A 221891-nucleotide genomic window follows, 5' to 3' on the forward strand; every position below is an offset into this window, starting at 1 on the left:
TTGCCCATACGGCCTTCTACGCCGGCTGGCCGAACGCCTTCTCTGCGTCGTCGGTTGTCGGAGAGGTACTGCGCAGCCGGGCGATGTGAGGCTCCAACCTGCAGCGGAAGCATGCCGGTCCGCAAAGGTGATCCAGCCTCCTTGTTGCTCCAGGCTTCATTGCTACCATTTCATGGACACGCGTTTATAATGAGCGCCTGTCTATGAAAAGGAATCATCAGTGGAGCGCCAGAATATCAACGACCTGATGGTGTTCCTGGTCGTCGCGAGAGAGCGCAGTTTCACGAAAGCCGCCGCCAAGTTCGGCGTCTCACAGTCGGCGCTAAGCCACACGATCCGTCAGCTTGAAGAGCGGCTGGGCGTGCGACTTCTGACGAGGACGACACGCAGCGTCTCGCCGACCGAGGCCGGCGAACGGATGCTACAGAGCATCGGTCCGCTTTTCGACGAGATCGGATCTGCGCTTGATGGGCTCAACACACTTCGAGACCAGCCGGCGGGCACCGTCCGGTTGACCGCCGGCGACTACCAGATCCAGTGCTACATATGGCCGAGGCTTCGAACCTTTCTCCACCAGTATCCCGACATCAGGCTCGAATTGGACGTGAACTACGGTCTGCAGGACATCGTCAGCGAAGGCTATGACGCTGGCGTGCGCTTCGGTGAGCAGATCGCCAAGGACATGATTTCTGCGAGGATCGGGCCCGATGTTCGCTTCGCGGTCGTTGCCGCAGAATCATATTTTGCGTCACGCGATATTCCGAAGCATCCGAAGGACCTCATGCAGCACAGGTGCATCAATCTGCGCTTGCCAACCTATGGAGGTATTTATGCCTGGGAATTTGAAGAGAACGGCCGCGAGATCAAGGTTCGCGTGGACGGACAACTCGTTTTCAACACGATTTATAATGTTCTCGAAGCGGCTCTCGACGGCTTCGGTTTCGCCTATGTCCCGGAGGATATCGCCAAGCGCTATCTCGAGACCGGTCGCCTCCACCGGTTTCTGGAAGATTATTCGCCCTATTGGGAGGGCTTTCATCTCTACTATCCAAGCCGGCGCCAATCTTCGCCCGCTTTTTCTCTTCTCGTGAATGCGTTGCGTTATTCAACGTGAGCGGCTGCGAGGCGACAGCGGCAAGCCGCTTTGTGAACGGTGCGCGGGACCGGCGCCAGCGCCAGGAGAGGAAGCGCGAAGTGGTCGACAAAAAGTGTAGCGGCCCGCTTCAGAATTCGAAACGCTTCGGCAATTCGGTGGCGAGCGCATCGATCGCCAGTCGCGACCGCAACGGCAGATATTGGTTGGTTGGCCACACGGCATAGCATTCCATCGCAGCGCGCGGCCGATCGGCCCAGAGTTCAATCAGTTCGCCGGCTTGCACGCGCTCATGGATCAACCAGTAGGGAAGCCAGGCCAGGCCCATGCCGTCGACGGCAGCATCGGCGATCACTTCGAGATCATCAAAGCGCAGTCTGGATGTCACCAACAGGTCGATGAGCGCGCCGGTCGCATCAGGAAGCTGCCAGGTCAGGCCATGATCATTTCGCCAGTATACGAGCGTTTCATGTTCGGACAGATCCGCCAGAGAGTGCGGTTCCCCTCGTGCGGACAGATAGCTTGGAGAGGCGCATAGCGCCTTGCGGGGGCTGGCCAGTCGCCGGGCGTGGAGTGCGGTTCCATTGCCGATGGCGCCGTTGCGCACCGCCAGGTCGAAGCCATCGGCGATCAGATCGATCTGACGGTCACTGAAGCTGAGTTCGAGTTCGAGCTTCTCATGCTGGCGCGCGTAGGCACGCAGGATGGGCGCGGCGCAGTAGCGGCCGAACAGAACAGGCAAAGACACGCGCAACCTGCCGACGACCTCACGCCTGCCGGATTCCAGAAGAGACTCGCCTGCGCGCAATTCCTCGATGGCACGGATACAGCGCTCATAATATTGCTGACCATCCTCGGTCAGGCTCTGCGTTCGTGTGGTCCTGTGAAACAACCGGACACCCAGGCGCTCTTCAAGACGCGCGATCGCCTTGCCGACTGCGGAACGTGTCAACGAAAGTCGATCGGCCGCCTTGGCAAAGCCGCCCGTCTCAACCGCCTCGACGAACGCCTGTACACCATCAAACCTGTCGCGCACCGTGCGAATCCTCCCGGGATAACCGATTCCGCGATTGGAGAATTCGAGGAACCAAAGAAGATAAAAACGATTTCTAATTGTCAGGTGCATTCTACGATATAACGCCGGCCAAGCAAACGATATTCGTGCCGCCGACGACCAATGCGGTCGTCGAAACAGCGGGCAACCATGGCGCTCGGTTCGCGGGCGACTCGTCAATGAAAGGACGGCAATTGCTAATATCCATTGTATATGACAGCGGCTATGGCCATACGGCACGCGTCGCGGAAGCGGTTGCCGCCGGCATCCACGAGGTTCAAGGGGCGGAGGCGAGACTTATCGCCGTGGCGGATGGCGCGATGGACTGGGAAGCCCTTGAGCGAAGCGACGCCATCATCTTCGGGTCGCCGACCTACAACGGCCTGATCAGCGCCAAGCTCAAGCAGTTCTTCGAAAACTCCACCAAAGCAGCCTGGTCAGAGCTGAAGTGGCGCAACAAGATCGCTGCCGGCTTCACCAACTCCGGAGCCCAGCACGGCGACAAGCTGAACTCGCTCGTGTCGATGGCACTGTTTGCAGCCCAGCATGGCATGATCTGGGTCGGCCTCGATTTGATGCCGGGAAACAGCAGCAGCACCGGCAGTGCCTACGACCTCAACCGGCTCGGAAGCTGGCTGGGCGTCATGACCCAGTCGAACACGGATCAGGCGGCGGATATCGCTCCCATCAAGAGCGATCTGGCGACCGCTGCCTATCTGGGGCGACGCGTTACCGAGACTGCGCGCCGGCTTCAGGCCGCTTGAACCGTATTTTCAATCAAGGAAACTCACGATGAAACTGCTTTGCCTCGATATTCCCCAGCCCGGCGCCAACCTGGAAAAATACCAGCCGCATATGTCGGATGAAGCCCGGCACGCCTGGCAAATGTATAAGGGCGGCGTTATCCGCGACATCTATTTCCGCCAGGACCGCCCCGGTGTGGCCATCATCGCCGAATGCGAGTCAGTCGATGCCGCCAAGCAGGCCCTGCGCGAGTTTCCGTTGGCCAAGGCCGGGCTTATCGACTGGGAGGTCATCCCGCTTGGCCCCTTCCTGAACTGGGAAACGCTGTTCGCGCCAGCGAACGCCTGAGATTTCCCGTCCGGGAAACCACGGAAGACTTTGCGCCCGACCTCGGCTCGACGGGCGCAGTGAGTTTGCCACGCGCTTCGATCGCGTCAGGGTCGAAAGGAATATGAATATGAACGTACTCGGTTATGCCGCTCCGTCGCCCGCCGGCGCTCTCGAGCCTTTCACCTTTGAACGGCGCGCGATGCGGCCCGATGATGTCTTGATCGACATCCTCTATTGCGGGGTCTGTCATACGGATCTGCATCTGGCTCGCAACCACGGCGGCTTCACGACCTATCCGATCGTTCCGGGCCACGAGATCATCGGAAGGGTTAGTCAGGTCGGAGAGAAGGTCAGCCGCTTCAAGGCCGGAGACATGGTCGGCGTCGGCTGCATGGTCGACTCTTGCCAGCACTGCAAACCCTGCCTGATTGGATGGGAACAGGACTGCGCCGAAGGTCCGACCTTCACCTATGCCAGCCTCGACAGGCACGACGGCATGCCGACCCAAGGCGGATATTCCGACGCGATCGTGGTGACGGAGAAGTTCGTTCTCGCGCTTCCCGACAGGCTCGATCCGGCTGGGGCCGCACCGCTCTTATGTGCCGGCATCACCACCTGGTCGCCGCTTCATCGCTGGAATGTCGGCGAAGGAAGCAAGGTCGCAGTGATCGGTCTCGGCGGTCTCGGCCATATGGCGCTAAAGCTCGCCAAGGCGCTCGGCGCCGACGTCACCCTGTTCACGCGCTCCCCCGGCAAGGAGGAAGACGCATTCCGTCTCGGAGCCGATCATGTCGTGCTCTCGAGCGATCCGGCGCAGATGGCGTCGGCCGCGGGCCGCTTCGACGTGATCATCGACACGGTTCCCTATGACCATGACGTCAATCCGTACATGCCGACGCTGACGCTGGAAGGCGTGCTCGTGCTCGTCGGCTATATGGGGCCACTTGGCACGGCGGTTAACGCCGGCGGGGTCGTGCGCGGCCGCAGGGCGATCACAGGTTCGTTCATCGGCGGTCTCGCAGAGACACAGCAAATGCTCGATTTCTGCGGGCAGCACGGCATCGTATCGGACGTTGAAATCATCTCCATCAATCAGATCAACCAGGCCTATGAGCGCATGTTGAAGAGCGATGTCAAATATCGTTTCGTCATCGACATGGCTTCGCTCAAGTCATGAGGAGCCAAGACAATGGCAGATAACATCAAGCCCATCCTTTGCGTGGTCACCAGCCACCCGATCAGAGGCGACACCGGTGAGCCCACCGGCTTTGCTATGGTTGAACTCACCCACCCCCTCGCGGTGTTCCGCGCGGCCGGGATTCCGACCGAGATCGCCTCGATTCGGGGAGGCCATCCGCCGATCGACTTCTTCGATCTTAGCGATCCGGTCAATGACCGCTTCTGGAAGGACCGCGAGTTCCGCGGTGCTCTGGCCAACTCCCTGGTTTTGAGTGAGCTCGATCCCTCCCGCTATTCGGCGGTGTTCTTCGCTGGCGGCCATGGCACCATGTGGGATTTCGCCGACAATCCAGCCGTGCAGCACGTCGCCCGCGAAATCTACGAGGCCGGCGGCATCGTCTCGGCGGTCTGCCACGGCCCCGCAGCGCTGGTAAACGCGACGCTGTCGGACGGCAGTCATCTTGTCGCTGGCAGGAAGGTCGCCTCATTTACGGACGAGGAAGAGGCCGAGGTCAAGTATACCAAGGTCGTGCCCTATCTGCTGGCGGCGACCCTCAAGGACCGTGGCGCGCTGCACCAGCCGGCACCGAACTGGACGGAGAACGTGGTGGTCGATGGCCGCCTGATCACAGGGCAGAACCCGGCTTCGGCGCATGGCGTCGGCAAGGCTGTGGCCAATCAGCTTACCGCGAAGTCCTGAACGACATCCGGCGCTCCGGCCGCAGCCTGATGAGGCAACTCCTCGTGAGAGGCTGTCTCCGGTCGGACCCGGAGCCCGACAGGATCGAGATAGAGGAGAACAGCCAATGACGACCGCCGGTACGAGTGGACAATCCGCTGCCGATTCCGAGATCATTGCGCAATTGGATGGGGGCTGGCGCCTCGTGAAGATCGAGCAGCCCGATGCGAAGGGCGCGGTGAAGACTGCGCGCGTGAATGGTCTCCTCGTCTTTACGCGCGATGGCCACATGGCGGTCCAGGTCCGCAACCTCGAACCCGGACATGTCGACAGTGCGTACAGCAGGGGTGGATACGAGGCGAGCTTCGGTAAAATCACGCTGGATTCCGCAAACAGCATCTTCCTCTATCGTGTCGAGGGAGCTTTGGTTCACGAGTTGGTAGGCCAGGATTTCCCGCGAGCATACAGCTTCGTGAATGATCAGCTCATCCTTACATCCACGTGGGATGATGAAAAGTGGCGTGTCATCTGGCGTCGCGGTTAACACAAGCGGCAAGAACGCTCGATAACGGCATTACGAACGAATCTGAAAGATCGCCACTCGCTTTAGAAAGCGTAGATTCCAGGGTTTCAAAGATGAAGATCATTGCAATCGAAGAGCATGTCCTTCCCGATCAGGTGAAGCACGCATGGAGCACAATACCCGGCGCCGACGACGGAACGCTGGGGCTCAATCCAGGTGTGCTGGGAAAACGGCTCGCCGATATGGGGCGACAGCGGCTGGCGCTGATGGATGAGACCGGAGTCGATGTGCAGGTCCTGTCGCTAACAACACCGGGCCTCAACAATCTGGGACGTCACGGCGTCGATCTGGCCCGCCGCGTCAATGATCTCCTCGCCGACACCGTGGCTGCCAATCCGTCCCGCTTCCAGGCGCTCGCGGTCCTGCCGTCCGTAGACGCTGATGCCGCCGCCCAAGAACTTCGGCGTGCTGTTCGGGAACTGGGGTGCAAGGGCGCCATTCTCTATGGCCGGGTCGGCGAGAAAAACCTCGACCACGCGATCTTCGAACAGACATTCGCCTACGCAGCAGAGCTTGGCGTTCCGCTGCTCATCCACCCTCAGATTCCTCAGGTGAGCGTTCGCGAAGCCTATTATGCGGGCTTCGCAGCGCCGATCGATCTTGCCTTGTCGACCTTCGGTCTGGGATGGCATTTTGAGGCCGGCATTCAATTCGTCCGCATCGTTCTCGCCGGCGTGTTCGACCGTTATCCAGGCCTTCAGGTTATCCTCGGCCACTGGGGCGAACTGGTGATCTTCTATCTGGAGCGTTTGGGCATGCTCGACCGGGTGTCCGGACTGCAGCGCCCCTTCCTAGACTACGTCCGCAACAATCTCTATCTGACCGCTAGCGGCATGTTCAGCCCGGCCTATCTGCGGCAGGCGATCGACGCGGTCGGGACGGATCGCATCCTGTTCTCCACAGACTACCCGTACCAGTACCGGTCCGGAGGCGAAGCGCGCCGATTTGTCGAAGGCCTCGAACTCGACGATGCCGACAAACCGAAGTTCGCCCATCGAAATTGGGAGCGCTTGACTGGAAGCTGACGAGACGTTTCGCAGCAGCCTATTGGGACAGACGCCGTCCATCCTCGCCGAAGAGGTGCAGAACTTCGGGATCGAGATGCAGCGGCAGGCTGTCGCCGGATTTCATTCGCTGCTGGCCGGCAAAGACTGCAATCAGCTTCTTACCCCCCGCGTCGGCGTGGACGACGGTCTCCGAGCCGAGTTCCTCGACAAGGATGATGCGGGTGTCCAGCCTCCTCTCAGCATTTGCGTCGGCAAAGGTGATATGCTGCGGCCGGATGCCGATGCTGACCCTTTCGCCCGTCGGGCGCGCCTCCTTGGCAATCACGGAAAGACGATGGCCGCCGACGGTTTCGACCTCAGCGAAAATGCCCTCGTGACCGACAATGGCGCCTTCGAGAAAATTCATGTGCGGCGCACCGATGAAGCCGGCGACGAAGCGGTTGGCCGGTTTGTTGTACAGTTCCAGCGGTGTTCCCACCTGCTCGATCCTGCCGCCTCTCAACACGACGATGCGGTCGGCAAGCGTCATCGCCTCGACCTGGTCATGGGTGACGTAGATCATCGTCGCCCTCAATCGCGCGTGAAGAGCCGCGAGTTCGGCACGCATGGTGACTCTGAGTTCGGCATCGAGATTGGAGAGCGGCTCGTCGAGCAGGAAGGCATCCGGCCGGCGGACGATGGCGCGGCCGATCGCGACGCGCTGGCGCTGGCCGCCGGAGAGCTGGCCCGGACGGCGCTGCAGGAAAGGCTCGATCTCCAGCATGCGCGCGGCCTCAGTGATGCGCGCTTCGATCTCGGCCTTCGCCACCTTGGTATTTTCAAGACCGAAGGCAAGGTTTTCCCTGACGCTCATATGCGGATAGAGCGCATAGGACTGGAAGACCATGGCAAGGCCGCGATCGGCGGCGCTGATGCCGGTAACATCCTTGCCGTCGATGGCGATGCTGCCGCCTGTGGGCTTATCGAGGCCGGCGATCAGGCGCAGCAGCGTCGATTTCCCGCAACCGGAAGGGCCAACGAAAGCGACGAACTCGCCGTCGTTAACGGCAAGGGAGACATCGCGAATGACCTCGACGGCGCCGAAATTCTTGACGATGTTCCTGAGCTCGAGTCCGCTCATGCACTCTCCTGTTTCATTTATTTCAGCCCCGAGCCGGCGATTCCTGTGGTGATGAATCGCTGCAGGAAGACGAAGATCAGCACAACCGGGATCATCGAAACCACGGTCATGGCGAGGATGTAGTGCCATTGCACATTGAGCTCGCCGGCATAGACGTTGAGGCCGACCTGCAGGGTATAGAGTTCCTTGCGCGAGAGTACGATCAGCGGCCAGAGGAAGTCGTTCCAGCGCCAGACGACCGAGAAGATCGCCAGCACCGCCAGTGCGGGCGCCGACAGCGGCAGGATGATGCGCCAGTAGATTTGCCATTCGCTGGCCTTGTCCATGCGCGCGGCATCGATCAATTCGTCCGGGATGGTCAGCATGTATTGCCGGAGCAGGAACACTCCGGTCGGGGTGGCGACCGTCGGCAGGATGACGCCCCAGAGGCTGTCGAAGAGATTCAACGTGCCGATGACGGAATAGAGCGGCACGACGATGACCGAGAGCGGCACCATCAGCGTCGCCAGGATCATCAACATGACGGCGGTGCGGCCGGGGAACTGGTATTTCGACAAGGCGAAGGCAGCCATGGAATTGACGAGCAGCGTAATCGCCGTCGCGACCACGGTGACGAAGACGGAGTTGCGCAGGAACAGGAAGAAATCGAAGCGCTGGAAAGGTTCGGTATAATTGCCGCCGGCGAATTCGACCTTGCGCACCGGCGTGCGGTCCTTGATGTTCACCTTGACGATTTCGCCCGGCTGTTTCGGATCGACCATCTGGCCGATGATGCCGATGCGGCGGACCTCGGCGAGCACACGCGTGCTGCCATCCGGCATCGCCGCCCGATAGAGCGGCAACGGCTTGTCGTAGCCCGGCACCACTGCCTGTTCAGTGACATAGGGCAGGACCGATGGCGGGAATTCGGCAAGCGCCGCCGGCGTCTTGAAGGAGGAGAAGACGAGCCAGACGGCCGGGCCGAACATCAGGAAGACGCCCCATATCAGCCAGATCCAGGTCACCACATCCGTCCAGTGCCAGCCTCGGCCGCGGCGGCGGAGCAGAAAGGCGCCGACAGCGCTCATTGGCGTGCTCCCTTCTTCTCGTTGCGGCTGCTGACGCCAAGCTGGATCAGCGTCAGGATGACGAGCACGATACCCATCAGGATCGAGGCGGCGGAGGCAAGCCCCGGGTTGCGCAGCGAACTCGCAAAGCCGGTCTCGTAAATATATTGGGTGATGTACATGGTGCTGGTGCCGGGCCCGCCGCCGGTCAGCACGAAGACCTCGTCGAAGATCTGCACGGCGCGGATCAGCGCCAAGACCAGGACGACAATAAGGTTCGGCATCAGCAGCGGCAGGGTGATGCGCCGGAAGATGCGGGTCGGGCCGGCGCTATCCATCGCCGCCGCCTCGTAGAGATCCCGCGGGATCGCCTGCAGGCCGGCGAGGAGGATCAGCGCATAAAAGCCCATATGCGCCCAGACCGAGACGAAGACGGCGAAGAAGAAGGCCCAGAAACGATCGCTGAGCCAGGAGAAGGGTTCGAAGCCGAAGGGGCTCAGCGCAAAATTCAACAGGCCTTCACGCTGCAGGATCCATTTCCAGATCAGGCCGACGACGACCGGCGACAGCAGCACCGGGAAGAAGAAGGCGGCGCGCCAGAAGCCGCGATTGGAAAGTTCGCGGTTGAGGATCAGTGCCGTTGCGAGCGCCGCGATCAACATGGCCGTCACCTGGAAAACGACGAAGACGGCGGTATTGCGCACGGCCGCCCAGAAGGTGTCGGCCGCGCATGTCGAGGGGTCGAGATAGCTGCCGCAATCGAAGAGGATGCGGTACTGGTCAGCGCCGACATAGGTCCTGTTCTGCAGGAAGATGGCGCTGCCGCTCGTCGTCGAATAGATGAAATTGATGACCAGCGGCAGAAGCACGAAGACGGTGAAAATCAGCATATTGGGCGCCAGGAAGACGCCCGCCATGCCATTCAGCCCCGTCAGTTTCTGCCAGGCGCGCATGGGAATATCGATGAGCCCCATCGCCAGCCGGACAGGCGCAAGGAGCGCCTGCCGCAGACTGGTTTTTTTGACAGGTGGTGCTGAAGAAACCGTCTTCGCCGTCATCTGTTCTTCCGTCAGTTGCCGGCGACCTTGGCCTTGATGTCCTCGTCGATGCGGGCATAGGCGTCGTCGAGCTTCAATTCGCCGGCGATCACCTGGCTGATGCGGGCGACGATGGCGCTGTAATAGGCGTCCGACCACTTCCAGCCCGGCAGTTTCATGGCGGGTGCGGCAGTCTGGCCGGCCGCTTCGACGAAGGCTTTCAGCGCCGCCTGCACATGCGGATTGTCGGTCTTGAAGTCGATCTGGCCGGCGGCAACACCCTTATGCGCCGGGATGAACAGGCTGCGCTCGGCGAATTCCTTCTGCACGTCGGCACTTGCTAGGTAATCCATCACCTTGGCGACGTCCTTCGGGTTCTTGGTGTATTTGACGGCGACGAGACCCGCACCGCCCTGCATACCGGTGCAGGCGACCGTGCCGCAGGGGCTGCCGGCCATCACCCAGTCGAAACTGTCGCCGATCTTCTGGGCGAAGCCCGGCACCTGCCAGCTGCCGGAATAAAGATAGGCGAGGCCACCATTGATGAAGTCCTCGGCGGCGGAACGGTAGGTGGTGCCGGCAGCACTCACCCAGACATCCTTGTTGACGGTGCCATCCTCGTTCCACTTGACGAAGCGGCTGAGGAAGTCCTTGGCGCCCTGATCGATCGGCGCCGGCTTGCCGTCGGCAGCGATATAGTTGGCGCCGTAGGAAATGTTCGGGCCGGAGACGCGGTGGCCGGAGCGGTCGATCGCCATGGCGAAGACCTTCTGGCTGTCTGCGACCTTCTTGGCCGCCGCCGCCCAATCGTCCCAGGTGGCCTTCGGGCCGGGGATCTCGACGCCGGCCTGCTCGAACAGCGTCTTGTTGGCGAAGCCGCCGGTCAGCGTCAGCTGCGTCATGAAGCCGGTGATGGCGTTCGAACCGTCCGGACGCATCCAGTCGGCCTGGGCGCCGAAATTGTCCTCCCAGTATTTCGCGTCGGTGAGGTAGGGACGAAGGTCGAGCCAGTGCTGCGCCGGCGCCTTCAGATTGGTGACCCGGGCAATATCGGGCCCCTGCCCGGCTTCGAGCTGCACCGGCAGCTGTTCCTTGACAACGTCGTAGGAGACCTCGTCGAGGACGACGTTGACGTCGGGGTTGGCTTTCGAGAAGCGGGAGAGCAGGTCCTTGATCACCTCGCCTTCGCCGCCGTCGGAATACCACATGATGCGCACGTCTCCGGCGTGTGCGGCAACGGAACTCAAGAGAACCGCAGCAAAGGCCGCGCCGATCGATTTCATTCTGGTCATTTTCTCCTCCTCTGACCGATGAATTGCTGCGTCCGGCCGGTCCTCCACCTGCCGGACACGTCGTCTACGAGGCCGCGCGCCGAGGCTGCCTGCCGGGTATCTTGAGATGTACCGCTTCTCCTCGTACCGACCAGTCCGCAGGGCGAAGAATACGGCCTTCGGCACGCACGGTGCCGTCCTCTTCGAAGACGACCCGGCCATAATCCGGATCGATAACGATCAATGCGCCCTCGTCGTCGCGACGAGCCGAGAGCGCGGCGAAACGCGCCTGCATGCCGTCAAGGCCCGCCTCGCGCTCGATATCGGAGAGACGGACGATCCAGCGACCCTTGCGGCCGGGCAGACGCAGCTCGATATCCGTCGTCGGCCCTTGTTTCACCGGCACCAGCGCCGCGTTGCCGATCAGCATCGCAATCCCGTTGCCGGAGCGAGCGACCGCCAGATTGCCGTCGACCCTCGCGTCGTCGAAGGCCTCGAGCGGGAACCAGGCGTGAGTGAAATCCGGCTGACCCTCGTGGATGTCGAAATCGAGGATCGCCAGATCGCGATACTGGTGCCCGCGCGGCAGTGTTCCACAACCACCCCAGAAGCTCGGCCGGCCATAGCCGAACTGAATGGTTTCGCCGGGATGGTTGATCCAGATCTGCGCTTCCGGCCGGTGGCCCAAGCGTAGGTGCAGCACCGTCTCCTGATAACCCCAGGTGCCGGGGCGATAATGGGCGATGGTGCCCAGTGCGGTGTCGCGCGTCTTGTAGTGGTAGAGGGCGGCAAAACGATTCTCGCCCTGGGAAAAGGTCCATTCCTGCGCGGCGTCGGCCTGATGCAAAGCGATCGCCGCAAGCCGTTCCGGAAAGTCCAGGCCGTGGTCGCGGATGCAGACGGCAAGCTGCGGCAAAGCGTGGACACGGCGGCCGTACCAGCCACGGCCCCAGAGCAGGCGGGCGATGGCGGACAGCTCGACCGAGCGGCCGGGGCGCAGCGTATGTTCGTAGGAGCGGCCCTGGCTGCCGGTCAGCATGCCGTGATGGGCCGAACGGGCGACGATCTCCATCAGGCGGATGATGCTGGCGCTCGCCCGGCTGCGAATCGTCTCATCCGGCGCGCAGGCGGCGAGCGCCGTCAGGCCCTTGAGGTCGATCGGGAAATAGGGAACGGAGTTCCACTCGGCCATTTCCCAGCGCTCGAAATGATCGAGCCAGGCGCGGACACGTTCCTCGCCGACCTGCATCTGCTCGGCGCCGGTGCGGCCGGAACGGACGAAGACGGCATCGGGGAACAGCCTGCCGCCGAGATAGGCGGCGGTATGGAAGAGAAGCGCGTGGTTTTCCGAGAAATACCACTGAACGTCGTTGCCGGGCTCATCCATCCAGTATCGGTAATTGAGGACCGCCTGCTTGATCCTGTCGCGCAGCTCGGATGAGAGCAGATCGCTCCAGCGGGTATAGGCAAAGAGCAGCGGCACCAGCACGAAATCGGCGCAGTCGTGGCAATCCTCGATGACCGGCAGCATGGCTGCGATCATCGCCTCGGTTTCCTCGCCGCCCTGCCCCAGCGCCAGACGCGCAAAAGCACAGACCGCGTCGGGCTCGGAATGGGCGGCGACCTCGGCCAGCGCCTCGGCGACGCGGTCATTGAGGGCGGCGGGTGCCTCGCCCTGCCGCTCGGGATGACAGATTTCGACGCCGAGCGTGCGGCCGAGCGAAAGCTCGCCTGTTGTGAAGGTGATGCGGAAATGGCGGAAATCGGCCGGCATATCAGCCGAGGCGCCGAGCTCCAGCTTGGTCGCTCCTGCTTTCAGCTCGAAATCATAGTCGAAGCGCTCGGTCGACATGAAGTCGCCTTCGATCTCGACATGGCAGGTCAGCGCCACCGGCAGCGGCACGGGAAAGAGGATCGTCACATCTTCGCCGAGATAGGCGGTGCGGTCGAAACGCATGCCTTCGAGGATCTCCTCCAGCGCATCCGCATCACCGGCGGCGATGGGAACAGGGACCGATGTTTCGACCTCAGGCCCGTCGAGATAATCCAGCTGAAAATAGAAGCGGGCGTCGCGCTCGGCGAGATCGTCGAAATAGATGCGGATCTCGTTGAGGCCGGCCGTGAGCTCGATCTCGAAGAGCTGCTGGGCTTCCAGATTGCGCTGGTAAGGCGCCATGAAGCCCTGCTCGCGGCCGTTGACGAAGAGGATCGCGCCGCCGCAGGTCGACAGGCGAAGCGTGGCGGGCCCCGCCGACTGTGCATCGAGAAACGTGCGTGCCCAGCAGCCGATGCGCGTCGGGCGAAACCAGAAGCCGGAGAGATCGACTCGCGGAGAGGCATAGGGAAGCCACCAGCGGACGGCCTCGAATTCGCCAGCCGGCTGCGGCCGCCGGCCGGAGAAGGATGTCTTGAATTCGGTGCGGCAGGGATATTCATGCGGGATGAAGTTCTTTGTCTTGGTGACGAAGAAGAACGGATCCATCCTGCCGTCCATCGGACGGTCGGCGACATCGTAGCGCTCCTGCCACAGCTGGGCGAGTTGCCAGTAGACGATCGGACTGTGCTTGGCAGTTGATCGGCGGAGATAAGATTGCTGCTCTGCGGCCATGCTTCAGTCCGCTCGAGCATTGCCACGCCGGGCAAACCGCCGACGCATGGACTGGCCGTCAAGCCGCATCTTCAAAGCCTCCCTGCTCTGCCGCTTGCCGCGGACTCCTCGCAGGTAATTGTGCATAGGCATTCCATTTGCGCAATCTGAAAGATTTTTGCATGATGGCGAAGGAGCGAGGAGATGAGATGACAGGGGAACCGAAAAAAGCCAGGCGTACGCGCCTCGACGACATCGCCGCCAAATGCGGCGTGTCGATCAGCACGGTGTCGCGGGCGCTGGCCGGTGAGAAGGGCGTCAGGCCTGACATTCGCAAGCTGGTGCTGGAAACGGCAAGTGCGGTCAGCTACGCCTTGCCGGCCAGCGTGGCCGGCAAGAAGGTCATGCTCGTCGCCTCCGGTGCGGCAATGATCGACTATGTCCGCAACCAGTTTACGCTCTACGTGCTCGAAGGGTTGAATGCGCGTGCGGCCGCCCTCGGCATCGAGCTTTCGATGCGCCCGATCGCCGACAAGGGGGATGAAGCGCGCGTCGTCGCCGAGATGCGCGATGATCCGAGTTTCGGCGGCATGCTGATCCTGACCGTCGACGAAGAGGACATGCTGGCGGCAGCCACCGATCTCGGAAAGCCCGTCGTGCTCGTCAACAGCGACGATCCCTATATGCGGCTTTCGAGTGTTACGCCCTGCAACCGCTCGGCCGCCTTCATCGCCGCCGAACGGCTGATCGAGGCCGGGCATGAACGTATTCTCTTCATGCTGCGGCCGGGACGGCGGACGATCGAGCGGCGCCTGGAGGGATGGCGCGATGCCCTGCAGCTTCATGGGCTGAAGGCCGACGCGGATCTGGTGCTCGAAGTCGACGACTGGCTGCCGGACCTCGGCGCCGAGGCGATTACCCGTCTTGTCCGCGAGAAAGGTCTCTCCTTCACCGCCGTCCTGACGGCGGGCGACAGTCTCGCCAACGGCGCCGTGCGCGGCTTGCAGGCGATGGGTTATGCCGTGCCGAAGGACATCTCCGTCATGGGCATCGACGACCTGCCGCAGTCAGCCTTCCTCAATCCACCGCTCTCGACGGTGCATATTCCGATGCGTGAACTCGGCGCCACCGCGCTCGATCTGCTGCGCGACATGATGCTCGGTCTTGCGGCTCCGCGCCGCCGCGTCGAGCTCGCCTGCCATCTCGTGGAAAGGGGCAGTGTTGCGGCGGTCAACCGCGTCCATGTCGCAACGGAGGATCGCTGAACTCACACCACGTTTAAGGATATCAAGCCTCGATGAAGCTCGCCTCGAACAGTTCCCGTGCATAGGCATCATGGGTGACGCCGGCCTGCAGATCGGCTTTGGTGAGCTCGTCGACGAAACAGCCGTTCTTCATGATCAACACTCGATCGCACATATGCGCGATGACGGCGAGGTCGTGGCTGACAAGCAGATAGGTCAGCTCCTTTTCCTCGCGCTGATCGGCAAGCAGATTGAGGATTTCGGCCTGGATCGAGACGTCGAGCGCCGATGTCGGCTCGTCGAGCAGCAGGATGGGCGGCGACAGGATCAGCGCCCGGGCGATCGCCACGCGTTGCCTCTGGCCGCCGGAAAGCTCGTGCGGAAAACGATTGGCGAAGCTCGCCGGCAGGCCGACCTGGACCAGTGCTTTTTCGACCTTCGACCAGATATCGGAATGCCCCATGGCGCGTAGCGGCTCGGCGAGCGCGGTGCCGATGCGATGGCGCGGATGTAGGGATCCGTAAGGGTCCTGAAAGACCATCTGGGCGAATTTCAGCTCCTCGCGGGAGCGCTTTCTTCCGATCGGTTTTCCGCCAAGCTCGATGTGACCGGTCCAACCGGACTCCATCCCGGCGAGGCAGCGCAGCACCGTCGATTTGCCGCAGCCGGATTCACCGACAATGCCGAGCGTCTCCCCCTGGCCGACCTGAAAACTGATGCCCCTGACGACATGGTTGCTTGATTTGCCGGAAGTAAAGACGACATCGAGGTCACGCACATTGATCATTGCGCCGTCTCCAGATCGAGTTTCGCCCTGTCGAGAACAGCAAGCCGGCGAACCGGGTTCTTCGGGTCGGGCAGCGCTGCTATCAGCCCGCGGGTATAGGGGTGGCGGGCGTCCTCAAGGCTGGTCAGGGTTTCGACGATCCGGCCGGCATACATGACGATGATGCGCTCGCAAAAGGCGGCCACCATGCGAATGTCGTGGCTGATCAGCAGCAGTCCGGAATTGTTCTCGCGCACCAGTTCGTCGAGCAGCAGCAGCACGTCCTTGCGGACGCTGACATCGAGAGCCGAGGTCGGTTCGTCGGCGATGACGAGCTTCGGCCGCGCCAGCAACATCATGGCGATCATCACCCGCTGGCCCATGCCGCCCGATATCTGGTGGGGATAAAGCGCCATCACCCGATCGGGATCGCTGATGCGCACGCGTTCGAGCATGGCGCGGGCGGCCTCAAACGCCTGTTTCTTGTGAAGGCCGAGGTGAAGGCGTGCGGCTTCGGCGATCTGCTTGCCGATCGAGAGCACCGGGTTCAGCGAATAGCGCGGATCCTGCATGATCAGTGCGATATCCTTGCCGCGAAGCGCGCCCATCTGACGCTCGGTCTTTGACAGCAAAGGACTGCCGGCAAGATCCAGGCGTTCGGCAGAGACCACCGCGGCCGGCGGCAGAAGACGCATGATGGCGCGACCCGTCGTCGATTTGCCGGAACCGGATTCGCCGACGATGCCGACACGCTCACGGCCGACGTCGAAACTGACATTGGAAACGGCGGGCACGGCGCCTCGCCCGAAACGGACATTCAGCCCCTTGACGGAAAGAACGGGCTTTTGATCACGATCTTGCATGGCGGGGATCCAGAATGTCGCGCAGAGCATCTCCGGCGATGTTGAAGGCAAGGCTGGTTAGCAGGATGGCGATACCCGGCATGACGGCGACCCACCAATAATCGAGCATGAACTTGCGGCCGCTGGAGATCATCGCACCCCATTCCGGGGCCGGCGGCTGGGCGCCAAGACCGAGGAAGCCGAGTGACGCCGCCGTCAGGATGATGCCCGCCATGTTGAGCGTCAGGCGAACGATGACGGAGGGCACGCACATCGGCGCGATATAGAGGAAAAGAATGCGGATCGGCGAGGCGCCATAAAGGCGGGCGGCAACCACATAGTCGGCGTTTCTGACGACAAGGGCCTCGGCGCGCGCAAGCCTGGCAATCGGCGGCCATGCGGTCAGCGAGATCGCGATGATGGCCGTGGTCAAGCCGGCGCCAAGTGCCGCGGCAAAAGCCAGAGCCAGGATCAGCGACGGGAAAGAGAGAACGATATCGGTGGCGCGCATCAGCAGCGCATCGACGCGTCCGCCGAAGAAACCGGCAACGACGCCGATCAACAGGCCGATCGGCCCGACGATCAAGGAGATGGAAAGCACGGTCTGGATGGTGATGCGCGTGCCGAAGATGAGGCGGCTCAGGATATCGCGACCGAATTCGTCGGTGCCTGCGAGATGCGCAAGGCTCGGCGGCTGCAGGGCATCGCCCAGCGCCTGTATGGCCGGATCATAAGGCGCCAGAAGCGGCGCGAAGATCGCGATGAAGCAGAGAAGACCGAGGATGACGAACCCCGCAAGGCCAAGCGGCTCGTGGGCCAGTTTGCGGCCGGCGCGCGCCAGCGACGCCGCCATGCGGCTCGATACACTTGGAGGGCGGATCTGAATCTCGCTGCGGATAACGTCGCTCATCGGGCCGCCTCCCTCATACGGGGATCAAACACGGCATAAGCGACGTCGGCGAAGAAGTTCAACAGCATGAAAATGAATCCAACGATAATGGTGCCGGCGACGACGGCGTTCATGTCGCCGATCATCAGCGCGTTCGTCATGTACTGGCCAATGCCGGGCCAGGAGAAGACGATCTCGGTGACAACAGCGCCTTCGAGCAGCCCACCATAGGAAATGGCCAGGATGGTGATCAGCTGCACGGCAATGTTCGGCAGGACGTGATGCCAGATCGTGCCCAAGGGGCTCACACCCTTGGCACGGGCGGCGATGACATAATCCTGGCTCAACTGTTCCAGGGTGAAGCTGCGTGTCATGCGGGTGATGTAGGCCATGGCCGCATAGGCAAGGATGATGGCGGGAAGAATGATATGGCCGAGTGCATTCCAGAAGATTTCCGTCTCGCCCTGCAGCAGGCTGTCGACCAGCAACAGCCCGGTTTGTGGCGTCACGAGGCCTTCGTAGAAGACATCGATCCTGCCCGGCCCGCCGACCCAATTGAGGCCCGCATAGAAGATGACGAGCCCGACGATGCCGAACCAGAAGACCGGGATCGAATGACCGACGAGCGCAAGCACGCGGGCCGTCTTGTCGATGAAGCTGTCGCGAAACAGTGCGGCGACCAGTCCGAGCGGGACGCCGACGAAAGTGGAGATGATTACCGCCAGCGTCGCCAGTTCGAATGTCGCCGGAAACGCCTGGGCCAGGTCCGAAGAGACGGGATTGCCGGTGAGGACGGCGGTGCCGAAATCACCATGCGCCAACCCGTTCAGATAGAGGAAAAACTGCTGGTAGATCGGCAGATCGAGACCGAGACGCGCCCGCATCGCCGCATAAGCGGCGGGATCGGCGAGCTCGCCGACGATCGCGCCGACCGGATCGGTGGGCAGGATGCGGCCGATCACGAAGGTCACACATAAGAGGATGAACAGGCTGACCAGCAAATGCGCCAGGCGTCGGCCAAATTCGGCTACGGAGAGTTCCTTCATGATCGGCTGCCTCCGGAGTATTACTGGGTTTCAGACTTCGTGACGTTCTCGAGACGCGTCAGCTGGGTCGGATGCCCGATATATCCCTGGACCTTGCTCGACAGGACGATCGGCTCGAAGCGCTCGAACATCGGCAGCACGGCCGGCTTCTGTTCGACGAACATCTTCTGCATCTGCACGTAGAGTTCGCCGCGCTTCTTCGGGTCCGGCTCCATCGATGCCTTGGCGGTCAGGGCCGTCAGTTCGGGAATGTCCCAGGCCGAACGCCAGACGAAGTTGCCGGCATTGTTGGCTTCCTTCGAGTTGTCGGGATTGGACGAGAACTGCTCCATCGAGCCGAGCACGTTCGGCATATAGGCGCTCGTCTGCGGGATCAGCAGATCGAAATCCCGGGCGCGGTGGGCGGCGATGATTTCCGAGCCGTTGCCCTGCTGGATATCGATCTTGATGCCGACCTGGGCAAGCGATGCCTGGATGGCCGTGGCAAGATCGATGCGCGGCGTCTGCGCGATCGTCTTCAGCGTCAGCGAGAATCCGTCCTTGAACCCCGCTTCGGCCAACAGTTGCTTGGACTTTTCGACGTCGAGATGCCAATCGGGATTGGCGATCGCATATTCGAAATTCTCCGGAACGGGAACGTTTCTCGCCCGCCCGTAAGGACCCATGATCGTCTTCTCGATGCCCTTATAGTCGATGCCGTAGGCAATGGCCTCGCGGACCTTGGGGTTGGAAAGGTATTGGTTGCCGGCATTCATCGACAGCACGTAGAATCCGCCTGTCGGAATCCGCTGGATCGTAAAGCCCTGCTTGTCCTTGAAGGTCGCGAGATCGGATGCGGTCAGCGCGCTGGCGATATCGATATCGCCGCGTTCGAGCATCAGCCGTTCGACCTGGCTTTCCGGAACATGCCGAACGATGACGCGCTTCATCTTCGGCGCGCCGGCCACATAATCCTTGTTGGCGTCGAGAATAACAAGTTCGTTCGGAGACCAGCGATTGAGCGTGAACGGACCGGAGCCGGCCGAATGCGTGCGCATCCAGGCATTTCCCCAGTCATTGTCGGCGACATGCTTCTGCACTTCGACGCTATCGACGACGCTGGTGGTCGAGGTCGTGAGCCGGTAGAGCAGCATCTCGGCCGTCACCTGGCCGGAAAAATCGACGCGGACCGTCTTGTCGTCGACTGCCGTGACGAGCTTGTCGATATTGTCCTTGTCATAGCCGATGCGCTTGAGGTTGGCGGCGGCTGCCTGGTCGAGCTTCAAGAGCCGTCCCAGCGAATAGACGACATCTTTTGACGTTACCGGATTGCCGGTGGCGAAATTGGCTTGGCGCAACGTGAAGGTGATGCCCTTGTCGTCAACTTTCCAGCTTTCGGCCAGCTGCGGCACGATCTTGCCATCCGGCGTGCTGTTGACCAGCCGGTCGTAGAGATTCGACATGATCTCGACCGCTTTTCCCTCGGTCGCCTGATGCGGGTCGAGGGACAGAACCTGCGCCAGCGATGTCCCGATCACCAGCTGGTCCTTCGGCGTGGCGGCGTATAGCTGCGGTGCTGATATCGTCAGGGCGCCGATCACGGCGCCGACGAACAAGCCCTTAGAAAAATGCTTCATTGTCAGTCCTCCCTAGACTACTATAAGAGACATATTATGTCGCCCGTATGTCGTATTATGATTTATCGAAGTCTGATATGATTTGCAAGACCCGAGCGGGAGACTTGATGCAGAGGGATTGGGGAACGGACTATGACAACACTCGGCCGTGGTCGGCAAAGACTGGCGCAGCAGGTCATCGATCAACTGCGGACACAGATCGAGACGGGGAAGCTGCGGGTCGGCGACCAGCTGCCGACCGAGCCGCAGCTCGAATCGACATTCGGCGTCAGCCGCACCGTGGTGCGCGAGGCGATTGCCGATCTGAGGGCAGCAGGCTTCGTCAAGCCGATCCAGGGCAAAGGCGTCTTTGTCGCGGATCCGAAGACGCATTCGGTCCTGTCACTGACGCCGGTGGAAATCAAAAGCATCCCGGAAACCCTGGAATTGCTGGAGTTTCGCATGGCCGCCGAAGGTGAAGCGGCCGCAATCGCCGCCTATCGCCGCACAGCCGAGCAGGAGGCGGCGATCCGCGATGCCAACCGCAAAATGGCGCAACTCATCGAAACCGGACAGCAGACCGTGGAGGCGGATTACGCCTTCCACATGGCGATTGCGGCTGCCACCAACAACCGATTCTATGTCGACGTGCTGCGCCATTTCGGCGCCCGGGCCATCCCTCGCGGACAGTTTCCGACGCTGCCCGAGGCCAATGACCGCGACTATCTCCAAAAGGTTTATGCCGAACATGTCGAAATCCTGTCGGCCATCGCCGATCAGGATCCGGAACGCGCCCGCCAGGCGATGCGCGCGCATCTGATGGCCAGCCAACGCCGCTACCGCATGCTCGCCGAACAGCAATAGGGCTCGACACTCTCCGAAATTCATATTATGTCATATGACATTGTGCAATTTCGAGAGAGACTCAAATGTATCTGGGAACACAGGTGGCCGCGCGGGATGACGACGATTATCGCATCTTCGCGCAACTGGGCGTGAAGCATATCAGTGCCGACCCGCCGGGAAAGCCGAGCAGCTGGACACTCTCCGACATCGAGCGGCATCGCGACAAGGTCGAGAGCTTCGGCCTGATCCTCGACATGATCCAGTTGCCCCTGCCCTCGCAGCCGATCGAGAAGGCGTCCTATCCCGATATCCTGCTCGCCGGACCTGATCGCGACCGGCAGATCGACGCCGTCTGCAAGATGATCGAGAATGTCGCGGCGGCCGGCATTCCCGCCGTCAAATATAATCTCAACCTGATCGGCATTCCGCGCACGCCGGACGAACCGGGACGCGGCGGCTCGCTGAACGCCAGCTTCCGCTGGGAGAAGACGGACCAGCAGGCCGCGCCCGGCCTTGCCGGCGTTCTCTCCGAAGACGAAAACTGGGAGCGGATCGACTATTTCCTCGAACGCGTCGTTCCGGTGGCCGAAAGCAATCGCGTCAGGCTCGCCTGCCATCCGCACGATCCCTATACGCCGCCGGGCTACCGCGGCGTCACGCGGGTGCTGGGTACGGTGGAAGGCCTGAAGAAATTCGTGCTGATGCGGGAAAACCCGTATCACGGCCTCAATTTCTGCCAGGGCTCAGTCGGCGAGATGCTCGAAAATCCGGGCGAAGAAATCGACGACATCATTCGCTGGTTCGGCCAACGCGGCAAGATCTTCAATGTTCACTTCCGCAACATTCGCGGCGGCAAGCTTTCGTTCATGGAGACCTTCCCGGACGAGGGCGACATGGACATGGTCCGCTCGGTCAGGATCTACAAGGAAGTCGGCTTCAAATACATGCTGATGCCGGACCATGTGCCGACCGTCAGCGGCAAGGACCCCTCCGCCACCGCCTTTGCCTTCTGCTACGGCTATATCGCGGCACTTCTGCAAGCGCTCGAAAGCGCCTGACAATTTTCAACAGGTCAAGAATAGGAATTCATGATGAACCCGATTGAATTGAAGAAGGCCGTCGGCAGTGGTCTCCTCTCGTTTCCGGTGACGCATTTCGACGATCAACTCAAATTCGACGAAGCCAAGTACCGCCGTCATGTCGAGTGGCTTGCAGGATATGACGCGGCCGCGCTGTTTGCCGCCGGCGGCACCGGTGAGTTCTTCTCCCTCAATCCCGCCGAGATTCCACAGGTCGTCCGGGCCGCCAAGGCGTCGGCGGGCAAGACGCCGATCATCTCGGGAACCGGCTATGGCACGTCGCTGGCGATCGAGATCGCAAAGGCGGCCGAGAAGGCCGGCGCGGACGGATTGCTGCTGTTGCCGCCCTATCTGATGTTTGCCGAACAGGCCGGGTTGATTGCCCACGTCAAGGCGGTCTGCCAGTCGGTCGGCATCGGCGTCATCGTCTATAACCGCGACAACGCCATTCTTTCGGCCGAAAGCATTTCCCGCCTGGCGGAGGAATGCCCGAACCTGATCGGCTTCAAGGACGGCGTCGGCGATGTCGACAAGGTCATTGAGATCACCACCCTGCTCGGCGACCGTCTCGTCTATGTCGGCGGCATGCCGACCCATGAGGTCTATGCCCAAGCCTATTTTGCCGCCGGCGTGACGACCTATTCGTCCGCGGTCTTCAACTTCGTGCCTGCACTGGCCCAACGCTTTTACGGCGCCTTGCGCACCGGCGATCAGGCGACCGTCGACGAGATCCTGAAGAGCTTCTTCTTCCCCTTCGTCGCCTTGCGCAACCGCAAAAAGGGATACGCCGTCTCGATCATCAAGGCCGGCCTCCGGGTGCTCGGGCAGAATCCGGGGCCTGTGCGCCCGCCTCTGACGGATCTCACCCCGGACGAGCTCGCGCTGCTGGAGAAGATCGTCCAGGCCAACGGCGTCGAACGGATTGCGGCGGAATAATATATCGCGGCAGCAGGCGGCCGGGACGTCCCGGCCGTCCGCACTCCGACGGATCGCCATCCGCCGGAGTGCGGACCGATCATCCAACAATCAGCGCAAATTGAACATGCAAGGGGCTGCTATCGGCGGTCTCCTGGGCCGAGGATTCGCTACAGCGCCACACCAGTGCCGCGATCGAAGACATGCACTTGGTCACTCGTAATACTCGCCTCGAAGACGGCGCCGTAACGGGCGGGATATTCGCCGTCGACGATGGCGGTCACCTGCTGGCCGGCGAGGTCGAAGACGACATGGGTCTGGGCGCCGGTGGGTTCCACCAGCATCGTGCGGCCGGCGAGCGGCGTGCCGGCTGATATGCCGGGAACGAGATGTTCGGGGCGCAGGCCGATGGTGATGGCCTGGCCGGGCCTGACCTTGCGGTCGGGGGCGATGCGGATTGCCGTGCCGTCCTCGAGACGGGCGGCGGGTTCACCGTTTTCGCCGTCCACGGTGCCATCCAGCATGTTCATCGCCGGCGATCCGATGAAGGCGGCGACGAAGAGATTGGCCGGCTTCCTGTAAAGTTCGAGCGGTGTGCCCTGCTGCTCCACCCTGCCCTGATTGAGCACGACGATGCGGTCGGCCAGCGTCATCGCTTCGATCTGGTCATGGGTGACATAGATCGAGGTCGTCCTGACCTTCTGGTGCAGCGTCTTGATTTCCGAGCGCATCTGCACGCGCAGCTTGGCATCGAGGTTGGAGAGCGGCTCGTCGAACAGGAAGACGGCGGGATTGCGCACGACGGCGCGGCCCATGGCGACGCGCTGGCGCTGGCCACCGGAAAGCTGGGCGGGCTTACGGTCGAGGAGTTCGGCGAGATCCAGCATGCGGGCGGCTTCGGCGACGCGGAGCTCGATCTGGGGTTTCGCAACGCCGGCGAGCTTCAGATTGAAGCCCATGTTTTCCGCCACGGTCATGTGCGGATAGAGCGCATAGGACTGAAAAACCATGGCGATGTTGCGTTCGCGCGGCGTCATGGCGTTGACGACCTTGCCGCCGATCGCGATCTCACCATCGGTGATCTCTTCGAGGCCGGCAATCATCCGCAGCAGCGTCGATTTTCCGCAACCGGACGGCCCGACGAGTGCTACGAATTCCCCATCCTCTATATCAAGCGAGATGCCGTGGATGACGTCGACGGCGCCATAGGTCTTGCTGATATCGGTGAGTTGAACGGATGCCATGATTGCAGCTCCAATGGTTTGGGCAATGGTTCGGCTCAGGACTTGACGGCGCCGGCGGTCAAGCCGGCGATGATGTGTTTCTGGGCGACGAAAAAGACGATGATTGTGGGAAGGATGGTCAGGGTGATGAAGGCCAGCACCAGCTGCCATTCCGTGCCGTATTCGCCGCGATAGACCATGATGCCGAGCGGCCAGGGATATTTGGATTCCGAGTTCAGCATGATCAACGGCAGGATGTAGCTGTTCCAGCTGCCGACGAAGGAAATGATACTGACGGTGGCGACGATCGGGCGGGAAAGCGGCAGCGAGATATGCCAGAAGAAGCGGAGATAACCGCAGCCGTCGACAAAGGCCGCCTGAAACAATTCTTCCGGAAGATTGCGGAAGTAGTTTCGAAACAAGAGGATGCTCATGCCGAGGCCGAAGGCCACCTGCGGCAGCACCACGCCCCAATAGGTGTCGAGCAGGCCGAGGTCGCGGATGCGGATGAAGAGCGGCAGGATCGCGGTTGCCGCCGGAAACATCAGTCCGAGCAGGAAGTAATTAAGCAGGAACGACGAGCCGAAGAACCGGACATGGGCAAAGGCGAAGGCTGCCATGGACGAGACGATCAGCGTCAAAAGCACGGTGAGTGCGGCGATCACAAGCGAATTGCCGATCTGCAGCCAGTAGCGCTCACCGAAAAGAATATCGGTATAGTTCGCCCATTGCCACTCCGTCGGCAGGCCGAAGGGATTGGTGCGCAGGTCACCCAGCGTCTTGAAGCCGCCGAGTGCGGTCGTCAGCAGCGGCACCAGCACGATTGCGGCAATCAGGCTCAGCGACACGTAGAGATAGACGCGCGTGGACGTGCTCATGGGGATGGAAGAGCTCATATCAGTCATGGCGCATGAAAATCCTTTTGTAACCGAAGGCGAGCGTCACGCAGATGACGAAGAGCACGACACCGACGGCGCTGCCGAGGCCGACCTGCATGCGCATGACGCCATAGGTGTAGAGGAAGGTGACCATCGTCTGGGTGGAGTTGGACGGCCCGCCGCCGGTCAGCGGCATGATCATGTCGAAGAGCTGCAGCGAGCCGACGACGGCAAAGAAGATCGAAAGACGCAAGGTCGAGCCGAGCAGCGGCAGGGTGACGTAGCGGAACTTCTGCCAGCCGGTGGCGCCGTCGATTTCGGCGGCCTCCAGCACGCTTTTGTCGACGGATTGCAAGCCGGCGATGAACAGCATCATGTGGAAGCCGAAATATTTCCAGACGATGACCCCAAGCACGGCATAGATCGCCACGTCCTTGTCGGCGAGCACGTAAGGGTTGGCGAAGCCGAAGAAGTTGGAAACGGCGGCAAACAGGCCATAGTCGCCATCATAGACGAAGCGCCAGATAAGGCCTGCGGCAACGTCTGCCAGCACATAGGGCAGGAAGAAGATCAGGCGGAAGCCGACGACACCCGGAATGCGGTGCGCCAGCATGGTCGCCAGCCAGATGGCCAGCGGCACCTGGATGCAGATCGAGATGACGATGATCAGGCCGTTATTGACCAACGCCTGGGTGAAAGCCGCATTTCGAAACAGAACCTGGAAATTGCGCAGCGCGATGAACTCGGTCGGCGTGCCGTAACCATTCCACTTGTAGAGGCTGTACCAGGCCGCCTCGCCCATCGGCATGATGACGAAGAGGGTGAAAAGCAGCAGCGCCGGCGGCAAAAAGATCAAAAGCACCGTCAGCCGGTCATGGGCGACCGAACTCCTGCTGTTTGCGGCTTTTCTTGCCGGCCTTGCGGCCGTCGTTATCGATGGGACTGAGATATTGGCCATGGTTCCTGCTTTCGCATCTCGTCGGCAGCAATCCCGGCGCCCGCTTTCAACAGGAGCGCCGGGAGGATCTGCAGGCGCTGGTTATTGTTCCAGTTCGAAAGCGTCCTGGATCATCTGGGCGCCGTCCTTGGAATTCATCTGACCGGAGACGATTTCCACCGACACGTCGTTGACAACACGGCCAACGGCCGCGCCGAGATCCTGGTCGAAATAGTTCTGATGCCAGGTCGAGCCGGCAAGCTGTTTTGCCGATTCGGCAAGCAGCGGGTTGGTGACGCCGTCACCGGCGCCGACGGCAACGGGCAGCAACATGCCGGCCTTGGCCATCGCCCGCTCGTTGTCGGCACTCGTCAGGAAAGCGAGGAAATCGATCGCTTCCTTGGAGGCCTTCTTGGTGACGGCCCAGCCGTTCAGACCGCCGAGCGTATCGGTCGGCTTACCGGCGCCGCCATCGACCGCCGGGAAGGCGAAACGGCCGATATTGTCGGGTGCGAGGCCCTTGCCGTCGCCGGCATTCTTGCGCTGATTGGCCTCGGTATTTTCAAAGCCGAGGATGATCGCTGCCTTGCCGTCACCGAAAACCCCGAGCGCCTGCGGCCAGGTCGAACCGAGATAGCCGGGCTGGAAAGGTTCGAGCTTTCCGAGTTCGGCAAGATCGTCACCAGCCTTGATGATCGCCGGATCGAGGAAACCTTCTCCCTGTCCCGTCTTGGCCGCTTCGAAGACCTTCTGGCCGCCTTCGCGCATGACGAGATAGCTCCAGTAGAAGTGGATCGGCCACTTCTCACCGCCGCCGCCGGCGATCGGCACGATGCCGGCCGCCTTGATCTTCTTCACCGTGTCCAGAAAATCAGCCCAGTTCTTGATGTCCTCGGCCTTCACCCCGGCCTTGGCGAACAGTTCCTTGTTGTAGAAAAAGCTGACCAGGCCGACCTTGTAGGGAATGGCCCAGGTCTTGCCGTCGAATGTCAGGCCGCTGACCGAAGCCGGGCTATAAGCGCTGCGCAGCTTGCCGCCATCGGCATCGAGTGCCGCTGTCACATCCTGGAGCGCGCCGGTCTCGGATTGCTGCTTCAGGACGCCGCCGCCCCAGCTGAAGAAGAAATCCGGCACGTCGTCGGACTGCAGCAAGGTCGGCAGCTTGGCCTTGAAGGCCTCGTTTTCGAGAAACTGCATCTGGATGTCGACGTCGGGATGCTGGGCTTCGTATTTCTTGACGATGTCTTCCCAGGCCGCGACGTATTTGGGGTCGAGCTCGAGATGCAGCCACTTGACCACCGTCGTCGCCGAGGCCGCACCTGCCCCGGCCAGCAACATGCCGGCGGCCGCGGCCATGGATGCGATGCGTCTGCCGCCGAGACCGGCGCTCTTCAACATAAAATTCATGATTTTTCCTCCCAGGGGCCTGTCCTCACAATTTTTCCCCTATGCGGATTAATTCAACGGAGCTTTGACGCAATGTCAACCCAATGCCTGTATTTTTATCAAATGCGCTTGACAGAGCCGCCGAATTGCCCGCTATTTATTTCGTAACCCGTTAAAAATATTTGGGTCCCGACCCAACGAAACGATCGCCTGGCTAGACCCAATGAAGACCGCAGATCCAGAATTAATGCGCGCGATCAATCGCTTGAACGTGCTCGATACCGTCCGGCGCCATGGTCCGATCTCGCGTATCGAGATCAGCGAGCGCACCGAACTCTCCACCACGACCGTTTCCGCCATCACCGCCTCGCTGCTCGACGACGGGCTGATCCTGCCGCGTCATGAAGGCGATATCCGCAACGAGGCTGTGCGTGGGCGCCCGCGGGTGATGCTGGAACTCAATCCCGATGCAGCCCGCGTGGTGGGCGCCAAGATCGCCGCCAACCGGATGGTCTTCGTCGTCACCAATTTCCGCGGCGACGTGCTGTCGAAGCTCGCTCTGCCGATCCGCATCGACCGGCAGCCGATCGGCGTCATCGCCGATCTGGTCGAGGATGGAGTGAGGCGCTGCGTCGTCGATGCCGGGCTGTCGCTGGAGGATGTTGACAGCGTCTGCCTCGGCTTTCCCGGCGTCATCGAGCACCGCACCGGCTACATCAGAAGCAGCCCGATCTTTCGCGACACCAATGTCGATTTCGCCGCCGAGATGTCGGCGCGGCTTTCGACGCCGACCATTGTCGAAAGTGACGCCCATGCCATCACGCTTGGCCATCACTGGTTCGGCAAGGCACGCGATCTCGAGGATATGGTGCTGATTTCGCTGGAACAGACGCTGGGGCTCGGCGTGTTGCACGGCAACAGCCTGTTTCGCGGCGCCGGCGGTCTCAGCCACAATCTCGGCGACCTCGTGCTCGGCATGGGGCCAAATGGCGTCGTGCGGCTTTTCAGCCAGGCCGGCGAAAGTGCCATCCTCGGCGAACAGCAGGCCGACGGGCGTTTTGCCGAAGCGATCCGCCTCGGTCGCGGCATGAACCATGCCCAGGCCCTGATCAAGGCCGATGACGACCGGCTGATCAGCGCCGCCATCCGCGCCGGCGAAGCGGTCGGATTGACGATTGCCAATATCGTCACGCTGTTTGCGCCGCCGCGGGTCATTCTTGTGGGATCGAGCCTGGCGCTCGGCGAACCCTTCCTCAACAGCCTGCGCGATGCCTATGCGCTCGCCATTCCGCCGTCGCTGCGCGGCGTGAGCGAACTCGTCTTCGACGATTCGAGCGATGATTTCTGGGCGCAGGGTGCGGCTGCGGTGGCGCTCTACGAACTCTACGAATCGCCCTGGAACACGACAGGGCCGGCGCTCTGACGGGCGGCACAATCAAGATTGAATGGAGGAATTCATGGACAAAGTCGGTATCGGCATCATCGGATGCGGCAATATTTCTGGCGCCTATCTCACGGCGATGGCGTCCTTCCCTATCCTGGACATCCGCGGCGTCGCCGATCTCAACCGGGAGCTGGCGGAAGCAAAAGCCGCGGAATTCAACGTTCCCGTCAAATCGGTCGAGGAGCTTTTCGCCGACCCCAAGGTCGAGATCATTGTCAACCTGACGATCCCGAAGGCCCATGTTGCGGTGGCGTTGCAGGCGCTCGAGGCCGGCAAGCACACCTATTCGGAAAAGCCGCTCGGGATTAATTTCGCGGAAGGGAAAAAATTGGCGGAGGCCGCCAAGGCCAGGAATCTGCGCATCGGCGCTGCTCCCGACACCTTCCTCGGTGGCGGCCACCAGACGGCCCGCGCCTTGATCGACCAGGGCGTCATCGGCCAGCCGGTCGGCGGCTCAGCCACCTTCATGTGCCCGGGCCATGAGCGCTGGCATCCGAACCCGGCCTTCTTTTACGAAGTCGGCGGCGGGCCGATGCTCGACATGGGCCCCTATTACATCACCGATCTCGTCAATCTTCTCGGACCTGTTGCGCAGGTTGCAGGCTTTGCGACGACGCCGCGATCGGAACGGCTCATATCAAGCGAACCGCGCAATGGCGAGCGCATTCCCGTGCATGTGCCGACCCATGTTGCCGGCATGATGGCTTTTGCCAACGGCGCCGTCGTCCAGATCGCCATGAGCTTCGATGTCGCCGGCCACAAGCATGTGCCGCTCGAAATCTACGGAACGGAGGGCACGCTTCTTGTGCCCGATCCGAACAAGTTCGCCGGCCCGGTGGAATATCTGAAGAAGGGTGGTTCGTTCGAGGACCAGCCGGTCACAGCGCCTTATGCCGACGGCAATTATCGCTCGCTCGGCGTCGCCGACATGGCGCATGCGATCCGCTCCAACCGGCCGCATCGGGCCAATGGCGATCTGGCGCTGCATGTGCTCGAAGTCATGGAAGCGTTCCATACCGCAGCCGCGACCGGCCGGACAGTGGTGATCACCACGGCAACGGAGCGCCCTGCCCCCTTGTCCGATTCCATCGTCGACGGACGACTGGCGAAATAAGTTTCAGGAGGAAAGACTATGCGTGAAGCACTGATCGTCTGGGGCGGCTGGAGCGGGCATGAGCCGCAGGAATGCGCCGAAATCATCAAGACCATGCTCGAGGAAGACGGTTTCAAGGTCTATCTCGAACACGGCACCGAGGCTCTTGCCGATCCTTCCGTCCATGATCTCAGCCTCGTCGTGCCGATCATGACGATGTCGAAGATCGAGAAGGAGGAGGTGAAGAACCTCGCCGCGGCAATCGAAAGCGGCGTCGGCATTGCCGGCTATCACGGCGGTGCGGGCGATGCCTTCCGCGATTCCGTCGACTATCAGTTCATCATCGGCGGCCAGTGGGTGGCTCACCCCGGCAACATCATCGACTATACCGTCAACATCACCCGACCCGACGACCCTCTCGTCGAAGGGATCGCCGATTTCCCTTATACGTCAGAGCAATATTACATGCATGTCGACCCCTCGAACGAGGTTCTGGCGACGACGAAATTCACCGGCGAGCACGCCTACTGGATCGACGGCGTCGTCATGCCGGTCGTCTGGAAACGGAAATACGGCAAGGGCCGCGTCTTCTATTCCTCGCTCGGCCATCAGGCCAAGGAGTTCGACGTGCCCCAGATGAAGACCATCTTCCGCCGCGGCGCCAACTGGGCGGCGCGGTAAGGTTGTCCGGTTTGGACCCGAGACGCAGCCCCTCACCCTAACCCTCTCCCCGTAAACGGGGCGAGGGGACGTGCCCTGCGAGAGGCCAGTGGGGAACGGAGAGTTTGCGACATATCCCCTTGGGAGAAGGTGGCGGCAGCCGGATGAGGGGCAGGCGGCGATCTCATCGGGCGAGCAGACCCCGCGCTCACCCAATAATCAGCGCAGTCCCATAGAGCCCCAATGCAAACACCGTATGAGCCAGCAGGTTGAAGCAGCGGACCTTGTTTGGGGTCGGGTGTTTGGAGGCGGCCCAGCCGATGCCGAGGCCCGGCTGCAGCAGGAACCACCCTGCCCCGACGGTGACGATGCCGAAGATCCAGGCGGGAAGAAATGTCGGGGCCGCCAACCAGGCGGAGCCCATGATGATGGCAAAGATCACCCCATAGAGAATGCCGACGGCGTAATGGCTGATCCAGCCGAGCGCCAGTTCATTGGCATAGGGCTCGGCATCGGCGATGCTGTCGTGAAAGACCTTGCCGCGGCGAAGGTGCCAGAACCATCGGCCGACCGGTGCCCAGTTGGGCGCCGCCTGGCCGAACTGGGTGAGCAGGATCGCCCAGAGGTCCATGAGGATGGTTGCGCCGGCGCCGATCACCAGGCCGCGCCACAGAATATCGAACATTGGGAATCACCGGAAAGCGTTGCGATTGCAGGAGGCTACAAAACCATTGCAGACGCGTCGGCGCAATGGCTCCGGTGAATTCACCGCCACATCAAGCAAGGATTCCGAGGTTAACCCGGTTGCGGTCCGCCCTCGCCCTGCGTTTCCCCCGCACTGCTGCCGATATCGCCGCTGATATCCTTTGCAAACCTCCGCATGAGCCGCACGAGTTCATTGAAGTCCTGCTCGTCCCAGGTCTCGAAGATGGCGCGGCCGATCCGCTCGCGGGCGACATCGATGCGATCGGTCATTGCCTTGCCCTTGGGGCTGATGACCGCCTCGCGCACGCGCCGGTCGGCGGCACTGCCGCGGCGCTCCACCAGATCGAGGCTTTCGAGCTTGGCGACCTGGCGGCTGACGGTGGTGTAGTCGCGTCCGGCGCGGTCGGCGAGTTCGACGACCCCGATGGGACCGAGCCGCTCTATCGTGACCAGCAGCGGAAACAGGGCGCGATCGAGCGAAATGCCCGCCTCGCGGACCATCTGCTCGTCGCGCTGCGGGCGGTTCATGACGCTGACGATCTCGATCAATGCTCCATGCAACTCGCGCAGCTTCTCGCTTATATGTGTATTTTGCACATTCTTTGTTGACGCCATGCCGATTCTCCTATTATGTGCATAATACACATATGGAGAAAACAATGACAGAGAATTCGACAGTCGACGTGCTGATATCGGGCGCCGGTGCGGCCGGCCTGACGCTGGCGATCGAGCTCGCGCGGCGCGGCGTATCCTTCCGCCTGATCGAGAAATTGAACGACCCGTTCCGCGGTTCCCGCGGCAAGGGCATCCAGCCGCGAACCCAGGAGGTCTTCGAGGATCTCGGCATTCTCGACCGGATCGTCGCACTCGGCGGCGCCTATCCCCGACAGCGGGAATATCGCGATGACGGCAGCTTCAGCGAATCCGACGCCGTGGTGGGTGAGGAGCCGACGCCGGCCGAGCCCTATCATCTTCCGCTGATGGTGCCGCAGTTCCTCACCGAAGGCGTGATGCGCGGGCGCCTGCTCGAGCTTGGCCACCGGCCCGAATTCGCCAGCGAACTCATCGGCTTCGAACAGGATGAGGCCGGCGTGACTGCGCGGCTCAGCGGTCAATCCGGCGAAGAGACCGTCCGCGTGCGCTGGCTGGTCGGCGCCGACGGCGGCCGCAGCTTCGTGCGCCATGCGCTCGATGTCGGTTTTCCCGGCAAGACGCTCGGCGTGCGCGCCATCGTCGCCGATGTCCTTCTAACCGGACTGGATCGCGACTCATGGCATCGCTTCGGCCAAGGTGACATGCAGCGGCAAATCGCGATTTGCCCGCTCGCCGGAACGGATCTGTTCCAGATCCAGGCACCCATCCCGCTCGAAGGCGAGGTCGATCTTTCCGCGGCAGGCTTGTCCGCCCTGGTCAAGGAGCGCAGCGGCCGCGACGACATCGAGGTCCAGTCGGTCTCATGGGCTTCGGCCTTCAACATGAATGCAAGGCTTGCCGATCGCTACCGGCTGGGCCGCGTCTTCCTGGTTGGCGATGCCGCCCATACGCATCCGCCGACCGGCGGACAGGGTCTCAATACCAGCGTTCAGGACGCCTATAATCTCGGATGGAAACTGGCGGCGGTCGAAGCGGGCGCCCCCGACGCGCTGCTCGACAGCTACGAGGAAGAGCGCCGCCCCGTCGCAGCGACGATGCTCGGTCTCGCCACCAGTCTTCTCGACGCTCTCAAACGCGGCGAGATGCGGCGCGGCCGCGAGGTCCATCAACTCGACATCGGCTACCCCGAATCCTCCTTCGCGCTGGAAAAGCCGGAGCGACATGGCGGCCTGCTTGCGGGCGACCGTGCGCCGGATGCGCCGATGCGTGGCGCCGCCGGCCAGCCGGTGCGTCTGTTCGAGCTGTTCAAGGGCGCGCACTGGACGCTGCTCGGTTATGAAGTCGAGCAAGCCGCCTTGCCGCCGCGCACAGGCCTGCACATCCACCGGATCGGGCGGGGCGGCGATCTGATAGACGACGGCGGCCATTTCCGTGACACCTATGCCCCCACAGCGGGCGACTGGGTGCTCGTGCGTCCGGACGGCTATGTCGGCGCCATCGTCGCCTCCGCAGATGTGTGGGCGCTGGAGGCCTATCTCGCGAATGTCGGCCTGACGGGATAGGCGCCAATTCAAAGAGGCCCGGGGTCATCGCCGGGTCCGATAACAGGCGGCGCGGAGCCCCGGCTGCGGGAAAACCACCGCGATCGCGGACGAGCCGGATGTGTACGCCTATGCGGGTTTTTCGGAACGGGCGCATGTCACGCGGCCGATTGCCGCTCCGGATCGCCTCCGTTTCAGAGGGCGTCGCGCTCGTATCGCGGCGTCCAACCGCGGGCCATTCCGCGGCTCATCATGCTTTCCGCCAGCGCCAGTTGCTGGCGGAGATGTTTGCAGTCGTCGAGCAGCGAGCGTATCGCCGCCTTGGCATTGTCGTCATGCCAGGCAAGCACGGCTTCGACTTCCCAAGCCTGATCGGGCCAAGCTTGATCCGAGGAGGCTTGATCAGGCCCAGCTCGGTCGGACAATGCCTGTTTCGTGCTTGCCCGATTGGGTTCCAAGATCGTTGCCGGCTGCATCAGTTCAGCGCCAGCGGCAATTGAACCGGACGCGGCAAAGGCGGCAGCGGCCGGCTGAGTTCGACCTTCTTCTGCCAGGCGGCACGCCGCAGCTGATCCCGCTCGCGCGCTGCGCGGGACGCTTCGACAAGCGCAAGGGCGTTGGCGATCACCTGTTCCGTATGCGTCATGATCATCTCCAATGTTCCTGTTTTGTTCTAAAATAGAACTTTGGCCGAAGAAGTCAAGCGCTGGGTGATTTCGGGTTCGGGACGGGCGTATCAAGCTGGCGGCTTGGGCGCGGCCAACATTCAGTCCGCAGCCTCTATGACGGCGATGCCCGCCTCCTGCGCCGCCCGGATGAATGCCGCCCGCACTTCGTCGGGCGGGAGATCGCCGATGATCGCATCCAGGCATGACTTGACGGCCTCGAGATAATCTTCGCCGTCATCGACGGGCCAGTCGTGCAAAAGCGTACGCGCGGCGTCCCACACAGAGTTGATAACGGCATAATGACCGAGCCCCATCGAGGCCAAGCCGACCGGTCGAAAATGTGCCGTCTGTCTCACTTTGCTACAGCTTTTCCCAATTTCGGTGGAGCTTATGAGTGCGATGCAATTTGCGTGCCGTTGCCAGGCTGGGTACAGCCGAAGCGTGGTGCACGGATTTGATGTTGGAACAGACGTGTCTCTCCATCCCTTCAGTCTCCCGGCCCTGCGGTGTCCCGGCCCGCCAGATCTCCCGGCGTCCTTGAAGATGAAACGCCTGAAGCCTGCTGAACGGCCGCCAGAGTCCTGCGATCAGCCACTAATCGATCAATTATGGTAAAAATCGGGTTCACATCCAGGGTTGACTGATTAAAACTCAAACATCTCCTTTCTATACTCCAAATGGTTTACAGCAACGCCATGTTTTTCTGAAAGAAAGAGCATTTATGATCATTCCTTGACTGTGCCATAGATGGACGGAGTTGCCTCCAGGTCGTACAATGCCGTCCATCTCTCACGCGGCGGATCTGGGAGGAGCGCGCGATGCCTATCTTCATGGACCGGCACTATCTCGAGGGAACGTCAGCCGCCGACGTCGCCCGGGCGCATCGCATGGATCTCGACATTCAGGATCGGTACGGCGTCAAGTTCCTCACCTACTGGTTCGATCAGCGGCGCGGAACCGCCTTTTGCCTGGTGGATGCGCCGGACGCGGAAACCGCGCAATGTGTGCATCGCGAGGCGCACGGCTTCGTCGCCAACGAGATCGTCGAGGTCGCCTTGTCAGCCGTCGAGGCTTTCCTCGGCCGCATTCACGATCCTGAGCCGGCGCCCGGCCAATCCTCTGTCGACGTGGATCCCGGCCACCGGGCAATCCTGTTTACCGATATCGTCGGCTCGACCGCGATGACATCACGCCTCGGCGACCGCATGGCGACCGAAATGGTCCGGGCTCATGACGCGATCGTGCGCCGGTGCCTCAGCCAGAATTCAGGCCGGGAAGTGAAGCACACCGGCGACGGCATCATGGCGGCCTTTGCCACGACGGCTGCAGCGGTGGAATGCGCCATGGCGATTCAGCGCGAATTCGATCGTTACAACGGCGGAAACGCCGAGCCGATTCATATCCGCATCGGACTGGATTGCGGCGAACCGGTCGAGGACAGCAATGACCTTTTCGGCTCGACCGTGCAACTTGCCGCGCGTCTCTGCGCAGCAGCCTCCAGCGACCAGATCCTCGTCTCGGAGAATATTTTTCGGGAATACGGCGCCGCCGATCTTTTCGGTCACGCAACGCGCCGACGGCTCAAAGGGTTTTCGAAGCCTGTGCTGGCCTTCCGATGCGACTGGGCCAGTGCGGGCGCGGCCTAAGTCTGCTGAGAACCGACAACCGCCTGCCTCTTACAGGTGCTTGTCGCGGTGCTTTGTGGCCAAGAAATAGGCGATGGTCAGATCCGTAAATACCGAGACCAGAACGCGCCGCAACTGATGTTACGGCGCGTCCTCGCCTGCGGGATAGGCCCGTTGACGAGCCTATATCTCGTTAAGCATTGCCGACAGTTCGCTCGTTCATCAGCCGCTCGAATTTGGGGGCAGCCTCGACGTTTGCCAGCACGCCCGACATTTTCAGAAAACGCCGAAAATTCTCGCGCGTGGCGCTCAGCGGGAAACGGCCGCTGGCCGTATCCCTGCACGCCTTCAACAGCGTGTCATATGCCAAACCTCGTTTGTCCTCCGGCCATTCGTCCAGGAAATCCAGGATTTCATCGAGGCACGTGATTTCATCGATGAAATGCTTGCGATGAAGCAAAACCGGGTCAAACCGAGCTGAAGACATAGTATCCTCCCATTTATAATACTTTTTATGCTATAAATTTACTGAAAAAACGTGTTTAATTCAAGTCAAAATTGGTTACGTCACGCTCAAAACGCCATTGAAACTACTTCCATAATGGCAGAATAGCCCGATTAGATTAAAGAAGAATAGATTTGAACATCAATCGAGCCTCGACGCATCACGAAGTGAGATCGATTGATCAATGTAACGAATGCTTCAGATCAAGTGAGCGTGATCAAGCCGGCCGGAAGTTTTCGTATAGGCTCGTGTTGGCATAATAGGTTGCGACCATGACAATCTCGCAAGGAGAAGTTCATATGAACCGATTTCTTTCATTTGTAGCCGCCGCAGCGCTGCTCGGTACATCCACGATTACTTCTGCCTGCACGTCGACGGCAAGGCCCGACAACCAGGATTTTCAATATCAACGCGATAGCTCGATAAACCCTGCCTGCGCGGGTGGATTCAGACCCGGCAATGCGCGCTCGTGCAGCTATTGAAGCACAGACGGCCGACATTCGTTCAACGCTTCGCTGCTGAGATTGTCTAACCGCCGAGGCGCAAGCAGCTGCTGAACCCTGCTTTGGAAGAAAACAGCCGTTGAACGACTGCGTCGCGAGAGAAGGCGCGCTGCAGCAATCGGAATGGTTAGGGAACCGCAAGCCCCGCCCCGCATTACGTCATCGGGTCACGGTTGGCTCGATTTAACAGGAGAACGGTTCCCCATGAACAATTTGATCTGGCTTGTCGGCGCTGTCGTTATCGTACTCGCGATTTTGAGTTTCTTCGGCTTTCGCTGATCGTCGCTGATGTAAACATGGCGGCTCGACCGCGCTTTCTCCGCCCGGCGATTCCGCCGAGTGCAACTGCAATGTCTTTTGCATTTAATTAAGAAGCGTCGAGGTCATCGAACGGCCGCCGTTTCTTCAACAATCCACAGAATGCCGAGTAAAGAGTGCATATCACCCCCTTCGACTTCCTTTACAATCCGTCGTTTCGGCCTCCGAGGCAGATCGCAAGGGGAACTCGATGGATCGTCTTATTGGCGCAGATGAAGCGGCTCAATCGGAAAAACGGGCTGCAAAGGCGGATCAACGGGATGGCCTTGCTCGGGATGTTACGACCATCAAACTCGGCGACTGCCTGCTGGGATACAAGGTCGTACAGCGACGCATGCGGGTCAGCCGCTGGAACCATTTCCGAGGCCGGGTGCGCGAGATCGAAAAACTGATCAGGCATCGTCACGGCGACATCGTGCCGGAGGCGGATGACGCATTGATCTACGTCGAGGTGATCGCCAGCCTCGCGTTCGTCGATCTACGAGCGGACAAAGGTGCGTTTTCCCTCATTGTCCGCCGACGCTCTCGGTCATGCCCTGCATCTGAGTTACTCAGAGCGGAGCGCGCTCGACATTCGCACCATCGGTGCATTCGATGTGCCGAAGCGGAAAAGAACAAAACTTCAAAACGAAAAGCGGCGGCAGCGGGACCGAGCCCGAAAAGAAGAGCGACGGCGTGCGGCAGGCGCGCTGCCCAGAGCTGACTATCTTGCCAACGCCCTTAGCCAAGCGCGCCCCTGGGAGGCTTTCGGCATCAGCCGCCGCACCTGGGAACGCCGCGGCAAACCGATGCCCGAGCCCGAGACGATTTTGGATTGCGGTTCGATTTCGCTCGCCGCATAGGCCAACAGCTCACGAATTCTCGGTCCTTAGCCGGCTGGTCCGAACCAGGTGTGCATCGCCTCTTGCAGACCATCCTGCGTCCCGTCACCCACCCACGCCACGTAGCCATCGGGCCGGATCAACACCGCGGCCGGCGCGGAAACAATGCCTAGTGCAGGCAGTTCCCATGGACCGTCATATCGGGCATCGACCAAGGTGACGCGGTCCGACCACGGCGTGATGTCGACGCTGCCGGGTGCGCCGAAATTCACGAGCGCTGGCCGTGCATTATGGAGGAGCGTAAAGAGACGCAAAGGACCATCCGGCGTGGTGAGCTCAAGGTCAGGCATGCGGCGGCCGAGCAGCGGATGGCCTTTGCCGAGATCGTAATGAATCGCCAGTCCGGACATCTCGGCCGCGATCCTTTTGCGAGGCTCCTCCATGCCGAGGAGCTCCGTTATCATCTCACGCAAGGCTTCCGTTCGATCGTCCGTCCGTTGCAACGCGACCTGCGCCATCGTCGCCCGCAACACCCGGGCGGCCACCAGATGCCGTTCGGCGTGGTAAGTATCGAGCAGGGCTTCAGGCGACATTCCTTTCACCACCTGGGCCAGCTTCCAACCGAGATTGACGGCATCCTGCACACCGGTATTGAGGCCCTGTCCGCCCACCGGAGAATGCACATGAGCGGCATCGCCGGCCAGGAACACCCTGCCCTTGCGGTATGCCGCCGCCTGGCGCGACATGTCGGTGAATCTGGAAATCCACTTGAGACTATGGATGCCATAATCTGTCCCGCATGCGGCAATCAGGGCTTCCTTGAGATCGCTGAGCGTCGGCTCGCCCGTGCCGCCGACCGTCTTTTCCGTTACCATGACATTGATCGGGCCTTCACTGGCAAAGACGACCTTGCCGTCGCGAATTTCATATTCCTCCCGGCCGAAGGCATGCATGCCAAGGGCCGTGCGATGGATGCCCAATGGCGGCTCCTCCTCCATCTCGGCTTCGGCGAGAATGTTGCTGGTCGTCGCATCCCATCCTGGAAATTCTATGCCGGCAATCTTGCGGATCAGACTGCGGCCACCATCGCAGCCGACGAGATAAGCTGCCCTGAGCGAGGCGCCGCCGGAGAGTTCGATGGTGACGCCGATATCGTCCTCAGCAAAACCCGTCACGTCACGGCCGCGATAGATCGGCACCGCCAGCTCCTCGACCCAGCCGGCCAGAATGCGCTCGATATGCTTCTGCCGCAGCGCCAGCCCGTAATTGTGCCGGGTCGGAAAATCGCTGATATCCAGACGCGTGACCGCAAATCCGGTAACCTGGGCGATCTGCCCTTCGGCGAGGAACCGGTCGACGATCCCACGCTGATCGAGAACCTCGAGCGTGCGCGCACTCAAACCGCCGGCCCGCATACCGGCAAGCTCCTGGTTGGGACGGCGTTCGACGATCGCCACGTCGACGCCTGCCAAGGCCAACTCGCCTGCCAGCATCAGGCCTGTCGGACCTGCTCCCGATATCACGACGACATGTTCTTTCATCCGCAAACTCCCCATCTTCTGACTGGTTGGAACGACTTGCGACAGGATTTCCGGCTTGCTTTCCAAAGCCATGTTGGTCGCCACTTGCGGATCTTTTGCCGAGGAGCGCGGGCCTTTCAACACGAACTGACCAGGTGCGCGCCGGATCTGGCAAGCACCTTTCCCGGTCATCATTCCCACGGCGGTCAATCCATTAACTGGTACAGCGCATCTCACTGCGGAGCCGTGGCTTTTTCCGGAATCGTCTCGGCTGCCGGTCGCTCGGACGGATCGGCGGGATGGCCATAGAGCGTGTAGACGGCGCCGGCTAGAATGCCCAAGACGAGAAGAGCGATGACGTACAGCATCATTCCGCGGATGGCCGTCTTCGGTGTCTTGTCCATCAGGATCTCCAAGATTGCTCAGCGGTCAAATTCACCGCGGGCACTTTTGGTTCCGGCGTAGCTTGCTCAATCTTTCCGTGGAGGTTGTTCAAGCGAGCAGCTACTCACGGAACGATCAGGTCCGGATCTGGTTTACCCCAAGACCCTGGTTTCTATGGAGGTCACCATGTGGGCAATCCTGATCGGAGCCGCTCTCATCATCGGCGGACTTCTTTTTCTCTTTACGTCGGCGCTTCGTCGAAATCCGAGTAATCCGCATCAAATGATGCCGCAAGGCGGCACGACGCTGGAACCGCGGCGCCAAGGCCTCAGATTCCTCGGGATATCCCAAAACTGGCCAGCCCTGGCGGTTATCGCAATCGGCGTACTTCTCTTGGCTTTCGGTGGATATTCGTGACATCCGAGCGCCCTTGATCGCCGTAGCTCCTTCGGCAAAAACCCGGCTTTCGCCGGGTTTTTGTTCAGGCACTACCAAGTCTGGCGACCGGTCCAATCATCGATGTCGCGTTTGATACGGTCCTTCTCGATGCCATACCGCTCCTGGATCTTGCCTTCCAGCTGGTCGCGCTTGCCGGCGATCTGATCGAGATCATCGTCGGTGAGTTTGCCCCACTGCTCCTTGATCTTGCCCTTCGCCTGCTTCCAGTTTCCTTCGATCCGATTCCAATCCATGGTCGATTTCTCCTCTTTGCTGATGAGAAGAAAACGGACCGCAGCGGAAGTTGGTTCCTGAGTTCTAACTGATTTCGTAAGCCGTCGCGTCACATGACAGAGGCTGGGGCGGGCCGGAGCCCGCCCTCCGTTCACATCAAACTGCGAACAAAGTCACCAGAATAAAGAGAATCGGCGAGGAAATCCGAAAGCGGAATCCCTTTCCTTAAAGGACAACAAAGTCCATCGTGACCCCGTTAAATGAGGCCGGAGCGCACCGGCAATGATCCGGAACGCCGATCGATCTGCAGTGAAAGTCGTTGCGCGTCTGCGGCGCTGTATCCGCGTTTAAGGCGGTCCTGGCCGCAACGGTGGCGCCGGATTGATCAGAGAGGCTTGTCCATTCCGGTTGGCTTTCAGAGAGTCAGCTCCGTGGCAGCACTGCGTCACACCAGTCAAAACAGCTGGCAGTTTCGCTAACATATTGATCATGAAATATTTATGGTGAGAGCGTCGGGGTTCGAACCCGAGACCTACTGATTAAAAGTCAGTTGCTCTACCGGCTGAGCTACGCTCTCCCTCTCCGCGGGTGTGACCACCCCGGCTGGAAGTGGGCGGAACATAGGCAGGTGACCCATTGCGGTCAACCGAAAAATTTGCCTTTTTCCGACGGTCGGCACATTTCTTGCCGGCGCAAGACGGATGTCTCGCGTGCAAAGACAGATTTCTTGCGCGCGCAAAAAGGTGATTGGCAATCCCGGGCCTGCAAAGCTAGGAACATCACGCAGATTGCAGCCGGAGAGAATGCGTGTCGATTGCCGATATTTCCCTGTGGAGCGCGCTGATTGCCGGGGCGCTTTCCTTTCTGTCGCCCTGCGTGCTTCCCCTCGTCCCGCCCTATCTCTGCTATATGGCCGGCATTTCAGTCGAGCAGTTCCGCGGCGGCGGTGCGGTTGTGGTCGCGCCCGGTGTCAGGCGCAGCGTTTTCTTCTCCGCACTCTTCTTCACGCTCGGCTTTGCCACCGTCTTCGTGGCGCTCGGCGCCGGCGCTTCCAGCATCGGCATGGCGCTTCGCCAGCATCTCGACCTCCTGTCGAAGATCGGCGGGCTGATCATCATCGTCATGGGGCTGAATTTTCTCGGCCTCTTCCGAATCGGACTGCTGACCCGCGAGGCGCGCTTCCAAGGCGGCGGCAAGCCGGCGACGCTGACGGGCGCCTATATCATGGGCCTTGCCTTCGCCTTCGGCTGGACGCCCTGCATCGGGCCGGTGCTCGGCGCCATCCTCGGCGTTGCCGCCTCGCGCGAGACGGTCGGCTCCGGCGCCGGGCTGCTCGCCATCTATTCGCTCGGCCTTGCCATCCCCTTCTGGATCGCCGCCGGCTTTTCCGGCGCCTTCATGCGCTTCCTGTCGCGCTTCCGCCGCCATCTCGGCACGGTGGAAAAGGTGATGGGTCTCTTCCTGGTGCTTACCGGCCTCGCCTTCCTGTTCGGATGGGTCAGCAATGTGGCGATCTGGTTCCAGCAGACCTTTCCGGTCCTGATGCAGATCGGCTAGGCCACCGGATACCGATTTTCCAGGTCGTGTGGGTGGCGGTATCGGAAGCCGCCGCGAGATCGGCTTCGTCGCTTCCTCCCGCGCCGTCGGTCGTCGTGTGCAGGATCAGACGGGCAATGCGGATTTTTGCGGGGGCCTATCGGGGAAAGTGTCCCACGTTGCGGGATCGCCCATTGGTCAAGGGGACGCTCTTCAGCATGTTGAGAATATCTGGCATCCGCACGCCGACGCTGTCATAAATTGATTTCATCGAGGGAGGCATGATGATGCAGAAGAACGCGCCGGACTTCAGCCTTGAGGGCAAGGTGACTTTGGTGACGGGAGCGAGCCGTGGCATCGGTCGAGCTTGCGCACTTGCCTGTGCCGCAGCAGGTTCCGATATTGTTTTAGGGGTCCGCGATGTCGCAGCGTCGGCGGGCCTGGTTGCCGAACTCGAAGGCACAGGACGAAGAGTTCTCCCTGTTGAACTGGACATTCCCAACAAGGCCCATATCGTGCAGGCCGTCGACGCGGCGCTTGCTACGTTCGGTCGGATCGACGTCCTCGTCAACAACGTCGGGGTGGCTCCGGGCAATCTCGCAGAACTCGTCGAGGAGAAGGACCTTGACGAGATACTCGATGTCAACATCAAGGGCACCTTTCTGATGACGCAGGCTGTGGGCCGCCACATGATCAAGCGCAATGGGGGCCGGATCATCAACATCAGCTCACAGGCCGGTACCGTCGCACTGCGCGGCGAGGCAATCTATTGCATGAGCAAGGCGGCAATCAATCACCTCACCCGCTGCCTTGCCGCCGAATGGGCAGCCTATAATGTCACCGTAAACACCGTATCGCCAACGTTCATCCACACCGATGGCACAGAACCTTTTCTGTCCGATGCCGACAATCGCAAGGCGACGCTCGATCACATTCCGCTCGGCCGGATCGGCGAAACCGATGATGTGGTGGGTGCCGTCGTCTTCCTGGCATCACCGGCTGCGAGCCTGATCACCGGCGCGAACCTGCTGGTGGACGGTGGATGGTCCGTCGCCTGAGGCGAGGCGGAACCTGCAGCGCAAATCTTGTCCGGACGAGAACAACGATTTCCCCCGACAAGGATCTCTTCGGCGACTTGCGGACGCCGATGAGGGATCTACATTCCCTGGATGAAAATCTTCGAATCCGGCGACGGCTCTCAGCAGAATTCGCTCCGCCAGGTGCTGCGAAAGCTCGATAGGGCCGACGGCAGACAGGCGGTCGCCTTTCGGCTGGTATTTGCTGCCATTGACGTTGCCATTCTCGCCTTCTTCCTGCTCGGCCCGTACCTGCGATCCGGTCCGTCCTATCTGATTATCGACTATGCGATAGCAGTGTGGATCGCCGCCGAGATGGTCGGCCGGGCGATCGCCGCATCCTCCGTGCGCGAGTGGATTCGGCGGCCGATGACCTGGATCGACTTCGTGGTGCTGGCCACGCTGTTGCTGCCGGACCTGCTCTTCAATTTCGCTTTCCTGCGGATCATGCGGTTCTGGGCGATCGGCACGAGTCCGCTGCTCAAGGACTTGCTGCGCAAGGCCGGCTATTTACACCTATCGACGTCGTCCGGGCGGTGATCAATTTCCTTGTGTTCCTCTTCATGGCAACCGGGTTCGTCTATACGTCCTTCTTCTACAACAGGGAGGGAGGCGAAGGATTCGTCGATGCGCTATATTTCACGGTCGCGACGGTGACGACGACGGGATTCGGAGACATCACGCTCCCGGGAACGCTGGGCAAGCTCACTTCCGTGGTGACGATGATCGTCGGCATCTCCCTATTCGTCAGGCTTGCTCAGGCAGTCGTCCGGCCTCACAAAGTGACCTTTGCCTGTCACCGATGCGGCCTCCAGCGCCATGACGCCGACGCCGTTCATTGCAAGGCGTGCGGAGACGTCTTGAACATACCGGACGAGGGATCGTGACCGTCGGCCCTGGCGTGAGGATGCGGCTAGACATTTGTGGCGAGCCCATTCACAGGCTTGCCGCGTTCGCTGAACTGATCGACTCCGCGCTCGTCCAGCATGCCGCCAGCAGTAAGAAGCGAGGCCCGCACCTATTCGGTGGTATGGCTTGCCCTGTCCCTCGGCCCCACCCGCCCTTATCCCTCGACCCAATCGATCGCAAACACGCCTCCATGTAGCGTCGTCGATGCCGTGTTTGAGGCGGCGGTCAGAAGGAGACGAACATGAACCTTGAGACAAAGATGAGCCTGGAAAACACCGCACACACCGGCAGACCTCGGCTCGACGAACTGGTTCCGTCGCGCTACGCGGTGCAGGTCGGCGAGATTGAGGTGTTGGTGATCAGCGATGGCGTGCTACCGCTCCCAACCGCGATGCTGGGACACAACATCGATCCCGCCGTCCGAGCGGCCTGGCTGAAAGACATGTTCCTGCCGCCGGACGCTTTGGATTGGGCGCTGAACGTGGTCGTGGTGCGCAGCGGCGACCAGACCATACTCCTCGACGCCGGGTTGGGGCTCGACCCGGACTTGCACCTGCCGCGGGCCGGGCAACTGATCAAGCGACTGGAGGCCGCCGGCATCGATCTTGCGTCGGTGACCGACGTGGTCCTGACCCACATGCACATGGACCACATCGGCGGACTGCTCGTCGACGGGGTGAAGGAGCAGCTGCGTCCGGACCTGCGGATCCACGTGGCGGCCGCCGAGGTCAAGTTCTGGGAGGCGCCCGATTTCTCCCGGGTCTCCATGCCGCCGGGGTTCCCGGACGCGCTTCGGGCGACCGCCAAGCGGTTCGCGAAAGAGTATCGCAGCCATCTCAGGCTGTTCGATGATGAGTACGAGGTGGCGCCGGGCGTGGTCGTCCATCGCACCGGCGGCCACACGCCCGGGCACAGCGTGATCCGCCTGGCGTCCGGCGGCGACCGGCTGATGTTTGCCGGCGACGCCGTGTTCGCGGTCGGGTTTGAACATCCGGACTGGTTCAACGGCTTCGAACACGACCCCGAGGAGGCGGCGCGCGTTCGGGTCCGCCTTCTGCGGGAGCTGGCGGAGACTGGCGAGCAACTGGTGGCCACTCACCTGCCGTTCCCCTCCGTCGGCCGGGTGGCGGTCGACGGCGACGCCTTTCGCTGGGTAGCGGCCTTCTGGGACTACTGACGGCCTGTTGGGTTGGGATCGTTGAGCGTGTACTCGTAGCGATAACGGGTCCACGCTCTATCGATTTAGTTTACGCAATTCCGGGGGCAAAAACGCTACACACTTTTGCTGGAATTGCTCTTGTCTCTGCGCAATTCCAGACGCAAAACCGCTACACACTTTTGCTCGAATTGCTTATGTCAGATCCTGACCCGCCGATCATCCCCGCGCACTGGAAGACCTCTTGGCCGATATCGTCAGCCTGCTATTGCCGTTCTTCGGCCTGATCCTGATCGGCTACATCGCAGCCAAGGCGACCAAACAGCCAGCCGAAGCGTTGGGATGGCTGAACACTTTCATCATCTACGCCGCCCTGCCCGCCCTGTTTTTCAAGCTGGTCTCGCGCACGCCGATCGAGGAGCTGACGCGCGTCGATTTCATCGTCACCGATATCGCGGCGACCTATGCGGTCTTCATCCTGCTGTTCGCCATCGGCCGCATTCTGCGCGGCAATTCGCTCGCCGATTGCACCATCCAGTCCTTTGCCGGCGCTTACGGCAATATCGGCTATATGGGGCCGGGCCTGGCGCTCCTGGCGCTCGGCGAAGGTGCCGCCGTGCCGGTGGCGCTGATCATCTGCTTCGAGAACGCGCTGCATTTCATCGTGGCGCCGGCGCTGATGGCGGCGGCCGGCGACGACAAGCGTTCGGCCAGCCAACTCGCCGCCGACATCGTGCGCAAGGTGGCGCTGCATCCTTTCATCCTGTCGACGGCGGCAGGCTTTGCCGTGGCCGCCCTTGATATCGACCAGCCGCTGGCCTTTCAGCGCCTCGTCGATTACCTCGCCCAGGCGGCCGCGCCCTGCGCGCTCTTTGCCATGGGCGTGACTCTGGCGCTCCGGCCGCTGAAGCGGATCCCGGCAGAGATCTCCTATATCGTGCCGGCGAAGCTGATCCTGCATCCGATCGCGGTTTTCGTCGCACTGACGGCGGTTGGCGGTTTCGAGCCGGTTTGGATCCAGGCGGCCGTGCTGCTTGCCTGCCTGCCGACGGCGACCAATGTCTTCGTCATCGGCCAGCAGTACGGCGTCTGGCAGGAGCGCGCCTCGGCGACGATCCTGATCACGACAGTGCTATCGGTGGTGACTGTTTCGCTCTGGCTGATCGTGATCCGCTCAGGCCTTCTTCCGCTTCAGCTTTTCCCGTAGAGCATCCGGAATATCCCGGAAGCCGCGGCCGGGCTCGATGCCTTCGCGCATGACGATGTTGCGCAGCGGCGGAATGGCCGAGAGAATATGCAGGCCGGCAGCGCGCAGCATCTGGACGGGCAGGAAATCCGAAAGCAGCGAGCGGTTGAGGAGATCGACGCTGGCCGTGCGCGTCATGATGTCGGCGCGGCGCCTGCGGTCGAAGCTGTCGCCGGCATCGGCCGGCACCGGCAGTTCCGCCCTGTCGCAGAGGATATCGGCGAGCGCCATGATATCGCGCAGGCTGAGATTCAGCCCCTGCGCCCCGATCGGCGGGAAGACATGGGCGGCCTCGCCGATCAGCGCGATACGTCCCTTGCCGAAACGATGCGCCATCATGCCGGAGAGCGGCCAGACCTGGACGCCCTCCTCGACATCGATCTTGCCGAGCATGGATTGCATGCGCGCCTCGACAAGAGCCCCAAGTTCGGCAAGCGGCAAATCCGCGCGGCTTGCCGCTTCCGCGGGATCCTGCACCCAGACGAGGCTGGAGCGGCTTCCCGGCAGCGGCACCTGGGTGAAGGGGCCGTGTTTGGTGTGGAATTCGGTCGAGATGTTCTGGTGCGGCAGCGAATGGGCGAAATTCAGCACCATGGCCGATTGCGGATAGGACCAGTTGCGCACGCCGATGCCTGATGTTTCGCGCAGCTTCGAGCCGCGGCCGTCGGCGCCGACAGCAAAATCGGCCGAGAGCGTCTCCCCGCCGGCAAGTGTGATCGAGACCGTATCGCTTGATATTTCGATCGATTCGGCCATGTCGGAGAAGCGAGTGATATTGCCCTCGCCTGATATAGCCGCCTCGAGGATGTCGGTCAGGGCCTTGTTGGGGAAATTGTAGCCGAAGGCATTCAGGCCGACGTCGGCGGCGCGGAAGGTGGTCGTCGGCGCGCGCAGCAGCCGGTCGGTGCCGTCGACGATACGCATGCTGGTGAGAGGAGCGGTTGCAGGCCGAAGCTTTTCCCAGAGCGTCAACCGGTCGAGGAAGCGGATCGACTGGTCCATCAGCGCCGTGGTGCGCCGGTCTTCCTTCGGAGCGAGAGGAGCGACCAGCGCCACGTTGCGACCGCCGCGCGCCAGCGCGATTGCGGCGATCATGCCGGCAAGACCGCCACCGATCACCGCCACTTCGAATGTCTTCATGCTACTGTTCCGCCATCGTAAAAGGGCGGACCGTCCGCTTATGCGGCCGGCTTCGCCTGACGGCGCCAACTATAACCCTTGCCGGCGTCGGCGTCACGCACTGCCGGCTGATAATGATGGGGAATGGCGGGAAGACGGTTTTCGGAAAGCCGCTTCAGCGCCGTGGCGTTGGTGACGGCAAAGCTGTCGATGCCGACGCGCAGCATCAGCGGCACCTGATCGATCAGCACGTCGCCGACGGCGCGCAGCTCGTTGGTATAACCCAGGCGCTGGCGCAGCAGCGAGGCATGGCTGAAGGCGCGACCGTCGTTGAACGCCGGAAAGGCGACGGCGACGATTTCGAGGCGATCGAGATAGGGCTCAAGCCTGCGCACATCGTCGGCCGGCTTGATCAGCACGCCGAGGCCGACATCGTTGCTTTCATCGGCCTTGGCGATCAATTCGTCGAGACCGAGCAGCGGCTTCTGCTCCTCGGTCGCCTTCACCTCGTCGGTTTCGATCACCCAGGGATCGTTTTCGACAAAACCGGTTTCTCTCCAGATCTTCGTCATCATCCCCTCCTTATGCCGCTTCGGCGGCCGAGCCGTAGAGCGCGGTCTTGAAAGGCTGCGGTCCGACGCGGCGATAGGCGGCGAGGAAGTTCTCGGAATGATCGAGGCGCAGGCCGAGATAGGTGTCGACGATCGTCTCGATCGCGTCGGTCACCCGGTCCGGCTCGAAGCCGCGGCCGATGATCTCGCCGATCGAGGTATGTTCATCGCCGGAGCCGCCGAGCGTGATCTGGTAGAGTTCGGCGCCCTTCTTCTCGACACCGAGCAGGCCGATATGGCCGACATGGTGATGGCCGCAGGCATTGATGCAGCCGGAAATCTTGATCTTCAGCTCACCGATCTCCGCCTGACGCTCGGCATTGCCGAAGCGGCGGGAGATTTCCTGCGCGAGCGGAATGGAGCGCGCATTGGCGAGCGCGCAGTAGTCGAGCCCGGGACAGGCTATGATGTCGGTGATGAGACCGGCATTGGCTTCCGCCAAGTTGATGGCGACGAGGCCGCGATAGACGGCTTCGAGATCGGCCAGCGCCACATGCGGCAGGATCAGGTTCTGCTCATGGCTGACGCGGATTTCGTCGAAACCATATTCCTCGGCGAGATCGGCGATCGCATCCATCTGCGCATCGGAGGCGTCGCCCGGAATGCCGCCGATCGGCTTCAGCGAGATCGTCACCATGCCGTAATCGGGGTTCTTGTGCGGCTGCACGTTCTGCTGCACCCAGCGGGCGAAGCCGGCATCGGCCTTCTTCCAGCGAGCAAGGTTTTCCCAGCCTTCGGCGCGTTCGGGCAGAGCCGGCGGCGCGAAATAGGCAGCGATTGCCTGGACATCCTTTTCCGGCAGCTTGAGCTCGCTATCCTTCAGCGCGGCGAATTCGGCTTCCACCTGGCGCGTCAGTTCCTCGGTGCCGGTTTCGTGCACCAGGATCTTGATACGGGCCTTGTACTTGTTGTCGCGGCGGCCGTGCAGATTGTACACGCGCACGATAGCCGTGGTGTAGGAGAGCAGGTCTTCCTCGGGCAGGAAGTCGCGGATCAGCTTGGCGATCATCGGCGTACGGCCCTGGCCGCCGCCGACATAGACGGCAAAGCCGATCTCGCCCTTGTCGTTCTTCTTCACGTGCAGGCCGATATCATGGACCTGGATCGCGGCGCGGTCGCGCTCGGCGCCGGTGACGGCGATCTTGAACTTGCGCGGCAGGAAGGAGAATTCCGGGTGGACCGACGACCACTGGCGCAGGATCTCGGCGTAGGGGCGCGGATCGGCGATCTCATCGGCGGCGGCACCGGCGAAATGATCGGCCGTGACGTTTCTGATGCAATTGCCCGAGGTCTGCAGCGCATGCATCTCGACGCTGGCAAGATCGGCGAGCGCATCGGGAATGTCGGACAGCTTCGGCCAGTTGAACTGCAGGTTCTGGCGCGTGGTGAAGTGGCCATAACCGCGGTCATAGGTGCGGGCGATATGGGCGAGCATGCGCAGCTGGCGCGCGCTCAGCGTGCCATAGGGAATGGCGATGCGCAGCATATAGGCGTGGAGCTGCAGGTAGACGCCGTTCATCAGACGCAGCGGCTTGAACGCGTCCTCGGCGAGCTCGCCGGAAAGGCGGCGCTGGACCTGATCGCGAAACTGCTCGACGCGCTCGCTGACAAAGGCATGGTCAAATTCGTCGTAACGGTACATCGTCTTCCTCAAACTGCAATGAATTCGGGATCGGCCGGAGCGTAGCCCGGGGCATATTCCATGGTCGGCCCTTGAGCACGGATGCGCTCGCGAAGGCGAAGCGGCCATAAAATGCCGTTGGTTTCCTGGACGTCGACGACGGCGACGTCAACGACCTCGTTGTCGGCATAGGATTTCTTGCCGATCGCCTCCAGCGCCGCAACGGCTTCGGCGTGACGGGCAACGAGCGCCTCCTGCAGCGAGGTGGACCACTTCCCGTTCGCATCCAGCCAGACGGCAATGCCGTCCGTCAGCCGGTTGGCGGTCAGAACCTTGTCACCCATATTCAGCTCCTTGCAAGTTCCTCGAGCCGGGCGTTTGCGCGCACCAGGGGCTCGGACAGTTCGAAATTGGCGCCGGCGACCGCATCGCCGATAATGACCATGACAGGTCCTGTCAATTCGTCGCGGTGCTGCAGATCGGGCAGATCAGCGAGCGTGCCATGCAGCAGGCGGCGATCGGCGCGGCTGGCATTTTCGATGACGGCAACGGTGGTCTCAGCGGGAATGCCCGCCTGCATCAGCCGCTCAGCAACGGAGGCTGCAACCGTGCGGCCCATATAGACGGCAATCGTCGCGCCTGACACGGCAAGGCTTGCCCAATCGGGCAGCACGTCGCCGGTCAAATCATGGCCGGTCGTGAAGACCAGCGAGGAGGCGACGCCGCGCAGCGTCAGCGGCAGCTCGAAATCGGCAGCGGCGGCGAAAGCCGAGGTGATGCCGGGCACGACCTCATAGGTGATGCCGGCAGCGCGCAGCGCGGCCATCTCTTCCCCTGCCCGGCCATAGACCAGGGGATCGCCGGATTTCAGGCGGACGACGCGCTTGCCCTGGCTGCCGAGATCGACCAGCAAGTCGTTGATTTCTTCTTGCGATTTCGAGTGGCAGCCCTTGCGTTTGCCGACGGAAAGCCGCTCGGCATCGCGGCGCCCCATATCGACGATCGCCTGCGGCACGAGGGCGTCATAAACGATGACATCGGCTTCCATCATCACGCGCTGGGCACGCAGCGTCAGCAGATCCTCGGCACCCGGACCGGCGCCGACCAGCCAGACGTGGCCTGCGACCTTGTCCACCGCGCCCAACAGCCCATCGGCCGCGTGATGCGCCTGCGGCAGGTTGCCATTGGCGACAGCATCGGCAACGGGGCCGGAAAAGAAGCGGCGCCAGAAGACGCGGCGGGAGACGCCGCGGGGCACCCGCTGTTCAACGGCCTTGCGATAGCTGGTCGCCAGTGCTGCGAGGCGGCCGAGCGAGGGTGACAGAAGCTGATCGATCTGCGCACGAATCATCTGCGCCAGAACCGGCCCTGCCCCTTCGGTGCCAATCGCGACGGCAACGGGGGCGCGATTGACCAGCGCCGGCGTGAAGAAATCGCAGTAATCGGGCTGATCGACGGCATTGGCCGGAATTCTGGCGGCACGCGCAGCATCGACGATATCGCGGTCGTCAGTGTCAGTGCCGGTTGCGGCGAAGACGAGTGCCGAACCCTCGACCTGTTCGGCGGAGAACGCAGCGCGCACGGTTTCGATACGGTTGGCGATCAGGAAGGCGTGGTAATCGGCTTCCGGCCGCTCGGCATAGGCGACAATCCGCGCCCGTGTGTTGAGCAGCAGCCGCACCTTGGCGAAAGCTTCGTCGCCATTGCCGAAGACAGCCGTCTTCTGGCCTTCCACGCGAAAGAAGGCGGGAAATACCGAAAGCTGTTCAGTCTTGGGAGGCATCATCAATCCACTTCGAAGTTGCCGGAATATGCCCTTGATCGACAAGGGATTGAAGGAACAGAAATTCGAAAGCCCAAGCAAGCAGGTATTCTTTTGCTCGTGCCGTCAATGATTTGAGAAAAGTCACCCGTGCTGCCAAAAAGCCGCATATCTCAAGCCCGCTTGCTGCAGTGCAGTATAAAGCCTGTGACAAAAGACGTCCACCGGTGCTTGACGCATTTCACTCGCGCCGCCAAGGCGATAGACTGAGGAAAACTGGAGGGCCCTCATGCCTGATAAGACCATTGCCTCCCGCCTGCTTTCGGTCATGGAAGACGATATCCTGCCGCTGACGGAGCGTGGCGTTTCGCTTGGCAATAAGGTGTTCGGTGCGGCGATCTTAAGGAAATCCGATCTTTCGCTTGTCGTCGCCGAGACCAACAACGAGCTGGAGAACCCGCTCTGGCATGGCGAGGTGCACACGCTGAAGCGCTTCTACGAGCTTGGCGACAAGCCACCGACCAAGGATTTGATCTTCCTGTCGACACACGAACCCTGCACCATGTGCATGTCGGCGATCACCTGGGCGGGCTTCGACAATTTCTACTATTTCTTCAGCCATGAGGATTCCCGCGATGCCTTCGCGATTCCGCACGACCTGAAGATCCTGAAGGAGGTCTTCGGGCTTGAACCCGGCGGCTACCGCAGGCAAAACGCCTTCTGGAACAGCTTTGCCATCGCCGATCTCGTCGAGACCGAAGAGGCTCAGCTGAGAAACGCGCTGAAGGCGCAAACCGCCCGCATCAAGGCGCGCTATGACGCGCTGTCCAACTCCTACCAGTCGTCGAAGAGCGCCAACGACATTCCGCTCAACTGAGGCAACATGGAACCTTCCAAAGATATTTCGCGGCTGATCGAGATCATGGCGGCGCTGCGCCATCCCGAAACCGGCTGCCCCTGGGACATCGAGCAGAACTTCGAGACGATCAAGCCCTATACGATCGAGGAGGCCTATGAGGTCTCCGATGCGATCGAGCGCGGCGATATGGACGATCTCTGCGACGAGTTGGGCGATCTACTGCTTCAGGTGGTCTTCCATGCCCGGATGGCCGAGGAGGCCGGCGAATTTTCCTTCGGCGACGTCGTCAACGCTATCACCGCAAAGATGATCCGCCGCCACCCGCACGTCTTTGCCCGCTCTGCGGCGGATACGCCTGATGCAGTGAAGAAGCAGTGGGACGAGATCAAGCAGGCGGAGAAACGCGAACGCGCCGAGCGCCGGTCACGGCGCGGTATCACCGAGGACTTCAAGAGCGGCTTCCTCGGTTCGGTGCAGCGCAGCTTCCCGGCTTTGACGGAAGCGCTGAAGCTGCAGGAACGCGCCGCCAAGGTCGGTTTCGACTGGTCGGCGCCCGAACCGATCCTCGACAAGATCGAGGAGGAGATCGGCGAATTGCGGGCGGCACTTCGGGAAGGCGACCAGGCCAAGGTCAGCGACGAACTCGGCGACCTGATCTTCGCCGTCGTCAATATCGGCCGGCATGTGAAGGCGGATCCGGAACAGGCTGTGCGCGGAACCAATACGAAATTCCGTCGTCGCTTCAGTCATATAGAGCATGTTCTTGAAGCAGAAGGCGAAACGTTGGAGGACGCGACGCTGGAGCGGATGGAGGAGATCTGGCAGGCGGCGAAGGCAATCGAACGGGCTGTTTTGATTGGGTAGGTTGGATAGAGTTTGGCGAGAGGCCAGCCCCTTCTCCGTCATCCTCGGCATTGAGCCGAGGATCCATGGCGGGCTGCTGATGGACGCGGGTGGATGCTCGGCTCAAGGCCGAGCATGACGGAGGGTGCGGCTGGCCCTGTCGCCGACCAGCGGAGGCGGAACATGCCACATCTTCCTTCTCCGCAGGGGGCCGAAGGAAGTCTTGATTTCGCTCACCGCTTCCAATCTTCCTTATCAGGCTTCGGTCCGTTGCCGATGCGGCGCTCGAGTTCGGTCGCTTCGGTTTCGGAGAGGCGCAGGTCGAGGGTGATCGAGCCGTCCTCATTGTCCTCACGACCGTCGACGATGGCATGATCGTAGAGCCATGGCAGCAGCGCCAGCTTGTCGACCGGAAGGCGGATCGTTGCCTCGGTCATCACGCCCGACAGTCTGCGGCTGATTTCTTCCATCAGCGTATCGACGCCCTCGCCGCTGACGGCCGAAACCGCGACGACGTTGCTGGCGCCGGCGGCTTTCTGCACCATGGTATCGTGGACCTCGGGCTCCAGCCGGTCGATCTTGTTCCAGACCTCGATCAGCCGCTTGGCCGATTCGGCTTCGTCGATGCCGAGGTCGTTCAGGATGCGCATCACATCGGAGCTCTGCGCCTGATTGTCGGCATCGGACATGTCGCGGACATGCAGGATGAGATCGGCTTCCAGCACCTCTTCCAGCGTCGCCCGGAATGCGGCGACGAGGTGGGTCGGCAGGTCGGAGATGAAGCCGACGGTGTCGGACAGGATGACGGTGCGGCCGTGCGGCAGCTTCATGCGGCGCAGCGTCGGGTCGAGCGTGGCAAAGAGCATGTCTTCGGCCAGCACGCCGGCTCCGGTGATGCGGTTGAACAGCGTCGACTTGCCGGCATTGGTATAACCGACGAGCGCTACGATCGGGTGCGGCACCTTGCGGCGCTTGGCGCGATGGAGCTGGCGGGTGCGCACGACCTGCTCCAGCTCGCGTTCGAGCTTGATGATGCGATCCTGCAGCAGCCGCCTATCGGCTTCGATCTGGGTTTCGCCCGGGCCGCCCATGAAGCCGCCACCGCCGCGCTGGCGTTCAAGGTGGGTCCAGCTTCGGACCAGACGGCCTTTTTGATAGTTCAGATGGGCGAGGTCGACCTGCAGCGTGCCTTCCTTGGTGGAGGCGCGGCGGCCGAAGATTTCGAGGATGAGGCCCGTCCGGTCGATAACCTTGGCGTTCCATTCCTTTTCGAGATTGCGCTGCTGAACCGGCGTCAGCGGATGATCGACGATGACGAGACCGGAATCGCGCTCATCGAGCAACGCCTTGATCTCCTCGATCTTGCCGGTGCCGAGCAATGTGGCCGGTCTCGGGTCGTTGACCGGGACGATCGAGCCGTTGACGACATCGAGGTCGATCGCCTGGGCAAGGCCCGTCGCCTCTTCGAGCCGGCTTTCCGGCGTGCGGGTCGAGGCCGATTCGGACTGGCCGCCGCGACTGCGCGATTTCAAAACCGGCACGACGACAGTCGCGCGCATGTCGTCCCTGTGCTTGGCGGCTTCAGGGATGATCGAATCGTTCTTGGTATCGCGTGTCGAAATGACGGCTGATCCTGTTAGGACGCTGCTTCTTCGCTCTCGAACATCTGCATGGGCTGGCCCGGCATGATCGTCGAGATCGCATGCTTATACACGAGCTGCGAATGGCCGTCACGGCGAAGAAGAACACAGAAATTGTCAAAAGACGTAACAACGCCCGTGAGTTTCACGCCGTTGATCAAAAAGATTGTCAGGGAAATCTTTTGCTTGCGAACAGTATTGAGAAATAAGTCCTGCAGATTCTGAGAACGTTCCGCCATCGCGCCGCTTCTTTCTTTATTGCCGACCTGATCTGGTCGGTAGAATATCAATCAACCTCACCATGCAAGACCGGCAGCACCCTCATTCCACCCGTCCAGCAAATCTTGGTATCAAATCGCAATCTTTTCCGCAACGTCGAAAAAGGCTTCGCGGACTTTCTGCGAAACACTGCCCGGATGACCGTTGGCGATAGGCTGGCCATCGACGGAAACGACCGGAAAACAAATGCTTGTGGCTGCAGTCAGGAAGACCTCGCGGGCTGCGAGCATCTCGGAAACGGAGAAGTTCCGCTCCGTGATCTTCAACCCGAGCTTGGCTGCGACATCCATCAATGTGGTGCGGGTAATGCCGCGCAGAATTCCGTGTTCGGCCGGCCGCGTCACCAGCGTCCCGTCGCGGTCGACGATCCAGACATTGGTCGCCGCCCCTTCCTTCACCATGCCGTCGCCATCGACATAGATCGCCTCCTGGGCGCCGGCCTCCTTGGCTTGCTGACGGGCCATGGCATTCGGCAACAGGCCGACGGATTTGATGTCGACGCGGTCCCAGCGATTGTCGGCAAGGGTGATCGCCTTGATGCCGTTGGCGTTCTTGGCAGCAATGATTTTGGGATCTGTGCTCTTGGCAGTGATGACAAGCGACGGCGGCGTGCCCTCGGCCGGGAAGACATGATCGCGGCGGGCGACACCGCGCGTCACCTGCATGTAGAAAAGCCCGTTGCGGACATGGTTGCGGCGCAGCGTCTGACGAATGACCTGGGTCAGCGCCGCCCGGCCCATCGGCCAGGCGATGCGCAATTCGCCGAGCGACCGGTCGAGACGGTTCAGATGGCGCGTCAGGTCGACGATGTAGCCGTGTCGGACCTCGCAGACCTCGTAGACGCCGTCGGCGAACTGATAACCGCGGTCCTCGATATGGACGCTGGCATCGGAATGCTTGACGTAGCGGCCATTCACATAGGCAATTCTCGGCATGGGAAACCTGGTCTTCTCAGAATCAGGATGGGAAGGATGCGGCGCGGCATCCGCCGCGCCTTCGCATGATCAGACGCCGAGCGACTTCAGCTTGCGATGCAGCGCCGAACGCTCCATGCCGACGAATTCCGCGGTGCGGGAGATGTTGCCGCCGAAACGGTTGATCTGGGCGATCAGATAATCCTTCTCGAACATCTCGCGGGCTTCGCGCAACGGCAGCGTCATGATGTGATAGTCGTTCTTGGCGGAAACCTTCGGCAGCATGTCGCCGAGATCGGTCGGCAGCATGTCGGCGGTGATCGGCGCATCCGGCCCGTCGGTGCGGGCAAGGATCATCAGCCGCTCGATATTGTTGCGCAGCTGACGGATGTTGCCCGGCCAATCATGCGCCTGCAGCACCGCCATGGCGTCGTCGCCGATGCGGCGCGGACGAATGCCGGCCTGCTCTGAGATCTGGCGCATCAGCTGGTCGACAAGGAAGGGAATGTCCTCGCGCCGCTCGGCAAGCGCCGGCACCCGCACCGGCACGACGGCGAGGCGATGATAGAGATCCTCGCGGAACCAGCCTTCGGCGATGCGGCTTTCGAGGTTGTAGGCGGTCGAAGAGATGATGCGGACATCGACCTTGACGCGCTTGGAGCCGCCGACGCGCTCGAACTGCTGATCGACCAGCACGCGCAGGATCTTGTTCTGCGTCTCGCGCGGCATTTCGCCGACTTCGTCGAGATAGAGGATGCCGCGATGGGCTTCCTCGAGCGCGCCGATCTTGCGCGCCTGGCCAGGCGTGCCCTCGGTGCCGAACAGCGCCACCTCCATGCGTTCGGGCGTGATGTTGGCGGCGTTCAGCGCAACGAAGGGGCCGTTAGCGCGGGTCGACTTCTTGTGGATCATCCGCGCCACCAACTCCTTGCCGGAGCCCGAGGCGCCGAGGATCATGATGCGGCTGTTGGTCGGCGACACCTTCTCGATCGTCTGGCGAAGCTGCGAAACGGCGACCGAGGTGCCGATCAGCTCTAGCGCATCGCCGGTGCGGCGCTTCAGCTCGGAGACCTCGCGCTTCAGCTTGGAATTCTCCAGCGCGCGTTCGGCGATCAGGATCAGCCGGTCGGCCTTGAAGGGCTTCTCGATGAAATCGAAGGCGCCGCGCTTGATCGCCGAGACGGCGGTCTCGATGTTGCCATGGCCCGAGATCATCACGACCGGCAGTTCCGGATGGCGGGTCTTAATCTCGTCGAGCAGCGACAGGCCGTCGAGCTTGCTGCCCTGCATCCAGATATCAAGGAAGATCAGCCGCGGCACGCGATCTGATATCGCCGCCAGCGCACTGTCGCTGTCGTGGGCGGTGCGCGTCTCGTGCCCCTCGTCCGAGAGAATGCCGGAAACGATCTCGCGAATATCGTGCTCGTCATCGACGACGAGAATATCAGAGGCCATAAACGCTTTCCTTGTCATTGGCTGCGGGAGCAGCAGGCGACGGATCCAGGCGTGGCAGATGCACGCGGATCATGGCCCCTCTTCCCCGGTCAAAATCGGCGGGCGCATCATGCAGCTCGAGCTGCCCGCCATGTTCCTCGATGATCTTCTTGACGATGGCGAGGCCGAGGCCAGTGCCCTTCTCGCGCATCGTCATATAGGGCTCCAGAATGCTGTGACGGTTCTCCACCGGCAGGCCGCGACCATTGTCGATCACGTCGACGGTAAAGCGGTCGCGGCTGGTATCGAGTGCGGCGCGGACGAGAATCTTGCGTTCGTCCCGTTCGTCGCTCGGCACGGCCTCGATTGCTTCGACGGCATTCTTGATGAGATTGCCGAAAGCCTGGCCGAGCATGCGGCTGTCGAACAGGCCCTCCAGCGGCTGGTCGCCGAAATCCTGCGCGAAGGTGACGTGATGATTGCCCATCTCGCGCAGGAAGATCGCGTCGCGCAAGATATCGCGCAGGTCGCCCGGCTCCTTGGTCGGCTTCGGCATGCGGGCGAAGGCGGAGAATTCATCGACCATACGGCCGATATCGCCGACCTGGCGGATGATCGTATCGGTGCACTGGTCGAAGACGGTCCGGTCGCCCTGGTCGATCTGCTTGCCGTAGCGGCGCTGGATGCGCTCGGCGGACAGCTGGATCGGCGTCAGCGGGTTCTTGATCTCATGGGCGATGCGCCTTGCGACGTCGCCCCAGGCAGTCGAGCGCTGGGCGATGACGAGATCGGTGATGTCGTCGAGCGTGATCACGTAGGATTCGCTCATGTCGCGCACTTCTTCGCGGGTGACCTGCACGCTCAGCGTCCGCACGGTGCCGCCGCGCACCAGCGCGATCTGCTTGCGGAAATCGCCGCGATGACGCGCCGCAGCCTCACTCAGCACGTGATCGACCTCGGGCGCGATGTCGGCCAGCTGCTTTCCGAGCATCTCGTCGGCCGACAGCGACATCAGCGTCTCGGCCGAACTGTTGACGATGGCGATGCGGCGGTCCTGCTCGACGCCGATGACGGCGGCGGTGACGCCCGACAGCACCGCTTCGATGAAGCGACGGCGGTCGTCGACCTCGTCCTTGGCTTCGAGGATCTCATCGCGCTGGGTGCGGATTTCCGAGATCATCTTGTTGAAGGTGCGCGAGAGATTGGCGACATCGCCATCGACCGCGTGCACCGGCACGACGATATCCATATTGCCCGATGCAACGCTGTCGGCCGCCGTGATCAAGAGGCGGATCGGCCGGACGATGCGGTCGGCGACGGCAATCGCGGTCCAGATCGCCGCCAGGAGCACGATCAGCGCGAATCCGATATAAAGCACGGCAAAGGCGACCTGCAGCGAGAAGCGGTTGGCCTCCATCGAGCGGTATTCGGTGGCGTTCTCCTCCATCATGCGCATGGCGCCCATGACCTTGGGATCGACGGCGCGCACGGTATAGAGAAAGGTGCCCTGGATGGCATCGAGCTTGATGATGGCGCCGACGAGATTGGTGACGCCGGGCGGAATCAGCGTCGGCTGGCCGGCAGCGGCCTTTTCCAGCGCATCCTGCGGAATGGCCGGCAGCGGCTTTTCGGTGGCGATGTCGGCCTGGACGTTCACGGAACCGTCGCGCTCGACGAGGAAGGCGCCGAGCAGGCCGCGGCCCCTGGCCTGGCGCGTCATCAATTCGGCGAAACCCGTCCTGTCGAGGCTGTAGAGCGCGCGGTTGCGCTCCAGGTCGTTGGCCATGGAAACCGTCTGCCCCTGCAGGTAGCTGGCGTTCTCCATCATGTAGGCTTGGCCGATATTGCGCGACGAGCTGACGATCGACTGGGTGCGCAGCGCGAACCAGCGGTCGAGGCCGGCATTCAGCGTGATACTGGCGAAGATGGCGACGAGGATCGCCGGCGTGATCGCGACGATCGAAAAAAGCACGACGATGCGGATATGCAGGCGCGCGGCAGCCCGGCCGCGGGTACGCGCCTTGAGCAACCGTGCCACCTCGCGGCCGATCAGGGCGAGCAGCGTCAGGACGAAGAAGGAATTGACGATCACCGAGGTGATGACGACATGCGAAGTCGGCGCGATCGGCGTGAAGCCGAGCAGCACGAAAAGTGTCGCCGTCGCGCAGAGCAGCGCGCCGCCGGCAAGCACCAGGCCGGGCACGGCGAAAAGGGCGCGGCGATCGGTCACCGTCGTCACCGTCTCGCCCGCCGCCGCCGGCGATACCCCATCCTGCGTCATTCGGCCTCTCTTCAGGCGGCACCTGCCGCCCTCGCCATCGATCGAAACCAAGCAACGCCGGCTCAGAAAGCCAGCGCGCAACGACTCGATCGGGAGCGAAATACCTAAACCCTTGCGTGACCTTTAAGCAACGCATTGTGGCGAAAATGCAACGCACCCCGTCACATTGTCAAGCCGCGCCACCTCGTTCTGCGACGGTATCCACGTCCAGTCTGACGCCCGGCCGCGAGCGCCCGGTCCATTCCAGTGATGTGCCGTTGTCTGCAATCCAGCAAAGCTTTGCCAGCCCAGCAAACTTTCGGGAGATTGGCGCGTTAACATCGCGCATTTCGACAGACAGGGACCGCAGATGATCAAAGGATCTCGATTTGATATGCTTGCCAAAGGCGGCTACGCGGCGCGCGGCATCGTCTTTCTGCTTGTAGCGGGGCTTGCCCTCTTCTCCGGCGTGGCAGGCGGCCGGCCCGAGACGAAATCGGCGCTTTCGACGCTCCTTGGGCAGCCGCTCGGCCGCGTCTGGGTCGGAGCGATCGGCCTCGGCCTTCTCGGATTTGTCGCCTGGAGGCTTGCCCAATCGCTGGCGGATACCGACGGCCACGGGAGGGACGCAAAAGCATTGGCGATTCGGGCCGCCCTCCTCGGCAGTGCCATCACTTACCTCGGAGTTGCCGGCTATGCCCTTGGAAATGCTCTTTTCCCGGGGGGCGCCAGCGAGGGTTCGGGTGAGAAGGGCCTGGCGGGATGGATCATGTCGCAGCCGTTCGGTTCCTACCTTGCGATCGCCGTCGGCGTAGGTTTTGTCATCGGCGGCGTCGTGACAGCTTTGAAGGGCATCACCAGGAAGTTCGAGCGCTACCTTCGGGTTCCTGACAACAAGGGTATCGTGACGTTCGTATGCATTTACGGCCTGGTCGCCCGCGGCGTAGTCTTCGCGGTTACAGGAATACTTTTCGCCTATGCAGGTTTCCGGGTGGATCCCAGACAGGCCGGCAGTATGGGCGATGCTCTGGAATGGCTCCACCAGCTTCCGCTCGGGTCATTTCTGTACATCGCCGTCGCCGTTGGCTTGGCGGCTTTCGGAATCTACAATCTTGTAGAGGCACGGTACCGCATCGTCCGGAGTCCATCGATAGCCGAGGCGAAGCGTTCGATCTCGGTGGCGGGTTAACGTCGCTTTGCCAGCGGCAAGGTGCCGATATACCGAGGTTGAGCCGGCAGAAACTGCGTCCGCAATGGCGAGGGCGGGACATACCGGCGTTACGGGTGAGCCACAGGCAGGTTTATTTCAACCTGAACACCTTCGCTCCGCGCGACTCGCGGAGACACCATCTTCACATCGGCTCCGATGCGATCGGCGATGGCCGTGACAATGGCAAGCCCTACACCGCTTCCCCCGATTTTGACATTCCCCCGCTCAAAGCGCTGCATCAGTCTGTTTATGGCATCGGGGGACAGCGTCGGGCCGTCATTGGCAACGATCAGCAGGCCGCCCCGCTGAAGTGAAACCTCGACCTTTCCATCTTGCGCTCCGTGTTTCAGCGCGTTCTCAACCAGATTGCGGCAGAGAATGCCGACTGCGTCCGGATCCAGCATCGAAAGCACCGGCACCATCGGCGCTGTCAACGAGACTCGTCCCTCTCCGGCCCGGGCAAAATCCTGAAGGACCATCTGCAGGACGGTTCTGAGATCGGAAGGCTCGTCACTTTGCAGACGTCCACCCTCGGCACGAGCAAGCTGCATCAGTTTTTCCGATATGCGCATCAACCGCTTCAGCGTAGTCTCGATCTCCGTCGCCCGCTGGCTCGTCAGCTTTTCCTTGGTTTCAGAGCGAATGCGTTGCGCCTGCGCGATTGCGCCGGCCACCGGCGTACGAAGCTCGTGCGCGGCATTCGCAGCAAATGCGCGCTCGGCGTGGAACGCTGCTGTCAGGCGGTCGAGAAGCTGGTTGACACCTGCCGAAATCGGAAGAAGCTCGGTTGGCAGGCCACTGTCGGTGACGGGCGACAAATCCTGCGCGCCGCGATTGGCCAGTTCCTGCCTGAGTGCGCGCACCGGGCGCAAGGAGCGGCGCACCGCGAGATAGATTGCGAGCAGGCTGAGAGGGATCACGACGATCAGCGGCAGGACGAGACCCAGCAGCATCTTGCGTGACAATTCCGTGCGATGGTCGAGCGGTTCGGCAACGGCAATTGTCAGGTTGCCGTCGAAGCTCGCATCGTAATACAGCTGGTGCGTTTCGGTTCGAAGAAAGCCTCGCTTCGTGAACGGCGGGAAGCTTGAGGCATCAGCACCCTTCGAACCGAGCAGCACCTGCCCGTTTTGATCACGCACGATGAAGCTTACGTCTTCGCCGTAGCGTGCCTCTCGGCCGAGGCGTGCATCACCGTCGTCGTCCTCAACATTGTCGTCGTGGTCAGTCGCATCGCGGTTTTGATGGCCTTCGCGCAGGTCGTGCCGGGCAATCGGCAAAATGCGCTGCGCTGTGGCCTTCAGCCCATCGTCGAACACCTCTTCCATCTGCCCGCCTAGGCGGTGCGCCGTCACGGCTGCCGCCGCAAGCCACAGCAGCGTCACCGAAAGGCCGAGGGCGAGCGCCAGGCGCGTCTGCAGCGAAGCGCCGATTCTCATGGCCGCCCCAGACGATAGCCGAGCCCGCGCTCGGTCTCGATCACATGCGTGCCGAGCTTCTTGCGCAACCGGCTGACGTGGACCTCGATGGCGTTGCTGTCGATTTCCCTATCGAAGGAATAGAGCCGCTCTTCGAGTTGCGCCTTCGAAAGAAGCTGGGCGGGACGTTGCAGGAAGGCCTCAAACAAGACCCATTCTCGCGCCGTCAGAACCACAGCCTTGCCATTCAGCGTGATGCTTCTGGCGGCGAGGTCGATGGCAAGCGGGCCGAGCGTGATGTTGGGATTGGGATTGCCTGCATAACGGCGCGCCACCGACCCGATCCGCGCCGAAAGCTCCGCGAGATCGAACGGCTTCACCATGTAATCGTCGGCGCCGGCGTTCAATCCGGCAATACGGTCGGAGACCTGATCGAGCGCGGTCAGGATCATGACAGGTGTCACGTCACCCCGCCCGCGCAACGCCTTCAGGAAGGGAATGCCAAGCCCATCGGGCAGCATCAGATCGAGCAGCACCAGATCGTAGGCAGCGGCAACGATCGCATCGTTTGCCTGGTCGAGCCGGTTAACCCAATCGACGGAATGTCCGTCGGCGGCGATCTGGTCGCGAATAGCCGCGCCCAGCGCCGTATCGTCCTCGATTAGCAGAACCCGCATCGCTTTTTCCGTTTCTCTCATCTCCTAGTCCACCGGCCAGCTTACGGGAAGCTGAAGCAATGTCGCGCCGCTTGTCAGGTACCGGTCAGTTTAGGACGCGATTGAGACGCTCGAAACGAGAGGAAGGTCGTCCCGCTCGATGAACGCTGCGCGGATCGCTGCCCCTCTCCCGAGCAAGATGCCCAACCGGAGATCACATATGATGTACCGCAAAATTCTGCTGGCCGCATACGCCAGCATCGGCTTCTTCGCCGCCTTCGGCAGTCAAGCCATGCCCTTCCCCCCACTGACGACGAGCGCCGGCACGGTATTGGCCGGTTACCAAGAAAGCGACGACGATGATCACCAGAAGGAACTGCAGCGCCGGCATGACGACGACGACCGTTATGCCGCCGATGACTGCGAAGACGAGGATGTCGAGGCCTGCGGTCGGGGCAGCGCGGCGCAGCAACTGAACGCCACTCCGCCAAACAACGGCCTATTCACACCTGGTTCCAGGCCGCAAGCCCAGACGAACTGAAGCGCCAGTCCTGCCAAGGAGAATATCGATGAGAATGAAATCCTTTCTTGCCATGCTTGCAGTCACCACGGCCCTTACCGTTCCCGGCCTTGCCATGGCGCGTGAAGTGACCCTCACCACCAGCATGCGCAACTATGGCGGGGATGGCGCCTATCTCGCCTATTACGTGACCGATGCGCAGAACAAATATGTCGGCAGCCTCTGGATGGCAGGGGGCAAGACCAGGTATTACGAGCATCTCAGCGGCTGGTACCGCGCCACCGGCGGCGATACCACCCAGATCAACGGTATCACCGGCGCCAGCGTTGGTGCAGGCCGCTCACTCAAGGTCACGGTCGATCTTGCCGATACACTGTTCGATGCCGGCTATCAGCTTCATATAGATTCCGCCGTGGAAGACATGCGCGACAGCCCGAACGAGATCGTGGTGCCGCTGACATCGGCAGGCTCGGGCCAAAAGGTGAAGGGTACGCGCTACATCGCCGCCTTCACCTATGTGCGTTGAGCAGGAGGACGCCGGTTATGAACCGCTCGCTCCACCGCTGGTTCGGGCTGATCGCCGCGGCGCTTCTCACCGTCCTCGCGCTGAGCGGCGCCCTACTCTCTATCTTCCCTGCCGCAGAGGCGCTCACCATGCCTGCCGCGCAACGCGTCAGCGTCGCGGAACTCGCCGCGCGAGTCCGGGCGGCAGAGCCTACGGTGGAACAGATCAGACGGGCGCCGTCCGGGCAGATCACCGCCTATTACTACGAAGGCGACCAACCCGCCTCCGCCGTCATCGACTCTGCCACCGGCATGCCGGTCGGTAGTGGCGAAACCTCGGCGCTGGAGCGCTGGTTGATCAATCTCCATCGATCGCTTTTCCTTGACGATACCGGAAGGCTCATAGCGGCTGGCGGTGCGGCCACAATGCTTGCCCTTGCAATTTCCGGACTGTTCCTGACGGCAAGGCGCGCCGGCGGCTGGCGCTTCGTTCTGAAATCCGTTCGCGGCACAGGTGATGGACGATTACATGCCGTGGTCTCGCGCCTTGCCCTGCCTGGCCTCTTCCTCTCCGCGCTCACTGCGCTCTGGATGACGGCTGCTGTTTTCGGGGTATTGCCGGAAGGCGCCGGTGCACCGGCCTTCCCTGCCGACGTCAGCGGCAATACCGGCGTGGCGCTCACCTCTGTCCCTCTGTTTCGAGAGACGCCGGTCGATGATCTGCTCTCGTTGAATTTCCCCGCTACGGGCGACGCGACCGATGTTTTCACACTCAAGACTGCAAGGGGAGAAGCTTATATCGACCAAGGCAGCGGTGCGCTGCTGGCCTGGTCGGACGCCGGTTGGGTCGACACGGTCACGCGCCTCATCACGATGCTGCACACGGGGCACGGGCTGGCTTGGCTCGGGCTCATCCTCGGGTTCTCCGCGCTTGCGGTACCCGTCCTCGGCTGGACAGGCCTATGGGTCTGGCTCAGGGGACGCCGCGACCCGAAGCTCGCCTCGGCTGCCGCTAGCGAGGCCGATACAATCCTGCTTGTCGGCAGCGAGAGCGGCACGACCTGGGGTTTCGCCAATACGCTGCAGACCGCTCTTTCCGCACAGGGCGTTCGCGTCTACGTCGGCCCGATGTCCAAATTCGAGCCGGGCCGCTGGTTGAAGGCGCGGCGTGTGATTCTGTTTGCCGCCACCTATGGCGATGGTACAGCACCCGCCTCCGCCAAAGGCTTCATCGAGCGCTTCGGGGGAGCGCATGCAAGCGCCGGCCTGCCGCTCGCGGTACTCGGTTTCGGGGATCGCAGCTTCCCGGCCTTCTGCGGGTTCGCCGCCGAGGTTGCGAGAATTGCCAAGGACAAGGGCTGGGCCTCCCTTATACCTTTCGACACGGTAGATCGCCAATCGCCACAGGATTTCGCCCGCTGGGGACGGCGCCTGGCCGAGACGCTTGGTCTCGATTTCGAACTGAACCACCAACCGACTGTTCCGAAGACCTGGAGATTGCCGCTCATATCCCGCCGCGACTATGGCGCAAGCATACAGGCCACCACCGCCATCCTCCGCTTTGCCCTGCCGAAGACTTCGCTCTGGCAGCGTCTGGCGGGCAAGGCATTCCCGCGGTTCGAGGCGGGAGATCTGGTCGGCATCGTGCCGCAGGGCTCGGATCTGCCGCGCTTCTACTCGCTTGCTTCCGGTCTCAAGGATGGCTTTCTCGAAATCTGCGTCCGAGAGCAAGTGGGAGGGCTTTGCTCGAGCCAACTCATCGCATTGAAACCCGGTGATACCATTGCGGCCTTCGTGAGGCCAAACCCCTCGTTCCGCCCGGCCCGGGGAGGCAAACCCGTCATTCTCATCGGCGCCGGCGCCGGAATCGGTCCTCTTGCCGGCTTCGCCCGCCGAAACCGGGCGGGCCGCGCCATGCACCTCTATTTCGGAACTCGCCATCCAACCAGCGACGCGTTTTACGCCGAGGAGCTTTCCCACTGGAAAAAGGATGGCCGGCTGACCTCGGTATCGACCGCCTTTTCGCGAACTGCGAGCCCGGCCTACGTGCAGGATATTCTGCGCAAGGACGCCGAGCGCATCGGCAAACTGATCGCCGCAGGCGGTCAGGTTCTCATCTGCGGCAGTCGGGATATGGCGGCGGCGGTCGCCGCCGTGCTCGCCGACATATTGGCGACGCAGGGCTTCAACCTCACACGCCTGAAAGCCGACGGCCGCTATGCCGAGGACGTCTACTAAGATGAAGCGCTACACGATCAACGGTCCGACCATGGGTGCGCGCTGGTCCGCCGTCTTTCACATGCCATCGGATTTCGATGTCTCTTCCGCCCGCAGGGCGATGATCGACGCCGTGACGGAAGTCGACAAACAAATGTCCAACTGGAGGCCTGAAAGCGACCTGAACCGCTTGAACGCCGCCCGGCCCGGTGGATGGGTTGCCCTCCCCGACGGGCTGCTCACCGTGCTGGGAACTGGTCTTGCCATCGGCCACATTTCAGGCGGCGCCTTCGATATCGGCATGGGTGATGCCACCGCCGCATGGGGTTTCGGTCCGGCGGAGGCAAGCGAGGACCGGATCAGGACCGCCCGCCTTGCGAAACGCAGCCCGGCTCATGATGTTCTGGAGCTGGACAGGGCCGCCGGCCGCGCCCGCAAGCACTCCGAGATGTGCTTCGATCTCAATGGCATCGCCAAGGGCTATGGCGCCGATCAGCTGTCGAAGGCTGCGCGTCAGCACGGTATCGAAGCCGGCCTCTTCGCCATCGACGGCGAAGTGCGAGCGCTCGGCACTCAGCCCAACGGTCGCGGCTGGAGCGTCGCCGTCGAGACGCCAAACCCGGAAGTGCGCGCCGCGCATTCCATGCTCGAGCTACAGGATTGCGCTGTGGCAACGTCCGGCGACTATCGACACTGGATCGACGTCGCCGGCTATCGTCTGTCGCACACTATGGACCCGCAGCTCGGCATGCCGCTTAGAGATCCGCCTGCCTCAACGACCGTGCTCGCCTGCGATTGCATGAGCGCCGACGCCTGGGCGACGGCAATGATGGTTCTCGGCGAAGCGTGCGGTCTTGCCCTCGCCGAAAAGCTTGGTCTCTCCGTTCTCTTCCTCAAGCATGACCAGCCGACAGGAATCGGATGCGGCCTGTTTGCGCGGTGATCACCTTCCGAACGGCCAGATCAAAGGTCATCTGCCACGCAGCTTTAGACCAACCATCCAAGTGGTTTGATCCAGCGCAATGTGTGAAGCCGGGATGCATCCTACTCTCAATCGCCTCTCCAGTTCGTGGAGGATAGTGCTCAAAGAGGAGACGAAGTATGTCCATGGTCAGACTGCCAACGATCACTCTGCTGGCCTTGCTCGGTGCGGTCGGCGCTTTCGGCACCGCGTCCGCCCAGACGAAAAGTCCAGACCCGGCCTCGTCGGAGGATAAGCCTGGGGCCGACGAAACGGAAATGATGCCAGGCATGATGGGCCGCAACATGATGCCACCGGGCATGTACGAAAGAATGCGCATGATGGGACCAATGCGCGGTCATATGATGAAGATCATGTTCGCCATCACAGATAGCGACGGGGACGGCGCGGTTTCTTTCGAAGAGTTGACCGCAATCCACAAGCGCGTCTTCGACGCGGTCGACGCGAACAATGACGGTAAGGTTACGCCTGAGGAAATGCAGGCCTTTATGCAGGACATGTGATCGGAGACTCGGCATTTGCCGGCCGTTGCAGGGAAGCGACCGCCGAAAGGAGACTTCTCATGACCTATACGCTCGATAGAACCCTCTGGGCGATCAGTTTCGACGATGCGGTCGGCAGAACGAGATCCGCTCTCATCAAGCACGGTTTCGGGGTTCTGACGGAGATCGATGTCAAGGCGACCATGAAGAAAAGGATCAATGCCGACATCGACGATTACCTCATCCTCGGAGCCTGCAATCCTCGCATGGCGTTCGAGGCGCTGAAACTGGAACCGAAGGTGGGGGCGATGCTGCCGTGCAATGTCATCCTGCGCGCCGTCGACGGCGGCAATGTCATGGTCAGCGCCATCGATCCGGTCGCGTCGATGCAGGCAATCGCCAACGAAATGCTGACCTCTCTGGCAGGCAAGGTCCGCTCGATGCTTGCGGATGTTGTGACGGACGTTTGAAACCCACCCAACGGAGAGCCGGCTACAGAATCCGTTTCGTATGTGGATCGGAGAATACGGTGACGGCCGCGGCAGAGAAATAGACCAATCCTCGCATCTGACCCGTCCGGTCAGACTGCGGTGCCAACCAGCGCTCCGATTCCGGCCGTCAGCGCCATCGCGAAGGCGCCCCAGAAGGTGACGCGAGTCGTGGCTCTCAGGACATTTGCGCCACCCGCTTGCGCACCGATCGCGCCCAGCAGCGCGAGGAAAGCCAAAGACGCGCCTGCAACGCCATAGACCAGCATCCAGGCGGGTGAAAGGACAACCATCATCAGGGGTAATGCAGCTCCCACCGCGAAGGTGACGGCCGACGTCAAGGCGGCCTCAATGGGCCGGGCTGCCATGTGATCAACGATACCGAGTTCGTCACGCGAATGCGCGTCGAGAACGTTATTGGCCGTCAGTTGGACCGCGACCTGCCTGGCCAGATCGTGGCTGAGGCCGCGTTTAACGTAGATTTGCGTCAACTCATCGAGTTCAGCATCGGGCTGCGTCTCCAACTCCGTCCGTTCCCGCGCGAGATCGGCTTCCTCGGTATCGGCCTGCGAGCTCACCGACACGTATTCACCGGCTGCCATGGACATCGCGCCCGCAACCAGACCAGCCGCGCCCGCGACAAGGATCTGCGAGGTTCCGGCGGATGCGGTGGCGACGCCCATGATCAAGCTCGCCGTCGAGACGATCCCATCGTTTGCGCCGAGGACGGCGGCCCGGAGCCAGCCGATGCGGGAGACGAGGTGATTTTCCGAATGCAATCTGCTCATGAGGGTCTCCAGGATGCGACATTAACGAAGGGCAGCAACATCGAACATGAGCAACGCCGCACGCGCGATCACACAGCCAATTTCATATCGGTCCTCGGCCAACAAGGATTTGACGACGATCAACTTGGCCGGGGCAATTGCGTTACATCAATGCCGAATGGCGAAGAATGGAGATAGATGATTGCAATCGTGGCAGTCCGCGAGAGATGGAGCAGGACATGTCGGCACAATATTTTCTCCCGCTATCAACATATCCCGATTCAAGTTCGGGACTGATCATTTCAAACGCTGTAGCGTTTGCCGGGCACTACGGTGCCAGTCTTCATGCCTGCGCGCTGAGGGTCGGGATTCCGCACATTCCAAACGCCTGGTCATCGCTACTGCTCGATACTCCAAAGATGATCGAGCATGCCGAGACCCTGAGCCGTGAGCGCGCCGAAACGCTGATTGCAGCAGCGACCAACCTCGCAGCGAACGCCAAGGTCGAACTATCTTGCCGAACGGTCAAAACCACCGTGCCGCTGCTGCACGAGACCTCAGCCACCGAAGCACGTTTTTTCGATCTGGCCATTCTCGAATGTGTCGCGGATGTTCCCGACACTCGTATTGTCGCCGAAGCGGTCATATTCGGCTCCGGCCGACCGGCCGTCATCATCCCCAACAAGACCCTGGCGGGTCCGATCGACCATCTGGTCATCGCCTGGGACGGAAGCCGAGCCGCCGCTCGGGCCGCCAGCGATGCAAACCCATTCATTCGCAAGGCCAAGCGGGTTACGGTCCTATCGCTGACGGGCGAAAAGCCGCTGCCGGAGACAAGCGGAGCGCACCTTGCTGAGATCCTGGTTTCGAGCGGCGTCAATGCAAGCGCAACGGCCGCTCGCGTTACTTCGCCGTCGATCGGTCAGAGCATTCAGCAAACGGCACTGGAACTGAGCGCCGATATGCTGGTCATGGGAGGATTTGGACACTCGAGGTTGCGAGATTTCGTCCTGGGCGGGGCAACCGATGGCGTCCTGGAAAAGCCTTTGCTGCCAGTGCTCATGTCGCATTGACGGAAACTGTCCGGATGGATCCATGACCTGCTTCTGCCGTTTCCGATTCAACGCCGTCGGCGAAAAGCCAAACTAAGACAGCACCTGCAAGCTGGCCTTCGCCCGAGGAAATCTCGACACTGGCCAACCGAAAGCCAGCTTGATGCGGATCAATGCGACGGACGCCCAACACGCCTAGGTTTGAGGCTCCCGTCAAGGGCGAGACTTCCCAGTAAAACAAGGTGTCGGTCGCGAATATGAGGCCGGCCGGAGAACGTCCATGCAGAAGCATTCCTCCGCGCAAACGAGGCAGCACCTCGAAAAGCACAAGGCGATCCTTGACCAACGCCGGCGCGAGCTACAAACCCGCCTGCAGGCGATCGAACATGATTTCGTGCAGCCTCGGAATCCTGATGACGATGATCGCGCCACAGAGCGCAATAACGATGAAGTCCTGGAAGAGCTCGGCGAGGCTGGACAGAAGGAACTCCTGGCCGTACAGGCGGCACTGGAACGGATACAAGCCGGAACCTTTGGCACTTGTGTAAAGTGCGGCAGGCCGATCAGCGAGAGGAGGCTTGACGCCGTTCCTCACACACCTTTCTGCCAGTCTTGCGCGCAGTCGATCTGAAGCCTGAGTTGCAGGGTCACCATGCTGGTGAAGCGATGTCCGACATCAGGCCAACTCAGTCGGAGCGTGCGCCGATGAGCCATTCATAAACGTCCTCGCGACCCGGAGCCCGCTCAGGCGGTGCGGGAGCTCCTATAGACCGACACGCCAAGTTCCCTGATCTTCTTGCGCAAGGTATTTCGATTGAGACCAAGGAGATCGGCGGCCTTGATCTGGTTGCCGCGCGTCGCCGTCAGGGCGGCGAGAATCAGCGGATATTCCAGTTCGGTCAGCACGCGGTCGTAGAGGCCGGGCGGCGGCAGGTTTTCGCCGAAGCTTGCGAAGTAGGTGCGCATATTCTCCTCGACGGCTTGCGCGATCGTCATCGAGCCGCTGCGGATCGGCCCCTTGTCGATCGGGCTGTCGGGCACGTCGGAGCGTAGCTCGGCATCGATGATCTCGCGGGTGATGACATCCTGCGGATAGAGCGCCATCAGGCGGCGGATGAGGTTTTCCAGCTCGCGGACGTTGCCCGGCCAGGCGTAGGCCTTCATCAGTTCCAGGGCCTCCTGATCGAAGCGCTTGGAGCCGAGGCCTTCCTTTTCGGCCTGCTGGATAAAATGGCGCACGAGATCGGGAATATCCTCGGCGCGGTCACGCAGCGGCGGCAGGCGCAGCGGCACGACATTGAGCCGGTAATAGAGATCCTCGCGGAACAGGCCCTGGTTGATCGCCTGCTTCAGGTCCTTGTTGGTGGCGGCGACGATACGCACATCGGTGCGGATCGGCGTGCGGCCGCCGACGGTGGTGTATTCGCCCTGCTGCAGGACACGTAAGAGCCGCGTCTGGGCGTCCATCGGCATGTCGCCGATTTCGTCGAGGAAGAGCGTGCCGCCTTCGGCCTGCTCGAAGCGGCCGGTCGAGCGGGTCTGCGCGCCGGTGAAGGCGCCCTTCTCGTGACCGAAGAGTTCCGATTCGATCAGGTCGCGCGGGATCGCCGCCATGTTGATCGCAACGAAGGGGCCGTTGCGGCGCTTGCCATAGTCATGCAGCGCGCGGGCGACGAGCTCCTTACCGGTGCCGGATTCGCCGGTGATCATCAGCGTCAGGTCCGTCTGCATCAGGCGGGCGAGCACGCGGTAGATTTCCTGCATCGCCGCCGACCGGCCGACGAGCGGCATGCCGTCCTGCATGTCCTCTTCGAGCTTGGCGGGCTTGCGCTTCGGCTCGGCGAGCGCGCGGCCGATGATGCCGATCAGCTCGGTCAGGTCGAAGGGCTTGGGCAGATAGTCGTAGGCGCCCTTCTCGGAGGCCTTGATGGCGGTCATGAAGGTGTTTTGCGCGCTCATGACGAGAACCGGCAGGTCGGGACGCGCCTTCTTGATGCGCGGCAGCAGGTCGAAGGCGTTCTCGTCGGGCATCACCACGTCGGTGACAACAAGATCGCCCTCGCCGGCGGAAATCCAGCGCCAGAGGGTAGCGGCGTTGGAGGTGATGCGGACGTCATAGCCGGCGCGGCTCAAAGCCTGGTTGAGCACGGTCCGGATGGCCGCATCATCATCTGCAACAAGGATCGTGGCTGTCATCGAGAAGGTCCTGTCGAGCTTGCGGTAGTGGCGTCTTCGAGCGAGGCGTCCTTCGACGCCGGCATGAGAACGCGGAATGTCGTGCGGCTGTTCTGGCTGTCGCATTCGATAATGCCGCCATGATCGCCGATGATCTTTGCGACCAGCGCCAGGCCGAGGCCGCTGCCGTTCGGCTTGGTGGTGATGAACGGGTCGAAGAGATGCGGCAACAGATCGGAGGGGACGCCGGGGCCATTGTCGTGGACGCAGAATTCCAGCGGCAGCGAGATCTTTTCGCGCGTGCCGGCGACCGACAGGCGGATGCCGGGGCGATAAGCCGTCGTCAGCATGATCTCGCCGTCCGGCCGATCGCCGACCGCTTCGGCGGCGTTCTTCACCAGATTGAGGAAGACCTGCACGAGCTGGTCGCGATTGGCATAAACGGCCGGCAGCGACGGGTCGTAGCTCTCGGTGACGCGGATATTGCGGGCAAAACCCGCCTTGGCGACCGCCTTCACATGATCGAGCACGGAATGGATATTGACCGGCATGCGGTCGACGGGACGTTCGTCGGAAAAGACTTCCATGCGATCGACCAGCGAGACGATGCGATCGGTCTCGTCGCAGATCAGCCGGGTCAGCGCCCGGTCGTCGTCGATCGCAGACTGCTCGAGCAGCTGGGCAGCGCCGCGTATGCCGGAAAGCGGGTTCTTGATCTCGTGCGCCAGCATCGAGGCGAGGCCGGTCACCGAGCGGGCAGCAGCGCGATGCGTCAGCTGCCGGTCGATCTTGTCGGCCATCGAGCGTTCCTGAAAGACGATGACGACGGCGCCGGGTTCGCTGAGCACCGGGGCGACGTAGAGATCGACGAGCTTGTCCTGGCCGAGGCGCGGCGAACTCAGGTCGACGCGATATTCGTTGACTGGCGCTTTGCGCTCGCGCACCTGATCGATCAAGGCAAGCAGCGGGCTGCCGAAGGGAATGAAGGTGGAGATCCGGTAGCGCGCCAGATGCGAGGCGCTGGCGCCGAAGAAGGCCTCCGCTTCCCAATTGGCGAAAACGACGAAGCCGGATTCGTCGACCATGATAACGGGGTTCTGGATGGCGTTCAGCACGGCCATGGCGACGGTGGTTCCGCCGGCCTGATCGGACGGAGATGTCATATCCTTCGTCATGCCGCCTCCCGGCTGTCGACAACACCTGCCGCCAATGCATCGTAAAGCCGTGCGGCCACTTCGCTGGGATCGCGCGAGGTCATGATCGCAGCCTTTTCACCGTCGGCGAGATCCGGGGCGAAACGCTGGAGATACCAGCCCAGGTGTTTGCGGGCATGGCGGATAGCCACCGCTTCGCCGTAGAAATCCAGCATCATCCGGTAGTGCTCGACGGCGATATCGGCGATTTCAAGCGACAGCGGCTCGGCCGCACCTGATATGACGCCGGCATGCCACGGCCTGCCCTGGCAGCCCCTACCGATCATGACGGCATCGGCGCCGGAGCGGCGCAATATTTCCTGCGCGTCGCCCGCGGTTTCGACATCGCCATTGGCGATCAGCGGTATGGAGATTACCTCGCGGACGGCGCGGATCGCGTCCCAATCGGCACGGCCTTCGTAGAATTGCATGCGGGTGCGCCCGTGAATGGTCACAAGCTGGATACCGGCCGCCTCGGCGCGGCGCGCGATGTCGGGCGCATTGATCGAATTCTCATCCCAGCCGAGGCGCATCTTCAGCGTCACCGGAATGTCGACGGCCTTGACCGTCGCCTCGATGAGGCCGAGCGCGTGATCGGGATCGCGCATCAGCGCCGAACCGGAATAACCGCCAATCACTTTCTTGGCCGGGCAGCCCATATTGATGTCGATGATATCGGCACCATGATCGGCGGCGATCTTGGCGGCTTCCGCCATCCAGTGCGCCTCGCGTCCGGCAAGCTGCACCATATGCGGCCGGAAGCCCGCAGCCCGCAGCCGCGACCATGATTCGGCCGTGTCATTGACCAATTCGCGGCTCGCCACCATTTCGGTGACGACGAGGCCGGCGCCGAAGCGCCAGGCAAGCTCGCGGAAGGGCATATCCGTGACGCCGGACATCGGCGCCAGCACAACGCGGTTCCGCACGGACACAGGTCCGATTCGGAAAGGCGCTGCGAGGTCCTTGGAAATCAAATGATTATCTTTCGGGCACACAATAGAACTGCATTATTTTTAGCCACTATTCCCTAGCTTGCCAAGGGGGCTGGGAGGGGAATTGATATTTTTCGGGCAGATGCTGGAAAACGCCAAAGCAAGACGCTAGAGCACTCGGGTCAATTCCGCATAATTAGGGGATTTATGCTGCAAATGCCTTCTAAGCAACCGATATCGGCTGGAATTGTCATCGTCGCCGCCGGCCGCGGCGAGCGCGCAGGATCCTCCAAGGAAGGCCCCAAGCAGTATCGCATGATCGGCGGCAAGCCGGTTATCGTCCATACGCTTGAAAACTTCATGACATGGGAAGCGGCAAAGCAGATCGTCGTCGTCATTCATCCCGATGACGAGGCGCTGTTTGCAAGAGCTTTCCGCCACATCATCTCGGCAACGCCGATCGAAACGGTGCATGGCGGCGCGACCCGGCAGCAATCCGTGCTGGCCGGCCTCAGATACCTCAAGGACAAGCAGATCAGCCACGTGCTGATCCATGATGCCGTGCGGCCGTTCTTCGACCATGAGCTTCTGGATCGTATCGCCGACAGCCTTGGCAACGGCGCGCAGGCGGTGCTGCCGGCGATCCCGGTCACCGATACGCTGAAACGCGCCGACAGCACCGGCACCGTGCTGGCGACGGTTTCGCGCGAGCACCTCTATGCGGCGCAGACGCCGCAATCCTTCGCCTTCGAAACGATCCTCGATGCGCATGAGAAGGCGGCCGCCAGCGGACGAAGTGATTTCACCGACGATGCTTCGATCGCCGAATGGCTGGGCATTCCGGTGACGATCGTCGAGGGCACGGCCGATAACGTCAAGCTGACGGTCAAGGACGATATCGCCATGGCCGACGGCAAGCTGTCGGCTTCGCTGCTTCCGGACGTGCGCACCGGCAACGGCTACGACGTGCACCAGCTCGAAGCCGGCGATGGCGTCACACTCTGCGGCGTGTTCATTCCGCATGACCAGAAGCTCAAAGGCCACTCCGATGCCGATGTCGCGCTGCATGCGCTGACGGATGCGCTGCTTGCCACCTGCGGCGCCGGCGATATCGGCGATCATTTCCCGCCGTCCGACCCGCAATGGAAGGGCGCGCCCTCAAAGATCTTCATCGAACACGCTGCCCGGATTGTGCGCGAGCGCGGCGGCACGATCATGAATGCCGACGTCTCGCTGATCGCCGAAGCGCCGCGGGTCGGCCCGCATCGCGACGCCATGCGGGCGAAACTGTCGGATTATCTCGGCATCGATATCGAACGCTGCTCGGTCAAGGCGACGACCAACGAGACGATCGGTTTCGTCGGCCGGCGCGAAGGCATCGCGGCGATCGCCACGGCGACCGTCGTCTATCGCGGGAGAAAGTGATGAGCCTGTTTCCTCCGGATATCATTTCGGCAGCGGAGACGATCATCCGTGAGTTCACGGCCGCCGGGCTGATGCTGTCCACAGCCGAATCCTGCACCGGCGGGCTGATCGCCGGGGCGCTGACTGAGATATCGGGCTCCTCCGCCGTCGTCGATCGCGGCTTCGTCACCTATACGAATAACGCCAAGGTGGAGATGCTCGGCGTGCAGGCGGAAACGCTGCTGCGCTTCGGGGCGGTCTCCGAGGAAACGGCGCGGCAGATGGTGCATGGCGCCCTCTTCCGCTCGCGCGCCGAGATCGCCGTTGCCGTCACCGGTATTGCCGGCCCTGGCGGCGGATCGGCGGAAAAACCGGTCGGCCTCGTGCATCTCGCCGCCAAATCGCGCACCGGCGCGCTCATCCACCGAAAGATGCTCTATGGCGATATCGGCCGCAGCGAGGTTCGGCTGGCAACAGTCAGGACGGCGCTGGAGATGGTGCATTCGCTCTTCGCCGGCTGACAAGGTAATGGTCCCGTCAGGCCGCAGCGTATATCCTGTTTGCCCTGGTCTCGAAGGCTTCGGTGAACATGCGGAAGGCGCGGTCGAACATCGAGCCCATCAACGCGCCGAGAATGCGGCTCTTGAACTCGTAATCGATGAAGAAATCGACGGTGCAGCCGCCAGTCGGCATCTCCGAGAAGTGCCAGCGATTGTCGAGATATTTGAACGGGCCATCGATATATTTGACCTCGATGACCTGCTCGGCCCGGTTCAGCAGCACCTGTGTGGTGAAGGTCTCGCGGATCGCCTTGTAGCCGACCGTCATGTCGGCGACGAGCAGGATCTTGCCGTCGCGCTCCTTGCGGCTTCGGATGGCGAGCGCTTCGCAGAGCGGCAGAAATTCCGGATAGCGCTCGACATCGGCGACGAGGTCGAACATCTGTTCGGGCGTGTGCGGGACGGGACGGTGCGTTTCGAATTGCGGCATAGGCGGCAATTAAGCGGGCGCGCGGAGAAGATCAAGAAGCTCGCGCACCTCACGACGGGATTTTAGCTGGAGAACGGGCACGTCAGGGCCGTGCTAGGCGATGCCGGCAAGATGATCCCGAAGTGCGGCGTCGATCAAGGGGGCGGCATCCCGCTCGAAATTCCAGATATAGGCAAGCAAGTCCAGCGAGAGGTGTTCGGGACAGCCGGCAGGCAGTTCGGGACGGTTGCGCCCGAAATAGCGCAACCCTCTCGATATTGCTCCGTACAGGCAGGCAGATCTGGGTAGCCGAAGCCAAATCACGGTCTCCGCGCGCGGCAGGCGCAAATGGAAGGAGCTCAGCCCGGTTCCATCCATGATCCAGCGTTCTTTCGCCACTGCCTTGGCGATCAGGCTGTCGATCTCGTCGCGCTGCCTCTTTCGCCACCCCGGTAGCCAGTAGAAATCGCGATCCATGGAGATGTAATCAAGGCCGAGCGCTTGCGACAGCCGCTTTGCCAGCGTGCTCTTGCCGCTGCCGGGACAGCCGATCACCAGGATACGGTCGGCTTCGACCAGCGTCGATTTCAGTCCGGATGTGTCGTTCATCGTCAATTGCTCAAAGAAAAACCGCGGCAAAAATCGCCGCGGTTCGATCAAAAAGCAAGTGCCGAACCTTACTCGGCCGCCATCAGCAGCTTCTTCTCCCGTGCCGCCCGCAGCCGTGCAAAGTCGTCGCCGGCATGGTGCGAGGAGCGGGTCAGCGGGCTCGAGGCGACCATCAGGAAGCCCTTGCTGTAGGCGACGGTCTCGTAGGACTTGAACTCGTCGGGCGTGACGAAGCTCATGACCTTGTGGTGCTTGCGGGTCGGCTGCAGGTACTGGCCGATCGTCAGGAAATCGACGTCGGCGGTGCGCAGATCGTCCATCAGTTGGAGGACTTCGTTTCGTTCTTCGCCGAGACCGACCATGATGCCCGATTTGGTGAACATGGTGGGATCGAGTTCCTTCACCCGCTGCAGCAGGCGAATGGAATGGAAATAGCGGGCGCCGGGGCGAACCGTCAGATAATTGCCGGGCACGGTCTCCATATTGTGGTTGAAGACGTCGGGCTTGGCGGCGACGACACGTTCCAGCGCTCCAGGCTTCTTCAGGAAGTCCGGCGTCAGGATCTCGATCGTCGTCATCGGCGAGGCCGCCCGGATCGCCCAGATCACCTTTTCGAAGTGCTCGGCGCCGCCGTCTGCCAGGTCGTCACGGTCGACCGAAGTGATGACGACGTGGCTGAGGCCCATCTCTTTGACCGCCTTGGCGACATTCTCGGGCTCGGCCATATCGAGGGCATTCGGCTTGCCGGTGGCGACGTTGCAGAAGGCGCAGGCGCGGGTACAGATCTCGCCCATGATCATGAAGGTCGCGTGCTTCTTGTCCCAGCACTCGCCGATATTCGGGCAGCCAGCCTCTTCGCAGACGGTGACGAGCTTGTGCTCCTTCACGATCGCGCGCGTCTCGGCATAACCCTTGGAGGTCGGCGCCTTGACGCGAATCCAGTCCGGCTTGCGCATGACTTCGGTATCGGGGCGATGCGCCTTCTCCGGATGCCGCACACGCTTGGCGTCGGGATTGATCGTGTCGAGGATGGTCACCATTGCAGTTTCAGCTTTCTACCGCCCCTATGCGGCACATCATTCGGATCTAGCGCCGCACCAGCCGCACAAGGAATATCAACAGGCAGGCGCCGAGGAAACCCGTCACGAAGTAACCGAGCCGTCCGCCGACCACCTGGACATGAAACTGCGCGAGGACTGCGCTGGCGACGACCGAGCCGACAATGCCGAGCACGATGTTCAGGAAAATCCCGTATCGCGCTTCCATCAGCTTGCCGGCGAGCCAGCCCGCAAGTCCGCCGATGATGATTGCCGAAATCCAGCCGACGCCTTCCATTCCTGCCCTGCCCTCTTTTGACCCTTAAGCGACCGCTCTTGCGATCAGAACCACGATAATGGCGCCGACCGTGGCGTGGATGATCTGCACAACAAGCGCGTTTTCAATGCCCAGCGAAATGCCGAGCGCGCTGAACAGATAACCGCCGACGAAGGCGCCGATGATGCCGCTCAGCAGGCATCTTATCAACCCGCCGCCGCCGACGACCAGACTTGCAAGAAAGCCTGCAACCAGGCCGATCAGCAGAAATACCAGCAACGCCTGCGTCTCCATAGACATGATGATTTCCTTTCGTTTTTTCCACCCCGTGATACAGGGCGGATTGGGAAATTATCAAGCATTCAATACACGGCCGTAGGCATCGAGCACCGCTTCCTTCATCGTTTCGGACACGGTGGGATGCGGGAAGATCGTGTGCATCAGCTCTTCCTCGGTTGTTTCGAGGTTCATCGCGACGACGAAGCCCTGGATGAGCTCGGTGACTTCAGCGCCAACCATATGGGCGCCGAGCAGTTCGCCGGTCTTCTTATCGAAGATCACCTTCACCATGCCCTGGTCTTCGCCAAGCGCGATCGCCTTGCCGTTTGCCGCAAAGGAGAAGCGACCGACGCGGATGTCACGGCCCAGCTCCTTGGCTTTGGCTTCGGTGAGGCCGACGGAGGCGACCTGCGGATTGCAATAGGTGCAGCCCGGGACCTTGCCCTTGTCTGTGGGATGAACGTTCGGCAAGCCGGCGATCTTTTCGACGCAGACGACGCCCTCATGCTCTGCCTTGTGCGCCAGCATCGGTGGGCCGGCGACATCGCCGATCGCATAGATGCCGGCGACATTGGTCTTGCCGTAACCGTCGACGACGACGCAGCCGCGGTCGGTCTTCACACCAAGCGCCTCGAGGCCAAGATTTTCGATGTTGCCCTGAACGCCGACGGCCGAAATCAGCCGGTCGGCAGTGATCTGCTGCACTTTGCCATCGGCCGTCTCGACATGCGCGGTGACGCTGCCGGCGCCCTTCTCGACCTTCGAAACCTTGGCGCTGGTGAAGATCTTGAGGCCACGCTTTTCAAGCTGCTTGCGGGCAATCGCGGTGATTTCGGCATCTTCGACCGGCATGATGGTCGGCATGACTTCGACGACCGTCACGTCAACGCCCATCGAGCGATAGAAGCTTGCGAATTCGATGCCGATCGCGCCCGAGCCCATGACGATCAGCGACTTCGGCAGCGCATCCGGCTTCAGCGCCTCGAAATAGGTCCAGATCAGCTTGCCGTCCGGCTCGATGCCCGGCAGCGCGCGCGGGCGGGCGCCGGTGGCGATGATGATGTGCTTGGCGGTATAGGTGCCCTCGCCCTTGACGTTCTTCGGCAGCGGATGCTGCGGCTCGACGACGGCCTTCGACGACTTGCCGACGACGATCTCGCCGGGCTTCGTAAGCTTTCCTTCGCCCCAGATGATGTCGATCTTGTTCTTCTTCATCAGGAAGCCGACGCCGGCATTCAGACGGGCGGAGACGGCGCGCGAGCGGCCAACGACGGCCTTGGCGTCCGGCTTCACCGTGCCTTCGAGAACCAGGCCGTAATCCTTGAAGTGATTGGCATGGTCGAGGACTTCGGCCGAGCGCAGCAGCGCCTTGGTGGGGATGCAGCCCCAGTTCAGGCAGATGCCGCCCATATGCTCGCGCTCGACGATCGCGGTCTTGAGGCCGAGCTGGCTGGCGCGAATGGCGGCGACATAGCCGCCGGGACCCGAACCGATGATGATGACGTCGTAGGATTCAGCCATGTGTTTCCTGCCTTTGTTACGCTGCGCTGCGGGTCATGAGCACCCACGCATGTCTCTTGCTGTTGTCGAAGAGCGGCACGGCATCGGCACGCGCAGCCTCCAAGAATCCGTTTCTTCCATAAAGCGACAAAGCCGCTTCGTTATCACTTGCGGTGATGAGACTGACGGGGCGGCGATCGGCCTTTTCGATCTGATCCTCCAGCAATCTGCGTCCGATGCCGATGCCGCGCAGGTGGCGATAGACGCCGAGACTGCCGATGAACCAGCTACCCACAACCGTTTTCTGCAAGGCGAGCATCGGCTCGGTCGCCCGAACTGTCGCCTCGATCTTATTTATGCCTTCCTCCAGCGCATGGCCGATCGCCACGCCAGCGACCTCACCATAGACCTCGGCAATGACGGCATCCCGCCAGCCGCCGACAGCCTCCTCCTCGCTCATCTTCAGCCTGCCCCGCTCCAGCGGCGTGTCGCTGACGCCGGTCGCCACATCGGCAAACCAGAGCCAGGAGGCAAAACCGCGCGAGGCGATATCCGCCAGAATCGCCAGCTCCGAAGCATCCCGCCGTGAGGCCTGCCGGAGGGCGATGAAGGAGGTCATGGTCAGATCCCCAACATCATCCGCACGATCGATTCCAGCCCGCGTCCGAGCGCACGCGTATTGTCCGCATCGAGATGAATGCCATCGATCGGCGTGGTCTTGGCGACGGAGTTGCCGTCGAAGAAGCCGCAGCCGAGTTCGTCGGCAAGATCACGATAAAGCGTTGCGAGCTTGGCCGATTCCTCGATACCGCCGGGAAAGGATGCGGCGAAGGGCACATTGCCCGTCGCGCAGATCGCCGGCGGCGCCACGATCAAGATCTCCGGCCCATCGAATTCGAAGGGCCAGGCATGATTGCGGATGAGCCGCACGAGACGGCTGATGCCCTGGCAAGCGGCAAAGGCGGACCCCGCCACGACCGGCTTCATGTCGTTGGTGCCGAGCAGAAGGATGACGAGGTCGAGCGGTGCATGCGTCTGCAGGATCGTCGGCAGGATGCGCGCACCGTTGCGGTCACAATCGGCGAGGTGGTCGTCGAAAGCGGTCGTGCGCCCATTCAGGCCTTCGGCGATGACGCGGGCCTCACTGCCAAGCGCTGCCTGAAGCACGCTCGGCCAGCGATTCTTGTACTCATGACGGCCGATCGTCTCGGCGTCATAACCCCAGGTCAGCGAGTCACCATAGCAAAGAACGGTCTTGGTCATTTCCGCCTCCGCGCTGCTATCAGACAAGCATGCCCATCGGGTTTTCGATGTAGCCCTTGAAGGCCTGGAGCAGCTCGGCGCCGAGTGCACCATCGACGCAGCGATGGTCGGTCGACAGCGTGACCGACATCACGGTGGCGATCGCCATTTCGCCCTTCCTGACGACGACCCGCTGTTCGCCTGCGCCGACCGCGAGGATCGTCGCATGCGGCGGGTTGACGACGGCTGCGAAGTTCTTCACGCCCATCATGCCCATGTTCGAGACCGAGCTGGTGCCGCCCTGATATTCCTCAGGCTTCAGCTTGCGGTCCTTGGCCCGCTTGCCGAGATCGCGCATCTCGTTGGAGATCGTCGACAGGGTCTTTTCCTCGGCCTTGCGGATGATCGGCGTGATCAGGCCGCCGGGGATCGAGACGGCGACGCCGACATCGGCGTGCTTGTGCTTGACCATGTTGGTCTCGGTCCAGGAGACATTGGCATCCGGAACGTCGCGCAACGCCAGCGCCATGGCCTTAATGACCATGTCGTTGACCGAGAGCTTGTAGGCCGGAGCGTTGTCCTTGCGCGGCGCCGCATCGTTCAGCTGGGCGCGCAGCGCCAGCAGCGCATCGAGCTCGCAATCGACGCTGACGTAGAAATGCGGAATCGTCTGCTTGGATTCGACCAGGCGCCTGGCAATCGTCTTGCGCATGCCGTCATGCGGCACGAGTTCGTAGGAGCCCGGCTCGAAGAGCTTGAGCACGGCTTCCTCAGACGCGCCCTTCGGTGCAGCAGCGGCCGGAGCCGGCGCAGCAGCCTGCGGGGCGGCAGCGGGTGCGGGCGCAGCAGCAGCCTTGGCGCCACCGCCGGCAACAGCCGCCTCGATGTCGCTCTTGACGACGCGGCCATGCGGGCCGGAGCCTGTCACTGCCGAAAGGTCGATGCCGGCTTCCTTGGCCAGACGGCGCGCGAGCGGCGACGAGAAGGTGCGGTTGCCATCAGCCGAAACCGATGCGGGTGCAGCGGTGGTTACAGGCGCTGCAGCCGGAGCGGACTGGGCCGGAGCCGGTGCAGCCTCGGCCTTCGGCGCGGATGCGGCTTCAGCCTTGGGCGCCGGAGCGGCGGAACCCGCACCGTTTGCGGCGGCGGCGACATCTTCGCCATCGGCGGCGAGAACCGCAATGAGCGCGTTGACCTTGACGCCTTCGGTGCCGGCGGCAACGACGAGCTTGGCGACCGTGCCTTCATCGACGGCTTCGACTTCCATCGTCGCCTTGTCGGTCTCGATCTCGGCGATCACATCGCCCGACTTGACCTTGTCGCCTTCCTTGACCAGCCATTTGGAAAGATTGCCTTCCTCCATGGTCGGAGAGAGGGCGGGCATCGTGATATTGATCGGCATCGAGATGCCCTCCCCTTATTTGTAGCAGACAGCCTTCACCGCATCGACGACTTCGCCGACATTCGGAAGGGCGAGCTTTTCGAGATTGGCGGCGTAGGGCATCGGAACGTCCTTGCCCGCAATCGTCAGGATCGGCGCATCGAGATAATCGAAGGCCTGCTGCATGACGCGGGTGGCGATTTCGGTTCCGACCGACGACTGCGGATAACCTTCCTCGACGGTAACCAGACGGCCGGTCTTCTTCACCGATTCGATAACGGTCGGCAGGTCCATCGGGCGGATGGTGCGAAGGTCGATCAGTTCGACGTCGATGCCGATCTTTTCGAGTTCGGCCGCCGCCTTGGTCGCATAGGTCATGCCGATGCCGAAGGAGACCACCGTGACGTCCTTGCCCGGACGATGGATGCGGGCCTTGCCGATCGGCAGGACGAAATTGTCGAGCTTCGGCACATCGAAGTGCTGACCGTAGAGAATTTCGTTCTCGAGGAAGATCACCGGATTCGGATCGCGGATCGCAGCCTTCAGCAGGCCCTTGGCGTCGGATGCCGTGTAAGGCATGACGACCTTCAGGCCGGGGATTGCGGAGTACCAGGCAGCATAGTCCTGGCTGTGCTGGGCGCCGACGCGAGCTGCAGCACCGTTCGGGCCGCGGAAGACGATCGGAGCGCCCATCTGGCCGCCGGACATATAGAGCGTCTTGGCGGCGGAGTTGATGATGTGGTCGATCGCCTGCATGGCGAAGTTGAAGGTCATGAATTCGACGATCGGGCGAAGGCCTGCCATGGCAGCGCCGACGCCGACGCCGGCAAAGCCGTGCTCGGTGATCGGCGTATCGATGACGCGGCGGGGGCCGAATTCCTGCAGCAGCCCCTGCGTGACCTTGTAGGCGCCCTGATATTCGGCAACTTCTTCGCCCATGACGAAGACGTCGTCATTGGCGCGCATTTCCTCGGCCATGGCGTCGCGGAGCGCTTCGCGCACGGTCGTCGACACCATTTCGGTGCCGGCCGGAATTTCGGGGTCGTTCGGAACGACGGCCTTCGGCTCGGCCGGAAGCGGCGCGGAGGCCGAACCGGTGCTGGCCGGCTTCTCTTCCTGGGCAACGGCAGGCGCTGCTGCGGCGGCCGGCTTGGCGGCGGAAAGATCGGCGGCGGATTCGCCGTCCTGCAGCAGCACGGCGATCTTGGTGTTGACCTTGACGCCTTCGGTGCCGGCATCGACGAGCAGCTTGCCGATGATCCCTTCATCGACGGCTTCGACTTCCATCGTCGCCTTGTCGGTTTCGATTTCGGCGATCACGTCGCCTGAGGTGACCTTGTCACCTTCCTGCTTCAGCCATTTGGACAGCGTGCCTTCTTCCATCGTCGGAGAGAGGGCGGGCATGAGGATATCGATAGGCATGGGTTCCCTCCCCCGATTAGAGCAGAATGTCGGTGTAGAGCTCGGATGCATCCGGCTCCGGATCGGCCTGGGCGAAATCGGCGCTGTCGGCGACGATGTCGCGGACATCCTTGTCGATCGCCTTCAGATCGTCTTCGGAGGCCCAGCCCTTTTCGATGAGGCGCGCCTTGACCTGTTCGATCGGGTCATGCTCGGAGCGCATCTTCTGCACTTCGTCCTTGGAGCGATATTTCGCCGGATCGGACATGGAGTGACCGCGATAACGATAAGTCAGCATTTCGAGAATGATCGGGCCCTTGCCGGAGCGGCAATGTTCGAGCGCCTCGTCGGCCGCCGCCTTGACGGCGCGAACGTCCATGCCATCGACCTGAATGCCGGGGATGCCGAAGCCGGAGCCGCGCAGCGAATAGTTCGACTGAGCGGTGGCGCGGGCGGTCGAGGTGCCCATGGCGTAACGGTTGTTCTCGACGATATAGACGATCGGCAGCTTCCAGAGAGCCGCCATGTTGAAGCTCTCGTAGACCTGGCCCTGGTTGGCAGCGCCGTCGCCGAAATAGGCGATGGAGACATTGCCGTTGCTGCGATAGCTGTTTGCGAAGGCCAGACCCGTTCCGAGCGAGACCTGGGCGCCGACGATGCCGTGACCGCCGTAGAAATGCTTCTCTTTCGAGAACATATGCATCGAGCCGCCCTTCCCGTGGGAATAGCCGCTGCGGCGCCCGGTCAGCTCCGCCATGACGCCACGCGCTTCCATGCCGGTTGCCAGCATATGGCCGTGGTCGCGATAGGCGGTGATGACCTGATCGCCTTCCTTCTGCGCCATCTGCATGCCGACGACGACAGCTTCCTGACCGATGTAGAGGTGGCAAAAGCCGCCGATGAAGCCCATGCCGTAAAGCTGACCGGCCTTCTCCTCGAAGCGGCGGATGAGCAGCATTTCGCGATAGGCCTTGAGCTCCTCATCGCGATCGAAGTCGGCTACCGGGCCTCCATTCGATGCTTTGGCTGCGGGTTTTGCTGCAGTTTTGCGGCTGGAAACGGTCGCGGTCTTTCGCGGCGCCATTCAACCCTCCCTATGGGTTTGTCGGTTCTTGGTGGCGCGTACCATAGGGAAGAAATATGACCACAGCAATGCCATAATTGCATGGCTCGTATTCGGCGCTAAATCATTGATAAAACGCCGGGAATTTAAATTAACCTGTTTCCGGTTAATTGGAATAATGGTTGAATATGACGATCTCGTCCGCGCGCGACACATTAAGCTGATAGCGCGCTTTTTCGTCCAGCATGTCCTTGTCGAGCGAGCCGTCACTGAGCAGCGCGACCTGATTTTCCAGATGTTCGCGCTTCGTCTTCAAGACTGCAAGCTCTTTTTCACGCGCGACACGCTGATGCTCGAACGCTTCCGTCGCGCGCAGGCCGTAATCGCCGTGAACGCAGTGATAACCGAAATAGGAAAGGAAGGCGACCGTCATGGCCGGAATGACGAAGCGGCCGAGCTTTCTCTTCTTATGATGCTTTGTCCACATACACGCATGCTCTTGAACGCATTACCAATTCGCTCAATCTACAGCGCAGAGATTAACCGTTCGTTGACTCTAAAAAAGAGCAACAAAAAACCCGCGCCGGAGAGGCGCGGGTCGAACCGTTGAAAATCAGATGCGATCAGCCGCGAATGATCGAGCGGCCGGCATACTGGGCTTGAGGACCGAGGCCTTCTTCGATACGGATCAGCTGGTTGTACTTGGCAAGACGGTCGGAACGCGACAGCGAGCCGGTTTTGATCTGACCGCAGTTGGTGGCGACCGCAAGATCGGCAATGGTCGAATCTTCCGTTTCGCCGGAGCGGTGAGACATGACGGCTGTATAGGCTGCCTTGTGCGCCGTGTTGACGGCGTCGAGGGTTTCGGTCAGCGAGCCGATCTGGTTGACCTTGACGAGGATCGAGTTGGCGACACCCATGCGGATGCCATCGCGAAGACGAGCAGAATTGGTGACGAAGAGATCGTCGCCGACGAGCTGGGTCTTCTTGCCGGTCAGGTCGGTCAGCGTCTTCCAGCCATCCCAGTCGTCTTCAGCCATGCCGTCCTCGATCGAGATGATCGGGTACTTGGCGGCGAGTTCGGCCAGATATTCGGCCATGGCGCCCGATTCGAGCGTGCGGCCTTCCCCTTCGAGAACGTATTTGCCGTCCTTGAAGAATTCCGTCGAGGCGCAATCGAGGCCGAGGTAGATGTCCTCGCCCGGCTTGTAGCCGGCTTTTTCGACCGACTTGACGATGAAGTCGAGGGCTTCGGAAGCGCTCTTCAGGCCCGGTGCGAAACCGCCTTCGTCGCCGACATTGGTGTTGTGGCCCTGTGCGGCAAGTTCCTTGCGGAGCGTATGGAAGACTTCCGAACCCATGCGCACGGCTTCGGCGATCGTATCGGCGCCGACCGGCAGGATCATGAATTCCTGGAAATCGATCGGGTTGTCGGCATGGGCGCCGCCGTTGATGATGTTCATCATCGGCACCGGCAGCAGGCTGGCGGAAGCGCCGCCGACATAACGGTAGAGCGGCAGGCCGGAAGCCTGGGCGGCAGCCTTGGCGACGGCGAGCGACACGCCGAGGATGGCGTTGGCGCCGAGGCGCGACTTGTTCGGCGTGCCGTCCAGCTCGATCATGATGTTGTCGATCTGGATCTGGTTTTCGGCGTCGATGCCGCCGATCGCATCGAAGATCTCGGTGTTGGCGGCATCGACCGCCTTCTGCACGCCCTTGCCGAGGTAGCGCTTGCCGCCGTCGCGCAGTTCGACCGCCTCATGCGCGCCCGTCGAGGCGCCCGAGGGAACAGCCGCGCGGCCCATGCTGCCGTCTTCGAGATAGACATCGACTTCGACGGTGGGATTGCCACGGCTATCGAGAATCTCGCGGGCGATGATATCGGTGATTGCAGTCATGGGTTCTTCCTGCTCAGTGGGTGATAAGTCGTTCGAAACCTGTCTTAATCGAAGGCGAGCAAATTACAATGCCGCAATTGCCAGCCTTCGAACCAGCGTTCCGATGTGGACGAAAGCGCGTCGCGATCTCTAACATTCGCATGGTCCGCGCTTTGCTCTTTGGTTTTGCGCGACATGCTTATAGCGCGATCATGTCAGACTGTTGAACGTCAAGCTGGGTAATCAGGCCTTGGCGACCGCATCGAAGGCAAGCAGCTTTTCGAGGAGCCGCGGCATGTCCTTGAGATAGACCATGTTCGGTCCGTCGGAAGGCGCATTGTCGGGGTCCTGATGGGTTTCGAGGAAGACGCCGGCAATGCCGGTCGCCACCGCTGCGCGCGCCAGCGTTTCAACGAATTCCCGCTGGCCGCCCGAGGAATCGCCCTGCCCGCCCGGCTGCGCCACGGAATGGGTGGCGTCGAAAACAACGGGAGCACCCATCGACGCCATGATCGGCAGCGAACGCATGTCGGAAACCAGCGTGTTGTAGCCAAACGAGGCGCCGCGCTCGCACAGCAGCACGTTCGGATTGCCGCTGGCGTTGAGCTTCTTCAGGACGTTTTTCATATCCCAGGGAGCGAGGAACTGGCCCTTCTTGACATTGACGACGCGGCCGGTCTTGGCGGCGGCGATGAGAAGATCGGTCTGGCGGCAAAGGAAGGCCGGGATCTGCAGGACATCGACGGTCTTTGCCACCTCGGCGCATTGTTCGGCGGTATGAACGTCGGTCAGGACGGGAAAGCCGAATTCCTTCTTGAGGTCGGCAAAGATCTCCATGCCCTTTTCAATGCCGATGCCGCGTTCGGCCGAAAGCGAGGTGCGGTTCGCCTTGTCGAAGGAGCTCTTGTATACGAGGCCGATGCCGAGCTTTCCGCAAAGCTCCTTCAGCGTGCCGGCCACCATGAAGGCGTGGTCGCGGCTCTCCATCTGGCAAGGGCCGGCAATCAGCGACAGGCGGCCGGTGTTGGAAAAGGTGACCTGGCCCTGGCCCTCGCCGATCTTGACTTGGGAATTCGTATCTGTGCTCATCGTGTTTCCTCGAAGGCGAAAAGCGTGCCCTGCCCGGGCGCGGGCTTCACCAGAATGCGATTGTTCTTGCGCGTATATGTCACCCCGTTAGCAGCCAAATGCGCTTCTGTCACGGCAAGATCGGCGACAGCGAAGAGAATCGCCCGGCCGCGCAGGCCGCGGTCGGCGGATGGGACAGCGACCTCGAAATAGGCCTCCAAACCCTCCGGCGTCATCAGGCTGATTTTCACATTCGACGCCGCGATCTTGACGCCGAAACCGGTTTTCTCGAATGCCGATTGCGCGCTGGCAAGACTGACGAAGGCGGCGAAGGCAGCCGCATCGGGCGCGCAAAGCACCACCTCGGCAATGCCGGTCACGCCATTGGCATGCGCCTCAAGCGCGCTGCGGTCGGCCGGCAGCGGATTGACGCGCTCGACGGTGAAGAGAAAGAGATCGGGCGCGCGCAGGTCGCCGGCAAAGGCCAGCTTGAAGCCGGCAATGCTCTCAGAACCATCCGGCATCGTCATCGGCCTGCTGAACGCCAGCATCTCGCCGGCGCTCGCTCCGTCGCCGACGAAATTCCGATGATCGATATCGGCATCCTCGCTGCCGAAGGCCACCGCCGAAAGCCCCTCCTCGCCGCAGCGGAATCGGAAGGCGCGGTTGCGGGCGGTGAAGACATTGCCTTGCCGCGCCGATGCTTCACTTTCCCCAACGCTCGCAATCCCGAGCGGCTCCAGATAGGTCTTATCGGCAAAAAAGACGCAGGCATTCTCCGTTCCGAAGGGATGACGCGCATCGGCGGCAACGGTAAAGCCCAGCTTGCCGAGCCTCTCGCGCGCCAGATCGATATTGACGACCGGCAGCACGACATGATCCAGCGGGCGCGGTTTGGCGGAATGCTCGTTCATGATATCCCCTCTCCTGACACGGCAGAGATGTGCGACGGTGCCGCGCAAGGCAAGACTTGTCGGCCAATCCGGCGAATGAAAATAAAAATCTCAACGAGTTGGCGCCAAGTTTTACGGAAATTTAGCTACTTGCGGAACACATATGGAACATATAGTGTCTGTTCTGGATTTGTTTCAATCACGAGGTCACAACGTCGATGCTCACGCGCAAACAACAGGAGCTTCTCCTCTTCATTCATGAGCGCATGAAGGAATCCGGCGTTCCGCCGTCTTTCGACGAAATGAAGGACGCCCTGGATCTCGCTTCAAAGTCCGGGATTCACCGGCTGATTACGGCCCTCGAGGAGCGTGGCTTCATTCGCCGCCTACCGAACCGTGCCCGCGCACTCGAGGTCATCAAGCTTCCGGAGGCCTATAGCCCCAGCATCCAGCCCCGGCGCGGCTTTTCGCCGAGCGTCATTGAGGGCAGCCTGGGCAAGCCCCAGCCGGTCGCCACTCCCGCTCCTGCAAAACCCGTCGCCGACAATGGCAACTCCGTCTCCGTGCCGGTCATGGGCCGCATCGCCGCCGGCGTTCCGATCTCGGCAATCCAGAACAACACCCACGACATCGTCGTTCCGGCCGATATGCTCGGCTCCGGTGAACACTACGCGCTGGAGGTCAAGGGTGATTCGATGATCGACGCCGGCATTTTCGACGGCGACACCGTGATCATTCGCAATGGCAGCACCGCAAGCCCTGGCGATATCGTCGTTGCTCTCGTCGACGACGAAGAAGCGACACTCAAACGCTTCCGCCGCAAGGGCGCCTCGATCGCGCTGGAAGCGGCCAACCCGGCTTACGAGACCCGGATCTTCGGGCCGGACCGCGTCAAGGTGCAGGGCAAACTCGTCGGCCTTATTCGCCGCTATCACTGACACCCTGGCCGGTTTCGACAAAGCTGTTGCTGTGCCAGTCATAGGCGCGATGGCGGATCCATGGCCGAGACAGATCATCGAGTGCGGTTGTGACCTCCATGCCGGCCTCGGCGAAGCGCAATTCGACGGAACCGGTCCGGCGCAACGTCTCGCCGGTGAAGAGCGTCGCGCCTGAGCGGCAGCTGTTGAAACGCAGGCGGACCGACGTTACCACGATATCGGCCGCATCGCAGGCCGGAGCGAGATAGGCGGCATTGTCGATGACGGCGACCACATGACCGTTGCCAAGCCTTGATATGCACCAGGCCTTCTTGACGCAGGAAAAGCGGTTTGCGTCACCGTCAGCTGCGGCCGCCCGCATCGCCGCCCTCGCTTCGTTCTGCTGATCGCGCGAAAGCCTGACGCGACGGTCCTCTCCTGCTGGCGGGACAGCAGGACCATCCAGCATCTTCGGCGGGTCATGCGCCGGCAGGACCAGCGCGCGCTGCCATTGGTCGAAGATGAAATCCGGCGGGTTTTCACGGTTGGAGGCCATTGCCGCCGCCTCGACGACCGCGACGAGACTGCCATCTTCCGAAATCACCAGATCCGGCGGCCGGGGAACCGGCAGAAGCAGCAGGATGAGCGTTGCGACTGATATGATCGACGTGCCCATATGGCGGAGCCGGGTGCGGAGCAGCGTCAGCAGCAGGAAGCCCGCCACGGCGACTGCGAAATACCAGGCGGGCAAGCGGCCGATGCCGATGTCGCCACCCCAGCCGGACACGGTCTTGGCGACGGCAATCACCAGATCGAGGCCGAATCCGACAACCTTCCAAGGCAAAACGTCCAAACCGAAAGGCATGAGCAGCATCGCCAGCAACCCGGCCGGCATGATGATGAAGGAGATGATCGGCATCGTCGCGAGGTTTGCCGGCAGGCCGTAGGCGGTCAGGCGATGAAAATGCTCGATCGAAAACAGTGCGGTGGAGAAACCGCCGATCAGCGAGGTCAGGAAGACACCGCCGAAGAAACCCGCAACCGCGACAAAAGGCCTGACGATCGGCAGCTTCAGGAAGGCACTCTCGCGGACGCGCCGATCCTTCCACAGCTGATAGCCCGACACGAGCGCCAAGGTTGCGGCAAAGGACATCTGGAAGCTCGGCCCCAGGACTTCGGAGGGCGAAATGACGAGGATGACGAGCGCGGAGAGAGCGACATTGCGCAGGCTGATCGACGGCCGGTCAAAGAAGACGGCAATCAGCATGATGGCCATCATGATGAAGGCGCGTTCGGCCGAGACCGCGAAGCCGGAGATCAGGAAATAGGCCGTGACGGCGATGAGCGCGCCGGCGGCGGCGATCTTCTTCGTCGGATAGGCCTGGGCGACGCCGGGAAAGAGGCTGAGCAGCATCCGGAAGCCGACGAAGAAGATGCCGGCCGACAGCGCCATGTTGAGGCCTGAGATGGCGATGATATGCGCCAGACCGGACTGGCGCAGCGCCTCCGTGGTCGCATTCGAGATGGCGCGCCGTTCGTCCGTCACCAGAGCAGCGGCAAAAGCGCCGGTGTCGCCGGGCAGAATCGATCGGATGCGGTCGCCGATGCCGCTGCGCAGCCGGTAAAGCCATTCGAGCAGAGCTTCCGCCGTCGATCTGGCAGCCTGCGGGCCCGCCTGCAAATCGACTTTCGTCGGCGCGCCGTAGAAGAAACCATTGGCGCCGATGCCATCGAAATAGGTCCCGAAGGAGAAGTCGTTGAGCTCTGGAAGTGCTGGGCCTGACGGCGGCGTCAGCCGAGCCCTGCCGGTGATGATGTCACCGATCTCGAAAGGCGCGTCGGCGCCGCGGGCGATCGCGGTTATCCGTTCCGGCGGCCGCTTCACCTGCGGCGCCTCGGTGCCGGTGACTGCCAGAATGTAGCGCCACCGGCCGCGACCATCGCCTTCGCGCCGTTCGACACGGCCGGTCACCGTCGTCGTCACGGCGGAGTCGAGGATCACGGTCGAAGCCCGCCAGCTTTCGAACTCCGCCGAGACCACGCCACCGGCCACAAGTGCAAGCGCCAGCAGGACGGCTCGCAATGCCGCCCGCATACGGCTGGCGATCAGAACCGCGGTCGTCAGCACCAACAGGCAGAGTAGCGGTGCAATGACCGGAAAATCCGATGCTCCAAGAAACCAGAAGGCTGATCCGGCGCCGAGGAAGACCGGCGAGAACAGCAGCAGGCGGCCATGATCCGCCTCCTCGCCCAGCATGCGCCTGCCGGCACGCAGCGATTGCGAGGCTAAAGCCGGCAGGCGATGGCGCAACGGTGTCGCCGACTGCGTCCTTGCCGGCCGCGACACCACGGCAGGGGGGAAAAAACCGGAGGTATCGGCAAGGCCGGCGCCTGCTTCCGGCCGCAATTCGACTGTCGTCAATTCCTGCATGCGCCGCCCAAGCTCAACCGCCAAGGCAGCCAGAATGCAACCTCCCATCAAATCCGGCAAGAATAATCGATTGAAATATGAGGGAAAATCGCGAGTGCCAAAAGACCAGTCGAATCATCAGCTTCCGATATGCACGCGGCTCATCGCTGCAGTGCCTAAAAGGTGATACCGCAACGCACAAAATGCCGTCACGGTAACTTGGCATTAGCTTCGCGATCATATAGCTATCGGTGAGGACGCTTAACCCCTATGGCGCTTTTAAGGCGCCACCGCCATTTCGGAGGATCAGCATGACGGATCAAAGCGCTACAATAAAAATCGGTGACAAATCTGTCGACCTTGCCGTCAAGAGCGGCACGATCGGCCCGAGCGTCATCGACATCGGTGCCCTCTACAAGAACACGGCTTCCTTCACGTACGATCCGGGTTTTACCTCGACCGCATCCTGTGAATCGAAAATCACCTACATCGACGGCGACGAAGGTGTCCTGCTGCATCGCGGCTATCCGATCGAGCAACTCGCCGAGCATGGCGACTTCCTGGAAGTCTGCTACCTGCTTCTCTACGGCGAACTGCCGACCACCGCGCAGAAGAAGGATTTCGATTATCGCGTCACGCACCACACCATGGTGCATGAGCAGATGAGCCGCTTCTTCACCGGCTTCCGCCGCGATGCGCATCCGATGGCCGTCATGTGCGGCTGCGTCGGCGCGCTGTCGGCCTTCTATCACGACTCCACAGACATCACCGATCCGCACCAGCGCATGGTCGCCAGCCTGCGCATGATCGCCAAGATGCCGACGCTCGCCGCCATGGCCTACAAATACCATATCGGCCAGCCCTTCGTTTATCCGAAGAACGACCTCGACTATGCGTCGAACTTCCTGCGCATGTGCTTTGCCGTGCCTTGCGAGGAATATGTGGTCAATCCGGTGCTTGCCCGCGCCATGGACCGCATCTTCATCCTGCATGCCGATCACGAGCAGAACGCCTCAACCTCGACGGTCCGTCTCGCCGGTTCGTCGGGCGCCAACCCGTTCGCCTGCATCGCGGCCGGCATCGCCTGCCTCTGGGGGCCTGCACATGGCGGCGCCAACGAAGCAGCGCTGAACATGCTGAACGAAATCGGCACAGTCGACCACATCCCGGAATATATCGCCCGCGCCAAGGACAAGAACGACCCGTTCCGCCTGATGGGCTTCGGCCACCGCGTCTACAAGAACTATGATCCGCGCGCCAAGATCATGCAGAAGACGACGCATGAAGTGCTGGGCGAACTCGGCATCAAGGACGATCCGTTGCTCGAAGTGGCGATGGAGCTGGAGCGCATCGCGCTCACCGACGAATATTTCATCGAGAAGAAGCTCTATCCGAATATCGACTTCTATTCCGGCATCACTCTGAAGGCGCTGGGCTTCCCCACGACCATGTTCACCGTGCTCTTCGCGCTCGCCCGCACGGTCGGCTGGATCGCACAGTGGAACGAGATGATCGAGGATCCGGAACAGCGCATCGGCCGTCCGCGCCAGCTCTATGTCGGCGAACCCAAGCGCGACTATATCCCGGTTTCGAAGCGCTGATCGCTTCAAAGCCTAAAAGAAAACCCGGTCAGAAACGGCCGGGTTTTTTCTTTTTCAGGACATCGAGAAGGATCTCGGCGGCATGCTCGCCGGGCGGCTTTTCGGTCTGCATGCGCTGCCAGATAAGGTCATAGCCTTCCTTCATCGCCTTCAGCTGGTAGGTGTCGGCCGACAGCCTTTCCATCCAGCGGGCGAGACTGGCGCCGCGAACGATATCGTTGAGATATTCCGGCACGACCGCGTAATCGGCGATCAGGTTTGGCAGCGCGCCTGTCCAGGTCTTGATGGTTGATGTCAGCAACCGCATGATCCAGTCGACCTTGTAGGCGGAGACGACGGGCACATCGGCAAGCGCCAGCTCAAGAATGACAGTTCCGGACGCCGCCATGGCTGCATCGGCTTCGGAGAAGGCTTTCCATTTCGCTTCCGCGCCGACGACGATCTCCGGTTTTACCGCCCACCCCGCCGTCATTTCGCGGACAAGCGCCTCCTTGTGCGTCACCGTCGGCAGAATGAAGCGCATCGGCCCATTGCGGGCAACAAGCTCCTTCGCTGCGGCCTCGAAATAAGGCACGAGATTCTTGATCTCGGATGAACGCGAACCGGGAAGAAGAAGGATCGGGCCGTTGCCGGGCTGCCTGCCGGCGCGCAGCCGCCGCGCCTCGAGCAATGCCGGATCGGCAATCAGGCGATGGCCGACATAAGTCGTCTCCGGGCCGCCGAGCGTGCGCATCACTTCCGGCTCGAAGGGCAGGACGGCGAGCACATGATCGACATAGCCGAGCATGCGCGTGGCGCGATATTCCTTCCAGGCCCAAACGCTCGGACAGACATAATTGACAACAGGCAGATCGGGCAGCGCGGTGCGGACGCGCTTTGCAACGCGATGAGTGAAATCCGGGCTGTCGATGATGAGAAGAATGTCCGGCCTTGCGGCGATGATTTCAGCCGTCGTCCGGCGGATCAGGGTATAGAGCTTTGGCAGTCGGCTCAGCACCTGGGTGATGCCCATGATCGACAGCTCGGAGAAATCGAACAGCGATCTCAGGCCTTCCGCTTGCAGCCCCTCGCCGCCAACGCCGACCAGTTCCACCGGTCCGCTATGAATTCGTTTCAGGGCGGCGATGAGATCGGCGCCGAGCAGATCCCCCGACACCTCACCGGCAATGACGGCAATCTTCAGCGGCGCCCCGTTCATTCAAGCCCCCATGCCGGCAGGCCGCGATCGATGCCGCAGACGAAAAGCCCGGCCTCGTCGGCGGCCTTGATGACGGCGGCGCGATCGAGCACCAGCGAACGGCCGGCCTCGACGGCGACGCCGGCAAGGCCGGCTTTCCTCGCGTTCAGCACCGTGGATATGCCGATCGCCGGCAGATCGGCGCGGATATCCTGCTGCGGCTTGCAGAGCTTGACGAGTGCGCCGCGGCGGCGTGGCGAGATGCGTCCGGCGGCTCTGAGACCCGTCACGCGGTCCAGCATCTCATCCGTGCCCTCAAGACCCTCCAGCGCGACGACACGCCCGCCGATGCTGACGGCGCCCTGCCCGACATCGAGCCGGCCGAGCATTTCGGCGGCTTCGCCAGCACGGCTGATATCACGCCGGTCGTCCTTGCCGGGCGCCACAGCACCAAGCGGGCCGACGGAGGCAAGCAGGTCGGGGGCGATTTCATGGGCGCCAACGACGCGGCGGCCGTTTCCCTCGATCAGGCGGATCACCATCTGCAGAACCGTATCGTCGCCGCCGGACAGCAAGGTGCGGATGGCGGCCGGCACCTTCATCAGGATGCGCAGCGTCGGGCGCACCTCGCGCCATTCCGGGCGGCGGCGCACACTGCCCGACATCACGACTCTGCCGATGCCATACCGGTTGAGCAACCCATCGAGGGCGGCGAAATCACCAATGCCGATGACGGCGTGATCATAGCCTTCCCAGCGCCAGTCGCTTTCATCCTTCAGCGCGACGATGACGGGATTTTCGCCGGCGGCGCGCGCGGCTTCGGCAACATAGGAAGGCAGAAGACCGCCGCCGGCGATAATCGCCAGCCGACCCGCAGCGGTTTCGCCGGAAAATGTCACGGGCTAGCCCTTCTGCCCCCGGGTCGGCGAGGACAAGGCGCGGTCGCTATCGGCGGCGATGAAGTCGAGAATGTGGACCACCTGCTCGCAATCGACATATTCGTCGCGGATGGCGGCGGCGTTTTCGCGGACGGAGCCCGTTCCTTCAAAGATCGCCTTGTAGGCGCGACGCACCCGGTGAATGACGGCGCGGTCGATGCCGGCGCGCGTCATGCCGACGACGTTGAGGCCGCTCAGCAGCCCGGGATTGCCGTTCAACATGCCGTAGGGAATGACGTCGTAACTGACCGCCGAGAGCCCGCCGACGAAGGCCTGACGGCCGACACGGGTGAACTGGTGAACGGCAGAACCGCCGCCCAGAATGACACGATCCTCGATGACGACGTGGCCGGCGAGCATGACGTTGTTCGACATGATCACGTGATTGCCGACCCGGCAGTCATGCGCGACGTGGGAATTGGCCAGGAAGAGGTTGTTGTCGCCGACGATCGTCTGGCCACCGAAATCGGAGGTGCCGGTGTTCATCGTCACGCCTTCGCGGATCGTGCAGTTGGCGCCGACCGTCAGCGTCGTCTCCTCACCGCCGTGATGCACGCTCTGCGGATCGCCGCCGATGACGGCCATCGGGAAGATGCGCGTGCCCTTGCCGATCACGGTGCGGCCGGTAACGACTGCATGCGACAAAAGCTCGACATTCGCATGCAGGACGACGTGCGACCCGACATGGCAGAAGGGACCGATCTTGACGCCCTCACCGATAACGGCACCGTCTTCGACGGCGGCCATCGGATGAATAAGGGCGCTTTCGGCGATATTGCTCATGCCTGATCCTTACGAACGATCATCGCGCCGATATCGGCCTCGGCGACAAGCGCACCGTCAACCTTGGCGTCGCAATGGAATTTCCAGATATTGCCGCGCTGCTTGTGTTTCTTGACATGGAATTCAACGCGATCGCCGGGCACGACGGGCTTGCGGAAGCGCGCATTCTCGATGGTCATGAAATAGACGAGGTTGCCCGGCTGGCCTTCCTTCTTGGCACAGATCGCGCCCGCAGTCTGAGCCATGCCTTCGATCAGGAGAACGCCCGGCATGATCGGAGCTTCCGGAAAATGGCCGGTGAAATGCGGTTCGTTCGCCGTGACGTTCTTGATGCCGATCGCGCTGTTGTCGCCGTCGATCTCGATGATCTTGTCGACCAAGAGGAAGGGGTAACGATGCGGCAGCAGCTTCATGATCTCGATGATGTCAGCCGAAGAAAGCGTTGTCGTGGCTTCCTCAGTCATTTTGCTTGCCTCCAGGTTTACTCTCGCGCTGCTTGGTCTTGGACATCAGCTGCGCAGCCTCTCTCAGATAGTCTTTTAGCGGGCGCGCGGGTACGCCGCCATATTGCCCGCCGGCGGCAAGGTCGGTCATGATACCGCTTTTGGCGGCGATCTGCACGCCGTCACCGATCGTCACATGCCCCTTGATGCCGACCTGGCCGCCGATCTGCACGCCATTGCCGATCTTTGTGCTGCCGGCGATGCCGACCTGGGCGACGACGGCACAGTGGCGGCCGATCTGAACGTTGTGGCCGATCTGGACCTGGTTGTCGATTTTGGTGCCTTCGCCGATCACCGTATCGTCCATGGCGCCGCGATCGATCGTGGTGTTGGCGCCAATCTCGACATTGTCCTGGATGATCACCCGGCCGATTTGGACGATCTTGATCATACCGCGCGGGCCCGGGGCATAGCCGAAACCATCCTGGCCGATGCGGGCGCCGTTGTGGATGATGACGCCATTGCCGATCAGCGCGCAGAGAATGCTCGCGCCGGCCGCAATCGAACAATCCCGGCCGATCTTGACGCCCGGGCCGATGATGCTGTGCGCACCGATGCGAGTCCCCTCGCCGATCTCGGCATGCGCACCGATGACGGCCATCGGCTCGACGATCACACCTTTTTCGAGCTTGGCGCTCGGATCGATCACAGCACTTGGCGCGATCTCGCTTTCACTGGAAAAGACGACCGGGCGCAAGGCAGCGGGATAAAACAGACCGCCCGCCATCGCAAAGGCTGCGTGCGGATTGGACGACAGAATGACCGGAATGTGCTCGGGGATAAGATCGACGAGCGCCTTGTCGCAGATCACCGCCGAGGCTTCGCATGTCGCCAGCTCATCGCGGCTGCGGCGCGACAGGATATAGCAGACATCGCCTACCCGGGCCCGGTTGAGGGGAGCCACGGATCTGACGATGACATCGGCATGATCGGGATTGGCGAGTTCTGCCCCAAGAAACTCTGCCAGCTCAGCGAGCTTCAGACCTTCATGGGGCAGAAAAAAAACGTTTTGCTCCATCGGCAATGCTCCAGAACGGAATTGAGTCTTACAGTTCCGGACTGCCGATATCAGAATTGGTTGTTGATGCCAAACTTGAAGTTCTGCGTCTTGTCGAAGTCTTCCTTGAGAACCGGGATTGCGTAATCCAGACGCAATGCACCAAAGGGAGACTGCCAGACAACACCGACACCAACGGAAGCGCGCAGCGAAGCACTGGTGCCCTCCGCTTGATCGGAGCCGAGAAGCTCGACATCATTGCCAAACAGCGTGCCGGCATCGGCAAAGACGGCGCCGCGCAGGTTGAAGTCACGCGGGAAGCCAGGCATCGGGAAGGTCGCTTCCGCCGACGCCGTGAAATAGGTCGTGCCACCGAGCGGGTCATCATTATCGCCGCTGATGCGTGGGCCGATCCCCTTGTTCTCGAAGCCACGAATATCGCCGTTGGTCAGGGTGAACTGATCGAAGACATTCAGGTGGTCGCCGAGTGGGACGACATAACCCGCCGAAGCCGAGACCGAGCCGATGATATCGGCATCGTCGGCGAGCAGATGGTAGTAACGGGCCTTGCCGTAGATCTTGTAGAACTGCGAGTCGCCGCCGAGGCCGGCAAGTTCCTGCGTCGCCGTCGCATAGATGCCTTCACGCGGCAGGACGGTGTCATCAAGCGTGTTGTAGGTCAGCGTCTGCGAGACGGAAGAGCGCGTCCACGGGCTCTCATCGACCAGATTGGCATAGGTCGCCGAAAGATCGGAGGTATCGCCGTCATACTTCATCTGCTTGTAGTTATAGCGGAAGGTCGTCGCCAGATCTTCGGTGATCGGTGCGGTCACACGCAGAACGACGCTGGTTTCCTCGTAGTCATAGTCGTCGTTGCTCGACGTTTCGCTGCGGTTGACGTCGAAGCCTGCCGCCAGGCGATAGCCGAGGAAATAGGGTTCGGTGAAGCTGACGCCGTAGGCGCGCGAGCCTTCCTGACCGCCGCCGGCCGAAATGCGGATATACTGGCCGCGGCCGAGGAAGTTCTTTTCCTCGATCGATGCTTCGAGCAGCAGACCGTCGCCGCCGGCGGCATAACCCGCGCCGACACCGAACGAACCAGTCGACTGATCCTGCACGTCGACGACCACCACGACACGGTCGGGCGAGCTGCCCGGCTGGGTGGAGATATTGACGGAAGAGAAGTAACCCAGCGCTTCGAGGCGACGCTTGGCCTTGGTGATCATCTGCTGATTGAAGGCGTCGCCTTCGCTCATGTCGAATTCGCGGCGGATCACGTAGTCGCGCGTGCGGCTGTTGCCGCGGATCTCGATGCGCTCGACATAGGCGCGTTCGCCCTGGTCGACCAGATATTCGACACCGATCGTATTGTTGTTGAGGTCGCGGTTGCCGCGCGGCGTGACGCGCGCAAAAGGATAACCGGCAGACGCCACCTGGTCGGAGATCGCCTCGATCGACTTCTGCACGTCCTTGGCGCTGTAAACACGACCTTCATGGGTGCGCACGAGCGGCAGCAACTGATCGGAACCGACGCCTTCGACGGTCGACTGGACGGTCACTGGTCCGAAATCGTAGCGCTGGCCTTCCTCGATGTTGAAGGTGAGCGTGTATTTGTTGGTCGCGTCGTCGAAGGTGGCATCGGAAGAGACGATGCGCATGTCGGCGTAGCCGCGATTGTAATAGAACTGGCGCAGCGCTTCTTCGTCGGCGTGGAGCTTGTCTTCGTTATAGACGTCCTTGCGGGTCAGGAACGAAAGGAAGTTCGAACGCTTGGTATTGATGACGGCAGCCAGGCGGCCGGCGCTGTAGGCATTGTTGCCGACGAAGTTGATCGAATCGATCTTGGTGCGATCACCTTCGTTGATGACGAAGGCAAGGTTGACGCGGCCTTCGCCGAGCGGCACCACCTGCGTCGTCACTTCGACTTCACTGCGGCCGGTGGCAGCGTAGGCATCCTTGATCGACTGAATGTCGGACTGGATCTGGGTGTCGCTGTAGGGACCGGCGGCGTGGGTCTGGACGATGGTCGCGAGCTTGTCGTCCTTGATCTTGCGGTTGCCGTTGAAGACGACCTGATTGACGAGCTGAGCTTCCTGAACGTTGACGACGAGCGTGCTTCCGGAGACCGAGATCTTCACGTCGGAGAAGTAACCCGTACCGTAAAGCTGCTTGACCGAAGCATCGATATCGCTGTTGGAAAAACTCTTCCCGGGAGAGATGGTGAGGTTCGACCGGACGGCCTCCGCGCCGACGCGGCTTGCGCCGCGCACATCGATACGCTGGATGACGGCGGCCTCAGCAGCCGTAGCGGAAACGAACGTCAAAGCACCTGCGCCCGAAGCAACAACACTAGCAGACAGCGCAACCGCCGATACTGCGTTCAAAAACTTTGAACCAGCCTTCATTTCACCTATTACCTTTGTTTCCCTCGTCCCCGGCTCCGGGAGAACCCGATTCCGGTCACGTGTGTCGTTTTACCCGCTTTTGACATACAAGCAAGCGAGGTCGTTAATTTCTGTTTACTTCATTTGCAAGCGTGACCCATTCGCCACTACAGCCTTGAAACATCGTAAATAAACAGTAATTCCCTCGCCTTGCCCGTTTACCCTCTGATCGAGCCGATGTCGTTCCAGGTCGTGAAAACCATTAATGTCAATATCATTGCCAAGCCGATGCGAAATGCAATTTCCTGAGCCGTGGAGCCCAGCGGCTTCCCCCTCACCGCTTCCACCGCATAGAACATCAGGTGGCCGCCATCAAGTACCGGAACCGGCATCAGGTTAAGCAATCCTATCGAAACCGAAAGCATTGCCGCAAGCTGCAGCACCGCGCCTATGCCAAGCGTAGCCATCTGGCCCGAAGCTTGCGCCACGCGGATCGGCCCACCCAGTTGGTCGGCCCGCATCGTTCCGGCGAAGATGTTGCCGATATATTTGAAAGTGCCGGTGACGATGTCGCGAGTCTGGATCACGCCCTCCTGCAGCGCCTCGAGAGGCGTATAGGTCTTCAGGCGGAAGTTGCCAGCCTGCTGATTGGTGACGATGCCGATCTGGCCCAACTCGATCTTGTTGCCGAACTGGTCGGTCTGGTCGGTGCGTTGCGGCACCATCGGCAGATCGAGCTTCTCGCCGCCACGCTCGATCGTCACGACGATCTTCTGGCTCGGGCGGATGCTGACATAGCGGCGCACGTCGTCGAAGGTCTCGACCTTGTTGCCGTCGATGGCGACCAGCAGGTCGCCGGGAAGGATGCCGGCGGCAGCAGCGGCGCCATCCGGCTTGACCTCGGCAACGACAGGATCGGCGATCATGCGGCCATAGACAGAAAAAAGAACGGTGAAGATGGCGATCGCCAGCAGAAAATTGGCGATCGGGCCGGCTGCGACGGTGGCAGCGCGCTTCCACAGCTTGGCACCGGCAAAGGAGCGCGCCCTGTCCTCCTCGGACATGGCGGCGAGTTTGTCGGCGTCTGGCTTGCTCGAGGCGTCTTCGTCGCCGAAGAACCGGACATAACCGCCCAGCGGGATCACCGAAATCTTCCAGCGTGTTCCGTGGCGGTCGGTGAAGCCGAAGAGCTCCGGACCGAAGCCGACGGAAAAGGCAAGGATGCGAATGCCGCTCCAGCGCCCGACGAGATAGTGGCCCATCTCATGCACGAAGACGAGCAGCGAGAGCACGAGGATGAAGGTGACGATATTCCCCATCAAGAATCCGTATATGCCGGTCACCGTTTCCATGAGTCCCTTCCGTCAAGCTGCCGCGTCATCAGAGGCCGAACAATGCCGCGCCGAGCGAGGTCATCTCAGCCCCCTTTATCAGGGAAAAAAGCCCAGCTAGCAAGAACGCCGAAAAACAGGCAAAAATCAGTCCGTCGACACGGTCCATGACGCCGCCATGGCCCGGAATGAGATGGCTTGAATCCTTGACGCCGAATTTCCGTTTGATGAAAGATTCGAAAAGATCGCCCGACTGGCTGCAAACCGACAGAACGAGCGCTACGCCGGCGGCGATGATTTCAGTGCCCGGAAGGAGAAAATGGACGAGAACGACGCCGGCAGCGACGGCTGAAACGGCGCCGCCGATTGCGCCCGACCACGTCTTTCCAGGCGAGATCGAAGGGGCAAGCTTCGGTCCGCCGAGCGCCCTGCCGACGAAATAGGCGAGGATATCGGTTGCCCAGACGACGGCAAAGACGAAGAGCATGGCATACAGGCCAGGCCGGTCATCGCTTCTGATGGCGGCGAGCGCCAGGCCGGTGGCGCCGGCATAAAACAGGCCAGCCGGAAACCAGCGGCTCGTACCGTGCAGGATGATCAGGGCGATGCCGACGGCGGTGACGCCGGCCAGCATCCCGGCGGCGAATTCGAAATTGCCGACAAGCACGAGAAAGGCGACCGCCGCCTCGCCGATCCAGCCGACGGCATTGGCGACCCAATCACGCGCGATGCCTGTTATTTTCGACCATTCATAATAGATCAGCAGGCCGATCGCGGCCGCCAGGATACGGAAGGCAAGACCGCCATACCAGGTGGCGGCAAGAACGATGACCGCAAGAATCAGTCCTGAAACGATGCGGAGCTTCAATTCCCTCTGCATCAGGTGCCGACCGCGGCTGCCTGCGACGACAGGCCGCCGAAGCGCCGGTCACGAGAGGCGAATTTCTCGAGCGCCTGGCGGAAGATCTCGGGGCTGAAATCCGGCCAGTATTCCGGAAGGAAGATGAATTCCGAATAGGCGGCCTGCCAGAGCAGGAAGTTGGAAAGCCGCTCCTCGCCGCTGGTGCGGATGATGAGATCCGGATCGGGGATGCCTGCCGTGTCGAGACGTGCGTTGATGAGCGCGGGGGTGATGTCCTGCGCCCTCAGGCAGCCGGCCTCGACATCCCGGGCCAAACTCACCACGGCGCGGGCGATCTCGTCGCGCGAGCCATAGTTGAAAGCGATGACCAGCGTCAGCGCCGTGTTGTCCTTGGTCGTTTCCTCCGCCTCGAGCAGCAGACCGAGAATGTCGCTGCGCAGGCTGTGGCGGTCGCCGATCACCTTGATGCGCACATTCTGGCGATGAAGCTCGGCGAGGTCGCGCCGAATGAAAGCCTTGAGCAGCCCGAGCAGATCGGAAACCTCGGCCTCGGGCCGGCGCCAGTTCTCCGAGGAGAAGGCAAAGAGGGTCAGATATTTTATGCCGACGGCACCGGCGGCGCGCACCGTCTCGCGGACCGCCTCGACGCCCTTGCGATGGCCCATCGTGCGCGGCAGGCCACGCTGCTTGGCCCAACGGCCATTGCCGTCCATGATGATGGCAACATGCTCAGGCACGGTCACAAATACAGATTCCGACATTTCCCGTCCGGTCTTTCCAGGCAAAGGCACAGATCCACTAGACCTGCATGATTTCCTTTTCCTTCTCGCCAAGCAAGCGGTCGATTTCGGAAATCGTCTCGTCCGTCATCTTCTGTACACGTTCCGACTGCGCCCTGCTCTCGTCCTGGCCGATTACACCATCCTTTTCGGCCTTCTTGAGGCCGTCCATGCCGTCGCGGCGGACGTGGCGAATCGCGACCTTGCTCTTTTCAGCATAGTCGTGAGCCACCTTGACGAGCGACTTGCGGCGCTCCTCGTTCAGCTCCGGCAGCGGAATGCGCAGGTTCTGGCCGTCGACGATCGGGTTGAGACCGAGATTGGATTCGCGGATACCGCGCTCGACGGCGCTGACCATCGACTTGTCCCAGACGGAAACCGACAGCATGCGCGGCTCAGGCACGGTGATGTTGGCGACCTGGTTCAGCGGCATGCGCGAACCGTAGGCCTCGATCGTTACCGGATCGAGGATGTTGGCCGAAGCCCGGCCGGTGCGCAGCGATGCGATGTCGCTCTTGAATGCGGAAACCGCGCCATCCATGCGGCGCTTCAGTTCCTTGATGTCGATACCTTCACTCATGTCGATGCTCCCGTATAAAGCGCGTCGCGATCTTTCAGATTCGCTTGCCGCGCTTTAGGTCTTTGGTTTGCGCATGCCGTCATCGCAAAACCGCTGCACACTTTTGCGCGACATGCTCTAGAGCATGATGCCGAAAAGCGTCAGCGGCTTTCGGACGACATCATGCTCTAACTATTTAATGTAGAACATGATTCAGATTTCAGGCCAACCGGCCTAAAATCATCATGTTCTATCCAGGGCTGCGCCTGATAAAGCGGCGCAGCTTATATCAGTTGTCGGAGACGATGGTCTTGAGGCCACCGCCCGTCAAGATTTCAGCAAAACCGCCCTTCTCGTGGATCGAGAAGACGATAATCGGAATGGAATTCTCCCTGGCGAGCGCGACGGCGGCAACGTCCATCACCGCTAGTCCCCTGTCCAGCACTTCCTGGTGCGTCAGGCGGTCGAGGCGGGTCGCATCGGGATATTTCTTCGGGTCGGCGGTGTAGATCCCGTCCACCTGCGTGCCCTTGAAGATCGCTTGTGCGCCCATTTCGGCGGCGCGGAGAGCTGCGGCAGAATCGGTGGTGAAGAAGGGATTGCCGGTGCCCCCGGCAAAGATCACCACGCGTCCCATCGACAGATGATAAAGGGTTGCACGCTGCGAAAAGCTCTCGCAGATCTCCGGCATGGAGATGGCGGAAAGCACCACCGTATCGATGTTCAGCTTGCGCAGCGAGGTCGCCAGCGCCAGAGCATTGATGATGGTGCCGAGCATGCCCATATGGTCGCCGGTGACCCGGTCGCCGCCCTTGGACGCTACCGCGACCCCGCGGAAAATGTTGCCGCCACCGACGACGACGCCGACTTCCACGCCCATATGCCTTGCCTCGGCGATGTCAGATGCAATGCGGTCCGCCACCGCGACATCGATCCCGAAACCCTGGCCACCCATGAGCGCTTCGCCGGAGGCCTTGAGTAGAACGCGTTTATAGACAGGCTCTAAAGACATCTTGGCTCCTCGTAAATTGCCGTGAATGCCCGATACACGAAGGGCATCGCGTTGTCACGCGATGCCCTGGTGTTTTCCCAATTATGGCTGGAAGATCAACCCTTGACGGCAGCCGCAACTTCGGCTGCGAAATCGGTCTCTTCCTTTTCGACGCCTTCGCCGAGCAGAAGACGGGCCATGCCGGCGACTTCGATCGGCGCACCAACGGCCTTTTCAGCTTCCTTGATGGCGGCTGCGACGGTCAGATCCGGATTGATGACGAAAGCCTGCGAGAGAAGGGCGACTTCCTCGAAGAACTTGCGCATACGGCCTTCGACCATCTTCTCGATGATGTTGTCAGGCTTGCCGGAAGCGCGCGACTGCTCGATGAAGACGTTGCGCTCGCGCTCGGCGACGGCGGCATCGACTTCTTCCGGGCGGATCGCCAGCGGCGCGGTCGCAGCGATGTGCATGGCGACCTGGCGGCCGATTGCGTTCAGGGCTTCCTTGTCGCCGGTCGACTTCAGCGCCACGAGAACGCCGAGCTTGCCGAGGCCGTCGGAAACAGCATTGTGGATATAGGTGGCGACGACGCCGTCCTCGACGGAGAGAGCGGTCGAACGGCGCAGGTTCATGTTCTCGCCGATCGTTGCGATCGCATCCTTGATCGTGTCGGAAACGGACTTGCCCGATGCCGGGTAGGTCGCAGCCGCAACGGCTTCGACGGTACCGTCTGTGGAGACGGCGACCTTGGCGATGCCGCGGACGAGATCCTGGAAGGCGTCGTTACGGGCGACGAAGTCGGTTTCGGAATTGACTTCAACGACGACGGCCTTGGTGCCCTGGCTCGAAACGCCGATGAGGCCTTCAGCGGCGGTGCGGCCGGACTTCTTGTCGGCCTTGGCGATGCCCTTGGCGCGCAGCCAGTCGATCGCCGCTTCCATGTCGCCACCGGTTTCAGCAAGAGCCTTCTTGCAGTCCATCATGCCTGCGCCGGTCTTTTCGCGCAGTTCCTTCACCATTGCAGCCGTAATCTCGCTCATTAGCTTCCTCTTGTCGGTTCATACGGTGGGCCGCAGAGCGCGGCTCGGCACCGGATTGAGGCACGAAATGTACCTGTATGTATGACAGCGTGATGAAGACGCGCCATACCGAAACTTAGTCTGGCGAAGAGCCTGACGCCCTCGCCCTGAAACAGGCAAGGCCGCCGAACTTCGATGAGTCGCGAGCGGCCTTTCCCAGTCTCTGTAAGCTTTGGCGGAGCTTTCGATCCGCCCGCCTTCATCAGCCTTCGGCTGCTTCCTCGAGAGCCGGCTCGACCGGAACCTCGGAAGATGCGCCGAGATCGCGGCCGGAAGAGCTCTGCTGACGCGCAATACCGTCGATGGCGGCGCGGGAGATCAGCTCGCAGTAAAGAGCGATGGCGCGCGATGCGTCGTCGTTACCCGGGATCGGATAGTCGATCAGGTCCGGATCGCAGTTCGAGTCGATGATGGCGACAACCGGGATGCCGAGGCGCTTGGCTTCGTCGATCGCGATCTTTTCCTTGTTGGTGTCGATGATGAACATCAGGTCGGGGGTGCCGCCCATATCGCGGATACCGCCGAGAGCCTTGTCGAGCTTTTCACGCTCGCGCTCGAGGTTCAGGCGTTCCTTCTTGGTGAAGCCCTGGGCTTCGCCGTTCAGGATCTCGTCGAGCTTGCGCAGGCGCTGGATCGAGTTGGAGATCGTCTTCCAGTTCGTCATCATGCCGCCGAGCCAGCGCGAGTTGACGTAATACTGGGCCGAACGCTTGGCGCTGTCGGCGATGATCTCAGACGCCTGGCGCTTGGTGCCGACGAAGAGAACGCGGCCGCCGCGGGCAACGGTGTCGCTGACGACCTGAAGGGCGCGCGACAGCATCGGAACGGTCTGGGCCAGATCGATGATGTGAATGTTGTTGCGATCGCCGAAGATGTACGGCTTCATCTTCGGGTTCCAGCGATGCGTCTGGTGGCCGAAGTGGACGCCTGCCTCGAGAAGCTGGCGCATAGAAAAATCAGGCAATGCCATGCCTTGTTACTCCTTTTCCGGTTGAACCTCCGCAAGGCGAACAGCACCCTCTTCGAGGATGCCACCGGGCGGAACAGCCCGGATTTCTCCCGGACGATCCCATGCCTTACGTGTGGAATGCCGGTGCCCATACATTCGATTTGGCGCAAAAGCAAGGCTTATGCCGAAAAAACCGACCCATTAACCCGGCACCGCGTATCGATGCGGGAAAAAATGAAAAGGATAACTGTCGGCTTCTGCGAACGCCGCCGTTCAACTCGCCAGCGCGAGACCTGCGACAGACATCAACTTGGATGCAGGTGCCCTGCCAACAGCTTTGCTGCAAGGATCGCATCACCCTTGCAGATCAGGGCGGTGCGTGGACGATTTGATCGTCGCCGATCACCCGACCGTGGTTTTTTCAAAAGCCTGCGTCTACTTGCAGACCTCGGCCTTGCGTTCGAGCAACTCCAGCTTGGCAAGCTTGCCGGTCAGGACGAAATCGCCGTAATCCATCGTCAGGTCGCGGGTGATGCCGTTCTCATAGAGCTTGAACGACATGCGGTAGACCGGCAAAGCATCCGATTTCGCATTCTCGTTGAAATAGGCGATCGTCACCGGCCAGAAGGCGGTCTTGGAGAAGGCGCCGGCATTCCCGGCATCGGCCTCCTCGGCAATCGGCGTCTCCTGCTTGCCGACGATCGTCGTCGTCACCAGCGATTTGTCGCCGTCATCGGAACCGTCGAAGACGCGCGCCTCGAAGAAGCGCTTGCCGTCCTTGGCGTTCTGGATGACGTCGAGCATATGTTCCGTGGGAAAACGGCTTTCGGCAAGCTGCAGTTCGCGGCTCGACGGCTGCTTGAGATCGACCTTGACACCGTCGGGCTGATCCTGCGCGGCACCGTTGACCTCCTTATCGAGCTGGTCGTCGGTGAAGGATTTGGTGTCGAAGGTGAACTTGCCATCCTTCAGGTTCTCGAAGGTCTTCGTCTGCTGGTCGCTGACGCGCACGCTGTCGCCGGTATCGATCTGCGTGACGAAGCGGAAGTTGGTCGTGAAGCCCTGGCAATAGCTGCCGTCGAACTCATAGACCATCCGACCATACATGCCGGCGATGCCGGAGCGGTCCGAAGCGTCCTTCAATTCCAGATCGTAGACCGCGCGATGTGCGACGAGGCCGGTCGCGATCGCAGCGCTTACCGCGGGCGCAGCCGCCCATGCATTGGCGGAAACGCTGGCGAGAAGCAGAGCGACAAGACTCGATCGGAACATTCATTAACTCCTGTTGGACTCGGTCGCGATGTTATAAGAACGCTTTCGGCCAAATCGAGGCTCGAACCTGTCATATTAAAGATTCTAGTCTTGATGCATAATTTTTGAAGAATTGACAACAAAAGCGGAGACGAAAATGTCCGATGAAATTGCTGCACGCCTGACTGAGATGGGGATAACCCTGCCCGAAGCCGCAGCACCTGCTGCAAATTACGTTCCCTATGTCATCAGCGGCAATCTTCTCTACATCTCCGGCCAGCTGCCGCTCGAAGGCGGCAAGGTCGCCGTCACGGGCCATCTCGGCAAGACCGTCGACGTTGCGGGCGGCCAGCGCGGCGCCGAACTCTGCGCCATCAACATCCTCGCCCAGGCGAAGGCGGCACTTGGCGGCGATCTCGGCCGTATCCGGCGCGTCATCAAACTGAACGGCTTCGTCGCCTCGGCGCCCGACTTCGTCGAGCAGCATCTCGTCATCAATGGCGCTTCGAACCTGATTGCCGGCGTACTCGGCGAGGCCGGCAAACATGCGCGCGCCGCCGTCGGCATGGCTGCCCTGCCGCTGAACGCCGCCGTCGAGATAGATGCTATCATGGAAATCGCCGAATGACCACCAATGCTGCCTGGATCAAGGACGTGCCGGTCGCCCATCGCGGCTATCACGACCTCAACAAGCATGTCTGGGAAAACACGCTTTCGGCCTTTTCGCGTGCCGTCGAAGCGGGCTTTGCGATCGAATGCGACCTGCATTACGCCTCCGACGGCGTGCCGGTCATCTTTCACGACGAGGACCTGCAGCGCCTGTGCAATCTCAACGGCGACATCCGTGAGCGCACGTCGCGGGAGCTTGGCCTGATCGCCGTCGGCGGGACCAGCGACAAGGTGCCGACGTTGCGCCAGCTCCTTGACCTCGTCGAGGGCAAGGTGCCGCTGGTGCTGGAGCTCAAGGGTCGCGAGGCCGATGACGAGGGTTTTGCCGAAGCCGTTCTCGAAGTGCTCGAAAACTATGAGGGCAAGGTGGCGCTGATGAGCTTCGACCACTGGCTGCTGCGCGATCTGAAGGCGCTTGGCTCACCCTACCCGCTCGGGCTGACGGCCAACGGCAACACGCCGGAGGAGTTCAAGACGCATGCGAAGGCGATGGAGATCGGTCTCGATTTCATCTCCTATTATTATGACGAGCTGCCGAATGCCTTCATCACAAGTCAACGCGAAAAGGGCATTCCCGTCATTACCTGGACGGTGCGTGACGAAGAGGCGCGCCGGCGTACATTCGCAAACGCAGACCAGATGACTTTCGAAGGCTTCGATCCGCGCGTGGCGGTTTGACGCTCGCTTTTTGGCCAAGATCATGCGCAAACTGCCACATAATTCCTTAGATCGGAATCGATTTAAGGATAAAATTGTGCAGCAACTCAAAGCGTTACAGCGTCCTTTGCGCGTCTGAAAGACGCGTGGCGCTGTAAGGCAGAGCCGAAACCATCCTCCCACAGGCTTCGCATTTGCTCCATGACTGATGAACTGTCCATTCGCGTAGAACGCTCCTTCACCGCGATTTCCCCGGAGAGCTGGTCCAGGCTTTCCGGGGCCTCGAAGACTTGCGCCACGCTTGCCTACAACCCCTTCGTTTCGCACGCCTTTTTGTCGTCGCTGGAGGAATCCGGTTCAGCCAGCGCCGAGACCGGCTGGCTCGGCCACCACCTGCTGCTCGAAACCGATCGCGGCGAGCTGATCGGCGCCCTGCCCGGCTATCTCAAGAACCACAGCCAGGGCGAATATGTCTTCGATCATGGCTGGGCCGACGCCTTCGAACGGGCCGGCGGGCGTTATTACCCCAAACTTCAGTGCTCCATTCCGTTCACGCCGGCGACAGGTCCGCGTCTTCTTGTCGCCGAGGGGCCGCAGCGGCTGCCGATCCAGAGCGCCATCGCCGAAAGTCTGAAGGAGGTCGTGCGCCGGCTCGGCATCTCCTCGGCCCATATCACCTTCGTGCCGGACGAGGAGATCGGCGTTTTCGAGATGGACGGCTATCTGCACCGCACCGACCAGCAATTCCATTTCATCAATGACGGCTATGCCAATCACGAGGCGTTTCTCGAAACGCTCGCCTCGCGCAAACGCAAGGCGTTGCGCAAGGAGCGCCGCGCCGCGCTCGAAAACGGCATCAGCATCGACTGGCTGACCGGCCGCGACCTGACGGAGCGCATCTGGGACCAGTTCTTCAAATTCTACATGGATACCGGCGGCCGCAAATGGGGCCGGCCCTACCTCACCCGCAAATTCTACTCGCTGATCGGCGAGCGCATGGCCGATGACATCCTGCTCGTCATGGCCAAGCGCGACGGGCGTTATGTCGCCGGCGCAATCAACTTCATCGGCGGCGATACGCTCTATGGTCGTCACTGGGGCTGCATCGAGGATCATCCCTTCCTGCATTTCGAGGTGTGCTACCACCAGGCGATCGACTTCGCCCTTTCGAAAGGGCTGAAGCGCGTCGAAGCCGGAGCGCAAGGCGAACACAAGCTTGCCCGCGGTTACCTCCCTGTGACGACGCATTCGGCCCACTACGTCGCCCATGCCGGCCTTCGCCGGGCAATCGGCGACTATCTCGCGCGCGAGCGCGCCGATGTCGAGCATATGAGCGAGGTGCTGAGTGAGCACAGTCCTTTCCGCAAGGGCGAGCGCCTGCAGGAGGATTGACGCTGCCCTGCCGGGCGCGTTACCCGATCAACCCCTGCATAGCTCCATAAATCGGAATCGATTTAAGGAGTTATGCAGTAATTTAAAATGCTACAGCGTCCTTTGGGCGTCAGAAAAGACGCGCGGCGCGGTAGGAACCGAGGAGATTTCGCGATGACCGACCCGGCCGACTATGACGACAACAATATCTTCGCCAAGATCCTGCGCGGCGAAATCCCCTCACACCGGATCTACGAGGACGCGCACACGATCGCCTTCATGGATGTGATGCCCCAGGCGCCGGGCCACGTGCTCGTCGTTCCCAAACCGGCGTCGCGCAATATCCTCGATGCCGATCCAGCGACCCTCGCCCACGCGATATCAGTCGTCCAGAAGGTCGCCATTGCGGTCAAGGACGTCTTCGACGCCGACGGCGTCTTCATCGCCCAGTTCAACGAACCGGCCGCCGGGCAAACGGTGTTTCATCTGCATTTCCACGTCATCCCGCGCCATGAGGGTGCTGCGCTCAAGTCGCATTCCGGCAAGATGGAGGATGGCGCCATGCTTGCCGCCCATGCCGAAAAGATCAGGGCGGCACTGGCGTAACATCGATCCCTGGCGATGCCCAGAAACGAAAAAGGCCGCGTGTAAGACGCGGCCGTTTCCAATTTGGTGGGACGAAAGCTCACTTCTTGCGCGGAACCTTCGGAACCGTGCTTCCCTTCTTCGGAGCGTCGCGGACTTCAGGCTCGGCCTGCGGCACGGTCTTGGCGCGAGCCTTGGGAGCCGGCTTCGTCTTCAGCTCGCCATCCCCCTCATCGCCGGCTTCGGGATGCACGACCTCAGCTTCCGGCTTCGGCTTGATCGGCGCCGTATCCGGAATGGCTTCCAGCACGATGCCGGGCTTGCCGTCTTCCTTCGGGCCGACGGTGACGTTGACGACGCCGCCCTTCTTCAGCTTGCCGAAGAGGATCTCGTTGGCAAGCGGCTTCTTGATCGTGTCCTGGATGACACGGGCAAGCGGGCGGGCGCCCATCTTCTCGTCGTAACCCTTTTCCGAAAGCCAGGCGATCGCGTCCTCATGCAGGTCGAAGGTGACGTTCCTTTCGGAAAGCTGGGCCTCCAGTTGCATGATGAACTTCTGCACGACCTTGTGGATAACGGCCGTCGGCAGCGCCGCGAAGGGAATGATCGCGTCGAGACGGTTGCGGAACTCCGGCGTGAAGAGGCGGGTCAGCGCCTCCTCGTCCTCGCCGGTGCGCTTGGACGAGCCGAAGCCGATCGCCGCCTTGGCCATTTCCGAAGCGCCCGCGTTGGTCGTCATGATCAGAATGACGTTGCGGAAGTCGATCTTCTTGCCGTTATGGTCGGTCAGCGTGCCGTGGTCCATGACCTGCAGCAGGATATTGTAGATATCCGGATGCGCCTTCTCGATTTCGTCGAGCAGGACCACGCAATGCGGGTGCTGGTCGACGCCATCGGTGAGAAGACCGCCCTGGTCGAAGCCGACATAGCCGGGAGGTGCGCCGAGCAGACGCGAAACCGTGTGCCGCTCCATATATTCCGACATGTCGAAGCGCAGGAGTTCGACGCCGAGCGACGAGGCCAGCTGCTTTGCCACCTCGGTCTTGCCGACGCCGGTCGGACCGGAGAAGACATAGGCGCCGATCGGCTTGTTCGGTTCGCGAAGACCGGCGCGCGCCAGCTTGATCGACGTCGAAAGAGCTTCGATCGCGATATCCTGGCCATAGACGACCGACCGCAGTTCCTGCTCGAGATTGGCGAGCACGGCTTCGTCGTCCTTGGAGACGGTCTTCGGCGGAATACGCGCCATCGTCGCGACCGTCGCCTCGATCTCCTTTTCAGTGATCAGCTTGCGGCGCTTCGACGGCGGCAGCAGCATCTGGGCCGCACCCGTTTCGTCGATCACGTCGATCGCCTTGTCGGGCAGCTTGCGGTCGGAGATGTAGCGGGCCGACAATTCGACGGCCGACTTGATGGCGTCGTTCGAATAACGCAGATGGTGATACTCTTCGAAATAGGGCTTCAGGCCCTTCATGATTTCGATTGCATCATCGATCGACGGTTCGCTGACGTCGATCTTCTGGAAACGACGCACCAGCGCCCGGTCCTTCTCGAAGAACTGGCGATATTCCTTGTAGGTGGTCGAACCGATGCAGCGGATCGCGCCCGATGATAGGGCCGGCTTCAGGAGGTTCGAGGCATCCATCGCGCCGCCCGAGGTGGCGCCGGCGCCGATCACCGTGTGGATCTCATCGATGAAGAGCACGGCGCCCGGATATTCTTCCAGTTCCTTGACGACCTGCTTCAGGCGTTCTTCGAAATCGCCGCGGTAGCGCGTGCCAGCCAGGAGTGTGCCCATGTCGAGCGAGAAGATCGTCGCATCGGCGAGCGCTTCCGGAACCTTGCCTTCGACGATGCGCTTGGCAAGGCCTTCGGCGATCGCCGTCTTGCCGACGCCGGGATCACCGACGTAGAGCGGATTGTTCTTCGAACGACGGCACAGGATCTGGATGGTGCGGCTCACCTCGGCGTGACGGCCGATCAGCGGATCGATCTTGCCGCCCTTGGCCTTCTCGTTGAGATTGACGCAATAGGCTTTCAGCGCATCCTGCTGCTTCTTGGGGCCGCCCTCTTCTTCGCCGCCGCGCGCCGTCGGCTTGCTGCTTTCGGCTTCGTCCTCGGCGCCGCGCGGCGGGCGAGCCTCCGAAGCGCCAGGCCGCTTGCCGATGCCGTGGGAGATGTAGTTGACGGCGTCGTAGCGGGTCATCTCCTGCTCCTGCAGGAAATAGGCAGCATGGCTCTCGCGCTCGGCGAAGATCGCGACGAGCACGTTGGCGCCGGTCACCTCTTCGCGGCCGGAGGATTGCACATGGATGACGGCACGTTGGATGACGCGCTGGAAGCCGGAGGTCGGCTTCGAATCCTCGTCATAACCGGTGATCAGATTGGACAGTTCATTATCGACATATTCGACGAGCGTCTTGCGCAGCGCGTCGAGATCGACATTGCAGGCACCCATGACCGCGGCCGCATCGGCATCGTCGATCAGGGCGAGCAGCAGATGCTCGAGCGTCGCATATTCGTGGTGCCGCTCGTTGGCAAAGGTCAGTGCCTGATGGAGCGCCTTCTCTAAACTAGGCGAAAATGTTGGCACGTTCAGATCCTCACTTCTTTTCCATGACGCATTGCAGCGGATGCTGGTGCTGCCGGGCGAAGTCCATCACCTGGCTGACCTTCGTTTCCGCTACCTCGTATGTGAATATTCCGCATTCGCCGACGCCGTGATTATGGACATGGAGCATGATGCGGGTGGCACTTTCACGATCCTTCTGAAAAAAACGCTCCAGAATATGGATGACGAATTCCATGGGAGTGTAGTCGTCATTCAAAAGCAGCACACGATAAAGATTGGGCTTCTTGGTCTTCGGCTTAGTGCGTGTGATGACCGAGGTTCGATTTCCGTTGTCCCCGTTCCTTTCGCTGTCATTCTGCATCCGGATCGGCATTGCGATCATTGTCATTCATTCCTCAAGCAATCCGGCGGAGCATGGGAGGGTGCTTTTCCCGCCGAATATCTGAAACACTAACTTAGTTCATAATAGGCTGATTTTAAGCCCCCTGTCAGTCACTGCAATCAAGAAATGGCCGGCATGCACGGGAAAGACCAAAAAAGTCCCCAAAGCATGTCGCGCAAACCGTGCAGCGGTTTTGCGGCAACAACATGCCTAAAAACAAAGACCTGAAGCGCGAAGAGCGAATCTAAAAGATTGCGCCGCGCCTTAGCCCATCCCATGTAAGCGCTGCAGCGAAAGTGGAAACAAAAAGACCGGCCACAGATGCGTAGCCGGTCCTCATATTTCAATATGTAGCGCAGGTTGCGCCGGGAGAATCAATTCACGCGGCGGCTGATGTCGCCGCCGGCGCCGACTTGGTGGCCTTGGCGACGGCAGCGGCGATCGGAGCCTCGTAGGGCTTGTAAGCGGACTTGGCGAGATCGGCATACATCTCGCCGAGCTTCGTCGTCTCGGAGACAAGGTTCTCATAGTACGACTTGACATAGCTCGTCTGCAGCTCGAAAGCTGCCTCGAAGCTCTTGGCGCCGGCCAGCGTTTCGAAGTGCGTCACCGCATCCTGGAAGGATTTCTTCGAATATTCAGCGGCTTCGGCGGCGATCGCCTGAAAGCCCTTGGCCGTCTCGGAATAGGTTTTCAGCGCCGTGTCGACGGCTTCCTTGCTCTTTTTGTTGGCATCGTCAAAGTTGAACATGAGGCATCCTCCGTTGGGCTGTGGCTGGCGGCAGGGTAGCTGCAATGCACAAATAGTCAAGTAGTCTTGTGCGCTGCAAAACATCCAAAGGTTGCATTACAAAAAGATAACAAAGCATGCGCGCCGGGGCACGTACGTCTTTAGTTGATTTTGCTAATATATATCACAAAGCCACAACCGGAGGCTTTAAAAAAATTTTGACTCGGCAGCAAGAAAACAAAAAAAGACCGAGCGGATCGCGCCGCTCGGTCCCTTGAAGTTTTCGAGAACGATCAGAGATCGACGTCGAGGATCGCCATCGAAAAGTTGTAGGAGCGGTCGCCGTCCTCGTCATCGATATAGACGACGCCCAGAAATTCTTCGCCGAGATAGACTTCCGCAGAATCATTCTTGCGCGGACGCGCCTTGACGATGATCTGCGGGTTGAACATGCGTTTGAAATAGGCGTCGAGCTTCTTGATTTCTTCTGGCTTCACTCTGTCATCTCCGTAAGCAGTCTTGATTGGCCGCTTCTTGCACAGGAAAAGCAGCGGTGTAAAGGCAAGGGTTGCCGCTTGGCGATTCTGTCCCCGCTCACACTCCGCCGACTGTTCCTATCCTTTATCCAACAGGCGCTCAGATATCAGCGCCGATTACCTGATCCATGTTGCGCGACGGCTCTGAACAACCGGCTTCGCCGACAACCTTGGCCGGCACGCCCGCGACCGTCTTCTTGGGCGGCACCGCCTTCAATACGACGGAACCGGCGGCGACGCGTGAGCAGTAGCCGATCTCGATATTGCCGAGGATCTTCGCGCCGGCGCCGATCATCACGCCGCTGCCGATCTTCGGATGGCGGTCAGCGCCCTCTTTGCCGGTGCCGCCGAGTGTCACGCCGTGCAGGATCGAGACGTTGTCGCCGATAACGGCCGTCTCGCCGACGACGAGGCCGGTGGCGTGATCGAGGAAAATGCCCTTGCCGATACGGGCGGCGGGATTGATGTCGGTCTGGAAGACGCTGGAGGAGCGGCTCTGCAGATAGAGCGCGAAATCACGCCGGCCGCGGTTCAGCAGCCAATGGGCCAGACGATGCGTCTGCAGCGCGTGGAAGCCCTTGAAATAGAGCACCGCCTCCATGAAGCGCAGGCAGGCGGGATCGCGGTCGTAGATGGCCTGGATATCGACGCGCAGAATGGAGCTCCATTCCGGCCAGTCGAGGAGCATCTCCTCGAAGGTCTGGCGAAGCAGGTTCGCCTGCATGTCGGGGTGATCGAGACGTTCGCAGATGCGGTGGATGACGCATTCCTCGAGCGAATGGTAGTTGATCACCGTCGAATAGAGGAAGGCGGCGAGAACGGGGTCCCGTTCGGCGGCGAGCCGGGCTTCCTCGCGCAGGCTGTCCCAGATGGGATCCATCACCTTCACGGGATGGCCTGTGTCAAAAGCACGGATGTCAGTCTTTGCGACCATCGCCGCTCTCCTCGTTGCCAGCCGGAATGCCGTTTTCGGAATGCCAATATATAGAGGAAAACGCCAATAACATAAATGGGTGCCGTCGCCATGGTTTTTTAGCATGGTTTTTCGCCATCACGATGATGTCAGCGATGGGCGACCCTTGCATAGAAGGCCAGCACCGCATGCTTGAAAACCCTGTCGCCGACGGCGAGCATATGATCGCGGCCCGGAATATCGAGTGCTTCGGCATTGGGCATCAGCGCCGCCAATTCCTGCGGTGAGCCGGCGATATCGTCCTTGGTGCCGACGCCGATCAGCGTTGGCATGTCGAGCTTGGCCATGTCAGAACGGGCGACGAGATCGCGTGAGCCGCGGATGCAGACGGCAAGGGCAGTGCGGTCACTCTTCGTCTGCTCGGCGAAGGCGCGGAACATGCGACCGCGGCTATGCGTCACCGCCTCCAGCGAGGGCGCCAGCAGCGCATCGGCGATCGGGTCCCAGTCGCCGACACCGTCGGTCATACCGATGCCGAGGCCACCGAGCACCAGCGAACGGACGCGATGCGGATTGGCAAGTGCGGCAAAGACGGAAATGCGCGCCCCCATCGAATAGCCCATGACATTGGCTTCGGGGATGCCGAGATGATCGAGCAACGCGATCGCATCGCCGGCCATGACCCAGGGACGGTAGGCTTCGGCATCGTGCGGCTTGTCGCTTGCACCATGGCCGCGATTGTCGATGGCGATCACCCGGTAGCCGGCATCACCCAGCGTCTTCAGCCAGCCCGGATGCACCCAGTTGACGTTTGCCGTCGAGGCAAAGCCGTGGATCAACAAGACGGGGACACCGGCCGGATCGCCCTCATCGAAGAAGGCGAGCTGCAATCCATCATGGGTGAAGCTTGAAAATGCGGGCGTATTCAGATTCATCAGGTCTTCCTTTTGGCGCGACCATAATCGAGCGGCCTTTCATCGTGAAGCCAAAAACTGTGGCTGAAAACTGCGCCTGAAAACTGTGATTGGCGCGGCGCTTTGGCTCTACACATTTGCGGCGAAGGCTTATAAGGTTCGCGCACATTTCAAAGCATTCGGAGAGCGACATGGCCGGCCACAACATTCCCCACTTCCAGAACGACGGCGGTCACCGCGTTATCGAAGTCGGCGTCAAGGAATTCATGTGCACCGGCGCTTCGGCTCCCTTCGATCATCCGCACATCTTCATCGATATGGGCGACGACAACGAAAAAGTCTGTTCCTACTGCTCGACGCTCTATCGCTTCAATTCGGCGCTCAAGCCCAGCCAGACCAATCCGGCCGGTTGCGTTTTCCACGTGAAGGCGGCGTAGTCGGTCCAGATCCGGATCGGGCGAACCATGCCGGTCGAACATGCCGCCATCATCGGCGCCGGGATCTCAGGGCTGACAGCCGCCCTTGCGCTTTCGCGCCGGGGTATCAGCTCGGAGATTTTCGAGCAGGCGGGCGAACTCACCGACATCGGCGCCGGATTGCAGATCTCGCCGAACGCCTCGCGCATCCTTGCCGAACTCGGTATTCTTGAAGGCCTGTCGAAGCTGTGGCTCGAGCCGGACGCGATCCGGCTGATATCGGGCAGCTCGCTGCGCCAACTCGCGGCGGTGCCGGCGGGCAATTTCGCGCGGCAACGCTGGGGCGCGCCCTATGGCGTCCTGCACCGCACCACATTGCAGAAAGCTCTTCTGGCTGCAGTCGAGGCCGACCCGCTCTGCCGGCTTCACCTCGGCGTCCGGATGGAATCAACCCTGCCGCCTTTCGAGCGGACCGCCGATGTCGTGATCGGTGCGGATGGTGTCTGGTCGAAGCTGCGGCAATCCGTTCCGGGCAGCCCCTCGCCGCGCTTTTCCGGCAATATCGCCTACCGCTTCACCATAACCGAGGATGAAGCGCCGGCTTTCCTCGACCGGACAAGCGTTTCGGCTTTCCTCGGCGGTTCGGCGCATCTGGTCTGCTATCCGCTGAAGGAGACCGGCAGCTTCAACATGGTGGCGATCACCGCCGGCAACATCGCACCGCAGGCCTGGCAGAGCGAGCCGACGGCCGAACAGCGCACGCAACTGCGGACGCGGCTTGCCGGCTGGAACGCCGCAATCGTCTCGCTGCTCGAAAAACACCCGAAGCTGACGTTCTGGCCGCTGTTCGAAACCACATCAGGCGCTTGGCAGGACGGCCGAAAGACGATTCTGATCGGGGACGCCGCGCATGCGATGATGCCTTTTGCCGCCCAGGGAGCGGCGATGGCGATCGAAGACGCCTATGAACTCGCCGCCTTTCTCTCGAATCATCCCGTGTCGGAAGCGCTGACGCTGTTCGAAAGACATCGGGCGCCGCGTATCGCGAAGCTTCGCCAGCGTGGCGCCTTCAACCGGTTTGCCTATCATGCGAAAGGGCCGATCCGGATCGGCCGCGATCTCGTGCTCGGCCTCAAGCCGCCGCAAAGCCTGGCGGCCGATCTCGACTGGATCTACGGCTACCGGGCTCTGCGTCTGCCATAGCGCTGCAAGCGGGCAACGCCCGGCGATGCCGCTCAGGCGGCGCTTGCGGCGGCAAAACCCCGCTCGATATCCGCCTTGAGGTCGGCCACATCCTCGATGCCGATCTGCAGGCGGATGACCGGGCCATCCGTCGGCGCCTTGGCGACCTTGCGATCGTTGAGATGGGCGTGCAAGGCGAGGCTTTCAAAGCCGCCCCAGGAATAGCCGAGCCCAAAAATCCTCAGCGCATCAAGGAAGGCATGCGCCTTTGCCGTGAATTTCTCGGAGCTATCGGCGGCAAGCACGAAGGAAAAGATGCCGCTGGCGCCCTTGAAATCGCGCTTCCAAAGATGATGAGAGGGGAAACTCGGCAGGGCCGGATGCAGAACGCGGGCGACGTCCTCCCTGCCCTCCAGCCATTCGGCGATATCAAGCGCGCTTTCATAATGCCGCTCGAGGCGCAGGCCCATGGTGCGCAATCCGCGCAGGATCTGGTAGGCATCATCGGGTGCGCCGCAGATGCCGAGCACGCCGTTCGATTCCTTCAGCCGCTCCCAGTGCTCGGCATTGGCCGAAACCGTTCCGAGCAGAATATCGGAATGGCCGGACGGATATTTCGTCGCCGCATGGATGGAGATGTCGACGCCGTGGTCGAGCGGCCTGAAATAGAGCGGCGTCGCCCAGGTATTGTCCATCATGACGACGGCGCCATGGCGGTGCGCAACGGCCGATATCGCCGGAATGTCCTGCATTTCGAAAGTGTTGGAGCCGGGAGCCTCGGTGTGGACGATCTTGGTATTCGGCCGAAACAACGCCTCGATGCCGGCGCCGATCGTCGGATCGTAATATTCCACCTCGACGCCGAGACGCTTCAGCATCGTATCGCAGAAATGCCGGGTCGGACCGTAGACCGAATCGACGACAAGCGCATGATCGCCGGCGGCGGAAAAGCCCAGGAACGGAATGGTGACGGCCGCGAGACCCGAGGGCACGAGGATCGTGCCGGCTGACCCTTCGAGCGCGTCAATCGCCTCGCAGAGCGCATCGGTCGTCGGCGTGCCGCGCGTCCCGTAAGTGTATTTCTGCGCGTGTGTCTTCATCACCTGCGCATTCGGAAACAACACCGTCGAGGCGTGCACGACCGGGGGATTGACGAAGCCGTGATAGTCGAAGGGGTCGTTGCCGATATGGGTCAGGCGGGTGTTGATGCCGGCATTCTGCAGCAAGCTGTCTTTGTCTTTCATGTCGGAAATAGCCTTTGGCGAAGGGTCGCGAAACCAGACTTTTGGACGCCCCGTAATATCCGGTCAACCCCTTGGAGATGGATCGCCAGCGACGGACCAAAGCGGCGGAACTCACGATTTCGCGTTAATTTTCCGCAACTAGCCGCCTATTTCATAACCAAGTGCCCATCAACGCGGCGCAATCTGCCAAAATGCTGAAATTTGCCGCAATTATTGACCGCGACACTTGACCATGGTGACATTTGCGACTGTGATAGAACAACTCGCGCCGGGAGGGTGTCGAGCAAATGGGGAGGCGGCAGATTTCGCCGGAACTTCCCACAAGAAAATACAAGACAACGGAAAAGGTTGGGAAAAAAAATGAAGAACAAGCTTCTGTCGGCCTCAATCGGCGCAGCAGTTTTCGCTCTTGGCGCTTCGGCTGCTTCGGCCACGACACTCGAAGATGTAAAGGCAAAGGGTTTCGTTCAGTGCGGCGTCAATACCGGCCTTACCGGCTTTGCCGCACCTGACGCTTCCGGCAATTGGGCCGGCTTCGACGTCGACTTCTGCAAGGCGGTCGCCTCGGCTGTCTTCGGCGACCCCACCAAGGTCAAGTACACGCCGACAAACGCGAAGGAGCGCTTTACTGCCCTTCAGTCCGGCGAAATCGATGTTCTCTCGCGCAACACCACGTGGACGATCAACCGCGACACCGCACTCGGCTTCAACTTCCGTCCTGTCACCTATTATGATGGTCAGGGCTTCATGGTTCGCAAGAGCCTGAACGTGAAGTCGGCTCTCGAACTCTCCGGCGCCGCAGTCTGCGTACAGTCGGGCACGACCACCGAACTGAACCTCGCCGATTACTTCAAGACGAACAATCTGCAGTACAATCCGGTCGTCTTCGAAAATCTTCCCGAGGTCAACGCGGCATATGATGCCGGTCGTTGCGACGTTTACACGACCGACCAATCCGGTCTCTATTCGTTGCGTCTGACGCTCAAGAATCCCGACGAACACGTCATCCTTCCTGAGATCATCTCCAAGGAGCCGCTTGGCCCGGCCGTCCGTCAGGGTGACGATCAGTGGTTCGACATCGTTTCCTGGACGGCTTATGCGCTGATCAATGCCGAAGAGTTCGGCATCACCCAGGCCAATGTCGACGAGATGAAGAACTCGCCGAACCCGGATATCAAGCGCTTCCTCGGCAGCGAGGCCGACACCAAGATCGGCACCGATCTCGGCCTGACCAATGATTGGGCCGCCAACGTCATCAAGGGCGTCGGCAACTATGGTGAAATCTTCGAGCGCAACATCGGTCAGGGTAGCCCCCTCAAGATCGCACGCGGCTTGAATGCTCTGTGGAACAAGGGCGGCATCCAGTATGCACCGCCGGTTCGTTAATCGAGCACTGACATGAAATGCCGGGAAGGCGGCCCAACCGCCTTCCCACTTCCAAAAAGTTAAAAAGAAAGCCCGAAAACGGGCACAAGGGGATTGGCGCGGCATGACGCATGAGGCTGTGGATAGGACACCTTTGCATGACACCGGCTGGAGTTTCCGGTCGGCAATGTACGACCCGAAATACCGGAGCATATTTTTCCAGGCTTTGACAATTGTTGCCCTCGTGGCGTTCGTGTGGTGGGTGGCCCACAACACGGCCGTGAACCTTGCCCGCAGCAATACTGCATCGGGTTTCGGCTTTCTTCGCGGTCGCGCCGGTTTCGAAATCGGCCAGTCGCTGATCGGCTATTCAAGCGACTCGACTTATGCGCGTGCCCTTTTCGTCGGCATTCTGAATACCTTGCTGGTGGCGGTGACGGGTATCATCACCGCGACCATCATCGGTTTCATTGTCGGGATCGGCCGGCTGTCGCGGAACTGGCTGATTGCCAAGCTCTGCACGGTCTATGTCGAAATCTTCCGCAATATTCCGCCGCTGCTCGTCATCTTCTTCTGGTATCTCGGCGTTCTCTCTGTCTTGCCGCAACCGCGGGAATCGGTGGGGCTGCCGCTCGGCATGTTCCTCAACAACAGAGGACTAGCCTTCCCGAAGCCGATCTTCGAGAGAGGCATGATCGCCGTCGGCATTGCTCTGGTGATTGCGATTGTCGCCACCGTCGTCATGGTGCGCTGGGCCCATAAACGTCAGGCAGCAACCGGTCAGCCGTTCCATACGGTATGGGCGTCGATCGCGCTGATCGTCGGCTTGCCATTGCTGGCCTTCATTGCCTCGGGCTTTCCGCTCAGCTTCGATGTTCCCATCGCCGGAAAGTTCAATCTGACGGGCGGCTCGGTCGTCGGCCCGGAATTCATGTCGCTGTTTCTCGCTCTGTCCTTCTATACCGCCTCCTTCATCGCCGAGATCGTTCGCGGCGGCATTCGCGGCGTTGCAAAGGGACAATCCGAGGCAGCCGGCGCGCTGGGGCTGCATCCGTCGAGCGTGACGAGACTTGTTGTGGTGCCACAGGCGCTGCGCATCATCATCCCGCCGCTGACGAGCCAGTACCTGAACCTGACCAAGAACTCCTCCCTCGCCATCGCGATCGGTTTCTCGGATCTCGTGGCCGTCGGCGGCACAATCCTCAATCAGAGCGGTCAAGCGATCGAAATCGTGTGCATCTGGGGTATCGTCTATCTCAGCTTGAGCATTCTCACGTCGCTGTTCATGAATTGGTTCAACGCCAAGATGGCACTGGTGGAGAGATAAGATGTCGGTTGCCGATAAACCCTTCGTCAGAACGTCCATCCTTGCGGCCGAACCGCCCCCGCCCGGGGAAAGGGGAGCCGTCGCCTGGATACGCCGCAATCTCCTCGCAACCCCGAAAGACGTGATCCTGACGATCCTGGCTGTTGCGCTGATCGCGTGGGCCTTGCCGCAACTCATCAACTGGCTCTTCATCCAGGCTGTATGGTCCGGGCCGGACCGCACATTCTGCGCGACGACGATCCAGGGCGGCATCCAGCCTGACGGCTGGAGTGGTGCATGCTGGGCCTTCGTCAGTGCCAAGTACGATCAGTTTATCTTCGGCCGCTATCCGCTCGACGAGCGCTGGAGGCCGGCGATCGTCGGGATCCTGTTCATTGTGCTGCTGGTTCCGATGCTGATCCCGTCGGCGCCGCGCAAGGGCTTGAACGCCATTCTTCTGTTCGCCGTCCTGCCGGTCCTCGCCTTCTGGCTTCTTCACGGCGGCTTCGGCCTCGAAGTGGTGGAAACTCCGCTCTGGGGCGGGTTGATGGTGACCCTTGTCCTGTCCTTCGTCGGCATTGCCGTCTCCCTGCCCTGCGGCATTCTGCTTGCATTGGGACGCCGCTCGAAGATGCCGGTCATCCGGATGCTTTGCGTTACCTTCATCGAGGTCATCCGAGGCGTTCCGCTGATTACCGTTCTGTTCATGGCAAGTGTCATGCTGCCGCTCTTCCTTCCCACCGGCTGGAACGTGGACAAGCTTCTGCGGGCGCTGATCGGTGTTTCGATCTTCACCTCGGCCTACATGGCTGAAGTGATCCGCGGCGGCCTTCAGGCGATCCCGAAGGGACAGTTCGAGGGCGCCGATTCGCTTGGCCTCGGCTATTGGCAGAAGACGCGGCTGATCATCATGCCGCAGGCCATCAAGCTGGTGATCCCGAGCATCGTGAACACCTTCATCGGAACGTTCAAGGACACGTCGCTGGTTACCATTATCGGCATGTTCGACCTGCTCGGTATCGTCAAGCTGAACTTCTCCGATGCCAACTGGGCAAGCGCCGTCACGCCGATCACCGGTCTGATCTTCGCGGGCTTCATCTTCTGGCTGTTCTGCTTCGGCATGTCGCGTTATTCAGGCTTCATGGAACGCCATCTCGACACCGGCCACAAACGATAAGAACGCTAAAACGATAAGAATGAGGGAAAATAGTCATGGCTGAAGCTCCAGCTAAAAAGCTCACCGTTTCCGCAACGGAAGTGGCGGTCGAGATCATCAACATGAACAAGTGGTACGGGGATTTCCACGTGCTGCGCGACATCAACCTGAAGGTCATGCGCGGCGAGCGCATCGTCATCGCCGGGCCGTCGGGCTCGGGCAAATCGACGATGATCCGCTGCATCAACCGTCTGGAAGAGCATCAGAAGGGCAAGATCATCGTCGACGGCACCGAACTCACCAACGATCTGAAGAAGATCGACGAGGTCAGGCGCGAAGTCGGCATGGTGTTCCAGCACTTCAATCTCTTCCCGCACCTGACGATCCTCGAAAACTGCACGCTGGCGCCGATCTGGGTGCGCAAGATGCCGAAGAAGCAGGCGGAAGAGATCGCCATGCACTTCCTGAAGCGGGTCAAGATCCCGGAACAGGCCAACAAATATCCGGGCCAGCTCTCCGGCGGCCAGCAGCAGCGCGTGGCGATCGCCCGCTCGCTCTGCATGAACCCGAAGATCATGCTGTTCGATGAGCCGACCTCGGCGCTCGATCCGGAAATGATCAAGGAAGTGCTCGACACCATGGTGGGCCTTGCCGAGGAAGGCATGACCATGCTCTGCGTCACCCATGAAATGGGCTTTGCCCGTCAGGTCGCCAACCGCGTCATCTTCATGGACCAGGGTCAGATCGTCGAGCAGAATTCGCCGGCCGAGTTCTTCGACAATCCGCAGCACGAACGCACCAAGTTGTTCCTCAGCCAGATCCTGCACTAAGCTAGGAGCCGAAGCTTTTTAAAGGACCCGCCGCGCCTTCCGGTTCGGCGGGTCTTTTTACGTTCAGCGAGAGGCTGTCGCCTGCAACAGTCTGCAGAGACCGACAAGACCGGAATCGGAACCGCCGGAAGCAGAGCCGCTTGAGGCGGAGATATCGGCGCAACGGACAAGCATCTTGCGTTGCTCGTTGACGGGCCTCGCCCGGAAGGCCTCCAGAGTGCGGACCTGCGACGGGCTGAGACCGCCGCCAGGCACGGATCCGTCACCGCCACTTGCCGCGCCAGCCCCGTCCACCCCGCCTACCCTACCGATGGCGAGATTGGCATCGACGCCGCTACCGCCTCCGATCGAGGCCGTGGCGTTGGCATCGGCCCCATCTGAACCTCCGGCACGTGCGTTGAGATCGGCATTGACGCCGCGTCCGCCGCCGATCCTGGCATTTGCGCTTGCGTCGAGACCGTTGCCGACGCCGGCGTTGACATCGGCATCGATGCCCTGGCCGCCGCCGGCATTGGCGGTCGCATCGGCATTGACGCCGTTCGAGCCGCCGACGGAAGCATTGGCGTCGGCGCTGACGCCGCGCCCGCCGCCAAGCGAAGTCCCGACATCAGCGCTGACGGCATTGCCTGCATTCACCGACACGCCGACATCGATCGCATGCGCATAGCTTGGCGGCATGGCAAGCAATGCGCAGGTGGATGCGAGCACTGCAAAGGACAGTCTATGATGGTTCTCACTCATGGTTTTCCTCCGTTTCCATTCGCCGAACGATCTGTCCGACAGTCGAAAATCGAGGAACGCGCGTGCCTTCGATCGTTGGATGCCTGCAACCTGCAGGGCGTCCATGGCAAAGCAACGTGAAGGGTTGGCGAATGTTTCGCCACACGGCACGGCAAGTCGGTCCGGCGGCCGGCAATGATGTTACATGCTTATCGAAATACGAATTGTCCGACCGACTGTGCCGAAAACGATCATGTCTGGTGGCGATTGGAGAGCCGACGAAGTCATTTCCTTCGCAATCGCGCCAGCAATCTTCAGGCAGTTGCAGAACCTGCAAGCAAAGCGCCGTTCTCGATGCGATTGACGGCGGGATCCATTTGCAGTTGCCGATCGGCTGCCCCTGCCCCGGATTTGGCTTTTCCATCGTCGATTGAGACCGCTAAAAATAACTCCCCTTCCGCCTGGATATATCGGGCGGGAATTCCATGTTTCAGCATGTTCTCATCTAATGGAACTGGAGGTTTAGAATGGGCATTTTCGACAAGATCAAACATGCAATCTTCGGAGAGGCGAAAGCAGCCGAACCCGTCGCTGTCAGCCCGCAAAAGACAGAGCCGGCGCAAGCGCCTGCCTCACCGTCGGCGGCGCCCAGTCCGACGCCTGCGGCCGCTCCCGCTCAGAGCAAGCCCGCCACGGCCACAGTCGATATCGTGCCCCTCCTTGACGCAGCGGTGAAGAAAAGCGGCCAGAAACTCGATTGGCGTCGCTCGATCGTGGACCTGATGAAAGCCGTCGGGATGGATGCAAGCCTGACTGAGCGCAAGGAACTCGCCGCTGAACTCGGTTATACCGGCGACACCAACGATTCCGCAAAAATGAATATGTGGCTGCACAAGGCCCTGATGAAGCGGCTTTCGGAAAATGGCGGCAAGGTCCCGGCCGATCTCCTGGATTGAACGCAGCGAATGGCTGCCGCCATGATATGGCGGCGGCTATCCAGCCGCCAGAAAGATCACGGCCGGAGCAGATCGCGAAACAAGGCGTCCCCTTGCCCGCAGGCACTGGAACCAATAACGTTCCGCTCGATACTTCGATAAATCGATCAGGGAGAATAAATCCGATGAGATTGATGGCAGTCGTTGGTCTTGCACTTAGCTTGGGCTGTATTTCGGCCGCAGAATCTCCTTCAAACTATCAATCCTACAGCGGCATTCGGGTCGATACCGACCCGGTTCTTCTGGCTCGATACGAAAAAGCTCTCCAGCGGTGCGTGCCGGAGGCAGGGTCATGGCGACGCGGCTCGCCGGATCCACGAAGCCTAGATTACAACGCGGTGCTCAGAAATTGCCTCTACAGGCGCAGCTTTGTCGACAGAGGCGTCTACGCCTACCCCATCCCTCAGATCTACTTCGATCATTTCCTGGATCGCTAAGAAGAGCTAATCAGTTCCAATCTGCCGCAGCGTCTCACGCATGAAACACAAACCCCGCCAATTTGGCGGGGCTGTATAACACGGCTGGCAGATGTCAGCGTTTGGCGCCGCCTGGCGGCCGGCCCTTGCCGGTCTGGCGATTGCCGCTCCCGGACGCGGTCTTGGCATCGTTGCCCTGACCGAAGTTGGTGCCGCCGAGATGACCGCCGCCACTGGTGTTGGCGACCTGGCGCTGCGCTTTGCGCAACAGCGCCTCTGCATTGGTCTTGCTCATGACATTCTCCTCAATGGCCGGAAAACCCAGCCGAAATGCTGTCGCCTGCATCCGCGGTCAAAGACCAGCGGCATGTCAGGCAGCGACGATGTTGCCGGCGGAGCTTTTGCCGGAACGGCTATCCTGGATGACGTCGAAGCCAACCTTCTGCCCCTTATCAAGGGACGCCATGCCAGCCTGCTCGACGGCTGAAATATGGACGAAGATATCGGTCGAGCCGTTGTCCGGCTGAATGAAGCCGAAGCCCCGCGTCGGATCAAAGAATTTAACCGTGCCTGTGTTCATGACGGTCTCCTCTCAAGCGCATAAACAATCGCCCTCCGGCGACTGCCGGACGGCGTAGAAATCGATTTTGAAAGGAAAGATCAGCTGGGCCGCCTGAGGCGCGAACCAAAGCTCGACAAGCAATTTCGATGGAAGAATCGATAGGCCGGCAATGTGTTTAAAACAAGTTTCTGGTGACGGTGTTGGGCGTTACAACCCGGATAACACATATAGCGGCTTCTCTTGGCCAAGACGTCAGCAGCGATCACCACGCGCCAACGAGCGCATTGCCCGAAAGCGGAACCTTTTTCAGCTTTCCGTTTTGATCGGCAACCGATATCGACGTCAGCAATTGCTTCGGCGACTTTCGAAACCAGTTCGCGGCGATCGTCGCCATATCACCGATCATCGCGTGTTTGTGCCAGGCTGCGAAACGCCGGGCAGTCGCCTCGGGTTCGGCTTGATAAAAGAAATCACCGGATTGGCCGAGATTGTTGATCGACGAGGCCATTGATGAGAGCGGACGTTGAAACATTTTCGGAGACACCGAAAGCTCTCGGGCAGTCTCGGAAAATGCCGGAGCCATGAAATCGATAACCCAACCATCCGCCTCCACCCAGCAATGGAAATTTTCCCCAGCGCCAGTCACATAGCCGTCTTCGCGGTAGTCTGCGAACAGTATAAGCGTGCCCCCGAGATTGTAAGCAGCAAGCCCGCCCTTAGGCGTGGCTTTGATTTTGTAGTGTTGTTCGAGGATGAAAGCCCCGAAGGTGCTGAAGTACATACAGGCTGTGGCAGGGTCGGCATTTTCGTTGATGAGCAGGCTATTGATAATGCGGTAAATCCGATGGTAGTCGCTCTGCTTGATCAACATGGTCGTTCACCCACAAACTCTAAGGTTTCGCGCAATCACTAGGCGACGACGCCCGCGATGTAAACGACGCGCGCCGATGTCCGTGCCGATTGGCCGGGTGGCAAGCGTGATCAGAAATCCGGCCGAGCCAGGTTGGAAGCGTTGATGTAAAACCATCAAGTCTCTCGGCAGCCCCGCTTGCCGTGGGCTATTCTGCGACCCGCAAAAACGGTGGGAGATATGGCGCCCGCTGCAGGAATGCAAAATTCTGAAATTATGCTGTAATTTCAATGAAAATTGTTTGATCTGAGGGGCGCCGCGTAAGTATTGATTACCTTATGGAATTTTATAAGCTGCCCCTCATTTCCGAGAGCGGATTGAGGACGCTCCAAAGGACATCCAGCATGAGGAGCATCCGATGATCCACGAATTGCGCATCTACACATGTCTGCCGGAGAGGCTGCCGGCACTGCAACAGCGTTTCGAGACCGCAACGCTGGCGATCTGGGAACGTCTCAGCATCCGCTCACTCGGCTTCTGGACGACGATGATCGGTTCTTCCAGCAACGATCTGACCTACCTGCTCGAATGGCGGTCGCTGGCGGAGCGCGAGCAGAAATGGGCCGAGTTCATCGCCGATCGGGAGTGGCGGGAAGCGAAGGCGAAGAGCGAGGCGGATGGGCCGATCGTGGCCAACATCGTCAGTTCGCTGCTGCAGCCGACACGCTTTTACCGCGGCTTCTCCAAACCGTCGGAATAACGGCCACTTGGTCCCTCCGTGTCCTTGATGCTGACGACCACAAACGAGTGATGGCTGGGCCGGCGGGCTCAGCGGCGGACGCGGTAGCGGATGTGCGTGGCCTCGGGTGTATCGATCACCCGAACGATCTCCAACTCGACGCGCGATGGTAAGACTTCGAACATTCGGCGGCCACCTCCGAACAAGACTGGAACCTGGTGTATTTGCAGTTCGTCGAGCACGCCAGCTTCCAGCGCCCGCTGCGCCGTATACGCGCCAAGCATCAACACGTCCCGGTCCCCGGCGGCGGCCTTCGCCTGCGCCATTGCGCTCGCGATCCCGTCGCTCACGTATTTGACCAAGGGATAATTCGCGACGGATGGCCCGGGCGGCCTGTGACTAGGTACGAAGATCGCGACACCGTGATTGTCACCGCCCCAGTGATCGACCTGCTCCACGGTTCGCCGACCCGCCAGAATCGCACCTGGCGCGTTCCATTCGTCCCACAATTGTCCGACCGGTCCGGTCGGTCGGGAAAAATCCCCGTACCACTCGTGCAACCGCATAAAGTCGTCGCCGCCGGGATTGCCCACTTCATCGTTAGGCCCCGCGATATACCCGTCCAGTGACATGGACATGAAGAGCACTGATTTAGACACTGTTATCTCCTATGGTCTCTTTCCAAACTGGGGCCGTGGGAATTCGCTCTGCGGGTGGGCTATTGATGCAAAAGCTCGTTCAGGCAAGCCGAGTGCGCGTGCGGACTGTCTTGATGTTCCCAAGGACGCTCGAGCGACACTGACGCCGACATCCCGAATACGGATTTTGGGTCATCGAAATTCATGCCGACCCATCCACGTCGCCGTCTTCATCGAGGTTGTGCACCGGGAGATAGGGTGTTCTTCTCCACCCACTGGACTATGAATCTGATCGTGTCATTGCGCGTCTACGCCATGGACGCGGGTATCGTGAAAAACAATCCCGTCCGAGATGTGAAAATGCCAAAGGCGAAGACTGAAGGCTTCAAGCCCTGGGAAGCGGCCGACGTCGAAAAGTTCTATGCCACGCACCCGGAAGGCTCGCAGGCGCGGCTCGCCATGGACATGCTGCTTTTCACTGGCCTGCGCCGCTCGGACACCTTCCAGATCGGCCCGCAGCACGTCAAAGATGACATCATCGAGTACCGCGCAGGCAAGAATGACGAGTGGGTTTATATTCCTGTTCACGCAGATCTTAGGGCCATTCTCGATGCGGTGAAGACAGAGCATCTGGCTTATCTGGTGACGCCGGTTCATGGCCGGCCATTTAAGGCGCGGCCGCGTTCGGGAATTGGTTCGGTCAAATGTGCGCTGAGGCGGGCGTGGATGGCCGGGCGCACGGCCTGAGGAAAACGCTCGCCCAGCTCCTGGTCGAAAGCTGTAACAGCAAACTCAAGGCCCGTTTTGGCTGGAGAAGCGATTCTATGGCCAACCATTACACGCGGAAGGCCGACAAGCGGAAGCTCGCTATTTCGAGCGCTGCGAAACTGAACGAGAACAGCCTAACCCCTCAAACCAAATCCATTGAGGGGTTAACGCCTGAAAACAAAGCAAAAACAAATACTTGAAAATTGATGGCGACCCCTGCAGGAATCGAACCTGCGACAACCTGCTTAGAAGGCAGGTGATTTCTATTAACTCGGCCTATCAAGACCTATCAACAGATATATGCACATGGCTTGAATCCCAAGGCTTGCAGGGCCTGTGGTGAATCGTGATAATAACAATGGCAATCACGACGTATCACCCATTCGCCGTTACCCCGGCGTTACCCCGGAATGACCAATGGCAAAAGCCCTTACCGTCCGCGCGATCGAAGCACTGAAAAAGTCGGACGTTCGGCAGGAAATACCTGATGGCGGTTTGCCCGGCCTGTATCTAATCATTCAACCGTCCGGGGTAATGAGCTGGGCGATCCGCTACAGGTTTGAGGGAAAGCCGAAGAAATTCACGATCGGCCCCCTGCCCCTTTATCCATTGGCTAAGGCCCGTGAAGAGGCATCAAAGCTTTTGCGCGACGTCTCGGAGAGTAAAGACCCCTCGGCTGCTAAAGCGACCAAGAAGGCGCTCAAACTCGATATCGTGAATGATGCGCTCGACGAGTTCATTAAACGATACGTCGAAAAGAAAAATCGGCTTTCGACCATCAAAGAGAGGAAGCGCCTCTTCGACAAGGATTTCCGGCCGAAATTCGGCACACGGACAATGAAGAGCATCAAAAGGCAAGAGATTGTCGCGCACCTGGACGAGGTTGCAGAGCGCGCACCTATCGTGGCCAATCGGCTTCTCTCGCTGCTGCGGAAGTTTTTCAACTGGGCTGTTCAGCGCGATATTATCGACATCTCGCCAATGGAAAAGAAGATCGATAAGCCCAGCGAAGAGACGACCAGAGATCGGATTTTAGCGGACGACGAAGTCAGGCTTCTATGGCTGGCATCCGGAAACATCGGATATCCTTTTGGACCAATGGTCCGGCTTCTGCTCCTGACCGCACAGCGTCGTAGTGAGGTCTCTGGCGCCCAGTGGTCCGAGATGGATCTGGCAGGAAACGACCAGCAATGGGTTATTCCGCCTGAAAGGGCGAAAAATCGCAAAGAGCATTACGTTGCTCTTGCCGCCGAAGCCTTGCGCGAAATCGAGGCTCTGCCAAAGATCCGGCCGGCAGAAGATGAAGAGCCCATTTTTCTCTTCACGACGACGGGAGTGACGAAGGTCTCAGGATACGGACGGGCCAAAAACAATATAGATGCGGAAATGCTGAAGATTGCCAGGGAGGAAGCCGAAGCGCTCGGGCAATCCCCGGCCAAGGTCGAGATCGAGCCATGGACATTCCATGACCTGAGACGCACAGCAGCGAGCGGAATGGCTCGACTGGGCGTGCCCGTGCATGTCGTCGAGGCGGTGATCAATCACCGATCGGGATCAATCAAAGGTGTTGCAGCCGTCTACAATCGCTACGATTATGCAGAGGAAAAACGCGCCGCGCTGATCGCCTGGGCTGACTACGTCATGCAGCTGATCAATGGCTCGGTTGGTGCGCCGGTTCCTCTGCCTGAGGTCACAGAAGCAAAGTGACAATCGCCGTATCAGACGCTTCTCGCCGGCACCCATGCCGTTGGTCCGTCCAGTATCGCCGCGGACTCACGAAGCCTGCCAAGGTTTGAGCACAGGATATGCTGTAGCCCTGAAACCCGATCAAGCTCCGTGTTCCGGGTCCCATCTGCACTCGTGTAATCCATTTCGCGCAGAATATCCAAAGCTGCTTCTGCGAGTTCGACAAGATTGACTAGATCGTAGAATATCGCACTGAAATCCTGCGCCTGGTCGAGTGGCGCTTCCCCGAAAGGGCTGTAGTCCAGGTGACCGAAAAAGACAGTGGGCGATCTGGATTCGGCCGGCGCCACATATGCAAACTGCTCCTCTCCCGTCGCTTTGAGAGCGCCCGCCAATTCCCGGCCTAACCGGCGGCATTTTTCCCAAGGGCGCTCGGGCTTGAGTTCAGTTGCGTGCTTCAAGTACGCGCCGCCCATCGCGTATTTATTTATGGTGTTGAAGAAGCCGATCTTGTTTCCCCGGGCGGCACCATTCTTCTCCATATCGACGACGATCGATCCAAGCAGCGTCGCATTTCCGTAGTTGTGGTACGCCCCAATGAACTTGATGAATTCCTCGGCTAGACGATGACCGATCTCGCATTCCTCTGTGTAAGAGGCGGCGGGCGGGACATTAGCCCAGTAGTTGTACCCCCCTCCCATAGCGCGTCTTTCGACAAATGATAGGGTATCCAAGGATGGGCTGACGATCCTTGCGGCCTTGTCCGTCTCGGGATCGTCAAGCGCCGTCTCGGCGGGCGTTTCGCCCCTCAAAAGCGCGGCTTCAGACAAAGCAAGCGCTGCCTGATAGTCACCGCTGCGTAACATAGACGCAACTTCGGCTAATACATGGGCGGGCGCCGCACCGTCAGTTGTCTGCGCAGTCGCTGTCATCTTCGATCTCCAATGAAATTTAAGCCTCGTTTCGGCACCTTGGGTAGCGAAGGGAAGTCCAAATTTCTAAGTCAGGTTCATCAAAGAGTTTCGCGATGCCTAAGATCCACAAGCCGGTGGTCCGCAATGGCGCAAACGGTGGAAAACGGCGCCCTTAATGAACGGGCAGGACGGCCCTGCATCCTAAAGCTGCGTTAACGATACATTAATTTGCAATTTGACGTCGAACGGAAATCTGCGATGCTTCCCTTGGGCAACTGAGGGGTTTTCCGTGAAAATGTATCTGTTAGCTCGACGCTTCGGCGTCGTGGCGATTTCGTTCGCCTTGGCGAGCTGCACAACGACGCCGGTTGAATTCAACAACAAGCCGTCGGCCGTGAGCAAAGCCGCGCTTTGCAAGACGGCACTGGAAACGCGAGATCCAGCGTTTCAATTCCAGCTCGTGGCGGAAGTAAACCGACGCGGGATGAGCATGTTGGAATGTGAGCAGATGGTCGCTCAGCAAAGGCAAGCAGCCGCGGTTCTTGTGGGACTTGCATTGGTCGGGACGGCGGCTGCGGTATGCGCGAACGGAAATTGCGGCGGAGGCGGTTATACTCCTTATAGACGCTACCCTGGCAACTGTTATTCCTATTACGACCGCGCAGCGGATGGAAGCCTTTGTGGAAACCGAAGCGCCCACTCTCGACCTGGCGGTTGGTAGCTCATAACCAAGCCGCGGCAGCGCCACGCCCACCTCCGCATTACTTTGAAGCGAATTTTAAGATTGAACTCGTATAAGTTCAGCAGTAACAAAACGCAGGCAATTCATTGGGGCACGGAAAGACTTGCTAATCGATATAAATACCAAACCAATCCCGGAAAATCACAAGGTCGCCTTGGCTCGTCCGGGGGCCAACTACCGGCTATTTCAGGACTTTATTGAACTCTCTGTGGTTGGTGCAGAACTACCGGGGCTATTTCTTCGGGATGAGCGTGTCGATATACACGATGAGCAGCTTATAGCTCGTATCCAGCGATCGAAGGAAATTCGCGCCTGGCATAACTTTGGGCGAAATCCCGAACGGGTACCACATATTTCTCTAAATGAGTACGACAACGCCGCTGACGATCCGAGTACGGGCCAATTGCTACGCGTACTCAAATTCTATCTGAGTGATGCCAGCGCGGGCGACCTGGTGATCGTCCCTCCCCAGAATTTTGGCGGCAAGGTCCACATCGGCGAGTTGGTGGACGACGCGGCTGGTGCCTTCCTGACTTACGTTCAGCGCTATCCGGGCGATCCGATCGTTGTCAGACGTGTCAAATGGATTGGGACTTTGGATAAAGTAGATATGCCGGTTAGGATGATCGAAGCTTTTCGGAAGCCGACTCCTCTCCTGCTGGTTCCGGAAAGCGAAAGATCGGTCTTCTATAACGCTGCCTATAGGAACTACTATACGAATCGACGATTTTCTTCGACTTTCGATGTGACCTCAGCAGAGTTTGATACGACATCTGGTTCTGTGATCCCCGCGTTCTTCAACTTCGTTGCGGCCAATACTCGTGAGGTCGACAGGAAAACTGGAGTCATCCACGACTTCGGCGCGGGAGCATTCTTGAAACTCGCAGATTACGCACCACATCTTGCAATTGATATCCAGTCCCCGGGCACGCTCTCACTGGTTTCCAGCTACATCACTCCACTTGTCGCGAGCGCACTCCTGGCGCTGGCAATAACTGTTGGTCCTGCGGCTTGCACCGACGCGTTCCTTGGCAATTTGCAGGTTTCCAACAGCGCCGCAACCATCGACGATCCATGCATAGTGCCTGTTCGCGAGCAAGTGGTTACGCACCTTCGACTTTTGGGTTATGATAGATGGGCGCAGGCTTGCGAACTCCTGAAAGAGACTGCAGATAAAACTGGATTGCAAAGCGAAGCCACCGTGAAAGGAAATTGATAAGTTGCCAGCGCTCAGGACACTTGTTATCTGCGCTCTCAGCAGCATCTTGGCGTTTTTCGCCGGCATCGTAACGAGCGATTTCGTCGACTTCCGCTCGGACGCTCGGAAGAGCGTGCAGACACGTTTGGAAAGTTTTGACCAGACGGCCAAGACCGTGGATACAGTACTCGCCAATTTTGCGAAGATATCTTCCGGGGAGCGCCGGCTTTCGCCGGAAGAGTTGGATAGTCTGCGTAGCTCGCTTCTTGATTTCCAGCGCGCGGCGCTGGATGTCAGCTATAAAATTCCCGAGACCGCAGACCAATACAAGCGTCTAGAAGGGTCAATAAACACTATTCTCGATAAGGCCGCAGCAATATCAACGCCCGACAAAAACAAGCCCTTCGTCGTTGCTGTAGAGAATTTTCTTTACTTGTCATACGAATTCCAAGATCAGGCGAAAAAGTCGCAGCAGAATTATCTAAAAGGCCTTTTAAGCAATGTCCGCGTTTGACGCCGGGATGTAATTGGGCTCACAGCAACATGAGGCTCCTTTAGCTCCGTGAGCAAGAACATGAAGGCTGTCTCAGAGAGGGAGATTCATGTATTCGCCCGACACCGCCACAATCCTAGAGGACGCCGCCGACCGGATCGCCGATATCTCGCGAGCAGATCTTCAGATCATGTTGCGCCGAGCGGCGCTCCGACTACGCAATGCCGGTGCCATCTCCATGGACGACGATGTTGAGGAAGCGCTGCGCGACCTGGCCGGCGAGTCCGGAGTGACGCGAAACGACATGATCAGGTACATCATCCGGGAGTGGATGGAGACGAACACCTATCTGCCGGTGCATGAGCTGGACGAAGATGGGGACGTCGATGGCAACGCTTGAAGCGGTAGCCAGATAAATCACCGAGGGGACCATGACCAATCGTATCGACCTTATCGATCACGCAAATCTTCTGCGAGACCAGATCCGCTTAGTGGAAATGGCGGCGCACGCCGTCGATGACCGCGATCAAAGAAGCGCGCTAATAGGGGGCTGCGAGCAGGCCAGAGAACACATGGAAAAGCTGCTCGATATGATGCGAAAAATTCCACGGGGCGAAGCAATCACGGCTGCTGAAGGAACTTCTGGCTGAGGTGGCGATTGCGCGTGACGACTGGTGCGACTGATCCGCAGACCGAACCTCCAGCGCTTGAAGGAACGTCGTTCCGCCCTATCCTGATTCCAGGGGTGATGAGGGCGATCATGATCCGATCCAAAATTGCCGACATGCAAAACGTGCTGAGCGACGAAGAAGTTGCCCTCTGCCAGAGGGTGTACGATCACGTCAGATCGGTGCGACATGTCACAACAGATGACGATTGTGATGAACTGGCCAGACGGATCATCCAGTCCTTTCAGCACGGGGTAAAGGACGAGGATGCCCTGACGCGGCTTGTGATTTAGAAGCCCTCGCCGCCCGGCGGCACGATCAGCAGCTTGGAAGGCCACCAGATCCTGCTCGCCTCCGCGGTTGCCACTCACGAAGCATCTTGAAGAGACGCGTCGAGAACCTATCTGAATCCATAGGCGATTAATCTTGACGGAGGAGCAGGTTATGTCGCTGCTGAGTCTCCTTTATCTCGACGATCATGGTGTTGAACTGGTCACCAATGCCGTTAAACATTGGTGCCGAGCCCGTCACGTTCCAATGCAAAGCATTCAAGGCCAAAAGGCCATGGGTATTGCTATCGATAAGGTCCTCGCCGGTGAATCGTCGCCCGCGGCGCTTATTGAGGCAATTGATAGCCATATACCCGGCGAGGTACACAAAGACCCTCACGGGTAAATCGGGCTTATTAGCCTCGGTCACTATGCGCGCCGCATTAACGTCGGCAGCGCAACTACCCGACAATTGTGCGATTAGCGAGCAAATCTAGATCAGCCCCGGAACTTTTGCGATTGTCTATTGTTAGACGAAAAGGATCGCACAGGTGGCCCCATACCGGGGCTGTCCGCTTCCCTTCCTTCCTGTGCGGTCCGTCCTTTCCAGCAATGGCCCCGTCTCAGCGGGGCTTCTTTTTGATCCACAGCGAGCAATGACGGGCATCGCCGAACCGGCACCCTATGCTGCACCATCTCTCAATGAATTGGACGAACAATAATTGGGGAGTGCGCATTCGATCACATGAGATTGGACGGCCGCTCAGCGCACAGGAGTTCAATGCTTGGGGTTAAGCAAATGATCGCTGAGCGGCCCTCCGAATGATACAAACTATTACTCGAAATACTGAAGTCAATTTCTATTTTCGAGCAAAACAGAGGCAATAACCTCTTGAGATGACAACAAATCCGTGGGCAAATAGACTCTATAAAGTAATATTTATTGCAAATCCATGTAAGTTGTGCGAACTAAATTATTGCAGCGCAAAACACGCTTGCCTAGAAAACACCCCCCTTCCTGATCCCCGCAGTCGCGGGGTTTTCTTTTCAGGGCTAGCGTAAACTGCAATGAATCTCTCAACCGATCGGTAACCAGATTTAGCCCCAGATGTGGCTGGGCAGGTTGAAAACAGGTATATGTCGCTCTCGTTTAACTTGTGTCGGCGTAGCCTGAGTAAAAGATGCTAATAAGTTCGACCGCCATTCCTATCACGGTTCATAGCTGGCTCCCCGGCACTGCGAACAAGGAGTTCTTCTCTCTGCAAGCAGCTATTGAATACGCGGGGGAGCACATCGACGAGCTCCCGGCGATCGAGATCCTCATTCGCACTGGCAACCATCGTTACGCGATCATTGAGGGCAATCAACTTGCCGCTTTGATAGTGCGGCTTTGCTGTTCTCACTGAGCCAGTGCCCGAAGGCCGCCACCTCACCGGCCCGTCACCCACGCCATTGCCGCCGTGCCGAACTTTGTGAGAATGAAGGTAAGCGCCGACGCCCCTATTCCGACGATCCCCAGCGCTCCCAGCCCCATCAGCTTCCACCGGCGGACGTCGTCGGTCACCGGCCGCATTTCCGAGATATCCTCCTGCACTGCGGCAACGGTCCCTTCGACCTTGCCGACCCGGTCGACCAGAAGGTCAAGCCGGCCGTGCATCTGCGATCGGCTGGTGTCCGATTTGATTTCGGACTGCCGGAAGGCATCCCGAAGATTGCGGACCTCTGCAAGCAGTTCGCCGAGCTGCTGATGCAGGCGCGGGTCGAAGTCGGATGTGTTCATGCCTATGCCTCTAAACTACGAATTTTGACTTTTCGGTTTGCGCGATCCCGGCCACGATGCGGTCGATCATAGCCCCCCAGGGATGGACACCATCCGTGCTGATGCCGGGGCGAACCACGGAACCGACCGGGAGGACAACAGCCGTGGAGCCCTGGTAGGTGATCGTATTGCCGGAAATGCTGGCAATCGTCTGGGTGCTGAGGCGCGCTATTCCATCAGGGCCGGAATAGATGTTGAGGCTCTGCTCAGGCCGGAAGATGCTCGCATCCGCGACGACGATCTGGTTATAGGTCGCGACGCCATCGGTCCCCGCCTGCTGCGTCAGTGTGGTGCTCGACAACTCCAGCATGCCAGGCCAGACGCCCCCGCGCGATGGCGATACCCAAGCCGAATAGGTGTCGATCGCGTCGTCGCAGCATGAAGAGGTTTTTGCCAGGATATCGTCACGCAGGCGCCATTTGCCCGAGGCGTCCGTTCCGTCGGACGGCCAGGTGTTGTTGGCCGAGAAGCTCTGATATTCCGCCCGGAGATAGAGATCACCGGCCGTTATCGTTCCTGTCGCCGGCGACGTTCCAGAGCCTGCGAAATTATAGGTGAACGTCGTTGGCCCAGTGACGGTGATGACCACGTTGCCGTTATATTCCGTCTGCGTAGCGCCGGCGATCGACACGGTCTGACCAGTCACCAGCCCGTTGATGCCAGAGGCAATGGTCGCAGTCACCACGGTCCCGACCGACGTGAGAGTAACGGTTCGCGCCGATGTGGTGCGCCCGAGCGGCGGGAAGGCGACAATCTTGACGCCGGAATACTCGGCGCGGATGCGGGTCACCAGAGACCTGTAGTTGGTGTTGAACCACGTGGTGTAGGACGTCGACGTGTCGTTCTGGCCCAGTTGGTTTGCAACGACGGTGAAAGGCCATTTGTTGTTGTTGAAGGCGATGATTTCCCGGATGATATCCCGTCGCCTCGTGGCGATAGAAGAGCCGGAACCGGTATATTCTCGGACAGATCCCGCTCCCGGAACGCCGACCATCAGATAGGGGATTCGACCGATACCGCCGGCCTTATCGAGCCAACGCCGGAACCAGCCGAGATTGCCGCGGGTATCGGCGGCGGCGCTGAACTCCTGTCTCGCCTCGCCCAGACTATCGACGAAGGCGAGCGCAACGGGCCTTCCATCCCAATCGCCCTTGGCGACCATGAAGTCCGGACCATAATATTGCGGCTGCGCCTGCTGCCCGTAGCTTGTATCGAGCGCTGCGGTGCTGTCCGCAAGCGGAGTGTCCTTGAAAGCGAGCAGTGTGGAAAGGTCGCTGGCGCCCCATATGCGTTCGCCCCGCTCCTTTTGGATGCGGTAGACAGGCCAGATCTTCTCGCCGACGGCGGTATGATAGAACGTCCACAGCTCGATGGCGCTTTCTGCCGGAACGTCAGCGACGGTTATGGCATCCGTCCATTGTCCGTTCGTCTGGTCGACAACCGATACCGTGTTGGAGCCGCCGAACTGTAGTTGCGTGAAGGTGGAACCGACACGCATATACATGGCATCGACAAGGACCGAATTCCCAGGCGTGCCGATCGTACCGGTAACGATTGTTTCCTGCGGCGAGTTGCCGCCTTCCGTCGAAGCGAAGCCGGAGAGGTGGAAGCGGAAGGTTCGCGTCTTATACTGCGGCGTGTTGACGATGATTTTGCTGCACACATAATTCGTGCCACTCGCTGCCGTCAGCGTGGCAGAGCCAGACGGCATGCGGTTGCGGGTCGCAAAGAACATATAGCGGTCGGGGTCGACAGGGCCACCGCCGCCGCTCGGTACCGTGTCCATGCTCGACCAGTTTGTCGCGCCGGCAGATGCGGCATAGGCCGCCATGGCGCCGTTGATCTCGGTATAGCTTGTGCCGAGCGCAGCATTGATCCAGGCGAGCAGCCGCCCATTGAAGCCGCCATCGGCTGGAATGCCGACTTGATCAAAAAGCGCGGACCAATCACCTTCATAGTTCAACGCTGTGTCCGTGTAGCCGCGGACCGCCGCCTGCCGGTCTCCTTGTGCACTCGTCATTGTCGGATTGCCTCGTATTTCGTTCTGATATCGTCGTAAAAATCAGCGGCGCGCCTCTGGCGGGCGTTGGCCCGGTCGAGCGCCTGCCGTTCGCGGGCGAGGATGGCGATGACTGGTTCGCCTTCCACGACGGGCGCATGCGCCTCCTGTCTGCGGAGATCATCGGGCAAAGGTGGCAGCGCAATGCCGGCCGCCGCCTGCCCCTTCGTCACCGCCGCCGTGTTCAGGCGCTCAGTGGCGGAGCAGCCACTGACGATCAGCAGCAGTGACAGCGCAAGCGCGGTTCTTCTCGGAGAGTTGAAGCTCATAAGATTTGATCTCATTCTCAAGGGTGTCTTTCGCCGCCTGCTCTGCGGCCTGGGAGGCTTCGAGGCGCTTGCGGTGCTCTTCGTTCGCCCATGCGGCGGCGTTCCGCTGGCGCTCCATTTCGGCGGCACGGGCGTCGGCTGCGGTCTTCTCGGCCAGCAGGACATAGCCGGCGCGCGCCTCGCGGGCTGCCGATGGATAGCCGATCGAAACGGCATAGAGGTGATAGAGCAGCAGACCGGCAGCGACGCCGACGCCCATCTTGAGCGCATCGAGAAAACCGAACATCAGATGCCCTCAAGGCAGAACTGACGTTCCTTCTGCCGGCGACGGGTGAGGCCCGGAAAGACGATCCCCGCCGCGCGGTTCCACTTCAGGAGGGCTTCGCAGCCTTCAGCGGTCTTGCCCTGGTTGATGAGCTTGACTGCGCTCGAACCGCAGGCGGCCTTGATGCCGACGTTGTATCCAAATGACGTGAGGGCGACGAAGCGCGCATCGGGCAGCGGGACCGTGACGCACTTCTCGATGCCAGCGGCATAAGTTTGGAGCTCCAGCGCCAAGAGTGCCTTGCACTGCTCCACCGTCTTGCGGTCACCTGGCTTCACGCCGTTCGTGCTGCCGTAGCAGATCGTCCAGGGCTGGCCCTGCGTTGCAGGATCTGGATAGGCGTTCTGGCGCAGCCCTTCGAAGCTTCCGACGAGGGCAACGGCCATCGCAGCCGCAGCACTACCCTTCTTCAATCTATTTGCCATCGGAAAGCCCTTTCTGCGCGACGACGCGCGCGACAATCGCTCCGGCCAGGACAAGGCCGTTGATTATTGAAAGAATGATGCGGATGACCGGCGACCAACCGGCGGAGAGATCGAGCAGCGTCGAAGCAACCGGCTCCAGGATGATGAGCAGGAACGCCAACGCCATCAGCCGGACGGACCACGCATAGCGCAGCACCTCCCGCCAATCAGACGCGAGTTTCATGGATATCTCCGAATTGTCAGGAGTGGTTACGACCGGCGCTTCGGGCCGACCTGGAATGCGTAGTGGTGATTCCGGCCGTCGTAGGACTTGTTCACCCAGCCGAACCAGAGTTTGAGATAAAAGCCGCCGATGAGCGGCTGATCTCGCTTCCAGCAGAAGAAGCGGACACCCTTGGCCGTCTCCATGACGTACCACTGATTTTTAGGGGGTTCGCTGATGACCTGGCGGACGATGACGCTGCCATCCGCCGGCATCCCGAGCAGTTCGGATTGCCAACCGTGGGCCGGGTTTCGACAGATCCAGCACGCCCTTTGCCACCAGAGTCGCCAGCCGCGCAAGTCGGCCTTATAGCCTTTGACGCCCTGAGCAACGCCGCCGTCGAGATCCGCGTCGAGCGTCGAGAACCACTGCAGCGCGCCAGGCAGCCGCGCGCCGGTCAGCAGCGATATTGCGGCCAACACCGGCGACAGCAGATAGGCCAGGGCCACGAAGAAAAGATTGGCCGGGAGATAGAGGAGATAGCGGGCGACGGGCTTGATCACAGCCGAGCCGCCGTTTCGAAGAATGCATCGATCTGCTCTTCCGTGAACCCCATGGCGGCAAACCCGGCCGCCATCATAGGCTCCGTCCGAACGAAGGTTCCGGAATATTCGTATGCGATCTGCACAGCCTTCGACTGTGTGGCAATCCAGGCGTCGACCTGATCGAGAAGGCCGGCCGACAAAAGCTGAAGCTTGAATTGCCTCGCCGAAACGCTTGTAACCGGCGGCGGGGTCGGTGGCGGGGGCGCGTACTCAGCTACCTCACCAGCAACCCATTTACGCAGCCCGTTATTGTCAATGAATTCGTGCCACTGCTCATCCGTGATCTGGATTGCTTCAGTCGGAATGTCGTCGCCGTGCACCTCCGGCGAATAGAACGCGGTCGGCAGCCCGTTTCCGTCAAAGATTGCATACTTCATGATCAATACCCCACAGCGATCCAATAGTAATTCTGAGAGGCGACGCCAACGGATCCGCCGTTGTTGGCGAAACGCGGACGAATATTCAGTCCGGACAGCGAGGCAACATCGCAGGAATAAGGGAGGGAGTTGCCGCCGGGGATCGCGCCGCTCTGCGCTACAACAAGGCCAGCTCTAAACGCGGTCGGGAACGCAATAGGCATTGTCACTGTGTGGTCGTTCCCCGGATTCGTTCCCAAACCATACTGGACGATATGGCCGTCCGGCAGCTTGAAATAGCCGGCGGTGCCCTTGCTAAACGTTGCCCCGAGTGATGCCCATGTCTGCGTCTGCAAAACCGTGAAGAAATTGGCTCCATCGCAAACGATATCAGCCGTCGTTCCGTCCGCTACAGTGAGGGTCGCCAGCCCATTGATTGTCTCAGAAGCATTCGGATCGACCGTAACAGCGCCGCCGTTGGCAACCACTCTCACCAACCATCCCGCCCCCAACGTCGCGGCAGCTGTGAGCGTGAGGGTGGCTCCGGCGGTGAACCGAAGGACGGTCCCCGCATCAGCGGCCACCGCAGTATAGTTGGCGTTCTTGGTAGCATATTTGACGCCGCCGCTGACTGCACCGGTAACAGCGAGGCCGGACGCAGACCAGTTCGCTATTTCCACGCCACTAGCGATCAGTGCGCCAATGCCGGCCGCTTTTAGATAGATACCGGTCGACGGATTTGAGGCGAACCCTACGCCCGGCGCTGCAGCGGAGCCGTCGGCCGCCTTGATTGGCGCGACCATCGGCGCCGAACCATCGCGAGGCAGCGAGTTGGTGATTTCGTTGCCGAGGTCGGTGGTCAGCGCATTCCACGGCACCGGGTCGATAAGTTGACCGACAGAGGGCGTCGTCCCGGCGGGCTTGGAATAAACGCCGGTTGATGGGTTTCTGGGCATTCACCTTCTCCAAAAAGAAGCGGCCCCGCGAATTGCGAGGCCATCAATGGTGTAGTATTGGTTGCGTCATGATCCGTGTCGTACAAATCGCCTGCATCGTCGCGACGAGCGTATTGCTATACGCAGTCGTGTCGGGCGTTGACGCGCTGAGATATGTCGTTGGTGAAGATTACAACGGCGGTGTTATCGCCGGCGTCCTATATGTGATCGGCCTCTATTTGCTTATTTGCTGGGTCGATCCGTCATCGCGTCCGCGCGGTACCGGCGTTCAGAAGCAGGGCTTTGACGACCGGATCGACTAAGGTCGGCGTCGTTCCCATTCCCTTTGCTCTCATCAGCCCTTCGACCAGCTTTTCTCGTTGCTCGCCGATAAGAGCCCGTGCCAGGCTCTCGCGGGTGACGTTGCCGGTGTTGCTCGACATCAGTGCCTTCACGATGTCGTCGACCTTGTCGATAGCGGCCGATCGCGCTGCACCGAGAAAGCCGCCGGCCTTGAATGCTTCCTTGACACCAAAATTTCCACCGCCGCCACCCAGCTCGTTCTGAGCTGCAAGGCGCGCCGCGGTTTCGCTGTTGCGGGTCACTGTGTTGGCGGTATCGGCATAAACGCTCTCATTATCGAGCACTTTGAACAGCCGCTCCGCCTTCTCTGGACCGAACAGGGTTGCGAGACGCGCGCGGTTCCAATCGCCCTCTCCCTTGATCAGCCTATTCATGGCGACGATATCGTTGGAGTTGGTGCCGACTATGCGGTCAATCTCGGCTCTGGCCCCCTGAGACAGCCGCAGGGGGACCGCAGATGGCCCGATTTGCATGCCCTGCGGCTGGACGCCTTGCTCCACCTCTGCGGCAAGCTCGGATGGCCGTGGCGCGGTCCGGCCACTATCCAAAACCTGCTGACCCCGTGTCACGGCCTCGTCCTGGCGGGCGAGTTCGGAGTAACCCGCATCAAGCTCCTTGATGCGCGGGACGGCGCGGGTGAGGCCGTCGTCGAGCATCTGGCGAGCTTCCACCAGTGCGGAGATCACCTTCGGATCAACTTCCGTCTTCAAAAGGCCGTCGATCGCCTGCCGGGTCTGGAACATCACGGCGGGATCGGTCGACAGAACATTGGAATCCGCGATGTTCAGCATGCCTCTAACCTGCCGCAACCGCGCCTGAGCGGGACCGCGAAGCCGGCTGATGTCAGCCTCCAGCGCCGATGCAATTGGCTCGGTATTGTACGGCGTGGCCTCGCGGAATGCCTCACGATAGAGCGGCGAATGAGCATGCTGGTTTACGGCGATATCTGCCTGGATCTCCGATGGGACGATGTTTCGACCCGTCGTTTCGTCGATCGTTTGACCAATGCGGGCATTGGCGCCCGCGGCACGATCGGCGAGCGTGGTCCGAATCGTCGTCTGCGCCGGCCCGGGCGTCGCCGCAAGCGCGCCGGCCTGCTTCTGAAGGTTAGGTCCAAGGTCTGCCGGAATAGCATCGGGACCCATCTCCATCAGTTTGCGGGGCAGCGTCGACGCGTCGATACCGTCATCGGTGACCGCACGCCGGAAGTAACCGAACGCCTGCGGGTCCATACCCGCTACTTTCGCCGCCGTGCGCGTGCGGAGTGCATCGATAAGCGACCTGGCGCCGGCCCCAATGACCTTTCCGGCCACGGGACCACCCAAGCCAAAGAGGCCGCCCAGCATCATCCCTTCCTTGATCTTCTCCGCGTCACCCTCAGAGCGAACTCCTGCATCTGCGCCCCCAATGGTAGCGCCCGTCAACCCAGAGATACCCGAACGCAGGAGCAAAGTTCCGCTGCCTGCTCCAAACGCGGCAGGGGCAGCCATGATTGCCGGAATAGTCCCGGCAACGGCTCCGGTTATCTGCGCACCCTTGTCGACGATCGGGTTCGCTTCTTTTTCGGCCCTGTTCGCTTCATGGATGCGATCCATTACCTGATCGTAGGTCTCGTCCGAGAACGCCGCGAGCGTCGCCGCTGCAGCCCGCTCGGTGCCGCCGCGGATCATCGGCCCAACTATTGGAATACCTTCGATGAGACCGCCGACGCCCGTTCTGGCGACTGAAAGGGCATCATCGGCCGGCTGTCCTTGCTGCTGGCTCTGAAGCCTCAGCCGCGCGGACGCGATTGCCAGAGCCTGCTGCTGTTCAGGTGTCATTTCTGCCATAGTTTACGCTCCGCAGGCGTCATTGCGCCCCATACATCAGCCGGCACCCCTTCCGGCGGCGCACCTATGCCCGCCGCAGGCGGCGGCGTCAGGCTCGGCACTTCTGCGATATCCCCGAGGGTCGGCAGCACGTCGGCCTCGTTCATACCGCGCCGGCTGATGATGCCTCGATACTGACCGATGTCGTTGTCGAGTGCTCCCCGATAGGCGCCCATGCGGCTGCGCGCCTCGGCAAGGATTGCCTGGCGCGTCTCCGGAGTGAGTCTTTGGCCACCGTTGACGCTGTTGATTATTCCCGAGAACCAGTCCGGCAGGCTCGCCGTGTTGTTGACCATGACCATTTCGCCTTCACGGACAACCGAGTTCGGGTCCATGATTTTGCCCAGGCCGTAAACAAGATTCAGGTCGGAAGCCTTGCTGTCTGTCTTGGCCGTGTCGATCATCGACTGGAAAACCGGTGCTGCCTGCTGATAGCTCTTGTAGGTCGGAAGGTTTTGGACCTCCTTGCGCAGGTTCGACACGTCTTCAGGCTTATAGCCGGTGCCCTGATACACGACGCGCTCCTGGCCGGGGCTGAACAGCGTTTCGCCAGACTGGACGACCACCGGCTTGTTCTTCTCAAGATCGAACTTGTTTCGCTCGAGATCGATATTGGCCTGCTCGGTCGCTGTCGGCGTGTTGCGGTTTGCCTGCTCCTGCTGGAATTTCTCGCGATCAAAATCGAGCTTAGCTCGATCGGCTTGCGACATTTCCGAACGATAAACTGGCGTGAGCGTGCCGGTGCGCGGGTCGCTGCGGAGCACTGTCCCATCGGGCAGCGTCTCAAACCCATACTCAGGCGGCTTCGTCAGGATCTGCAACTGCTGTGCCGCCATGGCTTTGACCTGGGGCGATGCGTTCGGATTCGTGATGGCCTGCACCAGCGCTTGAACGCGCGGGTTCGCCATCGGGTTCTGTGCCTGCTGGGGTGCATTGTCCAGCGCCTGAGCGAGACGTGCCTGTCCCGAGTGCTGCGCCTGTGCGATCTGCTGAGGGGATGCGGGTTGACCGCCTCCAGTTGGTGCCGGAGGGAAATAGCCCTGCCCCGGAACATCGCCGCCCATGCCAACGCCTGAACGGTCTTGAGACAGAGAGGGCACGCTGGCAACGTTCGGCGCTGGTCCGACTGTCGACGTGGGCAATGGGGACAACGCAGCCTGTGGGGCTCCCTGTGGCGGCATGACCTGTGCCGGATCGGAGGCGCGCATCTGCCCTGCGGCACCCGGCATGGGAATGCCGATCGATGGGTCAAGGCTTGCAACTTCGCTGGGAGCGGATGCGGTAGGCACTGGAGGCGCATCCGGGCGGCCGGCCGTTGTTACCCTCGGGTCGACATAAGCGGGCGTCGGCGCCGCAGGCTGAACATTCACCGGCGGCGGCTGGAGCGGAGGCGCAGGAGCTGCGCTTGCGACTTGACCGCCAGTGGGTGCCATAGCGCCGGATTGAAGGTCGGCCACGATTTGCGCCATTTCGGCATCGGGAACGTTCTTGAACCCCTGCCATTCCGCCCGCAGCGCCTGGATCTTCCCCGGCAGTGTGTCGGCCGATGCGATGCGCTGGCGGGCGAGATAGGATGCGACCCGATCTTGAGTGGCTTGGTCATACGGCGCATTCGGATCAAGGCCCAGGGCACCAACTGCGTTCCGCAACGTCGTGCCGACTGTCTGATATTTCCCGACTGGAGTTGCTACACGACCAACCTTGTCCTTGACATACTGGGCATACGGTCCGCTCGGGTCGGTGAAGGCCAACACGTCCCTGATCGGCATCTGCGAGATAGCCGTGCCTGCAAAGGGGCCATTCTTTTGAGCGTGGCCGAACAGGGTATCGTAATCTCCTGCCCCCTCCGTCTTGTCGACGGCAGCCAGGAACGAGCTCGGCAGACCGCCGCCTGTCGAGGCCATGGCGACATTGCCGGCCGCATCCACCTTTGGCATGGACGAGCCGGTGGCGCCTGGAGTGGACGGCTTGTTGCCGCCACCGAATATCGACGACAGGAGCCCGGCCGGCTTTTCAGGCGGAGTATAGGGTTGGCCGGTGATGGCAGAGATCACCTGAGCGTCGGCGGCGCGCTGATCCTCGCCCTGCTGCCTGATCGCCAATCCACCCATGAGGGCTTGTGCCATCCGGGCGGCACCTTCCCACGGGGATTTGATGGGGCTAGTGTCGGTGCCCTGCTGAAGCATTGCCGCGGCGAGCCGCTTGCGCGCGTCGGTGACGTCTGCCTGGGACTGGCCGGTGTCCCCGCCGAAGATGAAGCCCATCACAGCACTCCCGCGTAGTTGACCATTTTGAACCCGCCTGGACCTTCGGCAACGGCATCAGGAGCAATCGCCTCCACGTCATCGGCCATGAAGCCGACGTGCCGGTCATCGCCCCAGACATATTTGTAATCGTAGATGGGGAGGCCAGAACTCGTGACGCCGATCTGATGGACGTCGCGCTTCAGCCGGCGATCGGACATTGCCCAGCCGCCGAGCAGCGACGATCCCAGTCCGAACAGACCGCCCATGGCGGCGTTAGACTTGGCCACTTGCTGGTTATAAGCGCCCATCTGCTGATTATAGTTCTCATTGATCAAGCCGGCCTGGTCGACAGTGGGAAGCTGCGTCGTTGGCGAATTCACATAGTTCGGCTGGTTGACCTGCGATCCCGACATCAGCGCCGAAATCTCGTTCAGCGGCTGGTTGCGCTCAGTGAGGATCGAATTCTGAGCGTTGGAATACATATCGCCGAGGTATTGATCCGACGCCGCCTGTTTGCGCGTGCTGAAGTCCCGCATGGCGTTATTGTAGGCCGCAGAACCCATCGAAATGCCTTTATCGGCCAGGCTCTGATCAAGGCTTGCCTGATCCCTGTCCCACTGGTTGTTGAAGCCCCCCTGCCAATGGTCGTTGACGTATTTGTCAACGTTCCCCGAACTGAGATCGACGTTCGTTCCGAGGATGCCGGAGACTTTGGCCGTCTGCTGGTTGGCGAGCTTCGCCAGCCCCAGCTGGGTTTGTTGTGACTGGTCGTAGATCGCCTGGTTCTGCGGTGAATACGACTGATAGGCCGAATAGGTCGGTAGCTGATAGGTCTTGCCGTTCTGGTCGGTCATCGTCTGGTAGCCGCTGACCTTGTATTCCAGCGAGCCGTCGGGCGTGTACTGGTTGGTGTGGCTCAAGCCCGCATTGGCAATGGCGGTGTCCACGTTCGTGGCCGTCTGCGCCGCTGCGGTCTGTGTCGGATCGGGCGCTTTCGGCGCCTTAGGCGTGGAGACCATAGGGGAAGTCCTCTTTCAAAATTCCGTAGAGCAGCGCATCGCAATCGCCGAAGTAAGCCGTCTGGCGCCCTTCCAGACGCGCGCCGAGCCTGTCGAGCGCCTTCTGGGCCTGCGCGTTGTCCGCACGAGTCCTGAACGTCGCTCGTCGGCACCCAAGTTGCTCGACGACATACTGGAAAGCCGCCCGCATCAGCGTGACGGAAAGCCGATCAGCCGCGAGCGAAACCTCGACATCGTGCTCGGTCCAGACGTTGAACACATAGCCCGCGATGATCCGACCGCCCTGAACCTGAGCAATGGCCGTAAAGGGCGGATGGAATGTCACCCCAATCTTGCCGCCGACCCATGCCGCGATATCCTCGCGAGGCTCGGTGACGATCAAATCGGAGCACCTTTTTCGTAGAGGACAGAACCGCCGATAACCGCCGCTTCAGACACAGAACCGGACGCGCCGGAGATCAGAGCCCGGATTGTCGGCGCCAGCGCTGAACCGGCGCCGCCGGCGGAAGCAAACTTCCGTACAAACGAGGTGCCCGGGAATTTCGACACTCCCCAAATGGCGGTGCCCCACTTCGCCGCGGCGTTGTTCTCGACCGATGACAGGAGCGCGGTCGGGATCTTCGTCTGGTAGTCCACCGAAATCCCGGCATACATCATGGTCGAGACGCCGATCTGTCCCGTGACGCCGATCAGCTTCGAAAACTTGGTTGCCATGTCTTCGCCGTACCGGTTCCAAGCCCCGACCATGAGAGCATCGATCGCAGCGCCGTTATCATTGGCCCCGACTTCCGCTTCGTAGACCGTCCCGTCAGCCGCGCCGAAGAACAGCCGGTCCCGCCAGGTTCCCCAGCAGGAGGCAGCAAGCCCAACGAAACGGCACCATGCCCCTGTCTCGGTATTCATGACGAACTGATACGGCCCGAGCGACGACGGCAGATTGACGATTGCCATCTGACGAGATGGGAAGCTCGCGAGTTGCCATTCGTCCGAGGTGGTGCCGGCAGTCGCCACGGTCTCGCGCCAGGTCGGGCCGATCTTCGCCGTGATGGCCCCGAGGCTCGTTGCGCCTCGATCGAGCTGCACGGCCTTGGTGATCGGCACGATACCGTCAGTGGTCATGATGGCGAGATCGGCACCGACGGACAGGAAGCATCGATCGGTTCCGAGCGGCCGCCCGAGCTTGAACGTGCCGAGCAATCCCCAGTTCGTCGAACTGGACGGGTCGGAGCCCTGATATACGATGATCTCGCCCTCAGACGACATGAGAACAAGGCACTGCTGCAGGCCGGTGGAAACGGGGATCGTCCAGACCCCGATGGCAACCAGCGTGCCGCCGTATTTCATGTTGCCGCCGACCGGGAGCACCGTGGCTGTACCGCTGACAGCATCCGTCGCGAGATACCAGACGTTCGTCGAGTTCTTTTCGATGAACCAGAGGCGAGACCGGTAGGCCGTGAGGGCGATCAAGAGTGACGAGTCCGAAATGCCGGTGATCATCGTCGATGAGACATAAGGCGTTGCGGTGGCGCCGGTTTCCAACTGCGCGTTCGTCACGGAACCCGCCACCGTGAGAGTGAGCGTTCCCGCGGCCGGGGTGAACGTCAGCGTGACGCGGTTGCCAACGCCTGTGCCGTTCAAGACGCCTGCAAACGCCCCCGAGAGCGTGACGGAGCCGGTTCCGAAGAAGCTCAGGGTATATTGGACCGCCTTCACAGCAACGTTCTGCGTGGCAAGCGTGGCAGTCCCGACCAGCATGTTGTTGGTCCATGTCGTGCCGTTGTACAGCAGCGGCAGATCGAGCCCGTTGACGAGGCGCAGATACTCCTGCCCCGCCGGGTTGGTGTATTGCTGGACAGACCAGTGGGCGCTGGAAAGACCGGACACGACGGCGGCACCGACTGCACCGCCAGCCGTCACGTCGAATATCTTGCTGCCGGCAGCGGCAAAGAGCCGGTTGCTCACCCCGACATACGGGATAACCGTCTCGACCTCTGCCCCGAGCCCGGTTGCGAAAGCGTTCGATCCATAGCGCGCACGAATGCGGTTTGCTTCCGGGAAGAAGTTGTCTAGTAGGAACGCCGCGTCCTTCGGCATGTCCGCCATCTCAACATCGGTTCGCCAGCCACCAATAGGCGCGATCCAATCCTTGCTGGGTGAGACGCGAGCGGTGCGCGGCGTAACGCGAGCGGGCTGTCTCGTCATGGGCCAGGCACCACAATCGTTCCGGGCCAGTAGTTATCCGGAACCTGTCCGCGGTTCGGCAGAGAGATATCCATCGGCGCTGCGGCACGGTCGGCACCGATCGCCGACTCCTTGGCCCTCTCGAAGTTTTCGAGCTCCTCGGCGTAGTCGAGACCCTTGGCGCGTTTCCAGCGCCAGATCAGCGAAAGCTCGAGAAGGTCTTCCGGGAAGCGGGAGGTGTCGGTGTCGTTGGCCCAAGTTTCGGCATAGGTCGTGCCGCCTGTAAGCGCGATCCAGTTTTTCGAGACGTATTCGTAGCGGATCGTTTCGCTGATATCGTTTGGATAGAATGCCAGCTTGCCGCCAAGCATGCGCCATATCTGCGGAACCGGGTTGGAGTTCAGGATGGTGAGGCGTTCCCACGTCTGCGGCTCTACCGGCCCGTTAAGCTGCCATAGCCGGGAGACGTTCCAGATCTTCGAATTCTTGACATAGCGCGCCCAATCGGACGGCGGCTCGGCGGGCTCCGGTATTGTTCCGGTTGCTGTGAAATCCCGGCTCACCACAAGCGCAGACCAGTCATGGTCTTTCAGCAGATCCTTGCCGGCGCGATATGACAGGACGCGAAGCTGCCCGATTTGAGGGTCAGCCGAAGACATGACAGCCGTCGGTTGGTCAAGATCGATCTCCGCGCATACGTTCTGGATAATGGTCAGCAGCGACATGCGCGGATCTCCGATTAGGCGGCTTCGCGGCCGCGGCCCTTGCCGCCGCCCTGGCGTTCGGTTTCAAGCGCTTCGAAGCGGGTCGCCATCTCCTTCATCTGCTCCTGCAGGCGGGTGACCTCACCCTTCAGGCGCTCGTTCTCGGCGGCGAATGCGGATGCGGCGCTGGAGTTCTCAGCGGTCGCCAGATAACCGCGGGCCGCGGCGGTGAGTTCGTTCGCACCCATGCCGAGCTTCTGCTTTGCCGTATCGGAAAGCGCTGCGAGCTGCTCGACGGTGTAAATGTTGATCGCCTCCAGCTCTTTGATCTGGCTGGGCTTGAGATAGGGCCATTGCGCCAGCGGCGTGCCGGTCAGCTGCTCGCGGGCGGCCGCGCCTTCCTTGAAGCGCTTGTAAGCCTCAGAAAAGCGGAGTTTGTCGTTCTCAGTCACCTCGCGATAGACTTCGGTGTGTTTGTCGCCGGCGATGAAGATGCGGACGAATTCCTTGTCGGCGAAGATCGGACGCCCTTCCTTCTCCGTCAAAAAGGTCTGCTCGACCGGTTCGAGGCTGAAGGAGGCGTAAATACCAGTGTTGTTATCGGCCATGGTGATTGTCTCGCTGTTGATGGCGGGGAAAAAGGAAACGGGCGCCGAAGCGCCCGCCACTGATCGGTGGTTTAGTTCACTTTCGACAGGTACGGACGCATCAGCGTAGCTTCGAGCACGCCCGTTGCCGTGACCGTGATGCCGGTGCCATTGGCGGTGGCATTGGCGGACATGGTGATGCTCTGGACCACGCCGCTCGGGGTGTAGTTGATGCTGCTGATGGTCGTGGAACCCGGAATGCCGGTTCCCGAGATGGATGCGCCGATGAACGGCCCACCTTCCGGGGTGACGCTTCCGAGAGCGGACAGCACAGCGGAGCCGTTGACGGTTGTCGCTGTGAACGTCTGGTTGGCCGCAGTGAAGTTGACGCCCTGGATCGCCTTGCTCGATGCCGTCGGCGATGCCGGGGCCGTTGCAAGACCAGCAGTCGCCGTGGTCTCCGCCACGACAAGAGCAGCAGTCGCAGTGGTGACGAGTGCCGGAGCTTCGCCGTTGCGCTGGATCCAGATGTAGTAAGTGCCGGCCGCAAGGCTGATGGCCTGTGCCGGTCCACCAGACTGCGTCGGGGCCTGGTTTGCCCCTGCGAAGACACCGCAGCGATTGCCGACCACGGCCGCTGCCGTGGTGAGCAGCGAGGCGGTATAGTCACGGTCCCATTGGAACCATTGACCGGGCTGGAGCGTGGTGGTCGATGCAAGAACGAGCTTGCAATAGACCCACTCGGATTCCTTGTTGCCGCCAGCGACGGAACCAAGAGCGAAGTTCGGCCCGGGAATACCGGAGCCGGAAACGATCGGGCCTTCGACGACGAACGGGTTCGCGCCAAGACGATCGGTCTGGGAAGTTGCGATGGTCATTGGAGTTGATCCTTTCTCGACTTAGGCGAACAACACGCCCTGCAGGAAGGCGTTGTTCATGGTGAGGTTGCCGGCGAAGCCCATGAGTTGCACGAAGGCATCCTGGTTGGTGTTCATGCGCTCGTCGCCGATCGGCGCCATGTCGCGGTCGCGGTGCGGGCGGTAGAACAGGTACTTGGTGTTCAGGAAGAACATCTGGTTGAGAGGCGCGCCGCCGCCGAAGCCGCCGTCGAAGATCACGTCGGCGCCCATGTACTGGAGTGACTGGAAGCCGGCCATTCCCTTGTCCGCCGAGGTGATGCGCTGGATCGCCTGCAGCGATTCCCAGTAGAGGCGGAAGAAGTTGTTGTCGGCGACGACGAGATCGGGCGCGTCGGAGCCGCGAACGCAGGACATATAGAGCCGGTTCATGTAGCTCTGGATGTTCGTCGTCGATGCCGCCGCACCGCCATCGGCCGAGGCAGAGAATTTCTGGTTGCGCCAGAAGCCCCAGGTGGCGCGCGAAATGCCGCCGACGGTGCCCGAGGTCGGAGAGGTCGAGATCAGCAGCTGCAGGCCGCCGATCTGTCGCCCGCCATCGGCCGTGCCGTCGGAATAGCAGTCGAGCGCGATGTTGTTCTTCAGCGTGGTTTCGGCGTTCTCGATGCGCTGCTCAAGCAGATCGAGGACCGCATCCTCGCCGGAGTTCTGCAGCTGTTCGAGACCCGACATGGAGACGGCGACCGCGGCCTGCTTGAGGTCGTATTCGGCAGCGGTGATGACGTCGGAGGGGGCCACGTTCAGAATGTCGTATCCCGAATATCTGCGATAGGTCGAGTTTTCGGCATATTGCAGCTCCTGAACGATGGTGCGGCCGCCCGAAACGGGCTTCTTGCGGCCGCGGCTGTTTAGACGATTGAGAAGACCGTTGTTCTTCGTCACGTCGTCGGCGACCGTGCCGCTGCGGTTGCGCAGCGTCGTGGTCACGATTTCAGAGAGGTTTGGGGAAACCATGGATCACTTTCCTTCTGGTCAAACGCGACCGCTGGCAGCGTGCAATGCGCTGCGGAGGGAGTCGCGGATTGAGGTTGGTTGGCCGGCGCCGGCGCCTTGGGTTGGCCCAGGTGCGGAAGAGCCGGAGATCGATCGGGAGGCGCGGCGGGCCTGATCTGCCGCTGCGGCCCTTTGGGACGTCTGGTCTTGGACTGTGTTCGCCGGCGCAACCTGGCTGATCAGTTGCTGGCGAATATCGGGACGCATCCAGCATGCGGCGTCGTAGGCGTCCTGGAGGCTCGATGCTCGCCCTGTGCTGATGAGGGCAACCATATCGTCCAAGACGGCTTCGGCGTGCTTGTTTGCTGGATCGGAAACGAAGGCATTGACCTGAGTTTCAGTGTCTCGCTTCCGGAGAATCTGTTCAACCGTTGCCTCAACGTTGACGGGCTGAGGCTGTGGTTGCTGTTGAACCTGCTGCGGCTGGCGCTGCAGGATCTGATTCGTCTGACCATTGACGAGGGCAGAGAGATTTACCCCAGCAATCTTGGCGACGTGAATAACGGTGTTGACCGGGTCGCGGATGAGCGACTGCTCCCAGTCGATCGCCTTGCGCATGACATCGGCATGCGTGATGCCGGCCTGCTTGACGATAGGCGTGAATTCTTCGAGCCCCTTATAGTCCTGAAGCACGCGAAAGCCGTTGTCGACCTCCTGCTCGCGCTTGGCGACGGCGGCCTGAACCTCGGGCGGCAGGCCTGCGAACTGAGCCTTTGCCTCTGCGGACCAGCCAGGCGGGACACGGTGGGCGTTTGCGGCCGGCTGCTGCTCTGCTGGCTGCGCTGCGGCAGGAGCAGCCTGTTGGGCTGCTGCAGTGGCGTTTGCTGCTGCCGGTGCATCTCCGGGCTTTGGCGCTGCTGCTGCGGCCGGCTGAGCGGCTGGAGCGGTTACGCCCTTATCCCCATCCTTCGGCGCGAAGCGTCCATGCTCGTCGCGCTGTCGGTCACTGCCAACGGATGTCGTTGCCGTTTCGGTGCTGTCGAGCGCGGCTTTGAGGCTGTCGCGGATGCTTAATGGCTTTTCGGTGGACGTGCCGAGGTCTTCGCTGCCGTTGCCGGCCTCGTTAATCAGGTCTTCCATGTGGATTGCTTCCTATTTCGGGGATTGATGCCCGTTCAGGCGTTGTATTCGGCGTGAACCCGCCGCAGTTCGTTTCGGATCGCCTTTCGATCCGTCTTCGGCTTCTCGATCGGCTGCGGCTTTTCATTGCCAATCTCGACCACGCCGGCCGCCCGGTAGGCAGAGCGCAGCTTGGCTTTCGAGGTGTAGTGCCTTCCGTCATGCATCGACTGGATATCGATGTTGTCGCTGACGAAATGCGGCGCCGGCAGATCGGACTGCGCCAGGTTGTCAGCCGGCATGCAGTTGTGCGGCCACTTGTCGAGCTGGTGCCAGCCGCCACAGATCCGGCAAAAGCGTTCTCTCATGGTTCAACCTCGTTCACTGGTAGGCTGGCGGCTGTTGCTGGAACTGCTGGAGCGCCTGCGCCGCCATGTCGCTGCGCGCCTGCTCCACCGTGGTCTGGTGCTCGATTTGCGCTTGGGCAACGCTCAGCTGGGCCTTCTTTTCCTCAGCGCCGGCCTTCACCTGCGCCGTCTTCAGATTGATCATCTGCTCGGGCGTGGGCTCTGGCGGAGGCTTTGGAGCGGTCGCTGACTGCGACAACTGCGCGCCGACCTGCTCAAGCGTGTTTTCGAGCTGACGCCCTGCCCTGAAGCCACGGGCGGCGAATAGAAGTGTCTCGACCATCACAGGCACCAGCATCGGCGTCTGCTGAGCGATAGCCCCGGCCTGCTGCATGAAGCCGCCGACCATCTGCACGAATTCCATGCGCCGCTGCTTCTCAGCATCCTCGTCGGGCTCGATCGTCGAATCCGTCTCGATGTCGATCCGGAAGCCCCGCACACTGTCATTGCGAAGCAGCTGCACGACTTCATCGATCGTCGGCTGCTCCATCATCTTCTGGATTTCCGGCGGCAACTGAGGAGGCTGCGGCGGAGGCGCGGGCTGGCCCATCTGTTGCGCTCTTGCCGCCGCCTGCTGCTGCATCATCTGCTGCTGTTGCATTTGCATCTGGACCTGCTGCTTCTGCGCTGCGGTCGGAAGCTGAATGCCGCTGACGAGCATCAGCGTTTCCGGCTGGAACTGGTCGCAGATGATTTCGCCAGCGAGGTTGACGATGTCGCGGGCAAATCTTGCCAGTTCAGCCTGGCGGTCGCGGATGCGGATAGAACCCCACTGGCTCTTGATGCGCTGCGCCGTCGCCGTCTCGGATGCTTGCGTGTCGCCCCGGACGATGTCGGAGATGCCGGTGATCTGGTAGACGTCGTCAATAAGCTGCTTGCGCGCCTCTATGCAGGCGACGATGACCTTTTGCACGTCGTCGATCGGCAAGGTGACGATGGCTTTCGAGCCGCCCTTGTCAGTGAAAGCAGCCCATTCCGGGATCGGCACCATCACCGTGTCGTTTTCCGGCCGCATCGCCTTCTCGATCGCCGGCGATACCGAGCCATCACCGGACGGATAGAAGATTTTCAGGCGCAGCTGATCCGTCAGCTTGTTGATCCGCTTCGTCAGCAGATCGATTTCATCGCACTGGCCCTGGTAATAGACGTAATCCGGCACTGGAATAAGCGAGCTCGTCGACAAGGTGCCGAATGCCGGACGTGGGCAAGGCCAGAAGCCCTTGAGCTTCAGCGGCGGTTCGGATACCTCAAGCGCAACCGGCGCGCATTCCGCGATCCAGACGGTGTAGTTTTCGCTCTTGCACCAGATTTCGATGACGTTGATCTTGCCCTCGTTCTGAGCGCGTTCGGTCTGGTTTGCGCCTTGGCGGGAGCCCTGACCATCGGCGTTCAGGCTAGTCCGCCCTTCCGGGAACCGCTTGTCAAACTCCTCATCTGTCATCGGGACGCGGCGCGCCACCCAGGTGACATCTTTCCAGCGCCGCGCTGGCGAGTGCAGGAAATCCGACCAGTGCACGTAGTCGACGCACACACGTTCGTCGGTGATCTGCTCAAGAGCGGGTCCGCCATTATCGCCCATGCCGCCACTTAGAAACCCTTCATCCGCTGGCGGATCGGAAGGCTCGACGCCCATGTCGATCGGCTCGAAATCGGCCTCGTAGCGCAGCCAAACCGTGCCCCGGGCGCAGAGCAGGAAGTCGTCCCGGACCGCGCGCATGACCGAATCCAGATCGGCATCGTCCGCAGTGAAGGCAAGGTTGCGCTCCACAAGCTCGGACGCCATCCGCGCCACCGGCTGAGCGTCCTTGAAGCGGCGCTCGACGACCGGCTGCGGCACCCGAGCATAGACGGCCGGCTGCAATACCGAAGTGTTCGCCCACAGCATGGGGAACTTTCGCTTGGCACTGCTATTGCTGGTGCTGTCCTGCCCGGACTGCTGCAGGTAGATCTTCTCAATCTTCGTGCAGCGATCGATCCAGGATTTGAAATAGCGCTCAGCGCGTTCAAGTTCGCCCTGCCACTTCTGTCCGACCTTCGCGAGATCCCACGGGTCGTCAGCCTCCAGCGATGCCAGCCCTGTCGTGCTATTCATCAAACGCGCTCGCTATCAAATGTCGGTGTGGAGTTGACGAAGTCGTTGAAGGTCATGGTCTGGAACGTCGGCAGCCGCTTTGGTTCTGGCTTCAATGGTTCGGCCGCCAGGCCGGTGAAGATGATAGCGAGGCCGCCGAAAGCGTCGGCGCCGTGCGAAGCCCAGTTGTGCAGCGGCTCATCTCGGAACACGCCAAGATCCTCGTCCCACTCTTTCCGGTAGTTGCGCAGGCACTTCACGCCCTGAGCACATCCGGCCTGGTCAAACTCGACCTTCGCCAAAATGCGCCGGGTACCGCTGATGCGGTCATGAACGTAGGCGCGCTCGACCTTCCGGACGGTACCGAGGTTTCGAGCCTTGACCTCCTGCAGCATGATCTCGATGCGGGTCATACCGCCACGCGTCCACTCTCTGACGCGGATATCGTGCGGCATATTATGGACGCCATAGACGTAACCATGCTCTTCGGCGCGGCGCTCCAGCTCGTCGAGCATGCCATCCATGCCGGTGCCGGTGTGTTCGAAGTAGCCGATCATCCGGACGCGGCTCGGGAGGACCTGGAAGAGCCAGACGCTGTTCGTGTCGTCCATGCCAATGTCGGATATCGTATGCACCGGGTAGCCGGCCACATGAGGGAAGATCCCGATGCGCTCCTCGGCGTCGGCGACCGCCATCTGATCCGAATAGTAAGCGCCCTCTACGCTGGCTTCGAACGCTTCCGCCGGCGACGATGGATATTCGCGCTTCATGTCGCCGAGCTGTGTTTCAGCCTTTTTGACGTACCAGGCTTTCTGCCCGTCTGTCAGTTCGATGCCCTGGTCGGCCAAAGTGCGAAAGTATTTGGAAAAGGCCTCGGTGATGATGACGCCCTCAGGCGCGATCGAATACTGCGGTTCCTTCCACCACGGGAAGAAATGGAACTTGAAATCGAGCTCCGTCAGCTTCGACGACTGCCGCTGCTTCACCTGAGCGTCTTCGCAGAGGGAGTAGAAATGCCCCTCCTGCCCTTCGGCAGTGCTCTCGACAAACACCAGCTGGCCGGCCTGCACGGTATTCAGAGCGCCGGTGCGGACTTCCCTCGCCTTCTCGGGATATTTCGCGCAAAGCTTTCCGTACTCTGAGATGTGCAGGTACTGCAGCGTGCCAGACCGGAGCGAAGTGCCGACACGGATGCTGGAGTTATTGCCCAGCAGCAGTTCCGTCTGGTTGTCCCTCATGATCGGGACCGCATCCCGAATGCCCTCAGGCAAATTGTCGTAAGGGTATTTCACCTTGTCCCGGAAGATGGTCTGCGCGTCGCCTAAGGTGTGAGCAATGGTGCCCGCGCGAATGTCCCGATTGAATACGCAGGCATCGAGCATGAAGATCTGGATGAACGTGGTCAGGCCGAGCTGGCGCGCCTTCAGCAGCACGTTCAGATAATGCATCTGCTCGAAGAACGTCATCTGGGCCCAGTTCATTTCGAACCGGACCCGTTTGCCTTCCTTGTCCGTGATCCAGTAGAGGTTGTTCAGACGCCAGCGCCAGTCCGAGAACTGATCAACTGCCGTTTGGAAGTCCGCGGGTTTTGCCATTGATAGCTTCCAGCAGCTGCGACACCTCACCAGTCACGCCGTGTTCAAGCTCGACCTTGGCGCCATACTTTTTCGGCTTCAGCTTCTCGGCAATCCATTGCCGGGTTGCGATGCGGAGCTGCGAGCGACGAAGAACCTCGCCGTTCTCCTGCCAGCCGGTTGTTTCGCCATCGGCGTTCTTCTTTTCCATCCAGTCGTTCGTGCCGTCGTCGGCAATCTCGACCATCTCGTCTACGAAGCCGTCAGCCTGGATCTCGCGCGCCTGCGCATACTTGGTCCGAAAAGCGGCTTTGTCGTCATCAGCCAACCAGGCAAGGACGGTGGATTTCGCCGGCATAGCGTCATCCCGGCAGATCGAGCGGAGGCTTTCCCCGTCAGCGATACGTTCGCAGATGGTGCCCGCCAGGGACTGTGTGAACTTCGTGGGTCTGCCTGTCATGATCCCCTGCCTTCTGATCGGCTGGACGTGTGGTGATGAATGTGGGCTGAAATACCTCGTTGGCGTTCAGCAGTATCCCGATCTCGTTCAGCGGGATGTTCTTGGATTCGTCCCGCGAGACTGGAGCAATCGAAGGTCCATTACAGTGCTCCTTTAAGTTTATCCGTAAGCTGCCGCCTATCGACTCTTTCAATTTCCTGATGCAAGCTGTGATTGTCTTTACGCGGGTGAAGAACAAAGGGGCATACATCAGACCGGAGGGGGAAAAGTGCCAGTTACTTCAGAACAGTTTCGCTTTGGAGCGGTAACCGCCGCTATATCAGCGATAATCGCAATTCTGAGTTCCGTTGTCGCGCTTTACAGTCAGGTCTCAATCGCCATCGGGGGGGTTGTGGCGGCTCAGATTCAAAGAGACTTCGCCCCGGTGGGAACGGTAGTCTCTTCGGTTCTTCCTCCTCCAGACTTCGCGAAAGCAACTGGGGAGCAGGAAGGCGCTGCACTCACTGTTCGGAAATGGATACTAGCTGATGGCAGATCCGTTAACGGTACGGCCTTCGCAATCCTGACCAATGATAAGCCAGTGCCAAACCTCAAAGGTATGTTCTTGCGGGGGATAAACCCCGATACTGGAAGAGTGCCAGGAAGCGTCGAAGAATATGCAACGGCACTCCCTATGCGCAGCAAATTCACCGGAGAGACCAACGTAGTCGCCGACCATAAACATTCGGGCGGCGTTTCGTTCGGCGGTGATCAATACGAAGCAGGCGGCAATGACTATCGCGCCGTCGGGACGACCGAAACAGGTTTCGCGGGCGCCCATCAACACACTGTCGAGATAAACGGCGGGGGCGATGCAGAAACGAGACCGAAAAACGTCGCGGTATATTTCTACGTAAAAATAAACTGAGCTTACGCCCCATATTAAAGGAGAGCAGAGGATGCCAGTCTATGCGGTAGAGTTGAAACGACCGATCGAGCAAGCGGGACACCTAGCCATTGCGGACGAGCGGTCGCTGATAGATCTGGCGGCCACCCTTCACGGTGCAGGTTTCATAGAGACCACCGATGTGACCGCCTACTCAGGTCGCGCTAAGCGCGAAAGAAGAATGGTCCTCTTTCTCTGCGATGTAAGCCGGATCTACGCGGACGACTGATCTGTTTTGCAGTGTCGGATACCAAGAATCGCATCCAATTCTGGGCGCATTTCTTCCATCGCGCCGAATGTATGGTTCGGCAAAGTGGCCGCCGAGTTGTTCTTCGCCCTAAGGCGGTCCGGCTGAAACACCACAAATCACGCCGCAGATTCTAGCGTGATATCATTCTTTGTGCAACCTTCTTCCTGTTTTTCCAACAGATCCAGTTCTTTAAGAAGCGCTCGGCAATACTCCCGAGTTTTCGGGGGCAATCCGTTGATGGCAGCTGACGCCATCATGCGCAAAGGCATCTTCTTCCGGCGCCCCTTCGGAAAGATGAGGCCAATCTTGCGATTGATGTCCCTGCGCCTGTGTTCACGCACGTCAGCCTCTCCATTCCGCTTCATCGTCTGATGCAGGTCACGTTTTTCCATGTCTGCGGCGTAGAGCATGACCATCTCCCTGTCGGTGAACGACGCCAAACCGTGATGCCCGCCACCTCTCATGAAGTGCGAGACATAGCTGAACTGTTTGATCGGGTCGAAGCCCATCCCGGGAACCTGCACAAACGAATAGCCTGGAAATAGTGGGAAGCGCTTCTCGATCAGACGGTTTGTCCTCTGATGCCGAACTACGGTCCAGAACGACGGCGTGAAAACCGCTACGCCTCTTTCCCGGCATTCTCGTTCGACCAGCGTTTCTCCAATCCTTTCCTCGATCGCCTCGTTTACCGCTTTTGCCATGCGATGGCCGCCCGGCGCGACACGGATTAAATACCAGGCGACGCTAATCGGTGGCTTCGTCAGCATTGATGTGTTCAACCGAAAATCTCCATAATGCCCAGGTTCGATATTTCCTGTTTCGTCGGTAGCCCCATCAACAGATCGCCCGGATAGACTACCGACCATTCGTATCGGCCCGCATAGCTTTCAACGACGGCGTCGATCCGTTCGCCTTCGCGGGCAAAGCTGATCACTGTGAATGGAGAATTGCCGGACTTGCTCCATTGCTCCAGAATACGAAGGTTGGTTACTGTGAGAAATTGAGCAGCATCCTCGATCTTATCTCTTAGTGCGGACATTTTTTTAAGGTTGATGGATGCCGACCGGCCTCGCTTGATGATCTCACGTGACGCCGCTCCCTCACCGTCGCTGATTTGCCAGTTTGGCAACGGTTTTTTGATATCCTGACAAATCGACATCAGCTTCTCAGCAGTGCTTCCTGGATCAAAGTCTATGGAAAGAAATTCCAGGCCAGCCACTGAGCTGGACTGCACACCAGCTTCCCGCGACGTGAACACTCGACCGCCGATCGATACAAGGTCACCGTGAAATGAGCTGGCGAAGCCCGCGGCTTGGACGTCGATGTAAGCTCGAAGCTGACTTAGTCGCTGACTCACGCCGTAAAGGGTGCGGACAACTGAACTGATCTGCGGTAACGCGCCCTGAATCTGAGGCCACTGCTCGATAAACTCAGCGCAAGCCGCTTCGATCTTGAACAGGCGTTCAGCGGCCGAGTAGTTGTCACCGAGGTAACGCTTGGCGCAGCTGTGCCCGATGAACCGGACAACATGCTCGTCAGGAAACCACGCCATCCTACCCTTCCCGAACTTTGGCGAGGTCGGCGAGCAAAGTGGGCATGGAACCCTGTCGCCTCCCACCCGAAGCGACATCGGAACCTTGACCACATCCGAAAGTAGAGTGACAGAAGCATCTTTCGGTGGCTTGGTATTCGAAACGCTTTCGAAGGTCTCGGGGGAGCCCGTGTCGGCAATATGCCTTCGCCATGATTCAATATAAGCGAGTGGTGGGCGCGCGTCGAATACCGGAAATGCCTGCAGTTCCATGCTCTTCGCCTTTCGGAAGAAAGGTCTAACATAAGGTGATTCTGCAATTTCTGCGTTAGATTGGATCATCGAGAACTCCCGCATTCCAAGTTATTCACAGCGCGGATAGCCTCCTTCGCTGCTTTCTCGGCCAAGTACGTTGCCGGATCGATGCACTTCACTGCAGAGGCGGCGCCGAACGCGCCGAGCTTGTAATCCCGGAATTTTCGTTCGCCGGCCGGATCAAATTTAGCTGCAGCGACCGACCGCACCCAGCCAGGCGCCTTTGCGGCATTGACCTTCATCCGCTGCTCGTCTTTGGCCGCCTGCCGCCTGCTAGCCTTCTTGCCATTGCGCTTTGCAGGCTTCTCAGGCCTGCCCCAGAGAACCTTCTTATTGCTGCGAGGCTTGCCAGGCATCGTGTCGTGGTCGATACGGTCGAGCGCCGACCAAGCCGCAGCGTTCGTCTCATACGGACCAGACACGACTTTCCCGCGCTGGTCGGTGATTTCGAACTGGCCGGCATCGTTCCGGCCAACCGTGATCCGCGTCATGCAGCACCTCCTGGACGATTATCTTCGGAAACCTCCGGACGCCAGGTAGAGCCAAGTTTCCGGCATTCCTCGTGAATTGTGCAGAGGAATGCGGAACGCTCCTGATCAATCTTGTCGCTTTGGATAAACGCTGCGAACAACTGTCGCTCGTGAATCTCGATCGCACGGTTCAGGAAATGATTGGCTTCGCGTCTGGTCCGAGCCGCCGCCAACTGAGCAGCAACTTTTCTGGCGTGCCCCGATCGGAGCCGGGATGGGAACGGGATGATCAACGTCATGCTGCGTCCTCACGCTCAAATTCTGTCTCAATGAGGCGGGAGGCTCTTCCCAAGATGGGATCGCCCTGCTGATGTTCACCACCGCCTTGAGTATGGATCTCTCCGAGGCGCGTCCTAATGTTTTCAGCTAACTCTCGGCTGAAGAGCCGGCCGTTCCTTACTTCGCGGTCCAGATACGCAAGGAACCCGGCATCCTCCTTTGTCGCGAGAATACGAGATCCCACCACATCGTCTGAATGCGCCTTCTTGCCTCCCAAATTTATACCTTCAAAGCCTTCAGAGTGAAAAACAGAGATAGGTGCGTCGGCTTCCGATTCATCGGAAGTGACGCCGTCCCGGAACATGTGTTTCTTCCTAGAGTTCTCTTCCAAGAATTTAGGCGCAATTTTCTGCACCTGTGGAGGCGCAATTTTCTGCGCCTGGTGGGCGTAGTTTTCTGCGCCCCCTCTCTTGCGGCGTTCCTCTTTACGCTGCTTCGAGGTGACAACAATCGTTCCTGTTTTCGCGAGGTTTTCATAGTTCGCCACCAGGTCGCTTATCTTGCTCCAATTTATTTCATAGGACGTGCTTTCGTTTTGCCTCAGGTACCTGGACATAAAGCGGCTATTCACGAGTTGCTGGACGGCCGTCTGGATCGTTCTGCGCGAGAAACCGGTCTCGTCGCGCAGTCGAGCTTGCCCAGGGTCGCAACGACCCGTGGAGGCGTTCGCATGCCAAATCAACCATGCACCGATCGTTCTGGACGCAGGCGCGAGGTCTGGCATCCAGTGCAGCGCATATAGGGCCTGCATCTTTTGGCCCTTGGCCGGAGCCTTGGTCATTGAAAAGCCTCTCTCGATACTCGGATTTTTTGCGCCAGTCCGCAGGCTTGCGCCGCTTGAAGCGCCGATAACTCAAACCGGCGCCGGATTTCAGGAACAACGTCGGGACGAGGATCGCCATTGGCAATCCACTGCGCGGCCTCGGCAACCTTGGGATCTGCGGGCAGTTCCGTCATGCAGCCACCGACGCGTTTGCATCGTCAGAGGCTTCGATAACCTCAATGCAGCTCCGTAAAAAATATCTGGCATGATAGCCAGGATAGGCGCCATCATGTTTCTCCTGTTCCGTCTCGATCATGAGACCGTAGCCGCGGAGCTTCCAGACGTAATGCGACCACCGCGGCCCTGGTTGGTCGATCGGCGTGCAACCGGCATCGCCAGAGGCCATGAGTTGGCGCAAAGCCCAGCACTCGCGGCCAACGACGGTTATGGGCAACTGATTTGGCTCGCCGCTGCCTAAAATCTTGACTCGGATGAATGCGCGCGGCTTAGTAGAACTGTGCATTGACGATCCTTTCGTTGATGTTGGAGGGCTCGCGAAAGCGAAACCAAATCGAGGCGGCAGGGGTTGGGTCGCCAAACTTAGGCCCTTGCTGCTTCGTCACGGCTGTCATGCAGCCTCCGTTGCGCGCTTGCGCTCCCAAGCAATCAGATCTGCTTCTTTGAAGCGCCTGATCCGGTTGATGACGATTGGCCTTGGAAAATCCATCCTTTCGTTGTGAAGCCAGCGCCACAAACTCATTTCCGATATTTTGTACCGCTGCTTCACCTGAGATGCGGTAAGGTACTCCATGCGTCTTCCTTTCTTTCCCGTGATTTGTATGCTCAAGATTACCACGATATACCCCGGTGACCAAAGAACAATCCACGAACCGATCCCACGATCCCCTTATGTTCTGGCTTGTGCACAAAGAAATCCACAAAAAATCTATGCACATGTCCGGGAATATGTTCCTAGCTCGTTGCAGAAAATGTTCCTTGGGTGAAAAAGATGGCCGATAGCCCCAAAAACGTTCGCTTCCAGATGATGATGTCGGAAGAGGAGGCCGCAGCACTGGACGATTGGGCGGCCGAAAACAAGCTACGCTCTAAAGCCGAGGCAGTGCGCCAGTTGTGCGAGATAGGCTTAGAGGCATCCGCGAAAGCGGATACCCTGGAGCAAGAACGCCTGCGCCTTCTCCATGTCAAAAGGCGCGGCGCCCAAAAAATCCAAGGATTGAAAAGGAGGGTCCGCGAGAGCAACGACGAGGTCGAAAAGCTGAGGCTGATGAACCGCGGGTTAGATGCACTTGCCGAGATTTTTGAGGAGTTGGTTGATTGCTCTGAAGAGTTGGCCGTTCTGACGATACGCGCCGTGGCCCCGGCTGTCGCCAAGAGGATTCAGCAGGAATCCAGGGGCGCGCTCACCGACGGCGGTTGGCTATCGGAGAATGAGCCAGCAAAGAAGGAAGAGGACATGCGAGCGCAGCTTCAGGCATTACAGGCGTTAGCCAACCGGCAAAAAGGGGGTAGCGACCCCGATCGTGGGTGAAGCGATATTCGCTCCGCACGTCATGGTTGGCCGCTCTTGATCAGACGAACGCCGGGGCCGCCATCGCTCTGACCTTCGTCGACAATGACAACACCGGCACGCTTGAGAGCGTCAACCACGGCATCAAGAGTATCCGTTCGGACGCGGATTCGCTCGGCCCCCGCCCCTTCCATATTCCGCACGGTGTTGATGCCGATGGCGGCCTTCTCGGCGAGCGCCTGCTGGTCCATCCCCACAAGCGCCCGCGCCGCTCTGATCTGATTTCCTGTGATAGCCAAAACAAGCTCCTGCATACGACTAGTTGGATAATTTACACAACTAAGTGTTGACAGCAACCTATTTCTGTAAGATGGTTAATCCACACATCCTTATGTGTATCGCAACCAACTTCAGGAACTCCCATCATGCCGAACACATCGATTCCGGCTACCGCCGAAGGTATGCCCAATGCCACCCGCCGTGCCCTTCTTTGGGGTCTCGCCGCCGCCTCGACGGCCGCAGCGGTCGCCGTCGCGCCTGATGCGCATGGCGCCGGCGTCGTCCGAGCGCCTTCCCTTGCCTGCGACCAGGCAGAAAACCCCAAACTGATCTCCGCATACGACAAATTCTATGATGCCTGCGCCGAGCTGAAAGAAGCGCAGGACGCGTTGGAGTGGTTGGCGGATGAGTGGCGCCATCAATGGCCGTTGGCACCCGAGGAACTTTTGGTGAACGCAAACGCACAAGACAACCGCCACAGCACAGCCGCCGAAAGAGACATTATCGGCCGCTTCCTGCTCAGAGACACGAGCACCGTGACGAAAGGGCTTTCACGCGAATTCAGGGAGAAGACCCGGCAAACATGCTTCACGCTGCTCACAAGCGAAAAAGCGCGGGAACTGCTCGACCGATGGGAACGCCACGCGCCCAAAGGCCGCACGGAAAAATCACTGGCCCGCAACGTGGCCTTCAGAGAAGAGGCCATAAAGGAATGCACCCGCGACATTGGTCTTGCCGAACGGTATGAGGCGCAAACGGCACGTCTTCGTACTATTTCTGGTGTGGATGCTGCGCAGGCGCGCGTGAGAGATGCTTCCACTCGCATGCGGAAGGTAGCCGACGAAGTCTCCCGGTGCGACGCTCGTACCATGACGGGCTTGGGGATGAAGGCTGATGCCCTCACCGTAACAGCCAGTGAACTCATGAAACTCACGGAGTCTGACGGCACACCACTTGGTCAGTTCGCCCGGTTAGTGAAATCCGTGGCGGAAGTTGCCGGGAGGGTCCCCGTATGAGCAACGTGGTCCAGGAGCTGCGGCGCGAAACACTGGAGGGGTACATCGAGGAATTGATCGCCCTGCTCGATCTTCTGGATGGCGACGAGAACCTGGAGGCTGACAACGACAACGAACCCAGCCTCGGCGCCCCGGAGCATATAACGCAAACCCATTGGTATATGCCGGTGGGTTCGGAACAGACCGACCTGGAAATCGAAGACGAGAATGACGAGGACGGCGGCGATGCCGAGCCGAACGGAGACGAGCTGGACAGCAACTTTTCCGAAGATGGATAGTGAGTCGTGCCGGAAGAAAATTCGATCAAACCTCGGCCGCCGTCACAAGCGAGCCGGGGTTTTTCGTATAGCGAAACGCCGCTACCGTTACCCCCAGCGTTACCCCAGAGCCGACACGAGAGTGAATGTGCGAGTAAGTTATTGAAATGGTGGCGACCCCTGCAGGAATCGAACCTGCGACAACCTGCTTAGAAGGCAGGTGCTCTATCCAGCTGAGCTAAGGGGCCGTCCGGCGGTCGCGTTCAAGGCGCGCGACCGAATGCGGCATATTTGGACGAGAAATCTCAATGCGTCCAGGGCTGCGTGCGGGTATAGCGGAAATTGTCGGGATAGGCGACCACCTGGCGGGCCGCATCCTTCGGCGCAATGACGCGATATTCGATGCCGTTGCGCTGGGCATAGGCCTCGGCGAGTTCCTGCGCTTCGAAGGTCAGCTTCACCTGCTGGCGCATGTCGCCCGAGGAGGTGTAGCCCATGATCGGATCGATCTTGCGCGGCGACTCCTGATCGAACTCAAGCACCCAGAGATGGGTCTTGGCCTTGCCGGACTGCATGGCGGTCTTGGCTGGACGATAGATCTTGGCAGACATGACTGCGGCGTCTCCGACTATGCGGGCAGCGCCCGCCTTTCATGGTCTCAATCCCCGTTGCCGGGGCTTTTGCTTCATCGCTAGAGATAGCGCGAAGAGATGAATTTTGCTTATCCGCGAATCCTTGGCTTTTCAAGAAAAAAGGCGGTGCGCGACGCACGCTGCCTGCTCCATCTCATGACAAGCCGAGGCATTGGGGAAACAAGCATATCGGCGGGCGAAGCGGCTTTGGGTCGTCTTCCCACCTGTCGATCCAGCCCTCTCTTCATGGCCGAGGGACCTCAGGCCGAATTGCGCAATGTTACCGATCGTCGCATGTTGTGATTACAAGCTGATTGCCGCAGCCGGTCCCTGGCACTATCTACGGCTCCATCGGTTTCAGTGGATTTGCACTCATGATGAAACGTTCGCCAGAGTTCAATGCCATTGCGTTAGGAGCTGGTATCACGGCTTTCTTCTACGTCGTCATCAGCTACGCCCAATATCTCGGCCTGATCGCCCACGGCTGAGGCAGCCTTGTCCTGACGTTCAATGCGCCCGGCACGGCAGACGTGCGACCCATCAAGATTTTTCTATAGCATCCACAGGGCAGGCGAGGAATCTTCGACCAGCGCTGGATTTATGGGTTGCGACGGCGAAGTGAACCGTGTATCTCCCCTGCCATTCACGGCACGGAGTGTAGCGCAGTCTGGTAGCGCATCTGGTTTGGGACCAGAGGGTCGGGAGTTCGAATCTCTCCACTCCGACCATTCAATATCCTGATATTCCTGAATTCCCTCGCAGCCGCCTGCGCGCGACCCTGCCGCCGTCACTTCGCCTTGCTTGTCGTCGTGGCGCTGACGATCCTGTCGCCGGACTTGATTCCAAGCTTGGCGACGACGCCTGCATTGAGTTCGACGACGTATTTCACCTCGCCCATCGAATCGATGATATCGCGCGAATAGGGCTTTGCGTTTTCCTTGATGTGGCGGATCGTGCCGGTGTCGTCGGCAAAGAGCATGTCGAGCGGCAGAATGGTGTTTTCCATCCACATGGTGACGCGCCGCGGCTCGTCGAAATCGAAGATCATGCCGGCATCATCGGCCATCGTCTTGCGAAACATCAGCCCGCGGGCACGCTGATCGGGGGTCGAGGCGATCTCTACGGTGAAATGCAGCACCTTGCCCGCGGCGGTCTGGATGAGCAGCGGCTCCTTGTCGAACCGCATCTGCTCCTCGGCCAAGGCCGGCAGCGCAGCCATGAAAAAAAGCGCCAGGATGGCGCTTCGGATGGCATGAAACAGGGACAGGCCACGCATGTCAGTGCGACCGGCTTGCCGGGCTCGGAACATCAGGATGGATCTCTGCGGCCATCAGGCCCTTTTCGCCGTCGCCGAAGCGGACAAGCACCACCTGGCCGGGACGCAGTTCCGTCAGGCCGAAGCGACGGAGCGTCTCCATATGCACGAAGATATCTTCCGTGCCCTCGCCACGCGTCAGGAAGCCGAAGCCCTTCGTGCGGTTGAACCATTTGACCAGCGCGCGCTCGAGCCCGCTCGTCGCGGTGACCTGCACATGGGTGCGCACCGGCGGCAGCTGCGACGGATGAACCGCGGTCGACTGGTCCATCGAGAGGATCTTGAAAGCCTGGTAGCCGCGCTCGCGGCGCTGGATGAGGGCGACGATGCGCGTTCCCTCGAGGATGGTCTGGTAACCGTCGCGGCGCAAACAGGTCACGTGCAGGAGAACATCCTGCATGCCGTTGTCGGGTACGATAAAGCCGAAACCCTTGGCGACGTCGAACCACTTGACGACGCCGGTGATTTCAACAAGATCGACCGCCTCTCCTGATAGCTCGTCGAGATCGGAGTATTCGTTCGATGAAATCCTGTCAGCCATTGTCGCCAGCCCCTCGAATACGCGTCACACTGTTACGGTTAACTGATTCTTGAAATCAAGATTAACATCTTGGTAACGGATAAGCGCAAGTCCTAGTTTTCGGTTATTCCCAGCTGCACATTTTATAAAGTTGACTTGCCCGAAGCTGACCTCGGCTTGCTGAAAAAAGCCAGCCCCAATAAAGGAGTAGATAGAATGCGTTATCTCCACACAATGGTACGGGTCAAAGACCTGGATGCCTCCCTCGCCTTTTACACCACGCTGTTCGGGCTGGAGGAGATTCGCCGCCACGAAAACGAAAAGGGCCGCTTCACCCTGGTTTTCCTGGCCGCTCGCGACGATCTCGACCGTGCACGCAACGAAAAAGCTCCCTGCCTCGAACTGACGTACAACTGGGATACAGAGGATTATAGCGGAGGACGCAATTTCGGCCACCTCGCTTATGAGGTCGACGATATTTATGCGATCTGCCAGAAGTTGATGGACAATGGCATCACCATCAACCGGCCGCCGCGCGATGGGAACATGGCCTTCGTGCGCTCGCCCGACGGCATCTCGATCGAAATCCTGCAGAAAGGCAGCCCGCTTCCGCCCGCCGAACCCTGGGCCTCGATGGGCAATACCGGCGCCTGGTAAGGGTTTTTCGTCGCAAGGCTTTTGCGAAACTTGCGGCTTTTGCGATTTCGGGTCCGGCCGGCGCCTTGCCGCTTGCCGCGATCCGGCCCCGCAGGCAATCTCCCGATGACTCGAAGCGGAAGGCGGCGTTTATGCCCATTTTCCGCATCAACTGGAGACTGCTCGCTTGCGTAACATGCAGATGCGGATGCCCGTGACGGGCGCTTTGCTGATCGCCACCTCGGTGCTGGCGCTGTCCGGCTGCGCGTCGGACAAGAAGGCGCTCGATTCCGCCGCAGTTGCTCCGGCAGCGTCGGCCACAGTCCCTCAGCTTGCCACGGTAGCGCCCGCAGGCTCTGTCCCTCGTTCGGGCTACACGGACCCTCGACTCGTCAACGTCTCCGGCGCCCAGGCCGCGCCTCAGCTCGTCGCGCAGGATCCGAATGCCGCCGTCCCGCCGGCCGATCCGGCGAGCACAGCACCTGCCAATATCGGCGGGCTCGTCCTGCAGTCGACCCGGATCAACGCGCAGGCGATGAGCATTTTTTCCGATCATCAGCCGGCGCCGCAAAACAACAGCACGTCAACCGTCATCCAGCCGCAGGCCTATGCGCCGGTGCAAGGGGCGGCACCCGCGCGAAGCAGCGTCTACAGCCAGCCATACGTGCCGCAGCCGCCGGCGGAGCCGGTGCTGCCGCAGCAATCCTCACAGAACAACAGCACCCAGCTTGCGCCAGTTCAAACAGCGTCGCTGGCCACGGGCAGCATTCCGACCTCGACGATGAATGCGCTCTACAGCGCGCCGAAGCAGAACCTGCTCGGCAGTCTTTCCGGGCTGCTGCAAAAGGCCGCCCTGCCCGGCATGACGCGTATCGCGCCGAATGGCCTGCATGTGCAGAACGACAAGGTCGAGGTCGGCTGCTTCAAGCCCGACCTGCTGAAAGTGATCAAGACGGTCGAAAGCCATTTCGGCCGGCCGGTTATCGTCACGTCAGGCTACCGCGACGAAGAGCACAACCGCCTGGTCGGTGGCGCCGACGAATCGATGCACAAGAGCTGCGAGGCGGCCGACATCCAGATCGACGGCGTAACGAAATGGGATATCGCCGCCTATATCCGTTCGCTCCCGAACCGCGGCGGCGTCGGCACCTATTGCCATACGGATTCGGTCCATCTCGACACCGGCAAAACCCGTGACTGGAACTGGGGCTGCGGCGGCAAACGCGCGCCGATAACGACCGCAAGAGCGATCTGACGGCCGCGCGATTTGTGCATTACGTTACGGAAGCACCGCCTCGTCTCGTTAAAGAAACGGCCAACAGCCTATTGATTCAGCTTCAATAATCGGCTTTTCGAACGCCCTCGGATTTCTTGTCATTTTTTTGAAAGAAAAACCGCAATTCCGCTTGCGGGATTCAAAACGCCTGACTATAAGGGCGCCACCACGAAGGAAGCGCCCTTCGTCTATCGGTTAGGACACCAGATTTTCATTCTGGGAAGAGGGGTTCGACTCCCCTAGGGCGTGCCACTTTCTCTCCATATCGAAGCGACCGCACCCGCTTGCATAAGCCGGCGCGCATTCCTATTTCAGTAAAGTTGCCTGCGCCCTTCGTCTATCGGTTAGGACGACAGATTCTCATTCTGTAAAGAGGGGTTCGACTCCCCTAGGGCGTACCACCGGGTTTGCGCAAACGCGTCTAAATCAGCCCGCCGGCCCCTCTTTCCCGTCTCCGTCGCCTGACGATACAAGGTTTTTCCACAGCCGAAAAAAATCGGCGAAAACGATGATTTTTTCACGCCTTGGCGCTTGCGGCCTTCGAAGGTGCTGACTATAAGGGCGCCACCACGAAGGAAGCGCCCTTCGTCTATCGGTTAGGACACCAGATTTTCATTCTGGGAAGAGGGGTTCGACTCCCCTAGGGCGTGCCACTTTTCTCTCAGACATTCAGCCGGTTATTCGGGCCAGATCAGCGGCTTTATCTGCCGCTCGTCCCTCCCCTTGCGCAAGCCTCGCGTGGCATTCGCGCTCGCTCATTCGGAGCGCCGATCAACTGCTCTCTGGTCTAGCGAAATTCCTGCCAACAGTGTGGCGCAAGCTTCACGTCCAATAGTCAGGCACCAAACCAGCCCGAATGCCGTTTCGTGAATCATGGAGACGGCGGCCATGCACGAAGGACGATGCCTTGACGATCAATCAGCCCATTTCCGCTCTGCCGGCCGGTCTTCCTGATCTGGCGCTTCTCACGGAAAAAGCGGCCGGCACGGGATCGGTCATCGTCTATCAGCCCTATCTCGATCCTTCGCAGCGCAGCCAACTCGACGCGGCTGCCGTGCCGCTCGACATCTCGTTCAATACGCAGGCGACAACCCGCGAATATGAGCTCTTCCACATCCTGCATCAGCATCACGAGGCGATCGGCCTCGGTGACGACGTGTTCTGGGGGCTGCTCTCGAGCAAATTCGAGATGAAATCGGTGACCAGCTTCCCGTCCTTTGTCACCGAGGCGGAAAAAGCCAGGGCCGAAGGTGCGGACGCCTATCTTTACAATCCGCTGATCGGCCACGCGGCGATTTACAGCAACGTTTGGGAACATTCGCTGCTTGGCGGCCATCCCGGCATGGAGCCGATCTTCCTGCATATCCAGGAACTCGGCTATCCGATTGCGCCGCCGCAGGACAAGACTGCCTTCATGTTCTGCAACTATTTCTGCGGCAACCGGAAATTCTGGTCCGGCTATTTCACCTTTTGCGAACGCATTCTCGAATCGCTCGAAAATCAAGCGCGCGTCGGCACGCCGGCGGGCACCGCCTATGCCGGTGAGGCTCACTATTCACGCGATGCCAACGCCAAGATGCGCCCCTTCGTGATCGAACGTCTGCTCGGGCTTTATGTCCAGCAGGCTGCCGCCGCCGGATTGAAGATCGCCGCCTTCGTACCGACCGTTGCCGATTTCGAATGGAAGTTCGGTGTCCGCCTCGGCCGTATGCTGCATGGTCTTTTCACCACCAAGGAAGCCTTTCTGCGCAGCCGTGACCAGGCTCTCCTGACCTCGTGGCAGGAAGGCCGCCAGCCGCTCATCAAGCAGCCGCATCTGATCTGGGGGACTGATGATCCGCCCGCCTGGATGCCGCGCGGCCAATTCATCGGCGGCCGCGAATTGATGCGCGCCTATGCTTCGCAGGCTTCAGGCGCCTCTCCGGCGCCGCAACAGCCGGTACGGACCGAAAGGCCCGCTATGCCAGCCGCTCCGAAGATCGAGCAGCCGCTCCGCAACCCGTTGCAGCCCTTTGTCGGCGGATGGCAGGCGCACAAGGACCGTCATTGCATCTGGATCGTGACGCCGGCCAACTACAGTCACAGCCACGCATTCGACGAAGTCGCGCTCGGCCTGCAGGGCGCCTTCGAGGAACTCGGCGGCTCGGCACCGATCGTCCGCGACATGAATGCGTTCGCCGGCCGCGCGCCGATCATCTACGGCGGCAATCTTCTCCCCGCCGAGATCGTCGGACATCTGCCGCAGGACAGCGTCGTCATCAATCTCGAGCAGGTGTCGGAAGAAAGCATCTGGATCAATTCGCGCTACACCTCGATCCTGAAGTCGCTTCCGGTTCTCGACTACAGCCCGCGCAACCGGGAAAATCTCGCGGCCAAGGGCATTGATCATGCCGGCGTGCTCGAGGTCGGCTATAGCCGCTGCCTCAGCCAGATACAGCACGCCCCCGTCAAAGATATCGACGTGCTCTTCTACGGCTCGATGAACGAACGCCGCCACCATATCCTGAAGACGCTGGAGCAAGGCGGGCTCAAGGTCGCGCACCTCTTCAACGTCTATGGCGCGGAACGCGATGCGGCGATTGCCCGTTCCAAGATCGTCATCAACATCCATCATTATACGAGCGGCGTCTTCGAGATCGTGCGCATTTCCTATCTGCTCGCCAATCGTGTCTGCGTGCTGACCGAAGGTGATATCCGCGACCCGGATCTTCAGCCCTTCAGCGGCGGCCTGGCGGTCGAGCCCTATGACAAGATGATCGAGCGCTGCCACAAGCTGATCGCAGATGCCGCCGAGCGCGATTCCATCGCCGCGAAGGGCTTTGCGGCCATGAAGAGCCGGTCGCAAGCGGAGATGCTGATGAGCGTCATGACCGCCGGCAGCTGATGAAATTCGCAGAAGATTACCGCGCCGGAGCCGCGTCGCAGACGCGCAGCTGGATGCGGCGTGAACCCTGGTAGTGCTCGGCCCCGAGCGAACCTGCGACATGCAGGCTGGCGCCGCGTGAATTGATGAGAAGATTGCCGAGTGCCGTATCGGCGGCGCGGAAGGCGATGCCGTCGAGCCGCGATCCGTCCATTGCCTCCAGCGTCACCTTCACATGTTTCTCGCCGACGAGGCGGGCATCGCGCACGCGATGTGCCGGCACGGCAAAGAGCGGCTGGGCGTGACCGGAGCCATAGGGGCCGGCGGCCTCCAGGCGGTCGATGAGTTCGAGAGTGGCGCCGCTTGCGCCGATCGCGCCGTCGATCTTCAGCGTCTCGTTGGCGACGAGGCTGGCCACCGTCCTTTCGGCCTTCTCCGTGAAGAAGCTTCTCAGCCTGCCGAGATTGGCGCGCTCGACCGTCAGTCCGGCGGCCATGGCGTGGCCGCCGCCCTTGACGAGAATCCCCTCGTCGACCGCAGATCGCACCATCCTGCCCATGTCGAAGCCGTTGATCGAGCGGCCCGAGCCGGTGCCGCGGCCGGAGGGATCGAAGGCGATGGCGAACGCCGGCCGTTTGAATTTCTCCTTCAGCCGCGCCGCGATCAGCCCGACGATGCCGGGATGCCATTTCTCATGGGCTGTGACGATGACGGAGGCCCCCTCGCCGTCGCCATATTCGGCGAGCGCCTCGGCTTCCGCCTCCTGCAGCATGATGGCCTCCATCGCCTGGCGTTCGCGGTTGAGCTCGTCGAGGCGCTGCGCGATCATTTCCGCCTCACCGGCGTCGTCGAGCGTCAGCAGGCGGCTTCCGAGCGCCGCATCGCCGATCCGCCCGCCGGCATTGATGCGCGGTCCGATCAGAAAGCCGAAATGATAGGGTGTCACCGGACCTGCGAGCCCCGCCTTGCGGAAGAGTGCCGCAAGCCCGGCATTGCTCTGGTGGCGGGCGGCGACCAGCCCCTTCACCACATAGGCGCGGTTAAGGCCCTTCAGCGGCACGACATCGCAGACCGTCGCCAGCGCCACGATATCCAGCCATTGCAGCAGATCGATCGCCAGGATGCGCTTGTTGCCGGCCGCACGCAGCAGCCTCAGCGTTGCGACCAGCACCATGAAAACCACGCCGGCTGCGCAAAGATGCCCCTGCCCCGAGAGATCGTCCTCGCGGTTCGGGTTGACCAATGCATGGCAGCGCGGCAGCTCATGTGTCACCTGGTGGTGATCGATGACGACGACATCGACATTGCGCGCGGCAGCCGCTGAAAGCGCCTCGTGGCTGGTGGAGCCGCAATCGACGGTGACGATCAGCTGGGCGCCATTGTCGATCAACTGGTTGATCGCCGCCGGATTGGGGCCGTAACCTTCGAAGACGCGGTCGGGAATATAGATGTTCACCTTGACGCCGAAATGGCTGAGAAAGCGATACATCAGCGCCGAGGACGCCGCGCCATCGACATCATAGTCGCCGAAGATCGCGACGCTCTCGCCGCGCTCGATGGCGCTCACGAGGCGGGTTGCGGCCTTTTCGCAATCGGTCAATGTGTGAGGATCGGGCATCAGGCTGCGGATCGTCGGATCGAGGAATTCGATCGCCTCGTCCACCGTGACGCCGCGCCCGGCCAGCACGCGGGCGATCAGATCCGGCAGTCCGTGAATCTGCGACATGGCCAGCGCGCGGTTCTGCCCGGCCTGGTCGAGCCGCGCGACCCAGCGATTGTCGAGCGCGGATTTCTCCACGCCGAGAAACGCGCGCTGTACCGGATCGACGGGATCTGCCATGCCATACTCCGCTGACTTCATCTGCTCTTTCTACAGGAGCAGCGGAGATAACATAGCGATGGATTTGCGGACACGGATATTTACCAAAGCATGTCGCGCAAAAGTGTGCGGCGGTTTTGCGAAAACGACATGCGTGCAAGCAAAAACTCTAAAGCGCGAGCGAATCTGAAAGATCGCGACACGCTTTAGAATACCGCCCAGACGATCAGGGCGATGGCGGCCAGTTGCACCAGTATGACCGAAAACAGCGTCAGCAGAATGGCCCAGTTACGGCCTTCCGTGTGTTCGTCGCCGTCAACCTCCTCAGGGACCTCCTGGCGAATTTCATGGTAGGCCGGCTTGAGAGTTTGCTCAAGCATATCAGGACGGCCTGGCGGCACCTCGCTCGGGCGGCCATACCCCTTCCCGGCGTGGCTGTCCTTGCTCATGAAATTCTCCACCCAGACGACTCACCATCTCTGGTTTAGTTATATCAATATTTCGGTATCTGTTAATATAGGCTTCCGTAACGAAAGGTTGCATAGATAGCAGAAAAAACCGCCCTGCCAGAGACGGGGCGGCTCAACTATTCCGCACGGGAAGAATGGCTCAGCCTTCCTCTTTCGGCCGCTCGATGCGAATGACCTGCGGCTCGCCGAAGAGATAACCTTCCGACTTGATCGAGGCGACCGCCCTGCGCACCGACTCCTCCATCGTCGCGTGGGTGACGAGAATGATCGTCTGGTGATGCGAGGGGGCCAGATGCTGCTTGGAGCGCTGGACGATCGATTCCAGCGAGATGTTGTTTTCTGCCATGCGGGTTGCGACGCTGGCAAAGACGCCGGTGCGGTCGAGCACGGTCAGGCGGATGAAATAGCCGCCTTCATGGCTCTGCATCTGCGCCTTGCGGTAGGGCTCCAGCGTCGCTGCGGGATGGCCGAGCACCGGTACGCGCTGGGCGCCCGGCTGGCTCTTGGCGATATCGGCGATATCGCCAAGCACGGACGAGGCGGTGGCATTGCCGCCGGCGCCGGGGCCGACCATCAGCAGTTCGCCGAGCACGTCGGATTCGATCGCCACCGCATTGGTGACGCCGTCGACCTGGGCAATGACCGAATCGACCGGCACCATTGTCGGATGGACGCGCTGCTCGATGCCGGTATCGGTGCGCTGGGCAACGCCCAGGAGCTTGATGCGATAACCGAGCTCGGCGGCGGCGTGGATATCCTCGATCGAAATGTTGGTGATGCCTTCGAGATAGATATCGTCGGCCGCAATGCGATTGCCGAAGGCGAGCGTCGTCAGGATGGACAGCTTGTGGGCGGTGTCGTTGCCCTCGATATCGAAGGCAGGATCGGCCTCGGCATAACCCAGCCGCTGCGCTTCCTTGAGGCATTCGGCGAAGGAAAGCCCCTCCTTCTCCATCTTGGTCAGGATGTAATTGCAGGTGCCGTTCATGATGCCGTAGATGCGCGAGACGGCATTGCCCGTCAGCGATTCGCGCAGCGCCTTGATGACCGGGATCCCGCCGGCGACCGCCGCCTCGAAGTTTAAGAGCGCCCCCTTCTCTTCGGCGATCGTCGCAAGCTCGACGCCGTGATAGGCAAGCAGCGCCTTATTGGCTGTCACCACGTGGAGACCACGCTGGAGCGCGGCGCGCACCGAGACGTTGGCAGCCCCTTCGGCGCCGCCCATCAGCTCGACGAAAACATCGATGTCGCCCTTTTCGGCAAGGTCTTCCGGACGGTCGAACCAGGTAACAGCGGAAAGATCGATGCCGCGGTCCCTGGACTTGTCACGCGCCGAGACCGCCGTAATGGTGATCGGACGCCCGCAGGTAACGGCAAGCTCGTTGCTCTTCTGCTGAATGATGCGGACAAGTGAGGCGCCAACGGTGCCCAAGCCCGCAATGCCGATTTTGAGGGCATCTGCCATGGATCGATCCTGAATGTCTGTGTGGCGGCAGCCGCGAAACACGGCTGCCGGAGAGTTGGATTAGCGGTGCGCGTTCAGCGAGATGACGTTATGCATCGTCTCGTCTGCCGTCGACATGAACTTCTTGATGTTGCGCGCAGCCTGGCGGATTCGGTGTTCGTTCTCAACAAGCGCCAGACGGACATAGTCGTCGCCCATTTCGCCGAAGCCGATGCCCGGGGCAACGGCGACGTCGGCCTTCTCGACCAGCAGCTTCGAGAACTCCAGCGAACCGAGATGACGGAACTTTTCCGGGATCTTCGCCCAGGCGAACATGGTGGCAGCCGGCGGCGGCACGTCGAAGCCGGCCTTGCCGAAGCTTTCGACCATGACGTCGCGGCGACGTTTATAGACGTTGCGGACTTCCGCAATGTCGGAGCCGTCGCCGTTCAGCGCATGCGTCGCCGCCACCTGGATCGGCGTGAAGGCGCCGTAGTCGAGGTAGGACTTGACGCGGGTCAGCGCCGCGATCAGCCGCTCGTTGCCGACGGCAAAGCCCATCCGCCAGCCGGGCATGGAGAAGGTCTTCGACATCGAGGTGAACTCGACCGTGACGTCGATCGCACCCGGTACTTCGAGAACCGACGGCGGCGGGGCGCCGTCGAAGTAGATCTCGGAATAGGCGAGGTCGGACAGCACGATGATGTCGTGCTTCTTGGCGAAGGCGACGACGTCCTTGTAGAAATCGAGCGTCGCGACAAAGGCCGTCGGGTTCGAGGGGTAGTTGAGGATCAGCGCCAAGGGCTTCGGGATCGAATGCCGAACCGCGCGTTCAAGCGGCTCGAAGAAGCTCGCATCCGGCTCCACCGACATGGAGCGAATCACGCCGCCTGCCATCAGGAAGCCGAAGGCGTGGATCGGATAGGTGGGGTTCGGGCAGAGGATCACGTCGCCTGGCGCGGTGATCGCCTGCGCCATGTTGGCGAAGCCTTCCTTGGAACCCAAGGTGGCGACCACCTGTGTATCGGGATTGAGCTTGACGCCGAAACGGCGGGCGTAATAGGCGGCCTGGGCGCGGCGCAGCCCCGGAATGCCCTTGGAAGAGGAATAACGGTGCGTGCGCGGATCCTGCACGACCTCGCACAGCTTGTCGACGATCGACTGGGGAGTGGGAAGGTCGGGGTTTCCCATGCCGAGATCGATGATATCGGCGCCGCCCGCTCGCGCGCTTGCTTTCAAACGGTTGACCTGTTCGAAAACATAAGGCGGCAAACGCCGGACTTTGTGAAACTCTTCCATTTCATTCCCCATGGAAAGGCGGCTTTTCGGGCCGCAGTCGAAGTTCGTTCCGTCTCCCGGCGGCTGCGACACGAACTTCAGAATCGCAACGCCGTATTCATCAGACCCAAGCCACGCGGCAAATCTTTGACGGAAAGGCCGCGTAACGCGCTTTATCGGGAAAATTATGTCTTCCGATCCATCCGGAAGGCTTTGCGTCCAAATTGCCTGAAAGGCAAGGTCTATTTGGAGATTTCGGAGAGCGTATCGGCGCCGTGCTCGGCGGCCAGGCGCCGCATTTCGGCGACCTTGGCCTGATAATCGGCTTCCGAGAGGGTGCCGGCCTTTCGTTGGGCGGCAAGCGCCGTCAGCTGATGCTGCAGGTTGGCCGCCTGCTCGTCGCTCATCTGGACATTGGCGGCCGTCAGCGGCGCGCCGAAATTCGGATAGCCGTCCGGCGACTTCGCAAGGCCGCCTTCGACCGCCTCGCCCTTGGTCGCCGGCATGACGACTGCGGTCGGCGCCGCTCGCTTGGCGGCGGCGGCGGCCTTCTGTTCCGCCGTCAGATTGCATCCGGCAAGGGCCATCGCCGCCGCGGCGCAAATCAATGCGGTGCGGTTGAAGGTTGCGATGCGCAAAATGCCGTTCTTCGTCATGCCTCAAAAATCCAGTTCTGACTGCTTCGACTGTTAAATTTGTCGCAGCCACAAAGCAATAGCATGAGCCGACGCGCGTGGAACTTGTTTTCTCGTTCAATCACGATGTACAACGATTGGATAAAAAGAGTGCTGCCGCCGGAGGAAATGGTGACCGACAGCAAGAAGGAGAGTGGCGGCAAGGCCGGTATCGACGCGACCGATCTCGATCCCTATCTGCTGAAGGATCCCGAGGCCATGGCGATGAATTTCGCCCGGGCGCTCGAAAATCTCGGGCACGCAGCGTCTGCCTGGCTTGCGCCGCGCGAACGCGGCGAGATCACCGAAAGCGCCATCGATCCAATGACCGACATGGTCAAGACGCTTTCGAAGGTCACCGAATACTGGATTTCCGATCCGCGCCGCACCTTCGAGGCGCAGACCCAGCTGATGTCCTCCTTCTTCGGCATCTGGATGCGCTCGATGCAGCGCATGCAAGGCGCGAGCGGCATGCAGGGCGCCTCTACGCCGCCCGAGCCGGACACCCGCAAGGACAAGCGCTTCTCGGATGAGGACTGGCAGAAGAATCCGTTCTTCGATTTTCTCCGCCAGGTCTATTTCGTCACATCAGACTGGGCGGAAAAGCTGGTGTCGGAGACCGACGGCCTCGACGAGCACACCAGGCACAAGGCCGGTTTCTATGTGAAGCAGATCACCGCAGCGCTTTCGCCGACCAACTTCGTCGCCACCAATCCGCAACTCTACCGCGAGACGATCGCCACCAGCGGCGCCAATCTGGTGCGGGGGATGAAGATGCTTGCCGAGGATATCGCCGCCGGACATGGCGATCTTCGCCTTCGGCAGACCGACATGACGAAATTTGCCGTCGGCCGCGACATGGCGCTGACACCAGGCAAGGTGATCGCCCAGAACGACATCTGCCAGATCATCCAGTACGAGGCTTCGACCGAAACGGTGCTGAAGCGGCCGCTGCTGATCTGCCCGCCCTGGATCAACAAATTCTATATTCTCGACCTCAACCCGCAGAAATCCTTCATCAAATGGTGCGTCGACCAGGGTCAGACCGTCTTCGTCATTTCCTGGGTCAATCCGGATGCGCGCCACGCCGATAAGGACTGGGCGGCCTATGCCCGCGAGGGCATCGATTTCGCGCTTGCGACAATCGAGAAGGCGACCGGCGAGAAAGACGTCAACGCCGTCGGTTACTGCGTCGGCGGCACGCTGCTGGCGGCGACACTGGCGCTGCATGCCAAGGAAAAGAACAAGCGCATCAAGACCGCGACCCTCTTCACCACCCAGGTCGACTTCACCCATGCCGGCGATCTCAAGGTTTTCGTCGACGAGGAGCAGCTTACGGCGCTCGAAGAGCATATGCAGGCGGCCGGCTATCTCGACGGCACGAAGATGTCTATGGCCTTCAACATGCTGCGCGCCTCCGAGCTGATCTGGCCCTATTTCGTCAACAACTACCTCAAGGGCCAGGATCCCCTGCCCTTCGACCTCTTGTTCTGGAATGCCGATTCGACCCGCATGGCGGCGGCAAACCATGCCTTCTACCTGCGCAACTGCTATCTCCGGAATGCGCTCACGCGAAACGAGATGATCCTCGACGGCAAGCCGGTGTCGCTGAAGGATGTGAAGATCCCGATCTATAATCTCGCCACCCGCGAGGATCACATCGCCCCTGCCAAGTCCGTTTTCCTCGGCAGCCAGTTCTTCGGCGGCAAGGTGGAATTCGTCGTCACCGGCTCGGGACACATTGCCGGCGTCGTTAACCCGCCCGACAAGAAGAAATATCAATATTGGACCGGCGGTCCCGCCAAGGGGGACTACGAGACCTGGCTCGACCAGGCGACCGAGACGCCGGGATCGTGGTGGCCGCATTGGCAGGCCTGGATCGAGACGCATGACGGCAGACGCGTGCCGGCGCGCAAACCCGGCGGCGACGCGTTGAACGCGATCGAGGAAGCGCCGGGAAGTTATGTGATGGAACGTGCCTGAGAGGGCAAAAGCATCTCTTTTTGAGACGTAGAGAGAAAGAGCGACGCCGCGTAAATAAATTAGAAACCATAATTCGTCATCCTTGCGAAACAGTCGGATGTCGCAACTGGTCTAAATTCGGCCCATTTGCGCCTTTACCGGCCCCGGCGAAGTTTAGTCAGTCAGTGCCGCCGGCCTGCGTAGCGAGTTTGAAAGACGAGTGTAGTATGGCGTTTGCGGTCGGGACGTTCGATAACGTCACCCCTCTTGGCGGATCTGCTTTCCGTTGGCGCAGATCTCGCGGTTTTCTTTACGGTGTCGTCGGCGCCGGATTTCTGACCTCCACATGGCTGATCGCGACTTTCGCGACGATGCATTCGATGGCCGTGCCCTATTCTCCGTCTGATCGCCTGACACAGGTCGGGACCGCGCCGAAGCTGGCGCCGCCGTCACACCATGAGCGGCTGATTCATGTCGGCAAGGCCGATCGGCTGGCTCCCTTTGACGCGAAACCGAAGATGCCGCTAACGGCGAGCCTCATCCAATCCCATGCCGAAAAGACCGCCGCCGCGGCAACGGCGCTGGCGACTCTGACAAAGAACAATCGGCTCACCATAGCTGCCGAGCAACCGGTCGTCGCCGCGATTTCCGACAGCGCCAAATTCCGCAAGGATGATGTGATCGCGCCGCCGCCGGTCGAGCTTGCCTCAGTAAAGCCAGAAGAAGGCGATAGCGACCGGATCATTATTCCCTCGAAAGAGGCCATCGCCGCAGCCGAAGTCCCGGCCCTGCTTGCGCTTGCCGATGCCGGACCCCGGCAGATCGCGCCGGCTCCGGTCGAGCCGGCCGCATCTCCCGTCAGAACCGCCTCCATTCCCGCCTCGGAACCCGCACCTGTCGTGGTTGCCGCCGCGGAAGAAGCGCCGCCCTTCGATCTCGTCCTGGCCCCGGATGAAGGTTCCGTGCCGCTGCCGATGGCGCGTCCCGATGGCCTCGTCGGCAAACCGGCGCCGACCGCCAAGGGTTCGCAGCGCGCTGGCGAGCCGGCACTTGCCTACGCTCAGCCGAACTCGCCGATCGAAGATGACGAAGACGATGCCGTGCCGCGTTACGACAAGCCGGTCTTTTCGCCCAAACTGCGCGCAGGCGTGGCGATCTACGACATCGAGAACAGCACCGTCTATCTGCCGAACGGCGAACGGCTGGAAGCCCATTCCGGCCTCGGCAAGATGCGCGACAACCCGCGCTACGTGGACAAGAAGATGCGCGGACCGACACCGCCGCACACCTATGTCCTCACCATGCGCGAAGCCCTTTTCCACGGCGTCGAGGCGCTGCGCCTGACGCCGGTCGAGGGTTCGGACGCCATCTTTGACCGCGTCGGCCTGCTGGCCCACACCTACATGCTCGGCAGGAATGGCGATTCCAACGGCTGCGTCTCGTTCAAGGATTACAAGCGCTTCCTCGCCGCCTACAAGCGCGGCGACATCAAGCAGCTCGTGGTGGTGCCGCGGCTGAACAACAAACCGGCTTCGACGCTCGCCTCGCTGTTTTCATCGCGAAGCTAGCCGATAGGAGAGCGAGCAGCCGGCTGCCGGCGCGCTACTTCAACCAGGCTGCGATTCGTTCCACCGCCTCGGCGATCTCGGCTTCCGAGCCCGCATAGGATAGACGCAGGGTTCGATTTCCTTCCAGGGGATCGAAGTCAAGGCCGGGCGTTGCCGCGACGTCGATTTCCGCGAGCATGCGTTTGGCAAAGCCCATGCTGTCATTGGAAAAGCGGATGACGTCGAGGTAGGCGTAGAAGGCGCCGTCCATCGGCGAGGCGATCGAAAGGCCGATCTGCGGCAGGCGCCGCATCAGCAGCTCGCGGTTGGCGGCATAGCTCGCCTTGTAACGATCCAGCTCGGCACCGGCGCCGAGAGCGGCGGTGGCGGCGATCTGGGAGAGCTCGGGCGGGGAAATATAAAGGCTCTGCGCCACCCGCTCTATCGGCCGCACCAGCCGTTCCGGCAGCACCATCCAGCCTATCCGCCAGCCGGTCATGCAATAATATTTGGAGAAGGAATTGATGACGATCGCCTCGTCTGTCAGCTCCAGCGCGCTCGCCTCCTCGCCGGCAAAGGTCAGCCCGTGATAGATTTCATCAGAGATGAAGGCGATGGAATGGGCGGCGCAATAATCCGAAAGCGCCTTCAGCCCCTTGCGGCCGGTCACCGTGCCGGTCGGGTTGGCGGGGCTTGCAAGCAGCACGCCTTTCAGCGTCAGGCCGCTTTCCTTCTGCGCCACTTCCAGGCTTTGCGGCGTCAGGGTGAAGTGGCTCTCGGCCGTGACCGGCACTTCGAGAACCTTCAGGCCCAGCGCGCCGAGGATATTGCGATAGGCGGGATAACCGGGCCTTGCGATCGCCACCGCATCGCCGGCATCGAAGAGCGACAGGAAGGCGAGATTGAAGCCCGCCGAGGAGCCGGTGGTGATGGCGATGCGCGCGGGATCGATCTCCAGGCCGTGGCGATCCCTGTAGTGCCAGGCAAGTGCGGATTTCAACCGCGCCGTCCCCAACGCATCGGTATAACCGATCCGGCCGTCGGCAAGTGCGGCGCGCGCCGCCTCGAGGGCTGCCTGAGGCGCCGGATGCGAGGGCTGACCGACCGCCATCGAAATCACGGGATGACCGCCTGCGCGCCGTTTCGTCGCCTCCGCCAGGACGTCCATGGCGTGAAAAGGCTCGACTTCGCTGCGTTTCGATATGGAAAACAAGATCGCTTCTCACTCGGCTTCTTCAATGACGGCCCGACAATTGCCGTATTAATCGGCTCATCACAATCCCGCGAGGGCCGCGCGGGGATGAAAAATTCCTGTTTGATGAGAACCGGACGCGCCGTACCTTGACGCGACGCATTCAAGTCCATTAACCCGGCGACGGTCTTCTCGACAAAGAGACGGCCACACCGCCGCTGACGAGGATATCATGGCATTCTTCCCGAAAACCTTCACCGCACTGGCGCTTGCCGCATCGATCACCCTTCCGTTTCCGGCGGCGGCGCTCGACGACCAGCAGAAGAAGGAGTTCGGCGAATTCATCAAGCAATATCTGATCGAGAATCCCGAGATCATGATCGAAGTCCAGGATGCGCTGCAGAAAAAGCAGGAGGCCCAGCGGCTGGTGAAGGCCAATATGGCGATCGAAGAGAACACCGCCGACATCTTCGATTCGAAGAACGACGTCACGCTCGGCAATCCCAAGGGCGATGTCACCGTCGTCGAATTCTTCGATTACAATTGCAGCTATTGCCGGCACGCGCTTCCCGACATGCAGGCGATGCTGAAGAAGGACAAGAACGTCCGCTTCGTGCTCAAGGAGTTTCCGATCCTCGGACCGGATTCGGTCGCCGCCCACAAGGTGGCCGATGCCTTCCGTAAGCTGGCGCCGGAGAAATATGCCGATTTCCATGTCGCCCTTCTCGGCACCGAGGGCCGCGCTTCCGACGAAACAGCGATCGCGGTCGCCGCTTCGCTCGGCGTCAGCGAGGACAAGATCCGCGCCGAGATGGCAAAGAGCCCGAATGACGGCATCGTCCAGGCGACCTACCAGCTCGCCTCCAGCCTCGGCATCAGCGGCACGCCCTCCTATGTGATCGGCAACGAGCTGGTGCCGGGCGCCGTCGGGCTCGACGATCTCGAAGCCAAGGTCAAGAACATGCGCAGTTGCGGCAAGACTGCCTGCTGAGCAAACCAGCCGCCGCTCGGCCGCCCATCAAATCGCCAAAATCGAAGCGTTTCAGCCATGTGGACAAATGTGGCGTGATTCCCGCTGGCCAACCCGTAAGGGCTTTCATTCAGCCTTCGCGGAGTCTATAGGTTGCCGTCGTACATTTTACGGAACATTCGATGACGCAAACGATTTTTGTCCTGAACGGCCCCAACCTGAACATGCTGGGTAAACGAGAGCCCGGCATTTATGGCGGCAAGACGCTGAAGGACATCGAAGCCGACTGCAAGGCCGCCGGCCGCGATCTAGGGTTTGATATCGATTTCCGGCAGAGCAACCACGAAGGCACGCTTGTGGACTGGTTCCACGAGGCAGATGAAAAGGCCGCCGGCGTTGCCATCAACGCGGGCGCCTATACGCATACATCGGTCGCGCTGCATGATGCGATCCGCGCCATTTCCATTCCCGTCATCGAGCTCCACATATCCAACGTGCATGCACGGGAAGAATTCCGTCACAAGTCGATGATCTCGCCGGCATGCAAGGGCGTGATCTGCGGCTTCGGGACTCACAGCTACATCCTGGCGCTCCACGCGCTGAAGAACATCACGGCATAAGAAGAAGACAGGGCAACACCATGGCTGAAAAGAAATCGGGTATCGATCAGGCACTGATCCGCGATCTCGCCAATATTCTCAACGATACGGATCTGACAGAGATCGAGGTCGAGCAGGACGACCTGCGCATCCGCGTTTCGCGCGCCGGTACGCCGCAATACGTCCAGGCGCCGATCGCAGCACCCAGCTATGCCGCGCCCGCAGCCGCTGCACCGGCAGCCGCTGCCGCGCCGGCCGCAGCGCCCGCCCGTAACCCCGCCAACGTCGTCAATGCTCCGATGGTCGGCACCGTCTACATGGCGCCGGCTCCGGGCGCGCGTCCGTTCATCGAAGTCGGCGCGACCGTCAAGGAAGGCCAGACGCTCATCATCATCGAAGCAATGAAGACGATGAACCAAATCCCCTCGCCGAAGTCCGGCAAGGTGACCGAGATCCTCGTCGATGACGGACATCCCGTCGAATACGGCCAAGCCCTCGTGGTCATCGAATAGGCCGATGCCCATGATTTCGAAAATCCTCATCGCCAATCGCGGGGAAATCGCCCTTCGCGTGCTCCGGGCCTGCAAGGAGCTCGGCATCGCCTGCGTCGTGGTTCATTCCACCGCCGACGCCGATGCCATGCATGTGCGCCTTGCCGACGAAAGTGTCTGCATCGGCCCGCCCTCCTCGCGCGAGAGCTATCTCAACATCCACCAGATCGTCGCCGCCTGCGAGATCACCGGCGCCGATGCCGTGCATCCGGGTTACGGCTTTCTGTCGGAGAATGCCAAGTTCGCCGATATCCTCGATGCCCATGGCATCACCTTCATCGGGCCGACGGCGGACCATATCCGCATCATGGGCGACAAGATCACCGCCAAGACGACGGCGCTCGAACTCGGCATTCCCGTCGTTCCGGGCTCGGACGGCGAAGTGAAGACCGAAGAGGACGCGCTGAAGACGGCCGCCGAAATCGGCTATCCCGTGCTGATCAAGGCCACGGCCGGCGGTGGCGGACGCGGCATGAAGGTCGCCAAGAGCGAGGCCGATCTGATCGAAGCCTGGTCGACGGCGCGCACGGAAGCGGCAGCCGCCTTCGGCAACGATGCCGTCTACATGGAAAAATATCTCGGCAAGCCGCGCCACATCGAAATCCAGGTGTTCGGTGACGGCGAAGGCAATGCCATCCATCTCGGCGAGCGCGACTGCTCGCTGCAGCGCCGCCACCAGAAGGTCTGGGAAGAGGCGAATTCGCCGGCACTCAACGTCGAGCAGCGCATGAAAATCGGCCAGATCTGCGCCGACGCCATGAAGAAGCTGAAATATCGCGGCGCCGGCACGATCGAATTCCTCTATGAGAATGGCGAGTTCTATTTCATCGAAATGAACACCCGTCTGCAGGTGGAGCATCCGATCACCGAAGCGATCACCGGCATCGACCTGGTGCATGAGCAGATCCGTGTCGCTTCCGGCGGCGGTCTCTCGGTGACGCAGGACGAAGTGCATTTTTCCGGTCACGCCATCGAATGCCGCATCAATGCCGAGCACCCGCGCACCTTCGTGCCCTCGCCCGGCACGATCACCCATTTCCACGCGCCGGGCGGCCTCGGTGTGCGCATCGATTCCGGTGCCTATCAGGGCTACAAGATCCCGCCCTATTACGACAGCCTCATCGGCAAGCTGATCGTGCACGGCCGCACCCGTGTTGAATGCATGATGCGCCTGCGCCGGGCGCTCGACGAATTTGTCGTCGACGGCATCAATACGACGCTGCCGTTGTTCCAGGATCTCGTCTCCAACCAGGATATCGCCAACGGCGACTACGACATCCACTGGCTGGAACACTACCTCGCCAACACACCGGCGGCATAGGGCAGGAATGGCAGGATCGCGCAGGAAGTCACCAGGCATCACCCCTGACATTCTCCTGCGCGCCTATTCCATCGGCCTCTTCCCGATGGCCGAATCCGCCGACGACCCGGAGATCTTCTGGGTCGAACCGGAACTGCGCGGCGTGCTGCCGCTCGACCATTTCCATGTGTCGAAGAGTCTTGCCAAGACGGTGCGCAGGAAACCCTTCGAGATCCGTTTCGATCACGCTTTCGATCAGGTGATCGCGGCTTGCGCGGAGGAGACATCCGGGCGTCCGAGCACCTGGATCAACAAGACGATCCGATCACTTTACGCGACGCTCTTCGACATGGGCCATGCTCATACCGTCGAAGCCTGGGATGGCGACGAACTGGTCGGCGGCCTCTACGGCGTCTCGCTCGGCTCGGCCTTCTTCGGCGAAAGCATGTTTTCGCGCCGCACGGATGCCTCGAAGATCTGCCTCGTGCATCTGGTCGACCGGCTGCGGGAAAGGGGCTTCACCCTGCTCGACACGCAATTCACCACGGAGCACCTGAAGACGTTCGGAGCGATCGACGTTCCGAAGGCCGATTATGCCGTGATGCTTGCGACGGCGATGGAGTCGCCACACCTTAAGTTTTAAGCCCGATTGATTCATCCAAACGTTGATTTTCCACCTAGTTTGGCTAGGCTCCGGAATGCAACGGGGGATAGAATTTTGAAACGATATTTTGCAGCCGCGATCCTTTTCGCCTTGTTGACGAGTCAGGCTGGCGCGCGCCCTTACCAAGAGATGTTCGCGAACAGGAGCGATTTTTCCGACGCGGAAAAACCATTGCTGGAGAAGCTCGATTTTCAGCAGGGCGTGATCAAGCTGCCTGAAGCCAAGGCAACGCTGAACGTACCCGCCGACTTCTACTATCTCAGCCCTGCCGACGCGAAGACGGTTCTCGTCGATATCTGGGGAAACCCTCCGGCGGCTGCGGGAACGACGGGGATGATCTTCCCTGCAAAATATGCGCCGACCGATATCGAGGCCTGGGGTTCCACCGTCGAATACAATGCTGACGGCTATGTTTCCGACGCCGATGCCGCCACGACCAACTACGACGAATTGCTGCAGAACATCAAAGACGCGATCCGCGAAAACAACGCCGAACGCGAAAAGCAGGGGTTTCCGAAGATCACGCTTGTCGGCTGGGCCTCCACGCCGCACTACGACAGATCTGCGCATGCGATGCACTGGGCTCGGGATCTGATCTTTGGCGACGACACGCGGCCGCAGCACACGCTGAATTATTCCGTGCGTGTGTTCGGCCGCCAGGGCGTATTTCAATTCAACTTCGTCGCCGGCCTCGATCAGTTGAAAGAGATCGAAGGCGTCATTCCGACCGTCACCAAGCTCGTACAGTTCGACAAGGGAATGGCTTATGGCGACTATGTCGAGGGCGACAAGATCGCGGCCTATGGGATGGCGGGAATGATCGCTGCGGGCGCGGGCGCCAAGATTGCCGCGAAGGTAGGATTGCTGGCACTCGCCCTCGCCTTCTTCAAGAAGGCCGGCGTTCTCGTCTTCATCGTGCTCGCCGGTGCGCTTCGCTTTGCCAAGGGTCTTTTCAAGGGGAACAAGACACCCACAGCATAACGCGGCCGTCAGGTCGCGTTAGCGGGCTGTCGCCTTGGCGCCGTCAGGCGCCGGGACGTCCGAGCTCGTCTTGCAGTCCTTCAGCCAGACGTCGTAGATCGGGTGCTCGACGGCATTGAGGCCGGGGCTGGCGGCGAACATCCAGCCGGTGAAGATGCGGCGGATCTTGCGGTCGAGGGTGATCTCGTCGACCTCGACGAAACCGTCGATCTTCTGCGCCTCCGCCTGGTCGCGCGAATAGCAGGCTTTCGGCGTCACCTGCAGCGCGCCGAACTGTACCGTCTCGTTGACATAGACGTCGAAGGTCGTGATGCGGCCGGTGATCTTGTCGAGGCCGGAGAAGACGGCAACCGGATTTTCGATGCGTGCGGCATTTGCCGCAACCGGCGGAAGCAGGGCCAAAAGCGCCAGCAGCGATCCGGCGGCACGCAGCACCATGTTCCGCGTGAAGAGCTTCATGTACCCGTCTCCAGACATTTTCAGTTCACGGCCGCGGTCAAGCGCGGCCAACCTGCGGGTAAAGGTCAATTGTGGCCAAAAGCCGGGCCTGGGATTGCCCGTTCGAGCCGTCTCAGTTGCCGGGCGTCCAGGCGTCGTAATCGCCGGTGACGCGCGGCCGCTCACCCGGAACGGCGATGGAGCCCGGCGGACGGTAAGCCTGCGGCGAACCGGTGAGGTTGGGGCGATGCCCCTTCTGCCATTCCTTGGCGACGTAGTTTTCCTTGGACGGGGGAACGTCGGTGCGATGATGCATCCAGCCATGCCAGCCCGGCGGAATGGCGGAGGCTTCGGCATAACCCTTGTAGATCACCCAGCGCTTCGGCAGACCGTAGGAAGACATGCCGCCTTCGTAATAGACGTTACCGAATTCATCCTCGCCGACACGCTTGCCAAAACGCCAGGTCGCAAAACGCGTGCCCATCGTCTGACTGTTCCACCAGGTGAAGGTTTGAACCAGAAGATTCCACATGTCTTTTCCTTGTGCCCGCCGGGTGCGGGCCAAACCAGAATTCATTCCCTCGCTTATGCCGTCGCGAAGCCGAATTGTCCAGCGATTCCACGACAGCCACGGGTCATTTCAAAGCCATCTTGAAGCCCAGATGCGAGGCCCTGAAGCCCAGCCTTTCGTAGAAACGGTGGGCATCCCTACGCAGGGCATTCGAGGTCAGCTGCACCAGCCGCATGCCGCGGCCTTTTGCCTCGGCAATGGCGAATTCGATCATCGCGGCACCGATCCCCTGCCCGCGCAGATCGGCCCGCGTCTGCACCGCCTCGATAATCATCGCCGAGGAGCCACGGCTGGTCAGCGACGTCGTCACCATCGTCTGGAACGTGCCAACCACCTCACCGCCGCGCTCTGCAACGTAAAGCATCTGGTCTGGCGAAGCTTCGATTGCGGCAAAGGCCCTGGCATAATCCGGGAAGGCTTCAGCTTCCGTGGTATCGCCATGACCGCCGAGCGCATCGGCGGCAAAGATTGCCACGAGCGCCGGCAGATCCTCTTTGCGCGCCTGACGAATGAGTATGTCGGGCAATTCCCCCGCCACGGCCTCAATGCCCTTCGAGCGGTTTTTCGAAGATCAGCGCGGGAATGCCGGATTGCCCGGCCCCACTGTTCTCGTTGCGGCCGACCTCGGTGAAGCCGTGCGTGAGATAGAAGGCGATCGCCGCTGCATTCTGCGGTTCGACTTCGAGACGCATGATCTCCGCATCCGGAAAACAGGTTTCGAGCTCGGCGAAGATATCACGGCCGATACCTTGGCGCTGCAGCGCCGGCCTGACGTAGAGGAGATGCAGCATGACCGTCTTCGTCAATTGCTGCGACATTGCCGCATAACCCATGCCGCCAATATTGCGGCCGTCATCGGCAACGAGGAATTCGGCATCCTTTCGCGCCAGCCGCGCCTTCAGCGCCGCCGCCGCAAAGAGATGGGCGATGAGATCATCCACCTTGGCTGCGCCATGGATGTCGTCATAGGTAGCATGAAAGCTCTCCGCCAGCAGGGCGCGCACCTTCTCCACGTCGCGTTCGCCGGCGGTGCGGACGAAGTACACCGCTTATTCCTCGATGCCGAGCTTCGCCTTGACGAGGGCCTGGACAGCCTGCGGATTGGCTTTGCCGCCGGTCGCCTTCATCACCTGGCCGACGAACCATGCCGCCATGGTCGGCTTCGCCTTGACCTTTTCGACCTGATCGGGATTGGCGGCGATGATCTCGTCAACGGCCTTCTCGATCGCGCCGGTATCCGTCACCTGCTTCATGCCGCGCGTCTCGACGATCTGGGCGGGATCGCCACCTTCGGTGAGCACGATCTCGAAGAGATCCTTGGCGATCTTGCCGGAGATGGTTCCCGCCTTGATGAGATCGATGATGGCGCCGAGCTGGGCCGGCGAAACCGGCGTCTCCTCGATATCCTTGCCGGTGCGGTTCAAGGCGCCGAGCAGATCGTTGATCACCCAGTTTGCCGCCGTCTTGCCGTCACGGCCTGCGGCGACCGCTTCGAAATAATCGGCAATCGCCTTCTCGGAGACGAGCACCGAAGCGTCATAGATCGACAGGCCGAGCTCGCGCACGAAACGCTCCTTCTTGTCGTCGGGCAGCTCGGGAAGATCGGCTTCGAGCGCCTTGATGAAGGCATCGTCGAATTCGAGCGGCAGCAGGTCCGGATCGGGGAAGTAACGATAGTCGTGCGCATCCTCCTTGGAGCGCATGGAGCGCGTCTCGCCTTTGTTCGGGTCGAAGAGGCGGGTCTCCTGATCGATCGTGCCGCCCTCCTCCAGAATGCCGATCTGGCGTCGGGCTTCATATTCGATCGCCTGGCCGATGAAGCGGATGGAGTTGACGTTCTTGATTTCGCAGCGCGTGCCGAAACCCTCGCCCGGACGGCGGACCGAGACGTTGACGTCGGCGCGCATCGAACCTTCGTCCATGTTGCCGTCGCAGGTGCCGAGATAGCGCACGATCGAGCGCAGCTTGGTCATATAGGCCTTGGCCTCGTCGGACGAGCGCATGTCGGGCTTTGAGACGATCTCCATCAGCGCGACGCCGGAACGGTTCAGGTCGACATAGGACATGGTCGCATGCTGGTCATGCATCGACTTGCCGGCATCCTGTTCCAGATGCAGGCGCTCGATGCCGATCTCGATATCCTCGAACTGGCCCTGGCGGTCCGGCCCAAGCGAAATGACGATCTTACCCTCGCCGACGACCGGATCCTTGAACTGCGAGATCTGATAGCCTTGCGGCAGGTCGGGATAGAAATAGTTCTTGCGGTCGAAGACCGAGCGCTTGTTGATCTCGGCCTTCAGGCCGAGGCCGGTGCGCACCGCCTGCTTGACGCATTCCTCGTTGATGACGGGCAGCATGCCGGGCATGGCGGCGTCGACCAGCGAGACGTTCGAATTCTGCGGCTTGCCGAATTCCGTCGAGGCGCCGGAGAAGAGCTTCGAATTGGACAGCACCTGGGCATGGACTTCCATGCCGACGATGACTTCCCAGTCGCCGGTGGCGCCGGGGATGAAGCGTTTCGGATCAGGCGTGCGGACGTCGACAAGGGTCATCTGATACTCTTTGCAGGCTGTTCTTTTCCACTGGTGAGGTAACGGAAATGGCGTAGCGGTGCAAGGCTTTCCCTTGTGCAAGAGTTGCCGTCGGCGGCTTCTGTCTGGGGCGAGAGGCCGTCTGCACCACGGACGGCGACATCGGCATAAGCCGAGCGATCGACACGAATTCTGACCGCCCCAGTTGTCGATACCATAGTGATCTCTATCTTCAGTCCAAATGCGCTTGGATTTTGGCCATCGCGATAGGGAGGCGCTATTGAAGGGTTATCTGCCCTATCTGGTCGGGACGCTGGCGGGATTACTGCTCGCGCTCACTATTTCCGGTCTGTTGACGTTGCGGGGAACACCACAGCTCGTGCTTTTCGCATTGCTGCCGGCCATCGGCGGGGCGATCGCTGAGCGCGTCTCCGAGCGTCGATCCGACAAGTTTTAGAAGCGCCATGGCAAGGCTGAAAGAAATCGTCATCGACTGCGACAATCCCTGGCGAGTTGCTCGTTTCTGGGCGGCGGCGCTCGATGGCTACGAAGTGATGCCTTATGACGATGCCGAGCTGGCCCGCCTTGCCGCATTGGGGCTGACACCGGAAACGGATCCGACGGTGATGGTCGATGGTCCCGGAACACGCCTCTGCTTCCACCTTCGCCAGGGAGAGCGTCCCGCCCGCAACCGTGTTCATCTCGATATCGCCGCCCCGGATCGGCAAAAAGAAGTGGAACGGCTCCTATCCCTCGGGGCGACATTCGTCCGCGAGACGGATGCCTACAGCGTATTGAATGATCCCGAAGGCAACAATTTTTGCGTGACGTCCGAATAGCCCGCTATGAGCCGAGAACCACGCCCGGCGGCCGTAAGCAATCCTCCGCCTCCTGCAGCACCTTTCAAACGTCAGAATTCCTGCCCGTATCCGCCGCCATCGGAAACGAGCTGTTTTGTCAGTCCGACCGAGGGCACATCGCGATCGAGCTTCGGATTATAGGCGACCGAGAGCCAGTGGATGCTATAGCCGTGTTTCCGGAAGAAGCCGATCGCCTCGCTATTGCCGGAATGGGTCTGCATCGCCGCCTTCTCGAAGCCCTGATCGGAGATTTCCTTTTCGATGCGGACGAGAAGCGCCGAACCAAGCCCCTGGCGGGTGAAGGCAGGATCGATCCAGAAATCCGAGATGGTTTCGTCCAATCGCTCGCGCGCCGCCCAGCCTGCCACCTGGCCGTTCTGCTCGACGACGGTGATGGTCAGCCAGTCGTTTTCCACGAAGTTCCGAAAGGCGTTGCGCGCTGCATCGATCATCGCGTCCGATTCGCCGATCGACGCCATCGCATTTTGCCAGGCCCTGAGCCCGATCTCGCTCAATAGCTCCGCTTCACCGTCGCGGGCATTGCGAATGTGGATCAACGACACCTCCGCGTTACCCCTCAACTAGACCATTGAGTCGCGAAATTTACCAGTGGCTCCAAGGAGATGATGGTTGGAAATTGCGGTTTTCGACCGGTTTTAACCTGAGAGCACGCTCTTGACCGAATTTTCCCGGCTGAATAATAAAGCTTATCGAGGTGTTTTATGTTGAGCCTGCCTGAGACCCGGTAAAGGCCCTGCCCGCAAGTTTTCTTGCGCGCATGGGCCCGAAAAAAACGAAGCCCTGACGTTCGAATGAACGCCAGATCGTTTTTGTGCGCCCTGCCGGGCGCGATACCGGATCTCAACACATGGACATTTCTCGCACGGAGCAGCGCATCCTGCATCTCATGGCCCAAGGCGGCCGCATCGAAATTTCTCGCGACGACAACAGGAAGATCGAGGCAGTCAGTTGCTTCACCCGCGATGGCTGGCTCTATCCCGGCGTCGATCTCGATCTCTTCCGCAGGCTGAAGCAGCTGAGGGCCATCAAGTCCTCGAGCGGCCAACCCTACCGGATCACCGAAAAAGGACTGAGGCTGGTCAGGTCGCAACTAAATAACAGGTAATCGGGCAACCCACCCTGACTATGCTCCAACCGGCGTAGTCAGGGTGTTAGCCTCCAGCCTTTGCAGAGAGTTCCGTCCGCATCGCCGACCACTCGTCGGCCATCGAGCCGGCGCCTCGTCTCTTTCCAGCGCGACGATACCAGTAGTCGGCATTCCAGTCGTCGCCTTCGATGCGATGGCAGAGCGCGTGACCCCAGTCGAACGGCTGTTCACCTTCGTGGCGCTGGCAGATTTCGTGTACCGCCTGCCAATCAGCGCCCATAGTGAACCCACCGGCAGCGAGGCGATCAGCTGCCTCGATCAATCGCGCAAGATCCTTGTTCGGCATGAGGCCCTCCCCGCAAAGTCTTCTTTCTATAACAGGCGCCGCCTCGAAATCCGAGACGGCACCCGCCTTCTTCAGTCGCGAAGCAAATGGTCAGGTGACCTGCCTTGCCGGCAAGGGTTTCAAGGCCCCCGAGGTCCTTCAGACGCAGCGTGACCGGGTTGTCAGCAACTGACATCCAACTCGTGCCACCACAAGCGGTCATTGCGACAGAAGCGGCCGAAGCGCCATTTCCAGTCCCAGAATCAGGAGACAGACGAGAAATCCACGCCGAAAGACATCTTGACTGATCCGCATGCGGACCGCCTGCCCAGCCACCATGCCAACTAGGGCGGGGATGACGGCAAGCACCGACGTCGTCAGTGCGCTGATTGGCAGAGTCCCATGGGAGAGAAGGGCGATAGCAAGCGCAATGGTCGAAATGCTGAAGGATAGGCCCAATGCCTGAACCAGTTCGTCCCGCTCGAAACCGAGCGCCTGAAGATACGGAACGGCGGGAATGACGAATACGCCCGTAGCACCTGTCATTACGCCCGTTGCCAGCCCAACCAGAGGCGATGCCCAAGGCTGCCAATGGGAGGGCACGCGGTGCTGATGAGCAAGGAGCGTGTAGGCTGAGTAGAAGACCAGCGCGAGCCCGAGAGCCATCGTGGTGCGGCCGGCATTACCGCCTGCAAGCAGGGTGGAGCCGGCCAGCGTGCCAATGACGATCATCGCCATCATGGGCCACAGTCGCAGCAGAAGCGCCCCAAATCGTGGACCGGCAAGAAGCTGCCAAACATTCGTGACGAAGGATGGCGCGAGCAGCAGCGCGGCCGCCGTCAATGGATTAAGGAGCGCGCCGAGTGCACCCATGGCCACTGTGGGCAAGCCCATGCCCGTGACGCCTTTGACGAAACCGGCAACAAAGAAAATGACGGCGATTGTGACAGTGGTGAAATTGATCTGCTCCATGCTGCCACTTAGAGCAATACGACGCTTGGCCACAATCGGGAACTTCCATCGTTAGGCTTCGGTTTTTCCGAAGCCTGACTGTGTGTTATCTTTGCGCCATGCGCTTCGATCTTGCAGATTTACGTCTCTTTCTCGCCGTTGTGGAGGCTGGCAGCATCACGCATGGCGCTTCGGCGGCCAATCTTTCTTTGGCTGCGGCAAGCGAGCGACTCCGTGAGATGGAAGCATCCGGCGGCGTATCGCTTCTGGATCGCGGGCGGCGGGGCGTCAGCGCGACGCGGGCCGGAGAAGCCTTGGCGCATCATGCCCGTCTCGTTTTGCACCAGGTGGCAGCGATGCAGGCGGAATTGTCAGAGCATGCGCGGGGAGTCCGGGCCACGATCAGGCTCTTCGCCAATACGGCGGCAATGGCCGAATTCCTACCCGGCCGTCTTGGACCGTGGCTGGCGGCGCATCCCCGCATCGACGTCAATCTCTCCGAGCGACCGAGTTCCGAGATCGTCAAGGCAATAGCAGGCGGACTGGCGGAGATTGGGATTGTCTCCGACGCGATCGAGACTTCACCGCTGACAACATCGCCATTTGCGGTCGATCGTCTCGTCGCCGTCATGTCGAGCACTCACCCCATGGCCAGGGAAAGGCGGATCGCCTTTTCTCAACTCCTCGGCGAAGACCAGATCGGCTTTGCAGGTGCTCTTCAGCAGCATGTCGATGACCACGCGGCGCGCGCGGGCCACAGGTTGCAGCCGCGCGTGCATCTCAGAACCTTTGAAGGCATTTGCAGGATGGCGGCGGATGGCGTGGGTTTCGGCATTGTTCCCGAGATCGCCGCGCGCCGCTGCCGTCGCACCATGCCGATCGCATTTGTCAGACTCACTGACGCCTGGGCGACGCGACGACTTCTGCTGTGCTCTCAAGCCGTTCAAGAACTCCAACCCATCACGCGTCAACTGTTCGAGCATCTGGCGCGAGGTCAACATGCACCGATTTTGCGGCCTGATACCGATCCCTAAAGATACGAAGTTCCTTCACGGACATATCAACGAGCGGGAAGTCCTCCTCATCGACAGCAGGTCTTATCAGCGTTAGCCAACAAGTTCGCACCGGCCTCCGTCAGATCGACTGAATGATGGTTACGGACAACAGAGAGGCGCTGAGTTCCGGCTCGAAGGAACAAATATGAAAAAATGGCCTGTCGATCAGGAAAAAGGCCGGGCGCCGACCGCCTTGCGATCGGCGCAAATGGATCGTTAAGTCGGTTACCACCACTTGGCGGGCGTAAACCGGCCGGCCGCCTGCTCGATGATATGGGCGGTCTTGAAGAGGGTTTCCTCATCAAAGGGCTTGCCGATCAGCTGCAGACCGAGCGGCAGCCCCTTCTGGTCGAGGCCGGCCGGCACGGCGATGCCGGGCAGGCCCGCCATGTTGACCGTCACGGTGAAGATGTCGTTCAGATACATCTTCACCGGATCGGCGGCGAGGTTCTCATCGGCGACGCCGAATGCCGACGACGGTGTCGCCGGCGTCAGGATGGCGTCGACGCCGGCGTCGAAGGCGAGTTCGAAATCGCGCTTGATCAGCGTGCGAACCTTCTGGGCGCGGATGTAATAGGCGTCGTAGTAGCCGGCGGACAGCACATAGGTGCCGATCATGATGCGGCGCTTGACTTCCTTGCCGAAGCCTGCGGCACGCGTCTTCTCGTACATGTCGACGATATCCTTGCCGTCGACACGCAGGCCGTAGCGCACGCCGTCGTAACGGGCGAGGTTCGAGGATGCCTCGGCGGGCGCGACGATGTAATAGGCCGGAAGGGCGTATTTGGTGTGCGGCAGCGAGATGTCGACGATTTCAGCGCCGGCTTCCTTCAGCCAGGTGATGCCCTGGCGCCAGATGGCTTCGATCTCATCCGGCATGCCATCGACGCGGTATTCGTTGGGAATACCGATCTTCATGCCCTTCAGCGACTGGCCGATCGCGGCTTCATAATCCGGCACCGGCAGATCGACCGACGTCGTGTCCTTGGCATCGACGCTTGCCATCGACTTCAAAAGGATGGCGGCATCGCGCACGTCGCGGGCGATCGGGCCCGCCTGGTCGAGCGAGGAAGCGAAAGCGACGGTGCCCCAGCGCGAGCAGCGGCCATAGGTCGGCTTGATGCCGACGGTGCCGGTGAAGGCTGCCGGCTGGCGGATCGAGCCGCCGGTATCGGTCGCGGTAGCGCCGGCGCAAAGGTGAGCGGCGACGGCTGCGGCCGAGCCGCCGGAGGAGCCACCGGGCACGAGCTGCTGGTTGGAACCCGCGGAGCGCCAGGGGTTGATGACCGCGCCGTAATACGACGTCTCGTTGGAGGAGCCCATGGCGAACTCGTCCATGTTAAGCTTGCCGAGCATGACGGCGCCGTCATCCCAGAGGTTCTGCGTCACGGTCGATTCATAACGGGGCTCGAAACCATCGAGAATGTGGCTGCAGGCCTGGGTGTGCACACCGACGGTGGCAAAGAGATCCTTGATGCCGAGCGGAATGCCTTCGAGATCGCCCGCCTTGCCGGCGGCGATGCGCGCGTCGGAATTCTTCGCCATGAGGCGGGCGAGATCCGGCGTGACCTTTATGTAGGCATTCAGCTGACCATTGGCCGCATCGATCGCCGAGATATAGGCTTCGGTCAGTTCGGTCGCGGTGATTTCCTTGGCGCGCAGCTTCTGGCGGGCTTCGGCAATGGTCAGGCTGGTGAGTTCGCTCATCGTGTTTTCGCTTCAGATCTGGAAATGGCAACAGGGTCGGAAAGAGGCTTCGAAGCCTTATTCGACGACTTTCGGCACCAGGAAAAAATTATGATCGGTGACGGGCGCATTGGCGACGATATCGGCCGCCTTGCCGCCGTCGGTCACCTCATCGCTCCGCTTCTTCATCGCCATCGGGGTGACTGACGTCATCGCCTCGACGCCATCGACATTCACCTCGGAGAGTTGCTCGACGAAGCCAAGGATACCGTTCAGCTCGCCGACCATGCGATTTGCCTCATCCTCGGAGACGGCAATACGGGCAAGGCGGGCGACGCGCTTCACGGTGGCAAGATCGACGGACATGGCATTCTCCGGATAGGATTTTTCCTACCCGCTATAAAGGCCATGTCCGCCTTACGCAACGGGGTTTTGCTAGATCGACAGGCTCTCGGAGGGCTTGATCGCCTTCACATCCGTCTGCGATCCCTCCATGCCGGCAACGAATTTTTCGGCCGTCTGGTCGATGATCGGGAAGGTGCCATAGTGGCAGGGGATCGCGGTCTTGAAGTTGAAATAACGCCGGCAGGCGAGTGCCGCCACCGCGCCACCCATGGTGAAGCGGTCGCCGACCGGCACGAGGCCGATATCGGGCTGGTGCAATTCATTGATCAGCGCCATGTCGGAGAAGATGTCGGTATCGCCCATGGCAAGGATCGAGGCTTCGTCGTCGAAGTGCAGCATCAGGCCGTTGGCGTTGCCGAGCGCGTGCGAGACGCCGTCTTCGGTGATCTGGGCAGATGAGTGCAGCGCATTGGTGAAGGTCGCCGAGAAGCTGCCGAGCGCGATCGTGCCGCCGGTATTGCCCATCTCGATCTTGTCGACACCCTTGGAGCCGAGCCAGGCGGCGAGATCGGCATTGGCGAGAACGACGGCGCCGGTTTCCTTGGCAAGCGCCACGGTGTCGCCGACGTGATCGCCATGGCCATGGGTCAGCAGGATGTGGGTGACGCCTGCCGAAACATCCTTGATATCCTGGCCGGAAAAGGAGGCGTTATAGCTGAGGAACGGGTCGAGCAGGATCTTCGCCTTTGATGTCTCGATGCGGAAGGCGGAATGGCCGAGCCAGGTGATCTTCATGAAATGTCTCCTTTATTACGTGATGTAAAAACAGGTCCGAAAAGCGCTCACGCTTTTCAACATCATGCTCTAAGGACATATCTTATGCGGCCGCAAAGAAAAGCGGCGGCGACTTCAATTTCTTTTGACGGGATGACATGGCGATGACGGTGCTGACGATCGAGGAAATGGCCGAGACGCTTGCCCCGCGACAGGCGATTGCCGGCCTCGATCTCGGCACCAAGACGATCGGGCTGTCGATGTCCGATCTCGGGCGGCGCTTCGCCACGCCGCGCACGGTGATCCGGCGCGTCAAGTTCACCATCGATGCGCAGGCGCTGCTGGACTTTGCACAATCGGAAAAGGTCGCAGGCTTCATCATCGGCCTGCCGATGAATATGGACGGATCGGCGGGTCCGCGCGTACAGGCGACGCGCGCCTTCGTGCGCAACATGGAGCAGAAGACGGCGCTGCCCTTCGTCTATTGGGACGAGCGGCTTTCCACGGTCGCGGCCGAACGGACGCTGCTCGAAATGGACGTCTCGCGCGCCAAGCGGGCCGAACGGATCGATTCGGCCGCGGCAAGTTTCATCCTTCAGGGCGCGCTCGACAGGCTTTCCTTGCTGGCAAGGTCGGGAGACGAATTCAGCGCTTGACGCGCCGTCCACCAGGCGATGATCGACTTGCGCTTTCTGAAGCCGAGGATGGCAAAGACGACGAGGCTGTCGACCGCGATCGCGCGGGCCACGAGCGGTGGGATCGTCTCCGGCGGAATGCCGAGCGCCTTTCCGTAAAGCTCGAACGTCAGGTCATGGACCTGCCGCGACAGCATGAAGATGCCGAAATTCATGTCGTAATAGGAGAGCCAGTACCATCCGCCCAGAAAGACGATGGGGCCGGCCCAGAAGATCAGAAACCACTTCATGCGGCCTCTCCTCCATGCTTGCGCGCGACGGGCAGATCGAGGGAGACCAACCAGGTTGACAATGCCATGATGCAAAGCACCAGCGTCGGAATTGCAATATCCAGCGCCAGGACTGCGAAAAACATCATCGCCGTCACCAGAAACGCGGCTTTAGCGATCTTCGTTCCCATGGGCGTCAACTCGGGCACTCTCACTCATACCATCTCTGCTCACCGCCACACTGTCGGCTTAACCAGGCCCGCGCAACGTAAACCATTTGTTAAGGTTAACGCGAAACCCGCCCCCTGTGGATGAGCAGATCTCAACCGTAGACGCCGCGCACGATGCGCTTCAGCGCCGTCGCCGCCTTTTCCCAATCCTTGGATGTCTGCAGCGACAGGCCGGCGCACTGCCCGCCGGCTGCAGCAGCGAGCACGAGGTGCTGGATCGCCGCGATGACGACGGCGTTGACGGCTGCTGCATCCACGCCCTTCGGCGGCGCCAGCGAGCCGCGCATGCGCTCCAGCCAGAGAGCGAGCGCCTTCGAACGCGCTTCGGACAGCCGCCTCACCTGCTCGGTGTTTTCCGATATTTCCCAGGCGAGGATGCGGCGCATCAACGGATCATCTCTCAAGGCATCGAGAAGAAGAAGCGACAGCCGCTCCATCAGGTCGCCATAGGTGAGCAGGAACATGCCGCCGGTGTCTTCCGGAATGCGATCCTTCACCCATGTGCCGAGATCGGCGCCGATCGCTTCGACCAGGCCGTCGAGGCCGCCATAGTAGCGATAGATCAGCTGCTTGTCGCAGCCGGCGCGGCGGGCGACCGCGTTGATGCCGAAATTCTGGAAGCCTTGCTCGGCCAGCAGACCCTTGGCGGCGGCAAGGATGGCGCGTTCGGTGGCGCCGCGATCACGCACGCGCCGTTCCGGCTCGCCGGCGGCCTCCGGTAAGATCTCAAGATTAATCGCTTCGTTCAGCATGAATGCCCCTTCCCCGCTGTCACCAATCGGTGAGTAACGGGGAGATTTCAGGCAATCAATCCTATCCCCTTGGGAAGATTGTGGATATTCCATCCGGTCCAACGATTTGGCCTCGGACCGATTTGGAAAGCTGCACGCCAAACGGATCCGATCCGGTCAGAAATCTCGTCCTGGCGGTTGATCGCGATGGACGAACCCGGCATAGCTGCATTATGAACAAATCTAATAATCTCCGCTAAGGCCCTGCAATGGTGAACTATATCGAAGCCTCTTCCGCGCCGCCGAAGAATACCGGCGCCATCCGGCTTTATGACGCTGAAGCATTCGAGGGTATGCGCAGGGCATGCCAGCTGACCGCGCGCTGCCTCGATGCGCTTGCCGACATCGTCAAACCCGGCATGCTGACCGATGAGATCGACCGATTCGTCTTCGATTTCGGTCTGGAGCACGGCGCCTATCCGGCGACGCTGAACTATCGCGGCTATACCAAATCGACCTGCACCTCGATCAATCACGTCGTCTGCCATGGCATTCCGAACGACAAGCCGCTGCGCGAAGGCGATATCGTCAATATCGACGTTACCTTCGTGCTCGACGGCTGGCACGGCGATTCGAGCCGGATGTATCCTGTTGGCACGATCAAGCGCGCCGCCGAGCGCCTGCTCGAGGTCACCTATGAATCGCTGATGCGCGGCATATCAGCCGTCAGGCCGGGCGCCCGCACCGGCGCGATCGGCGAGGCGATCCAGACCTATGCCGAGGCCGAGCGCTGTTCGGTGGTGCGCGATTTCTGCGGCCACGGTGTCGGCCGGCTGTTCCATGATTCGCCGAACATCCTGCATTACGGCCGCGCCAATGAGGGGCCGGAACTGCGCGAAGGCATGATCTTCACCATCGAGCCGATGATCAACCTCGGCCGACCGCATGTGAAGGTGCTGGCCGACGGCTGGACGGCGGTGACCCGCGACCGCTCGCTTTCGGCCCAGTACGAACATACGGTCGGCGTCACCTCCGATGGCTGCGAGATCTTCACGCTGTCGCCGGGCGGGCTCGACCGCCCGGGCCTGCCGTCGCACAACGGGTAACGATCCGATGGCGAAGGGACCTGTTGCGACATCTTCCGACGACGAGTTGCCTTTCCCAACGCAAGAGCCCATTGCCGCCGACGAACGCTCGTTCTTCGGCGGACGACCGCAAAAGCCGTCCGCGGCGAATGGCAGGACCGCCCTGCCCGCCTCGCTCGCCGCGCAATAACATTATCATGGTCATCGCGAGCGGTTGCGTGACCGCTTCCGCGAACTGGGCGACACCGCGCTTGCCGACTACGAAATCCTCGAGCTCTTGCTTTTCCGGCTGATCCCGCGGCGTGATACCAAGCCGATCGCCAAGGCGCTGATCGAGCGATTCGGCTCGCTTTCCGGCGTCTTCGGTGCGCCAGCAGCGCTGCTGACGGAGGTGAAGGGCGTCGGCGAGGCCGTGGCGCTCGACCTGAAGCTGATCTCGACTGTGACCCATCGGACCCTGAAGAGCGAGCTCAGGAGCAAACAGGTCCTGTCCTCGTGGTCTTCGGTCATCCAGTATTGCCATGCCGCCATGGCGCACGAAACCCGCGAACAGTTTCGCATCCTCTTTCTCGACAAACGCAATGTGCTGATCGCCGATGAGGTGCAAGGGCGCGGCACGGTCGACCACACGCCGGTCTATCCGCGTGAGGTGGTGAAACGCGCGCTGGAGCTTTCGGCAACGGCGATGATCCTCGTCCACAACCACCCCTCCGGCGACCCGACACCGTCGCGCGCCGACATCGACATGACGAAGGTGATCATCGATGCCGCCAAGGCGCTCGATATCACCGTTCACGACCATGTCATCATCGGCAAGGACGGCCATGTCAGCCTGAAGGGGCTGAAGCTGATCTGAACAAAAGCCAGGACCGACCGCCGACGAGGTGCAAGGCCGCCGCACGTCGATCCTGCGGCGGCCCATCGGCGTGGGAAGACTGCGGAATGCTGGAGTTGACAGCAGTTGGTCGTGCGGGATTGTATGCAATCCTGCAACCACCATGTCTGAACAATGCCCGCCCGAAATACCGAGAAGATGAAGCTCCATGACGATCCGCAGCGGCAACACCGATCGATCGACCCGGCTCTGCCGCGACGTGCTCTGCCTCGATGATTTTGAAATGAAGGCGCGGCGACATCTGCCAAAGCCTCTGTTCGGTTATATCGCCGGCGCGACCGAGACCAATGCGTCGCTGCGGCATAACGCGGAAGCTTTCCAGGCCTATGCCTTCCGGCCTCGTGTCCTTCGGGACGTCTCGAAACGCAGCACCGAGACGAGCCTCTTCGGCAAGACCCATGCCGCACCATTCGGCATCGCGCCGATGGGTATCAGCGCGCTGATGGCCTATCGAGGTGACATCGTGCTCGCGCGGGGAGCGGACCAGTCGGGAATCCCGATGATCATAAGCGGTTCCTCACTTATCCCCTTGGAAGAGATCGCTGCGGTTTCGCCACAAGCGTGGTTTCAGGCCTATCTCCCCGGCGAACCCGATCGTATCGATGCTCTGATCGATCGCGTCGGCGCCGCCGGCTTGCGCACACTTCTGCTGACCGTGGACACAGCCACGCTGCCAAATCGGGAAAACAATGTAAGGGCCGGATTTTCGACGCCTTTGCGTCCAGGTCTGCGCCTGGCATGGCAGGGCATCTCGCACCCGCGTTGGACCACCGGCACATTCTTGCGCACGATCGTTCGGCACGGCATTCCGCATTTTGAAAATTCCTATGCCACAAGAGGCGCGCCGATCATCTCCTCGAACGTCACGCGCGATTTCGGCAGGCGCGACCACCTCAACTGGAATCATTTGGAGCGGATACGCAACAGGTGGTCCGGCAAACTTGTGGTCAAGGGGATCATGCATCCTGACGACGCGGCCCGGGCTGCCGACACCGGGACGGATGGAGTGATCGTCTCCAACCATGGCGGCCGCCAGCTTGACGGCACCGCTTCACCGCTTCAGGTGCTTCCGGAGATTGCAGCACGTGTCGGAGACAGCGTTGCCGTCATGGTCGATGGCGGTTTCAGGCGTGGAACTGATATCATGAAGGCTCTCGCGCTCGGGGCCCGTTTCGTGTTCGTGGGCAGGCCGTTCCTTTATGCCGCAGCCGTCGCGGGGTTACCGGGCGTGCTTAAGGCGGCGGACATCCTGAAGACGGAACTACACAGCAATATGGCGTTGCTCGGCGTTACCAAGGTCAGCGATATTTCCGCGGACTACATCACCCGCGCATGAAAACCGTCGCGCGCCGACATCATGGCGTAAAGCTGTTTCCCGAAGGGCTCACTTGCCCGAAAAAGCGCCCGTCAGGACCAATCAGGCGGCCGTAAAACAATCTGTAACATTGACCGGCTAACGATGGACGGGCGACATTTTGCGTCGCAAAATGATTCCTTTCCAATCCGGGGCTTGATGATGCTTCAGTACGATCTCGTTGTGGTGGGCAGCGGTCCCGCAGGGCGCCGCGGCGCCATCCAGGCTGCAAAACTCGGCAAGAAAGTGCTTGTCATCGAGCAGGGCAAACGCGTCGGAGGCGTGTCCGTCCATACCGGCACCATCCCCTCCAAAACGCTGCGCGAGACCGCGCTCAACCTCTCCGGCTGGCGCGAACGCGGTTTCTACGGCCGGTCTTACCGCGTCAAGGAAGAGATCAGCGCAGATGATTTGCGCCGCCGCCTGCTGATCACGCTGAACCACGAGGTCGAGGTGCTGGAACACCAGTTCGCCCGCAACCGCGTGCAGCACATTCGCGGCAAGGCGAGCTTCATCGATGCGTCGACGCTGCAGGTGATCAAGGATGACGGCGAGACCACGCAGGTCACCGCCGCCAGCGTACTGCTCGCCGTCGGCACAAAGCCGTTCCGTCCCGATTACATACCTTTCGACGGCAAGACTGTACTCGACAGCGACGAGTTGCTCGACATCCAGGAGTTGCCGCGATCGATGGTCGTCATCGGCGCCGGCGTCATCGGCATCGAATATGCGACGATCTTCAGCGCGCTCGACACGGCCGTCACCGTCATCGACCCGAAGGCGACGATGCTCGACTTCATCGACAAGGAAATCGTCGAGGACTTCACCTATCAGCTGCGTGACCGCAACATGAAGCTGCTGCTCGGCCAGAAGGCCGACAAGGTTGAGACGCTCGACAACGGCAAGGTCGAGCTGACGCTCGACAGTGGCCGGCGCCTGACGACCGACATGGTGCTTTTCGCCGCCGGCCGCATGGGGGCGACTGACGCACTGAACCTTCCGGCCATCGGCCTCGAAGCCGATAGCCGAGGCCGTCTCAAGGTCAATCCGGAGACGTTCCAGACTTCGGTTGCCAACGTCTACGCCGCCGGCGACGTCGTCGGCTTTCCGAGCCTTGCCTCGACCTCGATGGAACAGGGCCGCATCGCCGCCCGCGTCGCGATCGGCGCGGTCGCCAAGGAGCCGCCGAAATATTTCCCCTACGGCATCTATGCCGTGCCGGAGATTTCGACCTGCGGCCTGACTGAAGAGGAGATGAAGGAGCGCGGCATTCCCTATGAATGCGGCATCGCCCGCTTCCGCGAAACCTCGCGCGGGCATATAATGGGCCTCGACACCGGCCTTTTGAAGCTGATCTTCTCGCTGAAGACTCGCCGTCTGCTCGGCGTGCATATCGTCGGCGAAGGCGCCACCGAGCTGGTCCATATCGGCCAGGCGGTGCTCAATCTCAAAGGGACGGTCGAATATTTCGTCGAAAACACCTTCAACTATCCAACGCTTGCCGAAGCCTACAAGATCGCCGGCCTCGATGCCTGGAACCGGATGGGCGACATCAAGTCGGAACTCTAAAACTCGCAGCGTAGACAGCAGATCCGGCCGCCAACGGAGCCGAACGACATTGCGCATCATTTCGCTGAACGCGTGGGGCGGCAGGCTGCATGAGGCCCTGATCGGCTATGTCAGGCAGACAGATCCAGATGTGCTGTGCCTGCAGGAGGTGCTGCGGGCGCCGGGTGCGGGCTGCGGATGGTCGATCTATCGGGATGCAGGGCTGGAGCTGCCACAGCGCTTCAATCTATTCACGGAGCTCAGCGCCGCCCTGCCCGGCCATGACGGCTTCTTCTGCCCGACATCGAGAGGCGAGCTCTTCAACGGCGATACCGCCATTGCCGCCGAATTCGGGCTGGCGACCTTTGTGCGCAAAACCCATTCCGTCATCGCCCAGGGGCTGGACTTCGTGCATGGCCGTTTTTCCGCTGATGGCTGGGGCGACCATCCGCGGCCGCGAAACGCCCATTGCATTCGTCTCTTCAGCCATGAGCCCGCTTCTTCCGTGACCATCGCCCACCTGCATGGCCTGCGCGATCCTGCAGGCAAGGGTGACACGGCGGCGCGCGAGGCGCAGGCCGCAGCGCTGGTCGGGCTGATCGAGCGCGTCTGGCCCGGCGACGAAGGGCTCGTCGTCTGCGGCGATTTCAACGTGCTGCCCGACAGTGCGACCTTCACGACTCTCGCCAGACTCGGGCTTTCCGATCTCGTCACCGGAAACGGTCTTGTAGACACACGAACCTCCTACTATCTGAAGCAGGGCCGCTTTGCCGATTACATGCTGGTTACACCGGCGGTGAAGGTTGCCAAATTCGAGGTGGTCGAGGCGCCTGAGGTCTCCGACCACCGCGCATTGCTGCTGGATATCGGGTAGTATATTAAGGAATGACAAGTTTCGCGAAGCGTTTGCGCGCCGTGCCTTTTTTTACGCCTTAGTTTGACCGCCTAAATCGCATTGATACGCCGTGCCTGATAGATGCCTTCAAATCCATTTTGCCTTCGGGCAAAAGCTTCTAAAGAAAGATAGATACTCTTGTCCCATGTCTTGGAAGCTGCCCGCAGACGTTTTCAGCTGATCCTGATCAAGCCGTCGCATTATGACGATGATGGCTACGTCATCCGCTGGTGGCGGGCGATGATTCCCTCCAATTCGCTCGCGGCCCTCTATGGCATCGCCGCTGAATGCGCCGAGCGCAAGGTGCTCGGAGACGATACGGCGATCGACATCACCGTGATCGACGAGACCAATACGCGGATCGATTTTGCCGGCCTGCTGGCGCAGTTCAAGCGGCACGATAATTTCGGCATGATCGCGCTTGTCGGCGTCCAGACCAACCAATATCCGCGCGCCCTCGATATCGCCCGGCCCTTCCGCGATGCCGGCCTGCCGGTTTCCATCGGCGGCTTCCATGTTTCCGGCTGCCTGTCGATGCTGGATGGCAAGGCGGTCGGGCTCGATGCCTGCCGTGACATGGGCATCTCGATGTTTGCCGGCGAGGCCGAGGGCCGGCTCGACATGGTGCTGCGCGACGCCGCCGCCGGCGAGCTGAAGCCGCTCTACAATTTCATGAACGACCTTCCCGGCATCGGCGGCACACCGGTTCCCTTCCTGCCGAAGGACAATATCCAGCGCACGCTCGGGCTCAGCACCAGCTTCGATGCCGGACGCGGCTGTCCCTATCAGTGCTCGTTCTGCACCATCATCAACGTGCAGGGACGCAAGTCGCGCTTCCGCTCGGCCGACGACGTCGAAAAGCTGGTGCGGATGAACTGGGCGCAGGGCATCCACAAATTCTTCATCACCGACGACAATTTCGCCCGCAACAAGGATTGGGAAGCGATCTTCGACCGGTTGATCGAGCTCAAGGAGCGCGACGGCATTCCGCTCGGCCTGATGATCCAGGTCGACACGCTTTGCCACAAGATCCCGAATTTCATCGAGAAATCCCGGCGCGCCGGCGTCACCCGTGTCTTCATCGGCCTCGAAAACGTCAATCCGGACAATCTGACCGCCGCCAAGAAGAACCAGAACAAGATCACCGAATACCGCAAGATGCTGCTCGCCTGGAAGGCGCAGGGCATCATGACGCTTGCCGGTTATATCCTGGGATTCCCCGCCGATACGCCGGAATCGATCCGCCGCGACATTACGATCATCCAGGAAGAGCTGCCGCTCGACGTCATCGAATTCTTCATCCTGACGCCGTTGCCGGGCTCCGAGGACCATCAGGTCCTATGGAAGAAGGGCGTCGAAATGGATGCCGATCTCAACATCTACGATGTCGAGCATGTCTGCACCGCGCATCCCAAGATGAGCAAGCAGCAGTGGGAAGACATCTACCACGAGGCCTGGTCGCTCTATTATTCGCCTGATCATATGAAGACGCTGCTGCGCCGCGCCGTGGCAACCGGAGTCCCGCTTGCAAGGCTCGTCAAGGTTCTCGTCTCCTTCGCGACCACCGTGCCGCTGGAAAACGTGCATCCACTGCAAAGCGGCCTGCTGCGCCTGAAGACGCCGTCGGAGCGTCGCCCGGACCTGCCGCGCGAAAATCCGCTGGTGTTCTGGCCGCGCTTCGCCTGGGAAACCTTCCGCAAACATGCCTCGCTCGCCGGCACGATCATTGGCCTGACGATTTCGGCATTCCTGATTTCAAGGGATGCCAAGTCGAAGACCTATATGGATCAGGCCCTGACTCCTGTCGCCGACGACGAAGAGGAAACGCTCCACCTCTTCACCCAGACCGCCGGCGGCGCCGCGGCCGTCAGCCATGTCCGGAAAGTCGCGCAACTGACAGCGCATTGAGCGCTAAATCTTAACGACGGCCGACGCCCTGTCGGCCGCACCAAACCCCAAATCAAGTTTGACAACGCGCTTTGAAGCGCTCGGACTTTGGAGGCCGTTTAAGCGAGCTGGATGATCCGGCTCGTCTCGGCCACTTGCAGCGTGTCGACGAATTCGACGATCTTGACCGGTTTTCCATCCCGGAAATGGATCTTGTCGACGAATTCCGTATGGAAGCTCACGCCCGATGGGATGTGCCTGACCTCGCCTTCGCGGTGGGCAAAGACCATGTGCTCGTCTTCGTCCACATAGATGGCTGTCCTGATCTTCGAAAGATCCCATACTGTGATCAGCTGCGTTATCGCCTGGCGGAAGGCATGCCCGCTTGATTCAATTGAGAAGGGCGCCAGCCGCATATTGCCGACCATGCGAAAGGTGCAACCCTCGCCGAGCAGCGCCAGCGTGCCCTCGGCATCCCCGCGATCACGCACCGCATACATTTCCTCCACGAGCTTCTTCATGTCATGTTTTGCAGTCATTGTCAGGTCCTCCCACCATCAACGAAATCTGCATCGAATTATACTCTATTGCAACTCCTTGTTGTTCCGGATGAATAGGCACAATGGAGTAGGCGGCGAGAATGAAACTGCCCCAGATAATAGAAAAAGGCCCCGCACGATTGTGCGAGGCCTCCAAACGTCAGAACCGGAAAGCGATTATTCGGCGCTTTCGTCAGCCGCCTTCTTCTTCGGTGCAGCCTTCTTCTTCGGTGCGGCTTCTTCGCCTTCACCGGCGTCGGCTGCTTCGGCCTTGGCGGCAGCCTTCTTCTTCGGCGCGGCCTTCTTGGTCTCGGCCTTAGCCTCGCCTTCCTCCTCGGCGAGCAGCTCTTCCTTCGTCACCTTCTTGTCGGTAACGTCGATTTCGGTGAGCAGGTGATCGATGACCTTTTCTTCGAAGATCGGCGCGCGGATCGAAGCGGCGGCACCCGGCTGGCTGCGGAAGAATTCGAGGATCTGCTTTTCCTGGCCCGGATACTGACGCAGCTGATCGTAGATGGCGCGCTGCATTTCGTCTTCGCTGACTTCGACGCCTGCCTTTTCGCCGATTTCGGAGAGAACGAGGCCGAGGCGGACGCGACGCTCGGCGAGCGTCTTGTATTCCTCGCGTGCCTTTTCTTCGGTCGTGTCTTCGTCCTCGAAGGTCTTGCCGGACTGGGCGAGGTCGTTGTTCACCTGGCTCCAGATGCCGTTATATTCGGCGTCGACGAGCGAGTTCGGGGTCTCGAACTTGTACATCTCGTCGAGCTGGTCGAGGATCTGACGCTTCAGCTTCTGGCGGGTCAGCGAGCCGTACTGCGATTCGATCTGGCCACGAACGATTTCCTTCAGGCGGTCGGCGGATTCGATGCCGAGCTTGGAGGCGAGTTCGTCGTTGATCTCGACAGCGCCGGGGGCTGCGACATCCTTGACGGTGACATCAAAGGTCGCTTCCTTGCCGGCGAGGTTCTTGGCCGGATAGTCGGCCGGGAAGGTCACGGTGATGGTCTTCTCGTCGCCAGCCTTGACGCCGACGAGCTGGTCTTCGAAGCCAGGAATGAAGCGGCCGGAGCCGAGCACCAGTTCGGCGCCCTGGTCGGTGCCGCCTTCGAAGGCTTCGCCGTCGACCTTGCCGACGTAATCCATGGTGATGCGGTCGCCGTTGGCGGCTTTGCCGGTCTTGGTCTCGTAGGCGCGAGCGCTTTCGGCGACCTTCAGGACCTGCTCGTTGACTTCGTCGTCCGAGATGTCGATGACTTCGCGCGTGACCTTGATGCCCTTGACCGACTTCAGTTCGATCGGCGGCAGCACTTCATAGGAGAGCGTGAATTCGAAATCCTGCTGGGCGGCGAGGATCTTGTCGGCTTCGTCCTTGTCTTCCGTCATGGCGATTTCCGGCTGCGTGGCCGACTTTTCGCCGCGGCTGGACAGGATGGCGGCCGGCTGCTCGCGGACGATCTCGTTGACGAGGTCGGCCATGATCGACTTGCCATAGACCTTCTTCAGGTGAGCAGCGGGGACCTTGCCCGGACGGAAGCCGTTGATGCGAACCTTGTCCTTCACATCGGCAAGACGCTCATTCATCTTGTCTTCCATGTCCTTGGCCGGGATAACGACCTTGATTTCGCGCTTCAGCCCTTCAGCGAGCGTTTCGATAACCTGCATGTCTTCCTACCTTCATGTCGTGGCGGCCGTGCCCAGACGCCGTTCGTTTCAATGAGCACGACGCCGGCAGCGTGCCGCGCGTGGCTTTTCCAATTCCATATCATTCCGCCCAAAGCGGAACGGCACTCGCGGGCTATTCGGGACAACTTTCAATTGTTCTGGAACAACCGATTCTCAGTCTCCCGCCTGCAAACAGCTTGGTGCGGGTAGAGAGACTTGAACTCCCACGCCTTGCGGCACCAGAACCTAAATCTGGCGTGTCTACCAATTTCACCATACCCGCGTTCACAAAACCGCATGCCTATGCCTGCGCATGAGGCCTTCCGGAGCGCGGCGTCTCTATATCACCCGATTTGGCCGAGGCAAAGGAAAAATGAACGGTCAATGACAGCGATCTGCGCTTCAGAAGCCGCCCTGCTACGAAGTGCCGCCGGATCAGTAAAGCGGCTCGTCGTAAACCGGCTTGCCGTCAACGAGAAGGCTGCGAATCTGCGGGCTTCCATCAGGCGAAACCCGCACTGATATAGCGACATTGCCGTCATTGCGGGCCTCCTCGATCGGCTTGCCCTCGCCTTCCGGAACGTAATAGCGCTCGATGCCGTATTCGACACGGATGCTGTCGCCCGCGGCAAGTCCGCCGCTGTAGAATGGCTGGCTGCGCAGAATCACGGTCTCCGGCTGCGGCGACAGTTCATGAAAGGACGATTCGATCACCGTCCAGAAACCGTCCTCCTGCTTCTTCAACCGAACCCATAATACGCGTTCGCCGGGCTCGGCCGGAATGCCACCGGAAACCGTCTGCACCGGCACCGAAGAAATGTCATAGTTCAAGACGACGTAATCGCCGCGCAGGAAATCGCGCGGGTCTACGGGCGCCGTCTTCAGCAGCACCTCGGCGCCATTGCTGAGGATAGACGCCCGGCTCTGGATGATCGTGCCGAGGATAAGGGTCTGCAGACCGGCGACGATGATCGCCGAAAAGAGATAACCCCTACCGGATTGCAGCCTTGCCATGAACGAGCTCATGCGCGCTCCCCCTGTCCATTCGCCGACTGTGCATTCGCCGAAAAACGCCGCTCGAGACGGATGACGATCCACGCGACAAGTGCCACCACGAGACCGGAGAACAGGAAGAGGCTCGACGTACCGAGGATCGAGCCGACAGTGACGGAGGCAAGATACAGCATCTCGGCGGCAAAGGTGGTGTAGGCGAGATAACGCACCGCGCCGTTATTCCTGCCATGCAGGGCGATTGCCAGCACGGAAGCGGCAAGCGTCGCCACGCCGAGCACCACCAGCCGCCAGCCGTCCTCGATCTCGATATGCAGCAGCAGGAAGCCGATCGCGGCGACAAGGAAGCTGTAGAAGGCCGGGGCCGCACCGGCGCTCCTGACCAGGGAGGCGATCCGCGGGAGCGGTAACGCCGTCAGGACGAACGCCACCATGCCGCCGATCGCGAAGGCGAGCGCCACGGCGATCTCCTCATAGAGAGTATAGAGCCAGGCGAGCCAGCCGATCAAAAGCAGATAGGCCAGATGGCGGGCCCGCTCGGCGCCGGTATACCGCACCAGGGCGATTGTGATCGCCGCCATGATGGGCGCCATCCAGGGATCGACGCCTATCCAATGCGTGTCGTTATTCTGCAGGTAGACGGCGAACGACGCCCAGGAGAGGAAGCCGGCGACGATGGTCACGGCGCCCGAACGGAACAGGATTGCCGAGACCGTCGCGATGGCGAACCAGAGATACATCACCGTCTGCTCGTCGCCGGAGAGATGATACATCTGCCCGACAAGTGAGATGGCACCGCCGAAACTCATCGCGCCGATGACCAGCAAGCCGCCTGCGGCCGCTGTCGAACCGCGGGCAAGCATCCGGGCGGCGGCGATGTGCACCACCCAGATCAGCGCGAGGATGCCGCCGACGCGGACAAGGCGCGGGATGGCCTCCCAGTTGGAGGCGACGACCAGCAGGATGGCAGCGGCAAGCAGCACCGCCGCCAGCGCCATCAGCACCCTGCCAAGGCTGAAACTTGCCGGTCGGCTGTCATACTCGGCGAGAAGTGCGCTTGCCGCTTCCTGCCCGAGCAAGCCCTTGCCTACCCAGAGCGAGAGATCTCGCTCCAATCTGCCGCGATACATGCTCCACCCCTTATTTCCGCGACGTCGACTGCGGCGCAGCGGCTCACGCCGTTATAGACGCAGCAAGGGTGTTCGCAAACGCTCTTGCGACAAATATACAAGTTCCTCATTGGTCTAACTTGTATCGAGTGTTAACCGGGCGCTAACGTCAGAAGCGCTAATATAGACATATGAACCGAGAGGTATGCATTTTGCGCATGTCACTCATGAATTTATTGCACTGCAAAATAATCATTAGTCATACTATTTGTTTGAGGTATCGAAGCACGGGGATGGCGCCCTGGCACGGCTCAGCCGGATGCCCTCGGATCTATTGTCCGTGACGAGATTCGCAGCTGCGCACTTCTCCTCCCAGCGCGCTGCGATAGGCTGGCAACCCTCCTCCTCCCAGTTGCCAGCACCATAACACGCCCGCCGGATCCTCCCCCGGCGGGCGTTTTTGTTAAGCCGAAGCGCGATTAAAGCCTTGACGGTCTGTGCTTTTTCCGTCGCATGGCGCCTCGCGCTACATTGTCGCCACGCCGCCCCGCCGACCCTGCGAACGGATGGGCAGCTTCCGATCCGAAGCGGAAACCGCTCTTTGCATCAGTTGGACGGCCGGAATCGCCGGAGGGAGAAGCGTTTTTCTCCATTGGTATCCATTCAGCGCTCTCAACCGACTTGCTTACCCAAGAGTCATTCTGCCTATTCATTGACCAAAAAACGGCAAGTCTGCGTCAAATACCCCATGAGCATTGCATACTCCGCATAGGTGATCTGAAAACTTGGCTGTTTTAGTCTTTCGCGCCGCAACATATATTCTGGTCATCAAATAGAGGTCAGCGCCGATCGGTGGCTGCTGGCAGATGAAACCCTCAGAAAGGGGCTTAACATGAACTTCTCTCGCTCTTTCAATAACTGGCGCAAGTATCGTCAGACCGTCACGGAACTTGGTCGCATGACCAACCGCGAATTGCATGACCTCGGCATCGACCGTTCGGACATCCATCGCGTTGCCCGTGAGGCTTCTGCCCGCTAATTCCAGGCGATCGCGGCTCCTCCCAAGCGCGATTGTTCTCGATCGAAACGCCCGCTGTACCCACAGCGGGCGTTTTCTTTTGTCTGCATGCGGGGCGGCCGGGTTGCATGTTTTTCCGGCTTCGTTAGCCCGCTCAAAAAATATTCACCGCCCAATTTACGAGCATCACATTGCACAATTGCATGGCAGACGCCTTTTATTTGCACTGCACAATAGGACCGATATCGCCTATATAAACACCAACCGCAGAGAGACAGGCGATCCCGCCGTCCCGCGGACATAGGAAGAAAACGATGAACCCGATCCGCATTGCAAAAAGCTGGCTCAGCTACCGCCGTACGCTCAACGAACTCGGCGGCCTTTCCAACCAGACCCTGTCCGATATCGGCGTCAGCCGCTACGACATCCGCAATATCGCATCCCGCTCGTTCCGTTAATAACGGGCACGATGCTTCCAAGACGGCGCCATCAGGCGCCGTTTTTGATTCCGGGGTGTTGGATCGCACCTGCCGACATGATATCAGCCCGGGATGAACACGACCTCCTCCTATTCCCCCATCCACGTCGTCGGCGGCGGGCTTGCCGGTTCGGAAGCCGCCTGGCAGATCGCCAGTTCCGGCATTCCCGTCATCCTGCATGAAATGCGCGGCGTACGCGGCACCGATGCGCACAAGACCGACGGCCTGGCCGAACTCGTCTGCTCCAACTCCTTCCGCTCCGACGATGCGACTAGCAATGCCGTCGGCGTCATCCATGCCGAAATGCGCATGGCGGGCTCGCTGATCATGGCCGCTGCCGATCGATGCCAGGTGCCGGCCGGCGGCGCACTCGCCGTCGATCGCGATGGCTTCTCTGAAGCCGTGACCAAGGCAATCCACGAGCACCCGCTCATCACGGTCATGCGGGAAGAGATCACCGGCCTGCCGCCGAGCGACTGGGATCTCGCCATCGTCGCCACCGGACCGCTGACGGCGCCGTCGCTCGCAAACGCTATCCAGGCGGAAACGGGCGAGGATTCGCTCGCCTTCTTCGACGCCATCGCGCCGATCGTCTACCGCGAGAGCATCGACATGGATATCTGTTGGTATCAGTCGCGCTACGACAAGGTCGGTCCCGGCGGCACCGGCAAGGATTACATCAACTGTCCGATGGACGAGGCGCAGTATAATGCCTTCGTCGACGCGCTGGTATCAGGCGACACGGTCGGTTTCAAGGAATGGGAAGGCACGCCCTATTTCGACGGCTGTCTGCCGATCGAAGTGATGGCCGAACGCGGCCGCGAGACGCTGCGCCACGGGCCGATGAAGCCGATGGGGCTGACGAACGCGCATAATCCGACGGTCAAGGCCTATGCCGTCGTGCAGCTGCGGCAGGACAATGCGCTCGGCACGCTCTACAATATGGTCGGCTTTCAGACGAAACTGAAATATGGCGCACAGGCGGACATCTTCCGGATGATCCCGGGTCTGCAAAATGCAGAATTTGCCCGTCTCGGCGGCCTGCACCGCAACACCTATATGAACTCCCCCACCCTGCTCGACCCGTCTCTGACGCTGAAATCGCGGCCCGGCCTGCGCTTTGCCGGTCAGATCACCGGCTGTGAGGGTTATGTGGAAAGCGCCAGCGTCGGGCTGCTGGCCGGGCGTTTCGCCGCTGCCGAACGCAAGGGCGAAGCGATCTCGCTGCCGCCGGCGACGACGGCGCTCGGCTCGCTGCTCGGCCATATCACCGGTGGTCATATCGTCACCGACGAGGAGCCGGGTAAACGATCGTTCCAGCCGATGAACATCAATTTCGGGCTGTTTCCGGAGCTCCAGCCGGGTTCGATCGTCAAGCCCGAGGGCGTCAAGCGTTTCCGCGGCAAGGACAAGACGATCATGAAGCGGCAGCTGATCGCGCGCCGCGCGCTGGCAGACTGCGCCGCCTGGCTTGGCCAGAGTCTGACGCTTGCCGAAAGCGCCTGACCGGCGCTTCTACTGCTTGTTCGCCGCCGGCAGATTGCCGGATGGCAGGTCCTTATCCGGCTCGGCAATATAATTGCCGAGCAGCCAGAGCGACACTTCCGAAGCCTCCTTGGCGGAAGCGAATTCAAAATCACCATTGTGATGGGGCGCATCGAGGAAGTCGATCGCCAGTCCCCTGCCCGTTTCCGAACCGACGACACGCACGCGGCCCGGCTCGATCAGATGGCAGGCGAAGTGGCGCGACATGTTGCGCATGAAGCCCGCCTTATTATCGTGCAGGCGTACGAAGATGGCCTGGCCGTTTTCCGTCGCCTGCAACTGGCGGATCGCCTCGGTCGGAAAGGCGCGGCCGAACTCGATGATGGCGAGGCCCGTGTCATGCAGGCCATCTTCCTTGTTCTGCGCGGCCATACGTGTGGCCACAAAAGCAAAGAAAACAACAATGGCGAAAAGAACGCACCAGACGATAATGCCCACGCCGAGTCTCCGATCAAAGGGTAGCGGTGGAAGTGTTGTAACGCGCGAGACTTGCGCGAATTTGACCGATGTCAGATTTTCCGGCGTGCCGCAGCCAGCCCCATCCGCAACTGGCGGCGCCATTGCGGCGGCTGCAGCGGATGGTCGAACAGCGAGGCGCCGCGTTTTTGCGCCTTGACGAGCACCGGTTCGGCGAGCACCGTCGGCAGGAAGGCTGGAAACACGGCTGCCGCAATCGGCCCTGCCGCTCTCGCCTTCGCCAGATGTTCGCGACCAAGACCGGCAAAAGCCTCGATGGCGGCGGAGATGCGCGGCCTATCGTCGCCGGCAAGGAAGGTATCGCGGTCGAGACCGGTGGCCGACAGGATCTGCAGCGGAATATAGACCTGGCCACGGCGGCGATGCAGCGGCATCAGCAGCAATAGCCCGGCGACGGCCTGGGCAACGCCGGCATGGCCGGCAGCGTCGGCCGATCGGGCGGCCTCCTCAGGTGAAAGCACGAGGCTTGCCAGCTGGATCAGGGCGGATGCCGTCTCGCCGGCGTAACCTTCAAGCGAGAGACGGGTCTCCATCGGATCGTCATAGAGATCGAAAGTGCGGGCCTCGACCATGTCGATCAGCGTCTTGCGCGGCAGACGGTGCGTTTCGATCGCGGCCAGAAGTGCAGAGGCGACGGGATTGGCCGCGGTCGAGCCATGTGCGCTGCCCTCCAGCAGATCGTGCCAATATTGCAGCCTGACTTCGCCAGGCAACGGCTCGTGCACGAGATCGCGGACGCGGGCAAGCTCGGCATTAAAGGCATAGAGAGCTGCAAGCGCGCCGCGCTTTTCCTCCGGCGACAGCAGACAGGCGAGATAGCGGTCGCGATCGCTGTCACGCAGCATCGCCAGGCAGATCTCCTGGTTCGTCGTACTATTCGCTTCCGTCATCGTCAGACCGCGATCAATGCCGCGGCGACGGCGCGCTGCTCCGACAGCATGATATTGAAGGTGCGCACCGCAGCCCCGGTGCTCATCGGATCGGAGGAGATGCCGCGTGATTTCAGCGCCAGCTTCAATTCCTCAGGCAGACGGCGAAGCTCGGTTCCGGTGCCGACGAGCAAAACTTCAATATCACTAGCCTCATCCAGCACACGGCGGAAATTTTCCGGCGACAGCGGTTTCGACATATCCATGTCCCAGCCATGAATGCCGGAAGGCAGGCAAAGGATCGAGCCGCGATGCGACATGTCGGCAAAACGGAAACCGCCATTGCCGTAAGTGTCGATCGGGGCGCGCCCGGGGAAATGCGCAGCGCGGATTTCTATGCCTTTTGCCATGCTTTCAAACCACCGTGCCGGATTTTACACCAGCATCCGTCTTGTTGCTCTCTTCCCCGTCGGGAGCCTCCGGCCGCAGCCGGAAGACGATCAATACAGGAGCGGCGATATAAATCGAAGAGAAAGTGCCGAGAGCGACGCCGAAGAGCATCGTAAAGGTGAAGGAGCGGATGACGTCGCCCCCGAAGAGATAGAGTGCGAGCAAGGCGAGCAGCGTCGTCGCCGCGGTCAGAACGGTGCGCGACAGCGTCTGGTTGATCGAGGCATCGATCAGGATCGGCAGCGGCATCTTCTTGTATCGCTTGAGATTCTCGCGCATGCGGTCATAGACCACGACCGTGTCGTTCAGGGAATAACCGACAATGGTCAGGACCGCGGCGATGCTCGTCAGATTGAACTCGATGCCGGTGAGGACGAAAAGACCGAGCATGATGATGACGTCGTGCAGCGTTGCGACGATGGCGCCAACGGCGAACTGCCATTCGAAGCGGATCCAGATATAGATCAGGATCGCCGCCAGCGCTGCCAGCACGCCGAGCGTCGCCATCATCGTCAATTCGCCGGAGATGGCGGGGCCGACGACCTCGACGCGGCGGAAATCATAATCCTCCTGGAGCTCGCCGCGCACCAGCGTCGCCGCCGACTGCTCGGCATTCTCGCCACCGCCCTGGGAAGCGATGCGGATCCGCGCGTTCGGCGGGCCGCCGGTGCGTTCGACACTGACATCCCCAAGATTGAGATCATTGAGGCGCGAGCTGAGATCGGCGATGTCGGCATTGCCCTGCTTCGCCGTCACTTCGATCAGCGAGCCGCCAGTGAAATCGATGCCGAGATGCAGGCCGACGGTGGCAAAGGCGGCCATGGCGATCAGCGAAATAACCGCCGAGGCCGTGAAGACATAACGGCGGATCCCCATGAAACGAATATTGGCATGCTCGAAAAGATGGGTGAGGATACTCTTCGGCAGATGCCGGGGATGGCGCCGTCTCAACCAGATGGCGACGATCGAACGCGTCAGCGTGAAAGCCGTGAAGACGGTCGTCAGGATGCCGACCGCCAGCGTCACCGCGAAACCGCGGATGGTTTCGCTGCCGAGGAAGAAGAGGATGATGGCGGCGATGAAGATCGTGACATTCGCGTCGACGATCGTTGCGAATGCACGCGAGAAACCCCGACCGACGGCCTCCGCAAAGGAATGGGTGGTTTTCTCTTCTTCCCGGATGCGCTCGTAGATCAGCACGTTCGAGTCGACGGCCATGCCGACGATGAGCACGATGCCGGCAATGCCCGGCAAGGTGAGCGTCGCGCCGGCAAGGCTGAGCACCGCGACGATGAGGATCAGGTTGAAGAAGAGCGAGACGACGGCGATGACGCCGAGAATACGGTAAAGCGCGATCATCAGCGCTGCGACCAGTACAACGGCGACGAGGCCGGCAATAAGGCCGCTGAAGATGGAATCGGCGCCGAATGTCGGGCTGACGCTACGCTCCTCAACGCTC

The 221891-nt window shown here is 60.7% G+C and carries 233 protein-coding genes, 8 tRNA genes and 6 pseudogenes (2 of these 247 running past the window's edge); 95 read left to right on the plus strand and 152 right to left on the minus strand.

Annotated features, from left to right (window positions below):
* Positions 1–89, plus strand: the final stretch of a protein-coding gene (locus FHT79_RS12685; RefSeq protein WP_028757301.1) for a carboxymuconolactone decarboxylase family protein. It extends 706 nt beyond the left edge of the window; the window shows 89 of its 795 coding nt (coding positions 707–795); its start codon lies off the left edge, out of view; it ends in the stop codon at positions 87–89.
* Between the two features lie 131 nt (positions 90–220).
* Entirely contained in the window at positions 221–1114 is an 894-nt protein-coding gene (locus tag FHT79_RS12690) for a LysR family transcriptional regulator (protein WP_183903434.1), read from the plus strand.
* A gap of 109 nt (positions 1115–1223) precedes the next feature.
* Here the strand turns inward: FHT79_RS12690 and FHT79_RS12695 are convergent, their stop codons facing one another.
* Positions 1224–2129, minus strand: coding sequence for a LysR family transcriptional regulator (locus FHT79_RS12695; protein WP_183903549.1), 906 nt, complete (start codon positions 2127–2129; stop codon positions 1224–1226).
* A 212-nt stretch (positions 2130–2341) separates the two neighbouring features.
* Here FHT79_RS12695 and FHT79_RS12700 point away from each other — a divergent pair, with 212 nt between their 5' ends.
* The 6 genes from FHT79_RS12700 (at position 2342) to FHT79_RS12725 (ending at position 6687) form a co-directional block, all read left to right on the plus strand.
* Complete coding sequence (locus FHT79_RS12700) at positions 2342–2911, plus strand: flavodoxin family protein (protein ID WP_183903550.1); 570 nt, start codon at positions 2342–2344, stop codon at positions 2909–2911.
* Positions 2912–2939: 28 nt separating this feature from the next.
* A complete protein-coding gene (locus tag FHT79_RS12705; protein WP_028757621.1) occupies positions 2940–3239 on the plus strand; it encodes a hypothetical protein in 300 nt (99 codons plus the stop codon).
* Between the two features lie 109 nt (positions 3240–3348).
* Positions 3349–4398 (plus strand): NAD(P)-dependent alcohol dehydrogenase, encoded by a 1050-nt coding sequence (locus tag FHT79_RS12710; RefSeq protein WP_183903551.1) that lies wholly within the window; start codon positions 3349–3351, stop codon positions 4396–4398.
* 12 nt (positions 4399–4410) lie between these two features.
* Entirely contained in the window at positions 4411–5100 is a 690-nt protein-coding gene (locus FHT79_RS12715) for a type 1 glutamine amidotransferase domain-containing protein (RefSeq protein ID WP_097594537.1), read from the plus strand.
* A gap of 106 nt (positions 5101–5206) precedes the next feature.
* The gene (locus FHT79_RS12720; RefSeq protein ID WP_097594538.1) at positions 5207–5623 is read left to right on the plus strand and encodes a lipocalin-like domain-containing protein; all 417 of its coding nucleotides are present in this window, start codon (positions 5207–5209) and stop codon (positions 5621–5623) included.
* A complete protein-coding gene (locus FHT79_RS12725) occupies positions 5596–6687 on the plus strand; it encodes an amidohydrolase family protein (protein ID WP_312866637.1) in 1092 nt (363 codons plus the stop codon). The genes FHT79_RS12720 and FHT79_RS12725 overlap by 28 nt, the downstream gene beginning before the upstream one ends.
* Positions 6688–6706: 19 nt before the next feature.
* Here the strand turns inward: FHT79_RS12725 and ugpC (FHT79_RS12730) are convergent, their stop codons facing one another.
* From ugpC (FHT79_RS12730) to FHT79_RS12750, 5 genes are all read right to left on the minus strand, one after another.
* Positions 6707–7789 (minus strand): sn-glycerol-3-phosphate ABC transporter ATP-binding protein UgpC, encoded by a 1083-nt coding sequence (ugpC, locus tag FHT79_RS12730; protein ID WP_183903435.1) that lies wholly within the window; start codon positions 7787–7789, stop codon positions 6707–6709.
* Positions 7790–7806: 17 nt separating this feature from the next.
* Positions 7807–8856, minus strand: a complete 1050-nt coding sequence (locus tag FHT79_RS12735) for a carbohydrate ABC transporter permease (RefSeq protein WP_183903436.1) — start codon at positions 8854–8856, stop codon at positions 7807–7809.
* Complete coding sequence (locus FHT79_RS12740; RefSeq protein ID WP_183903437.1) at positions 8853–9893, minus strand: sugar ABC transporter permease; 1041 nt, start codon at positions 9891–9893, stop codon at positions 8853–8855. The genes FHT79_RS12735 and FHT79_RS12740 overlap by 4 nt, the downstream gene beginning before the upstream one ends.
* Positions 9894–9904: 11 nt before the next feature.
* On the minus strand, positions 9905–11164 hold the full coding sequence (locus tag FHT79_RS12745) for an ABC transporter substrate-binding protein (RefSeq protein WP_063475553.1): 1260 nt from the start codon (positions 11162–11164) through the stop codon (positions 9905–9907).
* Positions 11165–11228: 64 nt separating this feature from the next.
* Complete coding sequence (locus FHT79_RS12750) at positions 11229–13751, minus strand: hypothetical protein (protein ID WP_097594542.1); 2523 nt, start codon at positions 13749–13751, stop codon at positions 11229–11231.
* Between the two features lie 188 nt (positions 13752–13939).
* Here FHT79_RS12750 and FHT79_RS12755 point away from each other — a divergent pair, with 188 nt between their 5' ends.
* Positions 13940–14995 (plus strand): LacI family DNA-binding transcriptional regulator, encoded by a 1056-nt coding sequence (locus tag FHT79_RS12755; RefSeq protein ID WP_028758118.1) that lies wholly within the window; start codon positions 13940–13942, stop codon positions 14993–14995.
* 22 nt (positions 14996–15017) lie between these two features.
* Here the strand turns inward: FHT79_RS12755 and FHT79_RS12760 are convergent, their stop codons facing one another.
* Genes FHT79_RS12760 through FHT79_RS12780 form a run of 5 tightly spaced genes read right to left on the minus strand, consistent with a single transcriptional unit; the run spans position 15018 to position 20133 of the window.
* Positions 15018–15761 carry an ABC transporter ATP-binding protein gene (locus FHT79_RS12760; protein WP_047615069.1) on the minus strand — a complete coding sequence of 248 codons (744 nt, stop codon included), beginning with the start codon at positions 15759–15761 and terminating at the stop codon, positions 15018–15020.
* A complete protein-coding gene (locus tag FHT79_RS12765) occupies positions 15758–16603 on the minus strand; it encodes an ABC transporter ATP-binding protein (RefSeq protein WP_028758116.1) in 846 nt (281 codons plus the stop codon). Before FHT79_RS12765 ends, FHT79_RS12760 begins: the two co-directional genes overlap by 4 nt.
* Positions 16590–17492 (minus strand): ABC transporter permease, encoded by a 903-nt coding sequence (locus FHT79_RS12770; protein ID WP_028758115.1) that lies wholly within the window; start codon positions 17490–17492, stop codon positions 16590–16592. The genes FHT79_RS12765 and FHT79_RS12770 overlap by 14 nt, the downstream gene beginning before the upstream one ends.
* Positions 17489–18517, minus strand: coding sequence for an ABC transporter permease (locus FHT79_RS12775; RefSeq protein ID WP_028758114.1), 1029 nt, complete (start codon positions 18515–18517; stop codon positions 17489–17491). Before FHT79_RS12775 ends, FHT79_RS12770 begins: the two co-directional genes overlap by 4 nt.
* Before the next feature lie 20 nt (positions 18518–18537).
* The gene (locus FHT79_RS12780; protein WP_028758113.1) at positions 18538–20133 is read right to left on the minus strand and encodes an ABC transporter substrate-binding protein; all 1596 of its coding nucleotides are present in this window, start codon (positions 20131–20133) and stop codon (positions 18538–18540) included.
* A gap of 132 nt (positions 20134–20265) precedes the next feature.
* On the opposite strand from FHT79_RS12780, the gene FHT79_RS12785 reads away from it, so the two are divergent.
* From FHT79_RS12785 to kdgD, 3 genes are all read left to right on the plus strand, one after another.
* Positions 20266–20976, plus strand: coding sequence for a FadR/GntR family transcriptional regulator (locus FHT79_RS12785; protein WP_028758112.1), 711 nt, complete (start codon positions 20266–20268; stop codon positions 20974–20976).
* A gap of 65 nt (positions 20977–21041) precedes the next feature.
* Entirely contained in the window at positions 21042–22016 is a 975-nt protein-coding gene (locus tag FHT79_RS12790) for a mannonate dehydratase (RefSeq protein ID WP_028758111.1), read from the plus strand.
* Positions 22017–22046: 30 nt separating this feature from the next.
* Positions 22047–22973, plus strand: a complete 927-nt coding sequence (gene kdgD / locus FHT79_RS12795) for a 5-dehydro-4-deoxyglucarate dehydratase (RefSeq protein ID WP_028758110.1) — start codon at positions 22047–22049, stop codon at positions 22971–22973.
* A 149-nt stretch (positions 22974–23122) separates the two neighbouring features.
* Here the strand turns inward: kdgD and ugpC (FHT79_RS12800) are convergent, their stop codons facing one another.
* The 4 genes from ugpC (FHT79_RS12800) to FHT79_RS12815 all read right to left on the minus strand — a co-directional run bounded on the left by ugpC (FHT79_RS12800) (position 23123) and on the right by FHT79_RS12815 (position 27397).
* Positions 23123–24196, minus strand: coding sequence for a sn-glycerol-3-phosphate ABC transporter ATP-binding protein UgpC (gene ugpC / locus FHT79_RS12800; RefSeq protein ID WP_028758109.1), 1074 nt, complete (start codon positions 24194–24196; stop codon positions 23123–23125).
* 35 nt (positions 24197–24231) lie between these two features.
* Positions 24232–25080 carry a carbohydrate ABC transporter permease gene (locus FHT79_RS12805; RefSeq protein ID WP_028758108.1) on the minus strand — a complete coding sequence of 283 codons (849 nt, stop codon included), beginning with the start codon at positions 25078–25080 and terminating at the stop codon, positions 24232–24234.
* The gene (locus tag FHT79_RS12810) at positions 25073–26011 is read right to left on the minus strand and encodes a sugar ABC transporter permease (protein WP_097594543.1); all 939 of its coding nucleotides are present in this window, start codon (positions 26009–26011) and stop codon (positions 25073–25075) included. Before FHT79_RS12810 ends, FHT79_RS12805 begins: the two co-directional genes overlap by 8 nt.
* Positions 26012–26092: 81 nt before the next feature.
* Entirely contained in the window at positions 26093–27397 is a 1305-nt protein-coding gene (locus tag FHT79_RS12815; protein WP_028758106.1) for an extracellular solute-binding protein, read from the minus strand.
* Positions 27398–27599: 202 nt separating this feature from the next.
* Here FHT79_RS12815 and FHT79_RS12820 point away from each other — a divergent pair, with 202 nt between their 5' ends.
* From FHT79_RS12820 to FHT79_RS12830, 3 genes are read left to right on the plus strand one after another with little or no spacing between them, the layout of a single operon-like run.
* The gene (locus FHT79_RS12820; protein WP_028758105.1) at positions 27600–28799 is read left to right on the plus strand and encodes an ROK family transcriptional regulator; all 1200 of its coding nucleotides are present in this window, start codon (positions 27600–27602) and stop codon (positions 28797–28799) included.
* A 34-nt stretch (positions 28800–28833) separates the two neighbouring features.
* Entirely contained in the window at positions 28834–29934 is a 1101-nt protein-coding gene (locus tag FHT79_RS12825) for a Gfo/Idh/MocA family oxidoreductase (protein ID WP_028758104.1), read from the plus strand.
* 18 nt (positions 29935–29952) lie between these two features.
* On the plus strand, positions 29953–30594 hold the full coding sequence (locus tag FHT79_RS12830; RefSeq protein WP_028758103.1) for a ThuA domain-containing protein: 642 nt from the start codon (positions 29953–29955) through the stop codon (positions 30592–30594).
* Between the two features lie 187 nt (positions 30595–30781).
* Here the strand turns inward: FHT79_RS12830 and FHT79_RS12835 are convergent, their stop codons facing one another.
* Together FHT79_RS12835 and FHT79_RS12840 are read right to left on the minus strand one after the other, a co-directional pair.
* On the minus strand, positions 30782–31258 hold the full coding sequence (locus FHT79_RS12835; RefSeq protein WP_028758102.1) for a DUF2938 domain-containing protein: 477 nt from the start codon (positions 31256–31258) through the stop codon (positions 30782–30784).
* Positions 31259–31368: 110 nt separating this feature from the next.
* Positions 31369–31893, minus strand: a complete 525-nt coding sequence (locus FHT79_RS12840) for a MarR family winged helix-turn-helix transcriptional regulator (protein WP_028758101.1) — start codon at positions 31891–31893, stop codon at positions 31369–31371.
* A gap of 44 nt (positions 31894–31937) precedes the next feature.
* Here FHT79_RS12840 and FHT79_RS12845 point away from each other — a divergent pair, with 44 nt between their 5' ends.
* Positions 31938–33434, plus strand: coding sequence for an FAD-dependent oxidoreductase (locus tag FHT79_RS12845; protein WP_028758100.1), 1497 nt, complete (start codon positions 31938–31940; stop codon positions 33432–33434).
* A gap of 173 nt (positions 33435–33607) precedes the next feature.
* On the opposite strand, the gene FHT79_RS12850 is transcribed toward FHT79_RS12845, so the two are convergent.
* The 3 genes from FHT79_RS12850 to FHT79_RS32125 form a co-directional block, all read right to left on the minus strand.
* Complete coding sequence (locus FHT79_RS12850; RefSeq protein ID WP_028758099.1) at positions 33608–33889, minus strand: hypothetical protein; 282 nt, start codon at positions 33887–33889, stop codon at positions 33608–33610.
* Complete coding sequence (locus tag FHT79_RS12855; protein WP_164735986.1) at positions 33889–34059, minus strand: hypothetical protein; 171 nt, start codon at positions 34057–34059, stop codon at positions 33889–33891. Before FHT79_RS12855 ends, FHT79_RS12850 begins: the two co-directional genes overlap by 1 nt.
* A 120-nt stretch (positions 34060–34179) precedes the next feature.
* Positions 34180–34437: a DUF982 domain-containing protein gene (locus FHT79_RS32125; protein WP_028758098.1), complete on the minus strand. Its 258-nt coding sequence runs from the start codon at positions 34435–34437 to the stop codon at positions 34180–34182.
* A gap of 462 nt (positions 34438–34899) precedes the next feature.
* On the opposite strand from FHT79_RS32125, the gene FHT79_RS12865 reads away from it, so the two are divergent.
* On the plus strand, positions 34900–35727 hold the full coding sequence (locus FHT79_RS12865) for a nickel-binding protein (protein ID WP_028758097.1): 828 nt from the start codon (positions 34900–34902) through the stop codon (positions 35725–35727).
* 172 nt (positions 35728–35899) lie between these two features.
* On the opposite strand, the gene FHT79_RS12870 is transcribed toward FHT79_RS12865, so the two are convergent.
* On the minus strand, positions 35900–36193 hold the full coding sequence (locus FHT79_RS12870) for a DUF982 domain-containing protein (protein WP_047615054.1): 294 nt from the start codon (positions 36191–36193) through the stop codon (positions 35900–35902).
* Positions 36194–36510: 317 nt separating this feature from the next.
* Here FHT79_RS12870 and FHT79_RS12875 point away from each other — a divergent pair, with 317 nt between their 5' ends.
* The gene (locus FHT79_RS12875; RefSeq protein ID WP_080759892.1) at positions 36511–36693 is read left to right on the plus strand and encodes a hypothetical protein; all 183 of its coding nucleotides are present in this window, start codon (positions 36511–36513) and stop codon (positions 36691–36693) included.
* A 529-nt stretch (positions 36694–37222) separates the two neighbouring features.
* Positions 37223–37874: pseudogene (locus FHT79_RS12880) on the plus strand (hypothetical protein).
* A 26-nt stretch (positions 37875–37900) separates the two neighbouring features.
* Here the strand turns inward: FHT79_RS12880 and FHT79_RS12885 are convergent.
* Both FHT79_RS12885 and FHT79_RS12890 read right to left on the minus strand, forming a co-directional pair.
* On the minus strand, positions 37901–39394 hold the full coding sequence (locus tag FHT79_RS12885; protein WP_097594680.1) for an FAD-dependent monooxygenase: 1494 nt from the start codon (positions 39392–39394) through the stop codon (positions 37901–37903).
* 212 nt (positions 39395–39606) lie between these two features.
* Positions 39607–39777, minus strand: coding sequence for a hypothetical protein (locus tag FHT79_RS12890; protein ID WP_179874667.1), 171 nt, complete (start codon positions 39775–39777; stop codon positions 39607–39609).
* Between the two features lie 166 nt (positions 39778–39943).
* Here FHT79_RS12890 and FHT79_RS12895 point away from each other — a divergent pair, with 166 nt between their 5' ends.
* A complete protein-coding gene (locus FHT79_RS12895) occupies positions 39944–40174 on the plus strand; it encodes a membrane protein (RefSeq protein WP_028758089.1) in 231 nt (76 codons plus the stop codon).
* A gap of 71 nt (positions 40175–40245) precedes the next feature.
* Here the strand turns inward: FHT79_RS12895 and FHT79_RS12900 are convergent, their stop codons facing one another.
* Together FHT79_RS12900 and FHT79_RS12905 are read right to left on the minus strand one after the other, a co-directional pair.
* Positions 40246–40449 carry a CsbD family protein gene (locus FHT79_RS12900; RefSeq protein WP_028758090.1) on the minus strand — a complete coding sequence of 68 codons (204 nt, stop codon included), beginning with the start codon at positions 40447–40449 and terminating at the stop codon, positions 40246–40248.
* A 481-nt stretch (positions 40450–40930) separates the two neighbouring features.
* Positions 40931–41006 (minus strand) — tRNA-Lys (locus tag FHT79_RS12905).
* 230 nt (positions 41007–41236) lie between these two features.
* Between FHT79_RS12905 and FHT79_RS12910 the strand changes: the two genes are divergently transcribed.
* The 5 genes and pseudogenes from FHT79_RS12910 to FHT79_RS12930 all read left to right on the plus strand — a co-directional run bounded on the left by FHT79_RS12910 (position 41237) and on the right by FHT79_RS12930 (position 46313).
* The gene (locus tag FHT79_RS12910) at positions 41237–41986 is read left to right on the plus strand and encodes a cytochrome c biogenesis CcdA family protein (RefSeq protein ID WP_047615042.1); all 750 of its coding nucleotides are present in this window, start codon (positions 41237–41239) and stop codon (positions 41984–41986) included.
* Positions 41987–42252: 266 nt separating this feature from the next.
* A complete protein-coding gene (locus FHT79_RS12915; RefSeq protein WP_097594681.1) occupies positions 42253–43023 on the plus strand; it encodes a glucose 1-dehydrogenase in 771 nt (256 codons plus the stop codon).
* A 111-nt stretch (positions 43024–43134) separates the two neighbouring features.
* Positions 43135–43928, plus strand: a pseudogene (locus FHT79_RS12920) (ion channel).
* 263 nt (positions 43929–44191) lie between these two features.
* Positions 44192–45127 (plus strand): MBL fold metallo-hydrolase, encoded by a 936-nt coding sequence (locus FHT79_RS12925; RefSeq protein WP_047615040.1) that lies wholly within the window; start codon positions 44192–44194, stop codon positions 45125–45127.
* Between the two features lie 223 nt (positions 45128–45350).
* Positions 45351–46313: an AEC family transporter gene (locus FHT79_RS12930; RefSeq protein ID WP_097594546.1), complete on the plus strand. Its 963-nt coding sequence runs from the start codon at positions 45351–45353 to the stop codon at positions 46311–46313.
* Here FHT79_RS12930 and FHT79_RS12935 read toward each other — a convergent pair.
* From FHT79_RS12935 to cysG, 5 genes are read right to left on the minus strand one after another with little or no spacing between them, the layout of a single operon-like run.
* A complete protein-coding gene (locus FHT79_RS12935; protein WP_047615037.1) occupies positions 46281–47492 on the minus strand; it encodes a UbiH/UbiF family hydroxylase in 1212 nt (403 codons plus the stop codon). The two genes, FHT79_RS12930 and FHT79_RS12935, sit on opposite strands and share 33 nt — an antisense overlap.
* Before the next feature lie 38 nt (positions 47493–47530).
* Positions 47531–48043, minus strand: a complete 513-nt coding sequence (locus FHT79_RS12940; RefSeq protein WP_047615398.1) for a DUF934 domain-containing protein — start codon at positions 48041–48043, stop codon at positions 47531–47533.
* 10 nt (positions 48044–48053) lie between these two features.
* Complete coding sequence (locus FHT79_RS12945; RefSeq protein WP_097594547.1) at positions 48054–49724, minus strand: nitrite/sulfite reductase; 1671 nt, start codon at positions 49722–49724, stop codon at positions 48054–48056.
* Between the two features lie 8 nt (positions 49725–49732).
* Entirely contained in the window at positions 49733–50047 is a 315-nt protein-coding gene (locus FHT79_RS12950) for a DUF2849 domain-containing protein (RefSeq protein ID WP_011651871.1), read from the minus strand.
* A gap of 2 nt (positions 50048–50049) precedes the next feature.
* The gene (gene cysG / locus FHT79_RS12955) at positions 50050–51486 is read right to left on the minus strand and encodes a siroheme synthase CysG (protein WP_097594682.1); all 1437 of its coding nucleotides are present in this window, start codon (positions 51484–51486) and stop codon (positions 50050–50052) included.
* A gap of 268 nt (positions 51487–51754) precedes the next feature.
* Between cysG and FHT79_RS12960 the strand changes: the two genes are divergently transcribed.
* The gene (locus FHT79_RS12960; RefSeq protein WP_097594548.1) at positions 51755–52342 is read left to right on the plus strand and encodes a nucleoside deaminase; all 588 of its coding nucleotides are present in this window, start codon (positions 51755–51757) and stop codon (positions 52340–52342) included.
* Positions 52343–52348: 6 nt separating this feature from the next.
* Positions 52349–53188 carry a nucleoside triphosphate pyrophosphohydrolase gene (gene mazG / locus FHT79_RS12965; RefSeq protein WP_047615033.1) on the plus strand — a complete coding sequence of 280 codons (840 nt, stop codon included), beginning with the start codon at positions 52349–52351 and terminating at the stop codon, positions 53186–53188.
* A gap of 212 nt (positions 53189–53400) precedes the next feature.
* Here the strand turns inward: mazG and hflX are convergent, their stop codons facing one another.
* The 5 genes from hflX to FHT79_RS12990 form a co-directional block, all read right to left on the minus strand.
* The gene (gene hflX, locus FHT79_RS12970) at positions 53401–54726 is read right to left on the minus strand and encodes a GTPase HflX (RefSeq protein ID WP_097594549.1); all 1326 of its coding nucleotides are present in this window, start codon (positions 54724–54726) and stop codon (positions 53401–53403) included.
* 77 nt (positions 54727–54803) lie between these two features.
* Positions 54804–55046: an RNA chaperone Hfq gene (gene hfq, locus FHT79_RS12975; RefSeq protein WP_003539403.1), complete on the minus strand. Its 243-nt coding sequence runs from the start codon at positions 55044–55046 to the stop codon at positions 54804–54806.
* A 111-nt stretch (positions 55047–55157) separates the two neighbouring features.
* On the minus strand, positions 55158–56021 hold the full coding sequence (locus FHT79_RS12980) for a D-amino-acid transaminase (RefSeq protein ID WP_047615029.1): 864 nt from the start codon (positions 56019–56021) through the stop codon (positions 55158–55160).
* 69 nt (positions 56022–56090) lie between these two features.
* Positions 56091–57455 (minus strand): sigma-54 dependent transcriptional regulator, encoded by a 1365-nt coding sequence (locus FHT79_RS12985; protein ID WP_047615027.1) that lies wholly within the window; start codon positions 57453–57455, stop codon positions 56091–56093.
* Positions 57445–59715 (minus strand): PAS domain-containing sensor histidine kinase, encoded by a 2271-nt coding sequence (locus FHT79_RS12990; protein ID WP_047615393.1) that lies wholly within the window; start codon positions 59713–59715, stop codon positions 57445–57447. The genes FHT79_RS12985 and FHT79_RS12990 overlap by 11 nt, the downstream gene beginning before the upstream one ends.
* 349 nt (positions 59716–60064) lie before the next feature.
* On the opposite strand from FHT79_RS12990, the gene FHT79_RS12995 reads away from it, so the two are divergent.
* Entirely contained in the window at positions 60065–60883 is an 819-nt protein-coding gene (locus FHT79_RS12995) for a DUF1206 domain-containing protein (RefSeq protein ID WP_097544409.1), read from the plus strand.
* A gap of 89 nt (positions 60884–60972) precedes the next feature.
* Here FHT79_RS12995 and FHT79_RS13000 read toward each other — a convergent pair whose 3' ends face one another.
* The gene (locus tag FHT79_RS13000; protein WP_047615023.1) at positions 60973–62343 is read right to left on the minus strand and encodes an ATP-binding protein; all 1371 of its coding nucleotides are present in this window, start codon (positions 62341–62343) and stop codon (positions 60973–60975) included.
* Positions 62340–62999 (minus strand): response regulator transcription factor, encoded by a 660-nt coding sequence (locus tag FHT79_RS13005; RefSeq protein ID WP_047615392.1) that lies wholly within the window; start codon positions 62997–62999, stop codon positions 62340–62342. The genes FHT79_RS13000 and FHT79_RS13005 overlap by 4 nt, the downstream gene beginning before the upstream one ends.
* Positions 63000–63198: 199 nt before the next feature.
* On the opposite strand from FHT79_RS13005, the gene FHT79_RS13010 reads away from it, so the two are divergent.
* The 6 genes from FHT79_RS13010 to FHT79_RS13035 all read left to right on the plus strand — a co-directional run bounded on the left by FHT79_RS13010 (position 63199) and on the right by FHT79_RS13035 (position 68153).
* Positions 63199–63519, plus strand: a complete 321-nt coding sequence (locus tag FHT79_RS13010; RefSeq protein WP_047615021.1) for a hypothetical protein — start codon at positions 63199–63201, stop codon at positions 63517–63519.
* A 34-nt stretch (positions 63520–63553) separates the two neighbouring features.
* Positions 63554–64024 carry a DUF2271 domain-containing protein gene (locus FHT79_RS13015; RefSeq protein ID WP_168332929.1) on the plus strand — a complete coding sequence of 157 codons (471 nt, stop codon included), beginning with the start codon at positions 63554–63556 and terminating at the stop codon, positions 64022–64024.
* A 17-nt stretch (positions 64025–64041) separates the two neighbouring features.
* Positions 64042–66240, plus strand: coding sequence for a PepSY domain-containing protein (locus tag FHT79_RS13020; protein ID WP_183903438.1), 2199 nt, complete (start codon positions 64042–64044; stop codon positions 66238–66240).
* Position 66241: 1 nt separating this feature from the next.
* A complete protein-coding gene (locus tag FHT79_RS13025) occupies positions 66242–67162 on the plus strand; it encodes an FAD:protein FMN transferase (RefSeq protein WP_047615759.1) in 921 nt (306 codons plus the stop codon).
* Positions 67163–67320: 158 nt separating this feature from the next.
* Positions 67321–67704: a membrane protein gene (locus FHT79_RS13030; RefSeq protein ID WP_047615757.1), complete on the plus strand. Its 384-nt coding sequence runs from the start codon at positions 67321–67323 to the stop codon at positions 67702–67704.
* Between the two features lie 59 nt (positions 67705–67763).
* Positions 67764–68153 carry a DUF302 domain-containing protein gene (locus tag FHT79_RS13035; protein ID WP_179874668.1) on the plus strand — a complete coding sequence of 130 codons (390 nt, stop codon included), beginning with the start codon at positions 67764–67766 and terminating at the stop codon, positions 68151–68153.
* A gap of 110 nt (positions 68154–68263) precedes the next feature.
* Here FHT79_RS13035 and FHT79_RS13040 read toward each other — a convergent pair whose 3' ends face one another.
* A complete protein-coding gene (locus FHT79_RS13040; protein ID WP_047615010.1) occupies positions 68264–68959 on the minus strand; it encodes a VIT family protein in 696 nt (231 codons plus the stop codon).
* 167 nt (positions 68960–69126) lie between these two features.
* On the opposite strand from FHT79_RS13040, the gene FHT79_RS13045 reads away from it, so the two are divergent.
* The gene (locus FHT79_RS13045) at positions 69127–70011 is read left to right on the plus strand and encodes a universal stress protein (RefSeq protein WP_097594555.1); all 885 of its coding nucleotides are present in this window, start codon (positions 69127–69129) and stop codon (positions 70009–70011) included.
* 259 nt (positions 70012–70270) lie between these two features.
* Positions 70271–70621 carry a TraR/DksA C4-type zinc finger protein gene (locus FHT79_RS13050; RefSeq protein ID WP_097594556.1) on the plus strand — a complete coding sequence of 117 codons (351 nt, stop codon included), beginning with the start codon at positions 70271–70273 and terminating at the stop codon, positions 70619–70621.
* A gap of 113 nt (positions 70622–70734) precedes the next feature.
* On the opposite strand, the gene ntrC is transcribed toward FHT79_RS13050, so the two are convergent.
* Genes ntrC through dusB form a run of 3 tightly spaced genes read right to left on the minus strand, consistent with a single transcriptional unit; the run spans position 70735 to position 74353 of the window.
* Positions 70735–72186, minus strand: a complete 1452-nt coding sequence (ntrC, locus tag FHT79_RS13055) for a nitrogen regulation protein NR(I) (protein WP_047615004.1) — start codon at positions 72184–72186, stop codon at positions 70735–70737.
* Entirely contained in the window at positions 72183–73340 is a 1158-nt protein-coding gene (locus FHT79_RS13060) for a nitrogen regulation protein NR(II) (protein ID WP_047615748.1), read from the minus strand. Before FHT79_RS13060 ends, ntrC begins: the two co-directional genes overlap by 4 nt.
* Positions 73337–74353, minus strand: a complete 1017-nt coding sequence (gene dusB / locus FHT79_RS13065; RefSeq protein ID WP_179874669.1) for a tRNA dihydrouridine synthase DusB — start codon at positions 74351–74353, stop codon at positions 73337–73339. Before dusB ends, FHT79_RS13060 begins: the two co-directional genes overlap by 4 nt.
* Positions 74354–74497: 144 nt before the next feature.
* Here dusB and FHT79_RS13070 point away from each other — a divergent pair, with 144 nt between their 5' ends.
* Positions 74498–75715 (plus strand): bifunctional 2-C-methyl-D-erythritol 4-phosphate cytidylyltransferase/2-C-methyl-D-erythritol 2,4-cyclodiphosphate synthase, encoded by a 1218-nt coding sequence (locus FHT79_RS13070; RefSeq protein ID WP_047614998.1) that lies wholly within the window; start codon positions 74498–74500, stop codon positions 75713–75715.
* Positions 75715–76215 (plus strand): CinA family protein, encoded by a 501-nt coding sequence (locus FHT79_RS13075; RefSeq protein ID WP_097594558.1) that lies wholly within the window; start codon positions 75715–75717, stop codon positions 76213–76215. Before FHT79_RS13070 ends, FHT79_RS13075 begins: the two co-directional genes overlap by 1 nt.
* A 16-nt stretch (positions 76216–76231) precedes the next feature.
* On the opposite strand, the gene FHT79_RS13080 is transcribed toward FHT79_RS13075, so the two are convergent.
* The 15 genes and pseudogenes from FHT79_RS13080 to FHT79_RS13150 all read right to left on the minus strand — a co-directional run bounded on the left by FHT79_RS13080 (position 76232) and on the right by FHT79_RS13150 (position 89311).
* On the minus strand, positions 76232–76684 hold the full coding sequence (locus FHT79_RS13080; protein ID WP_097594559.1) for a type II toxin-antitoxin system RatA family toxin: 453 nt from the start codon (positions 76682–76684) through the stop codon (positions 76232–76234).
* Positions 76685–76780: 96 nt separating this feature from the next.
* A pseudogene (locus FHT79_RS13085) lies at positions 76781–77272 on the minus strand (AAA family ATPase); the annotation flags it as partial.
* 68 nt (positions 77273–77340) lie between these two features.
* Entirely contained in the window at positions 77341–78312 is a 972-nt protein-coding gene (lipA, locus tag FHT79_RS13090; protein WP_063475516.1) for a lipoyl synthase, read from the minus strand.
* Between the two features lie 46 nt (positions 78313–78358).
* Positions 78359–78607, minus strand: a complete 249-nt coding sequence (locus FHT79_RS13095) for a GlsB/YeaQ/YmgE family stress response membrane protein (RefSeq protein ID WP_047614990.1) — start codon at positions 78605–78607, stop codon at positions 78359–78361.
* Between the two features lie 24 nt (positions 78608–78631).
* On the minus strand, positions 78632–78886 hold the full coding sequence (locus tag FHT79_RS13100; protein ID WP_003539329.1) for a GlsB/YeaQ/YmgE family stress response membrane protein: 255 nt from the start codon (positions 78884–78886) through the stop codon (positions 78632–78634).
* Positions 78887–78940: 54 nt separating this feature from the next.
* Positions 78941–80386 carry a dihydrolipoyl dehydrogenase gene (gene lpdA, locus FHT79_RS13105; RefSeq protein WP_097594561.1) on the minus strand — a complete coding sequence of 482 codons (1446 nt, stop codon included), beginning with the start codon at positions 80384–80386 and terminating at the stop codon, positions 78941–78943.
* Positions 80387–80402: 16 nt separating this feature from the next.
* The gene (locus FHT79_RS13110; RefSeq protein ID WP_097594562.1) at positions 80403–80984 is read right to left on the minus strand and encodes a GNAT family N-acetyltransferase; all 582 of its coding nucleotides are present in this window, start codon (positions 80982–80984) and stop codon (positions 80403–80405) included.
* Between the two features lie 2 nt (positions 80985–80986).
* Entirely contained in the window at positions 80987–81628 is a 642-nt protein-coding gene (locus FHT79_RS13115; protein ID WP_047614987.1) for an SGNH/GDSL hydrolase family protein, read from the minus strand.
* A 19-nt stretch (positions 81629–81647) separates the two neighbouring features.
* Positions 81648–83009, minus strand: coding sequence for a pyruvate dehydrogenase complex dihydrolipoamide acetyltransferase (locus FHT79_RS13120; RefSeq protein WP_097594563.1), 1362 nt, complete (start codon positions 83007–83009; stop codon positions 81648–81650).
* Positions 83010–83024: 15 nt separating this feature from the next.
* Entirely contained in the window at positions 83025–84410 is a 1386-nt protein-coding gene (locus FHT79_RS13125) for a pyruvate dehydrogenase complex E1 component subunit beta (protein WP_097594564.1), read from the minus strand.
* A gap of 16 nt (positions 84411–84426) precedes the next feature.
* Positions 84427–85473 carry a pyruvate dehydrogenase (acetyl-transferring) E1 component subunit alpha gene (gene pdhA, locus FHT79_RS13130; RefSeq protein ID WP_097594565.1) on the minus strand — a complete coding sequence of 349 codons (1047 nt, stop codon included), beginning with the start codon at positions 85471–85473 and terminating at the stop codon, positions 84427–84429.
* Between the two features lie 145 nt (positions 85474–85618).
* The gene (locus FHT79_RS13135; RefSeq protein WP_097594566.1) at positions 85619–85939 is read right to left on the minus strand and encodes a septum formation initiator family protein; all 321 of its coding nucleotides are present in this window, start codon (positions 85937–85939) and stop codon (positions 85619–85621) included.
* A 136-nt stretch (positions 85940–86075) separates the two neighbouring features.
* A complete protein-coding gene (eno, locus tag FHT79_RS13140) occupies positions 86076–87350 on the minus strand; it encodes a phosphopyruvate hydratase (protein WP_047615742.1) in 1275 nt (424 codons plus the stop codon).
* 222 nt (positions 87351–87572) lie between these two features.
* Positions 87573–88418 carry a 3-deoxy-8-phosphooctulonate synthase gene (gene kdsA, locus FHT79_RS13145; protein ID WP_063475512.1) on the minus strand — a complete coding sequence of 282 codons (846 nt, stop codon included), beginning with the start codon at positions 88416–88418 and terminating at the stop codon, positions 87573–87575.
* A complete protein-coding gene (locus FHT79_RS13150) occupies positions 88415–89311 on the minus strand; it encodes a VOC family protein (RefSeq protein ID WP_097594567.1) in 897 nt (298 codons plus the stop codon). The genes kdsA and FHT79_RS13150 overlap by 4 nt, the downstream gene beginning before the upstream one ends.
* 197 nt (positions 89312–89508) lie before the next feature.
* Between FHT79_RS13150 and lexA the strand changes: the two genes are divergently transcribed.
* Positions 89509–90228, plus strand: coding sequence for a transcriptional repressor LexA (gene lexA / locus FHT79_RS13155; protein WP_003539306.1), 720 nt, complete (start codon positions 89509–89511; stop codon positions 90226–90228).
* Here lexA and FHT79_RS13160 read toward each other — a convergent pair.
* Positions 90209–92638 carry a ComEC/Rec2 family competence protein gene (locus FHT79_RS13160; protein ID WP_097594568.1) on the minus strand — a complete coding sequence of 810 codons (2430 nt, stop codon included), beginning with the start codon at positions 92636–92638 and terminating at the stop codon, positions 90209–90211. The two genes, lexA and FHT79_RS13160, sit on opposite strands and share 20 nt — an antisense overlap.
* 290 nt (positions 92639–92928) lie before the next feature.
* On the opposite strand from FHT79_RS13160, the gene gltA reads away from it, so the two are divergent.
* Positions 92929–94218: a citrate synthase gene (gltA, locus tag FHT79_RS13165; RefSeq protein ID WP_047614976.1), complete on the plus strand. Its 1290-nt coding sequence runs from the start codon at positions 92929–92931 to the stop codon at positions 94216–94218.
* 28 nt (positions 94219–94246) lie between these two features.
* Here gltA and lpxB read toward each other — a convergent pair whose 3' ends face one another.
* The 14 genes from lpxB to FHT79_RS13235 all read right to left on the minus strand — a co-directional run bounded on the left by lpxB (position 94247) and on the right by FHT79_RS13235 (position 108825).
* A complete protein-coding gene (lpxB, locus tag FHT79_RS13170; protein ID WP_097594569.1) occupies positions 94247–95416 on the minus strand; it encodes a lipid-A-disaccharide synthase in 1170 nt (389 codons plus the stop codon).
* Entirely contained in the window at positions 95413–96294 is an 882-nt protein-coding gene (locus FHT79_RS13175) for an LpxI family protein (protein WP_097594570.1), read from the minus strand. Before FHT79_RS13175 ends, lpxB begins: the two co-directional genes overlap by 4 nt.
* Positions 96295–96297: 3 nt before the next feature.
* Positions 96298–97116 (minus strand): acyl-ACP--UDP-N-acetylglucosamine O-acyltransferase, encoded by an 819-nt coding sequence (lpxA, locus tag FHT79_RS13180; RefSeq protein WP_097594571.1) that lies wholly within the window; start codon positions 97114–97116, stop codon positions 96298–96300.
* Positions 97113–97580 carry a 3-hydroxyacyl-ACP dehydratase FabZ gene (fabZ, locus tag FHT79_RS13185; protein WP_047614969.1) on the minus strand — a complete coding sequence of 156 codons (468 nt, stop codon included), beginning with the start codon at positions 97578–97580 and terminating at the stop codon, positions 97113–97115. The genes lpxA and fabZ overlap by 4 nt, the downstream gene beginning before the upstream one ends.
* A complete protein-coding gene (gene lpxD, locus FHT79_RS13190; protein ID WP_097594573.1) occupies positions 97573–98637 on the minus strand; it encodes a UDP-3-O-(3-hydroxymyristoyl)glucosamine N-acyltransferase in 1065 nt (354 codons plus the stop codon). Before lpxD ends, fabZ begins: the two co-directional genes overlap by 8 nt.
* Positions 98638–98687: 50 nt before the next feature.
* The gene (gene bamA / locus FHT79_RS13195; protein WP_047614966.1) at positions 98688–101021 is read right to left on the minus strand and encodes an outer membrane protein assembly factor BamA; all 2334 of its coding nucleotides are present in this window, start codon (positions 101019–101021) and stop codon (positions 98688–98690) included.
* Positions 101022–101218: 197 nt separating this feature from the next.
* The gene (rseP, locus tag FHT79_RS13200) at positions 101219–102352 is read right to left on the minus strand and encodes an RIP metalloprotease RseP (RefSeq protein ID WP_097594574.1); all 1134 of its coding nucleotides are present in this window, start codon (positions 102350–102352) and stop codon (positions 101219–101221) included.
* A 28-nt stretch (positions 102353–102380) separates the two neighbouring features.
* Positions 102381–103211, minus strand: a complete 831-nt coding sequence (locus tag FHT79_RS13205) for a phosphatidate cytidylyltransferase (protein WP_047614962.1) — start codon at positions 103209–103211, stop codon at positions 102381–102383.
* Positions 103211–103954 (minus strand): isoprenyl transferase, encoded by a 744-nt coding sequence (locus FHT79_RS13210; protein WP_028757646.1) that lies wholly within the window; start codon positions 103952–103954, stop codon positions 103211–103213. Before FHT79_RS13210 ends, FHT79_RS13205 begins: the two co-directional genes overlap by 1 nt.
* A 37-nt stretch (positions 103955–103991) precedes the next feature.
* The gene (gene frr / locus FHT79_RS13215) at positions 103992–104552 is read right to left on the minus strand and encodes a ribosome recycling factor (protein ID WP_028757647.1); all 561 of its coding nucleotides are present in this window, start codon (positions 104550–104552) and stop codon (positions 103992–103994) included.
* 268 nt (positions 104553–104820) lie between these two features.
* Positions 104821–105543, minus strand: a complete 723-nt coding sequence (gene pyrH / locus FHT79_RS13220) for a UMP kinase (RefSeq protein ID WP_047614960.1) — start codon at positions 105541–105543, stop codon at positions 104821–104823.
* 95 nt (positions 105544–105638) lie between these two features.
* Positions 105639–106565 (minus strand): translation elongation factor Ts, encoded by a 927-nt coding sequence (gene tsf / locus FHT79_RS13225; protein ID WP_047614958.1) that lies wholly within the window; start codon positions 106563–106565, stop codon positions 105639–105641.
* Positions 106566–106806: 241 nt separating this feature from the next.
* Positions 106807–107574, minus strand: coding sequence for a 30S ribosomal protein S2 (gene rpsB, locus FHT79_RS13230; RefSeq protein ID WP_003573382.1), 768 nt, complete (start codon positions 107572–107574; stop codon positions 106807–106809).
* Between the two features lie 414 nt (positions 107575–107988).
* Entirely contained in the window at positions 107989–108825 is an 837-nt protein-coding gene (locus FHT79_RS13235) for a cell envelope integrity EipB family protein (protein WP_047614955.1), read from the minus strand.
* Positions 108826–108961: 136 nt separating this feature from the next.
* Here FHT79_RS13235 and FHT79_RS13240 point away from each other — a divergent pair, with 136 nt between their 5' ends.
* From FHT79_RS13240 to FHT79_RS13255, 4 genes are all read left to right on the plus strand, one after another.
* On the plus strand, positions 108962–109432 hold the full coding sequence (locus FHT79_RS13240; RefSeq protein WP_047614954.1) for a RidA family protein: 471 nt from the start codon (positions 108962–108964) through the stop codon (positions 109430–109432).
* Positions 109429–110151, plus strand: coding sequence for a glycerophosphodiester phosphodiesterase (locus FHT79_RS13245; RefSeq protein ID WP_047614952.1), 723 nt, complete (start codon positions 109429–109431; stop codon positions 110149–110151). Before FHT79_RS13240 ends, FHT79_RS13245 begins: the two co-directional genes overlap by 4 nt.
* A 180-nt stretch (positions 110152–110331) precedes the next feature.
* The gene (locus FHT79_RS13250) at positions 110332–111522 is read left to right on the plus strand and encodes a GNAT family N-acetyltransferase (RefSeq protein WP_183903439.1); all 1191 of its coding nucleotides are present in this window, start codon (positions 110332–110334) and stop codon (positions 111520–111522) included.
* Positions 111523–111675: 153 nt separating this feature from the next.
* Positions 111676–112107, plus strand: coding sequence for an HIT family protein (locus FHT79_RS13255; protein WP_097594575.1), 432 nt, complete (start codon positions 111676–111678; stop codon positions 112105–112107).
* Between the two features lie 79 nt (positions 112108–112186).
* On the opposite strand, the gene clpA is transcribed toward FHT79_RS13255, so the two are convergent.
* From clpA to FHT79_RS13285, 6 genes are all read right to left on the minus strand, one after another.
* Positions 112187–114679 carry an ATP-dependent Clp protease ATP-binding subunit ClpA gene (gene clpA / locus FHT79_RS13260; protein WP_097594576.1) on the minus strand — a complete coding sequence of 831 codons (2493 nt, stop codon included), beginning with the start codon at positions 114677–114679 and terminating at the stop codon, positions 112187–112189.
* Between the two features lie 10 nt (positions 114680–114689).
* Positions 114690–115040: an ATP-dependent Clp protease adapter ClpS gene (gene clpS, locus FHT79_RS13265; protein ID WP_047614945.1), complete on the minus strand. Its 351-nt coding sequence runs from the start codon at positions 115038–115040 to the stop codon at positions 114690–114692.
* A gap of 379 nt (positions 115041–115419) precedes the next feature.
* A complete protein-coding gene (locus FHT79_RS13270; protein ID WP_047614944.1) occupies positions 115420–115791 on the minus strand; it encodes a phasin family protein in 372 nt (123 codons plus the stop codon).
* Positions 115792–116063: 272 nt separating this feature from the next.
* The gene (locus FHT79_RS32130) at positions 116064–116267 is read right to left on the minus strand and encodes a DUF3126 family protein (protein WP_010021897.1); all 204 of its coding nucleotides are present in this window, start codon (positions 116265–116267) and stop codon (positions 116064–116066) included.
* A 139-nt stretch (positions 116268–116406) separates the two neighbouring features.
* On the minus strand, positions 116407–117240 hold the full coding sequence (cysE, locus tag FHT79_RS13280) for a serine O-acetyltransferase (RefSeq protein WP_047614921.1): 834 nt from the start codon (positions 117238–117240) through the stop codon (positions 116407–116409).
* Positions 117241–117368: 128 nt separating this feature from the next.
* Positions 117369–118154 carry an alpha/beta fold hydrolase gene (locus FHT79_RS13285; RefSeq protein WP_047614918.1) on the minus strand — a complete coding sequence of 262 codons (786 nt, stop codon included), beginning with the start codon at positions 118152–118154 and terminating at the stop codon, positions 117369–117371.
* A gap of 170 nt (positions 118155–118324) precedes the next feature.
* Here FHT79_RS13285 and FHT79_RS13290 point away from each other — a divergent pair, with 170 nt between their 5' ends.
* Together FHT79_RS13290 and FHT79_RS13295 are read left to right on the plus strand one after the other, a co-directional pair.
* On the plus strand, positions 118325–118570 hold the full coding sequence (locus FHT79_RS13290; RefSeq protein WP_003539274.1) for a zinc-finger domain-containing protein: 246 nt from the start codon (positions 118325–118327) through the stop codon (positions 118568–118570).
* A gap of 27 nt (positions 118571–118597) precedes the next feature.
* Complete coding sequence (locus tag FHT79_RS13295) at positions 118598–119752, plus strand: FAD-dependent monooxygenase (RefSeq protein ID WP_097594578.1); 1155 nt, start codon at positions 118598–118600, stop codon at positions 119750–119752.
* A gap of 32 nt (positions 119753–119784) precedes the next feature.
* On the opposite strand, the gene FHT79_RS13300 is transcribed toward FHT79_RS13295, so the two are convergent.
* On the minus strand, positions 119785–120975 hold the full coding sequence (locus FHT79_RS13300) for a cystathionine beta-lyase (RefSeq protein ID WP_047614895.1): 1191 nt from the start codon (positions 120973–120975) through the stop codon (positions 119785–119787).
* A gap of 360 nt (positions 120976–121335) precedes the next feature.
* Here FHT79_RS13300 and FHT79_RS13305 point away from each other — a divergent pair, with 360 nt between their 5' ends.
* The 4 genes from FHT79_RS13305 to FHT79_RS13320 all read left to right on the plus strand — a co-directional run bounded on the left by FHT79_RS13305 (position 121336) and on the right by FHT79_RS13320 (position 125632).
* Positions 121336–122361 (plus strand): amino acid ABC transporter substrate-binding protein, encoded by a 1026-nt coding sequence (locus FHT79_RS13305; protein ID WP_047615731.1) that lies wholly within the window; start codon positions 121336–121338, stop codon positions 122359–122361.
* 103 nt (positions 122362–122464) lie between these two features.
* Positions 122465–123667 carry an amino acid ABC transporter permease gene (locus tag FHT79_RS13310; protein ID WP_183903440.1) on the plus strand — a complete coding sequence of 401 codons (1203 nt, stop codon included), beginning with the start codon at positions 122465–122467 and terminating at the stop codon, positions 123665–123667.
* A 1-nt stretch (position 123668) separates the two neighbouring features.
* The gene (locus FHT79_RS13315; RefSeq protein WP_047615726.1) at positions 123669–124823 is read left to right on the plus strand and encodes an amino acid ABC transporter permease; all 1155 of its coding nucleotides are present in this window, start codon (positions 123669–123671) and stop codon (positions 124821–124823) included.
* Between the two features lie 35 nt (positions 124824–124858).
* Positions 124859–125632 carry an amino acid ABC transporter ATP-binding protein gene (locus FHT79_RS13320; protein WP_047614887.1) on the plus strand — a complete coding sequence of 258 codons (774 nt, stop codon included), beginning with the start codon at positions 124859–124861 and terminating at the stop codon, positions 125630–125632.
* 63 nt (positions 125633–125695) lie between these two features.
* On the opposite strand, the gene FHT79_RS13325 is transcribed toward FHT79_RS13320, so the two are convergent.
* The gene (locus tag FHT79_RS13325) at positions 125696–126373 is read right to left on the minus strand and encodes a hypothetical protein (RefSeq protein WP_047615388.1); all 678 of its coding nucleotides are present in this window, start codon (positions 126371–126373) and stop codon (positions 125696–125698) included.
* A 293-nt stretch (positions 126374–126666) separates the two neighbouring features.
* Complete coding sequence (locus FHT79_RS13330; protein WP_143541479.1) at positions 126667–126906, minus strand: hypothetical protein; 240 nt, start codon at positions 126904–126906, stop codon at positions 126667–126669.
* Here FHT79_RS13330 and FHT79_RS13335 point away from each other — a divergent pair.
* Both FHT79_RS13335 and FHT79_RS13340 read left to right on the plus strand, forming a co-directional pair.
* Entirely contained in the window at positions 126880–127308 is a 429-nt protein-coding gene (locus tag FHT79_RS13335; protein WP_047614885.1) for a DUF3597 domain-containing protein, read from the plus strand. The two genes, FHT79_RS13330 and FHT79_RS13335, sit on opposite strands and share 27 nt — an antisense overlap.
* A 164-nt stretch (positions 127309–127472) precedes the next feature.
* Positions 127473–127784, plus strand: coding sequence for a hypothetical protein (locus tag FHT79_RS13340; RefSeq protein WP_097594580.1), 312 nt, complete (start codon positions 127473–127475; stop codon positions 127782–127784).
* Between the two features lie 94 nt (positions 127785–127878).
* On the opposite strand, the gene FHT79_RS13345 is transcribed toward FHT79_RS13340, so the two are convergent.
* The 3 genes from FHT79_RS13345 to FHT79_RS13355 form a co-directional block, all read right to left on the minus strand.
* The gene (locus tag FHT79_RS13345; protein WP_047615385.1) at positions 127879–128058 is read right to left on the minus strand and encodes a hypothetical protein; all 180 of its coding nucleotides are present in this window, start codon (positions 128056–128058) and stop codon (positions 127879–127881) included.
* Between the two features lie 75 nt (positions 128059–128133).
* On the minus strand, positions 128134–128343 hold the full coding sequence (locus tag FHT79_RS13350; protein ID WP_047614884.1) for a cold-shock protein: 210 nt from the start codon (positions 128341–128343) through the stop codon (positions 128134–128136).
* Between the two features lie 244 nt (positions 128344–128587).
* On the minus strand, positions 128588–129196 hold the full coding sequence (locus FHT79_RS13355) for a DUF2026 family protein (RefSeq protein WP_097594581.1): 609 nt from the start codon (positions 129194–129196) through the stop codon (positions 128588–128590).
* 397 nt (positions 129197–129593) lie between these two features.
* Between FHT79_RS13355 and FHT79_RS13360 the strand changes: the two genes are divergently transcribed.
* On the plus strand, positions 129594–129935 hold the full coding sequence (locus FHT79_RS13360; RefSeq protein ID WP_097594582.1) for an NIPSNAP family protein: 342 nt from the start codon (positions 129594–129596) through the stop codon (positions 129933–129935).
* Between the two features lie 68 nt (positions 129936–130003).
* Here FHT79_RS13360 and FHT79_RS13365 read toward each other — a convergent pair whose 3' ends face one another.
* Positions 130004–130561, minus strand: coding sequence for a dihydrofolate reductase family protein (locus FHT79_RS13365; RefSeq protein WP_179874674.1), 558 nt, complete (start codon positions 130559–130561; stop codon positions 130004–130006).
* Positions 130562–130754: 193 nt separating this feature from the next.
* Positions 130755–130860 (minus strand): annotated as a pseudogene (locus FHT79_RS32135) (CopG family transcriptional regulator); the annotation flags it as partial.
* Between FHT79_RS32135 and FHT79_RS13370 the strand changes: the two are divergent.
* The gene (locus FHT79_RS13370; RefSeq protein ID WP_143541480.1) at positions 130811–131299 is read left to right on the plus strand and encodes a hypothetical protein; all 489 of its coding nucleotides are present in this window, start codon (positions 130811–130813) and stop codon (positions 131297–131299) included. The pseudogene FHT79_RS32135 and the gene FHT79_RS13370 sit on opposite strands and share 50 nt — an antisense overlap.
* Positions 131300–131527: 228 nt before the next feature.
* On the opposite strand, the gene FHT79_RS13375 is transcribed toward FHT79_RS13370, so the two are convergent.
* Positions 131528–131597, minus strand: a tRNA-Arg gene (locus tag FHT79_RS13375).
* A gap of 140 nt (positions 131598–131737) precedes the next feature.
* On the opposite strand from FHT79_RS13375, the gene FHT79_RS13380 reads away from it, so the two are divergent.
* A complete protein-coding gene (locus FHT79_RS13380; RefSeq protein WP_183903441.1) occupies positions 131738–133027 on the plus strand; it encodes a site-specific integrase in 1290 nt (429 codons plus the stop codon).
* Between the two features lie 11 nt (positions 133028–133038).
* Here the strand turns inward: FHT79_RS13380 and FHT79_RS13385 are convergent, their stop codons facing one another.
* Positions 133039–133938, minus strand: coding sequence for a hypothetical protein (locus FHT79_RS13385; protein WP_183903442.1), 900 nt, complete (start codon positions 133936–133938; stop codon positions 133039–133041).
* An 827-nt stretch (positions 133939–134765) separates the two neighbouring features.
* Here FHT79_RS13385 and FHT79_RS13390 point away from each other — a divergent pair.
* The 6 genes from FHT79_RS13390 to FHT79_RS13415 all read left to right on the plus strand — a co-directional run bounded on the left by FHT79_RS13390 (position 134766) and on the right by FHT79_RS13415 (position 137696).
* A complete protein-coding gene (locus FHT79_RS13390; protein WP_183903443.1) occupies positions 134766–135878 on the plus strand; it encodes a hypothetical protein in 1113 nt (370 codons plus the stop codon).
* 4 nt (positions 135879–135882) lie between these two features.
* Positions 135883–136374 carry a hypothetical protein gene (locus FHT79_RS13395; protein ID WP_183903444.1) on the plus strand — a complete coding sequence of 164 codons (492 nt, stop codon included), beginning with the start codon at positions 135883–135885 and terminating at the stop codon, positions 136372–136374.
* An 88-nt stretch (positions 136375–136462) separates the two neighbouring features.
* The gene (locus FHT79_RS13400) at positions 136463–136753 is read left to right on the plus strand and encodes a ribbon-helix-helix protein, CopG family (protein ID WP_183903445.1); all 291 of its coding nucleotides are present in this window, start codon (positions 136463–136465) and stop codon (positions 136751–136753) included.
* 31 nt (positions 136754–136784) lie between these two features.
* A complete protein-coding gene (locus tag FHT79_RS13405) occupies positions 136785–137003 on the plus strand; it encodes a hypothetical protein (RefSeq protein WP_183903446.1) in 219 nt (72 codons plus the stop codon).
* A 110-nt stretch (positions 137004–137113) separates the two neighbouring features.
* Complete coding sequence (locus FHT79_RS13410) at positions 137114–137314, plus strand: hypothetical protein (protein ID WP_183903552.1); 201 nt, start codon at positions 137114–137116, stop codon at positions 137312–137314.
* Positions 137315–137465: 151 nt separating this feature from the next.
* Entirely contained in the window at positions 137466–137696 is a 231-nt protein-coding gene (locus FHT79_RS13415) for a hypothetical protein (RefSeq protein ID WP_183903447.1), read from the plus strand.
* 1023 nt (positions 137697–138719) lie between these two features.
* Here the strand turns inward: FHT79_RS13415 and FHT79_RS13420 are convergent.
* The 23 genes and pseudogenes from FHT79_RS13420 to FHT79_RS13530 form a co-directional block, all read right to left on the minus strand.
* Positions 138720–139070 carry a DUF1515 family protein gene (locus FHT79_RS13420; protein ID WP_047615911.1) on the minus strand — a complete coding sequence of 117 codons (351 nt, stop codon included), beginning with the start codon at positions 139068–139070 and terminating at the stop codon, positions 138720–138722.
* Between the two features lie 10 nt (positions 139071–139080).
* Entirely contained in the window at positions 139081–140895 is a 1815-nt protein-coding gene (locus tag FHT79_RS13425) for a hypothetical protein (RefSeq protein ID WP_183903553.1), read from the minus strand.
* A 230-nt stretch (positions 140896–141125) separates the two neighbouring features.
* Positions 141126–141341, minus strand: coding sequence for a hypothetical protein (locus FHT79_RS13430; protein ID WP_183903448.1), 216 nt, complete (start codon positions 141339–141341; stop codon positions 141126–141128).
* A 19-nt stretch (positions 141342–141360) separates the two neighbouring features.
* Positions 141361–141723, minus strand: a complete 363-nt coding sequence (locus FHT79_RS13435; protein ID WP_183903449.1) for a hypothetical protein — start codon at positions 141721–141723, stop codon at positions 141361–141363.
* Entirely contained in the window at positions 141723–142187 is a 465-nt protein-coding gene (locus tag FHT79_RS13440) for a lysozyme (RefSeq protein ID WP_183903450.1), read from the minus strand. The genes FHT79_RS13435 and FHT79_RS13440 overlap by 1 nt, the downstream gene beginning before the upstream one ends.
* Positions 142177–142410: a hypothetical protein gene (locus FHT79_RS13445; protein ID WP_183903451.1), complete on the minus strand. Its 234-nt coding sequence runs from the start codon at positions 142408–142410 to the stop codon at positions 142177–142179. The genes FHT79_RS13440 and FHT79_RS13445 overlap by 11 nt, the downstream gene beginning before the upstream one ends.
* Before the next feature lie 26 nt (positions 142411–142436).
* Positions 142437–142952 (minus strand): hypothetical protein, encoded by a 516-nt coding sequence (locus tag FHT79_RS13450; RefSeq protein WP_348649672.1) that lies wholly within the window; start codon positions 142950–142952, stop codon positions 142437–142439.
* A complete protein-coding gene (locus tag FHT79_RS32140; RefSeq protein ID WP_246713989.1) occupies positions 142949–143371 on the minus strand; it encodes a hypothetical protein in 423 nt (140 codons plus the stop codon). The genes FHT79_RS13450 and FHT79_RS32140 overlap by 4 nt, the downstream gene beginning before the upstream one ends.
* A gap of 338 nt (positions 143372–143709) precedes the next feature.
* Positions 143710–144306: pseudogene (locus FHT79_RS32145) on the minus strand (hypothetical protein); the annotation flags it as partial.
* A gap of 242 nt (positions 144307–144548) precedes the next feature.
* A complete protein-coding gene (locus FHT79_RS13465; RefSeq protein ID WP_183903453.1) occupies positions 144549–146477 on the minus strand; it encodes a hypothetical protein in 1929 nt (642 codons plus the stop codon).
* Positions 146465–148780: a hypothetical protein gene (locus FHT79_RS32150; RefSeq protein WP_246713991.1), complete on the minus strand. Its 2316-nt coding sequence runs from the start codon at positions 148778–148780 to the stop codon at positions 146465–146467. Before FHT79_RS32150 ends, FHT79_RS13465 begins: the two co-directional genes overlap by 13 nt.
* Positions 148780–149781: a tail fiber domain-containing protein gene (locus FHT79_RS13475; protein ID WP_047615928.1), complete on the minus strand. Its 1002-nt coding sequence runs from the start codon at positions 149779–149781 to the stop codon at positions 148780–148782. The genes FHT79_RS32150 and FHT79_RS13475 overlap by 1 nt, the downstream gene beginning before the upstream one ends.
* Positions 149765–150163 (minus strand): GNAT family N-acetyltransferase, encoded by a 399-nt coding sequence (locus FHT79_RS13480; RefSeq protein ID WP_183903454.1) that lies wholly within the window; start codon positions 150161–150163, stop codon positions 149765–149767. Before FHT79_RS13480 ends, FHT79_RS13475 begins: the two co-directional genes overlap by 17 nt.
* Positions 150160–151983, minus strand: a complete 1824-nt coding sequence (locus FHT79_RS13485; protein ID WP_183903455.1) for a hypothetical protein — start codon at positions 151981–151983, stop codon at positions 150160–150162. The genes FHT79_RS13480 and FHT79_RS13485 overlap by 4 nt, the downstream gene beginning before the upstream one ends.
* Positions 151980–152687, minus strand: coding sequence for a hypothetical protein (locus FHT79_RS13490; RefSeq protein ID WP_183903456.1), 708 nt, complete (start codon positions 152685–152687; stop codon positions 151980–151982). The genes FHT79_RS13485 and FHT79_RS13490 overlap by 4 nt, the downstream gene beginning before the upstream one ends.
* A 14-nt stretch (positions 152688–152701) precedes the next feature.
* Positions 152702–153274, minus strand: coding sequence for a hypothetical protein (locus tag FHT79_RS13495; RefSeq protein WP_183903457.1), 573 nt, complete (start codon positions 153272–153274; stop codon positions 152702–152704).
* A gap of 71 nt (positions 153275–153345) precedes the next feature.
* Positions 153346–154131 (minus strand): hypothetical protein, encoded by a 786-nt coding sequence (locus tag FHT79_RS13500; RefSeq protein WP_047615936.1) that lies wholly within the window; start codon positions 154129–154131, stop codon positions 153346–153348.
* Between the two features lie 21 nt (positions 154132–154152).
* Positions 154153–155124, minus strand: coding sequence for a phage major capsid protein (locus FHT79_RS13505; protein ID WP_047615939.1), 972 nt, complete (start codon positions 155122–155124; stop codon positions 154153–154155).
* 18 nt (positions 155125–155142) lie between these two features.
* Positions 155143–156243 carry a hypothetical protein gene (locus FHT79_RS13510; RefSeq protein ID WP_183903458.1) on the minus strand — a complete coding sequence of 367 codons (1101 nt, stop codon included), beginning with the start codon at positions 156241–156243 and terminating at the stop codon, positions 155143–155145.
* Between the two features lie 35 nt (positions 156244–156278).
* Positions 156279–156590, minus strand: a complete 312-nt coding sequence (locus FHT79_RS13515; RefSeq protein ID WP_183903459.1) for a hypothetical protein — start codon at positions 156588–156590, stop codon at positions 156279–156281.
* Between the two features lie 13 nt (positions 156591–156603).
* A complete protein-coding gene (locus FHT79_RS13520) occupies positions 156604–158721 on the minus strand; it encodes a hypothetical protein (RefSeq protein WP_183903460.1) in 2118 nt (705 codons plus the stop codon).
* A complete protein-coding gene (locus FHT79_RS13525) occupies positions 158721–160295 on the minus strand; it encodes a terminase (protein WP_183903461.1) in 1575 nt (524 codons plus the stop codon). Before FHT79_RS13525 ends, FHT79_RS13520 begins: the two co-directional genes overlap by 1 nt.
* The gene (locus FHT79_RS13530; protein ID WP_183903462.1) at positions 160261–160734 is read right to left on the minus strand and encodes a terminase small subunit protein; all 474 of its coding nucleotides are present in this window, start codon (positions 160732–160734) and stop codon (positions 160261–160263) included. The genes FHT79_RS13525 and FHT79_RS13530 overlap by 35 nt, the downstream gene beginning before the upstream one ends.
* A 268-nt stretch (positions 160735–161002) precedes the next feature.
* Between FHT79_RS13530 and FHT79_RS13535 the strand changes: the two genes are divergently transcribed.
* Together FHT79_RS13535 and FHT79_RS13540 are read left to right on the plus strand one after the other, a co-directional pair.
* Positions 161003–161641: a hypothetical protein gene (locus tag FHT79_RS13535; RefSeq protein WP_183903463.1), complete on the plus strand. Its 639-nt coding sequence runs from the start codon at positions 161003–161005 to the stop codon at positions 161639–161641.
* Positions 161642–161672: 31 nt separating this feature from the next.
* Entirely contained in the window at positions 161673–161888 is a 216-nt protein-coding gene (locus tag FHT79_RS13540) for a hypothetical protein (RefSeq protein ID WP_183903464.1), read from the plus strand.
* A gap of 137 nt (positions 161889–162025) precedes the next feature.
* On the opposite strand, the gene FHT79_RS13545 is transcribed toward FHT79_RS13540, so the two are convergent.
* The 8 genes from FHT79_RS13545 to FHT79_RS13575 form a co-directional block, all read right to left on the minus strand.
* Positions 162026–162688 carry a transcription termination/antitermination NusG family protein gene (locus FHT79_RS13545; protein WP_183903465.1) on the minus strand — a complete coding sequence of 221 codons (663 nt, stop codon included), beginning with the start codon at positions 162686–162688 and terminating at the stop codon, positions 162026–162028.
* Positions 162685–163713 carry a hypothetical protein gene (locus FHT79_RS13550; RefSeq protein WP_183903466.1) on the minus strand — a complete coding sequence of 343 codons (1029 nt, stop codon included), beginning with the start codon at positions 163711–163713 and terminating at the stop codon, positions 162685–162687. The genes FHT79_RS13545 and FHT79_RS13550 overlap by 4 nt, the downstream gene beginning before the upstream one ends.
* 65 nt (positions 163714–163778) lie before the next feature.
* A complete protein-coding gene (locus FHT79_RS13555) occupies positions 163779–164246 on the minus strand; it encodes a hypothetical protein (RefSeq protein WP_183903467.1) in 468 nt (155 codons plus the stop codon).
* Positions 164243–164524: a DUF6074 family protein gene (locus tag FHT79_RS13560; protein WP_183903468.1), complete on the minus strand. Its 282-nt coding sequence runs from the start codon at positions 164522–164524 to the stop codon at positions 164243–164245. Before FHT79_RS13560 ends, FHT79_RS13555 begins: the two co-directional genes overlap by 4 nt.
* Positions 164521–165345, minus strand: a complete 825-nt coding sequence (locus FHT79_RS13565; RefSeq protein WP_183903469.1) for a helix-turn-helix domain-containing protein — start codon at positions 165343–165345, stop codon at positions 164521–164523. Before FHT79_RS13565 ends, FHT79_RS13560 begins: the two co-directional genes overlap by 4 nt.
* The gene (locus tag FHT79_RS13570) at positions 165342–165521 is read right to left on the minus strand and encodes a hypothetical protein (protein WP_183903470.1); all 180 of its coding nucleotides are present in this window, start codon (positions 165519–165521) and stop codon (positions 165342–165344) included. Before FHT79_RS13570 ends, FHT79_RS13565 begins: the two co-directional genes overlap by 4 nt.
* Positions 165518–165850 (minus strand): hypothetical protein, encoded by a 333-nt coding sequence (locus FHT79_RS32155; protein ID WP_246713993.1) that lies wholly within the window; start codon positions 165848–165850, stop codon positions 165518–165520. The genes FHT79_RS13570 and FHT79_RS32155 overlap by 4 nt, the downstream gene beginning before the upstream one ends.
* 105 nt (positions 165851–165955) lie before the next feature.
* Positions 165956–166138, minus strand: coding sequence for a DNA-binding protein (locus FHT79_RS13575; protein WP_183903471.1), 183 nt, complete (start codon positions 166136–166138; stop codon positions 165956–165958).
* A 198-nt stretch (positions 166139–166336) separates the two neighbouring features.
* Between FHT79_RS13575 and FHT79_RS13580 the strand changes: the two genes are divergently transcribed.
* Positions 166337–166876, plus strand: a complete 540-nt coding sequence (locus FHT79_RS13580) for a hypothetical protein (protein WP_183903472.1) — start codon at positions 166337–166339, stop codon at positions 166874–166876.
* Between the two features lie 20 nt (positions 166877–166896).
* Here the strand turns inward: FHT79_RS13580 and FHT79_RS13585 are convergent, their stop codons facing one another.
* On the minus strand, positions 166897–167154 hold the full coding sequence (locus tag FHT79_RS13585; RefSeq protein WP_246713995.1) for a helix-turn-helix transcriptional regulator: 258 nt from the start codon (positions 167152–167154) through the stop codon (positions 166897–166899).
* A 126-nt stretch (positions 167155–167280) separates the two neighbouring features.
* Between FHT79_RS13585 and FHT79_RS13590 the strand changes: the two genes are divergently transcribed.
* Both FHT79_RS13590 and FHT79_RS13595 read left to right on the plus strand, forming a co-directional pair.
* Positions 167281–168150 (plus strand): hypothetical protein, encoded by an 870-nt coding sequence (locus FHT79_RS13590; RefSeq protein ID WP_183903474.1) that lies wholly within the window; start codon positions 167281–167283, stop codon positions 168148–168150.
* Positions 168147–168428, plus strand: a complete 282-nt coding sequence (locus FHT79_RS13595) for a hypothetical protein (RefSeq protein ID WP_097545495.1) — start codon at positions 168147–168149, stop codon at positions 168426–168428. Before FHT79_RS13590 ends, FHT79_RS13595 begins: the two co-directional genes overlap by 4 nt.
* A 150-nt stretch (positions 168429–168578) precedes the next feature.
* Here FHT79_RS13595 and FHT79_RS13600 read toward each other — a convergent pair.
* Positions 168579–168655: transfer RNA gene (locus FHT79_RS13600), tRNA-Arg, on the minus strand.
* A gap of 57 nt (positions 168656–168712) precedes the next feature.
* On the minus strand, positions 168713–169018 hold the full coding sequence (locus tag FHT79_RS13605; protein ID WP_183903475.1) for an ETC complex I subunit: 306 nt from the start codon (positions 169016–169018) through the stop codon (positions 168713–168715).
* A 672-nt stretch (positions 169019–169690) separates the two neighbouring features.
* Between FHT79_RS13605 and FHT79_RS13610 the strand changes: the two genes are divergently transcribed.
* Positions 169691–169767, plus strand: a tRNA-Pro gene (locus tag FHT79_RS13610).
* A gap of 59 nt (positions 169768–169826) precedes the next feature.
* Here the strand turns inward: FHT79_RS13610 and FHT79_RS13615 are convergent.
* Both FHT79_RS13615 and FHT79_RS13620 read right to left on the minus strand, forming a co-directional pair.
* The gene (locus FHT79_RS13615) at positions 169827–170315 is read right to left on the minus strand and encodes a DUF192 domain-containing protein (protein WP_063475491.1); all 489 of its coding nucleotides are present in this window, start codon (positions 170313–170315) and stop codon (positions 169827–169829) included.
* A 1-nt stretch (position 170316) separates the two neighbouring features.
* Positions 170317–170895, minus strand: a complete 579-nt coding sequence (locus FHT79_RS13620) for a cold-shock protein (RefSeq protein WP_012757289.1) — start codon at positions 170893–170895, stop codon at positions 170317–170319.
* A 195-nt stretch (positions 170896–171090) separates the two neighbouring features.
* On the opposite strand from FHT79_RS13620, the gene gloA reads away from it, so the two are divergent.
* The 6 genes from gloA to FHT79_RS13650 all read left to right on the plus strand — a co-directional run bounded on the left by gloA (position 171091) and on the right by FHT79_RS13650 (position 175670).
* The gene (gloA, locus tag FHT79_RS13625) at positions 171091–171531 is read left to right on the plus strand and encodes a lactoylglutathione lyase (protein WP_047614874.1); all 441 of its coding nucleotides are present in this window, start codon (positions 171091–171093) and stop codon (positions 171529–171531) included.
* 166 nt (positions 171532–171697) lie between these two features.
* A complete protein-coding gene (locus FHT79_RS13630) occupies positions 171698–172765 on the plus strand; it encodes a D-Ala-D-Ala carboxypeptidase family metallohydrolase (RefSeq protein WP_183903476.1) in 1068 nt (355 codons plus the stop codon).
* Between the two features lie 198 nt (positions 172766–172963).
* A tRNA-Glu gene (locus tag FHT79_RS13635) sits at positions 172964–173038 on the plus strand.
* A gap of 74 nt (positions 173039–173112) precedes the next feature.
* Positions 173113–173187 (plus strand) — tRNA-Glu (locus tag FHT79_RS13640).
* A gap of 177 nt (positions 173188–173364) precedes the next feature.
* Positions 173365–173439 (plus strand) — tRNA-Glu (locus tag FHT79_RS13645).
* 254 nt (positions 173440–173693) lie between these two features.
* Complete coding sequence (locus FHT79_RS13650) at positions 173694–175670, plus strand: hypothetical protein (protein ID WP_097594587.1); 1977 nt, start codon at positions 173694–173696, stop codon at positions 175668–175670.
* Positions 175671–175686: 16 nt separating this feature from the next.
* Here FHT79_RS13650 and recJ read toward each other — a convergent pair whose 3' ends face one another.
* From recJ to FHT79_RS13675, 5 genes are all read right to left on the minus strand, one after another.
* Positions 175687–177489: a single-stranded-DNA-specific exonuclease RecJ gene (gene recJ, locus FHT79_RS13655; protein WP_097594588.1), complete on the minus strand. Its 1803-nt coding sequence runs from the start codon at positions 177487–177489 to the stop codon at positions 175687–175689.
* A gap of 185 nt (positions 177490–177674) precedes the next feature.
* Complete coding sequence (locus FHT79_RS13660; protein ID WP_097594589.1) at positions 177675–177917, minus strand: hypothetical protein; 243 nt, start codon at positions 177915–177917, stop codon at positions 177675–177677.
* Between the two features lie 160 nt (positions 177918–178077).
* Positions 178078–179403: a homoserine dehydrogenase gene (locus FHT79_RS13665; RefSeq protein WP_097594590.1), complete on the minus strand. Its 1326-nt coding sequence runs from the start codon at positions 179401–179403 to the stop codon at positions 178078–178080.
* Positions 179404–179463: 60 nt separating this feature from the next.
* A complete protein-coding gene (locus tag FHT79_RS13670) occupies positions 179464–180681 on the minus strand; it encodes an LL-diaminopimelate aminotransferase (RefSeq protein ID WP_047614866.1) in 1218 nt (405 codons plus the stop codon).
* 221 nt (positions 180682–180902) lie between these two features.
* On the minus strand, positions 180903–181316 hold the full coding sequence (locus tag FHT79_RS13675; protein WP_097594591.1) for a hypothetical protein: 414 nt from the start codon (positions 181314–181316) through the stop codon (positions 180903–180905).
* A gap of 105 nt (positions 181317–181421) precedes the next feature.
* Here FHT79_RS13675 and phaC point away from each other — a divergent pair, with 105 nt between their 5' ends.
* Both phaC and FHT79_RS13685 read left to right on the plus strand, forming a co-directional pair.
* Positions 181422–183317, plus strand: a complete 1896-nt coding sequence (gene phaC, locus FHT79_RS13680; RefSeq protein WP_097594592.1) for a class I poly(R)-hydroxyalkanoic acid synthase — start codon at positions 181422–181424, stop codon at positions 183315–183317.
* Between the two features lie 206 nt (positions 183318–183523).
* On the plus strand, positions 183524–184864 hold the full coding sequence (locus FHT79_RS13685; protein ID WP_097594593.1) for a DUF2778 domain-containing protein: 1341 nt from the start codon (positions 183524–183526) through the stop codon (positions 184862–184864).
* A 34-nt stretch (positions 184865–184898) separates the two neighbouring features.
* Here the strand turns inward: FHT79_RS13685 and FHT79_RS13690 are convergent, their stop codons facing one another.
* The gene (locus FHT79_RS13690) at positions 184899–186056 is read right to left on the minus strand and encodes an aminotransferase class I/II-fold pyridoxal phosphate-dependent enzyme (RefSeq protein WP_097594594.1); all 1158 of its coding nucleotides are present in this window, start codon (positions 186054–186056) and stop codon (positions 184899–184901) included.
* A gap of 211 nt (positions 186057–186267) precedes the next feature.
* Between FHT79_RS13690 and FHT79_RS13695 the strand changes: the two genes are divergently transcribed.
* From FHT79_RS13695 to FHT79_RS13720, 6 genes are all read left to right on the plus strand, one after another.
* Positions 186268–187026, plus strand: coding sequence for a DsbA family protein (locus FHT79_RS13695; protein WP_097594595.1), 759 nt, complete (start codon positions 186268–186270; stop codon positions 187024–187026).
* Between the two features lie 161 nt (positions 187027–187187).
* Positions 187188–187625 (plus strand): type II 3-dehydroquinate dehydratase, encoded by a 438-nt coding sequence (gene aroQ / locus FHT79_RS13700; RefSeq protein WP_097594596.1) that lies wholly within the window; start codon positions 187188–187190, stop codon positions 187623–187625.
* 20 nt (positions 187626–187645) lie between these two features.
* The gene (gene accB, locus FHT79_RS13705) at positions 187646–188116 is read left to right on the plus strand and encodes an acetyl-CoA carboxylase biotin carboxyl carrier protein (protein WP_097594597.1); all 471 of its coding nucleotides are present in this window, start codon (positions 187646–187648) and stop codon (positions 188114–188116) included.
* 4 nt (positions 188117–188120) lie between these two features.
* Positions 188121–189476 carry an acetyl-CoA carboxylase biotin carboxylase subunit gene (accC, locus tag FHT79_RS13710; protein WP_174824496.1) on the plus strand — a complete coding sequence of 452 codons (1356 nt, stop codon included), beginning with the start codon at positions 188121–188123 and terminating at the stop codon, positions 189474–189476.
* Positions 189477–189483: 7 nt separating this feature from the next.
* Positions 189484–190098, plus strand: a complete 615-nt coding sequence (gene aat / locus FHT79_RS13715) for a leucyl/phenylalanyl-tRNA--protein transferase (RefSeq protein WP_047614850.1) — start codon at positions 189484–189486, stop codon at positions 190096–190098.
* A 75-nt stretch (positions 190099–190173) separates the two neighbouring features.
* A complete protein-coding gene (locus FHT79_RS13720; protein ID WP_097594598.1) occupies positions 190174–191100 on the plus strand; it encodes a DUF2167 domain-containing protein in 927 nt (308 codons plus the stop codon).
* 18 nt (positions 191101–191118) lie between these two features.
* Here the strand turns inward: FHT79_RS13720 and FHT79_RS13725 are convergent, their stop codons facing one another.
* The 5 genes from FHT79_RS13725 to gatB all read right to left on the minus strand — a co-directional run bounded on the left by FHT79_RS13725 (position 191119) and on the right by gatB (position 194661).
* Positions 191119–191559 carry a DUF2155 domain-containing protein gene (locus FHT79_RS13725; protein ID WP_097594599.1) on the minus strand — a complete coding sequence of 147 codons (441 nt, stop codon included), beginning with the start codon at positions 191557–191559 and terminating at the stop codon, positions 191119–191121.
* A gap of 112 nt (positions 191560–191671) precedes the next feature.
* Positions 191672–192070 (minus strand): NADH:ubiquinone oxidoreductase subunit NDUFA12, encoded by a 399-nt coding sequence (locus tag FHT79_RS13730; protein ID WP_047614845.1) that lies wholly within the window; start codon positions 192068–192070, stop codon positions 191672–191674.
* Positions 192071–192173: 103 nt separating this feature from the next.
* A complete protein-coding gene (locus FHT79_RS13735) occupies positions 192174–192647 on the minus strand; it encodes a GNAT family N-acetyltransferase (RefSeq protein ID WP_063475479.1) in 474 nt (157 codons plus the stop codon).
* A gap of 4 nt (positions 192648–192651) precedes the next feature.
* Positions 192652–193155 carry a GNAT family N-acetyltransferase gene (locus FHT79_RS13740; RefSeq protein WP_097594600.1) on the minus strand — a complete coding sequence of 168 codons (504 nt, stop codon included), beginning with the start codon at positions 193153–193155 and terminating at the stop codon, positions 192652–192654.
* A 3-nt stretch (positions 193156–193158) separates the two neighbouring features.
* Positions 193159–194661 (minus strand): Asp-tRNA(Asn)/Glu-tRNA(Gln) amidotransferase subunit GatB, encoded by a 1503-nt coding sequence (gatB, locus tag FHT79_RS13745; protein ID WP_097594601.1) that lies wholly within the window; start codon positions 194659–194661, stop codon positions 193159–193161.
* A gap of 259 nt (positions 194662–194920) precedes the next feature.
* Here gatB and FHT79_RS13750 point away from each other — a divergent pair, with 259 nt between their 5' ends.
* Together FHT79_RS13750 and FHT79_RS13755 are read left to right on the plus strand one after the other, a co-directional pair.
* Positions 194921–195097 carry a hypothetical protein gene (locus tag FHT79_RS13750; protein ID WP_165932246.1) on the plus strand — a complete coding sequence of 59 codons (177 nt, stop codon included), beginning with the start codon at positions 194921–194923 and terminating at the stop codon, positions 195095–195097.
* 7 nt (positions 195098–195104) lie between these two features.
* Positions 195105–195479 carry a VOC family protein gene (locus FHT79_RS13755; protein ID WP_047614836.1) on the plus strand — a complete coding sequence of 125 codons (375 nt, stop codon included), beginning with the start codon at positions 195105–195107 and terminating at the stop codon, positions 195477–195479.
* Between the two features lie 71 nt (positions 195480–195550).
* On the opposite strand, the gene FHT79_RS13760 is transcribed toward FHT79_RS13755, so the two are convergent.
* Positions 195551–196057 carry a GNAT family N-acetyltransferase gene (locus tag FHT79_RS13760; RefSeq protein WP_047615690.1) on the minus strand — a complete coding sequence of 169 codons (507 nt, stop codon included), beginning with the start codon at positions 196055–196057 and terminating at the stop codon, positions 195551–195553.
* A gap of 311 nt (positions 196058–196368) precedes the next feature.
* Here FHT79_RS13760 and FHT79_RS13765 point away from each other — a divergent pair, with 311 nt between their 5' ends.
* Positions 196369–196626 (plus strand): YjhX family toxin, encoded by a 258-nt coding sequence (locus FHT79_RS13765; RefSeq protein WP_047614835.1) that lies wholly within the window; start codon positions 196369–196371, stop codon positions 196624–196626.
* Between the two features lie 46 nt (positions 196627–196672).
* Here the strand turns inward: FHT79_RS13765 and FHT79_RS13770 are convergent, their stop codons facing one another.
* Together FHT79_RS13770 and FHT79_RS13775 are read right to left on the minus strand one after the other, a co-directional pair.
* Positions 196673–196954: a hypothetical protein gene (locus FHT79_RS13770; RefSeq protein ID WP_063475475.1), complete on the minus strand. Its 282-nt coding sequence runs from the start codon at positions 196952–196954 to the stop codon at positions 196673–196675.
* 198 nt (positions 196955–197152) lie between these two features.
* Entirely contained in the window at positions 197153–197905 is a 753-nt protein-coding gene (locus FHT79_RS13775) for a sulfite exporter TauE/SafE family protein (protein WP_097594683.1), read from the minus strand.
* Between the two features lie 98 nt (positions 197906–198003).
* Here FHT79_RS13775 and FHT79_RS13780 point away from each other — a divergent pair, with 98 nt between their 5' ends.
* Positions 198004–198918, plus strand: coding sequence for a LysR substrate-binding domain-containing protein (locus tag FHT79_RS13780; RefSeq protein WP_097594603.1), 915 nt, complete (start codon positions 198004–198006; stop codon positions 198916–198918).
* 246 nt (positions 198919–199164) lie between these two features.
* Here FHT79_RS13780 and gatA read toward each other — a convergent pair whose 3' ends face one another.
* The 3 genes from gatA to FHT79_RS13795 all read right to left on the minus strand — a co-directional run bounded on the left by gatA (position 199165) and on the right by FHT79_RS13795 (position 201765).
* Entirely contained in the window at positions 199165–200646 is a 1482-nt protein-coding gene (gatA, locus tag FHT79_RS13785; protein ID WP_097594604.1) for an Asp-tRNA(Asn)/Glu-tRNA(Gln) amidotransferase subunit GatA, read from the minus strand.
* Between the two features lie 57 nt (positions 200647–200703).
* A complete protein-coding gene (gene gatC, locus FHT79_RS13790; protein ID WP_047614828.1) occupies positions 200704–200991 on the minus strand; it encodes an Asp-tRNA(Asn)/Glu-tRNA(Gln) amidotransferase subunit GatC in 288 nt (95 codons plus the stop codon).
* A 69-nt stretch (positions 200992–201060) separates the two neighbouring features.
* The gene (locus FHT79_RS13795; protein ID WP_063475472.1) at positions 201061–201765 is read right to left on the minus strand and encodes a metal-dependent hydrolase; all 705 of its coding nucleotides are present in this window, start codon (positions 201763–201765) and stop codon (positions 201061–201063) included.
* A gap of 143 nt (positions 201766–201908) precedes the next feature.
* Here FHT79_RS13795 and ruvX point away from each other — a divergent pair, with 143 nt between their 5' ends.
* On the plus strand, positions 201909–202400 hold the full coding sequence (gene ruvX, locus FHT79_RS13800; protein ID WP_063475658.1) for a Holliday junction resolvase RuvX: 492 nt from the start codon (positions 201909–201911) through the stop codon (positions 202398–202400).
* On the opposite strand, the gene FHT79_RS13805 is transcribed toward ruvX, so the two are convergent.
* The 3 genes from FHT79_RS13805 to FHT79_RS13815 form a co-directional block, all read right to left on the minus strand.
* Entirely contained in the window at positions 202340–202669 is a 330-nt protein-coding gene (locus tag FHT79_RS13805; RefSeq protein WP_063475471.1) for a DUF6105 family protein, read from the minus strand. The two genes, ruvX and FHT79_RS13805, sit on opposite strands and share 61 nt — an antisense overlap.
* Positions 202666–202839, minus strand: a complete 174-nt coding sequence (locus FHT79_RS13810; RefSeq protein WP_003539039.1) for a hypothetical protein — start codon at positions 202837–202839, stop codon at positions 202666–202668. The genes FHT79_RS13805 and FHT79_RS13810 overlap by 4 nt, the downstream gene beginning before the upstream one ends.
* A 131-nt stretch (positions 202840–202970) precedes the next feature.
* A complete protein-coding gene (locus tag FHT79_RS13815) occupies positions 202971–203630 on the minus strand; it encodes a TetR/AcrR family transcriptional regulator (RefSeq protein ID WP_097594606.1) in 660 nt (219 codons plus the stop codon).
* A gap of 248 nt (positions 203631–203878) precedes the next feature.
* Between FHT79_RS13815 and map the strand changes: the two genes are divergently transcribed.
* The 6 genes and pseudogenes from map to FHT79_RS13845 all read left to right on the plus strand — a co-directional run bounded on the left by map (position 203879) and on the right by FHT79_RS13845 (position 211294).
* Positions 203879–204715: a type I methionyl aminopeptidase gene (gene map, locus FHT79_RS13820; RefSeq protein WP_063475469.1), complete on the plus strand. Its 837-nt coding sequence runs from the start codon at positions 203879–203881 to the stop codon at positions 204713–204715.
* A 7-nt stretch (positions 204716–204722) separates the two neighbouring features.
* Positions 204723–205550, plus strand: a pseudogene (gene radC, locus FHT79_RS13825) (DNA repair protein RadC).
* Between the two features lie 187 nt (positions 205551–205737).
* Entirely contained in the window at positions 205738–206925 is a 1188-nt protein-coding gene (locus FHT79_RS13830) for an alpha-hydroxy acid oxidase (RefSeq protein ID WP_097594607.1), read from the plus strand.
* 180 nt (positions 206926–207105) lie between these two features.
* Entirely contained in the window at positions 207106–208512 is a 1407-nt protein-coding gene (gene sthA / locus FHT79_RS13835) for a Si-specific NAD(P)(+) transhydrogenase (RefSeq protein WP_047615374.1), read from the plus strand.
* A gap of 49 nt (positions 208513–208561) precedes the next feature.
* Positions 208562–209365, plus strand: coding sequence for an endonuclease/exonuclease/phosphatase family protein (locus tag FHT79_RS13840; protein WP_097594608.1), 804 nt, complete (start codon positions 208562–208564; stop codon positions 209363–209365).
* A 159-nt stretch (positions 209366–209524) separates the two neighbouring features.
* On the plus strand, positions 209525–211294 hold the full coding sequence (locus FHT79_RS13845) for a radical SAM protein (protein WP_097594609.1): 1770 nt from the start codon (positions 209525–209527) through the stop codon (positions 211292–211294).
* Positions 211295–211392: 98 nt separating this feature from the next.
* Here the strand turns inward: FHT79_RS13845 and FHT79_RS13850 are convergent, their stop codons facing one another.
* The 5 genes from FHT79_RS13850 to FHT79_RS13870 form a co-directional block, all read right to left on the minus strand.
* On the minus strand, positions 211393–211812 hold the full coding sequence (locus FHT79_RS13850) for a ketosteroid isomerase (protein ID WP_097594610.1): 420 nt from the start codon (positions 211810–211812) through the stop codon (positions 211393–211395).
* 177 nt (positions 211813–211989) lie between these two features.
* Positions 211990–213474: a trigger factor gene (gene tig / locus FHT79_RS13855; protein ID WP_047615683.1), complete on the minus strand. Its 1485-nt coding sequence runs from the start codon at positions 213472–213474 to the stop codon at positions 211990–211992.
* 198 nt (positions 213475–213672) lie between these two features.
* Positions 213673–213757 (minus strand) — tRNA-Leu (locus tag FHT79_RS13860).
* Positions 213758–213909: 152 nt separating this feature from the next.
* Positions 213910–214500: a GDYXXLXY domain-containing protein gene (locus FHT79_RS13865; RefSeq protein WP_047615681.1), complete on the minus strand. Its 591-nt coding sequence runs from the start codon at positions 214498–214500 to the stop codon at positions 213910–213912.
* The gene (locus FHT79_RS13870; protein WP_097594611.1) at positions 214497–215615 is read right to left on the minus strand and encodes a DUF2157 domain-containing protein; all 1119 of its coding nucleotides are present in this window, start codon (positions 215613–215615) and stop codon (positions 214497–214499) included. Before FHT79_RS13870 ends, FHT79_RS13865 begins: the two co-directional genes overlap by 4 nt.
* Positions 215616–216486: 871 nt before the next feature.
* On the opposite strand from FHT79_RS13870, the gene FHT79_RS13875 reads away from it, so the two are divergent.
* From FHT79_RS13875 to trmFO, 3 genes are all read left to right on the plus strand, one after another.
* Positions 216487–216633 (plus strand): DUF1127 domain-containing protein, encoded by a 147-nt coding sequence (locus FHT79_RS13875; RefSeq protein WP_003558908.1) that lies wholly within the window; start codon positions 216487–216489, stop codon positions 216631–216633.
* 293 nt (positions 216634–216926) lie between these two features.
* Complete coding sequence (locus FHT79_RS13880) at positions 216927–217070, plus strand: DUF1127 domain-containing protein (RefSeq protein WP_003573524.1); 144 nt, start codon at positions 216927–216929, stop codon at positions 217068–217070.
* Between the two features lie 93 nt (positions 217071–217163).
* Positions 217164–218597, plus strand: coding sequence for a methylenetetrahydrofolate--tRNA-(uracil(54)-C(5))-methyltransferase (FADH(2)-oxidizing) TrmFO (trmFO, locus tag FHT79_RS13885; protein ID WP_097594612.1), 1434 nt, complete (start codon positions 217164–217166; stop codon positions 218595–218597).
* A gap of 9 nt (positions 218598–218606) precedes the next feature.
* On the opposite strand, the gene FHT79_RS13890 is transcribed toward trmFO, so the two are convergent.
* The 4 genes from FHT79_RS13890 to secDF all read right to left on the minus strand — a co-directional run.
* Positions 218607–219074, minus strand: coding sequence for a hypothetical protein (locus FHT79_RS13890; RefSeq protein WP_047614802.1), 468 nt, complete (start codon positions 219072–219074; stop codon positions 218607–218609).
* 71 nt (positions 219075–219145) lie between these two features.
* Positions 219146–220003, minus strand: a complete 858-nt coding sequence (locus FHT79_RS13895) for a phytoene/squalene synthase family protein (protein WP_097594613.1) — start codon at positions 220001–220003, stop codon at positions 219146–219148.
* A 2-nt stretch (positions 220004–220005) separates the two neighbouring features.
* Complete coding sequence (locus tag FHT79_RS13900; RefSeq protein WP_047614799.1) at positions 220006–220392, minus strand: Mth938-like domain-containing protein; 387 nt, start codon at positions 220390–220392, stop codon at positions 220006–220008.
* Positions 220393–220396: 4 nt separating this feature from the next.
* On the minus strand, positions 220397–221891 hold the 3' portion of the coding sequence (secDF, locus tag FHT79_RS13905; RefSeq protein WP_047614797.1) for a protein translocase subunit SecDF. It continues 1046 nt past the right edge of the window; only the last 1495 of its 2541 coding nucleotides appear in the window; its start codon lies beyond the right edge, outside the window; its stop codon occupies positions 220397–220399.

The organism is Rhizobium sp. BK212 (genome assembly GCF_014197475.1).
GTDB lineage: Bacteria > Pseudomonadota > Alphaproteobacteria > Rhizobiales > Rhizobiaceae > Rhizobium > Rhizobium anhuiense.

Bases quoted from the DNA above. Each gene is read 5' to 3' on its own strand.
- FHT79_RS12705 (WP_028757621.1), top strand. From the start codon at position 2,940: ATGAAACTGCTTTGCCTCGATATTCCCCAGCCCGGCGCCAACCTGGAA.
- FHT79_RS12710 (WP_183903551.1), top strand. From the start codon at position 3,349: ATGAACGTACTCGGTTATGCCGCTCCGTCGCCCGCCGGCGCTCTCGAG.
- FHT79_RS12715 (WP_097594537.1), top strand. From the start codon at position 4,411: ATGGCAGATAACATCAAGCCCATCCTTTGCGTGGTCACCAGCCACCCG.
- FHT79_RS12720 (WP_097594538.1), top strand. From the start codon at position 5,207: ATGACGACCGCCGGTACGAGTGGACAATCCGCTGCCGATTCCGAGATC.
- ugpC (WP_183903435.1), bottom strand. From the start codon at position 7,789: ATGAGCGGACTCGAGCTCAGGAACATCGTCAAGAATTTCGGCGCCGTC.
- FHT79_RS12735 (WP_183903436.1), bottom strand. From the start codon at position 8,856: ATGAGCGCTGTCGGCGCCTTTCTGCTCCGCCGCCGCGGCCGAGGCTGG.
- FHT79_RS12740 (WP_183903437.1), bottom strand. From the start codon at position 9,893: ATGACGGCGAAGACGGTTTCTTCAGCACCACCTGTCAAAAAAACCAGT.
- FHT79_RS12745 (WP_063475553.1), bottom strand. From the start codon at position 11,164: ATGACCAGAATGAAATCGATCGGCGCGGCCTTTGCTGCGGTTCTCTTG.
- FHT79_RS12750 (WP_097594542.1), bottom strand. From the start codon at position 13,751: ATGGCCGCAGAGCAGCAATCTTATCTCCGCCGATCAACTGCCAAGCAC.
- FHT79_RS12755 (WP_028758118.1), top strand. From the start codon at position 13,940: ATGACAGGGGAACCGAAAAAAGCCAGGCGTACGCGCCTCGACGACATC.
- FHT79_RS12760 (WP_047615069.1), bottom strand. From the start codon at position 15,761: ATGATCAATGTGCGTGACCTCGATGTCGTCTTTACTTCCGGCAAATCA.
- FHT79_RS12765 (WP_028758116.1), bottom strand. From the start codon at position 16,603: ATGCAAGATCGTGATCAAAAGCCCGTTCTTTCCGTCAAGGGGCTGAAT.
- FHT79_RS12770 (WP_028758115.1), bottom strand. From the start codon at position 17,492: ATGAGCGACGTTATCCGCAGCGAGATTCAGATCCGCCCTCCAAGTGTA.
- FHT79_RS12775 (WP_028758114.1), bottom strand. From the start codon at position 18,517: ATGAAGGAACTCTCCGTAGCCGAATTTGGCCGACGCCTGGCGCATTTG.
- FHT79_RS12780 (WP_028758113.1), bottom strand. From the start codon at position 20,133: ATGAAGCATTTTTCTAAGGGCTTGTTCGTCGGCGCCGTGATCGGCGCC.
- FHT79_RS12785 (WP_028758112.1), top strand. From the start codon at position 20,266: ATGACAACACTCGGCCGTGGTCGGCAAAGACTGGCGCAGCAGGTCATC.
- FHT79_RS12790 (WP_028758111.1), top strand. From the start codon at position 21,042: ATGTATCTGGGAACACAGGTGGCCGCGCGGGATGACGACGATTATCGC.
- kdgD (WP_028758110.1), top strand. From the start codon at position 22,047: ATGATGAACCCGATTGAATTGAAGAAGGCCGTCGGCAGTGGTCTCCTC.
- ugpC (WP_028758109.1), bottom strand. From the start codon at position 24,196: ATGGCATCCGTTCAACTCACCGATATCAGCAAGACCTATGGCGCCGTC.
- FHT79_RS12805 (WP_028758108.1), bottom strand. From the start codon at position 25,080: ATGACTGATATGAGCTCTTCCATCCCCATGAGCACGTCCACGCGCGTC.
- FHT79_RS12810 (WP_097594543.1), bottom strand. From the start codon at position 26,011: ATGGCCAATATCTCAGTCCCATCGATAACGACGGCCGCAAGGCCGGCA.
- FHT79_RS12815 (WP_028758106.1), bottom strand. From the start codon at position 27,397: ATGAATTTTATGTTGAAGAGCGCCGGTCTCGGCGGCAGACGCATCGCA.
- FHT79_RS12820 (WP_028758105.1), top strand. From the start codon at position 27,600: ATGAAGACCGCAGATCCAGAATTAATGCGCGCGATCAATCGCTTGAAC.
- FHT79_RS12825 (WP_028758104.1), top strand. From the start codon at position 28,834: ATGGACAAAGTCGGTATCGGCATCATCGGATGCGGCAATATTTCTGGC.
- FHT79_RS12830 (WP_028758103.1), top strand. From the start codon at position 29,953: ATGCGTGAAGCACTGATCGTCTGGGGCGGCTGGAGCGGGCATGAGCCG.
- FHT79_RS12835 (WP_028758102.1), bottom strand. From the start codon at position 31,258: ATGTTCGATATTCTGTGGCGCGGCCTGGTGATCGGCGCCGGCGCAACC.
- FHT79_RS12840 (WP_028758101.1), bottom strand. From the start codon at position 31,893: ATGGCGTCAACAAAGAATGTGCAAAATACACATATAAGCGAGAAGCTG.
- FHT79_RS12845 (WP_028758100.1), top strand. From the start codon at position 31,938: ATGACAGAGAATTCGACAGTCGACGTGCTGATATCGGGCGCCGGTGCG.
- FHT79_RS12850 (WP_028758099.1), bottom strand. From the start codon at position 33,889: ATGCAGCCGGCAACGATCTTGGAACCCAATCGGGCAAGCACGAAACAG.
- FHT79_RS12855 (WP_164735986.1), bottom strand. From the start codon at position 34,059: ATGACGCATACGGAACAGGTGATCGCCAACGCCCTTGCGCTTGTCGAA.
- FHT79_RS12865 (WP_028758097.1), top strand. From the start codon at position 34,900: ATGCCTATCTTCATGGACCGGCACTATCTCGAGGGAACGTCAGCCGCC.
- FHT79_RS12870 (WP_047615054.1), bottom strand. From the start codon at position 36,193: ATGTCTTCAGCTCGGTTTGACCCGGTTTTGCTTCATCGCAAGCATTTC.
- FHT79_RS12875 (WP_080759892.1), top strand. From the start codon at position 36,511: ATGAACCGATTTCTTTCATTTGTAGCCGCCGCAGCGCTGCTCGGTACA.
- FHT79_RS12885 (WP_097594680.1), bottom strand. From the start codon at position 39,394: ATGAAAGAACATGTCGTCGTGATATCGGGAGCAGGTCCGACAGGCCTG.
- FHT79_RS12890 (WP_179874667.1), bottom strand. From the start codon at position 39,777: ATGGACAAGACACCGAAGACGGCCATCCGCGGAATGATGCTGTACGTC.
- FHT79_RS12895 (WP_028758089.1), top strand. From the start codon at position 39,944: ATGTGGGCAATCCTGATCGGAGCCGCTCTCATCATCGGCGGACTTCTT.
- FHT79_RS12900 (WP_028758090.1), bottom strand. From the start codon at position 40,449: ATGGATTGGAATCGGATCGAAGGAAACTGGAAGCAGGCGAAGGGCAAG.
- FHT79_RS12915 (WP_097594681.1), top strand. From the start codon at position 42,253: ATGCAGAAGAACGCGCCGGACTTCAGCCTTGAGGGCAAGGTGACTTTG.
- FHT79_RS12925 (WP_047615040.1), top strand. From the start codon at position 44,192: ATGAACCTTGAGACAAAGATGAGCCTGGAAAACACCGCACACACCGGC.
- FHT79_RS12935 (WP_047615037.1), bottom strand. From the start codon at position 47,492: ATGAAGACATTCGAAGTGGCGGTGATCGGTGGCGGTCTTGCCGGCATG.
- FHT79_RS12940 (WP_047615398.1), bottom strand. From the start codon at position 48,043: ATGACGAAGATCTGGAGAGAAACCGGTTTTGTCGAAAACGATCCCTGG.
- FHT79_RS12945 (WP_097594547.1), bottom strand. From the start codon at position 49,724: ATGTACCGTTACGACGAATTTGACCATGCCTTTGTCAGCGAGCGCGTC.
- FHT79_RS12950 (WP_011651871.1), bottom strand. From the start codon at position 50,047: ATGGGTGACAAGGTTCTGACCGCCAACCGGCTGACGGACGGCATTGCC.
- cysG (WP_097594682.1), bottom strand. From the start codon at position 51,486: ATGCCTCCCAAGACTGAACAGCTTTCGGTATTTCCCGCCTTCTTTCGC.
- FHT79_RS12960 (WP_097594548.1), top strand. From the start codon at position 51,755: ATGCCTGATAAGACCATTGCCTCCCGCCTGCTTTCGGTCATGGAAGAC.
- mazG (WP_047615033.1), top strand. From the start codon at position 52,349: ATGGAACCTTCCAAAGATATTTCGCGGCTGATCGAGATCATGGCGGCG.
- hflX (WP_097594549.1), bottom strand. From the start codon at position 54,726: ATGCGCGCGACTGTCGTCGTGCCGGTTTTGAAATCGCGCAGTCGCGGC.
- hfq (WP_003539403.1), bottom strand. From the start codon at position 55,046: ATGGCGGAACGTTCTCAGAATCTGCAGGACTTATTTCTCAATACTGTT.
- FHT79_RS12980 (WP_047615029.1), bottom strand. From the start codon at position 56,021: ATGCCGAGAATTGCCTATGTGAATGGCCGCTACGTCAAGCATTCCGAT.
- FHT79_RS12985 (WP_047615027.1), bottom strand. From the start codon at position 57,455: ATGGCCTCTGATATTCTCGTCGTCGATGACGAGCACGATATTCGCGAG.
- FHT79_RS12990 (WP_047615393.1), bottom strand. From the start codon at position 59,715: ATGACGCAGGATGGGGTATCGCCGGCGGCGGCGGGCGAGACGGTGACG.
- FHT79_RS12995 (WP_097544409.1), top strand. From the start codon at position 60,065: ATGATCAAAGGATCTCGATTTGATATGCTTGCCAAAGGCGGCTACGCG.
- FHT79_RS13000 (WP_047615023.1), bottom strand. From the start codon at position 62,343: ATGAGAATCGGCGCTTCGCTGCAGACGCGCCTGGCGCTCGCCCTCGGC.
- FHT79_RS13005 (WP_047615392.1), bottom strand. From the start codon at position 62,999: ATGCGGGTTCTGCTAATCGAGGACGATACGGCGCTGGGCGCGGCTATT.
- FHT79_RS13010 (WP_047615021.1), top strand. From the start codon at position 63,199: ATGATGTACCGCAAAATTCTGCTGGCCGCATACGCCAGCATCGGCTTC.
- FHT79_RS13015 (WP_168332929.1), top strand. From the start codon at position 63,554: ATGAAATCCTTTCTTGCCATGCTTGCAGTCACCACGGCCCTTACCGTT.
- FHT79_RS13020 (WP_183903438.1), top strand. From the start codon at position 64,042: ATGAACCGCTCGCTCCACCGCTGGTTCGGGCTGATCGCCGCGGCGCTT.
- FHT79_RS13025 (WP_047615759.1), top strand. From the start codon at position 66,242: ATGAAGCGCTACACGATCAACGGTCCGACCATGGGTGCGCGCTGGTCC.
- FHT79_RS13030 (WP_047615757.1), top strand. From the start codon at position 67,321: ATGTCCATGGTCAGACTGCCAACGATCACTCTGCTGGCCTTGCTCGGT.
- FHT79_RS13035 (WP_179874668.1), top strand. From the start codon at position 67,764: ATGACCTATACGCTCGATAGAACCCTCTGGGCGATCAGTTTCGACGAT.
- FHT79_RS13040 (WP_047615010.1), bottom strand. From the start codon at position 68,959: ATGAGCAGATTGCATTCGGAAAATCACCTCGTCTCCCGCATCGGCTGG.
- FHT79_RS13045 (WP_097594555.1), top strand. From the start codon at position 69,127: ATGGAGATAGATGATTGCAATCGTGGCAGTCCGCGAGAGATGGAGCAG.
- FHT79_RS13050 (WP_097594556.1), top strand. From the start codon at position 70,271: ATGCAGAAGCATTCCTCCGCGCAAACGAGGCAGCACCTCGAAAAGCAC.
- ntrC (WP_047615004.1), bottom strand. From the start codon at position 72,186: ATGACAGCCACGATCCTTGTTGCAGATGATGATGCGGCCATCCGGACC.
- FHT79_RS13060 (WP_047615748.1), bottom strand. From the start codon at position 73,340: ATGACGAAGGATATGACATCTCCGTCCGATCAGGCCGGCGGAACCACC.
- FHT79_RS13070 (WP_047614998.1), top strand. From the start codon at position 74,498: ATGCTGCAAATGCCTTCTAAGCAACCGATATCGGCTGGAATTGTCATC.
- FHT79_RS13075 (WP_097594558.1), top strand. From the start codon at position 75,715: ATGAGCCTGTTTCCTCCGGATATCATTTCGGCAGCGGAGACGATCATC.
- FHT79_RS13080 (WP_097594559.1), bottom strand. From the start codon at position 76,684: ATGCCGCAATTCGAAACGCACCGTCCCGTCCCGCACACGCCCGAACAG.
- lipA (WP_063475516.1), bottom strand. From the start codon at position 78,312: ATGGTGACCATCCTCGACACGATCAATCCCGACGCCAAGCGTGTGCGG.
- FHT79_RS13095 (WP_047614990.1), bottom strand. From the start codon at position 78,607: ATGGAAGGCGTCGGCTGGATTTCGGCAATCATCATCGGCGGACTTGCG.
- FHT79_RS13100 (WP_003539329.1), bottom strand. From the start codon at position 78,886: ATGTCTATGGAGACGCAGGCGTTGCTGGTATTTCTGCTGATCGGCCTG.
- lpdA (WP_097594561.1), bottom strand. From the start codon at position 80,386: ATGGCTGAATCCTACGACGTCATCATCATCGGTTCGGGTCCCGGCGGC.
- FHT79_RS13110 (WP_097594562.1), bottom strand. From the start codon at position 80,984: ATGACCTCCTTCATCGCCCTCCGGCAGGCCTCACGGCGGGATGCTTCG.
- FHT79_RS13115 (WP_047614987.1), bottom strand. From the start codon at position 81,628: ATGACCAAGACCGTTCTTTGCTATGGTGACTCGCTGACCTGGGGTTAT.
- FHT79_RS13120 (WP_097594563.1), bottom strand. From the start codon at position 83,009: ATGCCGATCAATATCACGATGCCCGCCCTCTCTCCGACCATGGAGGAA.
- FHT79_RS13125 (WP_097594564.1), bottom strand. From the start codon at position 84,410: ATGCCTATCGATATCCTCATGCCCGCCCTCTCTCCGACGATGGAAGAA.
- pdhA (WP_097594565.1), bottom strand. From the start codon at position 85,473: ATGGCGCCGCGAAAGACCGCGACCGTTTCCAGCCGCAAAACTGCAGCA.
- FHT79_RS13135 (WP_097594566.1), bottom strand. From the start codon at position 85,939: ATGTGGACAAAGCATCATAAGAAGAGAAAGCTCGGCCGCTTCGTCATT.
- eno (WP_047615742.1), bottom strand. From the start codon at position 87,350: ATGACTGCAATCACCGATATCATCGCCCGCGAGATTCTCGATAGCCGT.
- kdsA (WP_063475512.1), bottom strand. From the start codon at position 88,418: ATGAGCACAGATACGAATTCCCAAGTCAAGATCGGCGAGGGCCAGGGC.
- FHT79_RS13150 (WP_097594567.1), bottom strand. From the start codon at position 89,311: ATGAACGAGCATTCCGCCAAACCGCGCCCGCTGGATCATGTCGTGCTG.
- lexA (WP_003539306.1), top strand. From the start codon at position 89,509: ATGCTCACGCGCAAACAACAGGAGCTTCTCCTCTTCATTCATGAGCGC.
- FHT79_RS13160 (WP_097594568.1), bottom strand. From the start codon at position 92,638: ATGCAGGAATTGACGACAGTCGAATTGCGGCCGGAAGCAGGCGCCGGC.
- gltA (WP_047614976.1), top strand. From the start codon at position 92,929: ATGACGGATCAAAGCGCTACAATAAAAATCGGTGACAAATCTGTCGAC.
- lpxB (WP_097594569.1), bottom strand. From the start codon at position 95,416: ATGAACGGGGCGCCGCTGAAGATTGCCGTCATTGCCGGTGAGGTGTCG.
- lpxA (WP_097594571.1), bottom strand. From the start codon at position 97,116: ATGAGCAATATCGCCGAAAGCGCCCTTATTCATCCGATGGCCGCCGTC.
- fabZ (WP_047614969.1), bottom strand. From the start codon at position 97,580: ATGACTGAGGAAGCCACGACAACGCTTTCTTCGGCTGACATCATCGAG.
- lpxD (WP_097594573.1), bottom strand. From the start codon at position 98,637: ATGGAGCAAAACGTTTTTTTTCTGCCCCATGAAGGTCTGAAGCTCGCT.
- bamA (WP_047614966.1), bottom strand. From the start codon at position 101,021: ATGAAGGCTGGTTCAAAGTTTTTGAACGCAGTATCGGCGGTTGCGCTG.
- rseP (WP_097594574.1), bottom strand. From the start codon at position 102,352: ATGGAAACGGTGACCGGCATATACGGATTCTTGATGGGGAATATCGTC.
- FHT79_RS13205 (WP_047614962.1), bottom strand. From the start codon at position 103,211: ATGCAGAGGGAATTGAAGCTCCGCATCGTTTCAGGACTGATTCTTGCG.
- FHT79_RS13210 (WP_028757646.1), bottom strand. From the start codon at position 103,954: ATGTCGGAATCTGTATTTGTGACCGTGCCTGAGCATGTTGCCATCATC.
- frr (WP_028757647.1), bottom strand. From the start codon at position 104,552: ATGAGTGAAGGTATCGACATCAAGGAACTGAAGCGCCGCATGGATGGC.
- pyrH (WP_047614960.1), bottom strand. From the start codon at position 105,543: ATGTCTTTAGAGCCTGTCTATAAACGCGTTCTACTCAAGGCCTCCGGC.
- tsf (WP_047614958.1), bottom strand. From the start codon at position 106,565: ATGAGCGAGATTACGGCTGCAATGGTGAAGGAACTGCGCGAAAAGACC.
- rpsB (WP_003573382.1), bottom strand. From the start codon at position 107,574: ATGGCATTGCCTGATTTTTCTATGCGCCAGCTTCTCGAGGCAGGCGTC.
- FHT79_RS13235 (WP_047614955.1), bottom strand. From the start codon at position 108,825: ATGTTCCGATCGAGTCTTGTCGCTCTGCTTCTCGCCAGCGTTTCCGCC.
- FHT79_RS13240 (WP_047614954.1), top strand. From the start codon at position 108,962: ATGTCCGATGAAATTGCTGCACGCCTGACTGAGATGGGGATAACCCTG.
- FHT79_RS13245 (WP_047614952.1), top strand. From the start codon at position 109,429: ATGACCACCAATGCTGCCTGGATCAAGGACGTGCCGGTCGCCCATCGC.
- FHT79_RS13250 (WP_183903439.1), top strand. From the start codon at position 110,332: ATGACTGATGAACTGTCCATTCGCGTAGAACGCTCCTTCACCGCGATT.
- FHT79_RS13255 (WP_097594575.1), top strand. From the start codon at position 111,676: ATGACCGACCCGGCCGACTATGACGACAACAATATCTTCGCCAAGATC.
- clpS (WP_047614945.1), bottom strand. From the start codon at position 115,040: ATGATCGCAATGCCGATCCGGATGCAGAATGACAGCGAAAGGAACGGG.
- FHT79_RS13270 (WP_047614944.1), bottom strand. From the start codon at position 115,791: ATGTTCAACTTTGACGATGCCAACAAAAAGAGCAAGGAAGCCGTCGAC.
- cysE (WP_047614921.1), bottom strand. From the start codon at position 117,240: ATGGTCGCAAAGACTGACATCCGTGCTTTTGACACAGGCCATCCCGTG.
- FHT79_RS13285 (WP_047614918.1), bottom strand. From the start codon at position 118,154: ATGAATCTGAATACGCCCGCATTTTCAAGCTTCACCCATGATGGATTG.
- FHT79_RS13290 (WP_003539274.1), top strand. From the start codon at position 118,325: ATGGCCGGCCACAACATTCCCCACTTCCAGAACGACGGCGGTCACCGC.
- FHT79_RS13295 (WP_097594578.1), top strand. From the start codon at position 118,598: ATGCCGGTCGAACATGCCGCCATCATCGGCGCCGGGATCTCAGGGCTG.
- FHT79_RS13300 (WP_047614895.1), bottom strand. From the start codon at position 120,975: ATGAAAGACAAAGACAGCTTGCTGCAGAATGCCGGCATCAACACCCGC.
- FHT79_RS13305 (WP_047615731.1), top strand. From the start codon at position 121,336: ATGAAGAACAAGCTTCTGTCGGCCTCAATCGGCGCAGCAGTTTTCGCT.
- FHT79_RS13310 (WP_183903440.1), top strand. From the start codon at position 122,465: ATGACGCATGAGGCTGTGGATAGGACACCTTTGCATGACACCGGCTGG.
- FHT79_RS13315 (WP_047615726.1), top strand. From the start codon at position 123,669: ATGTCGGTTGCCGATAAACCCTTCGTCAGAACGTCCATCCTTGCGGCC.
- FHT79_RS13320 (WP_047614887.1), top strand. From the start codon at position 124,859: ATGGCTGAAGCTCCAGCTAAAAAGCTCACCGTTTCCGCAACGGAAGTG.
- FHT79_RS13325 (WP_047615388.1), bottom strand. From the start codon at position 126,373: ATGAGTGAGAACCATCATAGACTGTCCTTTGCAGTGCTCGCATCCACC.
- FHT79_RS13335 (WP_047614885.1), top strand. From the start codon at position 126,880: ATGGGCATTTTCGACAAGATCAAACATGCAATCTTCGGAGAGGCGAAA.
- FHT79_RS13330 (WP_143541479.1), bottom strand. From the start codon at position 126,906: ATGTTTGATCTTGTCGAAAATGCCCATTCTAAACCTCCAGTTCCATTA.
- FHT79_RS13340 (WP_097594580.1), top strand. From the start codon at position 127,473: ATGAGATTGATGGCAGTCGTTGGTCTTGCACTTAGCTTGGGCTGTATT.
- FHT79_RS13345 (WP_047615385.1), bottom strand. From the start codon at position 128,058: ATGAGCAAGACCAATGCAGAGGCGCTGTTGCGCAAAGCGCAGCGCCAG.
- FHT79_RS13350 (WP_047614884.1), bottom strand. From the start codon at position 128,343: ATGAACACAGGCACGGTTAAATTCTTTGATCCGACGCGGGGCTTCGGC.
- FHT79_RS13355 (WP_097594581.1), bottom strand. From the start codon at position 129,196: ATGTTGATCAAGCAGAGCGACTACCATCGGATTTACCGCATTATCAAT.
- FHT79_RS13360 (WP_097594582.1), top strand. From the start codon at position 129,594: ATGATCCACGAATTGCGCATCTACACATGTCTGCCGGAGAGGCTGCCG.
- FHT79_RS13380 (WP_183903441.1), top strand. From the start codon at position 131,738: ATGGCAAAAGCCCTTACCGTCCGCGCGATCGAAGCACTGAAAAAGTCG.
- FHT79_RS13385 (WP_183903442.1), bottom strand. From the start codon at position 133,938: ATGACAGCGACTGCGCAGACAACTGACGGTGCGGCGCCCGCCCATGTA.
- FHT79_RS13400 (WP_183903445.1), top strand. From the start codon at position 136,463: ATGTATTCGCCCGACACCGCCACAATCCTAGAGGACGCCGCCGACCGG.
- FHT79_RS13405 (WP_183903446.1), top strand. From the start codon at position 136,785: ATGACCAATCGTATCGACCTTATCGATCACGCAAATCTTCTGCGAGAC.
- FHT79_RS13410 (WP_183903552.1), top strand. From the start codon at position 137,114: ATGATCCGATCCAAAATTGCCGACATGCAAAACGTGCTGAGCGACGAA.
- FHT79_RS13415 (WP_183903447.1), top strand. From the start codon at position 137,466: ATGTCGCTGCTGAGTCTCCTTTATCTCGACGATCATGGTGTTGAACTG.
- FHT79_RS13420 (WP_047615911.1), bottom strand. From the start codon at position 139,070: ATGAACACATCCGACTTCGACCCGCGCCTGCATCAGCAGCTCGGCGAA.
- FHT79_RS13425 (WP_183903553.1), bottom strand. From the start codon at position 140,895: ATGGACACGGTACCGAGCGGCGGCGGTGGCCCTGTCGACCCCGACCGC.
- FHT79_RS13435 (WP_183903449.1), bottom strand. From the start codon at position 141,723: ATGTTCGGTTTTCTCGATGCGCTCAAGATGGGCGTCGGCGTCGCTGCC.
- FHT79_RS13440 (WP_183903450.1), bottom strand. From the start codon at position 142,187: ATGGCAAATAGATTGAAGAAGGGTAGTGCTGCGGCTGCGATGGCCGTT.
- FHT79_RS13445 (WP_183903451.1), bottom strand. From the start codon at position 142,410: ATGAAACTCGCGTCTGATTGGCGGGAGGTGCTGCGCTATGCGTGGTCC.
- FHT79_RS32140 (WP_246713989.1), bottom strand. From the start codon at position 143,371: ATGAAGTATGCAATCTTTGACGGAAACGGGCTGCCGACCGCGTTCTAT.
- FHT79_RS13465 (WP_183903453.1), bottom strand. From the start codon at position 146,477: ATGGCAGAAATGACACCTGAACAGCAGCAGGCTCTGGCAATCGCGTCC.
- FHT79_RS32150 (WP_246713991.1), bottom strand. From the start codon at position 148,780: ATGGGCTTCATCTTCGGCGGGGACACCGGCCAGTCCCAGGCAGACGTC.
- FHT79_RS13475 (WP_047615928.1), bottom strand. From the start codon at position 149,781: ATGGTCTCCACGCCTAAGGCGCCGAAAGCGCCCGATCCGACACAGACC.
- FHT79_RS13485 (WP_183903455.1), bottom strand. From the start codon at position 151,983: ATGACGAGACAGCCCGCTCGCGTTACGCCGCGCACCGCTCGCGTCTCA.
- FHT79_RS13490 (WP_183903456.1), bottom strand. From the start codon at position 152,687: ATGTCGCTGCTGACCATTATCCAGAACGTATGCGCGGAGATCGATCTT.
- FHT79_RS13495 (WP_183903457.1), bottom strand. From the start codon at position 153,274: ATGGCCGATAACAACACTGGTATTTACGCCTCCTTCAGCCTCGAACCG.
- FHT79_RS13500 (WP_047615936.1), bottom strand. From the start codon at position 154,131: ATGACCATCGCAACTTCCCAGACCGATCGTCTTGGCGCGAACCCGTTC.
- FHT79_RS13505 (WP_047615939.1), bottom strand. From the start codon at position 155,124: ATGGTTTCCCCAAACCTCTCTGAAATCGTGACCACGACGCTGCGCAAC.
- FHT79_RS13510 (WP_183903458.1), bottom strand. From the start codon at position 156,243: ATGGAAGACCTGATTAACGAGGCCGGCAACGGCAGCGAAGACCTCGGC.
- FHT79_RS13515 (WP_183903459.1), bottom strand. From the start codon at position 156,590: ATGAGAGAACGCTTTTGCCGGATCTGTGGCGGCTGGCACCAGCTCGAC.
- FHT79_RS13520 (WP_183903460.1), bottom strand. From the start codon at position 158,721: ATGAATAGCACGACAGGGCTGGCATCGCTGGAGGCTGACGACCCGTGG.
- FHT79_RS13525 (WP_183903461.1), bottom strand. From the start codon at position 160,295: ATGGCAAAACCCGCGGACTTCCAAACGGCAGTTGATCAGTTCTCGGAC.
- FHT79_RS13530 (WP_183903462.1), bottom strand. From the start codon at position 160,734: ATGACAGGCAGACCCACGAAGTTCACACAGTCCCTGGCGGGCACCATC.
- FHT79_RS13540 (WP_183903464.1), top strand. From the start codon at position 161,673: ATGCCAGTCTATGCGGTAGAGTTGAAACGACCGATCGAGCAAGCGGGA.
- FHT79_RS13550 (WP_183903466.1), bottom strand. From the start codon at position 163,713: ATGGAACTGCAGGCATTTCCGGTATTCGACGCGCGCCCACCACTCGCT.
- FHT79_RS13555 (WP_183903467.1), bottom strand. From the start codon at position 164,246: ATGACGCGGATCACGGTTGGCCGGAACGATGCCGGCCAGTTCGAAATC.
- FHT79_RS13560 (WP_183903468.1), bottom strand. From the start codon at position 164,524: ATGACGTTGATCATCCCGTTCCCATCCCGGCTCCGATCGGGGCACGCC.
- FHT79_RS13565 (WP_183903469.1), bottom strand. From the start codon at position 165,345: ATGACCAAGGCTCCGGCCAAGGGCCAAAAGATGCAGGCCCTATATGCG.
- FHT79_RS13570 (WP_183903470.1), bottom strand. From the start codon at position 165,521: ATGACGGAACTGCCCGCAGATCCCAAGGTTGCCGAGGCCGCGCAGTGG.
- FHT79_RS32155 (WP_246713993.1), bottom strand. From the start codon at position 165,850: ATGCACAGTTCTACTAAGCCGCGCGCATTCATCCGAGTCAAGATTTTA.
- FHT79_RS13575 (WP_183903471.1), bottom strand. From the start codon at position 166,138: ATGGAGTACCTTACCGCATCTCAGGTGAAGCAGCGGTACAAAATATCG.
- FHT79_RS13580 (WP_183903472.1), top strand. From the start codon at position 166,337: ATGGCCGATAGCCCCAAAAACGTTCGCTTCCAGATGATGATGTCGGAA.
- FHT79_RS13590 (WP_183903474.1), top strand. From the start codon at position 167,281: ATGCCGAACACATCGATTCCGGCTACCGCCGAAGGTATGCCCAATGCC.
- FHT79_RS13595 (WP_097545495.1), top strand. From the start codon at position 168,147: ATGAGCAACGTGGTCCAGGAGCTGCGGCGCGAAACACTGGAGGGGTAC.
- FHT79_RS13605 (WP_183903475.1), bottom strand. From the start codon at position 169,018: ATGTCTGCCAAGATCTATCGTCCAGCCAAGACCGCCATGCAGTCCGGC.
- FHT79_RS13615 (WP_063475491.1), bottom strand. From the start codon at position 170,315: ATGCGTGGCCTGTCCCTGTTTCATGCCATCCGAAGCGCCATCCTGGCG.
- FHT79_RS13620 (WP_012757289.1), bottom strand. From the start codon at position 170,895: ATGGCTGACAGGATTTCATCGAACGAATACTCCGATCTCGACGAGCTA.
- gloA (WP_047614874.1), top strand. From the start codon at position 171,091: ATGCGTTATCTCCACACAATGGTACGGGTCAAAGACCTGGATGCCTCC.
- recJ (WP_097594588.1), bottom strand. From the start codon at position 177,489: ATGGCAGATCCCGTCGATCCGGTACAGCGCGCGTTTCTCGGCGTGGAG.
- FHT79_RS13660 (WP_097594589.1), bottom strand. From the start codon at position 177,917: ATGAGCAAGGACAGCCACGCCGGGAAGGGGTATGGCCGCCCGAGCGAG.
- FHT79_RS13665 (WP_097594590.1), bottom strand. From the start codon at position 179,403: ATGGCAGATGCCCTCAAAATCGGCATTGCGGGCTTGGGCACCGTTGGC.
- FHT79_RS13670 (WP_047614866.1), bottom strand. From the start codon at position 180,681: ATGGAAGAGTTTCACAAAGTCCGGCGTTTGCCGCCTTATGTTTTCGAA.
- FHT79_RS13675 (WP_097594591.1), bottom strand. From the start codon at position 181,316: ATGACGAAGAACGGCATTTTGCGCATCGCAACCTTCAACCGCACCGCA.
- phaC (WP_097594592.1), top strand. From the start codon at position 181,422: ATGTACAACGATTGGATAAAAAGAGTGCTGCCGCCGGAGGAAATGGTG.
- FHT79_RS13685 (WP_097594593.1), top strand. From the start codon at position 183,524: ATGGCGTTTGCGGTCGGGACGTTCGATAACGTCACCCCTCTTGGCGGA.
- FHT79_RS13695 (WP_097594595.1), top strand. From the start codon at position 186,268: ATGGCATTCTTCCCGAAAACCTTCACCGCACTGGCGCTTGCCGCATCG.
- aroQ (WP_097594596.1), top strand. From the start codon at position 187,188: ATGACGCAAACGATTTTTGTCCTGAACGGCCCCAACCTGAACATGCTG.
- accB (WP_097594597.1), top strand. From the start codon at position 187,646: ATGGCTGAAAAGAAATCGGGTATCGATCAGGCACTGATCCGCGATCTC.
- accC (WP_174824496.1), top strand. From the start codon at position 188,121: ATGCCCATGATTTCGAAAATCCTCATCGCCAATCGCGGGGAAATCGCC.
- aat (WP_047614850.1), top strand. From the start codon at position 189,484: ATGGCAGGATCGCGCAGGAAGTCACCAGGCATCACCCCTGACATTCTC.
- FHT79_RS13725 (WP_097594599.1), bottom strand. From the start codon at position 191,559: ATGAAGCTCTTCACGCGGAACATGGTGCTGCGTGCCGCCGGATCGCTG.
- FHT79_RS13730 (WP_047614845.1), bottom strand. From the start codon at position 192,070: ATGTGGAATCTTCTGGTTCAAACCTTCACCTGGTGGAACAGTCAGACG.
- gatB (WP_097594601.1), bottom strand. From the start codon at position 194,661: ATGACCCTTGTCGACGTCCGCACGCCTGATCCGAAACGCTTCATCCCC.
- FHT79_RS13755 (WP_047614836.1), top strand. From the start codon at position 195,105: ATGGCAAGGCTGAAAGAAATCGTCATCGACTGCGACAATCCCTGGCGA.
- FHT79_RS13765 (WP_047614835.1), top strand. From the start codon at position 196,369: ATGGACATTTCTCGCACGGAGCAGCGCATCCTGCATCTCATGGCCCAA.
- FHT79_RS13770 (WP_063475475.1), bottom strand. From the start codon at position 196,954: ATGCCGAACAAGGATCTTGCGCGATTGATCGAGGCAGCTGATCGCCTC.
- FHT79_RS13775 (WP_097594683.1), bottom strand. From the start codon at position 197,905: ATGGAGCAGATCAATTTCACCACTGTCACAATCGCCGTCATTTTCTTT.
- FHT79_RS13780 (WP_097594603.1), top strand. From the start codon at position 198,004: ATGCGCTTCGATCTTGCAGATTTACGTCTCTTTCTCGCCGTTGTGGAG.
- gatA (WP_097594604.1), bottom strand. From the start codon at position 200,646: ATGAGCGAACTCACCAGCCTGACCATTGCCGAAGCCCGCCAGAAGCTG.
- gatC (WP_047614828.1), bottom strand. From the start codon at position 200,991: ATGTCCGTCGATCTTGCCACCGTGAAGCGCGTCGCCCGCCTTGCCCGT.
- FHT79_RS13795 (WP_063475472.1), bottom strand. From the start codon at position 201,765: ATGAAGATCACCTGGCTCGGCCATTCCGCCTTCCGCATCGAGACATCA.
- ruvX (WP_063475658.1), top strand. From the start codon at position 201,909: ATGACGGTGCTGACGATCGAGGAAATGGCCGAGACGCTTGCCCCGCGA.
- FHT79_RS13805 (WP_063475471.1), bottom strand. From the start codon at position 202,669: ATGAAGTGGTTTCTGATCTTCTGGGCCGGCCCCATCGTCTTTCTGGGC.
- FHT79_RS13810 (WP_003539039.1), bottom strand. From the start codon at position 202,839: ATGGGAACGAAGATCGCTAAAGCCGCGTTTCTGGTGACGGCGATGATG.
- FHT79_RS13815 (WP_097594606.1), bottom strand. From the start codon at position 203,630: ATGCTGAACGAAGCGATTAATCTTGAGATCTTACCGGAGGCCGCCGGC.
- map (WP_063475469.1), top strand. From the start codon at position 203,879: ATGGTGAACTATATCGAAGCCTCTTCCGCGCCGCCGAAGAATACCGGC.
- FHT79_RS13830 (WP_097594607.1), top strand. From the start codon at position 205,738: ATGACGATCCGCAGCGGCAACACCGATCGATCGACCCGGCTCTGCCGC.
- sthA (WP_047615374.1), top strand. From the start codon at position 207,106: ATGCTTCAGTACGATCTCGTTGTGGTGGGCAGCGGTCCCGCAGGGCGC.
- FHT79_RS13850 (WP_097594610.1), bottom strand. From the start codon at position 211,812: ATGACTGCAAAACATGACATGAAGAAGCTCGTGGAGGAAATGTATGCG.
- tig (WP_047615683.1), bottom strand. From the start codon at position 213,474: ATGCAGGTTATCGAAACGCTCGCTGAAGGGCTGAAGCGCGAAATCAAG.
- FHT79_RS13865 (WP_047615681.1), bottom strand. From the start codon at position 214,500: ATGAGCTCGTTCATGGCAAGGCTGCAATCCGGTAGGGGTTATCTCTTT.
- FHT79_RS13870 (WP_097594611.1), bottom strand. From the start codon at position 215,615: ATGTATCGCGGCAGATTGGAGCGAGATCTCTCGCTCTGGGTAGGCAAG.
- FHT79_RS13875 (WP_003558908.1), top strand. From the start codon at position 216,487: ATGAACTTCTCTCGCTCTTTCAATAACTGGCGCAAGTATCGTCAGACC.
- FHT79_RS13880 (WP_003573524.1), top strand. From the start codon at position 216,927: ATGAACCCGATCCGCATTGCAAAAAGCTGGCTCAGCTACCGCCGTACG.
- trmFO (WP_097594612.1), top strand. From the start codon at position 217,164: ATGAACACGACCTCCTCCTATTCCCCCATCCACGTCGTCGGCGGCGGG.
- FHT79_RS13895 (WP_097594613.1), bottom strand. From the start codon at position 220,003: ATGACGGAAGCGAATAGTACGACGAACCAGGAGATCTGCCTGGCGATG.
- FHT79_RS13900 (WP_047614799.1), bottom strand. From the start codon at position 220,392: ATGGCAAAAGGCATAGAAATCCGCGCTGCGCATTTCCCCGGGCGCGCC.